The organism is Bacillus sp. Marseille-P3661 (genome assembly GCF_900240995.1).
Lineage (GTDB): Bacteria > Bacillota > Bacilli > Bacillales > Bacillaceae_J > OESV01.
On record NZ_LT965954.1, the window covers coordinates 519,045 to 749,730 of the forward strand.

Sequence of the window (230,686 nt, forward strand, 5' to 3'; positions counted from 1 at the left end):
CCCATCCCAGCATACACTCTTCCACCTCGGATAAATCCTTTCACTTCAAGTTTGCCCAGAGCATATATAATTGTATTGTAGCATCCTTGCTTGGTTATGATCACATCACCCGCAGAATAGATATCGCTATTCATTGCCGATGGAAGTACAGCAGCAGTACCTGTTTCAACAGGTATACTTGTAATTTGAATTAAGTGTTTAAACTGATCAACCAAGCTATCAAAGTCATTAGTTGTTAGAAAACAACTAGGATCCATTAATAAAAAACCTTGATGTAGACGTGTAATTAGCGTCTGCCATTCTGAATCTAACATTTCAAGATCTTTTTTCATCTCAATAATAAATTGTCTTAAATTAGTAATTAGAGGTGTATTTTTAGTCTGGATTAACAATTTGATTAAAGGCATGATACCCTCTTCAAGTTTATGCTTTGAAAAAGAAGGATTTTTACTAATTTGGTGCAAGTCACTTTGAAGTGAACTTAACTCACCACTAATTTCTTTTAATAACTTTGATTTTTTCGCAATAATTTTATTGCTATTACCTGCTACAATCTCGCTCGAAATAACATTACTATAAAGAACAACAGACTGTCCTGCCTTGATGGTTGCATTACTAGTTGTTCCTTTGACCTCGATATCTCCTGATGCAATAATACACATATTCTCTTCAACATTACCACTTATTAGAATATCGCCAATAAACTTTATATTTCCGGTTGCCATATTCACATCTGTATTATGTTCTAATTTCGGAACTACATTTAAGATAACCTGCATACCTCTTTTTTCGATCGATGGCCTTCCAATCGAAGTTGATATAATCATATTTTTATCATCTTCTTTGAAGGCTGTCCCATTTCCAAGCTTGATCAAGATTGGACTTACAACTTTTGGTAGAACCATTTCACCAGAAAGCGAAGTTCCTGCTACACCTTCAATCGGCTCATGAATATATGCTATATCAATTCCAGCTTTAACCTGTGGAATGACATAGCCTTCTCGATAATCAATTGAGCCATCTTCTCGCTCTAAGTAATACTTTGTTTCTTTCATTTCAACCTTATATTCTAGCCAACCATTTTTCCCTTCTGTTGGCCTTGTTCCTCTGGCTATAACAAATTCGCCTTTTTGATTCGCTAAGCAAGCATTATCAATTTGTTCCTGTTGAATTCCAAAGGTGATACCTAACTTTTTTAATTGGCCATGAATTTCAGTCGGCGATAATGTTAAATTAGGAAGAACTTTAGTCGTTGTCTTTAAAGTAATCTCCTTAACTGGCTGTTGATCAACCAGAGAATAAATAACTTTTGAACCTGGTTCAACTATTAATTTTGCTTCTAAATTATCACTGCTTTTTTCGATCGCCCATTTAGTCGGGCTCTCTTCAGATATAAATTCAACCCTTAGAACATCTTTCTCAGAAATTGTCCCCTGTTCCTTTATAAGCTCATTATTTTTATAAAGCATGACCATCGGTGGGATATGGACTATTAGCTCACCATCATCAGGATCTTCACAATGAATCAAGCCATTCTCTACCCATACTTTCCCGGTATTTACGGATACAATTTCAGGTTTATCGGTGTGAGTTTTTTCAGTAGAGTTTTCATTCTTCTTTTTGATCAGACGTACTTTTGCCTCTTTTTGTCCAATCATAAAAATACTCTTTTTGCCTTCATTAAGTATTTCAATCGTCACATCTTCTAGAGCTAGTCCTAACTTTGCTAAGCCTGTCTCAATTGCTTCTTCGACTGTTTTTCCTTTAAAAACTAAACTCTCCTTCAAACTCCACACCTCCTTCAACTAATTTGATGTTGGCTTAACCGTAAGAATTTAGGACGAAATTCCACAATGACATAAGAGGATTGGCAGGCTAAAAAAACTAACTATTCCTTCTTTGATATTTCTGATTTTTGATACAAGCATTCATGTAATGCTGGCTAGTAGTCGTCATTTTTTCGCTTTATTTTAATCATTTGGGGCTGAAAAGTCTTTTTCGATTAAGGTGTCCGGAAGGGCTACATCAACAATATTATCTGGAAGAGTTGCTTTTACACGGATACTAGGAAGAAAACTCTCCCCTTCCGGTCGGTGGAGCGGCTCGCAAATTTCTAATAAAAATCCATTTGTTTGTTCATAAAAAACAACGGTATACGTATCTGAAGTTTACTATTTATTAAGATAATTATACTCCTAAACTTATTCGCTCACAATAAACAGGACGAAATCCAAGTGACAGTTTAGTGTATTAAATAGCATAACATATGTATTCCATCATAGAGTATGGTGCCTTTCTATGATGGTAATAAAAGGAGAGTGTAACCTATACTTTTTTAATTTATCAGCTCATTGACCTCTTCTTTTTTTTCCGCAGCCACACCCTGTTTTTTTCTGTACAGTATTTGATCCCTGTGCTGACTTTTTATTACTAACTGTTGTATTTGAAGGTCTTGGTCGTTTTTTCATATTCTTTCTCCCTCCAATAATTTAAAGTTAATATTAAGTATATTCTTCTTAAAAAGACTTGGTCACGGCAGTTATATCAAGACTTACTAAGCTAATATTCTTTGTAATATAGCTTCTAATAAAGCAGCACATCCAGCAATGGCTAAAACAATGATGATTGGATTTATATAGAAAGGAACAAACAAGTAACATGCATATAATACAATGGCACACCATAAACCAGTACACCAATAGCAACTTAATAACTCTCCAATAAATTTTCTTAAACCAGTTCCTTTAATCTCAATAAAAGTTTCAACAGTACCATCCTCTAATGTCTCTTCATATTCATTATGGAAAGGGCGCCGAATAAAATTTGTTATCTTATCATATACAAGAAGTCTTGTCAGTCTAAAAGTCGCTAGAAATAACAATATAAAATCAAGTATATTAGCAATCATTCAACTAATCTCCTTTTGCTTTTTATACTACATTGTATGATGAAATATTGTATCCTGAACGTTTCTAATAAGTTTTTGAAAACTCAAACAAGTACTATAACCTGCAAGGTAAGTTAATAAAGACGACCATTCTTATAATTGAATGATCGCCTTTATTAACACTTACCTTAGAAAAAAAACGGAAAAAAGAAACCACCAATTGAATAAAATGGGAAACGGTGTCTTCTAAACCGCCGAAATCGCCGTGGATATCCACCATATCCATACCCCCACGGAAAGCCATACCCATAAGGTACACCGAAACCTACACCAAACCTTTCATCCATCGTCTCCTCATCACCATCAGGTACCAGCATATACACATTTTCCTGATCCATGCCATCGATAATTCCATCAAATTGCATTCCATCTTGAGTTTGCATGTTAACATAATGATGCATGTATTTCTTGCAAAAGTCTTTCAAATCATGTTGCGGGCCCATCCCGCCTCCTGGCATTTGCTGATAAGGCATTTGGGTAATCGGCATTTGGCCATATTGATTCACTTGTATTCCTCCTAAACCAGATTCATTATATGCTATTCATCTAAATGAATTTGGTTCTTTGTACTTAATCGTTTTTTTCCATAACTTACCAGCAATAACTAAAAAAAATAACCCCTAAAGGGTTAACCATTTTTTTTGCTGTATTGGTTATATATTCTATACAGTACAGTTGCCTCTGCCCATAGCGGCAATCCTTTTTCTAGTGTTTCCTTCCAATTCTCCGATGTTAATAAACCTTCTTCAAATAAACAATCAATCGCATTTTGTTTCCATTCAGGCGCTTCTGTATAAGGAGTTGGTGATGTGATACCTTTAACCGCCGTCACTTTTCTGTTTTTTACTTGGTCTAAAAACCAAGCTTTAGTAATACCGGTTCCGGGGCAAGATTTTGTTGCATGCTCACGATGGAACACAATATCATCAAATCCTAATTTGAATTTATCAAGTAAGACTCTAATTGCAATAACAATCGCATCTAATTGCTTACCTTCTAGTACCTCTTCACCTTTATCAAAGTTACCTATCATCTCAAACATAATACCACCCGTATTATGACCTGAAATTCCAGCTGGATTATGTTCGAGAGAACGACCATCCCAAATTAATCCATCAGGAGCTACAGAAAAATGTTGACCAATATCATTCCAACCTCTTTCCTGGGTATGATATCTCCACATTGCTGCAATCGTTGATTCACCTTTATAATCTGATTTTCTCGGTTTCCATGTATGATGGATTTGAATATGAGAAATCCTTCTTTTAACAGTGACCGTTCTAATAAAAGACTGAAATTCATTTATAGTATAGCTTGTAAAGTTAGGGGCCATTAGCTCGAACCACCTCCTTTTAGCTCTCTTATTAATCTATTATATACTGTAGCTTGCGCCCATAACGGCAGCGGCTCTTCGATTTTCTGTTTCCATTCATCCGAGGTTAAAAAGCCATTTTCATACAGCCATTCCACGGCATTTATTTTCCATTGTTCAGTACCTTCTGGATAGCCTTGATTGTTTGGCACCACATTCCCTCCCTCTTCAGCAATTAATCTTTCATGTATATTAATGATCAGTTGACCATACGATTCACCTGCTGCAAATGCTTGCTGTAAACTCTTAAACTTCCTTGTATTATAGCCTGGATACGCCCACTTACCAGCTAAATCTTCCCAATAAGGTGCACTTCCACGCTTAACCAAATTAAAACGAGGATCTACTAAAGATTCCCCCTGTGGGAGGTTTACAGTAGTTGCGTAAGCAAAAAGATGTTGTATTTGCGCTCTCACTCCTTCTTCAACTGTTGAAAATGCATTCCCTCGTGCTCCGCCACCTACGGCTCCAATTCCAGCAAAATTATTTTGCGTGGGATTAACATCACCAGTAAATCTAAACCAGTCTGTTTCGTGGATAGCTTGACAAAAAGCTACATCTCCACGAATCCCATAAATTGGTGCAATATTAATAAAAGCCTCGGCTATTTTATTATTAAAGTTCGGATTCCTTTTTTTCACAAAGTCAATTAACTGACTTGCAGTTATACTCGTTTTCCCCATAATTGGATTCTTCTGAATCATCAACACAACCACCTTTCAAATAATAAATAGCAACAAATTTAGTAAAAGTGGGAAAAGAGATAAATTTATTTGTAAAAGTAAGAACTATTTAAAATCCAGCTAAATATTTAGCATATTCAATAGGTGTAACCATTAACTTTTGATATAATTGGTATTCTTTTAGGATTTTTAGACTTTTACATGTATATGCTTTATTAATTTCTAACACCCAAATTCTTAAATCTTTATCAATTATAAAATCAATTGCTACATCCCCATAATGTCCGAAATACGTATCAATCGCTTGACACGCTGCACAACACTGCTGCTTGACTAATTCCTCTAGCGACGTTACTTTAGATTTATCAATTGTTACAAGTTGTTCCAACGCTTCTTTTCCCATTAATAATTTTTCAACATATGCTAAATTCGTGACTATACTCCCTTTTTTAGCTTTACGGGCTACAAAACCTTGGACTTCCCATTGACCGGAATTAACTTTTTGCATATATGCTCTGAAATCTATATGATGACCATTATGTTTGGTTGGTACTCCTTGCTGTATGAGATAGCTTTTATTTTGAATGATATTCTTTATTGTATGTTCAGTTTCCATGTTATTGTTTAATATCTTTACTTGGTTTTGGTTTTTCAATGATAGTTGTTGATCATTTATCTTCTCTATTTGGAAAATCCCCCTGCCATGTGAGCCATCAGCAGGTTTTAAATAAACGACATTGAAACGATCTAAAAAAGTTACAAGCTGATCATAGCTTTTATAACGTTCTGTATATGGTAACAAATCCTTAATTGTCGACTCTGTTGAAAGGTATTCCATCAATTCCTCTTTATTAAACAGATAAGAATTAAAAATTCTATCTCCCATGACTGAAACGAGTGAGTCATAAAGTCTTCTTCTCAATCTAACGCGATTATAAATAACATTGGGATAAGGAAAGGTACCTTTAACCCATTCAGATGGGCCTCTCCCATTTGGATTGTAGTAATACCCATTAATGGTGTGTGTTTTAGTATTAATACTATTTGAAGCAGCAACAAAAAATAATCCTCTTATCGAATCATAATTTACTAATCTATTTTTATACGAATTTAATGTTTTATGCGTCAATTTCCTCTTATTTGCTGTCGGTATAAAGGCAATGACTGGACCAATCCGTAACACTCTGTTTTCCATCACGATATCAAAAGGGATATTCTTGGGAATAGTAACTCTTGCAAAGAATTCTAGTGGGAGTCCAATAGACTCCTCAGATAACTTATCATTTGCTACGACCTTTAATTCGTGTTTTAATACTCCAAATTGTACGATTAATCGTTTAGATATTATATTATATTTATTAATTATATTCGGATGTAAATGGATCGTGTCACTCATATCAAGCGTTTGTATATACATTCATACACTACTTCCTTCCGATTAGATAAACAGTCTTATAGTTTACTATATGAAGAACGCTTTAAGATTGAATGTACGAAACTCACATAAATCTTAAATTATTGCTCCATTTATGTAAAAATTCCCCACTCTAATCAAAAAAGTATTATACAAATTAAGTACCCTCTACATAAACTGTTATAAGTATTATTCTTAATTGGAGATGATGAAGTGACTAATGTATTAGCGATCGTATCCATACATGATGAACAAAATGTTATTGCCTTTCATCCGGAACAAAAAAATGGTATTGAATTGATGAAAGTATCTCAAGGTACTGTTCAATTTGGGCAAGCAATATGCAAGGTTTATTACAAACTAGATCCTAATATAAAGATAAATGAAATGGGCATATCAATTAATCTTATTAATAGTCTTAAAATACCAACTACACTAGAATATGAAATACGATACGACCAACATCAAAATATCCTAAAAGTGGGTCCTTGTATTGGAATTCTAGCTTCCAAAACGAATGGAAAGCTTAAAAGAAAACTTAATGTTTTAAGAAGATATTTGAGGCAATACAGTGAAATTAATGGTTGTATAATTGTTTTTTCATTAGAAGGTATTGATTTTAATTCAAAAAAAATCAATGGTTTTATGTACAAACCCGATACTAAGAGTTGGAAAAGGGGGATCTTTTTATTTCCGGCAGCTGTTTTAAGAAGACGAATTTCACTTTCAAAGGAAAAAAGCAGGGCTTTTAGATCAGCTTTTGGGCATTGTTATATCAATAACAAAACTTTCAATAAATGGGAGATGTACCAATGGTTGAGTACAAACGAAACTGTAAATTGTTATTTACCACCAACTCTGCTTTATCAACATCCAATGGACTTAATCCAATTTATAAGTACTTATAACTGTGTTTATTTAAAGCCACTAACAGGGATGATGGGACGACAAATTATAAAGGTAACAAAAAAAGATGATTCTTATGAAGTTAGCACCTCTAAAAATAAAAAGTTACATTTACATTCAACAAATGAATTAATGGATTACTGCAAACAATCGTTAATCCCAAACAAGTATATTATTCAAAAAGCGCTCGATCTTACTATTATTGAAGACCACATGATCGATTTTCGCGTAGTAATAATAAAAAACAAAGTTGGAGATTGGGAATACGTTGGTTCGATCGCACGGTATGGCACCTTTAAGGGAATTGTAAGTAATTACGCAGCTGGAGGGAAATTATATAATCCACAACAATTATTACAGCTTGCTTTTAATATCTCTGAGGAGGAAGCAAGTAATCTTGAAAATCAAATGGCTATTGTAGCCATAAAGGCTGCCGCCGAACTCGAAAAATACGATATTCAATTTCACAAGTATGGGGTTGACATAGCACTCGATATTAATAGACAAATTTGGCTAATTGAAATGAACCATCGGTATCTTAGCGATTCTGTTTTTAAATTAATTGGTCAACCCCAGAAAGATATGACTTTAAAATTAAATACAATGTTATTCGCAAAATATATTGCAGGGTTTGCAAATGAAAATGGATAAAGTGGTGAGATCATGAGAAGGACATTTATTATTGAAAAAAATGATAAGACAAGAAACTGTATAACTGTTCACCCTGCAATTGTACAAGAACTTCAATTATATAACATTGAAAATCCCGTTCTTAAGTTCGGAACCCAGCAAACAAAAGTAATTATAAAAACATCGCGACAATTAAATGAAAACAACTGGCTTTTATCAACCAATCTTATTAATAAACTCCATATTCCCTTAAGCCCTACTTATGAAATTACGATCCTTAATAATGAAATTAATATTGGACCATTTATAGGAATCCTAATTGGAAACTCTGATGAAGAGTTGAAAAAAAGACTCCCACATCTATTAGATTATGTTTATAGTTATCCTAAAATAAATGGCATGATTGTTACATTCTCTGCGGAACAAATTCAACCGTCCAAACCGTTAATCAATGGTTATTTCTACGACCATATTGATAAACTTTGGAAACAAGGAAAATTTCACTATCCATCAGCCATATTACTTCGAACTATATTAACACCAACACGGAGAAAACTCCTTCAAAAAGCAGTTGGAAATCGCATCATCAATAGTCATGTATATAATAAATGGGAATGTTATCAAGCCTTCGCTCCTCTTAAAGAGTATATACCAAATACTTATCTATATAGTGAACCCACTCAAATCTTCAGTTTATTAAAACAATACAACTCTTTATATATTAAACCCATAAACTCATATGGTGGCCAAAAAATCTGTAAAGTTTTATTGGATGATAATCAAGATATTAAACTTGTTATTAACAAAAAACATTCTAATAAAACCATAACTTTCAACACTAAGGATCGAGCGATAAGGTATTTTCGCCGTTTATTAATAAAGGACAAATGGATTTTACAGGAACCCATTAATATGATCTCTTCTAATGATTGTCTTATTGACTTTAGATGTATTGTCATAAAAGGAAAAAATGGGAAATGGGGTATTGCCGGTATTATTGGAAGGTATGGTCCCCCTAGTAGTATTGTAAGCAATATACATGCCGGTGGGCGAGCGGAGATGGGAATGAAGACATTAATGAAAACCCTAAAATTTACTAAGCAGGAATCAATTCTACAATTAAGAAAAATATCACGTCTTGCTCTTGAAGCCGTTCAACTTCTCGAAGCTCGTGGTGGACATTTTGGAACTACCGGTGTTGATATAGGTATGGATAAAAACCGAAATCTATGGTTAATCGAGGTGAATCATCGTTTCCCTGCACATAATATTGCATTAGATGCAGGAAATAGTAAACTATATTACCGCATCACTAAGAAAATCATGGTTCACTTAAAAGAACTTGCTGGATTTTAAAAGTTTAGACCACACATGCCTGTGGCCCAAATCTAAAAAGTCTCAGTATATTCACTTCCAGTCGCAGGAAAATGTTCTATCGCCTGATGTGAAACGCTTTTGCCACAAATCGAGTAGGAGGCACGGTGCCGTGCCTACCTTTCATACCACCGTAGATACCGTTCAGTATACGGCGGTTCGAGAGTTTTATGAAATCTCATTAAGTAAAGATTTTAAGCCTAAGTCTTGCCAACATTGATTATTTAAAGCGGAATCCATAATAGGACTTTTGGACATACGCCAATAACCCTTACGGGTGTTGGCGTTTTTTCCATGCTTCCTCTTTAAAAATTCCAAGTTTCATTAGGTTTCGGTATTTAAATTTTGACCTTTTTCCATTCCTTCCAACGACATGCTCTTAGTCTATGTCTAATACTGCCATCGATTCTGGAAGAGTACTTCTTGATATCACCGATCTTGAAGTAATTCCCCATCCTTGGATTAATTCATTAATCTTTCGAATACGATGTTCCATACTTACTCACCAAATTCGATTTGTGAGTTTCTTAATTTTCTCCTCAAACCTTAACTTCGATTTCATTGGCACGTATATTCTTGTTTTCTTTCGGTAAAAACTCATGCCTAAGAATACACGTACGCTCAGCTTTCCCACAGCGCTTTTCTCCTCATTTACTTTAAGGCTTTGTTAATATGCCTTAAGGCAGAATACCTTTCAGATTTGTAGAACTTTCCATAGTAATTATTCCAGCCTCGAATATTAGAGTTGAACATATTGGACAGGTCGAAAATATATCTTTATCCGCTTTTAGTTGAAGTTTCCAATTTCTTACCTTTTGTCGAATTGATCTCTTTGATTTACTGCTGATGGCATGGGGATGTTCACAAAATGTTTACCCCATCTATTTTTTGAGAGCCTTGGTCTGAACGTGTACCCTAGAAAATTAAAAGTTATGTTTTCATTCTTTCCTTTTCTATCTGCATCCTTACAGTATACAATTTTTGTTTTGGTTAGATGGAGCTCAAGTTTACATTCGTTCAATCTCTTATTTAGTGATGTGACTTCTAGTACCTGAATTGCACTTTTCCCGGGTCTATATCCATAGGAGTCCTCATGAAAGAAAGAGTCCACTAATGGTTCCAAACATAATTTAACTACCATTTGTACAACTCTATCTCCTACTGTTGGTATTCCTAGTGTTCTAGTACCCCCAGTCTTCTTAGGTATTTCTACAGCTTTAACTGCTGGTGGAAAATAACTTCCCGAAGACATTCGGTTCCACAGTTTGTAGAGATTATCTTTTAAGTTTAATTCATACGCTAGTATTGATTCTTCATCAATTCCGGCTACCCTTTTGTTTGCTTTAACTCTCAAAAAGGCTTCATATACTTTGTTCTTAGATATCTGATATGGCTTTGTTTTATTCATAAGTTCCTCCCATTTTTATGGTTGACTTGTTTATAAAACTGACTAACATAACCCCTTTGCTCCACCTCCGTTAGGAGGTTTCATTACTACTACGGGTTATTCCGCCCCTATACATGGTATTGGTACTCTGATTCTCTTGGGATCTCCACTTGAAATCTCTCCCTTGGCATCCTTGTCGTAGGTTCCCACGTTCCACACAAAAGCCTGTGTTAAGTTCACGCCGCCTTTATACCGGTCACAGAACGGACAGTAAACAGGTTTCCTCCGAACTTATCCTGAGTTAACGACTCCCCTTCAGTTTTGATGAAACCTCTACATTTCGATACTTTCTCAGCGGTTCAATGGTTTTCGTCTCCTTAACACGTACCTGACAGAGTCTAGCTCTACCCTTTCCCTAACGCTCAATACCATAGCTTTTGACCATAAGGCACCATAGGGCGGTTTAGAATAGCTCCTAAGTGTGCTTACGCACACTTAGGTAGCTTTCGTGGCACACAATCGTCTGCATAGCGGTCGTAGTGCAGCCCTCTCTTTTCCAATTCCTTGTCTAATTCGTTAAGGATGATATTACTCAGTAACGGACTTAATGGTCCTCCTTGAGTTGTGCCCTCTCGGTTTACTGTACTACTCCATTTTCCATTACTCCGGCATATAGATATCTACAAATTAGCTTCATTGTGGCTTATCTGTAATGGTATTAGCTATCAGTGACATTAATTTATCGTGTTGAACTTTATCAAAGAATTTCTCAAGGTCGATGTCGACTACGAAATTGTCGTCATGAGCACTTTTCTTCGGTCTAAAAACGTAACTATATGGACTAAATTGCTTTTCAAAGATAGGCGTAAGCTTTTGGGTAATAGCTTTTTAGATAATTCTGTCTAATATAGTAGGAATGCCAAGTTTTCTTTTCCAACAATTAATGTTGATTTCATATTGTTTCTATGCAATGGAGGATTGCACAAGTAAAACTCCACTCTATATGAAGGCTTCCTACTTTCCGAGCAATCAGCACTTCTTTTAGTCAGTATTGTTGGCTGTGTCCTTGTTCTCTTGTAAAGACCTCTAGTAAAGTCGCTCCTTTCGTTTAGTCTTTCGACTAATACTATGACTTCTGATGACTTCCCTTAGTTCACCTATTCATCACAGAATAGGTTCTTTCATCAAGTTACCTAAGAAATATCCCACGTAAGTCCATCCACTTTCCTCTCATATATCTGCCACTTTTATCTCGGTTTCATCTGGGGATATTCGGACTTCATTTTGGTTAGCAAACTCGTCCTGAAACAATCGACCTCAAATGTGATTCGTGTACCTCAGACCGAGAGTTTGCCTAGGGCTTCCTTCAGATTCCACGTCACCATGGACACCCTTCCTTCGGCTAATGGTTCTCATATCCCAACGCCCATAGCGGACTTTCAACGCCTAGTTGATGGACATGCCTGGCACACTAAAAAAGCGAGCACATATTTGTGCTCGCTACTTTATTTGGAAACAGAGTCCTGTTTCTCATTTTAATTTATTTCCTTATTATAAATTTGATATTAACATTTTGGTTCAATAATTGGCAACGCTCTGTTAACTATTTTAGGTGGGAGAGGGGTAAAAGCAAAAATACAACTTAAATCCACTTTAATACAACAACCGGTTTTTACCAATGTATATAAATCATCACAGTCAACTTGACAGCCATCCATATCAACAGGCTTTAATAAAGAAAACACAGCACAACAAGTATCTAAATCTAAATGTTCGATACGAAAGAACATTGAAGTAAGACAATTATCATTATTAAAACAACTAGCTTTAAATGGCTTATGACAATTACTAGAATGATAAAGAATCAATGGAATCGTATCCATACCAAATGGATTAGATACATATTGAAATTCACTACCAGAAATTTGATTTTGTTCATAAAGAACTTGTTCGAGTTCAAAACAAATGCAACCTAATGGGTCCCGCTCTCGATTCCCCATTCAACACCGACCTCCTTCCGTTTGTACTATTTTATTTCTATAATTTTACAATGGTGATAAAATAAACAACAAATAGGCACTTAGCCTTGATTTTCGGATGCAAGGTAAACAGCATATGGAATTGTATTCATAGCAGCTTCAAGTTCTCGATATATATAACCTGGACGCCAATTCACTTCGTAAATCCAAAGCTTTTTATTTTCGTCAATCCCTATATCAATTCCTAATTCATCTAATGGTTTTTTATACATTTTGTCAAAGTGTTCTGAAAAGCGGATAGCAAATTGTTCCAAACTTTGCTGAATATCATAACCTTCGATACCAAACTCCTTTTCTAAAAAACTTTCAAGTTTAGCAATATACCCTCCCTGACTTATGTTGCTAATGATCCCTGCTTTGGATCCAATCCTAGGATAGATAAGAGTTATTCCCCATTGGCCCGTTCCATTTTTTTGCACATGAATTCGAAAATCATAAGGAAATCCATTCTTTGTTTTACAAGAGATATACGGTTGAACTAAAAATGATTTTTCATTAATTAATTGGTCTATAAAATTATTGAACATATTTTCGTCTAAAGTTTTTGTATTTTCGCCTTCGATTACTTCAAACAAATTATTGTTCTTCTCTATAAAAAAAACCTGTTTGCCTTGATTACCTTTAAGTGGTTTCATCACTACTCTTTGATTATCAGTTATTTGTTGCAAAACTTGCTTACAATCTTTAACCTTCATAGACGGAATTAAAAAGTGGGAGAACTCCGAAATCGTGCTAATTATTTTAAATACTTTCATTTTATTGCCAATAGGGTAGCTTGTAAAAGGTATCTTTTTTTTCAGGCGTCTATATACTTCTTTTTGAAATGGTGTTTTCATTGGTGTGGCGTTAAAGATTACATCCGGAAACGGTTGATCCTTCTCCCGCCAGGTTCCTTCTTCAAAAACATAGCCCAGTATTGTTTCTTTTTCGAAATTTACCTTTCCTGGTGAAAAAAAGAAAAAATGAACTCCTTCCATTTTTGCGACTGCTGCACAAGCATAAGCTTTCATAATTGAATCAGGATGTTTTCGATAATGTAACATACCAATTGAAGTCATAACTTTCACTCCTATAAAACAGGTTCTAAATAAAATTTTATTTCCTTAGCTGCTTCCTGTGCGTTTTCCTTTGCAATCTCGGGAGATTCACCAGATGCCATTACATAACCATAACGATGGCCCATTGAAATTGGCGGTGTCATATAGGCTCCTTTACGCGGCTTTATATAAACTTCCCGAACTCCAGCCATCTTAGAAGCTCTATTTTTACCTGTTACTTTTAACAATCTTCCATATGATTCAATCGTTATATAATGAGTATAAATAAAGGTTTTAAATTTTTTCTCGAGTGTGACTTGTTTGCCAAGATAATGCAACACAGTCTGCTCAACTAAATTAATACCATAGGCCTCTTCAATCATACTATTCATGGCTCCGCCCGAAATCCGCGGATTAATTTCAATTAATTTCCATATACCATTTACATATCTCATTTCTAAATGACAAGCAGCATTTACTACCCCTAGATCATTAATGACCGATTCTACAGCACAAAAAATAGAATTAAATAATTTTTCTTCCATCCTTAGACATACTGAGTATCCAGTCACAATAAATTTCCTTTTCTTTGTTATTTCTTGTTCCACAATAGCTACAATGTTGATATTTCCTTCTATTACCATAACTTCAACTAAGTATTGTGGACCAACTAAGTATTCTTCAAATAATATTTCTTGACTAGGATATTCGTTTCTAATTGCTTTTACAGCTTTATTGAATTCTTGTTCATTTTGAACAAGATAAACGTCTTTGGATGCCTTTGAAACAGGAGATTTTACAACAAAAGGAAACGTAATGTTACTCATTTTTAATAAATTATCTAATGATTGTGATCGTTCCACCACACCGAAAAATGGGGATGAACTATTGTCTTTTAGATATTCTCGTGTTTTTATTTTATCTTCCATTATTTCCAATTGCTCAGCTGATATCTTCGTTTGACACCACTCATTACACAAATTAGCAGCTAATGAAACAAACGGATCTACAAAACTTATAATTCCTCTAACCTTTTTCCCCTGTTTTAATACCTTTTTTACTTCTTCCTGAATAGTTTCTTTATCGACTTTTTTGACATAGATCATTTGATGAACCTCAGGAAATTCCTTTCGTTGAGAGATGAATTGCTTGCGTTCTGTTATGAGGACTGTAAAATACCCCATACGATTTATAGCTTTTATTGCATCTCTACTTGAACCGGACTTCGTCGTTTCAATAATTATAATTGTATCCATCTTTCACTCTCCAATTAAAACATTCCAAGAGCTTGAATTGAAGAAATGCTCTTAATTTATAATTGCAAACACAAATAACAGCTAATGCCGAATAATTTTTAACAATTTATATGCTTGTGAACTACTACATACATACTATTCAATTAGCTCAATGGGGTTCTTTAAAAACTCCCTTAAAGTGACTTTATAATTAAAAGTAATATATAACAAACTCTTGTACTTAAATAAAAAATTATCCCCTAGGACAACTATCCATACATGTAAACAATACATGCATAGTCTATAAAAGAGGCGGAGTATCCAGCCAAGTCATTTAAAGGAGAGATATTTTATGTGTTCATCTTGTAAAAAACATCACCATCGCCACAACCACCATCATCATGATCATCATCATGACCATCATCATGATCACGATAACAAGCACGATGATAAAAATTGTGTTTGTGAGATTGTCAGAAAGATTGCAGATGCACAAGATCAAATTGATCAAGGTAATTGTTGCAAGGTTAGTTGTGAGAAATCAATACAACAGCTGCTAAATCCTGCAGGTATGCATACAGCTAACACAATCCCATTTACCTTAGATTATGCATGTAATGGGATATTTTGGGCAGAAGGCGTTGTTTCATTTAAAGGTTGTTTTAAAACAATCTGCAGCCCTTATTTGCGCGTTAAAAATTTTGTAGATGGATCTCATTGCTGTGCTATTGTAGAGTTATTATTACCTACAAAAAATGGTAAACCTTTTTTCCCCGATAACAAGAAAAAATGTAATCATAGTGACGCCTTTGATGGCTTTGTAGCAACTGGTGCATGCTTAACAATTGAACTTGAAAATTTTTCAAGCATTGCATGTTTTCCACCTTTTAACGTGCAACAATTAAACTTCTCATCTCGTAAAGAGTTTGTAGGAATGTAAATCCAACAAATTATTCCTCTATAGGTTAGAACCACAAAAGAACTGTATAACCTAAGTCTATTGACCTAGTAGCATATTATGTTAGTACATGGAAATGCGAGCATGGACAATTATTTGCTAATAAATATGAAGTGAATTTTTCCCACGAATAATTGTCGGCTCGCATTTTTTAATAGGAATTCCTACTTAAAGATAAAATTAGTAGGTATTTTACATAAAAATTTAGACGATTGCCCACACATATCATTCACCCATACATATTCTGTTAGGGACGATAGTCAATTAGATAAAAATTCTCAAGGAGATGATTATGGATATGAGTTGTGGAAAAGGTAAACACTCTACCGGAAATTGTGTTTGTGATGTTGTAAGAGCAATTGCTGATGCTCAAAATGATGTTATGGATAATTGTTGTGATGTAAGTTGTGATAGATCTATTGATAAATTACTATCTCCTGCATCAAATGATCTTGACACTGTACCATTCATCCTTTATTGTGATGGTTGCAAACCGTTCAAGGCATTCGGGGTTGACTTCCAAAACAATAGAAGAAATGGAAATAACAACAATATTAAATTCGAATGCGTAGAAAGCTTTTTGTTCCGTGTGAAATCTGTTGATGAAGATTGCTGCGCACTATTAGAATTATTAGCATTTGCTGATGGTGACAATAATGGCAAAGGCGGTGGCGGTAAGGATAAGGACGAAATGGATCCATGCGATCAAATTAACAATCAGGAATTAGATGATCTTGTAGCCACAGGCATTTGTATAACAGTTGATCTTAGCTGTTTCTGTGCAATTACATGTTTACCAGCTGTAGCATTAAATTAATTAGAAAAACACGTAATTTGCCTACAATGGCAAATTACGATGTTTTTTCTTATTCTTTATTCCCTTAAAGAAATTATACTTTCTTAAAGTATATACCATAAAACAATGAGGGGAGATTTTCCCCTCATTATGGTAAATGTACGGTTTTAATATGCCGTACATTTATATATGTTTTTATCTGTCTTGCTGTAATCAACTCAATGATGCTATCATCAATTGCTTTTAATTGTCCAATTTTTTGATTATCCCGTCCCAGATCGAATACAACCATGTGATTTATTAATTTTTTAAGTTGTTCCTCTAATGTTCTTGCAAGAGGGATTCTAGTTGGATTAACTGGTAGGTATTCTTTATTGAGTGCATATGGTGAAATTTGTTGATTATATGGAGTTAACCATTTTAAATGGTGCAAGGAAATGTACATTGTTTTAAAAACTGGTGAATAAAAGACAAAATAATTGTTCATAATACTTACAACATACCCATGTATTGGTTGCTTTTTTGCAACAACTATTTCAGAAAATACACCTCTAGCGTTATTCAATATTTTCCGAATTGATAATGTTTCATTTAAATTATCAATTTGTGATCCTTGAGATAAATCTATTGAAATTTGATCATCTTCTTGATCAACTTTTTTTATTTTTTGAATATGCATTAGTGGTATATACAAATAATTTGTACCATCAAATAGAACAATAAGATCTGACCCTTTATCCACCAGTATTCCATTGAGTATTAGATTACCTGAAATTTCTACAACTACCTGTTCTTTTAAATAACTATCAAGTAAATTCAAATTTCTCCCTTCTTCCCTAGTAAAATAACCAATTTATCCAAAAGTATAGCCCTAGTAAACTTACTATCAACCCTATTGGAATAACCATAATTGTAACTTTAATGTAGCTTCTCCAAGAAATCTTTATTCCATGTTGCCGTAACAAAAACATCCAAATTAATGTTGCAAGGGTTCCTACTGGAGTAAGTAACGCTCCAATATCACTACCAATTACATTTGCTAAATATGCAATTTGTAATGTGGGTACATCCAAACCCATGTCAGTCAATGTTAAGGTACCTATCATCACCGCAGGTAGATTATTAAATAGATTGGACATAATTGTTAATAGTAAGCCCATTATTAGACTTGCATTCAAATGATGGCTAGTGATCCATTCTTTAAGCCACTCAACCAATAGTGAATTGAATCCAATGTTTCTGAGGCCATAAACTAATACATACATACTGAATGCGAATATTAAAATGTGCCAAGGTGTCTTTTTTATAATATCTGTCACACCTTCACGGGTGTGATACCATCTGACGAATACTAGAATTACTGCACCTAAAATTGCAAGCCATTCAATCGGGATACCAAATGGAGAAAGGAGGAAAAAGCTTCCCCTTGTCACTACAATAATTAACATACAAATTTTTAATAGTTTCCAGTCTACTTCAATAGTTTTCTGTGGCGTTATTAGTGGGTGTAATGATGGAGAATAGGAGCTTTTCACTTGATGATTGATACCAATCTTCTTTGGAATGTCACTTCTAAAGTAATAGAATAATAGGAACGTTATTGTCATAATTCCCACCATTGAAGGGACAAACATCATCTTTACATAGTCATTCAAGTTAAGTCCAACAATTTTCAATGCTATTAAATTTGCTATATTACTTACAGCAATAGGGGCGCTAGCTGCAGTAGCAATTAATGCACCTGATATGAGGTAAGGAATTTTTTGATGCATCTTTAAATTTAATAATGTTAATATCCTAATAATGATAGGAGTAGTAATTAATATGCTGCCATCATTGTTGAAGAACATCGTCATTAAAAAACACAATAATATAATATAGAAATAAAGTAACACTCCTGAACCGCGTGATTTTTTTATTATGTTTAATGCAACCCATTTAAAGAAACCGATACTATCTAATATTATCGACATTATAATTGTCGATAATATTGTAATTGTAGCTCCGCTAATAATTCCAGCTATTACCTTTAAGTCTGTTATAGGTACAATTCCAACCATTAATATCAAAGCTGCCCCAATTGCTGTTGGAATAGTCTCATTTATACCTTTTGGTCTCCACATTATGAATAGAACTGTAGAACAAAACACAACCATCATAAACGTCGTCATAAAACTAGACATTAGACTTCACTTCTTTATTAGCTATAACTTCTTGCTCTAGATTCTTTTCCATGTTTATTTTATGAATTGGGCCCTCTTTAATCGGGGGTATTAGTAGTGAATAAAATACTGCTCCTGAAAATAGAACTATTAAAAATATATCCATGATACTCCTCCCCTAAAAATTTTTTACTTGAAATGAGTGCACTGAAGTTCTTTTCAATGCACTCATTTCAAGTGGTTGAATTTATGATCTCCTTTTTTTCTTATCACGGTTTTGCTTTTTGGCTAATGCTAAAGAACTAACACCACTGTTTTGCTGTTTATTTTCCTGTTCTTCATTATTGCTATCATTTTTTATTTTTTGGCTAATGCTCTTGATATGATATTTACTAATTCTAAATACGTCGTGGTGAATAACTAAAGTCAATAAACTTCCATCCGTATTAACTAATACTCCTTCTACCTTCTCAGGGCCCCCACGATTAATAGTTACAAAACTATATAACATTTCATCAAATAACTCATCTAAATCATCAACTTGGATAAAGTTTGACTTGTTACTGTGTCTGTGTTTTTTTTCTTTTTCCTTGTTTTCACCCTTTTCTTTGCCTTTATTATTTCCTTCTTCTTTGCTTTCTTCTTTTCCTTCTTCTTGGCTTTCTTCTTTGCTTTCTTCTTTGCTTTCCGCTTTTCCTTCTTCACCTTTTCCTTTGTCTTTATCTTTGTCTTTATCTTTGTCTTTCCCTTTATCTTTACCTTTTTTATCCTTAATATTTACTTTGCCTAATTCCTCTAGCTTTATGCTTACGCTTTTAATATGCTCTATGCTGTAATAAATAACTTCATCCTTATGTGTTTCGAGTGCAAGGTAATCTTCGGTTACATATAATAGTGCTCCTTTCCTGGACTCTGGCCCACCTCGGTTTATTCGAATCAATTGTCCTACTAAATTACTTAATAATTTATGAAAATCGTCAGCCACCAGTAAAGTTTCAGGTACAATTGAGATCATATTTGTTTGTGAGTTTTCGATTACACTCTTAATATGTTGTGTTTGATAATAAATAACTTCATCTTTCCCACTAAGAAGAGTAAAGAAGTCCGGTCTAGCCCCTACTAATTTACCATGGGAAGCTTCAGGTCCCCCTTTAAAAACTCTAACTTCTTTTCCAATTATTGAAGATAAATAAGAATAACCTTTTTTTCCATACATTTTTAAGTTCCTCCTATATAGTCATTTGTACTTAAGGTATAGCTGTACTTTATGTATATGTACCCTAGTAACAAATGGTTTAATATAAAGACCTATTTACTAAAAATTCAGCTATAGTCTAGTGAGCAATCTGATAAACTCAATTATTGGTATACGACTAAAGAGATACAGATTGTCTAGGATATATTTTTGGTTAAGAAAATTAGAATCGAGTAGGAGGCACGGTTAAGATCTTTGCATCCTCGATACGGTCAATTAGTGTCTTTTTTTATATTCAATATTGTTCTCATATCATGGAGATTGCACTAAGATAGCTCCACACTATATTTGGGTTTCCTGTTTTCCGAACATTGTTCCCTAAAAAGTTGGATGTTGGCTAGCTATTGGGTTCGCAAATTCAATGCCCATAATCGATTTTCACTGTCTTGCTGATGAACATGCCTGATACACAAAACACACTACTTGCCCAAAATGGCAATTTACGATGTCTTTTACTTTAATTCTTAAAAATTTATACTTTCTAAACGTAAAAAGAGAGGACTACTTTAGTCCTCTTTAAAAGCTCACTCTATTTATTGAAATGATATCCTCCAAGTTAATTTGAATACGATTGGGTTTAGTGTTTCTTATTATTTGAACAATTCCATTTTTAAAACCTTCAACAACTCCAATATGGGTTTCTTCCTTCGTTTGAAATTCACACTTTACTTTTGGTAATACTGCTGGAACATCTAGCAAATACTCAACCTTCTCCTGAATATTCAATTCTCTAAATGGTCTCGGTTTCTGAACCTCAATTACTTCAGTCTCAACAGTATCCTCGTTACCTTCATTAATAGTTGCAACTACATCCTTGTTGCCAGGATTTTCTATCTCTTCAATATCAAGAGACTTAACCTGATTCTCAACTTGCCCAATAGGTTTTTCTACCTTTTTTACTTTTTTCTTAGCATTGTTACCCATTTCAAAGCTGTTTTTAATTATTCCAGTTACAACTGACTTCCTTAGAGTTGTTTGTACTTCGTCTACATTTTTTTCAGTAGACATGTTTGTTTCAGTAGACTCATTTGTTTCAGTTGAAATTACCGGTAACACTAGTTTAATTGGATCAGGTACTGATCCAGTATAGTTAGGTATTGCATCTTCGGTAGTTGATTGTATCTCCTGTTTAGGAGCTCTAATTGTTTGAATTTTATTAAAGGAATGTATCCGTGATTTAGCGGGTCTAGTTGGTTCAATGTTACCTTTATGTTTTTGAGTATCCAATGTAGGCGACGATTCAGATTCAACTGAATGTAATACTGGTTGAAGAGATGAAGTTGTTTCAGATTCAGGTACTGGCAGTGCTTTTGTAGTAAGAGAAGTTGTTTCAGATTCAGGAGCTACTTGCAATTCCACTGATTCTTTCTTATCAATTTCTGAGTTTTGCCTGTCATGTGCTGAAAATGGGGTCTCTTCAGAATATTTTATTATAGGTCTAGAAACATAACTATGTTGCATTTTTGCTTTTGTTTCAGTATAGGCTGGTTGTGTAATATATAATAGTGGCCTATTAATTGTACCTGCAAATTTTTTTCCCATAACTATTCCTCCCTCCCTAAGTTATTCTCGTACCTATCTTATGCAACTATTATGGTAATGTGCCCATTTTTTACTTTTAAATTTTATCTTCTTTACAATTAGCCTTCTTTCTACATGAACACTGTAAATGATTCTCGTTTTCTAACTAAGTGCATTTGAGCAAAATACAAAAAACAACGCCCAAATTGAAGCTAACGGGTTTACTTGTGAGGTGCAAAACGGTAAATCGCAGACCGAATCAAATAGCTAATCACATAAACTTCACAGTAAAAAGGCTTAGAGATGCAATATCTCTAAGCCCTTTTTAATTTTCATTTTTTCCCGAAACAACCCGTAAGTTGTCCAATTTCATTAGATGCCAAAGCGAGTTTGATATATAAGCGGAGAAATTTCGCTTAATTAGGAAATAGCACTGAAAATAGCTTAAATAGACAGAAAGATTCCGCCTATTTACTCGAAAAACGTAAAAATGGGTACCTTTGCTTTGCTTAATCGGAAAATCTCCGCTTATATACCCCAAACCAAGCTCTATCCTGCTGTTTAACCGAAAAATCTCCGCTTATTATTAATAACTCTGATTACTCAATTATAATCTACATACTAAATCGCAAAATCAAGGCCCTCCAATAATTATTTCATACCCTGTGATTTACTATGTGAATTAGGAGACGATAAGTTATTAAAATTCGCCAACATGTTTATAAATCAATAAAAAACGCACTGTGAATTATAAAGTGAATTCAAGTGCGCTTTCCTATGTGTTTTACAATGTTTGCACCTCTGAAGTAAACCTGTTAAAATTGAAGCGTTGTTTTTTATTTTAGTAACCAATAATATGATAACCAGAGTCAACGTGTATATTTTCTCCAGTAACACCTCTTGAAAGATCGCTGAATAAGTACAGTGCAGTGTCTCCGACTTCTTCAGGAGTTGTTGTACGGCGTAAAGGTGATCTTTCCTCAATATCCTTCAGAATAACATTAAAATCACTAATACCTTTTGCAGATAGGGTGCGGATTGGGCCTGCGGAAATTGAATTCACTCTTATTCCATGTTTCCCAAGATCGCTAGCTAAATAACGGACACTAGCATCAAGCGAAGCCTTTGCTACACCCATTACGTTGTAATTTGTCATAACTCGTTCGCCGCCTAGATATGTTAGAGTTACAATGCTGCCGCCTTCAGTCATTAAGTCTTTTGCAACCTTAGCCACTGCAGTTAATGAATATGAGCTAATATTATGAGCTAACAGAAAACCATCGCGTGTAGTGTTCATATAGTCACCTTTTAACTCTTCCTTATGAGCAAATGCAATACAATGGGCAATGCCATGAATAGTACCTACTTCTTCCTTAATTTGCATAAATGCTTTCTCTATATCTTCATCACTTGTAACATCACAAGGTAATACTATTGAATCATTGCGTTCCAATGTTTCTGTCAATTCACGTACACTCTTTTCTAGTCGTTCACCAGCATATGTAAAAACTAGCCTTGCCCCAGCATTATGTAGTGATTGTGCAATACCCCAAGCAATACTTCTTTTATTCGCTACACCCATTACAACATATGTCCGCCCTTGTAAAGATAACATTATATTTCCTCCTTTTAAACCTAGTACAAGATATTAGTACCAAGTGCTATAATTTTGATTATACCATACAATATTCTCTCTGCCTAAAGCAAAATCCTTCTATACGCTATGCGTTCTTGTATTATAAATATAAAAAAGCCCATTGGTCTAATAACACCAATGGGGAATCTACCTACTTAATACCACTCACTATGTTCAAACAGCATCCTCAATTCTTCAACATATTCTTTAGAACCTGTTACAATTAAACGGTCATTTACATTTAATTCCGTATCGCCATGCGGAACAATTGAATCTTTACCTCTAAATATTCGTACCATGATCACATCTCCCGTAAAAGGAAAGTTCCGTAAAAGGATACCATGATATTTTGGATTATTCATATTTATTTGATATAAAGCACTTTCTTCCTTCGTTAATAAATTCATAACACTAGGTGATTCGATAAGCGCTTTAAGTAACGTCTTAGTTGAAAGGAAAACAGAAAATACATCAATTTGTAGTTCTCGTAATGACCTTTCTAATTCCGGTGTTTCAACTCGTGCAATCACCCTGTCAGTTCCATATTGTTCTTTAGCAAAAATAGCAATGCTACTATTGGTTTCCTCTTTCCCGGTAGATACAACTAGAATATCTGCTTCAAAAACCTTTAGCTTTTCAAGAGTTTCAATTGAGTAATCACTTACCTCAATAATTTTAAATAAAGACGAGGAAACATCATTATCTATTTTCTCCTGCTTTAGATGATAAATCTCTGCGTCATAATGATCCACATCCAACTCCCTTGAAACAGGAAGAGTCATTGTATTTGCACCAATAAATGCCACTTTTGCACGCTGTACTGTAGTTTCTTGTTTTGGGAACAGTTTGCGGAATGCAATTGGTGAAACAATACAAGAAATTACAGCAACCAATATTAACGCACCTGAGACTTGTTCGGATATCACTTCCATGCGTTCACCAATATGCGCTGCGGCAATTACAAGTGATAATGTAGAAGTCAATATAAAACTGGTAGCTAAGACAGTTTGCCAATCATACCACTTTTTCATAACAAGTGCCGGTATAACTTTTGATATGAATAATGCTATCAGCAATAGCGGTATAAGTAACAAAACTTTTGGTTCTTCTACTAGTTCCCATAAATTAAGTTCTACCCCAATCATAACAAAAAAGATTGGTATTAAAAATCCATAGCCAAAAGAATCAAGTTTATGCACCATATCAGGATTAGGTGATAATAGCGAAACAAGCACACCTGCTAAAAACGCGCCAAGGATATTTTCGGCACCCACTGTTTCAGATAATGCAACTAGAAATATAATTAGAGCGAAAATGGCTCTCGTATCAATCTGGATCGTCCCTTTTGACATTGTTTCCAGAAACGATTGATGTCTAAAATATTTGCCAAGGAAATATAGAAGGAGCCCCACTACAAACAGAATAAGTAATAACCACATATTCCCATGACCTTCACCATATAAAGAAACAAATACTGCCAACAGTATCATCGTTACTAAATCAGCGATAACTGCAACTAATAAAATAGTTTGGCCGATATTTGTTTTCATAAGTTGTGCATCTTTTAGCGTTGGGACAACTACGCCTAAGGAAATTGTAGAAATAATCAGTGTCATTAACAAAGCATTATCAATAAATCCGCCCCAGACAAAAGCAAGAGATAATAAATAAGATAAAACAAATATACCAACAAAATAAAGAGACGATATTAAAAATGGATTAGGCCCATTCTTTTTCTTCTTTTTTCCACCTGCAAATGCTGAAAAATCAATTTCTACCCCACTCAAAAACATTAAAAAGATAAATCCTAATAATGATAAAGTTTCCAGCCACATGTCTGGTTGAACAAGATTAAATCCACTTTCGCCAATTATCATACCCACAATAATTTCAGCCACAACGACTGGAATAATGTTTAACCTTAAGCGATGAAGAACAATAGGAGTAAGAAAAGCTGCTAAAATAACAATGACAAGGGAAGTTACCGATGCATGTCCTTCCATCTACTCACCTCTCTCTTTTTATTTTATATTCTAATACCATAATTATTTATTACGAATTAGCACTTTTCGGTGATGTATATTGGAAAGCTTATAAGTACATTATTTAATAATTCATATTAAATAATTCATTAATACGGTTGCTAAGCCAAAATAAATCAAAATACTAATAATATCATTGATTGTGGTAATAAAAGGACCGGAAGCAACTGCAGGATCGATATTAAAACGATGCATAATAATTGGAACCAAGGCCCCAGCTAATGTGGATACAGTTAATGTCACAAAAATTGAAATCCCCACTAAAACACCTAACATTAGATTGTGTTGCCAGATATTTACAGTTATCATAACTAACGTACCACATGTTAGACCAACTATTATCCCTGTACCTATTTCCTTTTTTAAAATTTTTAACTTTCTGCCATTAGCTATTTCACCTGTTGCAATACCGCGCACAGCTACAGCAAGTGCTTGTGTTCCTGTATTTCCAGCCATACCTGCGATTAAAGGAATAAAAACAGCTAATATAGATACTTTATTCAAAGTTTCTTCAAATCTACCGATTAAGCTAGCAGTAAACATTCCTAAAAATAATAAAACAATTAACCATGGAAGCCTTTTACGTGCGGCTGAAAATGATGAATAATCAGTACTGTCAATATCGGGGACTGCAGCTAATTTTGAATAATCATCAGATGCCTCCTCCTCCATAACATCGATGATGTCATCGACTGTGATTATACCTAAAAGATGTTTTTGGAAATCGACAACTGGGAGGGCTAAAAAGTCATAATCCTTCATCATCTTTGCAACATCTTCTTGGTCATCACCAACAGAAACGGAGACAACACGATCATTCATTAATTCTGAGATTAGTTTATGATAATCTGCTACAATTAAATCACGTAATGAGATTACACCAACAAGTCGCTTTTGATCATCAATGACATATATATAGTAGATTGTTTCTGCGTCCGGGGCTTTTGATTTTAGAATTTTCATTGCATTTTCAATCGTTTGATTAGCTGAAATAGCAACAAACTCTGTTGTCATAATACTTCCAGCTGTTTTTTCTTCATAATGGAGCAAATCTTTAATTTCTTGAGCTGCATCATCATCCATTATTGTTAAATAACTGACAACCTGATCCTTTTCAAGCTCATTTAACACGTCAACAGCGTCGTCTGCATACATTTGTGCTAGCATATCAGCAACGAAGGACGGTTCCATCTCTTGAAGGACTTCTTCTTGAGATTCGATCTCCAAATTTTGGAATATTTCGGCCATTTCTGATGGGGACAAATAGGAAGTAATTTGTATTCTAACATCTTTCTCTTGCTTGACAAAGAATTTTGCTTGATCATATGGATGGACTTCAAGAAATTCCGCCCGAAAAGCATCCATATCATGATTTGAGATCGCATCATTAACTAACTTTTCATATTGTTCATCCAATGTCTTTTTAGAATCTGGCATGTGGTTTCCCCTCCTTTTTCAGGATAATAATTACAGAAATGCAGTAATCATCTTCCACTTGCTTACCTATTTTGTAAAATAACTTCTGATTACGCCTTGCCAATATAAGTAATAAAGGGTGCTGTATAGTAAAAAACCTTAATAATCGTAAATGCTCAACCAAAGTTTGTCAAACGATAAATTAATCGTTCATGGTTTTCATTTTAGATAAATTTCGATAAGATTATAAAGGATATAAATGATAATTACTATCCTTATTTAGCCTATATGTAGTATTTTTAAAAGAACATCATAGAATCTTTAAGGATTAGTCTAGAAAGGAATTTAATACATCATGGAAATGGAAAAGGATAAAGCTCCTTATCAGAAGATAGATATTTCTTTAATTTTAATAATTATTGCACTAGGGTGTATTAGTGTATTCGCTATCTATAGCACTACACCCTCATTACCTGTTAAATTACAAAATGTTAATTTTGCAGGTAAACAAGTACTATGGTACTTCATTGGATTCATAGCAATCGTAGGGACGATGATTGTTGACTTTGATCGATTTAAAAATTTAGCTTGGTATTTATATGGATTTGGAATCATGCTTTTACTGGGCTTAGAAGTATTAGGTCCATCGAAAATTGCACCTACTATCAATGGAGCGGTCAGCTGGTATGTTCTTCCTGTTATTGGTAACTTTCAACCTTCTGAATTGATGAAAATCTTTTTGATTTTGGTTCTTAGTCAAATTATTGTAAAGCATAATGAAACACATCCTGATCGGACACTAAAAGATGATTATTTACTAATTGGTAAGTTTGCTTTAACCTCAATGGTCCCTTTATTGTTGCTATTAAAACAACCAGATTTAGGTACGTCTATTGTAATTGTTGCAATTGTTGGTTCGCTACTTTTAGTTGCTGGCATTCGTTGGCGGGTTATTTTTACACTTGTATTTACTGTCTCTCTATTTATTGCTTCACTCGTTTTTATTTATTTTAAAAACCCGACGTTTATTACAACTTATATTTTGAAAGATCATCAAATGAACCGTTTTTATGGATGGTTAGCGCCAGAGGAATATTCCAGTAATTTTGGATTCCAACTAGTGAAATCTTTACTAGCTATCGGATCAGGCCAATTACAAGGTAAAGGACTGATGAATGGTCAAGTCTATTTTCCTGAAGCTCACACCGACTTTATATTTGCTGTTATTGGGGAACAATTTGGATTTGTTGGAGCAAGTATCGTAATTTCGTTGTTTTTCCTGCTGATTTATCGAATGGTACATGCTGCTCTAGAAAGCCATGATCCATATGGAAGTTATTTATGTACTGGTGTTATTGGTATGATTACCTTCCAAGTGTTTCAAAATATAGGCATGACAATTCAGTTAATGCCAATTACAGGACTTACCCTTCCTTTTATAAGTTATGGTGGTAGCTCACTACTAACTAGTATGATCGCTGTTGGCATTGTCTTAAATGTCCGTTCCCGAACAAGAAAGTATATGTTTGGAGATTAAAATGGCGAGGTGGACGTGCTAATATGTTTGATATTATTGGTGACATTCATGGCTGTTATGAAGAATTTGTAGCTCTAACAAACACGTTAGGCTATAAATGGATGAATGGGACTCCTATTCATCCACAGGGCCGAAAGTTAGTCTTTGTTGGTGATTTGACTGATCGAGGACCTGAGTCAATAAAAGTAATGGAGCTAGTCTATACGCTAGTCATTGAGAAAAAACAAGCATATTATACTCCAGGTAATCATTGTGACAAGTTATACAGATATTTTTTGGGGAGAAACGTTCAAATAAAACACGGATTAGAAACAACAGTGGCAGAATATGAAGGTCTAACGTCAAAAGAACAAGCAAAGGTTCAATCACATTTTATGAAACTATTCGAAAAGGCCCCTCTTTATCTTCAATTAGATGAAGGTAACTTAGTAGTAGCACATGCTGGAATTAAACATGATTATATTGGCAAGTCCAGTAAAAAAGTAAAAACATTTGTATTATATGGTGATATTACTGGTGAAACAAATCCTGATGGTACTCCCGTCCGCCGTGATTGGGCAAAAAACTATTTTGGAGAGAGTTGGATTATCTATGGCCATACTCCAGTAGAGCATCCTCGAAAAATAAATAAAACATGGAATATAGATACCGGCTGTGTATTTGGCGGAAGCCTTACTGCACTGCGTTATCCTGAAATGGAAACAATTTCGGTACCATCAACCATGCCAAAAGTACCCGAAAAATTCAGAACCTTTGATGATTAGTTGAAATGCGAAAGCGCCTGTGTAAGCCCCGACAGGAAAATGTTCTTTCGCGGATATGAGACGCGCTTTTCGTCTCATTCCGCGGAAGGTTATTTGACCCCGAGGGGCTAGGCGCTGTAGCTGGACAAATAGAAAAGCGAAAGTCGATTGGTCAGCCCTACAGGAAAATGTTCTTCCGACGAAGAAGTCGATAGACTTCCCGAGGAGGAAGGTTATTTGACTCGTAGGGCTATCGACTGTAGCTGGACAAATAGAAAAGCAGAAACGCCTGTGTTAGCCTCGACAGGAAAGCACCGACTAAAACTGCTACGTCCTGTGGCAACGTCGGTACAAGAACATCCTGTGCGCCGGACTCGAACTACTTGATTTGTGCATGCCCTGTCCGAATTTGTCTCTTTCGTAGTGGTCTTTCGCCAGTATTGAACGCTTTTCAACAATTTGTGCTGAAGGTTATTTTAATCGTAAGGCTATGAACCTGGACACTTTCAAGATTTTTTGGCAAGCTATGCCATTTTGGTGTTTACTATAATTTGGGAACGCTGGCCTAGCTCTCCTTGACCTTACCCATTGCTCAAAATTCGTATAAAAAAACACATGACGTACTAATAATTGTCATGTGTTCTCCTATAAAATTCAAAAAATGCCTATAATTAACATTTGATTTGATAGTAATTTTTCCAATCAATATTTAACGGAACTTCTCCATTATAATAAGTGTACTCAATTTAATTTTACTACTACCTCATTTTTTTATAATAGCTGGTCTTCCAACAGGATAATATTCTATATTCTCACATTCTCTAACTCTATCTTCTTCAAAACAATTTCTGCCATCAAATACAATCGGTTGTTTCATAAATTTGGTTAACTCCGTAAGTTTGATTTGTTTGATTTCATTCCACTCAGTAATAATAAACACTGCATCTGCATTTTTTATAGCTGTCTGAATAGAATCTTCATAGCGAATTACATTGCCTATTACTTTCTTTGCATTTTCGTTGGCAACTGGGTCATATGCTACAACTTCTGCACCCTGCCTGACCAAAGAGTGTGCGATTGGTATCGAAGGGGCTTCCCTCATATCATCTGTTTCCGGCTTGAAAGCTAGCCCTAACATTGCAATTTTTTTCCCTTTTAATTCACCAAATCGCTTTAACGCTTTTAACACAATAAGTTCTCGTTGATAATCATTAATTTCAATAGTGTCCTTTAGCAAAGAAAAATCTAGTCCATGTAATGCTGCTGTATGAATCAATGCCTTAACATCTTTTGGAAAGCAAGACCCACCGTAACCAATACCCGCTCGTAAAAAAGCCTCACCAATTCTTAAATCCTTTCCCATTCCCTTTGCTACATCCTCAACATCTGCTCCTACCGCCTCACATAAGTTAGCGATTTCATTAATATAACTTATTTTAGTTGCCAAAAAAGCATTGGATGCATACTTTATCATTTCGGCACTTTTAATACTAGTTAGTAAAACTGGGACATTTAACGGACGATACATTTCTCTTATTTTCTTTGCAGCATCTCTATTATCGGCTCCAATGATAATTCGATCTGCTTGCATTGTATCCATGATTGCAGATCCTTGTCTTAGAAATTCAGGGTTAGAAATCATCTGTACATTAATATTTTTATTTTTTAATTGGTCATTGAAAATTTCTTTAATCTTTTCATTTGTACCAACAGGGACTGTACTCTTTATTGCAACAATCGTATCCTTTGAGAGATGAGTGGAAATATCTTTAGCGGCTTGTTCAAGATATGAAAGATCGGCTGCTCCATCATGTCTTTGTGGAGTACCGACTGCAATAATTATAATCTCCTTATCTTTTAAACCATCCAGATGTGAGATTGTAAATTTTAATCTCCCAGCATGTATGTTCTTAAATAGCAGGTCTTCCAATCCCGGTTCATAAATTGGTGATATTCCATTATTCAATTTCTTAATCTTCTCATGATCCAAATCAATACAATGTACAAAATGCCCAATTTCAGCCAAAACAACACCAGTAGACAACCCAACATAACCCGCTCCTAATATAGCTATCTTCATATTAATCAAACTTCCTTTTAATTTGCTGAAGATTTTCTTTCTCCATTACGTTTTTTAAATAATCGAGTATTTCACCTTTTATATCATCTCTTTGTAAAGCGACATCTATAGTTGCCTTAATGTATCCCACTTTATCGCCAATATCATAACGAGTTCCTTCAAAATTATATGCTAAAATAGATTGCCGCTTATTTAACTCATTCAATGCATCAGTAAGTTGAAGTTCATTGTCTTTTCGAGGTGTTGAATTCTCTAAAATCTCAAATATTTCAGGACTCAATAGATACCGCCCCATAATTGCATAATTCGAAGGAGCATTTTTATTACTTGGCTTTTCAACCATAGAATCAATATAGTAAAGATTCGGTTCAACCATTGACTTTTTTGGTTTTATAATTCCATATTTACTTACATCTCTTTCCATTACTCTTTGAACAGCAACTAAAGAATTATTATAACGAGCAAAAACATCCAACATTTGTTTTAAACAAGGTGTCTCAGACATCACAATATCATCTCCTAATAAAACAGCAAAAGGCTCATTGCCAATAAAACTTTTAGCACAAAGTATGGCATGGCCCAGCCCCTTTGGTTCTTTTTGCCGAACATAATAAATATTTAATAAGCTTGATATTTTTTGTATCTCTTTTAGTAGTTCCAGTTGTTCTTTCCTTAATAGCACATCTTCTAGTTCATATGATTTATCAAAATGGTCCTCAATTGACCTTTTCCCTCTGCCGATGATGATAATAAGATCCTCTATCCCAGAGGCAACAGCTTCTTCAACAATATATTGAATCGTTGGTTTATCAACAATCGGTAGCATTTCCTTTGGTTGCGCTTTAGTAGCAGGCAAAAATCGAGTCCCAAGGCCGGCTGCAGGAATGATAGCCTTACGAATTTTCATATGCTACCTCCTTTGAATTCCTTTACTAACTGTTATATGTAAGCCATTATCCACTGGTCACGTTAGGAGCCTATAAATAGCATTAAAAAGTCTAATTATTCCAAAAGAATATTTAGGTTTAGGTGCTGTTTTAACATTACCTTTAGTGAACATTCAAGACTTCGTAACATAATTGATTCGTAAGGTTCCAATACGAACATGAGTGTAGATCAATCGAATATAAAAATCTTAGAATGATCTAAAGTCAACTAACAGAAACAAAGAAAAAAACTCCTTAGCCGTGTAACAAGGGGGTTCGGTTGACAGGGAGAAAACAGTAAATAACATAGATTTTAGAGGTAGGATTAGCATACGAATTCGCACCTCTTTTTTTCGTTGATAAACAACATCTATGGATAAAATTTACAATTCAACATACGAATTATCACCTTTTTTATTACACCAATTCGCAAGCGTACAATAATTTTTGCACACATGTTTAAAGGTGTGTTAAACAGTTGCTGATTATTTTGTTTTTTGTGTGCTAAGATCTAACTGAATATTCGAACCTATAAACATTATTCAAGGCATATTGGTAATTTGTGTTAAAATAACTAAGGGTATGTGAAAGATTGTACTTAAACGCTAACGAAGTAGATTAGTTGAGCAAATAAGTCGATATAAAGTAATCCATCAAAATAAGATTCTCTTGGATTTTCAAGATAAAACTCACTTCCTTTTAAAAGCTGTGTTGACCACTATCGAGTAACCAGTAAAAGTGAAATAAGAGGAGATTTTCCGGTTAGATGAGAATGGAGCTCGTTTTTGGGGTAAATAAGGGGAGATTTTCCGATTATGCAAAGCAAAATCTCCTATTTTCGTATTTTTCGGGTTAATAGGCGGAATCTCTCCCTCTATTTAAGCCATTTTAATAAATCGTTACTTATTAAGAGGAATTTTTCCGTCTATTTATTTATCAGATTGGGTGCTTAACCTGATTACCAAACTGAGATAAGTGCGGATCTTTTCATTAATCAAGGTATACAATTTGTTCTATCTTTAGCAAAAATTATTTAAGCCTGTAATCTCAGATCAAAAAGGATCAGATTATAATCTGATCCTTTTGTTTTGCTATTTGTTATGCGGTTTTCTTTCAAAAACCTACGTTAATTTATATACTATTTACCGTGTGAAATTGTATTTTCTCCTTATGAACCGAACCCGTTACCGTGTAACATAGGAGTTTTTATTATTCTTATAAGTTAATTTACTTTCTTAATAAACTTTTTAATTACATTGGATAACATCTCTTTGCGGCGCCCAACTAAAGTGCTAACCAATGCCTTTTTCTCTTCTTTTGACATCATCCAATCGTCAGGGATTAGTGTTACAATTTCTTCAATTAGAAAAATAGGGATAGCCTTAATTAACTCTATTTGTTTTGCAAAGTATTGCTCATCTTCAACGAATCGTGACATTAATTCGTGCGTTGCGCTTTTCATTAAATCCGTTGATAAATGATCCAATTCAGAAAGAGTCCAGTTATAGGAACCAAAAGTTTCTGCATGGTCAATGATCCATAATTTATAGCAATCTTGCTTTTCCTCCTGGAGAAGAATGTTCTTGCGCGTTCGGTCTCGATTGCATAGCCAATAATCAAAGACAATTATACCTGCTAATAATTCCTTATTAGTAATATCTAAAATTGTAGATACTTGGTGACCATCCAAACAGTCTGGTACAAATAATGAAACAAATTGAGATTGGGTTGTGGTACTCATACTCGCAAGTTCAGGTGTTTCATAAGTGAAACTTTGTGGGATTTCTACTATTTTGGCGAATGGGACAGGTAATCCTAGATATCTTGCCAGACAATATGAGACCCATTCATTTGGTAAGCTCTTTTCAAATCCTGATTGAAAGAATTTTACTACATAATCTCTACCATCATCAAATGTGATTAAGTGCGCATTAGACTTCCCCTCAAGTTTTTTACGGTAAGCAATAGGATTAATCATAATGCATTCATCTCGCCTTCTGTACCTTCCTCTTTTTGAACTAGTTTTTTCAGTAATTTAACATATTGTTCAGCTACTACCTTAATCTCAAAATGTTCATGAACACGATTAATTCCAGCCTTAGATAGTTGTTGGTGTAAATTTGGATTATCTAAAATACTATATAACTGTTTGACTGCATCGTCTACATTTTGTCCACGATAAAGCATTCCAGTCTCTCCTTGAGCAACTAATTCTGTTACTGGCATCATATTTGACGCTACCACTGGAACACCACAAACCATTGATTCGATGAAGGTATTGCCGAATGATTCAGATTTTGTGACTGAAAGTGTACATCCTCCTGATTCGCGTACTTTTGAATACATGTGTGGCATCTGTTGATAAGGAATGACCGGGTACCACTTAACAATATCAGTCAGTTGTTCTTCCTGCCATTTAGCAGCAAATTCTTCACGTTGTACACTGTGCGCACCACCAATCACCCAAAATTCAATATCATCACGATCCTTTTTGATTTGTTTGGCAATTTCTAGTAACATTGGCCAATTTTTGCGTTTATCTAATCGACCAATATAAGCAATAACTTTTTTACCTTTAGGTAATACAGGATCGGACTCAAAATCTATCTCTTGTGTTGATAACGCGCTAAAAAAGGACGTATCCACCCCATTGTAAATTACGTTAATGGATATGTCTTCCGTCAGTATTGAAACTAATCTTTTTTGATACTCTGAAGGAACGATTATAGATATTGGTTGAATACCGTTGAAAGATTTTAGATGAGGTTGTAGTTTGATTAGTTCAGGGGTACGAGCCTCGATGATGACAGGACCGTGGTAGTTGGCCTTTTTAACCCAATTATATGCTTTTCCTGTATCTACAATAATAATTGCATCATAGTTGTTTTCTTTAATTATTTTAACAATCTCATGCTTATCTTTTGTTAAATACACAGTTGCAACATCTTCCATAATATGAAGTCCACCGTGATCTTTCATATATAAAAACTCTGTTTCAATTCCATGTTTTTTAAAATAGATCGCACGATTCCGCCATCCAGCATTTACCCCTCCTACAGTCAGCAAACGCCAGATTACAAGTACTTTCATATAAAACTCTCCTCTTGTATTCCTATATTTCTCTTTTGGCTAAAAATTTAATAACTATTTATGTTTCTTACTCTTTTCAGAGCGTTCTCCCTTTTTTATATTTTTGTCTTTATTATCCCACTTCGCTTGTTTTTCCTTTGAACTAGGTCTTCCCCAATTCTTTTTCTTCTCTCTTTCTCTTTTCTTTTCCGCAAGTAGACCTCTGTAATTGTTCTCCCAGCTTTCATTGTTATTATCGCTTTCAAAATCACCAAAATGTTGATCGATTCTTTCCATTACTGCGTCTGGATCAGTTCCTTGAGCGAGCATTACCTTAATCCATTCCTCTTTAAAAACCTTGTGTACTAATCCTTCTAACAGAACAACATAATTTTTTTCATCTTTTGTAGTTTCAAGCTTTTTCGTTTGTTCTTTTATTTTTTTGTCTTTTCCAGAAGAATCTGTCAAATGTTCCTGAAGAATTTGACGTGACAAATCTTCCATTTTAATGTAATGTAGCCACTCACTATACAGCTCCGGTGCAAGTTCTTGAACATGTGATAAAAATAATTGCTTATATTCTTCACCTAATGAATTCAGCAATTTTCTAGGATAAGGATATACTCGATCTCGCCATACCGTCCTTGCCACGTCAATAACTTTAAGTGTACCATCACGTTGAAGATATATTTGGCGTTTGTGATGGTCAATTCGCTCATAACCTATTTCCTTAAATGTTATTAACATCTCAATTAATTTTATTGAAAGTTCTTTTGTAAGTGGCTGAGATTGTAAATATTCGCGAATATCAACCCCTTTGATAATTTCCATAGCAATGTATAGGGATCCTTTTGCATAGACTTTTGGAAGAAGATTTGTATGCTGACCTAATGATAAAGCATAATATTCTCGTTCGCAGTCTTCAACATTACCAAAAACTTTTACGCAAATGTCATCAGAGTATTGAAAAACAGCTCCTTGTCGCCCTTTTCCAATCATTTTTAACGGTGATTTATTAACCACTTCTACATCTGCATTTATCATATTCGTTACTGTTATTCTATTTACACACTTTTCTAGATACCTCGTATTCATATATACCTTACCTCCTACATCAATAAGTTACTAACCATTCGACTCCCCTCAATATAATTTACAAATAAACCTATACTACTAGTTAATTCGGGATTGTATAATAAGGTACAGGCAATTACCTAATTACACTAAAAATTTGTATTTTTTTACCTTTTTTTGTAAACAAAGAACAAATGACGTAAGTACCTGGTTATACCTAACAGGAAAATGTTCTTTCAACGTATAAGAGGTGGTTACCCTCATAGCACTGGAATTGTTATTTTTCCCGAAGGGCTGTAGGTTAAGCTGGAATGCACTAGTATTCTTGAGTAATCCACATTATTGCCACTTTATAAATTCCTGCAACAAAAAAGTCCCAGCATATCACTAGGACCCTACATTTTATATTAAAATTAATCATTAATTATTTTGGCTCTTTCCTATTTACCAACCTCAAACCGTTTTCTTCACCGACAACCACTACGTCTACCAAATTTATAAAAAGACCCGTTTCAACAACCCCAGTTAGTAACTTTAATTGTTTGTGTAATTGTTGCGGATTTACAATTATATTGAAATCACAATCTAAAATGTAATTACCATTATCTGTAATAAAAATATCATCATCTTTTTTTCTTAAAATTGGATGACATCCGAGCTTCGAAATTCTTTGTGCTGTAACTTCCCAGCCAAACGGACTAACTTCTACGGGAAGAGGGAATTTCCCTAATGTTTGAACTAACTTTGATTCATCTACAATAATTATCAGTTGCTTACTAAACGCATCAACAACTTTTTCCCTGTAAAGTGAGCCGCCTCCACCTTTAATTAAATTAAAATCTTCATCAACTTCATCAGCACCATCAATTGCTAGGTCTAGTTGCCTTTCGACATTTGAAAATTCAATTAACGGAATTCCGAATTCTTTTGCCCATCTTTCTGTACGTCGGGAGGATGGAATTCCTTTAATTTTCATTCCATTCTCAATTAATTCTCCTAACTTTTTCAAAGTCCAATAAACAGTTGAACCTGATCCTAATCCTAACAACATCCCATCTTTAACAAACTCCGCAGCTTTTTCACCCGCTAGTTTTTTTCTAAAATTAGCTTGATCCATCATCAAAATCCCTCACATCCTATCTGTTAACCACTAGCTGCATATCCTCAGGTAAAGTCGATATAAATTCAAGTTCCTCTTTTGAAATTGGGTGTTTAAAGCTAATTCTTTTACTATGTAAAGCCTGACGTTCGATTAAATCTTTGGCGCCCCTATATAAGCTGTCTCCTAATAATGGATGTCCGATATGTGCCATATGAACTCTAATTTGATGTGTTCGCCCTGTTTCCAACTTTAAAGACAACCATGTACATTCACTATAACGTTGAATAACATGAAAATGAGTAATTGCAACTTGGCCATCTTGTCGAACTTCACGTTCAATTATGCTTGTTTCCTTTCTGCCAATAGGTGCAACTATATCCCCGGTATCTGGTTTTACAATTCCATGAACTATTGCTTCGTATTGCCTATTTATTGTACCTTTCTTTTGTTCAAGTGACATTAAGTGATGAATATATCGGTGTTTAGCAACAATTAATAAACCAGATGTATCCCGATCCAAACGATTTACAATGTGAATCGTTGAATCAATGTTATTATTTTCATAATAATATAATAGTGCATTCGAAAGCGTACCATTTCGGTGTTCTCTAGATGGAATAGTAGCCATAGCGGGCGGTTTATCGATTACAAGTATGTATTCGTCTTCGTAAACAATATTTAATGGAAGGTTTTCCGCTACAATCCCAATACTTCTTTCTTCAGGGGGGAAAAGCACGGTTAATACATCTCCATCTTTTAATATTGAGCGAACAGTAGTGTGCTGGCCGTTGAGTAATATATCGCCACCCATAAATTTAATATCTGTCAACGCCCTTTTGGAAATCCCCTTCACTTTTAATAAATATTCCCTAACAAGCTGTCCATCATTTGTCTGGTCTATTTTCCACTGCAATTTGAAAGCAGTCATAGTTTAACCCCTTCACTCTACAGTCCATAATAATAAAATCTTGTGTTTTCACTTTCAATAAAACCCTGTTTCTCATAAAATCTTGCAGCAATATATGTCCGTTCTGTTGATAAGATAACCGAGGAATATTGATACCTTGTTAGAATTTTTTTTACATCATCCATTAATCTGGAGCCTAACCCTGTTCGATGATTTGTAGGCTGCACACACATTTCATACAAATAGTAAACATCTCCGCTCCACCATTTCTTTCTAGTACCAAAAACAAACCCCTTTACACCGTCAGTATCTTCAAGTATAAAACCATTAAAGCCTGGGGTATTGATAATATCATTAAAATAATTCATTGCTAATGGAAACGTCCATCTGTCGTTCCAAGGCTCATTATTAAAAACTTCAATGAATAATTCCGCACACACCTCTAAATCTTTACCTTCAAAATCTCTCGTAATCATTTATGCTCTCGCTCATTTCCAATTTTTAAATTTTTACAAAAGTCTCATTAAGTCTCTATTTGTGGTCGGAAACAAATGAATCACGTACTCTCCGCCAAAAAGGAAACGGTCGAAATCTTGCAAATCGCACCTTTTCGTCGGCCACTCTACATTGAATAGATTTGACATCTCTATGCACAACCGTGTTATGGTCAATTGTCACAACCAAATCAGTTTCCTTTTCTGGCTTTAATAACAGGGTGTGGTGCCGTGGTAAAATTAACGGTGAACCAATTGTTCTGAATACTCGATTATTAATTGACGCCATTTCTGCCACCTGAATAGCTTCGAGTGTAGGATGGAGGATGGCACCTCCAAGCGCTTTATTATACGCCGTGCTCCCAGATGGTGTAGATATACATAGTCCGTCACCGCGAAATGTTTCAAATCTCTGTCCTTTAATATCTACCCCAATCACTAGCGAAGATCCTTCTGTTGCTTTAACTGTTGCCTCATTTAAAGCTAAGTAAACAACCTCTTTACCACCATCTATATGACGAACAATCGTTTCCAAAATAGGGTACTCAACAACAGAAAAAGGCGTTTTTGCAATTTCTATGACTAATTTTTCAACCTCACTCGGAACCCAGTCTGCATAAAATCCTAGATGTCCTGTATGGACCCCAACAAATGCGGTCTTATCAAGTCTGTGTATATATTGATGAAATGCATACAAAAGCGTCCCATCTCCACCAATTGATATTACAATGTCTGGCTCTTTTTCATCTAATACTAAATCAAAATCAATAAGGTAATTTTTTATTTTCATTTTCAATGCATTGGAGGTCTGATCTCCTCGAGATGAAATCGCAAATTTCATAAGTACCGACTTCCCATTCTAATATAGTATATGTAGAATTTCACAGATTTCATATGTCTTTCTTAGCTGTCCTGCTTGTGCATAAAGATTCGTTGCGCCTCTTGAATTTCTCCACGAATTAATGACATTTCTTTATCAAGCCTTGAAGCTGCTTCTGACGCACTTTGGAGTCTTTGCTGTATATCTTTCGGAATGTCTCCTTTGTATTTATAGTTTAATGAGTGCTCTATAGTCGCCCAAAAGTTCATGGCAAGCGTACGTATTTGAATTTCGATGAAAATCTTTTTTTGTCCACCAATTGTTTCAACTGGATAATTAATAACTACATGATAAGATCGATATCCACTATCCTTCATATTATTTATGTAATCACGTTCTTCTATAATCTCAAAATCCTTACGACCCTTTAATATTTGGATAACATGATGGATATCATCAACAAATTGACACATCATGCGAATACCTGCAATGTCATATAGACTGTTTTCAATTTCTTCTAGCGGGATCCCTTTACGTTTTGCTTTCTCTAAAATACTTGGTATTGGTTTCACTCTTCCTGTCACAAATTCAATCGGTGAATGGACAGATTGTATTTCAAATTGTTTCCTCATCCCTTTAAATTTAATTTTCAGCTCCTCAACTGCCTGTGCATAAGGTGCTAAAAAAATATCCCAATCTAGCATGCTCAAGTTTCACCACCGAATCTAAGTTTACCCTATTTTTATTTCTGCTAAAGAAACTATTTTCCTGCTGCTGTATCTTAGTTTAACATATTAAGCGTTTCCCTATTAAACCAATTGATTTTAAAATTATTTTACTGCATAATAAAGTGAAACTTACAACTGAAAAAATACTGTAAATCCTTTTACTAAAAGGAGTTTTTTTATGAATCAGGAAATCGAAATTGAATTTAAGAACATGCTCACCGGTGAAGAATTTGAACGAATTAAACAATATTTTAAACTTCAATCAGAAGACTTTATTGCTCAGGAAAATCATTATCTAGATACAATGGATTTTCTCTTAAAAGCCAAAAATGCGGCACTACGAATTCGGAAAAAACAAGGTGTTTATACACTTACCTTAAAACAGCCTCTTGAAAAAGGATTGTTAGAATCCCATCAACTTATATCTGAACAACAAGCCCTGGCATTATTTAACGGTAGTTCTTTAAGTACAATTAAAGGAGAAATTAATACTTTAATTTCAACAATGGGCATTGAGCCGAATGATATTGTTTACTTGGGCTCTTTAAGAACGCAGCGTGCAGAAATAAAGCTCGGTGATCATTTACTCGTACTTGATCATAGTTTTTATTTTAATAAGGAAGACTTTGAGCTTGAGTTTGAGGTCAAAGATTATGATATTGGGAAAAAAGAATTTATTAATCTTCTTCAAAAATATAATATCCCCTTAAGGGATACAAGAAATAAGATTGTTCGTTTTTTTATGGAAAAAGAAAATCAATAGTATATTACCCTCAACAAAAAGCATTTAAAATCATAGAGGTGTTAAAATGAAGATAAATGCCACACATTTAAAAACTTTAATGGAAATACAAGCGTTACGTAATTTTAACAACTCGGGTGCAACCTCCTTTGATTTAACTGATAAAGATCCATTTTCGAGTTTGCTTGAATTAGAAATTGCCAAGCTGCAAAGTGGTAAAGCAGAAACCCCGACGACAACAAACGTAGTTTTAAGAGAGCTACAGGCACTACAGCCACATAATTTCAAAGTTACTAGTACTAGTAACCAAACAGAAACATCAAATTTAGCGAATCCCTTTAACGAGTTTATTGAAAATGCTGCCCTAAAGTTTAATGTAGATCCAAAACTTATTCGCTCAGTTATTCAGCATGAATCTAACTATGATCCAAATGCAAAAAGTCATGCTGGTGCAACTGGCTTAATGCAGCTTATGCCTGCAACCGCGAAATATTTAGGGGTTAAGAATATCGACGATCCTCAAGAAAACATTGAAGCTGGAACAAAGTATTTAAAACAAATGTTAGATAAATACAATGGTGATCTAAAGCTTGCTCTTGCTGCTTATAATGCTGGGCCTGGTAATGTCGATAAATACAACGGGATACCACCCTTTAAAGAAACTCAAGCATATGTAAAAAAAGTAACGGAAAGCTTTTTTTCGTAACTTCTACTTAAAGAAATAGTTTTCTGACATAATACCAAAACCAAAAAAACATACCAACATAAAGTAACAGGTTTACTTCAGAGGTGCAAACATTGTAAAACACATAGGAAAACGCACTTGAATTCACTTTATAATTCACAGTGCGTTTTTTATTGATTTATAAACATTTTGGCGAATTTTAATAACTTATCGTCTCCTAATTCACATAGTAAATCACAGGGTATGAAATAAATATTGGAGGGTGCTTGATTTTGAGATTTAGTATGTAGATTATAATTGAGTAACCAGAGTTATTAATAATAAGCGGAGATTTTTCGGTTAAACAGCAGGATAGAGCTTGGTTTGGGGTATATAAGCGGAGATTTTCCGATTAAGCAAAGCAAAGGTACCCATTTTTACGTTTTTCGAGTAAATAGGCGGAATCTTTCCGTCTATTTAAGCTATTTTCAGTGCCATTTCCTAATTAAGCGAAATTTCTCCGCTTATATCAAACTCGCTTTAGCATCTAATGAAATTGGACAACTTACGGATGGTTTCGGGGGAAAATGAAAAGTAAAAAGGGATTAGAGATATTGCATCTCTAATCCTTTTTACTGTGAAGTTTATGTGATTAGCTATTTGATTCGGTCTGCGATTTACCGTTTTGCACCTCACAAGTAAACCCGTTACAACATAAAGGTATGTTTTTTGTTTAAGAATTATATAGAGATTATTATTATTACAATAATAATAATGTATATAAATTTGGGAATATATTACTATTAATGCACAATGTTTGCCCCTAGTTTAGCAGCTTGCTAAAATAGAAATATAATTTCCTGATTAGAAAGGAGATACGCATGTTTCTAGATGGTTCTAATACCTGCAACGAAACGGGGAAAATCGGTTGGAAAAATTTGGTCACAAAACCCATTGAAATATATGTTTTTATAGATCCTTTATGTCCTGAATGTTGGGCACTTGAGCCTATACTAAAAAAATTCCAGATTGAATATGGTGACAAGTTTTGTATCCGTCATGTATTAACAGGAAAATTAACTGCCCTGAATTTAACAAATACCCCTACTCAAATTGCAAAAGCTTGGGAACGAACAGCCAGTAAATTTGGTATGTCGTGCGATGGTGATATTTGGTATGAGGACCCTATATATTCTCCTTACTTAGCTTCAATAGCAATTAAAGCTGCAGAGTTACAAGGAAAAAGAGCGGGATTACGATTTTTAAGAAAGCTACAAGAAGTTCTCTTTCTTGAAAAGCAAAATATATCAAAAAAAGAAATTTTAATCGAGATAGCAGAGTGTGCAGGCCTTGATATTCAAGAATTTGATAAGGACCTCAACTCAGAAACAGCTATAAAAGCGTTCCAATGTGATTTGAAAATTACAAATGAGATGGGAGTAACGGAAAATCCTACACTCGTATTTTTTAATAATGAAAAAATTGAGGAAGAAGGAATTAAGCTTTCTGGTTGTTATCCTTATGAAATTTATGTTGAGGTGTTAGCAGAGATTTTACAGAGAAAGCCTAAACCACGTTTAGTTCCACCATTAGAAGAGTTTTTGTCTTATTTTAAATTTGTAGCAACCAAAGAAATATCAGTAGTGTATAACCTAAGTTGTCCAGAAGTTGAAAAAGAGATGAAAAAATTATTGCTAACACAAAAAGTCGAACGGGTACCAGTCAAATATGGAACATTTTGGCGATATCATGGATAAGGTTAATGGACACATCTAAATTAATTGTGATCAATCAGCCTTTTGCATAGCATTTGGATGCTAGAACTTATAGCACACATAAAAAGAAGGCTAGGTAAGTACCTAACCTTCTTTTTATGTCTCATCGACAGGGGGGGAGAAAGTTTCACGGTCAAACAAAGGGGTTATGTTTGTTAGTGATTAACTCTACAACATTATGTTATCAAGTTTTAAATCGATTAACAATTAATATGTGACCTGTTTCACAAAACTGTCAAATATTTAGATGTTATTCGACACACTTTGTTCATCATTACTTGATAAGCACGTACATATAGTTAAATAGGAGGGGGGATTAAATGTATAAGTATTCTCTATTAATTGGGATAGTTTTCGTCATATTATCTTTTATATTTTACCTATTCGGTTTAATGCGTGTATTTCCTGTTTATTTCACTGCAATTCCCTTATTCTTATCCATCCTATTTACTGTTCACATGTGGAATAATCGCAATCGTTTTAATGGGAAAAACATTAAAATTAATCACTAAAAATAAATGCATCTAACGAAAACTCCCGCTACGGAAAATAGAGGGAGTTTTCGTTAGGTCTTAACTATTTAGCAATTGTTCCATCTCTGTAAGTTTTTGATCAAATACTTGTAACGCTTGCTTAATTGGTTCGCTTGAAGTCATATCAACTCCAGCACGTTTTAATACTTCGATTGGATAATCAGAATTGCCTGCCTTCAAAAATTCAACATAACGATCAACAGCTGGTTGGCCTTCTTCTAAAATTTGTTTTGCAAGAGCTGCGGCTGCACTAAAACCTGTCGCATATTGATATACATAATAATTATAGTAAAAATGTGGTATTCTTGACCACTCTAAACCTATCTCTTCATCTATTGTTATCTCATTCCCAAAATATTTTTTATTCAAATCATAATATAGAGAGGTTAATAAATCTGCTGTTAATGCCTCACCTTCACGAGCTTTTTCATGTATCAAATGTTCAAACTCAGCGAACATTGTTTGACGGAAAACAGTACCACGGAACCCCTCTAGGTAATGATTTAAAATATACATTTTCTTTTGTTTATCATCTTCAGTTTTTAGCATGTAATCATTTAATAATGCTTCGTTACACGTTGAAGCCACTTCCGCCACAAATATTGAATAATTAGCATATGGATACGGCTGTGTCTTTCGAGTGTAATAGCTGTGAACCGAATGACCAAGTTCATGTGCTAATGTAAATAGATTATTTACATTATCCTGCCAATTCATTAATATATATGGATTTGTTCCAAACGTCCCTGATGAATAAGCTCCACTTCTTTTCCCTTGATTTTCATAAACATCCACCCAGCGATTATCATATGCTTCTTGTAGAATATTTTGGTACTCCTCACCCATTGGAGCAAGGCCATTTTTGACCAACTCTTTAGCCTCTTCATAAGGGATTTCCATTTTTACATCTTTAACAAGTGGTGTATATAAGTCATACATATGAAGATCATCTAATCCTAGTACCTTTTTCCGAAGAACTATGTAGCGATGTAATAAGTGCAAATGATCATTTACAGTTTCAACTAAAGTATCGTATACACTTTCAGGAATATTATTCCCATCTAATGCCGCTTCACGGGCTGTTTTATAATTTCGCACTCTTGCATAGAAATTATCTTTTTTAATATTCCCACTTAGTGTACTTGAGAATGTATTTTTAAATTTACCGTATGTATCATAGACGGCTTTAAAAGCTTCTTCACGAACACGGCGATCACTACTTTCTAGAAAACGGATATAGCGGCCATGTGTGATTTCTGTTTCTTCACCATTTTCATCTTTAATACTAGGGAATTTTAGGTCGGCATTATTTAGCATTCCAAAAGTAGTACTTGCATTACCTGTGACCTCTGCTGCTTGAGCAAGTATTGCTTCTTCTTTTACAGAAAGGACATGTGGACGACCCCGATTTAACTCATCTAAAATATGCTGATAAAGCTTTAAACCATCGTGTTCATTAATATATGCTTTAATTTTATCCTCTTCTATAGATAAAATTTCAGGGTCTATAAATGAAAAAGCACTACTTGCTTGAGTTAACAAGTTTTCGGCACGATCGTTTAAACCTTGATAAAAAGAATTAGTTGTATCTTGATCGTAGCGCATATGTGCATACGTATAAAGCTTTCCTAATCTTTCAGACAGTCCATATTGCGTCTCCAAAGCTTTATATAACGTTTCTGCTGATTCTGCTAATTTCCCTTTAAACTCTTCAATAGATGGAATTAATGATTTTATTTCTTTAAATTCCTGTTCCCAGTCTTGATCTGTTTGAAAGATATCTTCTAACCGCCAAGTATTTTCAACTTCGATTTCACTGCGCTTTGGTAACGATTTCGGTTTTTCTTGTTCCGCCATTTTAAAACCTCCATTATGAAAAATTTTCCTATATTCTATTATATCATTTGAACAAGAAAATAAAACGAAACTTCCATCAGTGTAGTTTTTTTCCTCCTCAACTGTGAGTTAGTACCTAAAGGCCCCCTTAGTCAATCGGAATTACGGGATAGAACTTTAGAACCGATTAACAATATAGCTCTACTGAATCTAAAAACTGTAATTACACCAATTAAGTCGATTTGGAATATATTTTACTATGGAGGTGTTAGGCTTTGGCATCAAAAAAGGATACTAATAAGCAGGTCAAATGTCCAAGATGCTACATTCCAATGCAAAGACTATATGAGCGGAGTTTCGGAGTAGTAGGTAGTGGTGTATATGAATGTCCTAGATGTAAAGGAATAATCAACTATCACAATTAAGTAAATAGTATCTTGGTTTATATCCCAGCTACTCAATTATGTAGACAAAAAAAAGCTGACACAAAAATTATGCATTTTTAGGTCAGCTTAATAATTTTTTTAATTAATTTATTTCAGATAAAGCAAAGCAAGCATTGTTTGCACTATCTTCTTGTGCATCACCAATTATACGCCTTCTGAGATGAATACTGGTGGCTTAGGCCCAATTCGAATATCTTTAATTCCTAAAACATAGTAAAATCGCTACTGCTTTTTGCTCGAACCTAGATAGCACTATACTTACTGGTAAATCATTAATCTTACATTCAATTGCATCCGCTAATGCTTTTGCAATCTTTACAGTTGAACTTGAATTAAGATCATAGTGTCTTGTAGACTAGCAATAGTCTCATCCTAACCACATACACCAACAACTTACAGCCGCCTGGTGCAACTTACATACATTGATGACCAATACGTTATTACCTTTCCCCTTTTTTTAAAGAATAAGGAAGTTTCGTATAAAATAGAGTGATTATATCACAGACTTTGCATTGTCAAAAAATGATCGAATTCCTATATGCCTATAGCTAATTTTTACTTACCAAAGTAATTTCTTTTGTTCAAAACCAGTTTGTCCATTTCACATGCATTGTTCATATTTTTTGGAAAGGCTACTTCTTTTACCTTTTCAAACTCAGTAAGGTTGTTTGTATTTCTCAGAATCCCCAAATAAACTAGTTGTTGTAAGTAGTTCATGATGGCAAAAGAATAGTGGCTATTATTAATGCCAGGAAGTTGTCTTATTGTAAATTTTTTCGCATTTTTAAAGGCATTAAAGCCGTCATATACTTGCCTAAATGTTAGAAATTCACCTATTCTAAGAGGGCTAATATATTTAAGCAGAATCCATCCTTGCCAAATCATGACGTTCGTATTAATCCATATCATTTCTGAGACTGGAATACCAACCTCAGAGGGTAGTAATGGTAATAGACTTCCTTGATTATAAAACCACTCTTTCCAGAATCCTTCTGTAAATCGATATCCTGCCGCTCTCCATCCGGTTTTTAATTTTAGCCATGATATATTCATATTCGGGTTTGTATGGTTATGAAAATTTAACATTGTTGAAAAGGTTAATTGATTGGGTGATAGAAAAGAAGTGTTTGCAACAAAGGTATTAGATGAAAACGAATTTAACGATGAAGATAGTGCAAACTTGTTTGTAAGAGGACAAAAGTAAAGCAATAGGTGATTAGCATTTTGTGACTGATATGTCATTAATAAATCAAATGTGGTAGGTCTTTGAATAGATTCTGAATTCCTTTTAAAACGTTTGCCACCTAAAATCCAAACAGGAAAAATATTTTCACGTTTGTAGCTTAGTGTTCGTGATATAAGTTGACTACTAGATATTGAAGCACATTGATATTCAATAGCATATTTAATATCACTTATTTCAACGAAAAGGTCTGGTCTTTGCTGCAACTTGGGGAAATAGCGTTCAATTTCAACTTTGAGATCCTGATCTTTTAACCAATGGTAGAGCTTTTGTTTTCCATGCATATGATATTCTGTTTCATTTTCAAGCTTTAGTTTACAATTCGAGTTGGGCAAGTGTGCAAAATGCCACAACCTCTGCTCACCTAATTTCATTTGGACAGGTTGTTTACAAATGGTGCAATAGAGTTGTTCATTATTCCTTAGATTTTCTAATTCATTTTTGGGCCATGGATCGACTAGTGAATACTTTTTTCCATCCATTGTTTGGGCAGTAAACATTAAAAACACCTCTTTTCATTTTCAATAGCTTTCGACGAAAAGATGGGCTTTCCTGCACAAAATATTATAGTTTCATATAAAAAACGATTCCACTTTACGCGGAATCGTTAATCCTTTAAAGGAAAATGCTTACTAACTTGTTCTAGCGCATCTTCTTGCATAATCAGTTTTCCATATTCTTGGACTCTGTGGATAGATAATCTTGACTCAAAGCCGTATTCAAGAATTTGGCAAAGTATATCATCTTCGATCTCTTCTTCAAATTGTTCCTCGATAAAACCAATATATAAATAGTATTTTCCTTCAAAATGATATAAGCTGCTAGTTATTCCATCTGAAAAAATACTATGACTTAATCTTATGATGTCTTCGAAGTCATGGAAACCAATAAGAAACCGTAGTTCCTCTTCATCAAGTCCTACTTGTTCATATGGGTAATCATCTTCGTAATCATTGTCTTTATCGACATTGAAGGTTTGATCTAACAAGGATTCAATTTTTTCATCCACAGGTAAATCAATTTGTTTATCGTTGCCAATTGGTAGTTCAAGCTTATGTCCATCTTTTGATAGTTGTGCCTTTGTTACAACAACCTCAAGTCCTTTTTCTAAAGCTTGGACTTGAATCCAAAGTGGGCCTTCAACGGTGAAGTCTTCACTACTATTAACTTCATCCATCATTTCCCAAAACAGCTCTTCACTTCGCTCGCGATTGTACCAAATTTCATCTCGATCAAAACCCCGATCTTCTATATCCCGATACGTTACATAGAACTTTACTGTGTGCTCATTAATGCGTTCAATTTCCATTCTTCCTCTCTCCCTTCTATACCAAGATTCAAAACCTGAAGGGACTACCTACCCCCGAGCAAATGCTCTTAGATACTTAGTTTTACTCTTTATTCAAGGAACATAATAGCTGAAAAAATTAGTGTATAATCTAAACATTCCCTAAAATGAAGAGAAATAACCTTGTACTTTTATTTTATGATAAAAACAATAATAATGGAAATAAAAAATTCTATTTAAATAAAAACAGGCTTACGTCCATTATGTTTATTTATAATCGTGCATATTCGTTTCGCAATAGTCCTTTATAAAAATACTTGTTTTGATATATGTATATAAATATAGGCTGATTTATTCCTAAACCAAGCATTTTGTCTTTATTGGTGATTATTTAGGCTTGTTTGCATATACATAGTATTGATTGAAATGGACGAGGGGGGCTCTAATTTTGGATTTTGAAATTATTAGTCAAATACTTATTATAATTGGTATTGATCTAGTACTTGGAGGTGATAACGCTATAGTAATTGCACTAGCCAGTCGCAATTTGCCTGTTTCTAAACGAAATAAAGCGATCATTTTTGGAACTTTGCTTGCTATTATTATGCGGATACTATTAACCGTTATGGCGGTATATTTATTAATGATACCTTATTTACAGTTAATAGGAGGACTTTTCCTAATTTGGATTGCTTATAAATTACTGGCTGACAATAATGATGATCCTTCTAATATAAAGGGTGGTACAACGCTTATACAAGCTGTTAAGACCATTGTTGTTGCTGATATTGTAATGGGCTTCGACAACGTCCTTGCAGTAGCAGGTGCTGCGGAAGGTCATGTCGTCCTAGTAATGATAGGATTATTATTCTCAATACCAATTATTGTCTGGGGTAGTAAGATTATTCTACACTACATGGAACGTTTTCCAATCATCATTTATCTTGGTGCAGGTATCCTAGCATATACTGCTGGAACCATGATAATTAATGAAGAAAGAATTCAGCCAATATTGGAAAGTTATAGCTATGGGTATTTTATAATTCCTATCATAACTATTTTATTGGTTCTTATTTCAGGAGCGTTAAAAAAGACTTTAACTAACTTTTCTTCATAGGATTTACAAAATATCTACAAATTTAAAAAAAACTTCTACAATAGTAGAAGTTTTTTTTTAATTTACTAAACGTTGTGCTTCTCGTAATTGAAAAGTACGCACTCGTCTTGGTAAGAATCGGCGAATTTCATCTTCATTATAGCCAACTTGCAAACGTTTTTCGTCAATAATAATAGGACGACGAAGCAAACCAGGGTTCTCACTAATCAATTTAAATAATTCTTGTAAAGGCATTGTTTCTAGATCGACATCTAGTTTTTGGAAGATTTTAGATCTTGTTGAGATAATTTCATCTGTTCCATTCTCAGTCATTCTCAAAATCTCTTTTGTTTCATCTATAGTTAGCGGCTCTGTAAATATGTTTCTTTCTCTGTATGCTATTTCATGTTCTTCAAGCCAAGCCTTTGCTTTTCGGCATGAAGTACAACTTGGTGATGTATACAACGTTACCATTCAAAGCTCACTCCTCTAATGTTTAACAAATTTATATAAAAACTGACTATTATTTTAAAATTATTTTTAATAAGCATTATTTGTAATTATTATACAACAAACCGGGCTATAAATATATAGTTTTTAAAAATAAATGTTTAAAAAGTACATTTTTACTGGCTGTTATACAATAAATTGACCTTTAATTGAGAATAAGATTGTATGTAGAGTCTTCTTAAATTGGTTTAATATTTTTATATCGCTCCTTTCGAAATTAATAATATGTTTGCATATATATATACGTTAAACCTTAACAAAAGGTTTCAACTAATCTGTGAATTTTTTAACAAAAAAATTAAAGAATTCCAATAGGGATAATTAATGATTATGAATTAAACCTTTAGCGAGTTGATGTTTATTCAATTCTGTTTGAATACGGACAGCCGATTTCCCTTCAGAATCTGGGCAGGATTCTGACTCCTCATGCCATCTTTCTTTCAATCTGTCAGAATCACACTAGGATTCTGACTCCTCATGCCGATTTTCAATCAATCCTGTCAGAATCACACCTGGATTCTGACTCCTCATGCGCATTTTTCTTCAATCCTGTCAGAATCACACCTGGATTCTGACTCCTCATGCCCATTTTCTTTCAATCCTGTCAGAATTACACTAGGATTCTGACTCCTCAAGCGCTTTTTCTTTCAATCCTGTCAGAATTCGGGCAGGATTCTGACTCCACATGCCGATTTTCACTCAATCCTGTCAGAATCACACTAGGATTGACTCCTCAAGCGCATTTTCTTTCAATCCTGTCAGAATCACACCTGGATTCTGACTCCTCAAGGGCATTTTCTTTCAATCCTGTCAGAATTCGGGCAGGATTCTGACTCCTCATGCCGATTTTCACTCAATCCTGTCAGAATCACACTAGAATTCTGACTCCTCAAGCGCATTTTCTTTCAATTCTGTCAGAATACAGGCATAGTTCTGACTCCTCATGCCGATTTTCACTCGATCCTGTCAGAATCACACCTGGATTCTGACTCCACAAGCACATTTTCTTTCAATCCTGTCAGAATTCGGGCATGATTCGGACCTCCTCATGCCGATTTTCACTCAATCCTGTCAGAATCACACTAGGATTCTGACTCCTCAAGCGCATTTTCTTTCAATCCTGTCAGAATTCGGGCATGATTCGGACTCCTCATGCCGATTTTCACTCAATCCTGTCAGAATCACACTAGAATTCTGACTCCATATGCGCATTTTCTTTCAATCCTGTCAGAATCACACCTGGATTCTGACTCCTCAAGGGCATTTTCTTTCAATCCTGTCAGAATACAGGCATAGTTCTGACTCCTCATGCCGATTTTCACTCAATCCTGTCAGAATCACACTAGAATTCTGACTCCACATGCGCATTTTCTTTCAATCCTGTCAGAATTCGTGCATGATTCTGACTCCTCATGCCGATTTTCACTCGATCCTGTCAGAATCACACCTGGATTCTGACTCCACAAGCACATTTTCTTTCAATCCTGTCAGAATCACACCTGGATTCTGACTCCTCAAGCGCATTTTCTTTCAATCCTGTCAGAATTCGGGCAGGATTCTGACTCCTCATGCCGATTTTCACTCAATCCTGTCAGAATCACACTAGGATTCTGACTCCTCAAGCGCATTTTCTTTCAATCCTGTCAGAATTACATCTGGATTCTGACTCCTCATGCGCATTTTTCTTCAATGCTGTCAGAATCACACCTGGATTCTGACTCCTCATGCGCATTTTTCTTCAATGCTGTCAGAATCACACTAGGATTCTGACTCGGCATGCCGATTTTTCTTCAATCTTGTCAGAATTCGGGCAGGATTCTGACTCCACATGCCGATTTCCACTCAATCCTGTCAGAATCACACTAGGATTCTGACTCGGCACGCCGATTTTTCTTCAATCCTGTCAGAATCACACCTGGATTCTGACTCCTCATGCGCATTTTCTTTCAATCCTGTCAGAATTCGGGCAGGATTCTGACTCCTCATGCCGATTTTCACTCAATCCTGTCAGAATTACATCTGGATTCTGACTCCTCATGCGCATTTTTCTTCAATCCTGTCAGAATCACACCTGGATTCTGACTCCTCAAGGAGATTTTTCTTCAATGCTGTCAGAATTCGGGCAGGATTCTGACTCCTCAAGCGCATTTTCTTTCAATCCTGTCAGAATTCGGGCAGGATTCTGACTCCACATGCCGATTTTCACTCGATACTGTCAGAATAACACCTGGATTCTGACTACAAAAGCCGATATTCCTTCAATCCTGTCAGACTTCCACCACACAAAAAAAGACCAAACCTTACGCGATTTGGTCCTTGGATCGAAAAACGTATATTTACAATTCATCTAGTATATTCTCTGTATCATTATTAGCATCATATGTTAGCACTTCATCAACATCTTGATAAGATTTGCCGTAGATTTCTTTATCTTTATACGTATGAATTTCTTCATACACCTTCCTCATTCCTTCAAACATTTTCTTCTCGACTAATGATTCGGGTTCATCTGTTGGTGACCAATAGAGAATTTCCATGGAATTGATTTCATTTGTTGCTAATGACCGGCGTCGATAACCGATTGATTCAGCATGCTTGAAACCCTCCCGTTTATAAAAACGCAAGCGTTTTTCAGTATCTGTATCCTCGTAATCAACAGGCTCTACTTCTAATATAATAGGTTTACTTGTTTGCTTTAACTTATCGAGCAATTTATGTCCTAGCCCTTGACCTCGGGCATCTTTTGAAACAAATAAATAATCAATAAAAATAAAATCCTCTGTTTCAACATACATCATTACATGATGTTCCCCTTCGTCCTTATGGTATATATCCCCTTTTTCATGAAGCAGGATTTCCATATGCTGTTTAGACTTCATTTCTTCAATTGGAAAATATTGATTTAGTTTCTCATACCAATTCGCAGTACTCATTGACCTACTCCTTTTATTAATCATCATCAAATATAAAGCTAATCGACAATGTTAATTATAATCCTTGTTAAAATTAGCATCCCCCCTTTTAATTCTCATAAACATCTTATAAAATAAGGATAGGCTGGAATAATAGGGGGTTTAACTAACTATGGGACAATATTTTCTTGATTTCATTATTATAGCCGCATTAGTTGTTGGAATTACCGCTTTAAATGGTGTACTATCAAATGCTATTGGTGTAAATGTATTTGGAAGAGGAAAACAAAATCTTCATACAGATCAAACGTCGAAAACCCAAGCCGGTTGGAAACTTGTAGGTGGAAAAAAATAAGGTGGCAGTTGCCACCTTATTTTTTCGTTACTGTTCAGTTCAAGCGCCTACCCATACTGGTAAAATAACCTCTCGCCGGGTATTATACCAGCACTTCATTTGGCAGTGCTGCTCAATGCACTTTCGCTTTTCTAAATTATGGAGTTAAAGGGGTATAATCAACACCCGTAGTGTACGTATTACCTGCATCCCATAACAAAAATTCTTGAATGCCATTTTCATTTAATGCTTTGATTTGTGCCTCTACCTCGGCTTTACCGTACACCAAATAATTACCCCTGCCTAAATAGGATGCTGTAAAATCTTGAATCCACGGTCGAGAAATCGGACGATTTTCAACTTCAGTTAGTTTCTGATTCTCTACTTTAGCATACTCAGTTACTAATCGATATGGTTCAAGATCTGGTTTGGCAATTCCAAAATAAGAGGTCCAATGACTTGGATATATCATTGAAGAAATGACATCAACATGCTCTGAAATTTTTGTGAAGTTCTGTCCTATTCCCGGCGCTTCAGGAAGCGTCGCCGTATAACCAAAAATATCAACAGAAACGTCCACATCATATCCTTCTAATTCCTTCTTAGCATAGGCAACAAAATCTGTTACCGCTTGAACACGCTTTTGAACATTATCCGTTTCAACATTTTGATATTCACCCATACTATAGGTTAATTGCTTATCTCTTTTTTCAAATCCTTCCGGAAAGCGAACATAATCGAATTGGATTTCTTTAAAGCCTAATTTTGCAGCATCGATGGCAATCTCAACATTATGCTCCCAGACTTCTTTTAAAAATGGATTGACAAATGATTCACCACGACCGTTCTTCCAAACAGTTCCATTATCTTGAAAAGACAAATCTGGACGTTGATTAGCCCATACTGAATCTTTAAATACTACAATCCGTGCAATTGGATACACTTGCTTTTTCTCTAACAGTTCAAGGAGTTCTCGTGGATTACTGATATATGGTTTTCCTATTGAAACAAGTGGAGAGCCTTCAGCAGGTTCATACGTTAAATTTCCCCAATCATCTTTAATGTCAACAACTACTGCATTCAAATCTGTATTATCCATCAAGTTCATGATATCAGCAAACTTTTGACCTGGTGTATACAAGCTTTTATTTGGATCTGCTTGATGATCCAGATAATTTTTATACCCGCCGGCAATATGTGCAGTCATGTAAACACCTCTTACTGCATCTGGATATTCAAAAGATAAACCAGTATCATATTTAAATCGTGGCGAAGTGATCGGGACACTCACCTTTTTTGCTTCAAGTTGCTTTTTAGAGTGAAATGCTACCGTTCTGTTTTCCTCTGCAAATCCCACGTTTGTTACTACAAGCAATCCCATGATAAGTGATACGAGGGTCATAATAGTAACCGAGCTTTTTAATCTTTGTTTCCCCATTTTTGAAGCTCCCATCTCTATTGGTTTCTTCTATATATTATAGGATATTTTCCGACACGAAAGTGTTTTTTCAGACAATTTCTTTTAAAAATCATACCTATAATGGTAAGTTGCGATTATTTTCCTCAAATTATCATTATCATTCTCTATATTTAATTTTTATAAAAACTTTCAGCTCAGGCACGCTGGATCATATATTGATAAACCTTATATCTTAAGCGATAATCATTTTCTTTGAATAGATATTGTTCACCATCGTATATAGCTTTTACATTACCCATAATCTGCCCGTATTTGACCGGGTCAAGGCTTTCCAAGGCAACTAAGTGTTCAAAAGAACGATAATACATATAAATCCTCCCTCTTAAGTTTTCTAAGGGTTATTATTACACCAATCCTTTTATTAAACTCGATGTAGGGCTATATTTTCAAAGGAAAAATCTACTTTCTCGATAACATCATTAGCACTTAGAAAGCGAACTATCCCTTGTCGTTCCCACGTCCTGTGGGAAACGAGAAAATCCTCACCATCCTGACTCTAATTAGGATAGCACTGGCTAAAAATCGCAACATCCTGTAGCAACGCCAGTATTAGCACAGTACTTACAAAAATACACATTATTAAAAATATAACCAGCTGAAACTACAGCTGGTTCTTTTAATACATCCTATTCATAAGCTTGTTTAAATATTCTTCTTGATGTTTCCTACTCGGTTTTATTGTACAAATGGCATGCTACCCAGTGGTTTTCTGCCGTTTCTAACCACTTAGGCTCATAGCGTGAACATACGTCCATTGCTTCTGGGCACCTTGTTCTAAAACGGCATCCACTTGGAGGCTCTAAAGGATTTGGAATGTGCCCCTCTAGGATGATCCGTTCTCGAGATCGTTCGATTTCGGGATCAGGGATAGGAATTGCAGACAGTAATGCTTTGGTATACGGATGCAATGGTTCAGTATATAAACACTCACTGTTTGCTAATTCAACTAATGACCCAAGATACATTACGCCGATACGATCGCTAATAAACTTAACCATCGATAAATCATGGGCAATAAATAAGTAAGTAAGTCCCCGCTCCCGCTGAAGCTCCTGCATTAAATTTACCACCTGTGCTTGAACTGAGACATCTAAAGCTGAAATGGGCTCATCAGCGATAATAAAATCTGGTTCCACTGCTAAAGCTCGTGCTATTCCAATTCGTTGGCGCTGCCCTCCAGAAAATTCATGTGGATAACGCGTCGCATGGTCCCGGTTTAAACCTACGGTTGTTAATAATTCTTCAATTCTTTCTTTACGTTCGAGAGGATTTTTCGCCAGACCGTGTATATCCATGCCTTCTGCAATTAAATCTGCAACTGTCATGCGGGGATTTAGCGATGCATAGGGATCTTGAAAGATCATCTGCATTTTACGATTTATCTTTTTTAACTCCTTCCCCGACTTTTTCTCGTGTACATTTATTCCTTCAAATAGAACTTCACCGTCTGTTGCTTCGTGCAGACGAATAATCGTTCGACCCGTTGTTGACTTTCCACAGCCAGATTCACCTACTAATCCAAATGTCTCTCCTTTATAGATATCAAAAGAAACGTTTTCAACTGCTTTAAGAACTTGCTTTTTCCCTATTTTAAAGTATTTTTTCAAATTTTTAACTTCAATAAGTTTTGTGCCTTCACTCTGCATTCTACAGCCCTCCAGCTATTTCTTTTGGTGGTTCAACATTAGGGGCACGTCCATCCTGTAACCAGCAAGCTGTTAATTGTGTATCGGAAAACTTTACATATGGGGGGGAATAAAATTTACAAACTTGCATTGTATATGGACAACGAGAAGAGAAAGAGCAACCTGCGGGCGGTTCGAGCAGGTCAGGAGGTGTCCCCGGAATCGAGAGCAACTTTCCTTTTTTTGTATGAAGCTTTGGCATGGATGCAAGTAATCCCCATGTATATGGATGTTTTGGATTATAGAATAATTCATCAACAGTCCCCGTTTCGACTATTTTTCCTGCATACATAACCGCGATACGCTGTGCTATATTAGCAACCACACCCAGATCATGTGTTATTAGGATAATTGATGTATTAGAATTAGCTTGCAGGTCCTTCATTAAATCAAGTATTTGTGCCTGAATCGTAACGTCTAATGCTGTTGTTGGTTCATCCGCAATTAAAACTTTTGGATTACATGCTATCGCAATTGCAATGACTACCCGTTGTCTCATACCACCTGAAAATTGATGGGGATAATGGTTAATCCGAACCTCAGGTTTCGGAATTCCAACAAGTGTTAACAGTTCAAGGGCACGATTACTCGCCTTCTTTTTATGGAGCTTGTGATGTTTCATCAACACTTCAATAATTTGATTTCCAATGGTCATTGTAGGGTTTAATGACGTCATCGGGTCTTGAAAAATCATCGATATTTCTGACCCTCTGATAGACTGCATTTGCTTATCTGTTAACTGCGCTAAATCTTTTCCTTCAAAAAGAATTTCACCTTTTATTATACGCCCTGCCGGACTTGGAAGAAGACGCATAATACTTTTTGAAGTAACCGATTTGCCAGAACCTGATTCACCCACAATGGCCAACGTTTCTCCTTTACGCAAATAAAAATTAACACCTCGAACTGCTTTAACCTCACCAGCAAAAGTTTTAAAGTAAACTGCTAAGTCTTTCACTTCCATAATGTTATTCATATTTCCTCCTATTTACGCATCTTAGGATCTAAAGCATCTCGAAGTCCATCCCCAACTAGATTAAAACTAATCATAATCAAACTTATTACAATTGAAGAAATCACCATCATATGTGGGTATGTTCTCATCATTTTATAACCATCATTAATAAGTGTACCTAATGAAGCGGTAGGTGGTCGTAATCCTAAACCAATAAAACTCAAAAAAGCCTCAGTAAAAATTGCACTTGGTACTGTAAACATTGTTGTTATTATAATAGGACCAAGTGCATTCGGAATGAGATGTTTCCAGATTATTCGAGAATTACATGCACCTAATGTTTGCGAAGCTAGCACATATTCTTGACCTTTGAGCAGTAAAATTTGCCCGCGAACAACGCGAGCCATACTTACCCATCCAGTAAGTACCATTGCTAAAGTAATTGAAAGAATTCCTGGATTAAGAACAAGAATGAACATTATAATAACTATTAAATTTGGAATACCAACTAAGATTTCAATAATACGCTGCATCATCGTATCCACTCGACCACCATAGTAGGCGGATATACTCCCATAAGCTACTCCAATTACAAGATCAATCGCAGCAGCCAAAATTGCAATGTATAGTGAAATCCGAGTACCCTGCCAAATTCTAGTCCACAAATCACGTCCTAATTGATCTGTACCAAACCAATGATAGTTCTTGATCCCCTTTTTCTCGTACTGATCAACACCACGAATATCTACACCATTTACGCCTAAAAAAGGAACGTTCTCTAATAATGGAATTTTCGGTGGCAAATTAGAACGTAATAGATTCTGTTCCTTATATGTATAGCCATTCGCATATGGCCCAAATATGGCTAACAAACTTATAACTGTGATTATAACAAGTCCTACTATAGCTCCTTTATTTTTACATAAGCGTAACCACGCATCACGCCAGTAAGTTAAGCTTTTTCTTGAAACCTGCTCATTGTTACCGTACAACTCAGCTTTACTAATAGGATGAAATAATTCGGCCGAAATTTCGTTTGACAACTGGGTTTTATCTGTACGCATTACTCATTCCCTCCAGCCAAGCGAATTCTTGGATCCACCATTCCATATAAAACATCAACAATAAACACAATCCCAATAAAAAGCACAGCATAAAATAATGTTGTCCCCATAATGACCGGATAATCATTTGCCATAATTGACAAAACAAATTGTTCACCTAAACCGGGAATACCGAAAATCCGTTCAATTACTAATGAACCAGTCATAATATTAACCGATAACGGACCCAAAATGGTTATTACTGGGATTATCGCATTACGGATGCCATGGCGTATAATGATAGTTGTGCTGCTAATGCCTTTCGCCCTTGCTGTAACAATATAATCTTGCCCTAAGACATCAATCATCTCTGTCCTAATAAATCGAGCAATTGTTGCTATAACAAAAACAGACAATGCAATCGTTGGAAGAATTGTATATTCATACCCATCCCAAAAAGCGACAGGCAATAGTTTCCATCTAACAGCAAACCAATATTGTAACAACCCTGCAAAAACAAAAGATGGAATAGATATGCCAAATACTGCAACCAGCATTGCTCCATAATCAATAATTGTATTTCGGCGAAGAGCAGCAACAATCCCTAGTATTAAACCTATTACAGTTCCAAGCAATAAGGCTTGAGCACCTAAAAATGCAGACGCTGGAATTCGTTCACTTATAATCCCGGTTACAGAACGACCTTCATACTGAAAAGAAACACCTAAATCACCTTTAAATAAATTGCCCATATATTTTACATATTGAATAGCCAACGGTTTATCTAAACCATACTTATTATTTAGTACTTCAATTTGATTTTCACTAAGTTTTTCATCGTTAAATGGTGACCCTGGTAAAGTTTGCATTAAGAAAAAAGTTAGGGTTGCAATAATAATGAATGTTAGAAACATATACATAAATCTCTTCAGTACATAACGTATCAAAGCAGTTACCTCCATGTGATGTGTATAAAGCAAAACAATTAGGTATCCTCATTTCACCTGCGAAAAATCGAGAAAAACACATCATTTTCTTAACTTAATCCTTAATAAAGTAAAGAAAAGAGAGTATGTATTACACATACTCTCCTGAAGTCACATATTTTATGAATATTTTTCCATTGTTTTTATCATTTTTTTATTAGCTTAGTTAAATGAGCATGTTAATTTTTGCTACAATCAACATTAAGTATTAACAAAGCCCTTTAATTGTTATTTGGTTTCAATATATGCCCACTTAAAACTATAACTCGGCCCATATGGATGGACAATCAAATTTTTCACATATGACTTTTGCAAAACTGCACTTCCACGTTGAAAAAGTGGGACAATAACGGCATCTTTTTTAAGTAAAATAACCTCTGCATGTTGTAAATTTTCAAATCGAGTTTCTAAATCAGAAAAATTAACTGCTGCATCCTTAATTATTTCATCATACGCTTTATTTGAGTAATTAGTATTATTATTTCCACCTTCAGTTACCCATAGATCCATAAATGTTAATGGATCTTGATAATCAGGGCCCCAACCTGTAAGTTGAATATCATAATCAATTTTGTCATCGAGAGCTAAGCGTTGTTTAAATGGCTGTATATTTATATCTATGGTTAATCCTGGTAGATTTGTTTCTAGTTGATATTTTACATATTCAGCAATTGTCTTTATTTCATCTCTATCATTTATAAGTAATTCCCATGTGATCTTCCTTTCTCCCGTTTCTTTAAGGGCTTTTTCCCAATATTCTCTTGCCGCCTTTACATCATAGCTAACAATATCCCCAAATTTGGACCTAAAATCTGCACCAGTGGCAGGATGTGTTGAAAAACCAACAGGAAAGAAATAATCGGCTGAAGTTGAACCATTATTTAACAATACCTTCACAAAATCCTCTTTATTAATTGCACGCTGCATAGCTTTACGTTGATTTAATGGCACTCGATCAACATTAAATTTTAAATACCACATCGTAGGTTCAATATTTGTTATCAATTCAGGGTGCTCGATATATTGTTCTACCAAATCTGCACTAACAGACGCCCGATCTGTTTGTCCTGTTTCATATAAGTTTATTTCCGAGGCAGTGTCTTTAATAATTTTATATTTGATTTGTTGTAGCTCCACATTTTCTCTATCCCAATATTGTTCGTTTTTTGTAAATGTCCACCCCTTCGCATTCCATTCTGTTAACTTGAATGGGCCATTGTAAATCATCTTATCTGCATATAGAGCATATTCAGCTCCTTGTTTTTCGACAAAGCTTTGTTTCTGAGGAAATAAAGTAGGAAATGCTGTTAAACTAATAAAATAAGGAACTGGATTCTCAAGTGTTACTTTTAATGTCATATCATCTACAGCCTCTATAGCTAACCTCTCAACTTTTCCATAAAGCGGGTTACCTGGAGTCAGAATTTCCTTCGCATTCTTAATTGGTTCCATCATTTTAGCATATGGTGAAATAGTATCAGGATGTATTGCTTTCCTCCAAGCATATACAAAATCTCTTGCGGTAACTTGGGATCCATCACTCCATTTTGCATTTTCATTTAGTATAAATGTTAGTTTCTTTCCATCCTCACTTTTTGTTACTTCTTTTGCCACACCAGGAACCGGTGTATTATCTGGCCCTAGACGGAATAACCCTTCAAATACTTGATTCATTGCGGTAAAAGATGCACTATCCGTCGCTTCCAGTGTATCCATTGAAGGAAGCTCAGCGCTTCCAAGCAAATGGAGAGTTTGATCCAGCTCTTTCGCCTCGACGCTATGAACTTGCTCTTGCTTATAACTCCCTTCATTTTCATTAGCACATGCTGTTAATGATAATCCAATTGTAATAAGTATGAAGACGAGTATATAGTTTTTCAAAACACTAGCCCCCTATATCATAATCAAGATCAAGATTCACGTTCTTACCTTAAATCGTAAATAGATATTATTTTTCTATTATTTACTCACACATACAAACGCTAAACATCGATAATCTAGTTAGCCAAATTCCTTTTCTTTTTGATTAAGGTAGTATTAAAAATTTAACTACATGTAATAATAAAATAGATAAATATTTTACATTATAATAAAAGTGTATTGTATAGATTTGAGGTGTTGATATTTGAGTTGTGAAAGAAAAGTAACATTTTTCACCATATTCCTTACTAGTGTCCTGAGCATCATATTGGCATCGCTCACTAGTATGCCTTTAATACTTTCATTTCTAAATTACATTTGTTTATTCTCATTGATTATTTTAATTTTCGGTGGAAGTTTATTAATTCTTCAGAGTGGGGTATTTCATTCGTTTTCATATACTTTCAGAAAAAACGGGATCTCAAAGCTCGGCAATTTCGTGGGACAAAATGAGAATACTAATCAAAATCATTTAAATCACTCGATTTCATTTCGTTGGACTTACCCTGTACTTGTAGCTGGCGTTTATTTATTTAGTTTCTCATTCGTATGCTCTCTAATTTTTTATACCTGACCATAATCGTATAATCAATGTAATTCAATATGCTTGTCCTATTAATTTCTTGATTTCTAAAAATAGTTCATCTATAATATATAGCAAAATATAGTTATTGCGATGAAAAAGATTAGTACATATTTAGGACCTTACAGAGAGCTTGTGGTTGGTGGAAACAAGTAGGATATTAAATGTGGAATGGACTTTTGAGCATTAATACTGAACTTGTCTTTTGACTTAGTAGGCTATTACGTGTTTGATTCACACGATATAAAAGAATTTCAAAGTGATTCCACTTTCATTTATTAGTGGAATAATAAGGGTGGCACCACGGTCCATTCGTCCCTTCCTAATCGTAGGGATGAATGGGCCTTTTTATATTGTAAGGCTGTGTTAAAGCATATTGGAGATATGCTGCCATGTTGATTACAATGGAAACAACGTGCATCTTTAACAGAGCTATTTATTAAGCAAAACATCGTCCATCCCATTGAAAGAACTACATACTATTTTATTAAATGGAGGTTATTAGATTGGCAACTATTTTTTCAGGTATTCAACCAAGCGGAACATTAACGATGGGAAATTACTTAGGAGCAATGAAGCACTTTGTTGAATTACAAGCAGATAATGATTGTTATTTCTGTATTGTAGATCAACATGCGATTACGGTTCCACAAGATCGACTCGCTTTACGCAAAAACATCCGTAGTTTAGCTGCATTATATATAGCTGTTGGAATTGATCCGGAGAAATCAACATTATTTATTCAATCAGAAGTACCTGCACATGCACAGCTAGGGTGGATTATGCAATGTGTAAGTTATATTGGTGAATTAGAAAGAATGACACAGTTTAAAGATAAGTCGGCTGGAAAAGAAGCAGTTTCCGCTGCACTATTAACCTATCCACCTTTAATGGCTGCTGATATTCTTTTATATGGGACAGATATCGTTCCTGTAGGTGAAGATCAAAAACAACATATGGAGCTAACTCGTGATTTAGCAGAGCGCTTTAATAAAAAATATAATGAAATTTTCACCATTCCTGAGGTTAGTATCCCTAAGGTAGGCGCAAGAATTATGTCATTACAAGAGCCTACAAAAAAAATGAGTAAATCTGATGCTAATACAAAAGCATTTATTTCGATGCTTGATGATGAAAAGCAGATAGAAAAGAAAATTAAAAGTGCAGTAACCGATTCAGAAGGAATTGTTAGGTTTGACAAAGAAAACAAGCCAGGGGTATCAAACCTATTAACGATGTATTCTATTTGTGCGAATAAATCCGTAGAAATGCTTGAACAGGAATATGAAGGTAAGGGCTATGGGGATTTCAAAGCTGATGTTGCTCAAGCCGTGATTCAGGTACTTAAGCCTATCCAAGAAAGATACTATGAGCTACTTGAATCAGAGAAGTTAGACGAGTATCTTGACCTTGGAGCTGAAAAGGCAAACCGAGTTGCTACCAAAATGATTAAAAAAGCTGAAACTGCCATGGGGCTAGGCAGAAAAAGAAGATAATAAGAAAAGCCTGTATCAATGATTACTTGGTAATCAACGATACAGGCTTTACCTATCGGTAACTATTTAACCTATATATATTTAAGTTACTCTGAGCGTTTGTTGTTGTTTGAACATTTCTGATTATTAATCCTCTATTATATTGCAAGATACTTTTCTTACTTTCTAATTTTGTTTTGCTTTAATTAATAGTTTTAAAGAAATAGCGTATACCTCTGTACGTAAAACTAAAAGCGTCATGGATTACATATACGGATTATCAATGATTAGCAGGCCATATTAGGCTTAAACCTGACGAGGTTTAAACCTAATTCACCTTTGTTCCTTGTTCTAATTCCCATAACTTCTCAAAAAAGGGTTGACCTTTAACAAGGCGCTCACAAAGGTGTTCATGTCTGTCTGACCAGCCACCTTTAGTTTCTTCATATAATTGTGTCCATACGTCATCAAATTCTAGCTTTTGAATCTCTTCATATTTCGTTGGATTCCATTCAGTATACCAATAACGAATCTCAGCTGGGTTACCTGTTGAATATAGCTGATCTAATGTCATAAATAATAGCTGCTTTAACTGTCTTTCTTTTCTCGTTAATCCTTTCATTAAGTGCGGATCTGGAGAAAGGATATGATATTCTTTTTTTCCATTGTTTTCAAATGTATATTTAGTAACTGACACTTCATTTACCATGTCATAGACAAGCTGTTCTTGTCTTGGAATTAAACGACTTTTACGAATAGGTAAATGATAACCCATTGTATCTACCGCCAATATACCAATGCCATCAGTAACAATAAAACAATACTCTAGTTGAATACGCTCATGATTTTTTCTTACAAAACTTTTCTGATACACGTCATCTAACAAGTCTTGAGGTAGTTCGGCTAAATCATTTTCAATGTAATTAAATAATGGTGACTCAACCTTAATTAATGGCGCTTGATCTAAAAGCTCAACCGTATCTTCTTTTCTCCATTCATGAAAATCACAGACATTATAACCGTTTTCTTCACCTTCAAACCAATTCACCCAAACATCATGTAGATATAACATTTCTTACCCCTCACTTCACATCTCATTATTAGGAATCAGTATGGTCAGATGATGGATAAAATATTCCAATTCAGGTAATTTCTCCTTATTAACTTTTAAATAAATCAAGAAAATAACAAATTTTTATTTCATTTATATATACTAGCAGTAATTAACAAAACACCAATTACTAATAAATAGCATTCAATTTTCGTACTTATTAAGACTAAATAATCCACAAATGTTTGACCTGTTGCCAGTATATTTAGATGTGCAATGAAACTAACACCACCCGCAACAGCTAAACCAAACCCCATTAGGAATATAAATAATCTAAAAATCATATTCTAATCATTACAGAGTTCGATCGCTTTTGAAATGAACTCGTCCAATACAATATTCCACTAATATTATTATTTCTCCTCTTCATTATGTCCCCCTCGGCTTGTCCTTTCTTTTTACCATCTTTATGACATAAGGATAAATTTTATGTATAAAATGCGAATGCCCCTCCATACAACCTGATATCCACCCACTTTCTGTGGGCACTCTGAAAATCCTCGCCAACCTAACTGTCTCGAGGGGCTAGAAACTGGAACCGAACAGTACGTATAATCCTAGATACCTCTTAAAAAAACGTAATTTACCAAGTATGGCAAATTACGTCGTGCTCTCGACTAACTATTAAAATCAGAACCTTTAAGGATAGATTCTGCTGAAGTGGTTAATAGTGTTTTAGCAGAAGAAGGGTTAAATTTTTCACAGTATGATTTCGTAATATGATAACCGACATTATAACCTAAATATTTAGGATAAAACTTAGTTCCAAATAATAGATGTTGAAATTTCGGGGAACTTGCTTTCATATTTGCATTGTTTCTTAAATATTTATACCATAGCTTGATTGCCTGTTCTCTTGTATAGACGGATGTCCATGGTGCTAAGTATTTCTTCCCGATACGTTCCTCAACTGCGTTTTCAGCAAGTCCTTCTAAGATAATTGTTTGGAGGAAGTTTAAGTCATCCACTTTAAGAATATTTAAACGACAAGTATGATTATACTCATGTGTTAGAAGAGCCTTTAGTTCATCATAAGAATTTTTCGCCGATATAAATAGAAAGATCTTATCTTTATATGATAATCCTGTTTTACCATTAAATTCTTCTTTCAATGATCGATTTTGCATATTAGAGGGGAAAATAAATAGTGGAACGTCTGGTCCCTTCCATTCACTTCGAAGGATAGAAAATTCCTTTTGAAGAAAACCCCATACATTATTTTTTTCCAATTGATCGATCTCGTTTAAAGTTGGTAACGGTGGAAACAATCCATGACTTAATAAATGTTCATGTACTTCAAACACACTTGCATCTTTAAAATATGAAATCAATGGATTGCAAATAAGCTTACGTTGAGCAGATAATGAATAATTTTTCTGATCAACATACTGACGTAACCAGTGGTCTGTTCGAATAATCGCCATTTCTCTTCTCCTTTTATTAATAAAGCTTAGCTATCATAATTAATTTATGTTAATATTGTAAATAGGTGTCGAATCTAGTATTCTTGTAATCTAGAGGGTGATGCTTTTTTTATATTTTAAAATTTAAAAAGCATAAATAAAGGTTCGTAATTGGCCATGAAGGATAAAAGATAATTTCCATAATGAATCTCTTTACGAAATTCTAAAATGAGAGTAAATTAGTTGTGTGTACCTAAAGGAGAGGTGAAACTGAGTATGTCTACGACGCGTATAGAGCGTAGAAAAAATAGAGAGCTACAAAAGAAATTATTAAAAAAGCGTAAAAAGAGACGCCCATTTAAAATAACAATGATATTATTATTATTTTTCATTGCAACTATTGGTTATGCGTCCTTCGAATATTATTCAGGTTATATTGATGCTGCTGGAAAAGAACCAAAAGTCTCAGCTTCAGGCACTACTGATGAAAATGAAAAAGATAAAGAGGCTTTTAATGGTGTAGAAGACTTAAAAAAAATAAATGTACTGATATTAGGTGTTGACCAAAAGGACGCCGAAAGTGGGCGAACAGATACAATTATGATTGCCCAATACGATCCAGAAACAGATAGTGCAAAAATCGCTTCGATAATGAGAGATTCATATGTTTCAATCCCTGGATATAAAGATAACAAAATTAACACGGCTTATTTTCATGGCGGTGCTGAGCTTGTCAGACAAACAATCAAAGAAAACTTCGGAATTGATGTTCAATATTATGCTGTAGTAGATTTTGATGGATTTGCACAAGTAGTAGATGTTCTTTCACCAAATGGTGTAGAAATTGATGTCGAAAAACGTATGAAATATACTGACCGAGCTGGTGGATTATATATTGACTTTCAAGCAGGCCTTCAAAACCTTGACGGTGAAGAATTGCTAGAGTATGCGCGATTCCGTCATGATGCAGAAAGCGACTTTGGTAGAGTACGTAGACAACAACAAGTGATTGCAGCGATTAAGGATGAGCTTGTAAGTGTGAATGGCTTAGTAAAGCTCCCTAAAATGATGGGGACTATCCAGCCTTATATTGATACAAATGTTAGTACTAAAACAATTATCGGAATCGGCACAAGCTTTTTAATGAATCCAAAAGAGATCCAAACAATCCGTATTCCAGTTGATGGTTCATTCTCAAATAAAAGCTATAGTCATGCAGGATCTGTACTAGATATTGATGTAGATGAAAATAAAGAAGCTCTTGATGAATTCTTTAATTCAACAACTCCTACATCTGCTGCAGTTACAGAGAACGCAATCGAGGACATTAACCAAAATTAATTTAGGAATATATTATAGAAACTTATTCCTGCTTAATTTTATATTGTGCCAAAGCACCAATGATTAAACATTGGTGCTAAATAAACTAGAAAATACCCTTTATCAGCATAGACAACTAAATATTCTATCCTCGAATAAAAAAAAGCTAGCTAGAAAAGTTGAACCTTTCTGCTAGCTTTTTATGTTAAAAAAATACCGAATTCTAACCCCGCTATTACCGAAACTGGCCTATTCGTATTTTTTAAAGATTAACGAAACATTATGACCACCAAAACCAAGTGAGTTACTTAATACAGCATTCACTTCTTGTTTTCTCGCTTTATTAGGAACATAATCCAAGTCACACTCAGGATCCGGTGTTTCATAATTCATTGTTGGCGGTACAACGCCATCAGTTATTGCCTTCACTGAGAATATCGCTTCAACTGCACCCGCAGCTCCAAGTAAATGACCCGTTACTGATTTGGTTGAACTTACCGCCATTTTGTAGGCATGTTCTCCAAATACTTCTTTTATTGCCATTGTTTCATATTTATCATTATAATCTGTACTAGTGCCATGTGCATTCATGTAATCGACATCCTCAGGCTGAAGTCCAGCATCCTGTAATGCCTGTCTCATCGCACGCACTCCACCTTCTCCACCTGGAGCTGGTGCAGTAATATGATATGCATCACCTGTTGCGCCGTAACCGACGATTTCTGCGTAAATTTTAGCTCCGCGAGCTAATGCTGATTCTAAAGATTCAAGCACAAGAATTCCAGCACCTTCCCCCATTACAAAGCCATCACGATTTAAATCAAATGGTCTACTTGCTGTACTAGGATCAGGATTAAATGATAATGCCTTCGCCATACTAAACCCTGCAAAAGCCATATTTGATAACGGAGCCTCTGTTCCTCCTGTTATCATGTAATCAGCATCGCCTCTTTGAATTACTTTAAAAGCATCACCTATAGAATTAGCTCCTGAGGCACATGCTGTCACTGAACATGAATTAATTCCTTTAGCCCCTAAGGCTATCGAAACCTGTCCTGCCGCCATATCTGGAATCATCATTGGTACATAAAATGGACTAACACGACGATAACCTTTTTCTAAAAAGTTGCTATGCTGTGTTTCATGAGTTTCCATTCCACCAATTCCTGATCCAATCCAAACTCCTACGCGAGGTGCAATTTCCTCTGAAATGGTTAAATTAGCATCCTTAACAGCCATAAAAGCAGCAGCCATTGCATATTGAGTGAAACGGTCCATTCTTCTAGCTTCTTTTTTATCCATATGCTCTTCTGGTTTAAAATCTTTTAATTCTGCAGCGACTTTTGCAGGAAATTGTTCTTTATCTACTCTTGTTAACTCACCAATTCCAGAAATTCCATTTACGACATTATTCCACGTCGTGTCCACATCATTTCCACAAGGCGTAACAGCACCAAGTCCTGTTATTACTACACGTCTTTTTTCCATAAACAAGACTCTCCTTTTTTATAATTTCTTAATTATATAGAGCTATAACTAGCTTAAAGATTTACATCCATTATTTTCCCCATTTTAACGCTACTGCACCCCAAGTCAAACCACCACCAAAACCAACCATAACAATTACATCATCATCCTTAATTTTTCCCGCTTCCAATTCCTCTACAATTGCAATTGGAATCGACGATGCAGAAGTATTTCCATATTTATGAATTACTTTAGACATTTTTTCTTCAGGTAGTTCAAGTCTTTGACGTGATGCTTCCATAATTCGAATATTTGCTTGATGTGGTATTAAGAAATCCACATCTTCCTTTTTTAAACCTGCTTTTTCAATAACATTAATCGCAGACTCTCCCATTTGCCTTACTGCAAATTTAAAAACCTCACGACCATTCATAATTAAATACTCATCTTGATATAGATGTTTGGCACCTGCACCATTGGCCCCTAATTCAAAAGATAAAATTCCTCTACCTTCAGAAACCTCTCCCATTACAACTGCTGCAGCTCCATCACCGAATAAAACAGCTGTACTTCGATCATTCCAATCTACAATCTTAGAAAGTTTCTCTACGCCCACTACAAGCACATGTTTATAATCACCTGTAGCGATAAATTGCTTCGCTGTAATCATTGCGTACATAAAACCTGCACAAGCCGCGCCAACATCCATCGCAGCTGCATTTTTTGCACCAAGTCTTTCTTGAATTAAGCAAGCTACCGAAGGAAATGGATAGTCAGGTGTAACTGTTGCTACGATAATTAATTCTATATCTTCAGCTTTCAAACCAGCATTTTGTAACGCTTTTTCCGCAGCAAAATAAGCCATATCAGATGTATTGGTTTCATCATCGGCAAATCTTCTTTCCTCAATCCCCGTCCTTGTACGAATCCATTCATCACTAGTATCTAAAATTTTTTCCATATCAGCATTGGTAACAATCTTTTCTGGAAGATATCTGCCAATCCCTAATATCCCGACATTCATAAAAACAACCCCTTTACATACTGAAAAATACTATGATCAAATATTATGACTTGGTACTAATTTTAATTTATTTTATTATTTTTGTCTACTTCAGAACATGATATTCGTCCACTACAATGCAACAATTAACACATATGCTATTACTAGTAATTTTACAGAAAGGAGAGAGTAATGATGTCTAATAACGAGCAATTTAATCGCTTCGATCGACTCATGTTTGGTAACAGAAATATTCAAAAGCAAACAACTACCAGTAACCCTATCCAAAACATTGATTTAACATCTATAATTAATAATGTTGATCAAATTATGAACACAGTCAATCAAGTTAAACCTGTCATTCAACAAATTACTCCACTTCTATCTATCTTTAACAAAAAGTAGAAGAATTACAAGACAGTTAAAAATTAGTTAATTATGTATGTAAAAAAAGACGCGTTAATCGATATATTAACGTCGTCTTTTTGAATGAAGTTATTCGTTTGTCTTCACAGCTTCAGATGCACCTAGTTCATAAGCGTCATTCATAACCTTAAGTAATACATCTAACATTGGTTGCATCATATCCATATTCGCTTCGATTCCCTTACCTTTTAACATTGTTTGAGCCTCTGGTAAATACTTCATAGCTATTTGCATAAATTGCATATTTCTTTCTGGGTTCATAATCGAATATTTCCTCCTTGATTTGTTCTGTAATTATTTTGAAGGGAGCTCTCCCTTGAGTTTGTACAAATTAATTGCATCCTCAACCTGTTTTCTAAAATCCTCTGGAATTTCAGGACTAAATTTACCTAAAGAAATAACATCATCTTTGAAATCAAATGTTATGATACCATTTTCAAGTGTTCCGTCTAAATACTGAGCAACTACCAATTCATAAAGATGGTCCACATGCTGTACAGTACTTGTAAGTACAATCGACTCTCCTAAATCCGACTGATCAGAGACAAATCCTATGGCATATAATCCGTCTTCCTTCACTTTCTCAATAACTTCTAAGTTAAAGGTATCACCAGCAGGATAAAATACATCAACGCCACTTGCTCTCATATTCTCGTAAGCGCTAACAGCTCTATCTTCATTATTCCAACTCTTGGTATATTCAGTCAAAACATGAATCTCCGGGTTTTGATATTTTGCCCCCTCCTTAAATCCTTCAATCTCAGGTTGCCAATCAAAAGCCGCGATAATACCGATATTATTAGTTTTACTCATTTTAGCTGCAATCATCCCACCGAAAAAGCCCATAGCATGTGATTCGAACTTTAGACTTGTAACATTATCAGCTGAAAAATCACCATTAAAATAGAAGAAATTTATTTCAGGATATGTTTTGTGAACTTCCTGGAAAAGAGTTCCATATTCAGAACCATGTCCAAATACGATATTAACTTCTCGTTCACTAAACTCTCTCAATGCTTCTTCAACAGACTTTAATGTTGTGATCCCTTCTTTATAAAATACCTCAGCGTTATATTCTGATTGTATTTTCAATAAACCCTTATATCCCTTATTACCCCAAACGGGATCATTTATAGTTTCAGGTAATAACAGTCCTACTTTTATAGACTTTAGTGGCTTAAACGTGGAAACAGATTGTCCACAAGCCGTACATAGGACTAAAATTGTTAGCAAAGCCAAAAAAAGCTTTTTCAACATTAAGTCCCTCCCATAATAAACCCATCTTTATATGTACCTATCATATCTATTCTACTCCTACTTGTTATTATTGTAAAAGGAAATTACTTACATATTGAAAAGTTTTATAATAAATCTAAACTTTTTAGTTTATTGATATAGTTATAGTGTAACTTTTGCTCATTGAGACCATCTTTTAAGTCTGTATCTATATACTTTTTTAACTGCTTTTCAGTTTCAGTAAGAGAAATTTTAGTAGCCGGAAGGTTCAACTGTCTTTCCTCACTCAACATGTTAAAACCCTTTAACCAGTAATTTTCATTCCCACTACTGATTAATAATACCTGTTTTTTAGGTATTATGGTAGGTAGACCGATCATTAAACTTACTAGATCGTAAATATAGATCGTATCTTCTCGAATAACATCCATGGGAGAATTAATAGTATTAGTTGAAATTAGCCGCTGGTAGCTCATATATTCCGGCTGCCATGGGCCGTAAATTGTTGGGATACGCAGTATATAATAGTTCAAGCTTCCATGATTAGCTAAGACCTCGGACTCTTCTTTCACTTTCAACATTCCGGCAAGATTTCGAGGTTCCAATCTAGTTTCTTGTGTGAGAATTGGCAGGTTTTCCTGGTAAACTTCATACGATGATAAATAGATGAAGGTTGCATTAACCTGATTGCAATACTGGATAACCTTCCTTATATTGTTAATGGCTTGGTTAGAAGCTATATCAAAATTACTTTCAAGGATAGTTTGATTATTAATACAATAATAAACAACATCACAAGTACGGATTGTTTCAAACGTTGCGTCTGTGATATCCATTTCTAGCAATTTGAAGTTTGAATTTCTAGCAATTTCTAAATATTTTTGATCCTGTATTTTTTTCTTTGAATTGTCTTTATCATAACAATCGATACCAATAACCTCAAAACCATCCTCCAATAGCTTATTACATAATGAATAACCAATAAACCCCAATGCTCCAATAACAATCGCAGTTTTCATATTGTGTTCCCCCAGCATCTAATTTTATTACATATGTATGTTAATGTATGCATTTTAGAATAAAAACCCCCTCTATCTGAAGTAATTGATAGAAGGGGTTATAATACCTTTTCATATTGAGTTAAAAACTTTATGATGTTTTGAGTGATGTTAAACCTTTTCTCAAACAAATGTAACGTTAATGAAATTGGTGATTGTTGCCCACATGATCTCTCATACATTCGACCATGGTCGTTTATATTATAGGAAATCCGGTTTGTCGATTGACATATTTTCACAGGTATTTGACAAGCTGTAAAATACTTAACATCAAAAGGTTTGATTACTTTTTGTTCGACGAATCTTTCTTCAATGTCATATGCAAAGGAAAGTTCCTTTAGCAAATGCTTATAAAACAGCTTGTTTACTTTTTCATGCTCCATATATTTCTTTAAATCAATACATGGACTCATCATCACAATCGAACGAACTGAAGAATCCATTTTTTTCACGAACTTTAGAGCTGCTAAAGCTCCCATACCTTCAGCTATTATATGAATTTTATTATTTAGAATTTCATTGCGCATTAGCATTTGATAAAATCTTATTAGCAGATCGACAGCCTTAGGACTTCCCCAATGCCTTCCATATAAGTTGGAGTAAAAGATCGTGTAGCCTTTTTTCCTTAGCATTTCAAGCATTTGTAATCTATCAGGATTTTGAATCCAGAGACTCGTGCTTTCGTCTACATAATGATTTCTATCACCTATAATTAATATTGCAAAGCCGTTAGGTTGTTCAGGTAGGTGGACAACATTCCATTCACTATCAATTTTTAAAAAACGTCGATCGATTTTCATATTGTTCCCTCGCCTTTTTTAAGCCTGCACAATTATAATGTATGTCATTTTTATTAAAAAGCAAAGGGAATATACCTATTCTTTACAAAAAACGTCATACGCCTATACATACTAGGAGGCATTAACGAACTTTTACTTTATTTTTCAAGTTTAATTATGATAAAATAAATTACAAATGTGCTTAAGTTGAGGTGAACAATAATGCGTGTGTTTTGGACAGTTTTTTGGACTTTTCTTCTAAGCCAAATGTTAGTATATGTTGTTAGCAGCATGTCAGGTGGTACATATGAATTTATGCAAGGTGTAGTCATTACAGTTGCATTTTCATTAATTATTATCCTTCTAGGTGAAACTGGTCAATCTAATGAACCTAGTGGCACACACCACTAATAAATTTGAATAGCAAAGGCTCCCACTATTTTGTAGTGGGAGCCTTTGCTTTTACTCTTTACTTAAGATGTTGTAATCACCAATTCATTTCCGTTCATACCAATAATCACATTTGCGCCATCAACAATGTTTCCAGCAATAAGTTCTCTAGCCAATTTTGTTTCAATGAATCGTTGGATAAACCGCTTTAAAGGGCGTGCACCGTAAACAGGGTCAAAACCCTCTTCCGCTATATATCCTTTAACCTCATCATCTAGAGTAATTTTTATCTGCCTATCCTCAAGTCGATTCTGCAATTCATTGACTAACTTGGTAACAATGCCCTTTATTTCCTTTACTGTTAATGGCTTAAATAAAATTGTATCATCAACGCGATTTAGAAATTCAGGACGAAAATGCTGGCGCAACTGTTTAAGTACCATGTCTCTTGCGGACTCAGAAATCTCGCCTTGAGCGCTTAATCCTTCTAATAAATGACTAGAACCGATATTTGACGTCATTATAATAACAGTGTTTTTAAAATCCACTACATGCCCTTTTGAATCAGTGATTCTTCCATCATCAAGCATCTGAAGCAAAATATTAAAAACCTCTGGATGTGCCTTTTCAATTTCATCTAGCAATAATACAGAGTAAGGCTTTCGTCTAACTGCCTCTGTTAATTGTCCCCCCTCTTCATAACCTACATAGCCTGGAGGTGCTCCGATTAACCTTGATACAGCGTGCTTTTCCATATATTCTGACATATCAATACGAATCATTTGTTCCTCGCTGTCAAATAAACTTTCTGCAAGTGCTTTGGCTAGCTCTGTTTTTCCCACTCCGGTTGGGCCTAAAAATATAAATGAACCTATAGGCCGGCTTGGATCTTTAATACCAGCCCTTGCTCTAATAACCGCATCTGCCACAAGCTGGACCGCTTCATCTTGACCAATCACTCGCTCATGTAGAATTTCATCCAAGCGGAGGAGCTTTTCGCGTTCTCCTTCTAATAATCGGGAAACAGGAATACCGGTCCAACGGCCTACTATTTCAGATATTTCGTTTTCTGTTACTTCTTCGCGTAATAAGCGGCCTTCTTGCTCTTCTTGGGCCATATCTTGCTCAGCTTTCTTTAACGTCTTTTCAAGTTCTGGGATTAAACCATGTCTAAGCTCTGCAGCTTTATTTAAATCATATCTTGATTCCGCATCTTCTAGCTCTCTTCGAGCTTTTTCAATTTTCTCTCTGTATTCTTGAAGTTTGTTGATACTTTCCTTTTCTTCTTCCCATTTTACTTTCATCGAATGGAAGGTTTCTTTGAGATTCGCCAACTCTTTTCTTAACGATTGCAAGCGCTCGATGCTAGCCTGATCTTTTTCCTTGCTTAATGCCGCTTCTTCAATTTCCAGCTGCATGATTCTTCTTGTCACTTCATCTAGTTCTGTTGGCATTGAATCCATTTCTGTCCGAATCATTGCACAAGCTTCGTCAATAAGGTCAATTGCCTTATCTGGGAGAAAACGCTCTGAAATATAACGATCAGATAGGATCGCTGCTGATACAAGGGCACGGTCGTGAATATTAACACCATGGTGAATTTCAAACCGTTCCTTCAAGCCACGTAAAATAGAAATCGTATCTTCCACAGTAGGTTCTTCTACTAGCACCTGTTGGAATCGTCGTTCTAAAGCAGGATCTTTTTCAATATATTTTCGATGTTCATCTAAAGTTGTCGCCCCTATACAATGAAGCTCTCCTCTTGCAAGCATTGGTTTCAACATATTGCCTGCATCCATTGCTCCCTCTGTTTTTCCTGCTCCTACAATTGTGTGAAGTTCATCAATAAATAGTAATATTTTTCCGTTGCTTTTCTTCACCTCATTAAGTACTGCTTTTAACCGTTCTTCGAATTCACCTCTAAATTTAGCACCTGCAATTAATGCACTCATATCTAGCGCAAAAATTGTTTTATCTTTTAAACCTTCTGGAACATCTTTTCGTACAATTCGTTGTGCTAACCCTTCGACAATCGCGGTTTTACCTACACCTGGTTCACCGATTAATACTGGATTATTTTTAGTTTTTCGAGATAAAATTCTTATAACTCGCCGAATCTCCGAATCACGACCAATAACTGGATCTACATTACCTGCTCTTACCTCTTCAACTAAGTTCCGTCCATATTTCTTTAATGCATCATATGTAACTTCTGGTGTTGGACTAGTTACTCTTTGATTACCGCGAACTTCAGATAATACTTCGAGTAAGGCATTTTTATCTATCCTATTTTGCTTAAATAATTTACCAATGTCAGTAGTTGTTTTTTCCTCTGTCATCGCTAACAGCACATGTTCTACCGAAATATATTCATCCGTTAGCTGTTTTGCTTCATCTTCAGCGCGGACAAGTAATGATTGTAATCTATGCGAAATATATAACTTCCCTGTTTCAATGCCAGATCCACTAACACGGGGGCGTTTATTTAATTGTTCTTCTACTTGTTCTTTAAGGTGATTGATATTAACATTCAGCCGCTGCAACAAACTTGCGGTTATTCCTTCATGTTGTTCAACTAGAGCCAAAAATAGATGCTCAACATCCACTTCTTGATGACTTTTTCTAACAGCAAGATTTTGCGAATAAACCAATGCTTCCTGTGTTTTTTCTGTCATTTTTTTCATATCCATTTAAAAGCCACTCCTTCATCAAATGGTATTTGACCTTATCTGACCTTTAGTATATTATGGATAAACTTCTCTTTGATTTCAAACAGCAAATATAATGATGATTTTTGATTTATAGTTGTTTTATTATATTTTTCTCTCCTTTCCTCTGAATTACTCTATATTTTGATTTTTTTTGACCAAATCCGTATTAAAACAACAAATCAATTAAAAACCATCCTTGCTAATACAAGGATGGCCAACATGTTTATGGTTTTCGAGCATACGTCCATTTTCGATTATGATTGGAGTTCTCTGGAAAACGGTCACCAGCTTGTAGTCTAACTGATTGTGGATGTTGAACCATTGAACCAGTTTCACCAATTTCTACATAAACTCCATTATTTGGGGCTTTTTGTCCTGCACGAAATTGCCGAGGTTGACCCATTTAAAAAACCTCCTTATTTAAGGTTCATGATTATTGTATCCGTTTTTCTAAATATAATGAGGTGAATTTTGTTCAATATCACACCGATTCTGTATAAATATGTAAAATATTATAGCAATTACTTTACAGATATCAAACGATGGTGTTTAATTTAAAAAGTCAAACGTTAATTTTAATTTTAAAATGGGGGATATTAATAGTGGAAGAAGTTTATCTGTTATTAAAGTATTTATTTTTAGGTGTTTTCCAAGGATTTACAGAGCCCATTCCAATCTCATCAAGCGGCCACTTAGTATTAGCACAACACTATTTAGGTCTAACAATCGAAGGTTTCAGCTTTGAACTTTTAGTAAATTTCGCTTCACTAATAGCCGTTTTGCTTATATATCGTCAAGACCTAATCCGTTTAACAACAAATGGACTTAAATATATAACTACCCGCGATGAACATTCAAGACCTGATTTTAAGTTTATTATTTATTTAATAATTGCTACGGTGCCGGCAGGTGTTATCGGAGTATTATTTGAGGATGTAATCGGAGACATTTTTAAAGGTGGAGTACAGCTAATTGGCATAACGTTAATCATTACAGGTATTGCTCTCTGGGCAATTCGAAACTTGCGCGGACACAAAGGTGACAGTGAATTGACCATAAAGGATGCTATCTTAATCGGCTGTGCTCAAGCAATCGCATTAATACCTGGTATTAGCCGTTCCGGGGCAACTATAGTTGCTGCTATGTCCTTGGGGATGAAACAAGAAACAGCACTAAAATTTTCGTTTCTTTTATTTATACCTGTTAGTGCAGGTGGGATGATTTTATCTATTAATGACTTAATGAACGACCCTAATTTAAGCACATTATTTATTCCCTACTCGTTAGCATTTATCGGTTCTTTAGTGGCCTCATATTTCTCATTAAAATGGTTCATGAATATAATGGCAAAAGGAAATTTAATTTACTTTGCAATTTATTGTTTTATCGTAGGGGGAGCCGTATTCATTTTTAATTAAGAATAAAATTAACTAAAAGCAAATACTAATTATAATTATATACATAAAAGGCTGACTAAAAAGTCGCTCGTTGTTATAACGACTTTTTGGTTCAGCCTTTTTAAATCATTATTTAGATAACAACGCTAATGTAAGCGCCTTTTGAACATGGAGACGATTACCTGCCTGTTGAAAAACAACGGAATGTTTTCCATCGATGATATCAGCTGTTACTTCCTCATCGCGATGGGCCGGTAAACAATGCATAAATGAATAGTTTTCATCTGCATGTTTCATTAATTCCTCATTTACTTGGAAAGGCTCTAACTTTTGCGTACGCTCTGAGCTTTCAGCTTCGAAACCCATACTAGTCCATACATCTGTATATATGAAATCTGCATCTTTTACGGCTTCAACCGGATCATGTAAAACTTTTATTTCAGCCCCTGTTTCAGAAGCAAAACCTTGTGCAAGCTCAACCAACTCTGCTTTTGGAGCGTAGTCAGCTGGACACGCGACAGTGCAATGTAACCCAACCTTTGCTGCAGCAATCATTAAAGAATGTGCAACGTTGTTTCCATCTCCAACGTATACAAGTTTATGACCTTCCATACTGCCCTTTATTTCATAGATTGTCATTAAATCTGCTAGTGCTTGACATGGATGAAAATCGTCAGTTAAAGCATTAATAACTGGGATTGTTGCATTTTTTGCCAATTCTACTACTTTTTCATGTTCAAATGTACGGATCATAATAATATCAATATATTCAGAAAGAACTTTTGCTGTATCAGCAATTGTTTCACCACGGCCTAATTGAGTAACCTTACTATCTAAGAAAATAGCATGCCCGCCTAATTGTGTCATGCCTGCCTCGAAAGAAACACGTGTGCGTGTTGAGGATTTTTCAAAAATCATCCCCATTGTCTTTCCTTTTAATACATCCAAATGTTGACCTGCTTTATGTTGTTTTTTTAATTCAACTGCCGATTGAATCAACCCGGTTATTTCTTCCTTACTATAATCGCTTAAGGTGAGTAAATCTTTCACCTTAATTTTTGGAGTTTCTAAAGTAGCTGGCGAGTTCATCTTAAATCACTTCTTTCTGCGGAATATTATTAGTTAGCCAGTCTTGAATTGAATGCACGGTAAAGTCGCTGTTCTTTTGTCCAATTAAGAACCCTTCAACGGTCTCCCATTCTGTAAAGACATGGAGACGATATTTTAATGCCATTTTACGTTTTTCAATTTCATCATTAGTTTTATCCTTGGATAAGCTTATTAAGGCGAGTGCATGATTATTTTGAACCCAATTATTATAATCAACATCCGTTGCTACCTTTATGCCTGCGTTAACAAGTGCACTTGTAATAAAGATTAGATAGTCTTCTGACAAACCGCTGCTGTCGATATATACCTCGTTTTTATCTGTAGATTTTTGCTCGTTCCAATGAAAAACTTTATAGTATGCTTCTTCCTTCGAGCTTGCAATAGCAATTCCTTCACCAGTAGATTTCATTTCTGGTCCAAGAATTGGATCTAAACCCGCAAGTTTTATTGTAGAGAAAACAGGAAATTTGATTGTAACATACGGACGATCAGGCAAAAGTCCACATTTTTCGGTAATATCCTTCAAGTATTTCCCAAGCAATAACTTTGTCGCAATTTGAATTACAGGTACACCTGTAACCTTACTTAATATAGGAACCGTTCTACTTGCACGAGGGTTTACTTCTAATACATAAACCACATCTCCCGATAGAACGAATTGAATATTCATGATTCCTTTAAAATTAAGTTCTGTTGCTATTCGTTTTGAATAGTCAACAATTAATTCTTTTTGTTTGTCAGTTATCGATACTGCTGGCAACATAGCTGTGCTATCGCCTGAATGAACACCTGCTTTTTCAACATGCTCAATAATTGTTGGAATTAGTATTTCACTGCCATCAGTAAGCACATCTACTTCAGCCTCTTTTCCTGCAACATAGGCATCCAAGAGGATCGGAAATACTTTATCCGTTTGATCTGCAATTAACAAATCTAATTCTTGCTTGGAATTTAGAATAATCATTCCTTTTCCACCAATTACATATGAAGGTCTTAGTAATATAGGAAAACCTATATTATGTGCCTTTTCTTTCAAATCATCAATATTATAGGCTGTTTCACCAGGAATATGTGGAACATTAACCTTCCTTAGCAATTGGTAAAAACGCTCGCGATCTTCTAATTGATCGATAATATCTTCACTTGTTCCGAGAATGTTAACACCAGCATTTTCTAATTGGGCAACTAAATTGATAGCTGTTTGTCCTCCAAATTGGACAATCACGTCATTAACACCCTCTACTTCAAGAACGTTAAGAACATCTTCAAGAGTTAATGGCTCAAAATATAAGCGGTCTGCCATTTCGTAATCTGTACTAACTGTTTCAGGATTGTTATTAATCATAATTGTTTCATAGCCTTCATCTTGAAGAGCAAGTACTCCATGAACTGAACTATAATCAAATTCAATGCCTTGACCAATCCGAATTGGACCTGAACCAAGGATACAGACTTTCTTACGTTCGCTTTGATGAACTTCACATTCCCCATAGTAACTAGAATAATAATATGGGGTATTCGCTTCAAATTCAGCCGCACAAGTGTCAACCATCTTATAGGCAGCTTTTATCTCTAAGTCTTTTCGAAGATTACGTAAAGCTAATTCATCGACTCCCCATACTTGCGCTAAATAAGCATCTGAAAAACCGTACTTTTTTACTTTCTTCATAAACGGTTCCGTTACCTTTTTATAAGAAGTTGTGTCAATTTCCTTTTCCAAGCTTATTAATCTCTCAAAACAATTTAAAAAGAAGGTATTTATTTTGGATTCAGCATGAATTTCAGACAATTCAATATTTCGTCTTAACAACTCCAACACTGCAAAGAAACGACGGTCATCCGCTTTTTTAACAATTGACCACAATTCGTCTGTATTTAATTTTTCTATATTAGCAAGCTTTAATCCAGTAGCACCTAATTCCAATGATCGAACACCTTTTTGAAGGGCACTTTCAAGATTACGGTCTATTGCCATTACCTCACCTGTTGCCTTCATTTGTGTTCCAAGAATTCTATTTGCACTTGGAAACTTATCAAAAGGCCAGCATGGGAATTTAACAACGACATAGTCCAATGCGGGTTCAAAGCTGGCATACGTATAGCCTGTTACAGGATTTAAAAGTTCATCTAATGTATAGCCTAAGCTCAATTTTGCAGCTATACGTGCAATCGGATAACCCGTTGCTTTAGAAGCTAAAGCAGAGGAACGACTTACACGTGGATTAACCTCAATAAGATAATAGTTCTTACTTACTGGATCTAGTGCAAATTGAATATTACAGCCCCCAATAATACCTAATGCGCGAATGATTTTTACAGATGCTGAACGTAGCATTTGATATTCTACATCCGTTAGAGTTTGTGATGGTGCAACAACAATTGAATCGCCAGTATGAATTCCTACCGGATCAATATTTTCCATGTTACATATTGTTATACATGTATCACTCGAATCGCGCATTACTTCATATTCAATTTCTTTAAAGCCAGCAATACTTTTTTCTACTAAACATTGTGTAATGGGACTTGCATCAAGACCACTGCGTACTAGGTCAGTATACGTCTCGAGATCATCTGCAATACCTCCACCGAATCCACCAAGGGTGTATGCAGGACGAACTATAATTGGGAATCCTACTTCATCGGCAAACTTTTTTGCCGCTTCCATATCTTCGACTATTTCACTATCCGGTACTGGTTCGTTTAATTCATGCATTAATGCTCGGAACGCTTCACGGTCTTCCCCTCTTTTAATAGATTCGATAGGGGTCCCTAATAGTTCGACATTATACTTTTCTAGAATCCCTTTTTCGTGTAAGGAAAATGCTAAGTTTAATCCTGTTTGCCCACCGAGTGTAGCTAACAATCCATCCGGTTTTTCTTTAATAATTATTTTTTCAATACTTTCAACAGTTAAGGGCTCGAAATAAACAGCATCTGCATTCGTTTCGTCTGTCATAATGGTTGCTGGGTTATTATTAACGAGGATGACGCGGCAACCTTCTTCCTTCAATGCTAAGCATGCTTGAGTACCCGCATAATCAAATTCAGCTGCTTGCCCGATTACAATAGGTCCTGATCCAATTACTAGTACAGAATGGATATGATTTGATTTAGGCATAAACTTTTTCGCTCCTTACACTATTCATCATTCCAATGAAATCATTAAATATGGTTACACTGTCGCTTGGTCCAGGGTGTGCTTCTGGATGAAATTGGACAGAAATAATGGGAAGACTGGAATGAATAATTCCCTCAACTGAACCATCATTAACATTTTTATATCGTACAGAAAAACCGGTATCTGCCAAACTATCTTCATCCACAACAAATGTATGGTTTTGAGATGTCATAAACACCTTCTTTTGTAGTAAATCAATTACTGGTTGATTAGCTCCTCGATGACCAAATTTTAATTTTTTAGTATTCCCGCCAAATGATAAACCGATTAATTGATGACCTAAGCATATTCCAAGTGTCGGATACTGCTTAATAATCTCCTTAATTACCGGGATATGAAACATCATTTGTTTCGGATCACCAGGTCCATTAGATAACATTACACCATCTGGCTTCAAGGATTGGATTGTTTCAAGTGATGTATCATAAGGTACAACCGTTACCTTACAACCAACATGATTTAGGGAAGTGACAATTGATTTTTTATAGCCAAAATCCATAAGCACCACATGATAATTTCCGTCACCAAATGTTTCAATTTTATCTGTTGAAACTTCTTTAATTAATAATTTCTCTTCAATAGATTTATAGCTCTCAAAATTTGCTTTTTCTAAAGAATGTACGAGCGCTCCACCCATTACACCTTGGTTTCTTATTCGTCTTACAACTGCACGTGTATCGACATTCGCTAAAATTGGAATGTTCCATTTTTCTAGATATTCTGCAAAGGTTTTTACAGATTCATAATGATGGCCTTCCAAACTATATTCGCTCAGTATCACACCTGAAACGTGTGGAATAACACTTTCAAAATCTGATTCATTTATTCCGTAATTACCGATTAAAGGATACGTAAATACAACTATTTGTCCTCTAAAAGATGGGTCAGTTACAACCTCTTGATATCCAGTCATGCCAGTGAAGAAGACGACTTCTCCTTCTAACGGTTGTTCTGGTGTGTGCCCGATCCAATTCCCTTCAAAGCTATCACCATTTTCTAATGCAAGATAACCTTTCATCTTCAGCACCTCCGTGACGTATAATTATTAACGTTCTAGTATTTTTATTCATAGAGTTTCAAAAAATATGCAGCCATTGATTAAGCCACAGTCTCCGTTTTAGTTAATATATTTTTAATCATATACACCGCTTTGTCAATCTCTTCCTTTGAAACTGTCAGCGGTGGAAGTAGACGAATCACTTTTGGACCTGCAACTAATGCAAGCAAACCTTGTTCACGTAATTCCGTAATAATCGAACCTACTTCAATTTCACAATGAATTCCAACCATTAAGCCTTTGCCTTTAATATCATTAACAAATGGAATATCAGCTAGTTCTTTGTTAAGCTGTTCGTTTAAGTAGTCACCTTTTTCTGTTACTTCTTTTAAGAAAGCTGGATCAAAAATCTGCTCTAGGGTTGCTTTCGCAGCGGTCATCGCTAACGGAGTGCCTCCAAAGGTCGATCCGTGTGAACCTGGATTAAACGTTTCTTTAAATTTCTCTTTACCAATCATAGCGCCAACTGGAAAACCGCTAGCAAGCCCTTTTGCAGATGTAATGATATCAGGTGAAAGACCGTAGTGTTGATATGCAAATGGTTTGCCTGTTCTGCCGATTCCTGTTTGCACTTCGTCAATAATAAAGAGTGCACCATATTTTTCACAAAGCTGCTGACATTTTTCTAAGAAACTTTGTTCCCCAGGGTTTACGCCACCTTCTCCTTGGATGACCTCTAACATAATAGCAGCTACACTTTCATCCATTTCGTTTTCGATTGATTCTTCATCATTATACGGTAGATATACAAATTGTTGAAGTAATTCTCCATATCCCGAATGAATTTTTTCTTGTCCTGTAGCCGACATTGTTGCAAATGTACGCCCATGAAAAGATTGTTTAAATGTTATTATTTTTGATTTTTGTGTATGCTTACGAGCTAATTTAATTGCTGCTTCGTTCGCCTCTGCACCACTATTACAGTAGAATACCAAATCACCGGAAGAGTTCTTTGTTAACAAATCAGCTACTTGCTGTTGCAGGCTTGATTGAAAAAGATTTGATACATGCCACACTTTATTTAACTGTTCTTCAAGCGCCTTTTGTACTTGTGGTGGTCTATGGCCCAAGTTACATACTGCAATACCTGAAATAAAGTCTAAATATTCTTTTCCATTTTGATCAATTACTTTTGTACCTTCTGCTTGAACAATTTCTATATTCCACCGAGCATAGGTTGGAAATACCGCTTCCATTTCCAAGTTCATCACCCACTTATTAGATTGAATTTACGTGTTCTTTAATAATTTTTGTTCCTATGATTTGACCGTTATTAACTATTTTAGAGCTTTTTCCGTCTACAATAATAATTTCTTGTAAATTTCCAGTTAACGAGTCTAGTGCCGATTTTACCTTTGGAATCATGCCGCCATATATTGTTCCATCTTCAATTAAAGATAGCACTTCTTGGGCTGTTAATACCGGAATCAGCTCACCGTCCTTTAAGATTCCAGGAACATCTGTTACAAATAATAGCTGATTGGCAGCTAAGCTTTTCGCAATGGCTCCGGCAGCTGTATCTGCATTAATATTAAACTTTTTATAATCATTATCTATACCAATAGGTGCAATAACAGGCACATAATTTAGAGTCAAAAGGTCATGTATTAAAGCACTATTAACATTTATAACCTCTCCTACGTAGCCAAGTTTATCGATGTCAATTGCTTTAACTTTTAAGAGTTCGCCGTCAACTCCTGACAACCCAATGGCTTTAACACCATTTCTTTGCATGTTTGTTACAACGTCTTTATTTACCCGACCTGCTAATACCATCTCAACAACATCCAATACTTCTTCTGTTGTCTTGCGCAGACCATCAACAAACTCTGATTCAACATTTAAATCTGACAATGTCTTCTTTATTTCAGGACCACCACCGTGAACAATCACGGGTTTCTTTCCAGTCTCCATTAGCTCTGCAATGCTCTGAAAAAAATCATCACTTAAATTTTCAAGTGTACTGCCACCACATTTAATTAGTACAATATCTTCCAATTTCACTCCCCCAATTTCAAAAGCGCAAGCGACCTGGTTAAGGGCGCTGGAGCTGGCTGTTCAAGCTCCAAGTTTTTATATATTATTTGACGTTCTAAAGCGTAAGCGCCAAAGCAAAAGTTATCCGCCTATCCTTGCGTCAACAGGCGGAAGATAAATTAACATGATCATATCTATTAAGTTCTATAACTAGCATTTATACGAACATAATCGTATGAAAGATCACAACCCCAAGCTTTTCCTTTACCTTCATTTAAGTTTAAATTCACTTTAATCATTACTTCTTTCTCACTTAAATAGGCAGTTGCGTCTTCTTCTGAAAATGGAATTGGTTGACCATTTTTCAGCATTTGAATATCGCCAATAAACACGTCTACTAAATCAGGATCAATAGTTACACCACTGTATCCTACTGCACATATTATTCGTCCCCAATTTGCATCCGCCCCATATACAGCTGTCTTAACTAAAGAAGAACCGACAACACTTTTAGCAACTTTGCCCGCATCTTCATCTGTAAGTGCGCCTTCGACCTGTACTTCAACTAACTTAGTCGCACCTTCGCCATCTTTAGCGATTTCTTTAGCTAAATCTTCACAAGCTAACTTTAAAGCCTGATAAAAAATTGGCCATTCAGGATGTGTTGGTGATAAAGTATCATTTCCAGCTAATCCGTTTGCCATTACAACGACCATATCGTTAGTAGACGTATCACCATCCACCGTTATCCGATTAAAAGTTTGATTGGTAATCTCTCTTAAAGTATTTTGCAAAACATTGGATTCAATCGCTGCATCAGTCGTTACAAAGCCTAGCATTGTTGCCATGTTCGGATGAATCATACCAGAACCTTTGGCTGCGCCTGCAATCGTAACGGTTCTATCGTTTATTGTAAACTCATAACACGTTGTTTTCGGAACTAAATCAGTTGTCAAAATGGCTGAACTAAAGTGTTCGCCGCCCACTACATCATGAACGGGCATTAATTCTCCAATACCAGCTACAATCTTCTCTATTGGCAACAATTCGCCAATAACACCGGTTGATGCTACAGCTACATAGTGCTCAGGAATATTAAATTTAGATGCTGTCGTATGTCTCATTTTATAAGCATCTTCTTCACCTTGCTTGCCAGTACATGCATTTGCATTACCACTATTACAAACTATAGCTTGAAGTTTATATTCTGTATTAATACTTTCTTTTGTAACCTTTAATGGAGCGGCCTGAAATGAATTTAATGTATAAACGGCTGCACAACTTGCAGGAACTTCACTAAGAATAAGTCCTAAATCACGTTTATCTTTTTTTCTTACTCCTGCAAATACTCCAGTTGCCATAAATCCTTTGGGACTTGTAACTGTTCCGTTTTGGAGTTTCTTAATGTATGCACTCTCCGTTTTCAATACCAAGATTGTTCTCTCCTTTAACACTTCAAATTATTGAAGAAGTATTTAATTTCACTTCAGTTTATTAAACTATTAAGATGAATGTTCTATGGATATACCGGTACAAAATTTAACCCTGTACGTTCATCTATCCCTAGCATTATGTTTAAATTTTGAATGGCCTGCCCTGCAGCGCCTTTTACTAAATTGTCAATTACCGAAACAATCATGATTCTATTTGTTCTTTCATCGTAAGCAATGCCAATATCACAGTAATTAGAACCGTAAACCTCTTTGGTTGATGGGAAATGACCTTGTGGCCTAACCCTTACAAACGGACAATCTGCGTATATTTCCTTATATAAGTTTATTAGATCAACAGTAGTTGTTGCTGTCTTCGCACTCGCATAAATAGTCGCCATTATTCCTCGGCTCATCGGTACAAGATGAGTACTAAAACTAATTGGCTTTATTTCGGAATTCCAGCCATTTAATACCTGTTCAATTTCAGGTATATGTTGGTGCTGATTTACCTTGTATATTTTAAAGTTATCATTCATTTCGGTAAAATGAGTTACAGGAGAAGGCGAGCGACCTGCACCTGATACGGCTGACTTAGCATCTACAATAATTGAATTTTCTTCAATAAGGTTATTCTGAACTAGAGGAGCAATTCCTAATAAAGTTGCAGTAGGATAGCACCCAGCATTAGCAATTATATTGGCTTGCTTTACTTCCTCTTTAAACCATTCTGCCAATCCATAGGCTGATTTTAAAATAATATCTTCAGGCGCAGCAGATTTTTTATACCATTTTTCATAATCATCAGTATTCTTAAGTCTTAAATCACCAGACAAGTCTATTACTTTAAGACCTTCACTAGCTAACTGTGGCGTTAATTTACTTGAAATACCAGATGGAGTTGCTAAAAATACAAGATCTACATTCTCTGCCATTTTAGCAGGCTCAATATCTTCTAAACTATGATCAACAATATGTTGAAGATGAGAGTAGCTATCAGTAAATGGAGTGCCTTGTTGTGAAGAGGAGTGTAAGGATACAACTTCTACCTCCGGATGATGATTTAATAATCGTATTAATTCAGCTCCACCATAACCCGTTGCTCCTACTATCGCTATTTTCATCATGATCCCCCTAAAAAATCTAATCCTTTATTATTTGAAATTATTTAATATTATATATTTGCATAAAAATAAAATCAAATGTATTTTTATTAATTTTTTATTTTTTTTACAATTCAGCTTAATTATTTACCAATGTTGGATATAAATAACATCAATCACGTTTTTTGAAAAGTTTTTGAGAATTTTGTGAACATATTTATAATACGTGATAATTATCACACCGAGTTCTTCAGATGATATTTATAATTAAAAGAAGTTACTAAATACTAGTTTACCAATTATAAAGGGGGATCTCACATGCACTCACAGTTTCTTAAACAAATAGATATTTTTAAAAACCTCCCTGACCATGTGATTGAAATTCTGAGTTCTAAAGTGAAGACATCTACTCACAAGAAACATGATTTTATATTCCATGAATCGGACCAGGCAAGAGCTGTTTACTTTGTAAAAAGAGGAGTTGTTAAACTAAAAAAGATTAATTCCCAAGGTAAGGAATTAATTGTTTGTATAAAACGAGATGGCAATATTTTTGCAGAGGCATCATTATTTACTGAACCAGACTCACACTATCCTGCAACAGCTCAAATGTTGTCTGACGGTGAAGTCTTATATTTAATGACAAGTGATTTACAAGAATTAATGTCAATCAACCCAGATGTTTCAATTGAAATGATTCGTTTTATGAGCACTCAGTTACGATCATTTACAGAAACATTAAGGGACATTGCCTTACTGGACGTCTATGGAAAAACTGTAAAAGCGATTGAAAAGCTTGCACGCGATTTTGGAAATAATATGCACGGTGGAGTCAAAATTGAATTATCCTTATCAATCCAGGAGCTCGCTAATATAGTCGGCTCAACACGTGAAAGTGTTAGCAGAGTCCTTTCTAAATTAAAAGAACAAGATCTAGTAAGCATGGATGATAAAAATATCGTGATTAACAATTGGTGTGGTTTTTGTACAATGTTCCCTGATCAACACGAATCAAAGCTAGAGAATTGGGGTTAATAATTGGGTATTTCGTCTAGACATGGTAAAACCAACACATACCACAAGTAAGAGACCAAGTCATTTGATATGGTCTCTTACTTGTAGTAGTAGTTCCTTTCCCAACGAATAAAAAAACTGGACAAGTAGGTACAAAAAAAAGCGCCAGTGGCACTTATCAAAAAAGGGGGTTAAATATATATTTATTATCCACCAATAGCGGACATAACACGTGTTGTCGGATTTCCATTCTCAAAGCTATCTTCACCCATTTTGTGACGTTCAGGTTTAATAAATAGAGCTTTTTTAAATGCATTAATTAACTGTTCTTCATTATCTATAAATTGTTTTAAAGAAACTTCATCTTGCCAGAATAAGCATGGTTTTAAGTATCCATCTGCCGTTAATCTTAATCGATTACAGTTATCACAAAAGTTGCACGAAATTGGGTGTATTAAACCAAATTTACCTACTCCATTTTCAAATGAATACTGTTGAGCAGGGCCTGTTACATTTTGTTTATTCAATAAATGATACGGCCTAATACCTTTTGCTATCTCTTCTACAATTTCTAATGACTGATATTGGTTACTCCAAATAGTGTTATCTGTTCCAATGGGCATATATTCAATAAAACGAATTTCAATCGGCTCACGAATTGACCATCGTAAAAATTCTTCTACTTCATCTAGATTAAAATCTTTCATTAAGACTACATTTAACTTTACAGGATGAAATCCAAGATCTATTGCAGTTTGAATGCCGTCCAATACTTGATCTAGGCTACCATCTCTTGTTATATAGGAAAACTTATTTTCGTTCAATGAATCTAAACTTATATTCACACGATCTAAACCTGCTTCTTTTAATTCTCTTCCGTATTTACTTAAAAATACGCCATTTGTTGTTAAAGCAATATCTTCAATATTTGAATTTGATTTTATTCCTGAGATAAGCTGTGGCAAATTTTTTCGTAATAACGGCTCGCCACCTGTAATTCTAATTTTCCGAACCCCTAATTCAGAGCCCACCTTAACGATTTTAAGTATTTCTTCATCCGTTAATATTTTTGAGTAATCCATACATTGGTGTTGACCATCTGGAACACAATAATGACATCTAAGATTACAGCGATCGGTTACTGATATTCGTAGATAATCATGGTAACGGCCATATCTATCGACTAAGTTTATCCGCTTATTCATCCTACCACTCTCTTTTCAAAAGAAAGAGAACTTCCTCTTTCTTTAATATTGATACAAAATTAATGACAATCTATAAAATGAAACATATTATTTTTACCTAATGGAATCTATAGTTTTCATTGTAGCTTAAACCATTTGTAAAACAGTGTGAATTTAATCACGTTCCTTGTTACTTTCACTAATTGTTCACATATCCAATACCTAAATAGCGTTAAATTTGTATTAATCGTCAATAAATTGTCATATGTTTATTCAATCTATCCACCAACTAGCGATTATAATTATATCTATGCATAAACACTGTGGAGACGGTGTAAATGAATAAACCTGAAAGCACTTGACTACTTTGTTTATATACCTTTAACTATAAAATATAATGAGAATTTTGACGAAATGCGTCGAAGAGGGGTTTTGTAAATGCTTAATACAAACATCGTAACTCAAAACCAAATGTCTAAAGACTTGACTGAATTATTAAATTCAGTTGATCATACTATAAAGGTTCAAAAAGGCACCTTTTTATTTCAGGAAGGTATGCCTGCTACTGAATTGTATATATTACGTTCGGGAAGAATTCAGATTAGTAAAATATCTCCCGATGGAAAAGAATTATCATTACGAATCGCCAAAGTTGGGGACATTGTGGGCGAACTTACGCTTTTCACAAACGAGGCAAAATACTTGCTAAACGCTAAGGTCTTAGAAAATGGCGAGGTTGCTGTAGTGAAAAAAGAGACATTAGAAAAAGAATTACTCAAGAACGGACAAATAGCTTATGAGTTTATGAAATGGATGAGCGATCATTTTAGAAAAACACAAACTAAATTTAGGGACCTTGTTCTTCATGGTAAAAAAGGTGCACTTTATTCAACATTAATTCGAATGTCAAACAGCTATGGAATAAAAAATAAAGATGGAAGTGTTTTTATCGATCTTCCTTTAACAAATCAGGAGCTTGCAAACTTTTGCGGTACCTCTAGAGAGAGTGTAAACCGCATGTTAAGTGATCTCCGTAAAAATGATATTATTTCTATTAATAAAACAAAAATCACAATTAATAACCTCCAATATCTTAGAGATGAAATTAATTGTGAAGGATGTCCTCCTGAACTTTGTAGTATCGAGTAACACAAAAAGCTAAATCAACCTCATTTCCCCCGTTGTCTACGTCCTGTGGACATCGGGGGAATTTTATCTAGACTTTTCATCCTAGGCAAGCACCGGCTAAAACCGCCACGTCTTGCGGCGTTGCCAATAATTAGCAATTAGAGCTCTTTGACCTAGAGCGGGTGGACGCTGGGCTGGATTGCACTAGTTTTGTTAATATTATAAAAATACTGCCATAATACCTAAGAAAAAAGCTGAATTAACAATCTCTAAAATGCCTATTTCCTTCGGAGTCAATGCCTTTCCAACACACCATATTGCACGAATCATACTTGGAATATATGCAAGAGCTAACAGTGGATAACCAAATACTGAAACAATGATAATAACGCTTAAATGAAAACCCCATGAAATCCAGCGAAAAGCTGGATTTTTCTTTTCTCTAATTAATGTTTTCACAAAAAATGCACTGCCCATAAAGAATAATAGTGAGCAAACCCAAATTAATATTGCATGCTCTGAAATAATACCTTGTCCAACATAATAACTGGCAACACCACCTATTCCAAATGCCGCAATCGCACTAAAATCATTAAGTAATGCCCTTTCCTGATTTCGTTTCGCATAATAAATATTAATCAGGAAGAACGGTGCCATAGCTAGTCCAAAATAAATAAGCTGTGGTACATAAATAACCGGGATAATTAATGATGCTATTGCAATCCCACCATAAATCCCTGTCCATTTTAGATGTAACTTTTTTTGCTTGCCTTTAAAGAGCATAATAAAAGGATAAGTAGCTAAATAAAGCATTAACCATCCAATAAATAATGATATGTGTAACCAGCTTGGCCCGCCAATCACCATTCCTAGTACAAAAGGTAAAATTAACATGGCCCATGCCCCATGCTGTTTAGGTAACAATAATTTCATCAACCTCACCTCTTGCTATATATTTTATCATTTAGAAATACATATCCAAATTTCTACAAGTACCAATATTTCGTCAGTCCTTAGATTGTCATTTAGACCCACTTATCATATTTCTAGTTTCCTGGCTTCACACTCCTCAAAGCACTTCAGCTGAAGTAAATTTTTCTAACCGATAAAAAGTCGGCAGTTTACCTTCTGCCGACTATATAATAACTAATTATGATAGAAAGCATTTTGAAATTTAGGAGCTAGACCTAAAATTATTCCTGCTAGGCTGTTTAAACTTGTTCTTGTTTCTTCCTTAACGCTTTAGGTATATATACACAGAATGGTTCACTTTCTAGATAATCACCTGTCATTGCATACGCTCTAGACCTTGAACCGCCGCATACATGTCTAAATTCACATACGCCGCACTTTCCTTTGTACATATCCGGGTTACGTAAAGACTTGAAAATGGGTGATTGACGATAAATTTCAGCTATTGGAGTTTCTCTAATATTTCCAGCCTTTACTGGTAATAATCCACTTGGATAGACATCCCCAATATGTGAAATAAATACAAATCCATTTCCATCATTTACACCTTTTGGTGCACGACCTAGTCCATCAATTGTACCTGTTGAACCATGCATTAATGCATCTTCATAATTAATACCGTCGTTATCTGTAAGATTTTCTCTCATCTTGTTCTGAATAACCACTCTTCGATAATGTTGAGCTGCAGTTGTTTTAATATCAAATTTAACTCGTTTGCTCAATTTATACAACCACGTGAAAACTTGTTCATGTTGTACTGGCGAAATCATGTCTGATTCTTGGCCACGTCCCGTTGGTACTAAGAAAAATACACTCCATAATACACAATCTAATTCTTCGATCAGCTTTGCCATTTCATCTAATACATCAATATTATAACGAGAGATGACAGTATTAATTTGAATCGGGATTTCCAGTTCATGTAAATATTTGATAGCTTTCATTGTGAGATCAAATGAGCCGTTCGTACCTCTAAAATGATCATGTATCTCGGCTGTTGGTCCATCTAGACTAAAGGCCCAACGCGCAAGACCAACTTCCTTCGCTTTTTCTATTGCTTCTTTTGTCACATTGGGTGTTGCACTTGGTGTCATGGATACACGAACACCTTTTTTTATCGCATAATCAGCAATATCGTATACATCCTCACGCATCAGTGGATCTCCACCGGTAAATACTAACATTGGATTATTCATTTCATATATATCATCTATTAGTTTTTTTCCTTCTTCAAACGATAACTCGCGAGGATCGCGTTTATATTGCGCCTCAGCGCGACAGTGTAGACATTTTAGCTGACAAGCTCTTGTTAACTCCCATATAACAATAAATGGATCTTTATGATAATCACGACTAAACACGTGAATCCACTCCTTCTCTGTAAAACTATGAATACATTTTACAGTTAACAACAAGCTAATTATGTGACATATATCACATATCATGGAGTGTTCACAAAGTTGTACCTTAATTAATAGATCAAAGTTAACATATGAAAATACAAATATAGTAAGAAATATATAACTCAAATTTAATAAATGTTGTATTATCAGTTATTATGTTTTTTTGTTTTTTCAACCTGTATGAGATTTGATACAATATAATTAAATACATTCAAATATATAAACATATATAGTACGGAAATAACGATATATAAAAGGGTGGAATAAAATGTCATCAATTTCAATTACAAAGCTGCTCCATAGTTTTACAATTTTTAAAGAATTAACCGATGATGAGTTACAACCCATTATTGATATCTCCCAAACAAGAACTTTTGAACCAAGGACACATGTTTTTATGCAGGGGGATCCACTTGATCGTGTATTTTTCATTCATAGTGGGAAAGTTAAAATCTACAAAACGGATTTTAACGGCAAGGAACAAATTGTTTCTGTATTAAAAGACGGTGATATGTTTCCACATGTTGGCTTTTTCCGTAAAGGTGAATTTCCGGCACATGCAGAAGTATTAGAACCATCTAGTATAGTTGTCATACCAATTGCTAATTTCGAACAAATTCTTGTTAAATATCCAGAGGTAAGTATTAAATTATTCAGAGTTATGGGAGAAAAAATAATCGATCTCCAAGAACGCCTTGAAGAACAAATATTATCTAATACTTATGAACAAATCATAAAACTACTTCTACGTTTAAGTCATGACCACGGAGTTCCGATTAATGGTGATGAAAAAAAATTATTAATTACTACTCCCTTTACAAATCGGGAATTAGCTAATATGATTGGAAGTTCACGAGAAACAGTCAGTAGAACTTTAAATCAACTTAAAAAGAAAGAACTGCTCAATACAAATTCAGAAGGTCTATATATTATAGAAATCGAAAAATTAAAAGATCAATTATTTTAGCTAAAGTCAACCATTGGTTGGCTTTTTTTTATGAAATACCCTTCCATAATATTCAAGTACCCTTCATTTCGAACATTTTGTTTAATTCGTGATTTATATCACTTAATTATCAAATGAAAATGGTTATCATAAGAGCATAAGTTAATCTTTAGCTGTCGGAGGTGACACCATGAATGGACTAGCGGGTCTTTCTAAAACAGAAACAAATATAAAATTGCCATTTTCCTTTATATTTTATAGTTTACTAGCATTCGCAGGCTCTCAATTTGCATTAATTTTTAGCGGAGATTTGATCGTAAATGGAGCATTTCGAATTCCACCACTATGGATGGCTGCCCATTTTTTATTACTAGGTTGGGCATTAATGGTTGCCATGGGTTCTATGTATCAATTAGTTCCGGTCGCTTTTTTAACACCCATTTGGAGTGAAAAATTTGGATTTGCTCAGTTTGGCGTGACAGCGATTGGCATTACAGGATTTTCGTTGTCGCTTGGTTATTACCCTAAGTTTATTTTACTTACTGGTGTAATTACTATTGTAGGGATTTTGATGTTTCTAGTTCAGATGTTTATGACACTGAGGAAACAAGCTGAAAAGAATATACTAACGTTATTTGTTGGTAGTGCTTTATTGTCACTTCTCATTACGATTACTTTAGGAATATTACTCGCAGCAAGTGTAGGCGGGTATATCGGACTGAATAATCACGAAACGATTCTAAAAACGCATATATTGTTTGGTGTCGCAGGATGGTTTACATTATTGATTTTCGGCTTTTCTTATAAAATGGTTCCGATGTTCTCATTATCTCACGGTTTCTCTATGAAGCTATCTAAACCCTTATTTGTAATCTATTTTGTAGGCTTGCTCAGTACTGCGATCTCATTTTGGACTAATCAAGCTATACTTTTCCAGTTAGGAATGCTATTGCTGTTGATTGGTTTCTCTTTATTCGTATGGAATATGAAAGAAATCATTAATAAACGATTAAAAAAGAAACTGGATAATCCCTTTATATTTTCACTTATCGCAATTCTAATTGGATGGGTTATTCATCTAGCTGCAGCTGTTGCATCTTTTATATCAATATCTTCATTTGTTTATGGAGTACTTATTTATATTTATATCATCGGTTGGATTGTTTTTAGTATTATCGGCTACCTATTTAAAATCGTTCCTTTCTTATGGTGGACACACCGATATAGCAAGGAAATGGGTAAACCTAACGTACCAACCCTAAAACAATTAATGAATGATAAACTGGGAACCAATTTATTTATTTTATTCTTTGTATGTATGCTTGGAATGGTTATTTCGTTTGCTTTTCAATTAACTAATTTATATACCACTTTTCAAATATTATTAGCTATTGTTTCCACAGTATTTAGTATTGCAATTATGGTTGTTGTAAAAAAATAAACCTTTGGAGGAATTTAAAATGAACTTAAAAGAGATGGTTATGAAAGAATTAGAATCTGTAATTGATCCTGAATTAGGAGTAAATGTAGTAGACTTAGGGCTTATTTATGAAGTAGATATCGATGATAACCATAACGTGGATATTACGATGACGTTAACAACCCCAGGTTGTCCACTGCACGACAGCATTACAAACGGTGCTAAGTTTGTAGTTGAAGCACTTGAAGAAGTTAAAAATGTTCAAGTCAATCTTGTATGGGAGCCAGCTTGGTCTCCTGATAGAATGAGTGAACGTGCAAGAAATTGGTTAGGCGCTTAATTAGATTAGGCAAAAGCCCTACCTTTCCTTAAGTACAGCTCACATTCGTTGAGTTATTGACGAAGAAGCTGGTCTTTATTGAAGTCAGAACGTACAAAAATTCTAAATGATTATCAATGTTACTAAACTTTAAAATTACTATAACTGGAGTGAGCATAATGACTGAACAAATTAATAAAGTAGTTGAACTTGATGTCAGAGAAGATATCCAAAACAAGCAAGATCCATTTCAAAAAATTATGTGCACCATTGAGACATTTAATAGTGGAGATACTTTAATATTATACGCTCCATTTAAACCTACTCCTCTTCTTGGTGTACTTGGTTCTAAAGGTTATACTTCCGAGACAGAAGAACTTGCTCAAGATTACTGGAAAGTAACCTTTATAAAAGGTTAATAAGGAGGAAATCTTTATGATTTTAGATAATCGCGGTCTTGAGCCACCACAACCTATGATGAGAACACTTCTTGAACTTGAACGCTTAGAAGTTGGCGAAGAACTTATAATCATTAACGATCGTCGTCCAATGTTTCTTTATCCAGAGCTAGATGAAAAAGGTTTTTTTCACCAGACTATTGAAATTGAGGATGGGAGTTTTCAAATTACTATCACAAAGAAAGATTAATTCGTGCAGTGCAAATCTTTACGAGAGCTTTCTCTAACTTACTAAACTGCACAAAACATCGCCTTTAGCATGCACAGGGCGATGTTTGTTTGTATCTAAAATTATCATAATCATAGAAACTAAATTTACCAATATTCCTAGTAGCAAGAACCAAAGTTTAGTATTTTTTATTCTATCAGGTGGAGATAAACGGAGAAGTAAATTCCCTTAAATGTTAACGAATTTATGGTGTCTTTAAATTGACTTTATTACATAGCAATGGTATTCTATAAGTGACCGTTTGCTACATATGTAAGTTTAAGTAATAATGAAACGTCGGTGTTTTTACAGTCATTTGTGTTCTGTCTCCGATGATACATAGGTTATATTGAATTTATATAAGTTGTCAATGGTTTTAGATTACAAGCACAAAGAACGTGCAAGGATTTAGGAGGCAAACACATGCAAAATGGTAAAGTAAAATGGTTTAACAGCGAAAAAGGTTTTGGATTTATCGAAGTTGAAGGCGGAGACGATGTATTCGTTCACTTCTCAGCTATTCAAGGTGAAGGTTTCAAAACTTTAGAAGAAGGTCAAAACGTTGAATTCGAAATCGTTGAAGGCAACCGTGGACCACAAGCTGCTAACGTTGTAAAATTATAATTAACTAACAAAAGATATTAAGGATGCTCCAAATTAATTTGGAGCATCCTTTTTTGTAAATATTATTAATAGTCTTGACAGCACAAATCAGTATCAGTCTACTTTTAAAGTGTGCTTCTTAACGTTCTGTTGAAGATAATCTTTTGAAAATGCATTTTCGTACTTACCTTTTTTGCTGCTTTGTACAAATCGCTTAAGGAACCAATCTCGCTATACAAGATACTATTTTTGTAGTTTGTTAGATTTACGGGGTGAATTTTTTTTCAGCCTAATTATTGTTTTTTAAGCTACAATACAAAAAAATAGAACCTAGTCTAGAAAGGTTCTATCATTCATACATTTTTTAAATCATCCGCCACTAACAGGCGGTATAAGTGCAATCGTATCTCCCGAGGTTAGCTGTACATCATCTTCAGCATATTCCTCATTCACTGCAACCATAACTGATTGAAGATTTAAGTTGTATTTTTCTTCTAGCTTTTGTTTTAATTCCTGTACAGTAATTGGACTATCCGCCGACCAAGAAATATTCGATTCACCCACTGCCTCTTGAAGATGCGCAAAAAATAACACGTTAATCATGATTCCATATCCTCCTTCTCTGGTTTACCAGATGGATATGCCTTTTGTTCAAGTTGATCTCCTATCCAAAGTTCTCCATCTTCCCAATGTTCTTTTTTCCAAATTGGTACAATTTCTTTGATTCGCTCGATAGCATAACGACTTGCTTCAAATGAATCTGCTCGATGCGGTGTTGATACTGCAATCACTACGGCAATATCGGAGATCTCAAGGCGACCAATTCGATGTGTAATGGCTGTAACTGATTCAGGCCACTTTTCTTGAATTTCCCTACCAATTTGAGCAAGTTTCTTCTCAGCCATTGACACATAGGCATCATACTCTAAGTAAAGCGTCTTCTTTCCTTTTGTTAATTCACGAACCGTACCAATAAATGTATTAATGGCGCCTGCGTTACGTCGAACTACTTTATTTGATACTTCCTCAATGGAAATAGGATCTTTCGTTATTAAAAATAGCGATTGAGTCAATCATATCCTTCCTTTCAAATTAGATACAATCCATTCGATATAGTCGTTTTCAGCACTAATATTAAAACAGGGAATCCCTGCATCACTTTTTACAGCCTTTGACCAAGATATTACTAAAACAATCTGCGTTAATTTATTGAGAAGTATCATATCTTCTTCAGATCTAATCAACACTATTTTTGGAAAATTTGCTTTCTTGAATCCTTCTACCACTATTAAATCGAGTGATAGTTTATTATAAAAAGAGAGCATGTCATCGATTGACCATCCCGTTGGACTATGTGCATGTAATTGAAATACCCCATCACCTTCAACACCTGTTACAACAGCACCCGCATGACGATGTTTTTCACTATCTTTGCCTTTATCAAATACATCGGGAAAACCACCATGGCCATGGTGCTTTAGAGTCCCTACTCGAAAGTTTTCATTCATTAATGCGTGTACAATTTTTGTAACTAATGTTGTCTTTCCGCTATTCTGAAAACCAACAATTTGTAGGACTGGGGTTTCTAATTCCACGGCCATTCGCTGCCTTTTTCATCTTCTAATAGTAGTACTTTAACTTGATCACCAGGTCCATAACCTCTCGTTCCACCAGGTAAAATCATTAAAGAATCTGCATCGACTAAAGAAGTGACGACATTTGACTTATCTAGTCCAGATGGTTGAACATATACTCGACCGTCCTTATAAAGGATTGTACTTCTAACAAATCTGGTAAATGGATTGGCCTTAGTGAAATCGCTATCAAGTATTGCTTCTATCATTTGAAGATGCGGTTTTCGCGAACGATACCAACTTCTAATAATCGGTCTTACAAACAATTCAAATCCTACAAAGCATGCAGATGGATTACCAGACAATCCAAATAATAGCTTGCCATCATATTCAGCAACTGTTGTTACACTGCCTGGACGCATAGCAATTTTATTAAAAAGAATAGTTGCGCCTAATTTTTTATAAATTTCAGGTAGGTAATCATAATCACCGACAGAAACACCGCCAGTGGTTATTAATATATCAACCTCATTTAAGGATGCCTTAATTGCATCATAGCACTTATCGAAATCATCTTCTAATTTCCCATAATACTTTGATGTTGCATGTGCACGATTAATTTGTGAATTTATCATATAGGCATTGCTGTTACGTATTTTTCCAGGCTGTAAAGGCTCGTCCACATCTAAAAGTTCAGTGCCAGTAGCATATAAACCAACAATTGGTTTTTTCACCACTGGGACTTTAGCGTAACCAAATGTTGCAAGTAAAGCCTTAATTCCAGGATTAACACAACGCCCACTTTCAACAAGAATATCCCCTTCTTTGGTTTCCGATCCTTGATATGAGACATTATCCCCTGGCTTGAATGGACGTTTAATTACCATAAAGTCTTTTCCTTCACGCGTTACATCTCTTGCTAATTCAAGCATAACTACAGCATTACACCCTTTTGGCATCAGGGCACCTGTCATAATTCTAATCGCCTGAAACGGCTTAATGTCTTTCGTTGCGATGTGACCTGCTCCGATTTCTTCTATAACTTCGAATTCAACAGGATTCGTTTGTGACGCACTTACACTATCTTCAGCTCGTATTGCAAATCCATCATATGGAGCACGATCAAATGGGGGAATATCATGGCTTGCTTTAACTGGCACAGCCAGGTATCGATTATCGCTATCCTTAATTGAAATATATTCAATATCACCTTGTCTACTATAATTCATTACTCTACTAACTGCTTCACTAACTTGTATTGGGTCTCTTTTATCTAGCACGTCTGAGCCTCCTCTAGGGGGATTAGGATTATGTATGACTAATTTTAATTATACCGCTAAATCCATACTATGATATTGCTCACTTCTTACAATTTTTTGTCCTTATAATATAAATTATATAAAAGCTCCTTCATAAATCCAATTAGAATGTTAGCGCTAATCAGATAATAAAGGAGCTTCTTTAGCCTTAAGAAATGGTCAAAACTTCATATTGACTTGATAACTCAATAAACTTATCCATTCCACTAATTTCCCCTGCAGTAATCTTATCAGAAACCTCATAATAATCGGCACATGTTTTACAAGCCAGAACAGCTACCCCTTGATCCGCCAATTCTTTTAAATGTACTGAAACGAGCGATTGATCTGTCATCGTTAAAACGCCACGATTCATACAAAAAACAGCCCTAGGTTTCTTTTCCTGTTGTTTCAAAAGAGTAAAATATGTCTCAAGAACACCTTCCCCAAGTTGTCTATCTCCTTGTCCTAACTGATCAGATAAAAGCAAAATAATTTTATTTTCCAAATTCCTTATCCCCTTTTAGCTTTAATCTGGAATACCTAATGCTATCTTCGCATAGCGGCTCATTTTATCTTTTGACCAAGGAGGATTCCAAACAATATTTACCTTTGTTTCTTTAACCTCTGGTAAATCAGCTAATACACGTTTAACATCTGACTCAATTTGAGGTGCAAGTGGACACCCCATTGAAGTTAATGTCATTGTAACTGTTAAGACCCCTTCATCATCTAGTTCAAGACCATAAACCAACCCAAGATTAACAATATCAACACCTAATTCTGGGTCCAATACATTTTCTAAAGCACCATATATATTCTCTTCAAGAGCTTTTTCCATTAATATTCTCCTTTCAATTACCTTATTTTTCATTATACAAAAAAGGATTAGGGATAGATACGATTACACCTAATTTAAATAAAATTCTTAAACCATTTTATTGTTTCAAGTATTCCCTCTCTTGTTACCTTATGACCTGCATTGGGATCAGAGATAAATTTTATATGTTCAGAATAATTTATATATTGCTCTTTTTTTACTATATTGTAAAATTCATAAACAAAATGATGTGGCACAGTATTATCTACTTCACCATGCCAAATTAATAAAGGTCGTTTTTGAAGACGGTCTGGTGCAAGGGTTATGTCATACTGTTGTAAGGAGCCAATTTTTTCTTCTAATTCTGACGTCGTAAACGGCAAAGAAATATTTTGTTCCTTCAAATGTGTAAGTTGCGCTTGTAAGTATTGCACATATGCAGGACAGCCCATTAAAGACACAGCTGCTTTAATCCAGTCATATTGTTTTAATGCTCCAAACGTAACAATTGCTCCCATAGACACACCCGCTAAACCAATTCGACATTCATCTACTATTTGTCTATTTATTAGCTCTTTTCTTATCAAATCTAATTCATCTATAGTATTAACTACAAGATCCCAAAAATACAGATAGAGCTTTGGTATTTCACTGTTCGTTCTTTCGCCATGCCCTTTTACTTCAGGTAAAATTACTCTAAATCCATTTTGTGCTAATAAATATGCAAAATGCAAATTATTTTCTTTTGCACTTGTAAACCCGTGAATAAAAATTATTAAAGGAAGCTTTTCTTCCCATAAATCTTGTTTAGCAATATGTAATGATGGGATATTAGCAATTTTTTCATGACTTATGTTGTACATTTATTTGTACTCCTTTTTAAATCTTGCTGAATTTTAATATATTATAATTATCCTACCATTTTTTCCTATATGTTTAAAGAAAATGGCATTACCTGTTGAATTAGCCATTTCTTTTCCAACTTGTCTAACAAAACAAGTCTGATTAAGCTCTTTTTAGCATATACTAAAATACTAACTCACAAAGCATCAACTTGCTGCTATTTCCAATAACTCCAATTCCTTCAATATCTTCTATCCAAAGCCTTAGATTAGACAAACTTATTATTAAAACATAAAATTACTTTAATAATACGAAAATCACTTGTGAAAGGAATTTTTGTTATATGAAACAACATTTGATTGCTCTGGATCTTGATGGCACATTATTAACTGATGAAAAAACCATTTCTGACCGTACATTAAAAACAATACAGGAAGTTCGTCATCGTGGACATGTAGTGATGATATCCACAGGACGACCATTTCGTGCAAGTCAAATTTATTATCAACAATTGCAGCTAGATACACCAATCGTTAATTTTAATGGTGCACATATTCATCATCCTAAAGATGAGACGTGGGGTAATTATCATAGCCCGATGGACTTAGATGTGGCTAAGCAAATTATTGATACTTGCAATAAATTTAATATTTATAATATATTAGCCGAGATCAAAGATGACGTTTATATACATTATTATGATGAAACGATTATGGAAATAGTTTCAATGGGAAATCCGCTAATACAAACGGGCAGCTTAGCAGATACGCTAAAATTCGACCCAACCTCCATCTTAATTCATCCTAATAAAAATGATGTTGAAACTATACGTCATTACTTGTCTAAGGAACTAGGCACCTTAATTGACCATCGTAAGTGGGGAGCACCGTGGCACGTTATTGAAGTGGTAAAGTCAGGAATTAATAAAGCGGTTGGTGTAAGTAAGGTTGCAGACAGCTTTAATATTCCACCCGAAAGGATAATTGCCTTTGGTGATGAAGATAATGATCTTGAAATGTTAGAGTTTGCAGGGTATGGTGTCGCAATGGGAAATGCAATAGAGGAAGTAAAATCAATAGCTAATGAAATTACAGAAACTAATGAGGAAGATGGATTAGCTGCATATCTAGAGGAGTTTTTTGACATATCTATTTAACATTTTTTTTCATTGAATTGTTTGAATAACAGCCCCTTTAATGATTTAAAATAAGCATGAGTCTTATCGTTGTGACTCATTGTAGCTAATCATAAGGGGGAATTGCCATGACAAAGAAAAGTAAATCCAAACGTTTTTACCAGCAAAGTGCGGATGCTATCAAGCTTCATAGTGAAAAAATTCCTTATCACCTTACATTTGCGGAAGCAGAAGAAAGAGGACGCAAGCAAGATTCTAATCAACCACTTGGAGGCTTTTAATAATGGGAAACCAACTATTTCAGTTAGCAAAATCTGCCGTTCATCAAGCCGAAGTTTCTAGTCAAGCAGGTAATATTGCAGAGGCACAAGCTAATATAGAAATAGCTAAAAATAATTTGTCCTCAGCATTTGCAAACTCTACTGCAGCCGAACAAAGACAGCTACAAGAAATGCAACAACGATTAGAACAGACACAACAATCATTAACAAATAGACAGTAAACATAAAAAGGAACCAATCGCTGATTGGTTCCTTTTTAATTATAATTTTTCTTTCATTTGTTCGAGGTGATTAATACCTTCGGCTAGCTTTTGGTCAACTATTTCAGCGTCATCAATATGTTTCATAATTGCGTCATTTACTTGTCCAAATATTTCACTTGTCACACTAATTTCTTTAATGACATCACCGCTATATTCTTTTTGCTCTTTAATTGTTTGGATAACATCATTCACTTCTACCTGTACAGTCTGAATGACTTGTAAAATGTGATCTATTTTTTCAGTTGTTATTGTGCTTAAACCTATACCTTCATTTACAAAATGAATGCTCTTTTCATTTGCTCTTAGTGCAGTTTCAATTTCCATTTGAATTTTTTTTGTTAATTCACCGATATTCTTAGTACTATTCGCCGTATTTTCAGCAAGTTTTCGAACTTCACTTGCAACTACTGCAAATCCTTTACCATGTTCACCTGCACGGGCTGCTTCAATCGATGCATTAAGGGCTAAAAGATTCGTCTGTTCTGCAATGTCGTTAATGACTTTTACTATATCTTCTATTTCTTTAGAACGTATCCCTAATTGCGTCATACTTGATGAGGTTTCCTTTGATTGCTCTCCTAAATGTTTAATCAGGTCCTCCACTTTATTAACAGAATCCCTGCCTTCTTTTGATTGTAAAACCATATCTTTTGTAGATTGTAGTAGGGCTTGTCCCTTATCAGTCATTACTGTAGAAATTTGATTCGATTGTTCACTTATATAATTAACCTTATCAAATCTTTCCTTAATTTTTAGAACTAAGCTTGCAAGGTCTAAGTGTTGGTTGTTAACAATTTCATGTTGTTGTACAGTTGCAATCAATTCCTCGTATAAATTATCTAATATAAGTTGAATATCGTGATCTGAATACTTTTTATTAATTTCATTATCCTTCAATTTTTCTTGTAAATCAGTAATCTCGGTTTGCAATTGCTTGATCTTTCTATTTTTGCCAAACATATCTCTTTAACCCCCTACATGAAGTACATATGAACTACTATACCATGGTCCTTAGGTCTCGGGACAATATAATTTTACGACATTTTTTTATAAAATAGAAAAAAAGCCCCTTTACATTTAAGGGCTTTTACATAGTATTAATAACCTATTTCATCTAGTTTTACAAAGTACTGATTTACAATTGAGTTATCCTTTGCACTTCTTTCATACATACTTAATGTTAGTGTTCCGTTTACAGGTAATTGGTCCTGAGGAATTGAAATTTTCAATTCAAACGACGACCATTCCGGTGCACCTTCGTTTACTTGAACAGCAGTTTCTTCGATCAAATAATCATGACCCTCTTCTACAGTATAAAGAAATGACCCTTCAAATACTCTTGCTTCACCTTTAACAACGTACTCTCCATTTTTACCGGACGCTTCAATATTTCTAAACGCACTGTTATTCATATCAATTTGAAAATCTTTTGTCGTTACTAAACCATTTTTATTTTCCTCTCCATTGACATGACTAGCTACAATTTCAATTGCAGCTTGAAATTCTCCACGAGGCAAATTCTCTGGTACTACCCATTCCTCATGCCACTCGAGACTTTCATTTGCTGGAATCACCACATCTTCAACTGCTTGTATAAACGATTTATTTATAGAGTATCGATAGACTTCTTCATTCTTATTATTTGTAACAACAATCTCAAATTGTTGACCACTTGTAAATGTAAGGTTTACATCTTCTTCATTATTATTTTTGAGCTTTATATCAAATAAAACCACTTGTTCATTTTGATGAATGTCTACCGTTGTATCTAGTTGTTCAAGTGCATTTATCTTTTCTAGTACCTCTCCATTAGTAGGTTCAACTTCTTCTATATTTTCTTCCTGTTGTCCTTCTTGTTCAGCAGTTCCACATGCTGTAAGCATCATGAACACAGCTAACAGGAAAGCCAGACACAGATTTCTAAATTTCATACTTATCACTCCTGTTTGAGTTTCTTATAATATTGTCGTAAATAAAAGTAAAAAAGTTACATAAGTTGATAACATCCATTTAGTTGGAATACAGTCTATTAAACCGTGCATTATGTTAGTCCTTGCGAAAAAATCCAAAAACCCCCGTTGTTTGTACAATATTTGTAAAAGCCCCTGGATCGACTTCTTTGATAATCCGCTCTAAATCAAACAATTCGTATCTTGTAATTACCATGATAAGCATTTCCTTTTGCTCATTTGTGAATGCACCACGCGCTGGTACAGATGTAATACCACGAACTAATTGTTGATGAATAGCTTTTTGTAACGCCGCTCCATTCTTTGTAACAATCATTGCTGTTAATTTTTCATGTCGTGTATGTATAGCATCAATTACTCTTGTCGAAACATATAATGAAACCAATGTGTATAGTGCTTTTTCCCATCCATAAAGTAGACCCGCTACTATTATAATAATAGAATTAAGTGAGAAAATATAGGTGCCAACAGGCTTATCTTTCATTCGGGACAAAATCATTGCAATGATATCTAGCCCACCAGTTGATGCACCCCACTTAAGAGTAAAACCTACACCTATCGCTAAAATAACGCCTCCAAATACTGAATTTAACAGTAAATCATCGGATAAAGAAACTACAGGTATGATTTCTAAAAAAAATGTGGTTGCTGCTACACTTATAAAGCTATATATAGTAAATAACTTTCCAACTTTCAGCCAACCTAAAATTGTAACTGGAACATTTAATATAAATAAAAGTATACCTGTCGAAACGAATATAGGTGTATACTCCGAGAGAATACTTGACAATAGTTGGGCCATACCCGTAAATCCACTTGCATACACATTTGCTGGAATTAAAAATAAATTTAAAGCGATAGCATTTAATAATGCTCCTATTATTACCACGATAAATTTCTTTGTTTCAAGTAATAACAAGCTGTATACCTCCTTAGCTAATCATGGCATAAACTTTCATATCCTTAATTCATTGTTCCCCTTTCACCATTATCTTCAATACTTAAAATTGAATTTTTCATACAATAAACGTACAATATTGGAAAGAATACGTAAATTTTTGGAAAGGACTGAAAACTAATGAGTGTAAAAATAATTGCTGATAGTGCCAGTGATTTACCGCTTGATGTAGTTTCATCATTAAATATAGATCTTCTGCCCTTAGTTGTCCAAATAGATGGACAGCAATATTATGATTTAGAAACAATTGAACCAAAAGAACTATATGATCACATGCGAAATGGTAAAGCTCCTAAAACAGCTCAAGTTCCACCAGCTAGGTTTGAAGAAACATTCACAAAATATGCGGAGGAAAATCAAACTTGCATCTATATTGCCTTTTCATCGGAGTTATCTGGAACCTACCAAACAGCTACGCTTATTCGCGATGATGTACTTTCTAAATTCCCTCAATTTGATCTTACAATCGTTGACTCAAAGGCTGCATCGCTTGGTCTAGGATTAATTGTAAAAAAAGCAGCCGAACTTGCACAAGAAGGAAAAACGAAAGAAGAAATTTTGCATACCATTGAATTTTATTGCAATCATATCGAGCATCTTTTTACTGTTGATTCATTAGAATATTTGTATCGCGGTGGACGCGTTAGCAAAACATCTGCCTTTGTTGGTGGTTTATTGAACATCAAACCTATACTTAATGTCGATGATGGTAAGCTAGTCCCTCTTGAAAAAATGAAAGGTCGAAAAAAAGTATTAAAGCGAATTATAGATATTATGAAAGAACGCGGTGATCAACTAAACGTTCAATGCATCGGGATTTCACACGGTGACGATCTCGAAACAGCCCAGTTCATGCAGCAGCTTTTGCGAGATGAATTAGGCTGTGAGGACTTTCTGATTCATACTGTCGGTTGCACCATCGGTGCACATGCAGGGCCTGGAACAATCGCCATTTTCTTTTTAAATCAAGTTCAGAACTAAATAAAGATCAGACTATGCTCCTTTTGCAAGTATTATCGCGTTAAAGAAAATCTTTAAAATCGATTGCATAATCCTTACAAAAAAACAAAACATATATAGAGAACTAAAAAGCTATTATAATTTGTATGTTAAGGAAGGAGCATCTTTATGCAACCATGGAATTCTATAGAGAAAGATAATGATAAAAAGCCAAAGGACAATAATGCTAAACGCGCAAAGAAAAATGATATGCGTGAAGAGAATCGTCAGGCAGGTAAACGACAGTTTTCAAAAGAAACAGACCATCTCTAATAATGACATAACCGACCTTGTAAGGTCGGTTTTTATATTGGCACGACTTTGTTTATGATATATGGTAAACAATGGATTGCTAATTCTCATAACCATATTCATTACTTGGTATTGATCCCTATAAAGGGGGTAGCGCTACAGCGAATTGATTCAGCTTATTCACCCTTTTTAAAGTAAGTCCAACCCTCTTCTTGATATACCTTTCCTTCCCTCATGAGTCTTCCTAACGCGCGCTTAAAGGCACCTTTACTCATGTTAAATCTTGCTTCGATATCTTCCGGCAGACTCTTATCCCAATATGGCATTGCACCATTTCTTGATTCCATATAATCCACTATTTTCTCGGCATCATCACCGAGTGCCTCATGCCCACGTTTTAATAAGGAAACATTAATGGTGCCATCTGTTTTCACATCAATCACGCGGCCTGATACATTTTCACCAATTCTTGGTTCCTCTTTTCGTTCACTTTCATGTATAAAACCAAGGTAACCGTCCTCTGTAAATAAAAACGAACCAACATAAAGTGTACGATAAATTCTGCCACTTACATTTTTATTAAACATTTCAGGTGTAGCCTCGTTAGCAATTTGCCAAAAATCATCTTCTTTTGCGAGTTTTACAAATAAGCGTCCATTTTTCCCAATCTCTAAAGTACAATATAGCTCGTCACCTACTTGAGGCCAAACACGCTCAAGCGGTGGCAGATCATCTTTTGATAAAAGCATGGATTTATGGATGCCAATATCTACAAACACACCAAATCCTGATTTAACCTCAACAACCTTTGCCCAATCGAACGATTGTATTGTGATTGTTGGAATTGACATAGTTGCTGCTAATCGTCCTTGACGATCTTGATATAAAAACACCTCAACATTGTCTTCAGCACTTAGCTCTTCAACAGCCATTTCGTTGCGATGTAATAAAATTTCATTTTCTCCATCTGTTAAAAAATAACCAAACGGAGCATCATGAGAAACCTTTAAAGTTGTAATTGTTCCTGGAGTTAATTTAGACATCATTATTCCTACTTTCTTATTCATTCACTTCATAATTGTATTATGTTGCATTTTACCAACAATTAATAGAAAATAAAAGGAAATGTGTGAAATTTTTGGAGGGATAAGGTATGTCAAAAGAAAGTTCATTTGATATTGTATCCAAAGTAGATACGCAAGAAGTAACAAACGCAATTACCATGGCTATGAAGGAAATACAAACACGTTATGATTTTAAAGGAAGTAAAAGTGACGTCTCACTAGAAAAAGAAGAAATCGTTCTTATTTCTGATGACGAATTCAAATTAGATCAGCTTAAGGATGTCCTTATTAGTAAACTGATTAAAAGAAATGTTCCGACTAAAAATCTCGACTATGGAAAAATTGAACCAGCTTCAGGCGGTACTGTTCGCCAACGTGCAAAACTAGTACAAGGTATCGATAAGGACAATGCTAAGAAAATAAATAACATTATTAAAGATTTAAAAATTAAAGTGAAATCTCAAATTCAAGATGATCAAATACGTGTTTCAGGAAAAAGTAGAGATGATCTTCAACAAGTCATTGCTGCAATCAAACAAGCAGATTTACCAATTGATATCCAATTTATTAATTATCGTTAACAAATGCAGAAAAACACCAGTAAGTTCAACATACTGGTGTTTTTTTCTATCATCCTGTACTTTTTACATGTGGTCTTAAAAATAACCGCCAATTTGATAAGCTAAAGATTAATAATGCTAACCAAATAAAAATAAACGAAATAAGATGTACTTTAGTGAATGTTTCATCATATACAAAGACGCCAATTATAAGCATTAGCGTTGGAGCAATATACTGCAGAAAGCCTATCATTGACAAAGGAATTCTACGAACACCTGTTGCGAATAATAACAAAGGTACAGCTGTTGCAACCCCACCGCCCATTAACAATAACCACTCAGAAATGGAAAGAGTACTAACCGATACATTAGTTTGATTATATATATATACTAAATATATTAGAGCAAATGGAGTAATTACTAAGGTTTCAATTGTTAGTCCAACGATTGCCCCTAGATGTACAAATTTTTTTAATAAACCATATAAGCCAAAACTGATAGCCAATGAAAAAGCCACCCATGGGAACGATCCAAAATGTAAAACTAAATTTATAACTCCAACCGCGGCTAGAATAAACGTAATCATTTGTAGCTGAGTTAATTTTTCTTTCAAAAAAATAATCCCGAGCAGCACACTTACAAGTGGATTAATGTAATACCCTAGACTTGTTTCCACCATGTGATTATTGTTTACAGCCCAAATGAATAGAAACCAATTTAAACTAATCAATAAAGATGCTAATAATATAGCCACTGATTGTTGCTTATCAGCCATAATATTTTTTATTTCTTTTATGCCACTTTTAACTTTTTTGGACACTATAAGAATACCTATCAAAAAAGCTAAGGACCAGATGATCCGATGTGCCAAGATTTCACCCGCCGAAACCAAACCTAACAACTTCCAATAAATCGGTAAAACTCCCCAAAGCCCATATGCTGCTAACGCAGACGCAACCCCAATTGCTGATTCATTAGAGTTTTGTTTCATTCTTTGCGCTTCCCTTCAATTTTAATTTCTTAGATGCAAATATATATAGATTAATAGTATAGCAAAATAGAGTCAATGAAAATGCAATGGATTTATTTGTAATTTGGTTTAAAAGCAATTACTGAGAATTTTTTTATAGTTATGTTCTTGTTTAGGCTTCGGTGTTTCACTAACCTAAAAGGAATTTGTGTAAAATGGTACAGGGTTTCTATATCTCTCGTTAAGATTGAGCCAAACTGTTTAGACTCGAGTTCCTAAGCATTAGGAGAAAAGGCTTTCTTTATGTGGGATGTGAATCATTGTAATTCATACTTTCTTCTTATTTTTTTCAAATGCCCATTTAATTTACACAAAGTGGAAAAAGTAAAAGTATGTTATAATACAGAAATGTATCAAGGGGATATTTAAGATGGGAGTGTGATCTTTATGCAAAAGCTATTCAAATACATTGAATCAGGTATTGTTATTCTTTTAGCTTTGGTAACCATTTCTATAATTATTCCCTTTTCCGATATGTTTAACTTTAGAGATATGATTCAAGAAGCTAAAACAAGAGAAATATTTTACGAATTTGATCTACCAAAACAAGAGTATTTTAATAGAACACTAGAAATTGACGGGCTTATCTATGATCCTAATAGCAACGAAGCTTATATTTTCATGACTAGCCGTAACTTATATAATAACAGTTTACCAAATTGGCCGACGCTCACAGTTATAACGAGTAACAATATAGAGAAAGAGATAATGACAGCCGGTGGTGGTGGTTCTTCAAATGCCTTGCGTACAAGAGGCTATTATCATTTTAGCGATCTACCTCAAAATATTGAGGAAATGGTTCTTTCGAAAGAACAGTATGGCCAGTCTTTTTCCTTTTCTTTTGATTTAAGCGGGGGTGCGGACTCAAATGAATAAACCGTGGTGGTTATCTCACATAATCCGCTGGTTATTAATCATAATATTATTGGTTTTTATATCGGCTGGTTTTACTAGCCATCCTTTTAATCTTGAAAAATCAATCAAAGGTTCATTAACAAATATGGAATTGCCGAATGATGTTGATGTTTTATCAGTTGTTGAAGATCAAGGCTTATACTCTGTGCTGTTTATTGATAATGAAAATAATCTTTATCATCAATCTGACTATAAAAAGAAATTAGGGCTATTTTGGACTCCAATTGGAGGTTCTTTTGGTTATGAAAAAGACCCCACCATTTTAGCAAAATACCATACAGGAATGAGCACACACGGTAAGAAAAGATTTTATTATGTCATTGGATATGTACAAGATCCTGAAGTTGAAAATGTAAAGATCGATTGGGGGAACGGAATAGTCGAAAAGTTTACTCCGGTTGATGGCTTTTATCAATTTGTAAAAACAACTGATATCTCACAGGAAATTTTCGGTAGTGGGAAAGTCATGTTTTATGATAGCAATGAAAAACTTTTGTACACGCTAGATTACGAGAAAAATCAAATCAAAAGTGAATAAATTTAGCAGCAGGTTTATTATCCTTGCTGCTTTTTATGTTTTTTGGTAAAATTTTTCAATGAATTGTGATATGTCTCACAGGCAAATTATTACATTTCTAGATATAATCCTACTAAGACTTTCGAATTAGGAGCGAATTCTATGGAAATGATAAAAACACAAAAGGATCATTTATTATTAACAATTGAAAGATCTCGTAAGGAGCTTATTCAATTTGGATTAGAAAAGGGCTTTTCAGACCAAAATACAATAAAGCTAAGTCAAGAATTAGATAAGCTTATTAATCAATATTTAATTATGAAATAGCGTTAACAAAAAAGAGTATCCTTGCTATTGAATCTTGGAGAGTTGATTTCTATTGATTCCAATAAGCTGGCACTTTATATAGAACGTATTTTCTGGTCCACATTTGCGTAGTGCCTATTATTGACTTATTGCCTTTTCCAAACTTAAAGCCTGCTCCCATTTGTTCTTGAAATTCCCACCCGTGCTGCGACATCATCTTTTTGATAGAATCATACGCCGCTCCTTTGTTCATGCGTGTCACGTACCATTCATACTCCCCTTCATCGCCCAGTCTGATCATTTCCATTGAATGTTTGTTTATTTTTGAAACTACTTGTCTTTTAGACAACGATTCAATTGGTAACTCCGGATAATACCACTTTGTATAAATACTTACTATGAATATCACGACCACTACCAAAAATAAAAATTTTACAATTTTATTTATCTTAATCAACCCCTACAGTTAATAATGTACTAGTTGGCCGCTTAATTGCTACAAATAGCTGTTTTGGTGCCAATAGGAAACCATATGTCCGCTTAATTCTCACAGCGGCGTTTTGCCGGACATACAGTACGCTATTCTCCTAAAAACAGCATGTTCCACGCGTTTACCGGACATATGATTCGTTATATCAGCTATCAACCCCTATTTTCTTTGAATTTAATGAAAATAACGTACTATATGTCCGGTTCATCGCTACATATTGCTGTTTTGGTACGAATAAGGATCCATATGTCCGCTTAATCCTCACAGCGGCGTTTTGCCGGACATCCAGTACGCTATTCACCTAACTAAAAACAGCATGTTTCACGCGGTTACCGGACATATGATCCTTTATTCCAGCTATTAACCTCTGTTTTCGGTGAATTTAATGAAAATAACGTACTATATGTCAGGTTCATCGCTACATATTGCTGTTTTGGTGCGAATAAGGAATTATATGTCCGCTTATTTCTCACAGCGGCGTTTTGCCGGACATCCAGTACGCTATTCTCCTAAAAACAGCATGTTCAACGCGTTTACCGGACATATAATCCTTTATTCCAGCTATTAACCCCTGTTTTCGGTGAATTTAATGAAAATAACGTACTATATGTCCGGTTAATCGCAACTTTTTACTGTTTTGGCGCGAATAAGGAACCATATGTCCGCTTAATCCTCACAGCTGCGTTTTGCCGGACATCCAGGCCGCTATTCACCTAAAAACAACCTGTTTCACGCGGTTACCGGACATATGATCCTTTATTCCAGCTATTAACCTCTGTTTTCGGTGAATTTAATGAAAATAACGTACTATATGTCCGGTATATCGCCAAAAATAGCTGTTTTGGTACGAATAAGGATCCATATGTCCGCTTAATCCTCACAGCGCCGTTTTGCGGGACATCCAGGCCGCTATTCACCTAAAAACAGCATGTTTCACGCGGTTACCGGACATATGATACGTTATATCAGCTATCAACCCCTGTTTTCTTTGAATTTAATGAAAATAACGTACTATTTGTCCGGTATATCGCCAAAAATAGCTGTTTTGGTACGAATAAGGAACCATATGTCCGCTTAATCCTCACAGCGGCGTTTTACCGGACATCCAGGCCGCTATTCATATAAAATTGCATAATAAACGATACGGTAATATTGATTATTACAATTAATTTTTAAAAGCTTAAATATTTTTTTACAAAAATTGTAAAACTAATGTCATTAACGTAAAGGAGTGAGAGAAACAAATGGATTACAGTTCCGGCACAGGACAAATACCACAGCATCAAAACCAACAACCAGGTCTTGAAACTAAGATGATACCGCAACCAGTCTCAGAAGACCCTAATTATAAAGGTAGTCGAAAATTACAAGAAAAAGTTGCAATTATTACTGGTGGTGACAGTGGAATCGGAAAAGCTGTTGCAATTTATTTTGCAAAAGAAGGTGCCAAAGTAGTAATCGTCTATTTAAATGAACATGAAGATGCTGAAACCACGAAAAAAGAGGTTGAATCTGAAGGCGGTGAATGCCTACTACTTGCAGGGGATATTGGAAACGAGACCTTTTGTCAGCTAATTATATCCAAGGCTGTTCAACAGTTTGGTAAAATAGATATTATTGTAAACAATGCAGCTGAACAACATCCACAAACAAGTATTGAAAACATCTCGGTCGAACAACTGGAAAAAACATTTCGTACCAATGTATTTTCCTTCTTTTATTTAACAAAGGCTGCATTGCCACACTTAAACAAAGGCAGTTCAATTATCAATACTACTTCCGTAACAGCATATAAAGGAAATAAACAACTAATTGATTATTCCTCTACAAAAGGAGCGATTGTTTCATTCACAAGATCTCTTGCACTTTCTTTAGCACCTCAAGGAATACGAGTGAATGGTGTTGCTCCCGGTCCTATTTGGACACCTTTAATTCCTTCTACTTTTTCTAGTGAACAAGTTTCTAAATTTGGCAATGATACACCGATGAAGAGAGCAGGCCAACCCGAGGAAGTGGCACCAGCGTATGTATTTCTAGGTTCTGATGATTCTTCTTATATGACAGGGCAAATTCTTCATATTAATGGTGGCTTAATTGTAAATGGGTAAGCTCTATTATTGGGCTTACCCATTTTTTTATAAGAAAAACTATAAGACAAAGTATAAAAATATTTGACATACCGAAATTTACTGTTGAAGAATTGGTTTTATTTTATTAATTACTTCTTCTACTTTTTTTGCATTTTTATGGTACATTTGTTTGGCATCTTCATTGTCTGTACTCAAAGCAAAGAGTTCGAGATCTGCTTGACACTTTTTAATAGAAGATAACAAGAGTGGTTTTTCAATCGGTTTTGGCACTTGAATTTTATCATCGAATAAATCTAGTGTTAATTGTCCAAACGAATCTACCTGACCTAAAAATACATTTTCTATCGCTACACCTTGTTTATTCAATTCACCTTGTAACCAGGCACGGCTTAATCCAAGTGTTGCTAGTGGTTCATTTAAAGGTTCACCATCCATAATAACAACTTGTGGTTCCTTCTCATCCTGAACTTTCACATTTAAATCTCTTAGTGTTAATGGCTGACGATCCCGTTTCATCATTACATTTAATTCACCTGTCGGCTCTAAAACCGCAAATTCCACATCAGCGACTTTGAAGGCATTTTTACTTCTCAATTGTTTTAATAGCATATCTGTTGTAAACTGTTCTTTTTTCAAATTATCTTCTAAAACTTTACCATCTTTAATCACTACCGTTCCTTTACCGTCTATGATGTCGCGAACAGCTTTACTTTTCATAGCAATAATATCCAAAATATAAGTGATAAAGGACCACGATAAGATCGCTAAGATACCATGTATATAATTTAAACGCAAATCTAATGCAGTTACGGCCGTCATCCCTCCAAGAGTAATTCGGGAGATATAATCAAAATAGGATAACTGTGCAACCTGTTTTTTTCCGGAAATTCTAGCGATCAAAAACAGCAGAATGAGCATACCAATTGTTCTAAGAATAATCTCTATCCAAGCCTGCATATGTTAATCTCCTTTACACGCAATACTATAAACCTTTATATTGCGGTTCTTCCAATTCTAATTCTCCGACACGCTTGTCTAAATCATCTGCAACATTCTTAATCTCTGTAGACGCTTCGGCAAGAATTGCTTGGGATTCCTTATCCAATGTCCGTAAAGATAAATTGAGCAATCCTTGTTCAATACTTTTTAAACTGTATGTGCATTGCTTAACTTGTGAACCTACTGTCATTCACCTTTCACCTCATTATCCTTTAGGCTTAAATAAGACCGCACCAATAAATCCAAATACAATAGCAGCGGAAATACCAGCGCTGGTTACTTCAAACATTCCCGTTAATACCCCAACAATCCCATGCTTTTCCGCTTCGGCCATCGCGCCGTGTACGAGCGCGTTGCCAAAGCTTGTAATCGGTACAGTTGCTCCCGCTCCTGCAAAATGGATTAAGGGTTCATATAAGCCAAACCCATCCAAAATAGCGCCAACAACTACTAGCGAACTTAACGTATGTGCTGGTGTCAATTTAAAAACATCAAACATAATTTGACCGATTACACAAATAATTCCACCTATTATAAATGCCCACAAATAAATGGCCATTATTTCCCACCACCTCTAATTTTTCTTTATGTTTCAATTGAAACAGCATGGGCTATACAAGGTATTGATTCTTTTTGTTGAAAGCTTATCGGTGATAATAACGCTCCAGTAGCCACAACTAAAATTTTGTTCAAAGCTCCTTGTTTCATTTGATTTATTAAATGTCCATATGTAACAACAGCCGAACACCCCGCACCACTTGCACCTGATAATACCGGTTGTCCTTCACGATATATTAATAGTCCACAATCTTTATATAAATCACCGTTTACGCTAATTCCTTGTTCATTTAATAAATCCATCGCAATTTCATGCCCAATGTGGCCGAGATCACCTGTTACAATTAAATCATAATACGAGGCGGGAATATCTCTTTCTTTTAAGTGTGCCTGAATCGTATCAACAGCTGCAGGCGCCATCGCTCCACCCATATTAAAAGGGTCTGATAAACCCATATCCACCACTTTGCCAATTGTAGCTGAAGTTACACATGGACCCTCACCATCTTGAGCAACTACTGCTGTACCAGCACCTGTTACAGTCCATTGTGCAGTAGGCGGCTTTTGCCCTCCATATTCTGTTGGGTAACGAAACTGCTTTTCAATCGCAGTATTATGACTTACCGCTCCAGTTAAAACTTGTTTCGCTCCTTTAGCGTTCACTATGAATGCAGAAAGCGCTAAACCTTCCATTGAGGTCGAACATGCACCAAATAAACCAAAATAAGGAGAACCTAATGTTCTAGCAGCAAAGCTAGTAGCCGTAATTTGATTGCTCAAATCCCCACAGAGAAAGAATTGTATATCTTCTTTATTAAACCCAGCCTTTTTTATAGAAAGCTGACAGGATTCCTCAAGCAATACTGTTTGTGCCTTTTCATATGAATCCTGCTGTAGCCATAGATCATCATGTATAATATCAAAGTCATCCGCCAATAATCCTTTGCCTTCAAAAGGACCGACCACAGTCGCAGTTGATGTGATAACTGGTTTATTTTCAAATATCCAAGTGCGATGTCCAACGAGCATCTTACAATCCACCCCACTGTATTAAAATTGTTTTAATTAATGCAACTACGAATGCAGAAAAGACTCCAAACATAATAACCGAACCAGCTAATTTAAACATGTTACCACCGGTACCAAGCACCAGTCCCTCTGTACGGTGTTCAATGGCAGCGGAAATAACTGCATTACCAAAACCAGTTACAGGTACAGCTGTACCTGCCCCTGCAAATTGGGCGAAACGATCGTAAACACCAAACCCCGTTAACAGCATCGTTATAAAAATTAATGTGGCAGATGTCGGATTACCGACGGTTTGCTCGGTAAAATTAAAGTAAGTCATATAGAATGTTGATATCATTTGGCCTATTAAACAAATAAACCCACCTACCAGAAAGGCACGAAAACAGTTTTTCACAACCGGTCTTTTGGTTTCCCGCTCCTTTTCAAACTGTTGATATTGCTGCATTGTAGGTGTTAAATTCTTCTTTTTCTTATTAGACATAAATTATCCTCTCCTTTCTTCATTTATGTTTGTTCTTTTGAGAGTTTATTAATTTTATCAAGCTTTTTCCCAATTTCTTTTTTTGAAAGATCATCATTATTTATTTCATTTTGAAGTTTCTCCAACTCTATAAAAATTTTATGATCTGTGGTTACTTCAAATTTCTTATCCGGCCATTCCTTTTCTAGGTCCTTCTTAAATCGATCTGCCAACTTTTTCGATTGAAAAGTATACCAATGGACTAGTTCAAGTGCCACGACCACGTCATCCTTGTGAGTTACCGAGCGGATGTCTTTTATCTCTTTTTTCGAATTAAGAACTTTATCAACATCTATCTGCTCATATTTTTCCTGCTGAGATGTACTTATTTTAACCGGTTCTTCAAAAACCATTGGTTCAGGCTGTGCATTACCATTAAAATAATTACAACCAGCTAGCCAAAAGGTAGAAATAATAGTTATAAATAAGATCAATACGCGGCATATAGTCAAACTTCTCATCCCTTTATGAAAATTTGTTATTATATATAAGGAAAGTTGGCCGTTAGACCAACCCTTGTTCGTTTAGCTTTTATATTGTGGCTCTTCACTTTCTAGCTCTTGTACACGAGCATTTACGGAATCCACCAACGTTTGCGTTTGTTGCGCTGCATTTTGGTACATCTGTTTAGCAGATTCGTTTTGTGTTTGTAATGCAAACGTTTCAAAGCTAGCTTGCGCTGCCTTTAGTCCTGCTAATGTTTGTTTTACTTGTTGTGCAACTGTCATGTTTTTCCCTCCTATAAATCATTACAGATATATTTTTCTTACAAAACAGACAGTGTATTCAAGGGAGTAATTGGAAAAAAAGGAACCTTCGAAAATATTCAAAGGTTCCTTTACTATCCTATATTTATTTCTTTTGTTTCTATAGTTAGCTGATCTTAGACTCAGTTTGCTTGTTTATATTTTCTAAACGTGAAATTAAGCCTGCACCAAAATTCGATGTTGCATCTGAGTAATTTTCATTAAAGATACTCTTTGTTGTTTCATACGCACTTGAACCATGTTCTGCAAAATCAAGACCTGAAATTTCTTCTTCACGACTAACACGAATGGACATAAAACGCGTGATAATAAATAATGCAACCGTTGTACTTAGACAAGTCCAAATAATAACTGCAAATACTCCTATTGCTTGAACACCAAGCAACATTGCCCCGCCACCATAAAATAAACCACCTTCCATTGCGAACAAACCAACTGCAATTGTACCCCAAGCCCCACATACACCATGTACTGCAATTGCTCCAACAGGATCATCTAATCTAAACACTCTATCAATCAACTCTACAGCCTCTATTAAAATAACACCTGCTACTAAACCAATAATCATAGCTCCAACGAACGATACATTTGCAGTCCCAGCTGTAATCCCAACAAGACCTGCTAAAGCTCCATTTAATGTTAATGATGCATCAATTCTTTTATACTTTAAATGGGAGTAAAAGGCAGTTGAAATAACCCCCATTGATGCAGATAGTAATGTTGTTGTGACAACATGTGGTACAAGCTCAGGATCGGCTGCTAACGAACTTCCTCCGTTAAAACCGAACCAACCAAACCAAAGAATGAATACACCTAACGCACCTAATGGTATATTGTGACCTGGAATAACATTAATTTCACCTTTATTATATTTACCAAGCCGTGCACCTAAAAACATAACTGCAATAACTGCACCTAATGCCCCAGTCAAGTGAACAACAGTAGAACCAGCAAAATCAACAAATCCCAGTTTTGATAACCAGCCACCCCCCCAAACCCAATGGCCTACAACCGGATATATAATACCAACCATAAATAAAACTATTAATACATAAGCACTAATCTTAATGCGTTCTGCTACTGCACCGGAAATAATTGTTGCACAAGTGGCAGCAAATACCGCTTGGAAAACAAAGAACCCAATTTGGTCTTCATGACCTCCTAATAAAAAGCCATCTGTTCCAATAAAACCATTTGCTGATGAGCCAAACATAAATCCATATCCTATCAGATAATAAAGAACTGCTCCAATTGACATTGTTAGAAAGTTTTTCATTAAAATGTTCAATGCATTTTTTGAACGAGTAAACCCACTTTCAACCATCGCAAATCCAGCATGCATAAAAAATACTAAAAACGTTCCAATCATAACCCAAGCCATGTTAAGTGATGTTACAACAGATTCTACCGTAGGTTCTGCTGCATAGGCAACAGTACCGACAGATAAAAGACCTAATGACAATGCAATAATTTTGTTTATCATGTGATTCATCCTTCCTTGAATTGTTTTGTTTTATTAAGCTAATGCTGCGTTTCCGTGCTCTCCCGTTCTTATTCTTATTACCTCTTCCACTGTTGAAATGAATATTTTTCCGTCCCCAACCTGACCTGTAGCACAACTCGAGATGATGATGTCAATTACACTATCAACCTGAATATCCTCAACAACCATTTCTACTTTTATCTTAGGGTAAAGTTTTATTTCATAACGATTGCCCCTAAAAATACCTTCTTGGCCTTTTTGCAAACCACAACCCGCTACTTCTGAAACAGTTAATCCATTAATTCCAAATTCATCTAAATTATGTCTCAATGTTGAAAATGCTTCCGGCCTAATTATCGTTTCAATCTTTTTCATTCTGTTTCCCCCTTCTCGTTAAATGTTAATATAATTAACATCACTTGTTATATTTACTATCATATGGTAATTAACGTATCAGGTCAATATGATTTTGACGAAAAAGTCTGATTTTAATGATTTTTCATGTAAGAAAATCTAACAAAAATTCTTCTTAAGTACTCCCTTGCTAATTTTCTTAACCAACAGTTACAATCAATGTTTTCATAACTTACCATTGAGATTTTAATGAGAAATAGCTTGGACTAATAATCAAAAACAAAATAGCCCTACAATAACGTAGAGCTCTTCAGTCCTTTATACTACCTTTACATTATATTTATCTAACCAATAATTGACTTGTGCCAAGTTCGCTATCAATTGTGGCCCTGTCATTAACTGGCCAAAATAAGGTATTTTAAACGCTGCTCCTTCAGAATCAACAATTGCTTTAAGCTTGTCGCGATCAAAAAACTCAAGGATAGGAGCATTTGAATCAGTTAAAATCTCATTCATCCATACTTGCAATGCTTTAGTATAATGAGGATTATGCGTTTTTGGATATGGACTTTTTTTACGATATAAAACATCATTCGGAAGAATGCCCTCCAACGCTTTGCGAAGGATTCCTTTCTCTCTGTTCCCAACCATCTTCATTGCCCATGGTATATTCCACACATACTCAACAAGACGATGATCTGCAAAAGGTACACGAACTTCCAAGCTCGCTCCCATGCTCATGCGATCCTTTCGATCTAACAATGTCGTCATAAACCAAATTATATTCAAGTAAAATAATTGTCTCCGCTTAAGTTCAATACCTGTTTCTCCATCTAATCTCGGCATTTCATCAATCGTTTCTTGATAACGCGCTAACACATATTCATTTAGATTTAATCGCTTTTTCCACTCCTGTTTTAATAAACTTTCACGCTCATCTGTTGATCTCATCCACGGAAATCCGTTTCGATTCATATCATCCTCACGGTGGAACCATGGATACCCCCCAAAGATTTCATCTGCACATTCACCAGATAGGGAAACTGTATGTTCTTTTTTTATCTGCTCACAAAACCATATTAATGATGAATCAACATCCGCCATACCAGGTGCATCTTTTACCAAAACAGCATCCTTTAGGTATTGCACAAGTTCTTCAGTTTGAATCGTCTTATAATGATGTTTTGTAGTAAAAGCAGTTGTCATTTTTTCGATCCATTCGTTATCTGAATTAGGTTGAAAATCGTTCGCTTTAAAGTAGAGCTCATTATCTACATAATCAATAGAATACGTATGGAGCGGATCTTTACCGCGATCCTCCATATACTTTGCCGCAATAGCAGTGATGGCACTTGAATCAACACCACCTGATAGGAATGTACAAATTGGTACATCCGAAACTAATTGCCGTTCAACTGTATCTACAAATAATTCACGCACTTTTTGAGCTGTCTCTTCTAATGAATCGGTATGTTTTTCGCTCTTTACATTCCAATATCTCCAAGTTTTTAAGCCGTTTTTTGAAAAAGTGAGTGCGTGACCCGGGCGTAATTCATGAATCCCTTTAAAAATTCCATGACCAGGGCTTTTTGATGGTCCTAATCCAAATACTTCGGCTAAGCCATCATAGGTTATTTCTGTCCTCACATCTGGATGTGCTAAAAGAGCTTTTAACTCAGAGCCAAAAAGAAAACGTCCGCCATCCTGTTTATAAAACAATGGCTTAACACCTAAGCGATCCCGACCGATAAATAACTTATCTTCTGCTGCATCCCATACTGCAAATGCAAAAATACCGTTAAGATGTTGTAAGCAGTTTTCTTTCCACTCCATATAAGAAGTTAAAAGAACCTCTGTATCCGAATGACCATGAAAGGTATACCCTTTTTTCAATAACTCTCGACGGATATCTTCTGTGTTATACAGCTCTCCATTATAACAAATCGTATATGGTAAATTATTTCTAAATCTAGTCATCGGTTGCTTTCCACCTTCAGGATCAACTACCACGAGACGCGCATGCCCGAAAGCAGCGTGTTCACGAACCCATACATTAAGATCATCAGGTCCACGACGATTTAATGTTTCTGCCATTTTCTTTACTATACCTCGTTGCGAACGCAAATCTCTATTCCAATCAATCCACCCAGTAATTCCACACATTAGCATCATCCTTTCCGTAATTCGATACTTCAAAAGTTTTTTTGATGGTTACAATATATGCGCACTAGGTGAATTGGTTAAATGCCTACATAAAAATTGATTTTAATTCAACAGCCCCTAAACCGTTTACATAGTTTATTTGATAGGTTTTTACTATATTGTTATTTTTTTTAAAAAATGTGAAATACTAGATAAAAAAACATGAATTTTGCCCACAATAGTAGATAGTGAAGTCATATTCTATATAGCAGGCATGAGTCATCACGAAAAAAAGAATTAGGATACAGTAAATTTAAAGGAGCACAACCAAATGAGTAGTTTACATAAGAAGTTAACTTCTATCCCTGAACAAGAAAGAGCTTATATCGAGGGAACAGTTGAATATATAGGAGACCAATGGATTTTTTTTGATGAGATAAACGAAGAAGCCTCTGAATTAGAGAGTCTCGAAAATAAATTTCAAGTTTATAGAAATGATTCATGGAAAAATGGAACTTTAATCGATGGTACAATGGTATCTTTAGATAATGACTTTTCATATTTAGTGAATGGTGATAAAATTCGTTACAGAAAAAGACTTAGCTTTTCTTTTCAGGAATTATTAGAAGAGCTTGATGAAAATGCTTTTTTGAACCTTGTTAGAACGTTAAATAGCATGTCTTACTCATTATACGATTGCATATTTTGCAATAATTTCTTACCTTTACTTCATAAAAGAAAAGAACAAACCGGAATGAATGTGATTGTTTTTGAAAATGGAGACCAAATCTGTATTGTACAACATTATTTCATCCGTAAAAATGGAGAATATACAGACCGTTTTGAATTCTCGCAGAGCAATGGAAACAGAGTGGTTTGTTCGTATATAAAATAGCGTAGACTATGAGAAAAGCGAAAGCGCCTTGGTCAGCCCCGACAGGGAGAGTTTTTTTCCACGAGGGGCTAGGCGGTGGAGAAAACAAGTACATACAAAACATAATAGGCTGCCAAATTGGCAGCCTATTTCTATAGTACCACATAGCCATAAAATATAGTTAACGAAAGTGAAATGATAAATTGCGCCCAAAACAAGCCAGTGGGCTTCCCTTTAGAATGACGTGTTATAACGAACTCCATTGAAAAAATGACCCAAAGCCCCGCTAAAGCTTTTATTAATACAGGTGAACCCATGATCGCAGATCCTAATCCTGATGCGTATAAACCAAAAAGATGACCGCCAGTGGCTAATATTAAAATATAGAATAAACGTAAAATCATTTTAATTATTTTTGCAGGTTTCTCTTTATTCTTATTTTGAAGAGAGTAACTAACAAAAAACAAAACTAAAGCTATAAACCAAGTTGTAACGTGAGCGTGTATCAATGCTTTTCCTCCTCTTAATCTGAAACTAGACAAGTTTTCTATAATCCATTTTATTATACACTTTGTGCTATTAAATTCCAAAAAAATAGTACCGTTTTGGTACAAAAACAGCTAAAGGGTTATACTTATATAGTAATGGAACTATGAAACGGAGGTAGTTTTTCGTGGATAGATCATCAGATATTATTTCTAAAACAGAAAAATACGGAGCCCATAACTACAATCCATTACCAATTGTTATTTCAAAGGCTAAAGGTGTTTGGGTAGAAGATCCTGAGGGTCGAAGATACATTGATATGTTAAGCGCCTATTCTGCAGTTAATCAAGGACACTGCCATCCAAAAATTATTGACGCGTTAAAAAAACAAGCTGAGAAAATCACCTTAACCTCGCGCGCATTTCACAACGATCAGTTAGGAGTATGGTATGAAAAAGTAGCAATGTTAACAAATAAGAATATGGTTCTCCCTATGAATACCGGAGCAGAAGCTGTTGAAACTGCTGTAAAAACTGTGCGGCGCTGGGCTTATGAAATAAAAGGAATACCCGAAAATCAGGCAGAAATTATTGCTTGTACAGAAAATTTTCACGGACGCACAATGACAGCGGTATCATTATCATCCAATCCTGAATATCAACGGGGGTTCGGACCATTACTTCCAGGAATCAAGATTATTCCATACGGTGATATTTCTGCATTAAAACAAGCTATTACACCTAACACAGCTGCATTCTTATTAGAACCCATCCAAGGAGAAGCCGGTATTATCATCCCACCCGAAGGATTTCTAAAAGCTGCTTTTGAAGTTTGTAAAGATCAAAACATATTATTCGTTGCCGATGAAATTCAAGCAGGATTAGGCCGGTCAGGCAAAATGTTTGCCTGCGATTGGGAAAATGTAGTACCGGATATTTATATTCTTGGAAAAGCTCTAGGTGGCGGCGTTTTCCCTATATCCTGTGTTGCGGCGAATAAAGATATCCTTAATGTTTTCGAGCCAGGTTCACATGGATCAACATTTGGTGGTAATCCGCTTGCGTGTGCAGTATCTATCGCAGCGCTAGATGTTTTAATCGATGAACAGTTAGCTGACTGTTCACTAGAACTCGGCCAATATATGATAAAGGAATTAAAGAAAATTCAGAATCCCCTTATCAAAGAAATACGTGGAAAAGGATTATTTATTGGTGTAGAACTAAAAAAGCCGGCCCGTCCGTTCTGCGAAAAACTTAAAGAAGAAGGGCTCCTATGTAAAGAAACACATGAAAATGTCATCCGGTTTGCTCCACCCTTAGTAATCTCAAAAGAAGATCTAGATTGGGCTATTGAAAGGATTCGTAAAGTTCTATCCAGTAATGGATAATAGACTTATTTAATAAATAACCGTAATTGTAATTTAAAACAAAAAAGCCCATACTTCGGGGCTTTTTGTTCTTTTGGATCTGTTAATAATACCGTCTTATTAATAACTGATTATAGCGACTTGACCAATCCTCCATCCACTAGGAACGCCTGTCCTGTAACATAAGAGTTTGCTTGTGAGCATAAATATACAGCCATATTAGCAAATTCCTCCGGTTTGCCAAACCGGCCAAGCGGGATTTCTTTTTCTGATTCCGCGTGTAGTTCTTTAGGGTCTAGTCCACTATTCACCGCTAAATCATTATTAAGATTTAGCAACCGATCCGTTGCAATTCTACCTGGACCTAATGTATTAATTAAAATCTTGTCCTTTCCTAACTCAATTGCTAAACTTTTTGATAAACCAACTATACCGGTACGAAATGTATTTGATAGAATTAGTCCTTCAATGGGTTCTTTAAACGAGGAAGAAGCAATATTCAATATACGCCCTCCACCTTGCTTTCTCATATACGGCAATACTTCGCGTATAGCACGAATAAAACTAAGCAAATTCAACTCAAACGCCTTTTGCCAAACTTCATCATTTAAATCATCAAAGTTTCCAGCAGGCGGTCCTCCAGCATTATTTACTAAAATATCAATAGAGCCGTATGTACGGGCAGTTTCGAGAACAACTTTCTGAATTGAATCCACATCTGTCATATCACAAACCTGATAATGGACATGTACATTTGTTTGTGACTTTATTTCCTCAGCAGTTAGTTTAAGCGAGTCTTCACTTCGACTAGCAAGCATAATATTCGCGCCTTCTTCAGCAAACTTTAGTGCAATTGCTTTTCCTAGTCCTTTACTTGAAGCTAAAACTAATGCTGTTTTCCCTTGTAAACCTAAATCCATCTAACCAAATCCCTTCAATTACTATTAATTATTTACTCTTTATCTTAACAAAAGTAATAGCTGGAATACATCTCGAAACATAATTTTTCCTGAAATACCTATTTCCCAATACTAACTTAATGTTCGAGAATTTAAATAAGTGGCTATTCACATTAACTGGGCATTCCTCATAGACTACTACAGGTTGATAAAATGTTAAAAGGGTGTTTTCTATGCCAGCTATTGTAGGAGCAATAAATGTAGTTTCAGTAGGATCCAGCGGCGTGTTGCATATAGGTGACGTTTTTACCATTGCACCTAGAAGTCAAGCTAAAACCTTTGCTGGGGCAGGCTCCTTTAATACAGGAAACCAAGTAACCATAACGAATCAATATAGCTCGACTAATACGTATGATAACGAACTAATAGACCAACCACAAGCACTAAATTTATAGGAGGTTATTTGCTTGAATTTCTACGTAAATCAAACTATTAATATTCATTATTTAAAAATTGGCGGAATAACAAATTCATCGGTCCTTCAGATAGGTAGCGCAGGTATCATCAAGCCACTCTCCAACTTATATAACACAGGGGGATTTACAGGCCCAGCACCACAGGCTGCTGCTGTTACAGAAGTAGAGCAACCTCAAGTGGCACCTGTTGTACCGTTAACAGGAACATCCCCAGTATAGGCATTCACCTATAATTTATTTCTGCATATGCTGTAGTAGGAAGAGGTGATCGAGGAGTATGTATAATCAATATGAAATTTATCAATATTTGCAAAATGTTGACTCATATATTAAAGATCAGAGTACACAAATAAAAAAAATGGAAAAAATCATCATCGACCTGCAACAACAAATAGAGGATTTTAAAAAGCGTCCCACAACTAACATTGAAAAAATTGAATATAAATTTGACCAACTAAAAATCGAAACATTGGAGGGTACGTTAAATATCGGCTTATCTCCGAATGGTATGGGCGACCCAGAAACGTTCGAAGACCTCACTGTTGGTAAACCACCACAGGGAGTACCACCAATTTTACAAGCGTATCCTCAGGTTTATCCTCAGGTTCTAACGGATATTAATCGCTATTTAAGCAAAGATTGCCCGCAAATTATTAATGAAGTAGCACAGCAAAACAATCATACATTAGATCATTATTATCATTCTTTAATTATCCAAGATATCCAAAAACAAATTGATGAGCGAATTCGTTTTTATATTAATCAAGTAAATGAAGACAATGCCAGAAATTTGAATGAGGAAGAACTAATCAAACAAATTACTAATAAAGTAAAAGGCGATATTAGAAATGCAATTGAAACCTTTATTAAACACCTACCTAAAGGAGGGGCACACTCTTAATGAATTTTACAGTTATTAACCGTGGTCTTTCAGTCGGAAATGTTGAAATTACCGGTATTACAAGTTCATCATTATTTTTAATCGGCGATACTGAGACTGTCCTATTAAGTTCCATTTTTGATACCCCACCCGAATCACTTATTATCGGACCTTTTGTGCCGCTTGTTTAATAAATATTTGAAAGGATTATGGATTATGTTTAGACGTCTTTCATGCGTTAATACTATCAATATAAAAGATGTAGCAAATAGTGCAGTATTTGAAATTGGGGATTCAGAGCAAATTGTTCCATTTTCGAGAGCTCTTGCTGTACAAAGGGAAGCACAAATCTTTTATGGAAACGAAGGGAACTTTGAGGATTTTCATATTTACACTCAACCCATCCCAAAACCTAACATTACTGAAAATGTTACGTTTAACCGAATAAATGAGGAACCTACTATTCAAGTAAATACAGTGAGAATTATCGGTATGTCCTTTTCTAGCGTTTTCCAAGTAGGCTCGACCAAATTGATCGATAGTGAAGCTAGAGTTAAACACATTCGCCAACTTTTAACAAAAGGGGACGAATAGCTCGAACATATTTCAACACAAACACATACATTGTATAGTAAGAATAATATGATATGAATTTCTATAAACTTATGAACACTTTAAACTTAAATCTTTAAAATAAAGGATGTTTGAATATGCCTGCAGTTATTGGTGGTCCTATTAACATTACTGGAGCAGAAGGTGTTGTTACTTTCGGTGATACTTTTTATGTAGCTCCCAAAAGTGTCAGTAAAACAGCTGCCGGGTCAGGTGGATTTAATACTGGGAATTTTGTTTGGGCAAACAATGGAATTAGCGCAACAAATACATTAGATCCAGATTTAGTCGATCAGCCATCCTCCGGAAACGCATAACAGTGAAAATCTTCTCTTGAGGATTTTCACTGTTTTTTTTGAAACCTTTCTACATTTTAATCGTATTAATTACTGTAGATTTAGACAGGGGGATATACAGTGGGATTTGATAACAACTTTTTAATATTTCAATTTATGCAAGTAATTGGCCCTATGTTTATTTTGATTGTATTTGGATTTATTATCTTTCAATTCATTAAGGGCATAAAGCAATGGAATTATAATAATAAACAACCAATATTGGCTGTTTGGGCAAAAGTAGTCTCAAAACGGACACAAGTGAGCCACCGTCACCACGGGAATCCTAATGATAACATACACCATTCAAGCAGTAGTACAACGTACTTTACTACTTTCGAAGTTGAAAGTGGTGATCGTCTCGAATTTAGCATCAGCGGAAAAGAATATGGACAACTTGTTGAAGGTGACGTTGGAAAACTCAGCTTTCAAGGTACACGCTACCTACAGTTTGAACGTCAATAAAAAAACGCTCACTTAGGAGCGTTTTTTCATTAAGTTAGTCTTCCATTGTAGAAAGGTCCCCAGTTGGTAAACCAAGCTCCCATGCTTTGAGAACACGACGCATAATTTTCCCAGAACGTGTTTTAGGAATGCTTTGGCGAATCTCGATCATTCTTGGAGCAGCATGTGCTGCTAATCGTGTTTTGACAAATGTACGAATTTCCTCTTTCAATTCGTCACATTCTGTATAACCTTCACGCAGGGTGATAAATGCTTTTATTGCTTCACCACGTATTGGATCTGGTACCCCGATTACACCAGCCTCGGCAACTGCAGGATGCTCCACTAATTTACTTTCAACTTCAAATGGTCCAACTCGTTCACCGGAAGTGTTAATAACATCATCAACACGCCCCTCAAACCAGAAGTAACCATCCTCATCCATATACGCTGAATCTCCTGAAACAAACCAGCCGGTTTCAAAGTATTGCTCATACTTTTCTTTATTATTCCAAATTTCACGTACCATAGCAGGCCACTTTGGTTTAATCGCTAAATTCCCCATTCTTCTTGATGGCAATTCATTTCCTTGGTCGTCAATAATTGCAAGTTTAATACCAGGTAAAGGTTTTCCCATAGAGCCTGGACGAATTGGATTACAGCGGAAGTTCGCACATATAGATGATCCAGTTTCAGTCATCCACCAGTTATCGTGGATTCTGTGATTTAAAGCATCTAATCCCCAACGGATCACCTCTGGGTTTAATGGTTCACCTGCTGATAAAATATGTCGTAAATTAGATAAGTCAAATTTCTTCGGTAATTCATTACCCGAGGCCATTAATAAACGGAATGCAGTTGGAGCACTAAACCATACATTAACTGAATATTTCTCTAGAGTGGCATACCAATCTTCAGCTTTGAATCGACCTCCGCGAAGTACAACCGTGACACCATTTAGCCAGGGTGACCACATTCCTGCCGATGTCCCTGTTACCCAACCTGGATCCGCCGTACACCAATAGGTATCTCCCTCGCGAAGATCATATGTCCATTTTCCTGATAGATATTGATGTACCATTGCATCGTGAACTTGGAGTACCCCTTTTGGCTTACCGGTTGAACCAGATGTGTAGTGGAGCAACATCCCCGTTTCACGATTAACCCATTCGATTAAATACTCATCTGATATACTCATTAAATCTTGATAGAGTACTTGGTATTCTTCTGTTTCCTTCTCAGCACCAACTACGATCACATGCTTAAGATTAGGAAGTTCATGAACCGGTATACGCTCTAATAACTCAGGGGTTGTAACAACTGCAACAGCACCACTATCACTTAGGCGATCTTTTACAGCTTCCTCCATGAAAGCTTCGAATAATGGCCCACCAATTGCTCCCATACGAATAATTCCAAGTAACGATATATATAATTCTGGACTACGTGGCATGAAGATGAAAACACGATCCCCTTTTTCAACACCATAGGAGGATAATCCATTAGCAAATCTGCATGAAAGTTTTTGTAATTCCGTATAAGTATAACTTTCTTCGCGAATGCCATCCGTAAATAGTAATGCATGTTGGCTCCCCTTGCCTTCATTAACATGACGATCAATCGCCTCATATACCATATTAACGTTCCCAGTTTTAAACCAAGTAAAGTTTTCCTCTACCTTTTTCCAATCCATATTTAAGACGGCTTCATCATAATTTTTTAAATTTGCTGTTTCGTCAACCATTAAAATTTCCTGATTAATTGCATTCGCTGCCATATCCTCTTGACCCCCTCAATTCAAAAGTTTATTGTTATATAACACAATACCATAGAAATTGAGGTCTTTGTATAACTTTTTGAATGTTCTCATAATTTTGTAATAGTTTTATAAAAAGATATGTTGTTACTACCTCAACGAATGAAAACGCAACCACTTTTGTCGGTATAAAAAAACGCATGTTCTAGAAATAAAGGTCAATGTGCTACACCCTATTTCCAAAACATGCATTTCCACTACTGTTATACAACAAAGCTACATTTTAATCATATTTCCACCATCAAAGAAATATAGATAAGTTTCTATACTAGGCACCCTCCAAATTTCTCTAAGTGCTCGGCTATATAAATCAACTTGCAATTGATAACGATCTTTTAAAACAGGCTTTGCCTTCTCAAATGATGTAAAACGATCCTTAATTGAATCAGTTTTATAATCGATGAGCACAAGACCCTTTTCATCTTCGAAGATACAATCAATTACCCCTTGTACTAATACATTCGCATTGTCCTCGACAGGACTTACCCAATCTGGATATGTTTCAGAGGCAGGTAGCGCTAAGCTAAATGGAACTTCTCGTCGTACCATATTGGCAGCAACCAATCTTTGTCCTAGCTCACTTTCAAAAAATGATAATATATATGGTAATTCTATTATGTTTGCTTGCTCTTCCGTTAATAATTCTTTTCTTGTCATAGTTGCAATCTGCTCCAGAATTGAGTTTTCTGAAATTGGAGCTTTTAAATCAATATGCTGCATGACCATATGCATAGCGGTTCCTTTTTCGGCAGCTGTTAAAGACTTTTCTTGCAAAAATCTAGGTCGATCTGCGATAGGTGCACGATATTTTTTTATTAAACTTTGATCAGAATAGGAATCATGCGTTTCTTTTCTTGATTTTATTTCAGAAACAGACTGTTTTGACCGTTTTATTTGCGATTTTTCAAAAGGATATTTCCATGAAAGTCGCTCAAATACTGTATCTTTATGGTCACTTTGAACATCTATCTGCTCCCACATTTCAATAGATTTTAATATATCCGAATTTTGTTCTGTAATTTCCTTATCTATGACAGGAAAATTTTCTGCATTAAATAATGTAATTTCCCATTTGGCTGGATGGATATGCAATTCATTTTTACTAGCAAGAGTATTACCTTCATTCAATAAGTGGCCATCTTGATGGCGAATGAGTGCAGGACCGATCCAGTCTAAATAACTCCTTGCTCTAGATCTACTATAATCAGGCAACAAAATCTCATCTGTTTCCGCTTGTTGTCTCCATCTTTCAAGGCTTTTACTTCCGTCTTTTACTGTTCCCACAAGATATAACTTCTCTTTTGCACGTGTTAAGGCCACATAAAGAACACGCATTTCCTCGGCAAGTAATTCCATTTGCATTCTTCTTTTTATTGCTAACAATGGCAGCGTAGGATAACTAATCCTTAACTTAGGGTTAACTAGTTTAGAACCGAAGCCTAGTTCTTTATGAAGCAATACTTTTTTTCGTAAATCTTGCATATTAAACTGTCGACCAAGACCAGCTGCAAATACGACTGGGAACTCCAACCCTTTACTTTTGTGTATGGTCATCATTCGTACCACATCTTCTTGTTCACCAAGTGCACGTGCAGTTCCTAAATCTTCGCCACGGTCTTGCATTCTTTCAACAAAGCGGAGAAATCTAAATAATCCTCGAAACGATGTTTCCTCATATTGTTTTGCACGATCATAGAGCGCCCTTAAATTAGCTTGTCTTTGTTTTCCGCCAGTCATTCCCCCAACATAGTCATAATAGCCGGTTTCACGATATAGTTGCCAAATCAATTCCGCCAATCCACCTTGTCTTGCACGAGTTCTCCATCCATTGAGGTTTTCATAGAAGTGCTTTAACTTATTAACAAGGACAGAATTCTCTCCTGACTTGACATATCCCTTGACGGCGTCAAAGAAATGGGTATGTTTCTCATGTATTCTTATCTGAGATAATTCTTCCTCATTCAAACCACAAATCGGTGAACGAAGAACAGCTACAACCGGTATATCTTGATATGGGTTATCAATCACTTTTAATAATGACATCATAACAGACACTTCTACCGCATTAAAATATCCAGAAGATAACTCAGCATAAACGGGTATGCCTAGCTCTTTTAACTCATCCATAATGGTCTCAGCCCATGGCATCGACCTAAGCAAAATAACAATATCACGATAGGTTATATTCCGAACATGCCCTTTATGGTCAATGACTTTAAATGGACGTTCAATCAATTCTTTAATTTTCTGCCCAATTATTTTTGCCTCTAATTGAGCGGCCTCTAATTCAGATACATCAATAGCAGGCTCTTGTTCATCATCATCGTTTTTTTCTTCGGCAGTTGGATCCTTGCGATCCATTAATAGTAATTCAGCTGCAGTTTCTGATGATGGGGGATACGATTCGTTCCCAAGCTTAAGTTCAGCATCTTCGTCGTACTCAATTTCCCCAACACTTTCATTCATAATTTGTTTAAAAATAAAATTTGTACCATCTAAAACTTCGGCACGACTTCGGAAATTTCTGGACAAATCAATTCGGACACCTTCACATTCCTCCGAATAGTTTTTATTAAATTGCTTATATTTCATTAAAAATAATTGAGGTTCTGCTAGTCGAAAGCGATAAATACTTTGTTTCACATCCCCCACCATGAATAAATTATCACCACAAGTGATTAATTGAATAAGCGTTTCTTGAACAAAATTTGTATCTTGATATTCATCAACCAATACTTCTTTAAATAAATCCTTAAAATCTTGAGCTACATCAGATGGTACAAGGACATCTTTCGTTGAGGTTGGATCTTTAAGAATATCTAGGCAAAAATGTTCTAAATCAGCGAAATCAACAATTCCTTTTTCTTTTTTTACTTTTTGGTATCTAGTTGCAAACTCCTTAACTAGTGCAATTAATGTTTTGATAACTGGCTCCATTTCTTGTAAATCTTGAAGTAGCTTATCAGGATGCCGACTAAAGAGCTCTTCCTGTAACTTTGTAATTAAACCTTTAATCTGATCTCGAATAGATTTAACATTCTCTTGCAGACTCTTATCTATATCCGCTCCTCTGCAAGGCTTTAATTTCCCAAACTTAACTTCAATCATTTCCTCATAAAGAGAAAACCAAGACAAATCACATACCTTTAATAGCTTTTCAATTATTACACTGTCTTCAAGTAGATTGTCCGCATATGGAGCAGGACCTCCAGGTTGTCTGGTTATCTGTAATCCTTTCTGAAGTAATTCCTGACAGCCGTTTAATTGGAGTTTAATATCTTCCTTTAAATCATTCATCCATGGTAACCTATCAATTTCAGTAATGCGTGCAAGTTCATATGCATTTGAAATTTGATCTAACCACTCATTTGGCCATGGATATGAACGTGAAAAGTCATACAGCTTCCGAACTAATAGTTGAAGTTCTAAGTCACTGCGATCATTGCTATAACGATCTACAAGTTCAAAAAACTGCTCATTATCTTCAAAGCTATATTGCTCTTCAAATAATTCTTCCATCACTTCTTCCATTAACAGTTCCGCCTCAGTACCATCCGCTATTCGAAAACCTGGGTCAAGGTCGATCTTATAATAATACTTTTGCAACACATTTAAACAAAAAGAATGTAGTGTGGAAATAGACGCCCGGTTCAACAACGTTAATTGTTTTCTTAAATGTAGAGAGGATGGATAACTAGCAATCTCCTTTTCCAGAGCCTCACCAATTCGCTTTCTCATTTCAGCTGCAGCCGCATTTGTAAAAGTTACGATTAACAATCGGTCAACATCAACTGGATCAGCAACAGCTGTTATTTTCTTGATAATTCTTTCAACTAGTACTGCTGTTTTTCCCGACCCTGCAGCTGCAGCAACCAAAACATCCTTTCCACTCGTAACAATTGCCCTCCATTGATCATCGGTCCATTTACTATTTTCTGGCTTAGGAACATTATTCATCCAGTGAGCCTCCCTCCAAACGAATTTTTTCTAATACATCGTCAGACTTTTGTAATTGCAAAGTCTTATATTCATTTTCTTGTAAAGAACGATCAAATTGACAGATAGACTTGTAAGAACAGAATGTACATGGTGTACGGTCTTTAATTTTATATGGTGCAATATCAATTACTCCATCGGTAATATCTGTTCCGATACTTTGAATTTTATTGCGTACATATTTTCTTAGGTGACCGAAGTCCTCCTGACTGGCTATCGACGAACTACTGTAAAACCCTCCGTCTTTCTTCATAGCAACTGGAATAATATCTGAATAGCCTGTTTCAAGTGTTTGATCCATTAACTGTACTGATTCCTTCTCACCTAACAATAATCCTTTCATCTTAAACTGCTTAAAAATTTCTTTTTCAATTTGTTCAAATGTTGGTATCGTTGATTTATTAAGCATCGGGTTATGAACATGAAAATATAAAACCCCTGCTGGCAAAGCATCCGTTCCAAGCCACTGTTTTGAATTTGTTATAACTACGTCTAAATATGTTAACATTTGCAAGGCCAAGCCATAGTAAACTTCAGACAAATTCAGTTGTGTTTGACTTGATTTATAATCGATTACCCTTAAGAAGACGCCCTTCTCTCCAACAGATTTATCTACCCGGTCGATACGACCGACCACTTCCATTGAACAACCGTTTTTCAAAGTAAATTGTAATGGCGGTAAAGCCCCTTTTGAACCAAATGCTAGTTCCAATCCAATTGGAGTAAAGCCACTTACCTTTGCATGTTCACTTAAGATAATAGAAGCTCGTCCAACTACTTGTTGCAGTTTCCTTTTAATATAATGAAAACGATTGTTACTTAGTAAGATCTCTTTTTGGATATTTGGAGCTAATTTTTCAACCATCATAAACGCGAGTTGTTCACATTCCTTTTTAGTTAACAGTGCCCAATTCAGGTTATTTTCTTGAATATAGTCTGTCATCATTTTTAAAGCAGCGTGAAACAATTGACCAATATCAGGGGCTTCTAATCTAAAAATTTGCCGTTCTTCTAGTTTTAAACCATACGATATAAATTGTGAAAACGGACAAGACTGAAATAACTCCATCCGGGATACGCTAGCCTGAATATGATCACCGTATAGCAGCTTACTCACCTGCTGGGTTAATCGTTCAGGTTTATTAATAAAAAATAAACTTCCCAAAATTCTACTTGCCTGCATTCCTAGTTCTTTATTGTTAACAAACCAGTTATATACATCCCACCATATTGGTTCAATTGGATAGCCTCTTTTCCAACTCTGTAATTGAGCAGAAAGATATGATAAAGTTTTTTGAGGATTTGTAATATAACACAATTGTTCCGCTATTGGTTCTTCATTCGGCTCATTTAATACTAATCTCTCCTGTAGAGCAGGATACAAGTCTTTTAATCTATTAATTAATAAAGACGGAACTAAAGCTTTTCCTTCTTCATCTGCAATTGGGTAGCTAATCCAAAGTTGATCTGATGCACTAGTTAGCGCCATATATATTAAAAATTGTTCATCTAATAGCTGTTGCATACTACCAGGAGCTAAGGTAAATGCATTAGTCGATAAGAACTCTCTTTCCTCTTCTGTTATAACGCCTTCTTCTACTGGCTTTAATGGAATTACACCATCGTTCGCTCCCAATATAAATGTACATTTCAAATTTGAAAAACGAGATCGCTCCATATCACCAACCAACACCTGATCCATCGCTGGAGGTACAGTTGCAAAATGCATGCTTTCAAGTCCAGTTTGAATCATATTTTTAAATAACTCGAGCGATATCTTTTCATCACCTATTAATGAGACCATTTGATCTAATAAGTTAATAATCGCTTGCCATACTTGGCTGTGTTCTCTGGATTCAATTAAGTCACCTTTTTCTTCGGCTTCGTAACATAATTGATCCATTTTCTTGGGAATATTAAGTCCTTCGAGAAAATAATATATTGCTTCACAATAGTCACGACCCGTTTTTGCCTTTTTTAATCGTTTTTCAAAAGCTATAAAAGGGGTTGTTACTAAATTCCGCAATTTATTAATCATAGTTTCGAACTGCATCTCTTTATCAGTCTTAGCTATATTTTGACCTTCAATTGAGTAAAAACGACGGTATGACCAGGGCTTGGAATCTATCCACTTTTTCCCTTGAATACCATAAGCAAGTACATAGTTTTCGAATTGATCCATCTCTTCACGCAGCTTATCGCGTTGACTTTCCAACGGATATAATAAATCGGTTTTAATACATCGAAAAATAGGTTCATATCTCCATTGACCTTGGACAACATCTAAACAAGAACGAATAAGCTCGATAAGCGGATGATTTAACATCGATCGTTTCTGATCAAGAAAAAGAGGAATATCAAAATCATCAAATACTGTTTCTAACAAATTATGATAGCTGGCCCCATTTCGAAGTAAAATAGCAAAGTCTCGCCATCGATAATTAGTTTCTTTTACTAGACGTATCATTTCTCTTGCTACACTTTCTACTTCTGCACGACGATTTACTGCACAATTTAATTTAATATTTATTATTTCTTCTGAAAATGTTTGAGTAGGCCGGCTATCATAGTGTTTCTCTAAATGCGCTAGAGATGGAGAGCCTTTAAAGCGTACCGTTTCATGTAATAGCTCTGGATTTTCTATTTCTACATTATTATCCCTAGCAATGGTTAATAATTGATTATATGTTTTATTAGTAACTTGAAAGAGACTAAGTTCATGAACGACCGCATCTACTGATATAGGATCCATAGTTAAGCCAATCGTCACTCGCTTACAAGCCTTTAAAAGTTCTCGTAAAACCTCTAATTCCTGTGGCGTAAAGTTATGGAAGCCATCAATATAAACTTCTGTTTCCTTAAGTTCAGTTGATTTCGGAATATTTTCAGCTAATAAACGCAAATAATCTTCTGAATCTACATATTGTGATAGTAAGGATCTCTCGTAATCTTGATAAATTAATTGAAAATCAGCTAACTTTTCTAACAATACCTCTTTATTTGTATGTTGCTTTTCAAGATTACTTAACTCTTTACGTTTTTCCTCTAATAAATCTGGAGTCACACAATATCGTTTAAATTCAGCAATGATATCCTCAAGTTGTTTAATGAACCCATTTTGATCAGCTGCTCTAGTAAACACTTTTAACTCATCTTTCCGATATTCAATAATTTTCCTGAGTAACATGTGTAGACCAACATTATCAAGATGAAATCTTGCAAACCCTCCCGTTTCCTGGAGGATCCTCCATGCTAATCTTGTAAAACTAAATACCTGCGCACGCAATAATCCTTTAATTCCAGGTGTATTGATTAATTGATACTCTACCTGAAATGACATTTGATCTGGCACAAGATATATAATTGGCGAACCTGTTGGATTTTCAATTAACTGGTTCCTTACCTCATTTAATTGAAATGTAGATTTCCCACTCCCTGAGCGTCCTAAAATAAATCGTAAAGACATCAAACTCCCCCTAACGACTAGCTATATAGTATTATCTCATGTCTCACATTCAGATGATAATAATTTTGTTCTGTAAGTAAAATCCATTACTAGAAATTAATTTATTAGTGAAATACTAACGTTGGAAAATTATGAAGACAAATGAATGAACCCTATTTTAACAAATAAGGTTTTTGAGGATCAATCAGGAAATTTTTCACTTATTCTTATAAAGGTTCGGTATGTCCTTCAAAATATAAAGTCTTTCTATAAAAAAAAGATCAAGAGGATAATTACCTCTTGATCTCTTTTTTTTGATGACCCGTACGGGATTCGAACCCGTGTTACCGCCGTGAAAGGGCGGTGTCTTAACCGCTTGACCAACGGGCCATATTTATTACCTTCTGCTGGCGGAGAAGGAGGGATTTGAACCCTCGCGCCAGTTACCCGACCTACACCCTTAGCAGGGGCGCCTCTTCAGCCACTTGAGTACTTCTCCGAATGGCTCCACAGGCAGGATTCGAACCTGCGACCGATCGGTTAACAGCCGATAGCTCTACCACTGAGCTACTGTGGAAGAAAATGGGCCTGAATGGACTTGAACCATCGACCTCACGCTTATCAGGCGTGCGCTCTAACCAGCTGAGCTACAGGCCCATATTGTAAATGGAGCGGGTGATGGGAATCGAACCCACGACAACAGCTTGGAAGGCTGTAGTTTTACCACTAAACTACACCCGCATATAAATTATATGGCTGGGCTAGCTGGATTCGAACCAGCGCATGACGGAGTCAAAGTCCGTTGCCTTACCGCTTGGCTATAGCCCAACAAAGTAATTAATGGTGGCTCGAGACAGAATCGAACTGCCGACACGAGGATTTTCAGTCCTCTGCTCTACCGACTGAGCTATCGAGCCGTAATAATATGGCGGAGGAAGAGGGATTCGAACCCCCGCGCGGTTTAACCCGCCTGTCGGTTTTCAAGACCGATCCCTTCAGCCGGACTTGGGTATTCCTCCGCAATGAATAATTTAATAAAGTGGACCCTGCAGGACTCGAACCTGCGACCGATCGGTTATGAGCCGATAGCTCTAACCAGCTGAGCTAAGGGTCCATGCAATTATAAGTTTACATACTTTTATATTATAATAAGCTATAAAAATATGTTTTGTAATAGCGGCGGAGGGGATCGAACCCCCGACCTTACGGGTATGAACCGTACGCTCTAGCCAGCTGAGCTACACCGCCATAATAATTTATTAAAATAAGTGGAGCCTAGCGGGATCGAACCGCTGACCTCCTGCGTGCAAGGCAGGCGCTCTCCCAGCTGAGCTAAGGCCCCAAAGTAATTTACATGGTCGGGAAGACAGGATTCGAACCTGCGACCCCTTGGTCCCAAACCAAGTGCTCTACCAAGCTGAGCTACTTCCCGAAATGGCGCGCCCGACAGGAGTCGAACCCATAACCTTCTGATCCGTAGTCAGACGCTCTATCCAATTGAGCTACGGGCGCGCAACATTATTTAAATGGTGCCGAGGGCCGGACTTGAACCGGCACGATAGTCACCTACCGCAGGATTTTAAGTCCTGTGTGTCTGCCAATTCCACCACCCCGGCAGGACTTTTGGAGCGGAAGACGGGATTCGAACCCGCGACCCCCACCTTGGCAAGGTGGTGTTCTACCACTGAACTACTTCCGCGCTTGTACATGATGTACTGACTTCGACGTTGGTCACAGGACGTGACCGATCTTAGTCGGAGTTCCTTTGTTTTAAAGTGCGGGTGGAGGGACTTGAACCCCCACGCCATAGGCGCTAGATCCTAAGTCTAGTGCGTCTGCCAATTCCGCCACACCCGCAAATAATGGTGAGCCATGAAGGACTCGAACCTTCGACCCTCTGATTAAAAGTCAGATGCTCTACCGACTGAGCTAATGGCTCGTATCAAAGTACGATTATTAATTTTGTATTATGCCAATGTTTCTACTGCATCTACGACACCTCAATCTCATATCGTTTATTCATTGATGTTGTTAGATTGAGGTTCTGAAGCTTATTCAAGGATGCTTACTCGATCGTGCTCTACCGACTGAGCTAATGGCTCGTACATTTTTTAAGAAAGTGGTGCCGGCGAGAGGAATCGAACCCCCAACCTACTGATTACAAGTCAGTTGCTCTGCCAATTGAGCTACACCGGCATATATATGGCGGTTCCGACGGGGATCGAACCCGCGATCTCCTGCGTGACAGGCAGGCATGTTAACCACTACACCACGGAACCACATAACAATTGATATTTATAAATTGGTTGCGGGGACAGGATTTGAACCTGCGACCTTCGGGTTATGAGCCCGACGAGCTACCAGACTGCTCCACCCCGCGATAATAATATTAGAATAATTTTGTAGCTGCTATTAAATTTGGATAGAATCTGACTGTCTCTTTCTCTTCTCGTTAATTCATAGATGTTTATGTGTCGGGACAACTCGGAGATTATTCACGGATGTTTTGCTCGTTGCTCCACCCCGCGATAATAGAATTTTAATAAATGGTGGAGGATGACGGGATCGAACCGCCGACCCCCTGCTTGTAAGGCAGGTGCTCTCCCAGCTGAGCTAATCCTCCATATTTAATGCTTGGCAACGTCCTACTCTCACAGGGGGACAGCCCCCAACTACCATTGGCGCTGAAGAGCTTAACTTCCGTGTTCGGAATGGGAACGGGTGTGACCTCTTCGCTATCGTCACCAAACAATTTATCTAACCTGAGGTTGTTCCCTCAAAACTAGATAACAAGCATTCATATTCAACTGTAATTGTCCAGCTCCAGTGCCCAGCGACTAGTGAACTTCGCCCACCTCCCTACGATAAGTCAACATCGAATCGCTACCGCTCTTCGTGTTTCCTTTATCTCAGTCGATGTGCTTCAGTCCTTACGTCGCTTGACGGGCACTTCCGCTTTTCGTTTTGGTTAAGTCCTCGATCGATTAGTATTCGTCAGCTCCACATGTCGCCATGCTTCCACCTCGAACCTATCTACCTCATCATCTCTGAGGGATCTTACTTACTTAAAGTAATGGGAAATCTCATCTTGAGGGGGGCTTCATGCTTAGATGCTTTCAGCACTTATCCCGTCCACACATAGCTACCCAGCGATGCTCTTGGCAGAACAACTGGTACACCAGCGGTGTGTCCATCCCGGTCCTCTCGTACTAAGGACAGCTCCTCTCAAATTTCCGACGCCCACGACGGATAGGGACCGAACTGTCTCACGACGTTCTGAACCCAGCTCGCGTACCGCTTTAATGGGCGAACAGCCCAACCCTTGGGACCGACTACAGCCCCAGGATGCGATGAGCCGACATCGAGGTGCCAAACCTCCCCGTCGATGTGGACTCTTGGGGGAGATAAGCCTGTTATCCCCGGGGTAGCTTTTATCCGTTGAGCGATGGCCCTTCCATGCGGAACCACCGGATCACTAAGCCCGACTTTCGTCCCTGCTCGACTTGTAGGTCTCGCAGTCAAGCTCCCTTGTGCCTTTACACTCTACGAATGATTTCCAACCATTCTGAGGGAACCTTTGGGCGCCTCCGTTACTCTTTAGGAGGCGACCGCCCCAGTCAAACTGCCCACCTGACACTGTCTCCCGCCCCGATCAGGGGCGCGGGTTAGAATTTCAATACAGCCAGGGTAGTATCCCACCGATGCCTCCACCGAAGCTGGCGCTCCGGCTTCTCAGGCTCCTACCTATCCTGTACAAGCTGTACCAAAATTCAATATCAGGTTGCAGTAAAGCTCCACGGGGTCTTTCCGTCCTGTCGCGGGTAACCTGCATCTTCACAGGTACTATGATTTCACCGAGTCTCTCGTTGAGACAGTGCCCAAATCGTTACACCTTTCGTGCGGGTCAGAACTTACCTGACAAGGAATTTCGCTACCTTAGGACCGTTATAGTTACGGCCGCCGTTTACTGGGGCTTCGATTCAAAGCTTCTCCGAAAAGGATAACCTCTCCTCTTAACCTTCCAGCACCGGGCAGGTGTCAGCCCCTATACTTCGCCTTGCGGCTTCGCAGAGACCTGTGTTTTTGCTAAACAGTCGCTTGGGCCTATTCACTGCGGCTCTCTCGCGCTTGCACGCTATCAGAGCACCCCTTCTCCCGAAGTTACGGGGTCATTTTGCCGAGTTCCTTAACGAGAGTTCTCTCGCGCATCTTAGGATTCTCTCCTCGCCTACCTGTGTCGGTTTGCGGTACGGGCACCTTCTACCTCGCTAGAAGCTTTTCTTGGCAGTGTGGAATCAGGAACTTCGGTACTATATTTCCCTCGCCATCACAGCTCAGCTTATGTGGTAAGCGGATTTGCCTACTTACCAGCCTAACTGCTTGGACGCGCATATCCAACAGCGCGCTTACCCTATCCTCCTGCGTCCCTCCATTGCTCAAACGGTAAAGAGGTGGTACAGGAATATCAACCTGTTGGCCATCGCCTACGCCTTTCGGCCTCGGCTTAGGTCCCGACTAACCCTGAGCGGACGAGCCTTCCTCAGGAAACCTTAGGCTTTCGATGGACAAGATTCTCACTTGTCTTTTCGCTACTCACACCGGCATTCTCACTTCTAAGCGCTCCACTAGTCCTTCCGGTCTAGCTTCAAAGCCCTTAGAACGCTCCCCTACCACTGACACGTAAGTGTCAATCCACAGCTTCGGTGATACGTTTAGCCCCGTTACATTTTCGGCGCAGAGTCACTCGACCAGTGAGCTATTACGCACTCTTTAAATGGTGGCTGCTTCTAAGCCAACATCCTGGTTGTCTAAGCAACTCCACATCCTTTGCCACTTAACGTATACTTTGGGACCTTAGCTGGTGATCTGGGCTGTTTCCCTCTTGACCACGGACCTTATCACTCGTAGTCTGACTCCTAAGGATAAGTCTTTGGCATTCGGAGTTTGACTGAATTCGGTAACCCGATGGGGGCCCCTAGTCCAATCAGTGCTCTACCTCCAAGACTCTTACCTTAAGGCTAGCCCTAAAGCTATTTCGGGGAGAACCAGCTATCTCCAAGTTCGATTGGAATTTCTCCGCTACCCACACCTCATCCCCGCACTTTTCAACGTGCGTGGGTTCGGGCCTCCATCCAGTGTTACCTGGACTTCACCCTGGACATGGGTAGATCACCTGGTTTCGGGTCTACGACCACGTACTACAATCGCCCTATTCAGACTCGCTTTCGCTGCGGCTCCGTCTCTTCGACTTAACCTTGCACGGGATCGTAACTCGCCGGTTCATTCTACAAAAGGCACGCTGTCACCCATAAATGGGCTCCAACTACTTGTAGGCACACGGTTTCAGGATCTCTTTCACTCCCCTTCCGGGGTGCTTTTCACCTTTCCCTCACGGTACTGGTTCACTATCGGTCACTAGGGAGTATTTAGCCTTGGGAGATGGTCCTCCCAGCTTCCGACGGGATTTCACGTGTCCCGCCGTACTCAGGATCCACTCAAGAGAGAACGAAGTTTCAGCTACAGGGCTGTTACCTTCTTCGGCTGGTCTTTCCAAACCACTTCACCTACTTCGTTCCTTTGTAACTCCGTATAGAGTGTCCTACAACCCCAAGAGGCAAGCCTCTTGGTTTGGGCTTCTTCCGTTTCGCTCGCCGCTACTCAGGAAATCGCGTTTGCTTTCTCTTCCTCCGGGTACTTAGATGTTTCAGTTCCCCGGGTCTGCCTTCAGTACCCTATGTATTCAGGTACAGATCCTGTTCCATTACGAACAGTGGGTTTCCCCATTCGGAAATCTCCGGATCAAAGCTTACTTACAGCTCCCCGAAGCATATCGGTGTTAGTCCCGTCCTTCATCGGCTCCTAGTGCCAAGGCATTCACCGTGCGCCCTTATTCACTTAACCTAAGATGATCTTAATCATCAAGATTTTAATAAGAACTTTTCTACAGTAAATATGAATGTTATTGCTATCTAGTTTTCAAAGAACAATATAGAGAGAATGCTCTCTCAAAACTAAACAAAATGTCTAAGCGCGTCTTCGTAATTCTTCCTTAGAAAGGAGGTGATCCAGCCGCACCTTCCGATACGGCTACCTTGTTACGACTTCACCCCAATCATCTGTCCCACCTTAGGCGGCTGGCTCCAAAAGGTTACCCCACCGACTTCGGGTGTTACAAACTCTCGTGGTGTGACGGGCGGTGTGTACAAGGCCCGGGAACGTATTCACCGCGGCATGCTGATCCGCGATTACTAGCGATTCCAGCTTCATGTAGGCGAGTTGCAGCCTACAATCCGAACTGAGAATGGCTTTATGGGATTGGCTCAACCTCGCGGTCTCGCAACCCTTTGTACCATCCATTGTAGCACGTGTGTAGCCCAGGTCATAAGGGGCATGATGATTTGACGTCATCCCCACCTTCCTCCGGTTTGTCACCGGCAGTCTCCTTAGAGTGCCCAACTGAATGCTGGCAACTAAGGACAAGGGTTGCGCTCGTTGCGGGACTTAACCCAACATCTCACGACACGAGCTGACGACAACCATGCACCACCTGTCACTCTGTCCCCCGAAGGGGAACCTTCTATCTCTAGAAGTAGCAGAGGATGTCAAGACCTGGTAAGGTTCTTCGCGTTGCTTCGAATTAAACCACATGCTCCACCGCTTGTGCGGGCCCCCGTCAATTCCTTTGAGTTTCAGTCTTGCGACCGTACTCCCCAGGCGGAGTGCTTAATGCGTTAGCTGCAGCACTGAAGGGCGGAAACCCTCCAACACTTAGCACTCATCGTTTACGGCGTGGACTACCAGGGTATCTAATCCTGTTCGCTCCCCACGCTTTCGCGCCTCAGCGTCAGTTACAGACCAGAGAGTCGCCTTCGCCACTGGTGTTCCTCCACATCTCTACGCATTTCACCGCTACACGTGGAATTCCACTCTCCTCTTCTGCACTCAAGTTTCCCAGTTTCCAATGACCCTCCCCGGTTGAGCCGGGGGCTTTCACATCAGACTTAAGAAACCGCCTGCGCGCGCTTTACGCCCAATAATTCCGGACAACGCTTGCCACCTACGTATTACCGCGGCTGCTGGCACGTAGTTAGCCGTGGCTTTCTGGTTAGGTACCGTCAAGGTACCAGCAGTTAACTGGTACGTGTTCTTCCCTAACAACAGAGTTTTACGACCCGAAGGCCTTCATCGCTCACGCGGCGTTGCTCCGTCAGACTTTCGTCCATTGCGGAAGATTCCCTACTGCTGCCTCCCGTAGGAGTCTGGGCCGTGTCTCAGTCCCAGTGTGGCCGATCACCCTCTCAGGTCGGCTACGCATCGTCGCCTTGGTGAGCCGTTACCTCACCAACTAGCTAATGCGCCGCGGGCCCATCTGTAAGTGATAGCCGAAACCATCTTTTATTCTTAAACCATGTGGTTCAAGAGATTATCCGGTATTAGCTCCGGTTTCCCGAAGTTATCCCAGTCTTACAGGCAGGTTGCCCACGTGTTACTCACCCGTCCGCCGCTGAATCAGAGGAGCAAGCTCCTCGTCATCCGCTCGACTTGCATGTATTAGGCACGCCGCCAGCGTTCGTCCTGAGCCAGGATCAAACTCTCCGAAAAGGGTTTGATTGCTCAAACTAATATACTGACTTGGTTGTTGAACTAGAGTTCAACTTGTTTTGCACGCTTGACATTTTGTTTAGTTTTCAAAGAACATTTTTAGTGACAAGAATCATCTTATCACACCAATTCATAGAAGTCAATGCTTTATTTTACTTTTTTTATTAAGCTCGTCGGTCACACTTCGGACTCAACAAGAATAACTTTATCACTTGTTTTCGCGGAAGTCAACTTCTTTTTTATTTCAGAATATAAGTTGGTTTTTTTCAGCGACATTTTGTATCATACCACTTTATCAAATGAAATACAACAAGAAACAAAAAAATGTAAGTAATGAATGATAACTATTAACATAAGGCGCATGCTCCTGATTTCTCTTAAGATTAGTCAGTTGAAATAGCCTTGATTTGAAATAATAAAAAGAACAAGAATGAGATCTTGTTCTTAAAATTTTATTCCTATTTCGTCCACTGGCCAATATCTTAAGTTCACTTCCCCTACAATCCTATCTATATCTACAAATCCAAAGAAACGGCTATCTAAACTTTCTCTTCGATTGTCCCCGAGTACAAAAATATGGCCCTCTGGGACAACATCATGTCCAGTAAGATGGGGTAAATCAAAATTTCCAGTAAGGTTCTCATCTAAATTGGTTTTATACTTTTCTAAATACGGTTCTTTATAGGGCTCTCCATTTATATAGAGGACATCATCAGCGTATTCTATTTTATCTCCAGGCAATCCGATAATTCTTTTTACATAATCATCTTCCTTCGTCGCATGAAAAACAATGACATCAAACCTTTCTAACTTACCAACTTCATAGCCGATTTTATTAATAATTAATAAATTCCCATCTTCTAACGTTGGCATCATTGATTCACCATCGACGATATAGCTAGAAAAGAAAAACGATCTAAAAAACACCGCTAGAACAATAGCTATACCTATTGTTTTTAACCATTCCACACCCTCATTACTTTTCAGTTGATTCATGCCCACTCCCCCATCTAGATATATCCATATTTTATCAATGAGTTTTGGACGTGTAAATCAACAAGCTCAAAAAGTAAATGAATGAGAAACAAACTTTTTAATTCAAATAAACTGTAAAACTGTGAAAGGAGTTCACCCTTTCTGAATTCTAATTTCAATCTTTTTACCAATAATCCATAATAAGAATATTAATATTAAAACAATAACAGTTTTTAAAGGTTCTTCTATTAATGATCGAACATCATAGCCGATAAACGAAATAGTGAAAATCATAATTAATTTACCAAGCAATACCGCTAACATAAACTGATAAATACTCACCCTCGATAATCCTGCAACAATATTGATTACAGATGATGGTGAGAAAGGAAAACATAATAATAGAAACAAAAAACCAAAACCATGACGTTCAACCCAATTCATTAGTTTTCTAACTTGCGCATGCTTAGCTAAAAATCGAAAAAATCTCCTCTGTCCAAGTCTCCTTGTAATAAAAAACACTAGAAGTGCACCTAACGTTGCTCCTATCCATGAAAGTAAAAAACCCTTCCAAAGACCAAATGCTGCAGCATTTGCCATTACAAACAGAAATAATGGAAGTATAGGTATAAACGCTTCTAACATAGGTAGTAAAATTCCGGGAATTGGACCTAATGCTGCATAATCATTAAGCAGATGTAATATATTTTCGATCGTAAAAAAGTCTTTAAAATCTTGTAAGTCCATCCACGATACTCCCTTATACCCTAATATAACTCTTCTTACTTTCCCCAATAAAAATGATACTACACTATTTTTGTTTTACGAAAACATAAAGTACAAGCAAATTAAATAATATTAATGCTTGCTTTTATTGGTGCTTTTAATTAAAATAAAACCAAACAGATGTTCTTATTTAAGAGGTGATAAAGTTGGACAATATTAGTGATGAGGAGCGCAATATATTTGAAATGTCCATTTTTCTGCCTATGGTATTAACTATTCTAAACAAAGACCTTTTATTAATTAAACAAGGAGAATTCAAATTAAAAAAACCATATATCCATTTAATCGAAAGAACAATTACCAAGGTTCACAAAGATTTAAAAGCGGTAAAACTTAAAATGCAAAAAAAACAGATGAAAGTCTTTCACGAAGACAAGGACAATGTATTTTCATGCTACCTATTCGTGTATAAAGGATATGAGGAAAAACATAATTATTTTAATCCACGAATTAAAAATAAAGTGGAATTATTATTACTAGAATATTTAACACATAGTGAAGTTAAGGATTAATTTCTAAACTAAGTCTAATTCCTTTTGAGGATACTTTCTAATCTTTTGCTGATTCCAAATTAATCGTTTTGATAAAATAAACCTAAATTGAGCAGTTTTATTTAATTGGTTCTCGAAAGAGCCTTTTGAAACATTCAATATAATAGATTGATGGTTGGTAAAGGTGATTATAGTTTTTTCAGGAGCTACCGTATGATAGTTTAGTATGTAAGAGTGGGCAATCCACGCACAGGTGTCTTTATATGGAGATACGGTTGGAAACATATAGATTTCATTAGTTGGATCTATAGCAATGGGTGGTTTATAAGTAATTCCAGTTAATTCACGAGTCCCTTCCAACCTTCCTTTCAAACTTGAACCAAAGTATTTACAACTTCTATCTATTATGGTAGTTGGTTTCAAGTTAATGATAAATTCACCTTCTACTTCTAGTATCCTAGAATACGCCGGCGTTTCGTTGCTTAACTTTTCTCCGATAACTGCCATTGTGTAAGGAGTTACTTCAAATTCAATACTGGGATCGAAATAATATTCGCCTTTCACTAGCCCATCACCCCATTATAAGTATATATCGTTAGAACAATATGATGTGATAAATTCTTGTAGTTATGCACTAAAATGATGATAACACGGAATATACTTTATTTCTATAAATCACTGACTGTAATAAATGAATAATGAGTGACAATCGTCACTCATTAGAGATTATTGTATTCTTGTTTTAATTCCTCTTCTGCAAGATACTCATTTGCTTGCTCGATTATATGATGCTCATCAACTGATTCACCTTCTATATAATCTTTCCCTGAAGGATTAAATATGTCAGTATCCACTCCTAGTGTAAATTCAGGATTCAATGCTGTACTGTTAGCAATTTCAGAGGTACCCAGTGGCGTTGTGCTTTTTTTCTTTGGCATGCTCTTGCCTCCTTAGCAATTTATTTCCAATATTAGATTCCCCCTTATGACCAAAATAATCCATAAATTTTAATAAAATATAGACGTACTCATTACTATGATAAATAATTTATATGTAATAAAGATAATATAAATAAGGGTGATATTATGTGGCCATGGAAAAAAAGCAATAACACTACCGATACCAAAAATACTACTCCTGATATCATAAGTACTGATCTGAATTCAGTGAAGGAAGCAATCAGGGCATTTGCAAACGATGCACCAACAGGCGTCACAACCAAAGTGCTTGTTAAGCATGATCATACAATTGACTTTGAATTATTAGTCCCATACTTAAAGGGCCTTCCTGAAAAGGATTATTACATGTCAAAAGAAACTTACGAAGTTTTTGAAGAAAACGAAAAGGATATACCTAAATACTTAGATTTAGTTCAAGCAGCAGTTGATGCATTTGTTAATATGCATCAACAGACACCCAAAATCCCTGGTGACCCTTATCATAAAGTTAGTTATTTATTACTCGAAAACAACGGCCTGATTCACGAAAGACCACCTATCGATTTTTATCTTACTGATTCAGAAAATTTAATTACACATAAAAAACCAGAGTAATTTACTAAATTACTCTGGTTTTTTATGTAGGTGGGATCTTCCTGCCTGTTATGCGGGAGATAAAAAATTTGTTAGCTAATTTTCAGAAATTTTTGAAAAAGTGTTGATAAAATACTTTTACACTAATATAATAATAAAAAGAGAATCAGGGGTGATCAGAAACATGAAAAATAAAAAGTCATACACTGAACAAATGAAAGCTCGTGTTACGGAATTAAATAGAAACGAAACGAATTTTGTCCTTAATACGTATATTCAGATGATTATTGACGAATCTTTATTTAATCATGAAAAAGCTTTATTACAAAAACAAATTGATAATGCCCTAGATTTAAAGGACCGCGAACTATTTTCAGAACTATCTGAACAATATAATAAACTTTTAAGTATATCTACTTAAGAGGGAACACAATGTTCCCTTTTTTTCTTGTTTCAACAAGCTCACAAGATTAGCATATGTCACGCTTTTCCATATAGAACTATTATTAGGTATTTTCTCGAAGTCAATTATAATTAGAAAACCTTCTGTCCGCTAACAGAAGGTGACAATAAGTATTCTTGAGAATAGACGTAACAATATAAATACTTAAGAAGTAAATTGAGCTGCTTCTGTAGAGCCTTTCAAAGCGGTAGTTGAAGACGTGCCACCGGAAACAATTTGTGATACTTCATCGTAGTAACCAGTTCCTACCTCACGTTGATGCTTAGTAGCCGTATAACCATCTTCCTCTGCAGCAAATTCAGCTTGTTGTAAGCTAGAATACGCAGCCATTCCTCGTTCTTTATAACCTTTTGCTAAAGTGAACATACTATGGTTAAGAGCATGGAACCCCGCAAGAGTAACGAACTGGAATTTGTAGCCCATCTTACCAAGTTCTTTTTGGAATTTTGCAATTGTTTCATCGTCTAACTTTTTCTTCCAGTTAAACGATGGCGAACAATTATATGCGAGAATTTTTTCTGGATACTTAGCATGTATAGCGTCCGCAAATGCCTGCGCTTGCTCCAAATCAGGTGTGGAGGTTTCACACCAAATCAAATCTGCATAAGGTGCATAAGCTAAACCACTCGAGATCGCTTGTGCTAGGCCTGGTGTAGTACGGTAGAAACCTTCAAGTGTTCTCTCACCAGTTAGAAACGGCTTATCATTGTCATCAATGTCACTAGTTATCATGTCTGCTGCATCCGCATCAGTACGTGCAATAATTACCGTAGGAACACCCATAACATCAGCAGCAAGTCTTGCTGCAATTAAATTCCTTACAGCAGTTTGGGTTGGGAGTAGTACTTTACCTCCCAAATGGCCACATTTTTTCTCTGATGATAATTGATCTTCAAAGTGAACTCCGGCAGCACCCGCTTCAATCATGCCTTTCATTAGCTCAAAAACATTTAGTGCGCCGCCAAACCCTGCTTCTGCATCTGCTACAATTGGGGCAAACCAATGGACATCCCCTTGCCCTTCAGTTGTTTGAATTTGGTCTGCACGTTGAAGTGCTTGGTTGATTCTTTTAACAACTACAGGTACTGAGTTTGCTGGATATAAGCTTTGATCAGGGTACATATGTCCAGCAAGGTTAGCATCTGCTGCAACTTGCCAACCACTTAAATATATAGCTTTAAGACCAGCTTTCACTTGCTGAACTGCTTGATTTCCTGTAAGAGCTCCAAGTGCATTAATGTAATCTTCCTCTTTAATTAATTTCCAAAGACGCTCTGCTCCTAATCGAGCTAATGTATATTCAATATCAATAGAGCCGCGAAGGCGTAGAACATCCTCAGCTGAATATGGCCTTTTTATACCGTTCCAACGTTCTACAATTTTCCAACTTTCTTCTAACCTTGAGATTCTTTCATGTACTGTCATCCCCAAATTCCCCTCTCATTTGTTAACTTTTTTTAATTACGGTAATAATTGATAGCCCGGTAATGTTAGAAAATCTTCAAATTCAGAACAAAGTGTCAGTTTCTCAAAAAGAGCTGCTGCTTCTAAATATTTTCCTTTCTCGAATCGTTCTGTACCGACATCATTTCTCATTTGTTCTAACTCTTCTTCCTTTATTCTTCGAAACATTTCAACCGTAATCTTTCGACCATCCTTTAAGACCCCCTTAGGATGTCGTATCCATTGCCACAACTGTCCTCTAGAAATTTCCGCAGTTGCGGCATCTTCCATCAAATTATTAATTGGCGCGGCTCCTTGCCCCATTAACCATGATTCTATATATTGAATTCCAACATTTATATTAGTACGAACCCCCTGTTCGGTAATCGCTCCCGTGGGTACTTCAACTAACTCTATAGCAGTAACATGAACATCTTCGCGTTTCCGGTCTATTTGATTGGCTTGCTGCATCACTTTGTTAAACACATCTAATGCAACCGGTACTAGCCCAGGGTGCGCTACCCATGTACCATCGTGACCATCATTTACCTCACGCTCTTTATCAGCCTTTACCTTAGCAAAAGCTTCTTCATTAGCTAAAGGATTATTCTTTACTGGAATTTGAGCGGCCATCCCCCCTATGGCATGCGCATTGCGACGATGACACGTTTGTATTGTTAACAATGAATAGGCTCGCATAAATGGAACAGTCATTGTTACTAAAGCCCGGTCTGGCAAAATTATATGTTGGTGGTTTCTAAATTTTTTAATATAACTGAAAATATAATCCCATCGTCCGCAATTCAATCCAGCTGAATGTTCACGGAGCTCATATAAAATCTCATCCATTTCATATGAAGCAAGTATTGTTTCAATTAAAACAGTTGCTTTTATCGTTCCCTGAGGGATCATTAATTCATTTTGAGCAAATACAAAGACATCATTCCAAAGACGTGCTTCTAGATGTGATTCCATCTTTGGTAAATAGAAGTAAGGGCCGCTGCCATTCTCTATTAACCGTTTACCATTGTGAAAAAAATATAAACCGAAGTCAAAAAGACTAGCTGATATTGGTTTACCATTTACAACTACGTGTTTTTCTAAAAGATGCCATCCCCTTGGCCTTACAACAAGTGTTGCAATTTCCTTATTTAGCTTATAAATTTTTCCATTAGGATTTACAAATTCAATTGTTCGATTAACTGCATCTCGTAAATTAATTTGTCCTTGAATACAGTTATCCCACGTCGGCGAATTTGCATCTTCAAAGTCAGCCATAAATACTTTTGCACCTGAATTTAACGCATTTATGATCATTTTTCGTTCAACAGGTCCTGTGATCTCAACCCTTCGATCTAGTAAATCATGTGGTAACGGTGCAATTGTCCAATTTCCATTCCTAATATGATCTGTTTCAGGTAGAAAATCTGGCATTCTACCATTATCAATTTCTACTTGCTTAAGCTTTCTCATTTCTAAAAGCTCTTCTCTTCGTGTCCCAAAATTCCGGACTAGTTTTTCAATAAAAGACAGTGCTGCTGGAGTAAGAATTTCTCCATACTCTTGTGTTACCTGGCCAATTACTTTAATCCCCGAAATTTGAATATCCATTTCATCCCCACTCCCCTCTTAAGTAAATCAATATCAATATGTTATAATACAGAAACACTAACTTCTTAATGTATTATATAACAGTGTTTCTAAAAACGAAACCCCTTTTTTGGAAAATTTTATAAATTTACCAAAAAGGGGCATTTTAAATAGTATTTAATTAGTTACGTTTGTCTCATAGTTCTCAATGAACAATAATCTTTCAAGCATTGTTGGATGCCCATATCGCAACCATTTAACTAAAAGCGGTGGATTTACTTCGCTTAATCCTGCGATAGTAAGTTTCTGAAATGCACCGATGGCAGCTTCTTTATCTTCTGTCATTTCAATCGCATAAATATCTGCAGAATGTTCTTGATACCTTGAAATCGCATTTGTAAATGGACTCGAAGCAAATGTCAGCATGGATATAATCAATAGTATCAATGGTAAACTCGCATAGTCTTGAACACCCTTGATTTTAAGGGCTTCCCCCCATTTTCGTAAAACTCCATCTAAAATTTTAGCTGTCAAAAATAAACCAACAAATGAAACAGCAAGGTATACAACAATACCTACGTATATATGCTTTTTCACATAATGGGCTATCTCATGTGCCATGATAAATAAGACTTCTTCATCCTCAAGCTTATTAAGTGTTGTATCCCAAAGGACGATCCTTGAATTTGAACCCACACCTGTAACATATGCATTTAGCGCATTTGTTTTTTCTGACATATTCACTTCATATACATGCTCAGTTGGAACACCAGCCGAGTTTGCTAAAGTTAATATTTTTTCCTCTAGTTGTTTATCTTTTAATGGATAAAAGTCATTATATAGCGGATCAATTAGTACAGGTTGAATAAACATTACAAAAATGGAAAAAGGCACCGATAATAACCACGCATATAACCACCAACGTTTACCCATCTTTTTAATTAAAGCATAAATCACAATTGTAATGAGCGTAATAAACAAGTAATCTATCCAAAAGTCGATAAATAAATCCTTCATCCAAATTGAAAATGTAGAAGTTGTAATTCCATATGATTTTGAGATTTCATATCGTATGTAGCTTATTGGAAACATAACAATGAATGTCAAAATAGACAACCAAAATACATATATAGCGTTTTGAATCCATGTGAATTTTGTTATCGCTATGGACCAATTTCGAAACATGGATGATAGTCCAAACGCTAATATGGTGAGATATAAGAGCCAATCAAAAGGTAGCAATAGAAAGAAGATAATATGCTTTATTTTTGAATATTCGTAGGTCAACTCCATTTCACGTTCATTCATAAACGTCTCAGGGTCAGCTGCAGAACCTTGAAAGAATTCAGGTAAATTTGAAGACTGTATGCCTAACAAGAAATACCCAACAATTAAAATTACATAGATACCATATAGAAGGAACAGCCACTTCATAAACCTCTTCAAGATATACCATCTCCTTTGTACAACCTTTATTTACCATTTTAGCTATAAATAATTGTTTTAGAACTATTTTACCCAAAGATATAAATCAACCTGCTTCGTGAATAGCAAAGACCACTAGTTTGCCAATACTAGCACAAACTTGAAGATTAATTTTCATTATATTAAAATAAACAACTCCAGTTGACAATCTCTGATCTTTGATTTGTTCATATAATGTTCATTGTTTTTTATTTCACCATGTGTAAACTTTTATTTTCATATTGTATGATAAATAAAGCAGGTTAACTAGTTTTAGTAATTGTTTATATTTAAAATCTACAAAATGTAAAATCAGAAGAGGTGACATAGTGAAGAAAGCTTACATAGTATTCATAGCATTAGCTGTAATTGGTATATCATCAGGAATCTTGTATTTAACAGTTGTACGACCTGGTAGTGTTGAATTACCAGAGGATATTATTATGGAAACTGCTTTTGGATCGCAGTATGATTTTTCAGACCGTCCAAAACGAGTACGCCTAATTGAATTTATGTATGTAAATTGTCCCGATGTATGTCCTACAACATCGTTAAGAATGAATCAATTACGAAAAACATTTGAGGAAAACGGAGTTTTTGGTGACCAAGTAGAATTTTTAACGGTTACAATAGACCCCTCAAGAGACACAAAAGAAAAATTACAGTTATATGCCGAGCGCTTTGATGTTAAAAGCGATAGCACTGGTTGGTATTTTTTAAGAGGTAGTGAAGAAGATACAAAAAAACTAGCAGATGCCTTTCAGTTTATGTATCGTGACCCTGGTACTGGAAACTTTGTACACACAACTTTCACCTATTTAATGGATGAAAACAATCGATTATTAGAATCATTGCCGATGGGTGAAGGTTTCGACACAGATAGAATCTACAAGAGAATAATGAAAGAAATTAGTTAATCCAAAAGAAACTATTTGAAAGTAGGTAAGTAGATGCTTAAAAAATTAGTTCCATTCTTCTTTCTAGCTGCTAGCTTAATTGGCTGCAACAATCAAGCGGAGGAAGAGCAAATTGCTTTCCCTGCAGCTGTATTTACGATTTCCCCTGATACTTCTAAAATCAATGAACCGATAACCTTCGAAGTGAAAATTACCGCAGGTGACCAAGCTGTCGAAGATGCGGATGTTAAACTTGAGTTTTGGCAAGATGGCCAAGAAGATTCTGAACACATTATGATTCCAATTGAGCATACTAGCGACGGCTCCTACACATTGGAGAAAAGTTTCGAATCTCCTGGAACATACTTTGTCTATTACCATGCAGACGCAATGTCCATGCATATGATGGAAAAAAGCAGTTTTACTATAACAGAGTAACAAAAATGCCCAACCATTTTTGGTTTGGGCATTTTTTATATTATTAATTGAAGTAGCTCGATAGACGACTTAAAAGCGCAGCCATTTCGGCACGATTAATTGCCTGTTTCGGTCTAAATGTGCTGTCTTCATATCCTGAGAAAATTTCATTAGAACTCATGCGAACAACTGAACTAAATGCCCAGCTTGAAATTTTAGATTCATCCTTAAATGGTAAATATCCCGATGTTCCGCTCAATTCACTACTTAACAACCGCTCAAGAACTACCGCCATTTCTTCTCGACTTAATGCCTTTCCGGGCTCAAATTTATCAGCCTCGGTTCCTTTCATTATGCCATGCTGTCTTACAATTTCAATGTTTCCTTTCGCCCAGTAAGAAGAACCGACATCAGAAAATGGTGAAGAAGGTTCTTGTAGATAATTAAGCTTTAGAACACGAACTAGAACCGTAGCTGCCTCTGCACGTGTTAAAGAATCAGATGGCATGAAGGTTGTAATATCATTTTTCCCTAACATCCATTGCTTTTCTTTGACATATGCAATCGGACCTAGCGCCCAATGGCCAATTGGAACATCAACAAAATCTAAACCATCTAACCATTGTCGGAAGTTTTTCCAAATAACAGGATCTTCTTGACCTAAACTCCAACTTCCGACACCCTTTAAATCATATTTATGGACGAGTTCAATTTTTTTCATAATTGATTCCTCGTTTTCTATCCACATTTCATATGTTCCGGGCTTTAATGGGTCTTCCCATGACTTTAGCTTAAATGGCTGATCACCTGACTTTATTTCAAATCGACCTCTTACACTTTCATGTTCTTTTACATATTCTAGCTCTACATTGTATGTTTGAAGCAATGACTCTACTTTGCTAAGGGAAATTGAACTACCTAATACCCTATTTGTATTATTATTTTCAGTATCTTTCACATCTTCTAGATTCCATACCCGTCCATAGAACGGGATCCCTAAAACGAGCTTTTCAGGAGATACATATTTAAGAGCATATTGAACGGATTTTTCTATAAAAGATAAACTTGCTACAGGACCATTATCTTTCGTTCCGCCGCCTCTTTCATCATAAGTCATAATAAATAGAAAATCTACGTATCTATCAAGCGCTTCATAATCATAAAATCCTTGCCAACCTTTATTTGTTCCCCATGGGTTCGGCGCAACCGCAATTGTTAAAATTTTATCTTTTGGTAACTTCCCTCTTAATATTTTAATAAAATTTGTAAATTGATCTCGATATGTCGAGCCTAAGCCTTCAATATCAATATTGATACCGTCAAGATTATGTTCAACAATTGTACTAGCAACAGTTTCCGCAATTTGTTCACTATTATCAAACATTTTTTCGCCATTAGCCCAAGTATTAGCCAAAAACGGTACGACTTCTATATTACGTTTTTTCATTTCCTCAATAAATGTTTTACTATTAGAAGGCATATTAATTTCAAGTGTGCCATCGTTCTCAATTTCGAAGTATTGTGGAGAAACTTGATTTAGTGAATCATTAGTCATATTTATATAATTAATAGGTTCAGCTGCACTGTTGGCAAATAAATAAGTCATATTAAGCCGTTCGTTTACTGCAGCCATACTTACGGTTGGAAATAAACTTGCGATCATTATGATAGAAATGGATAATGCTAGGATTTTTTTCATAACCTCTCCCTTTCATCTAGCAATCTCTTATATTCTACGATAACGGATCTCACATTATAGATCAAAAACAATAAATGGAAAATAAGATGATAGGGTGGATTTTTCTCGGTAAAAAACGTACATCCCTCAATGAACTTTACTTTCCATACTTTCACCAAGTTTGCTATAATTTTAGGTTTCTAACAGCAAAAAAATCCCACAAAAGCTTTTCATAAAATACTATGAAAAACTCTTGAGAGATTTGAATTAGCCTAATATAGCACGATCGCTAGCCATTTGTTCCCCACGAATTCTTCTAAATTCATTTAATAGGTCTTCGATCGATAACTTTTGTTTTTCCTCACCATTGGCTTCATATATAATTTGTCCCTTATCCATCATGATCAAGTGATTACCTAAATCTAGTGCTTGCTGCATATTATGTGTAACCATTAGGGTTGTGAGCTTTAACTTTTCCACAATTTCTTTTGTTAGGTTCGTGATCAATTCAGCACGCGCAGGGTCTAATGCAGCAGTATGTTCATCTAATAATAATATTTTAGGTTCTGTGAAGGTTGCCATTAATAATGACAATGCTTGTCGTTCTCCACCAGAAAGTAAACCCACTTTAGCATTTAGACGATTCTCAAGTCCTAAATGCAGGCTTGTTAATTGTTCTTTAAAAAATTCACGTCTTTTTTTGGTAACACCTTTTCTTAGCTTTCTCGGTGTAGCCCGTGAATACGCCATTGCTAAGTTTTCTTCAATTGTCATTGTAGGAGCTGTTCCTGCCATAGGGTCCTGAAAAACTCGGCCAATTAATCTTGACCGTTTGTACTCAGGTAAGTTCGTTACATCTTGGCCATCAATAATAACTGATCCTACGTCAGGTGTTAATACCCCTGAGATCATATTCATTAAAGTTGATTTACCGGCGCCATTACTGCCGATCACTGTAACAAAATCCCCCGGCTTAAGTGACAAATTGACATGATTAAGAGCTATTTTTTCGTCGAGCGTGCCCTCATTAAATATCTTAAATATCTGCTGCAGAGTTAGCATTATTATCAGCTCCCTTACTCACTTCTAGCATCTGAGCATTTCGACGTACTCGTTTTCGCTTTTTCTCTCTTTGAGAGTCAATAATTTTTGGCACGGTTAGAGCTAGAACAACAATTGTAGCTGTAATTAATTTCATATCGCCCGTTTCTAAAAACTTCACCTTAAGCGCAAGCGCTAGGACGATTCTGTAGATGATGGCACCACCTATAACTGCTAGTGTAGTCCGGGCGATTGTTTTAGTACCAAATAGCGCTTCACCGATAATAACCGATGCTAAGCCTATTACAATCATACCTATCCCCATTCCAACATCACTAAATGAATTATACTGTGCAACTAATGCACCCGAAAAAGCTACTAATCCATTCGAAATTCCTAAACCAATAACAGTAAGTGTATTCGTATTAGCTGAAAAACTGGAAATCATGCGTTTATTATCCCCTACTGCTCTAAGCGCCAAGCCAACTTCTGTCCGCAAAAACCAGTCGGTGATCCATTTAATACACAAAGTAATAATCAACATAAAAAATATAATCGCCCACGTTTTTGGAATATAACCATCCAAACCCGCTGCAGCTAATGAATTATTAATTAGGTTATCTAAGCCTAGTACCTGCCAAATATTTGTTAATTTCGTAATGACTGTTTCTTCATTTAAAAGTGGAACATTCGATTTTCCCATAATACGTAGATTGATAGAATATAAAGCTATCATCATTAATATTCCGGATAATAATGCATTAATTTTACCTTTAGTATGCAATAATCCTGTTATACATCCCGCGATAAACCCAGCAAACAAAGCAACTATCGTTGCAAAGAAAGGATTTACACCGTTCACTATTAAGATTGCAGTAACAGCTGCTCCAGTTACAAAACTGCCATCAACGGTTAAATCAGGGAAATCTAAAATACGAAACGAGAGGTATACACCTAGAGCCATTATTGCATAGATAATTCCTGATTCTACCGAGCCGAATATTGCTATAAACATGAACGCTCATCCTCTCAAATTTTTTTGTTATAAGACAAAGCATAAAGTACTGCATGCAATGCCAGTATCAGCGAACCAAGGCGGTTTGCTTTTTTAAATACAATACAATGCGGGAGTGCCTTTAATTGAGAAGGACTCCCGCACCATTTAAAAAGTTTTCTATTCAATAAATTCCGCGATACTTTCCCATTCTGAATTCATTTCAATACCCATTTCGGCTGCTTGCGCTTTATTGATTACAAGCTTTAGATTCTGAGGATATTGAACCGGTAAATCAGCTGCAGTTTTTTCACCTTTTAAAATTTGTGCACCCATTACACCTGCTTCATAACCGATATCATAATAATCAAAACCATATGCAGCAAATCCACCACGCTCAACTGAATCCAGCTCACCAACGAACATTGGAATATCATTTTCCGTAGCTACTGCTACAACACTTTCTAATGCAGATACAACAGTATTATCTGTAATAATGTAAATAACATCTGCAGATCCTACTAATGATTCCGCCGCTTGTTTTACTTCTGCTGACGTAGAAACAGAAACTTCTACTACTTCAAGATCTGTTCCTTCCATCGCTTGTTTAACTAGGTCAACCTGTGCAACAGAATTTTGTTCACCTGCATTAAATACCATGCCTACTTTGTTACCTTCAAAATATTTGTCAATGAAAGCAACCGTATTTGGAATAGCGTCTGGATGTGTATCTGTTGTTCCAGTAATGTTCGCTCCAGGCTTGTCCATTGATTCTACTAAACTAGCACCTACAGGATCTGTAACAGAAGTAAAGATAATTGGAATATCCTTCGTAGCATTTAATGCACTTTGTGCACTTGGTGTAGAATTAGCAAATATTAAGTCTACTTGATTACCAACGAAGTTGTTGGCGATTGTTTGGTTATTATTTTGATCACCTTGTGCAATTTGCTCATCAAATTCTACAGTCAATCCCGCATCCTCTAAGGCTTTCTTAAATCCCTCTGTGGCAGAATCTAATGATGGATGCTCAACGATTTGAGTAATCCCAACTTTATAAGCTGCTTTTTCTTCTGCTGGTGGTTCATTTGTTGGTTCACTAGCATTTTGCCCAGATTCTTGCTCTTGCGTACCACAACCGGCTAAAAGAGCTAAGCTTAAAACTGAACTGCCAATAATCTTTTTCCAATTCATTTTATTAATCCCCCTAAAATTTTTACTTATATACTTTTATGTGTTAAATTATACAGAAATTTTCGAAAACATCAATCATATAATGCGTTATTTTTTAAAAATAAAATATATTAAGATACTTTTTTAGATAGTTAATCGTTAGTTTGAATATAAAAAGAAACATCATATTTAATGCGTATGACGTTTCACTTAATAATGATTTAAATTGTCTTTAATACACCCATATTTTTAACTTTTTAGTTAAGGTATTACAATAAGACCTTCTTTAGCTAACTCAACTAAACCTTTAAACTCATTCCTAGTCTCAGTTAATAAGTCTGAATGGTAACCGAAGTGAGGTAGGTGTGTTAGTATCAATCTTCTAACATTAGCATCATGTGCAATTTGCCCCGCTTCCTGACTCGTCATATGCCCCATACTTGCACCATCTTGTCCAGCATATAAATTGCATTCACAAAGCAGCACATCCGCATTTTTAGAAAATGAAATAAATTCCGGTAAATAACTAGAATCTGCAGTATATACCAATGTTTTAGTTCCATTTGTTATCCGCATCGCATAGCAAGTGACCGGATGTTTAGTTTTTAAGAACGTAATTGTAAAAGGCCCAATTGTTAATTCCTCATCAGGATTATAAGCCATACCAATGGTATGCGGCTGCTTAGTTAAATTTTCAAAGGCTTGTTGATCATACGTATGCCCATATATCGGTAAACATTGGTCACCCTTGCCTAATAAAGTATGGATCATTCGTGCATATTGCAGCGGGCCAATGTCCGCTACATGATCATGATGGTAATGAGAAAGAATTACAGCATTAAGATCCATCACTTTTACAAATTGTTGTAGCTTAGATAAAACTGCACTACCACAATCAATAAGTAGTGTAAAATCGTTATCTTGCAAAATATAACCTGTGGATGCCTCATTCGCCTGTGGGAATCCACCCCAGTAGCCTAGTACCGTTAATTTCACAAAACCCAGCCCCTTTTTATGAAAATTTTCTTATTTTAAACATATCAAAAATAACTAATAAAACAAAATTCAGCGCACATTTTTGATATATGTTTTAAAACAGTATTGACACATTCTTCTCTGTTGTAATACAATAAAATTACAATAGCTGTTGTAATACAATTAACTAAAAACTGATACAACGGAGGGATTACAGATGATTCAAAGTCCAATTGAATTTTTTAAATCACTAGAACCTAAACAATGCTGTGAATGCGGAAAAGTTATTGAAGAGCAAGCTGAATCTTATTTAAGCCATTGCGACAACTGTCATAGCGAAGTAAAATAATTGACGGTTTTAATCGGGCAATAACCATTAATAACTAACTAAACTTCTACCCTACTAGCAGCTAAAAATGGCTGTTTTTTTTTGCTTTTAAATGAATTTTATTATCTGTATTAAAACAGATTAATTATATGTATATTCCTTCCATAATATGATAAGATATTTTATCAAACCTCACTAAGTTATCCATCATAGCCATTTTATTAATACCTAAACTACAAAAACCCCTTTACTCGTTTTTTGAGTAAAGGGGTTTAATTTCATTATTATGTTAAGTAATCGATTACCTTGGCTGCTGCAGCTTCACAATCTTCGCCTACAGCTCGAACAAGTATTTTATCACCATTGGATAATCGGAGATTAATTAAACCTAGGAAACTTTTAAGATTAATATCATAAATCGAACCGTTAACATTCTTCTTTAAATAAATTTCTGACTTAAATGGATTAATAACCTGGCTTAACTCAGTAATTGTCTGTGATTCATCTATGTTTACTATAATTTCCTTTTTTACTTCTTTTTCACTCATATCGCTATCCCTCACTTTATCCTAGTATTATTAGTAATAATGTAACCGTAATAACACTTATTAATGTATTTACTAGCGTTGTACCTGACACAAGGTCTGGCTCAGCATCAAATTGAACTGCATACAAAACAATACCTGCAGCTGTTGGCATAGCAGAAGATACAATTAATACTTTTTCTAAGAGCGGATCCATAGGAATAAAAAATATAATTGCTATTGCTAAAAGAGGTGATATAAATAAACGAACAATAGATCCGTATATAATCTCGCTCCATCGCATGCCTTTTAATGATATCTCCGCCAATTGCATTCCAAGTACTAGCATAATGGTTGGGATTGTAGCATCCGCAACAATATCAACAACTGATGAAATATTTGTTGGTATTTTAATGTTTAACCAATTAAACAATAGTGCAATAATTAGTGCATAGGTTGCTGGCATTTGAAATATTAATTTCAATGCCAGCTTATAGCCCGATTCTCCTCTTGCGGCATAATAAACACCAAAAACATTCATAAAGATTGAATGAATCACCAAAATTGAAATCGAATATGCAAAACCTACTTCACCATAAGCGAATAAGATAATCGGTGCACCATAATTCCCCGAATTCATAAATGCAGTCGATAAAATTAATCCACTTTCAAGCGATGGTGGATATTTTTTTACTTTCACATAGACCTTGTTTATCAAAATAATGGCAAATAATAGAATGAACGAAAATACTAGCATATTTAAATAATCTATATTTAATTCAGCTGTATGAAACGTTCGAAAAACCAATGCCGGTGTCATGATGTAAATGCCGACTGCAGAAACCGATGCAATATGGAGTTTACGCCATTTTTGTATAGCAAAGCCTGCCACAAACACTAGCAGAACCGGCAACACTACTTGAATAAATATATTCATTATATTAATCCTACCACTCTGCTACAGATCCATCCTTATGACGCCAAACAGGGTTTTTCCAGTTATGACCAACCTCTGCCATTTTACGAACATGCTCTTCATTGATTGTAATACCAAGTCCTGGCCCTTGAGGAATACCGACATACCCTTCTTTATATTCAAAGACAGAACGATCTTCAATATAATCCAATAAATCACTACCTTGATTATAATGAATACCTAGACTTTGTTCTTGAATAAATGCATTATGTGATGTCGCATCAACATGTAAGCATGAAGCTAGCGCAATCGGACCTAATGGACAATGTGGAGCTAATGCTACATCATAAGCCTCTGCCATTGATGCAATCTTTTTACATTCCGTAATACCGCCTGCATGTGATAAATCCGGTTGGATAATATCAACATAACCATCAGATAATAGCTGTTTAAAATCCCAACGTGAGAACATTCTTTCTCCAGTTGCAATTGGAATGTTCGTATGATTAGCTATATCACGAAGTGCTTCGTTGTTTTCTGCCAATACAGGCTCTTCAATGAACATCGGACGATATGGTTCTAATTCTTTCGCAAGAATTTTTGCCATTGGTTTATGTACGCGGCCGTGGAAATCAATACCAATACCAACTTCCCCACCAACAGCTTCGCGAACAGCTGCTATTCTTTCTACTACTTCATCTATTTTCTTATATGAGTCTACATATTGAAGCTCTTCTGTACCATTCATCTTAACTGCTGTAAAGCCTACGTTTACTACGTCTTTTGCAGCTTGACCAACATCACTTGGACGATCGCCACCAATCCAAGAATAAACACGGATAGAATCACGACATGCACCACCTAACAGCTGGTAAACAGGCGCATTAAAGAACCTTCCTTTAATATCCCATAGCGCTTGATCAATCCCTGAAATTGCACTCATTAAGATTGGACCGCCACGATAAAAACCAGCACGGTACATTACATTCCAATGATCTTCGATGCGCAGTGGATCTTTTCCAATTAAGTACTCACTTAATTCTTCTACTGCTGCTTTCACTGTGTGCGCACGACCCTCGACAACAGGTTCTCCCCAACCAACAATCCCTTCATCCGTTGTTATTTTAAGAAATAACCATCTTGGTGGGACTACAAAAGTTTCTAGGCTTGTAATTTTCATGATTACTTCACTCCCTTTGCTTCTTGAATTTTATCAGTAAATGCCTGCGCAAGTGCTCTTAAGTCATCCCAGCGCTTGTCGGCAATGATATTTTTATCTAATAATGATCCCCCAACTCCAACTGCTACAGCACCATTATTAATAAAATCCTGTACATTTTCTAAATTGACGCCACCTGTTGGCATGATCGGGATGTGTGCCATCGGTCCTTGTAAATCTTTTATATAGCTTGCACCTAACGTCCCACCTGGGAAGATTTTTAGAATATCTGCACCTGCTTCATATGCTTTTAATATCTCCGTTGGTGTCATGACCCCTGGAATTGAAATTTTACCATAGCGAACTGTTAATTGAATCATTTCAACATCGTAAATAGGAGAAAAAATGAAATCAGAGCCATGTTCGATCGCACGTTTTGCGCTTTCCTTATCTATTACAGTTCCAGCTCCGACAAGAACTTTATCCCCTAAGTCCCTTTTTAATTCTGTAATAGCTTCTAATGCGCCTTCTGTATCTAAAGTAATTTCGAGAGCACCAACTCCACCAGCTACTAATGCTTCAGCAATCGGCCTGATATCCTCACGTTTCGGTCTACGAATTACGGCTACTAGCCCTGAATCAGTTAATCGTTTTAAATCTTCTATCTTTTTCATAATTAAGTCTCCCTCGTTTCTATCAGAAATTCATACTTCACATTATTATTGAATCTATCTTTCAACATCACTACGTCCAGTTGCAGACATAAAGCTTTCAACCTGTTGCTTAGTTGGTAAACCCTCCATGTCACCACGAACTCCAACAACAATCGCACCAATTGCATTTCCCAAACGGAGTGTTTCCTCCATTGTTTTTTCATCAAGCAACCCACTAATAATACCAGCTGCAAAGCCATCACCTGCACCCACAGGATCAATAACCTCATCAACTTCAAAGCCTTTAACATACCCAGAATCAGTTGCTGTTTGGTAATAAGATCCTTCGCTCCCAAGTTTAATTACAACTGTTTTATTAGCACCGCTTATTAGCACATGTGCAATCTCCTCTGGAGTATTTTTGCCAGTTAAAAATTGCCCTTCATCTAGTCCTGGCAAAATGACATCTGCTTGTTCAGCAATTTTCAACATAACCTCTCTTGCTACATCACGGTCTTTCCACAGCTTGTAACGAATGTTAGGATCAAAAACAACCTTTAAATTATGCTTTTTCGCTATTTTAATAGCCTCAAATACAGCTTGTTGGCAAGATGTACTTAAAGCAGGTGTAATGCCCGTTACATGTAATACTTTTGCTTTTGCTATGTATTGTTCATCAAGATTTTCAGGAGCTAATAAGCTTGCTGCCATTCCTTTACGATAATAGTAAATATTCATTAGCCCTTTTGCGATCTTTTCTTTAAAAAAGATACTTTGTGGAGCATCAGATGTATAATGACAGGCTGTAGTATCAACACCTTCCCCTCTAATCGTTCGGTGAACGTAACGCCCAAAAGGATCGTCTCCTAACATGCTAAACCATCCTACCTTATGACCTAATCGTTTAAGACCAATTGCCATATTTGATTCTGCTCCACCAAGCTGTTTTTCAAATGTATGTACATATTCTAGCGGAAGTGCATCTCCACCTGTAAATAAGACCATGGTTTCACCAAATGTAACTACATCAAGTTCTTTCATCGCTGTCACCTCATCCTCTAAAATCAAAATACCATATATGTAGTTTGTCACTATTATTCCTTTTTACTACATTAAAACAATACCCCCCTACTTAAAGCAGGGGAGTTTAATAAACTATAACTATATTATAAGAAAAGTAATGAAAGCTGTGGAATGAAGGTAACGAATAACAATGCAATTACCATTGCAACGAAGAATGGGACAACAGCCTTCGATAGATCTTCAATTGACAGTCCAGATATACCCGAACCTACGAATAGGTTAACACCTAATGGCGGTGTAATGAATCCAATCGCTAAGTTAACAACCATAATAATACCAAAGTGAATTGGATCATAACCAATTTGCAGGGCAATCGGCAATAAAATAGGTGTTAAAATAATAATCGCTGCGATTGTATCCATGAAACATCCAACAATCAGTAATAAAATTGTAATTAATGCCATAATAACAAACGGATTTTCGGAAACTGACATCATCGCTGAAGCAACTTGGTTTGGAATTTGTTCAATTGTTAATAAACGTCCAAATCCTGTTGCTGCACCAACGATAACTAAAACAGTTGCAGTCGTAAGCATTGAATCAATTAAGATTTTAGGAATATCCTTAAATTTCAATTCACGATATAAAAACTTACCGGCAACTAAACCGTATACAACTGCCACTACAGCCGCTTCTGTTGGTGTGAAAATACCGCCATATATACCACCTAAGATAATAACTGGCATGATTATTGCCCATTTCGCTTCCCATGTTGCTTTTAAAATACCTTTAATTGAAGTTTTTTCATCTGAACCTGTATAGCCTTTTTTCTTTGAATAATACCAAGCCCAAATCATCATTACTATACCAACTAAAATTCCAGGAATAATACCAGCGATAAATAAATCCCCAATTGATACACTTCCTGATACACCGTACATTACCATTGGTATACTTGGAGGAATGATAACCCCAATCGAACCTGCGGCAGCTACAGTAGCAGTAGCAAATTTCTTATCATAGCCTTGTTGCACCATTGCAGGAATCATAATTCCACCGATAGCAGCAACTGTTGCAGGACCTGAACCAGAAATGGCAGCAAAGAACATACAAGTGATAATCGTAGCGATCGCAAATCCACCAGTTTTATTTCCTACCATTGCATTTGCTACACCAAATAAACGTTGCGAGATACCACCTTTACCCATGATCTCCCCGGCAAGGATAAAGAATGGAACAGCCATAATCGGAAATGAGTCGACTGCTGTTACTAGCTCCTTCATTACAAATTGAATTGGCATTGTTCCTGTGATAACAATGGTCGCTAATGTTGAAATCCCCAGTGCAATACCAATAGGGACACTTAATAATAGTAAGATTGCAAAACTACCAAATAATATTGCTGATGCCATTTTATATCCTCCCCCTATTGGTTCTCATTTTCTCTAGTTTCGATTACATATTCTCCATTACCAAATAATGCTTTAAACTGTGGAATAAGTACTTGAATTAAACGTATCGCGGACAAACCCATTCCGACTGGTGAGGCTAAATATACAAACCCCATCGGAACATGAAGTGCAGGTGACTTTTGACCGAAACCAAGTAATTGCTGCGCAATAGCGTTTCCATGATAGACTACTAAAACAGCGAAGATTAAAAATAATATATTAGAGATAATTGTTAATACAAGTTTCCCTCTGTCTTTAAATAATAATAGCATTACATCCACTTTAATATGACGTTGTTTCTTAACTCCGTAAGCGATTCCAATGTAAACCAACCAAATAAAACAATACCTTCCTAATTCTTCTGACCAAGATAATGAGTTGCCTGACATACGCATGACAACCTGTATGAAGATAACAGATGTCATTACGGTTGAGAAAATAACTAATAACGCTTCTTCTAAATGACGGTCAAGCATTTTAATGAATTTCATAGTTGCCCCCCTATTCTCCTCTGCTTGTTTTTTAAGTTTTATGATATAAAACTTAATTTTCGAATTGTTATGTGTTTTATATGATAAAACTCAATTTTTATATATAGAAGGTTTTGAAGAGTATTTCTTCAAAACCTTCTTTTTTGATTATACTAAAAACTTGTCGAAATTGCTAGATAAATCGTTTTAGTAAACAAAAATTATTTTTCAGTTGTACCTTCTTCTTCTGCAGCAGGTGTATCTTCAGCAGGAGCTGCTTCAGCATTTGCTTGTGCTTCTGCTACCGCATCATAAACTTCTTTTACAAGGTCAGCTCCAATTTGCTCAGCATACTTATCAATTGTTGGCTGTACTAGGTCAACCATTTCTTGACGAGCTTCAGGCGTAATCGCTGTATATGTCATACCAGCTTCTTGAAGATCTGCTAAATACTTATCATTTGCTTCACGATTAATTTCACGATTGTATTTACCTGCTTCTACAGCAGCGTTTTTAACAATTTCTTGTTGCTCAGGAGTTAATCCATCATAGAATGATTTGCTCATTAAGAATACGAACGGGCTGTAAATATGGTGTGTATCAGAGATATATTTTTGAACTTCATTGAATTTTTGTAGATAAATTGTAGCATATGGGTTTTCTTGTCCATCTACTGTACCTTGTTGTAATGCTGTAAATAATTCAGTAAATGCCATCGGCGTTGGGTTTGCACCTAATGCACGGAACGCTTCTAAGTGAAGGTCATTTTCCATTGTACGGATTTTTAAACCTTTCATATCAGCAGCTGTTGCAACTGGTCTTACACTATTTGTTAAGTCACGGAAACCATTTTCCCAATAAGCTAAACCAACTAAATTTTGCTCAGGTAGCATATCTAAGAACTTTTGACCAACCGGGCCATCTAATACTGCGTCTGCAACTTGCTCATTTGGGAATAAGAATGGAAAATCAAATACACTAAATGCAGGTAAGAAGTTTGCAATAGGTGCTGTTGAAGGAATTGTAACTTCTTGAGTACCTAGCTGCAATGCTTCAGTCATGGTACGGTCATCACCAAGCTGACCACTGTGATATGTTTCAACTTTAATAGAACCGTTTGTTTGCTCTTCAACAATTTCCTTGAATTTTAAAAGAGCAATATATTGCGGATGTTGGTCATTTAAGCCAATACCAGCGCGGATTGTTTTTGTTTCACCAGCATCGCCGCCACCTTCACCGCCAGCGTCACCACCTGCATTATTTCCAGTGTCACCGCCGCCACAAGCCGCTAACACAAATAAAAGTGCTGCTGTCATTATTAGCATTAAAAACTTTTTCATTGTCTTTCTCTCCTTTTCTTCTAGTTCTTGATTACCTTATGTCCACCAAATTCATTTCGAAGGGCTGCTACAACTTTACCTGAAAAGGTATCTTCTTCAAGTGAACGATAACGCATCATTAGTGATAATGCAATAACTGGGGTAGGGACTTGAAGTTCCAGGGCATTTTCAATAGTCCATTTTCCATGACCAGATGAATGCATTACACCTTGAATCCCTTCCAATTTAGCATCTTTTGAAAAAATATTTTGGGTTAGTTCCATTAACCATGAGCGAATAACTGATCCGTGATTCCAGACCCTTGCGACAGCTTCGAAATCATAATCAAATTGACTTTTGTGTAGAACTTCAAAACCTTCAGCAATGGACTGCATCATACCGTATTCAATGCCATTATGAACCATCTTTAGAAAATGTCCACTTCCTTCTATTCCAGCATAGAGGTATCCGTTTTCAACGGATATAGACTTAAATATTGGCTCAATCTCTTTAAATTGTTCGGCATTGCCGCCTATCATAAAACAGGCTCCTTCACGAGCTCCCTCTGTGCCTCCACTAGTACCAACATCAAAAAAATACGCTTCTTTTTGCTGTACTAACTCAGCCCGTCTGAGTGAGTCGGCTGGATTAGAATTACCACCATCAATAATTCGATCACCCTTATCAATGTGTTTAAGTACTTCAGTGAGAACTTGATCCGTTATTGGACCTGCAGGAACCATAATCCAAATATTTCGTGGCTTATCTAATTTCCCGATCAGTTCAGCAATGGAATATGTACCAATTGCACCTTCCTTTGTAATGCTCTTTACTTGCTCTTCACTGATGTCGTTCGCGATAAGACTATGACCATGTTCTAGTAGATTTAGTGCTAAGTTATAACCCATTTTCCCAAGGCCAATGAGACCAAGTTGCATAGCATAACTCCCTTCCTAAACGGACATTTTGTAGAAAAATGTCGTTTACACAATAAATTATATTACAAAAAAATTTTAATGCAAGCGATTTCGCGAAATAAAATTTCTTTCATCCCCCCTTAAAATTAAATTAGTTTTCGTATACAATAGATACAGAAAAACTGAAAGCGCAATCAATTACTATAATTACTACAATTACGGGGGTAAATCATGTCTAATCCGCCACATGTTATTCAGAGCATCCGTGCCCTTTATCATGAATTTAGCGAAAAGGAAAAATTAATTGCAGACTTTATTTTAAACAATCCTAAAAAAATAATTCATCTTACAATCAATCAAATCGCTGAAGATTTGGAAATAGCAGATGCTACTGTATTTCGTTTTTGTAAAAGAATTGGTTTTAAAGGCTACCAAGCATTTAAAATTGCCCTTGCATCTGAAATTGTGAACCCTATTGAAGATATACATGAAACTTTACAGGAAGAAGACTCTGTTTATGATGTAACCGATAAAGTGTTTAAAACCAATATATTAGCAATCAATGAAACGTTGAAAGTGATGAATTCTGAAAAATTAGCCGAATCTGTTAATTTGTTATTAAATGCAAGGAAAATAGAATTTTACGGAACAGGTGGATCGGGAATTATAGCAATGGATGCATTCCATAAATTTATCAGGACTGGTATTAATTGTATGGCATATGCCGATACACATATCCAATTAATGGCCGCCTCACAACTTACTGAAAAAGATGTAGCAGTCATTATTTCTCACTCTGGATCTAATAAAGATATAATAGATCTAGTGAGTGTTATAAAAGATAGTGGAGCAAAAACAATTGGGATTACAAATTATACAAAGTCTTTTTTAAGTACTAGTGTAGATATTCCACTTTATACAGTGTCTCAAGAAACTGAATATAGAACAGAGGCATTGGCCTCTAGGATTGCAGAATTAAGTATTATTGACGCTTTGTTTGTTAATGTGAGCAAAGAACGAAAACAAGAAATGAAAGAATCTCTCAATAAAATGAGAAAAGCAATATCATTGCGACGAGTATAAAAATAGATGTAAACTTCACACTATGACTTAGATAAGGTAGAAAGGATTCTTCATTCATGAAAAAATACGTAATAGGATTAGATGTTGGTACAACTAGTACAAAAGCAGTTGTTTTTGATAAAACAGGTAATGTGATCTCAGAATGCGAAAGTGAGTACCCATTAACCCATCCAAAACCATCTTGGGCCGAACAAGATGCACACCAAATAGAACTAGCTGCTATTACTGCAATTAAAACTGCAATTACTAAAGCAGCGATAACAAAGGAAGAATTAATTGCTGTAGGAATATCCTCTGCTATGCATTCGATTATTTGTGTAGATCGAAATAATAAACCGCTGTCCCCATCCATTACCTGGGCTGATGGTCGAAGTACTGCACAAGCACAAGCCCTAAAAGGAAACAATATCGGTTTACCTATTTATTTAAAAACCGGAACACCTATTCATCCAATGTCACCGCTATTAAAATTAATTTGGATGAAAGAAACGAATTACGAGCCTTACTTAAATGCATATAAATTTATTTCTATTAAGGAGTATTTAATAGCTAGTTGGTTTGGGGAATATGTTGTTGATTATTCAGTCGCTGCAGCTACAGGCATGTTGGACATTTTTACGCGTGACTGGAATTCAGACGCTTTAGAACAAGCAGGTATTTCAGTAGAGCAGCTTTCTAAAGTTGTACCGGCACACTATACAATGCAAGGTATGAACAAACAAATCGCTGATCAAATGGGAATACCTGTTAACCTACCTTTTGTAATCGGTGGAAGTGATGGTCCATTAGCCAATTTAGGAATTGGCGCTATAAATAAAGGCGAAGTAGCAATCACAATTGGAACTAGTGGAGCAATCCGCCAAATGACAAATAAACCAAAAACAGATGAAGAACAAGAGGTATTTTGTTATTCATTTACGGATGATCTTTGGATTATGGGAGGGCCTACCAATAATGGCGGCATTGTATTGCGCTGGATAAAAGAAACACTTGGTCAGCACGAGGTCGGTTTAGCGCAGTCACAAGGTTTAAATGCCTATGATTTATTAACTACTATTGCTGAAAAAATACCTGTCGGTTCTAATGGATTACTATTCATGCCACATCTAAATGGAGAACGTGCACCATTCTGGGATGCCAAAGCAAAAGGAGCGTATATTGGTTTAACATCATCACATCAACGTGATCATATGATTCGCGCTGGACTTGAGGGTGTTATTTTTAGCATTTTTCACATCGGTGAGGCTCTTGAAAGACTAGCAGGTGAACCATCGAAAATTTACGCAAGTGGTGGGTTCGCACGATCATCATTATGGTTACAAATTTTATGTGATGTTTTCGGCAAAGAAGTACACGTGCCAGAGTCTCATCAAAGCTCCGCTTGGGGTGCTGCTTGGATTGCGTTATGTAGTGTTGGTGAATCCAGTTCTTTAATTGACATTAAAGATCATATTCCGATGAAAATGTCACTGGTTCCTAAAGAGGAGAACCATCGCAAGTACGCTGAGCTTTACAACGTTTATCGAAGTTTATACCAATCATTACGGGCAAGTTTCGTAGAACTGCATCGCATCCAAAATCAATAACCAAATAACCAATATAATGAATAAGGAAAAGCCGGTTTTGTCAGAATCAGTGACGGGTTCTGACAAAACCGGCTTTTCCTTCTATTCCTGTCAGAATCGAGGGCGAGTTCTGACTCGATTTAGACTTTTTCTCCTTTTCCTGTCAGAATTGAGGGCGGGTTCTGACTCGTTTCAGGCTTTTTCTCCTTTTCCTGTCAGAATCGAGGGCGGGTTCTGACTCGTTTCAGGCTTTTTCTCCTTTTCCTGTCAGAATCCAGCTACCTTTCTGACTCGTTTGCAGCTTTTTCTCCTTTTCCTGTCAGAATTGAGGGCGGGTTCTGACTCGTTTGCAGCTTTTTCTCCTTTTCCTGTCAGAATCGAGGGCGGGTTCTGACTCGATTTAGACTTTTTCTCCTTTTCCTGTCAGAATCGAGGACGGGTTCTGACTCGTTTCATGCTTTTTCTCCTTTTCCTGTCAGAATCGAGGGCGGGTTCTGACTCGTTTTAGGCTTTTTCTCCTTTTCCTGTCAGAATTGAGGGCGGGTTCTGACTCAATTCAGGCTTTTTCTCCTTTTCCTGTCAGAATCGAGGGCGGGTTCTGACTCGTTTCAGGCTTTTTCTCCTTTTCCTGTCAGAATCGAGGGCGGGTTCTGACTCGTTTGCAGCTTTTTCTCCTTTTCCTGTCAGAATTGAGGGCGGGTTCTGACTCGTTTCAGGCTTTTTCTCCTTTTCCTGTCAGAATTGAGGGCGGGTTCTGACTCGTTTCAGGCTTTTTCTCCTTTTCCTGTCAGAATCAGTGACGGGTTCTGACTCGATTTCTGCTTTTCCTTCTATCCCTGTCAGAATCCAGCTACCTTTCTGACTGTATTTCTGCTTTTCCCTCCTCTTCCTGTCAGAATCTTAATTTCATTCCGACTCAAAGACGTCAAATCCTCTGTAAATACGGACAAGTGCCCTCTACTTTTCCGTTTTCCGATTTTATTAACCTTTAATATGATCAGAATATTGCTTTAATGCCTGCAGGCTAGATATATCTTCAGGAAAAAGTGGTATATGCATAATTCGCTGTTTCGAAAATATTTTTTCAATCATTTGTAAATATTCATGCTCTTGTGCTCTTCTTTTATTTAAAAAAGTACCATCTGCTTCTTCCGGTAATACCTTATTTATTATTAACCCATCCACATTAATACTATATTGGTTTAATTGATACAATGCCTTCTCTGTTTCAAGAATTGGAAGTCTTTCTGGAATTAGTACAAAATAATAGCCTGTCTTATTTTGGTTTAATAAAAGTTCCCTCACTTCTACAAATTTTTTTCGACGTTTCTGGAGCATCTCATAAATTGGATCCTCGACTGGTTCGCCATCATTTAGTAGCTGTGAGTAATTTTGGTTAATTTTCTTCCTCCTATTCACCATCCCATCTATCCAAGCTCCCATTAGTTCAGGTAAAGATAGCAAGCGGATAGTATGTCCAGTTGGGGCCGTATCAAAAATAATAAAATCAAAATTTGCTCGTTCTGTTAGCACAATTGAACATATACGATCAAAAATCGCTGCTTCCTCAGCACCAGGAGTTGCAACTGCCATGTCAATTTGACGATATGCTTCCGTCAGTAAAGTTGACTTGACCATTCCCTTTAAATTTCCTTTAACCTCATCAATATATGTTTTGGTTTCTATTGAAGGGTCAATTTCTAAAGCCCAAAGCCGCTCTTCAATCTTTTTCACTTCTCCACCAATACTTGTGTGGAAAATGTCGCCAACGTTATGTGCAGGGTCTGTTGAAATAAGCAGTGTTCTTTTTCCACTTGCAGCAGCACGCCATGCAATAGCTGCTGCAGATGTTGATTTACCAACACCACCTTTGCCTCCTATAAATACTATTTGTTTATCCCATATTGCAGCCAATCCACATTCCTCCATTTTAACAGCACCGAACTCCGTCTAGTGGTGATTTTTCCATTCCCATTCTAATATGCCATTGATGAAATCTCTCAATAATATAAGGGTAAAGTTCCAAAGTATAATAAAAAGCAGGATTTGGAATTCCTAACATTTCGGAATAGCAAAGAAATAAAAACACGTCCTCCTCGTCACGGAGTTCCCGGACTACTTCCGCTCGATGAGGCAAGCTGATCATTTCATCGTATAATTTGATTAGTTTCTTTAAAGATAGCTTTTTTTCAACCAAATCTTCATCACCTTTTCATATTTCTAAAAGCACTAGTTTAATTGAAAAATGCAAATCTTGTCCGATGGCGCAAACGAAAAATTTATCTTAACTTAACAAACATCTAAACATGTAATTCGAAAGACTTCAAGAATAAAAGGCATGTAAGATCAGATCCTCACATGCCTTAATAACCATTACAATGTCCGATCAATATTATTATTTTTTTTAGTTAAAGCAGCCACCGCTTCAATGAAAATCCAGAATGTAAACCCTAAAATAATCGCACCAAATACAAACAGCAACATATTTCCGTCTGTAGTACCCCAACCAGACCAATCAAGAAAGACTTGTTGAGCCATTGCCCAAACCGTCATAAACATCAGGAATGCCATTGGAATTAATGTCACCAAATAGTTCCGACCTTGATTTTTCAACCACATCGTAATGAGTAATAGTGTTATACCCGCTAAAAGTTGGTTTGATGTACCAAATAACGGCCATAATAGATATCCCCCTGAGCCAAAACCATTTGGACCTTCTGGTAATAACACTAGCGCTGCGCTCGACACAACTGCGATTGTTGTGGCTACATGTGTTTTAGTTAATGATTGTATGTTGTACTCACTACCTAATTCTGCAATAATGTACCGCATTAAACGAACTGATGTATCTAGTGTGGTTGCCGCAAAGCTGACAACAATAACAGCTACAATTGTAGATGCAATATCAGCTGGAATACCAATACCTGTAGCAAGTTGCCCAGCACCTCCAATAAATGCCCCTAGTCCGCCGCCGCTAGCTGCTGCAAAACTGCTATATTTCGCGGTAAATTCATCCACTGAAGGGAAAAAGGTAACGACTGCAATAATTGCGATTAAGGCCAGTGCACCTTCTCCAACAGCCCCTAAATATCCTACAAACTTAGCATCTGTTTCTTTATCTAATTGCTTGGATGAAGTTCCTGATGATACTAGACCGTGGAAACCTGAAATAGCACCACACGCAATTGTTATAAACAAAAGAGGAAACCATGATACATCGGCACCTGGATTCGTCATCGGTGCTGTAACTTCTGGATTTGAAAATAATAAGCCTAAATATAAAATAGCTAAGCCAACCACCAATTGATGGGAATTTATATAATCTCTCGGTTGTAATAACTTCCAAACCGGTAGTACTGATGCAATATAAACATAGATCATTAAAATAATAATCCAAACAAAAAATGCCATTGACACTCCATTTAAACCAAATGCAACAATTTGGTCTGGACCACCAAAATAGTTAACTAAATCAATTTGCAAGGCAGGTACCCTGCTTGCGATAATTGCCGCACCATACATAACTGCAAGCGCTATCAAGGATGGAAGTAACATATTTCCGCTTTTCCTATGGACTTTATAACCAATCCAAACGGCTAACGGAATTTGTATAAATACTGATAAAACTGCTGAAGGATTTGAAACAAATAGATTTGAAATAACCCAAGCAAAAACTGCATTAACCATTAAAACCAAAATTAAAATAATAAATAAAAACAATATTTTGCCACGTTTTCCAATAAACTTATTCGCAATCGTCCCAATGGATTGCCCCTTATTTCGTACAGATAAAACAAGCGCACCAAAATCATGAACACCAGCAGCAAAGACGGTTCCTAAAACTACCCAAAGGACAGCAGGCAGCCAACCCCAGTACACCGCTATCGCAGGTCCTACAATAGGTGCCGCACCTGCAACAGATGTAAAGTGATGTCCCCATAATACTAGTTTATTAGTTGGAACAAAATCGACTCCATCCTCGAATTGATGTGCAGGTGTTTTGTAATTCGGATCTAAACGGTATATCTTTTCCGCTACAAATTTTGCATAATACATGTAACCTAAAAAGAAAACGACCATACCAATAACCGCTAACAAAATACCATACATGATAACGCCTCCCTTTCAATGAATTTCTGTAGTAGGTTCTTTGCCAATTGCAGTTTAAATAGATTATTGCCTACTAAAATCTTATTCAACATTTCGTTTATTATGAACAATTGCCCCTTATACTTCAATTTAAATACAACAAATGTTATGTTTTTTATTTTGCCAATAATACTTTTGTAAATAGTTAATAGTTTCATATAAAGGAATATAATAATTTTGTATTTTATGAGTAAGCTAGTATAAGTCATCTCTAATATCACATGGTCACTGTTTATTCATCGTTGAGAGATGCTGATTTATATAATAAAACCTAGTATGGAGGTGGTTATTTTATTTAATAAAAATAACCTTTACTTATAGCAGTTCTCTATAACTTTAACCATTCTAAAAATTCATACAAAGGAATGAACCGAATGATTGGATTATTCGTAATTTTAATATTAGTGTTATTTTTACCTTTTTCCGTAAAACAGGTCGAGCATAACTTAGAAATTTTCCTATTTATTATGGGGTCTTCTGCTGCTGCTATTAGCGGAACAATGAATAGCTATTTAATTGAAAAAGCACTGTTTGACCCAATAAATATTACAATCGCTGTGTTAGTGGCTGGACTACTTACAAAATGGCTCCATGTTCCTCTTACAGCATCCATACTATCGTTAAGCAGAGCATTAACAGCTCGGTTCTTTCTAGCTTTAGTGGTTATCCTTTTGGGACTTGCATCAAGTATTATCACAGCAATTATTGCCGCTATAATTCTAGTTATTATCGTGAATGTACTTCCCTTAGAACGGCAATCTGAAATTCGTTTCACTATCCTAGCATGTTTCTCAATTGGACTAGGGGCAGCGTTAACACCGATTGGGGAACCCCTATCTACGATTACCGTTAGTAAATTAAATGAGGACTTCTTTTATTTAATAAGGTTAATTGGTCCGGAGGTAATCTCAGCTGTTACTATGTTCGGAGCACTGACCTTCATTTTTGTAAAGCCGCATCGAGATTCAACTAGTTTATCTTCTGGACAAAGTACAGAAAGCTATAATGAAATTATTATAAGATCAGCAAAAATCTACTTATTTGTTATGGGATTAACCTTCTTAGGTCATGGATTTGAGCCGCTAATTAATAAATATATTATCAACCTAGACCCGATGCTATTGTATTGGATTAATATGATTTCAGCTATTTTAGATAACGCCACTCTTGCTGCTGCAGAAATTAGTCCGGCAATGGATCCAGAAACTATACGTGCTGTCTTGCTTGGTCTTATTATTAGCGGTGGTATGCTTATTCCAGGAAACATTCCAAATATTATTGCAGCTGGTAAATTGAACATTACAAGTAAGGAATGGGCAAGTTTCGGTGTACCAGTTGGACTGCTTACGATGGCTGTTTATTTTATTGTATTGTTTATCTAAAAGCTTTTTTCACCCTCGTTTTTATTTGCCCTTAGAAGTCAAAAAAATGCACAAGCAGTCTATAACCGCTTGTGCATATACTTTATCAGCTTGTTTGCATACTTTTTAGTTTTAAGAATTGTAAGACTTTCTGAACAGATTCTTCTCCCTGATCAATGCAGTCAGGTACGCCTAATCCTTCATACGAAGCACCGGCTAAATAAACACCCGGTAAATGTGTGGTCATTTTTTCTTTAATAGTTTGAAGTCTTTGCTTATGACCTACAGTATACTGTGGCATTGAATCTTTCCATCTACTAATAATTGAAAACTCTGGTTTTGAAGTGATATTCATTATTTTATTTAGATCATTTAATACAGCATCGATGATTTCGTCATCTGAGCGATAAACAATTTCTTCATCTCCAGCTTTTCCTACATAGCAGCGAAGAATCACTTTTCCCTTTGGTGTTGAATGCGGCCACTTTTTATGTGTCCACGTACAAGCAGTAATCGCATAGCCGCTATCTCGTGATACAACAAAGCCTGTTCCATCTATATCTTTTTTTATGACTTCCTCAGGAAATACCATTGCTACAGTGGCTACAGAAGTAGAAGGTACATCTTTTAATGGTTCAAAGAATGAATAATGAGAGAAAACTTCTGCTGTTTGTTGATGTGGTGTACAAACAACCACGCTGTCTGCCACCATTTCCTCACCATTAGACAATTGAAGTACATATAAATCCCCATTACGAGTTATATTTTCAACTCGTATATTTTTCTTTACAGAACCAGGTTGTAACTTTTCTTCCACTGCATGAACAATTGATTCTAATCCAGTCGTCGGAGTTAAAAACATCCCTTTCGACTTTTTCTTTGTTTTTTCCTGGGACTTAGGAGTTTTTGGCGTTGCACTTTTCATTCCAAGCATTAAACTTCTTGATTTTTGCTCGACTTCATAGAATTGTGGAAAGGTAGCCATTAAGCTCATTTGATCGATATCGCCAGCATATATTCCCGAAAGGAGTGGCTCAATTAAATGATCAACTACTTCATCACCCAATCTTCTTCGGAAAAACTTACCCAATGACTGATCTCCACTTTTATTTGAACGGGGAATGAAGAGATCAGCACCAGCACGTATTTTCCCAATAGGACTAAATAAACCTGACAATGCAAATGGCGCTATTTTTGTAGGAATCCCCATAATAGCTCCACCGGGCATAGGATGGAGTTTATCTTTTACTAAAACATAAGATTTACCCGCACTGTTAGCTACGAGCTTATCCTTTAATCCTACCTCTTCAACAAGTCTGGAAGCACTTAATTTACGTGCTAAAAATGAATCTGGTCCCTTTTCAATTACATAACCGTTTTCAGTATATGTTTCAATTTTTCCACCTAAACGATTAGATCCTTCTATTAATAACGTTTCAAGTGGTAAAGAATTTACACGTGTTTCTTTTTGTAAGTAGTAGGTTGCTGCAAGGCCAGTAATTCCACCACCAATTACAACAACTCTTTTGTTTTGTTGACTCACTTTATTCGCCTACTTCTTGGAGTTTTTGAATAACTACATTACTTAGCGCTTGAATAAACTTTGGATGTATATTCGGCATAGGTGGGCGGTAATAGTTGCCACCAATTTCTTTTGTAACGACTTTGCATTCAAAATCATTATCATATAGGACTTCTAAATGATCGGATACAAACCCTACTGGTGCATATACAAAGCTCGTAAAGCCTTTTTGCTTATGTAGATCTCTTGTAAGATCTTGAACATCTGGTCCCAGCCATGGCTCAGGTGTATTCCCGGCACTTTGCCAGCCTATTTCATAATTTTTTATATCTGTTTGTTCCACTATTAACTTTGCTGTTTCTTCTAGTTGCTGCGGATATGGGTCACCCATTCCGATAATTTTTTCAGGGAGACTGTGTGCAGAAACAATTAATACCGCATTGGTTCTTTCAGTTTCCGACATGCTATCAAAGATATTTTTAATATTCTCTGACCAATAATCAATAAATAATGGTTCTTTATACCATGATTCGATTGAATAGATCGTTGGACCACCAATTTTCTCAGACTCTTCAACAGCCCGTCCATTATATGATTTAATACTGAACGTTGAAAAATGTGGGGCAAGCACAATACTAATTGCTTCCTCTATTCCATCATTTTTCATTGCATGAATAGCATCCTCAACAAACGGCTCAATATGTTTGAGTCCCAAATATAACTCAAATTCAACATCAGGAACTTCTTTATTAAGATTAGCTTGTAAGGCTTCTGCCTGCTGCTTAGTTATTTTAGCTAATGGTGAAATTCCACCAATCGCATCATAACGTCTTCGTAAATCTTCTATCATTTCCGGTGATGGCTTACGGCCATGGCGGATATGTGTATAATACCGTTCTAAATCCTCTTCCTTGTACGGCGTACCATAGGCCATTACAAGCAAGCCGATTTTTCGTTTTGTCATTATTTCACCTCATCAAGTCGATTCATGTTTCTATTTAGGCTCTTAATTTTTCAGCTGAGTATTCATGTATAAATTTCGTAAGTTTCTGTAAAGTTTCTACTTTCACATCAGGAAATACACCATGACCTAAATTAAAAATGTAGCCAGGTTGTTTCATACCTTGATCCAAAATCGCTTTTGCACGCTCCTCAATTACTTCCCAAGGAGCTAATAAAATGGCTGGGTCAAGATTACCTTGCACTGTTTTCGATATTCCAAGCTTCCTCGCTTCATCAATTTGCATACGCCAGTCAAGGCCTACAACATCGAGCGGTAAATCGTGCCATTCTTGTGCTAAATGACTTGCTCCAACTCCAAACATAATTAATGGAACGTTCTTTTCACGAAGCTCTGTAAAAATATGATTCATTATTGGTTTAATAAACAGGCGATAGTCTGCAACATTTAACGCCCCTACCCATGAATCAAAAATTTGAACAGCTTTCGCGCCTGCATCAATTTGTGATTTTACGTAAGTAATTGTCATAGTTCCAAGCTTGTCCATTAATTTAAACCAAGCCTCGGGCTGTGAATACATAAATGCTTTTGTTTTATTATAATTTTTAGAAGGACCGCCTTCAATCATGTAACTTGCAAGTGTAAATGGTGCTCCTGCGAATCCAATTAAAGGGACGGATAATTGCTCATTTACTAATAACTTAATAGTATCGAGAACATATGGTACATCACTTTCCGGATCTATTTCCCCTAGTTTCTCAACGTCTTCCATTGAACGAATTGGATTTGAAATTACAGGACCAATTCCTGATTTAATATCTACATCCACACCAATTGATGGCAATGGTGACATAATATCTTTATACAAAATAGCGGCATCTACATCATATTGCTCCACTGGCAATCTTGTAACATATGCGCAAAGCTCCGGCTGATGTGTTATTTCAAATAGAGAATATTTCTCTTTTAGTTTTCTATATTCAGGTTGTGACCGCCCCGCTTGCCTCATATACCAACAGGGTACGTAATCAGTTTTCTCGCCTCTTGCTGCTTTTAATAATGTGTCATTAAATTTCTGGTTATTCATTACTATCCAACACCTTTCTGTAAACACATCTATCATTATGTTTATACTTTTTCAATACATGTTCCTTGCGGCTCATTTATACAATACAATATCAACTATAATCTAAATAATTATTTTATGTATATACACATTGGTAAACTGTCATAAATTTGACGATATCTTCAACGTTTTTCAGCATAAAAACAAGAACATTCCATCTCCGTTATTGTTAGGTTTCTAACATCTTTTCATTCTATGTTATCATATATAACTTTTGTTTCCTTAGTTTCTTCAACTATTAACCATTTCTATTCAAAATATCCTCGTGAAAACTTGATCTAATCCTGAAAAAACTGCAGGGATCACTTTATGAAATATAGGAGTAATTGTATATTGATCTAATGGTGTGATCACTAAAATCAAAAAAATTAATATCCCGTAATTTTCATACTTGGTAAGTACAACTCTAATTTTCGGTGGGGCAAGATCTTCAACCATGCGATAGCCATCCAAAGGTGGAAAAGGTAATAAATTAAACATAAATAATATCAGGTTTAATAAAATGAATAAGTTGAAAAACTGGTATAATGTATCAACAACATTAGCAGGTAGATTAGTTAGTATGAAATCACTAGAGAGTAATGAGTACCATAAGAAAAAACCTACTAAGACAAGTATAAAATTACTTAATGGCCCTGCCAATGAAACCAATATTCCCATTAAGCGTGGTCGTTTGAAATATGCCCGGTTAACTGGTACCGGCCTTGCCCATCCAAACCCAGCAATAAAGATCATAATAGTTCCGAAAATGTCTAAATGTGCTAATGGTGAGAGCGTTAACCGACCTTGCTTTTGGGCTGTTGGATCACCAAAACGATACGCAACATAGGCATGTGCAAACTCATGTACTGAAAATGCAATTGCCAGCACAAGTATTAATAAAGGAATATCTTTTAAAGGAAAGGCTAAAAATTGTTCCATAATATCGCATCCTATTTCGTAGTAATTTCAATTTTATATACATAAAACAACCCCCTATCCCTTTAAGATAGTGGGGTATTAAAGTAAAAGCCTCATCCGATAAGCATACATTGCTGTTTCTCCTAAATGATCTAGCAAATGATAATTAGCATATGCCCCAACAACTGCACCAATTCCTGGAAGCAATTGAAACAACTTCACAAGGTCTATATAATCGCGATATTCTTGCTGAAATAATCGCCAATCAATATCATCGATATTCTCAAGGTTTTGATCCCAATTCTCAACTGTTCTAAAGATGTTCCTTCGATGATCATCCGAAGAAAAAGCTAACTGAAAGATATATAATATATAAACGCGCTCTTTATATTCATTTATATCAAAACCATACAGTGTCGCAGTATCAAACAAAAACTTCATCTTTATACTTAATAATAATGGAAAATCGGCAATCCCCAGAAAAATACCGCCTGCACCTGTACCTGCCCCTTCGATCGCAGCTGTTCGCTTGTACGTATTCAACTTGATCCTTACTTTATCTTCAATTAATTCTAATGAAGAATCGGTTGACATTTTCTTATTAGTTGTAATATTTGACCCTATCAAGGTTGCTTCTACCATTTTTTTTATACTTTCTGTCATTAAAACATGAATTTTAGTCGGGATTATTTGATTGATTTTAGTTTGGGCACGTTTTGACAGCCGGTTAATTAAAGGTGATTTTTTCATCATATCTAATTTCCAACTCGCTAACTCTTTTCTAGCTTTTACCTCATAATTTACCATAAGTAATCTTCCTTTAGAACATTAATATAAAGAGCATAATCACTACCCACTCGGAGTATTGCAAAGACGCACGGTATTAAATGTTGTTATTAAGTAGTCACTTTATTATTTATATATGTATAAACAAAGATGTATGAAAATAAAATTCCTACACCAAACCCTAAAAAGGCTAACATTATGTCTCCACTAATTAATAAAACTAAAGCAAACAGTAAACTTTTTACAAGTAAAAGTTGAAATAGCATAGTTAGAAAGTTACGCTTTCTAATTTGTTCCGAAATAGGATAAAGATCTACCCATATTTTCATCGTATGATGTCTAAATAAAGAAAGTAATTGAAAACCGGATAGGTAAGTAAATAATATAACTAACGCAATTTTAACATACCCTAACGGCAAGAAGTAAAGCAGAATACCTCCAATAATTAGCAATCTCACATAAATTCCTAAGTAATCACTAGAACGAGTAAATGTTCGATAATATAGGAATAAAAAGGCTGACCGTTGCTCAAACGGAATTTTACTTGTAATCCAGTTTAGCCATGCTCTTCTTTTTACTCGATCTTTTAATTTTGGAACATCTGTAAACATATTTGCTATTCGATAAAAAGTCATCATTCTCTGTGATTCTATATCAATTAATGACTCCCATTTCAACCCTTTATTTTTGGTCGCATGATAAAAGTAAAACATTAATCCAACCATTATTATCAATAGAACTAGTGCGAAATAATAAGGAGCTCCACTAAATAGAAAATAAGTTAATAATATATTTATGGCCATTCGCAGAACTTGATCTGTAAATTTTGTTCGAAAATCAGTGTAAAATTGATTATACCATTTAAGCATAATGTTAATAGCTTTAACTATTAATAATACAAAGGTTATTACTAATAATTTTGAAAAAGTAGAACCTTGTTGATGAAGATACAACGGAGTTAGCACAGCAATCACTAAAATTAGTAAATAGCATTGAACCAGATAACTCACGCTTATTGATTTTCTAAGGTAGGGTTTCAACTTTGTTTCAATTGGAAGTAAGAAAACCAAATCTGCCTCTTTCAAAAATGTTTGAATTGGACTTTGAGTCAATACAAATCCGACGATAATGGCTATAACCCATGCAGCTGGAAATGCTTGTGGTAATGTTTCAAGCCATTGCTGATAATAAAAGGCGCCCCCACCTACAGCAAATAAAATAACGAACTTAAAATGATCATTAAAAATAAGCTTTAAGTATCGCTGTGTATCCTTGACGAATAACTGAAATCTTTTTTTCCAGAGATCCATGACATCTATCATAATTCTTCCCTCGTCAATTGAAGATATAGATCATCTAACGAAGCTGCCTTCATATCAAACTGTTGCCGTAGTTCATGCATCGTGCCTTTGGCTCTAACTTGCCCTTCATGGAGTATTACAAAACGATCACAGTAACGTTCTGCAGTTGACAGGATATGTGTTGACATTAATATTCCTGCTCCGTTTTTCTTTGACTTTTCCATGATATCTAGAAACGATTGTATTCCGACAGGATCGAGCCCAACAAACGGTTCATCTACAATATATAATGAAGGCTGTACAAGAAAAGCACACATGATCATAACCTTTTGACGCATGCCTTTTGAAAAATGTACAGGAAACCATTTCAATCGCTTTTCCATTCTAAATTCCTTAAGTAAGGGATTTAACCTATCATCAAAAGTACCTTTCTCCAGGCCATAAGCCATAGCTGTTAATTCTAAATGTTCATACAACGTAAGCTCATCATATAAAATAGGTGTCTCAGGAATATATGTAAATTGTTTTCGGTAGCCATCAGGATCATTAGAAAAAGTTTTTTCGTTTATACTTACATTGCCTGATTTTGCTTCCATCAAACCAATAATATGTTTAATTGTTGTACTTTTACCGGCCCCATTTAAACCGATCAGCGCTACAATTTCTCCTGGCTGAACATCGAACGAAACATTATTTATTACAGGTTTGTTTGTATAGCCTCCTGTAAGCTCATTAATTTCAAGTAATTTGGACATTTCCATTTTCCTTTCTGACAATAGAACTGTTATCCTTCTTTACTATATTAACAAATTTTTCATGCGCAAAACACCTTTCATGGTCGACACATTTCCCACATCCCTTATAACCCCTTAGGTTTATCTAGTCGAAATGCTTGTGTTAACAATTACTAAAAAAGTGTGTATACGATTCTCTAATAGTGGTTATCATAACTCTTGAAGAGGGGAGTTACAAAGTAAACAGCAGTCATTTTTGAGGGAGATGATGACAGTGAACAATCTAAATGAGGATTCAGTAGCGTCATTTTAAACCGAAATGAGGTGTCTGTAAAAGACCACTTAGCTGCTTTATACGTTGCGTAAAAACAAACTTTTTCCTTGAGGTGGGGTGTCTGTGATCGGTATTTAACTGACTTAGAGGCCAGTACCATTGGAAATGAGGTGTCTGTAAAAGACCACTTACTGTTTTAGAAGCAACTAGTAAGCCTCTTCTCTTCGAAGCAGGGTGTCAATCGGGCACCCTGTTTTTTTATGTGAATTAAAAAAAGCATACTACGTAACAGATTACTTTGAATGACTAGACATACGAAAAGCCCTTAGAATATTTTCTATAAAAAAAGTTGCATAGTGTCCTTTGCAAATGGTTATTATAATTATTGAAGAGGGGAGTTACAAAGTAAACAGCCGTCATTTTTAAGGGAGATGATGACAGTGAACAATCTAAATGAGGATTCAGTAGCGTCATTTTAAACCGAAATGAGGTGTCTCGAAAAGACCACTTAGCTGCTTTATATGTTGCATAAAAAACAAACTTTTCCTTGAGGTGGGGTGTCTGTGATCGGTATTTAACTGACTTAGAGGCCAGTACCATTGGAAATGAGGTGTCTGTAAAAGACCACTTACTGTTTTAGAAGCAACTAGTAAGCCTCTTCTCTTCGGGAGCAGGGTGTCAATCGGGCACCCTGTTTTTTTGTTTAGATTCTAAGCGCTTTCGCTTTTCGGATTTCCCTTTAGGTTTAAATCTTGTATAATGGGAACTAGGTAAATATTACAAATGGAAAGGTTGATACAGATGGCTGATTGTATATTTTGTAAGATCGTTGCTGGCGAAATTCCGTCTGCCAAAGTGTATGAAGATGAGCATGTCTTAGCTTTTTTAGACATATCTCAAGTTACAAAAGGACATACACTAGTGATACCAAAGAAGCACAATGAAAATTTATATGATCTTTCAACTGAAACTGCTCAACAACTATTCGCTGCAGTTCCTAAAATTACGAATGCAATTAAAGATCAATTAAATCCAGAAGGTCTAAACCTCGTTAGCAATACCGGCGAAAAAGCAGGACAAACAGTTTTTCATTTACATCTTCATTTAATCCCGAGATACGGTGAAGGTGATGGATTTGGGGCAGTATGGAAATCGAATACTAGCGACTACACAAAAGAGGACTTACAAAACATTGCTGCATCTATTTCAGCAGGGATTAAATAGCCATACATAACATATTGTGATTCTTATTAAATTAAACAAACTAGAAACGCACGCCATTTTGCGTGCCATTTTTTAAGTATTTTTCTTTTAATTTTTCAAAATTTTTTTGGTATTTCTTAATCAAAACATGGTAGGATAATAGCATAATTGTACTGTTTTTGTATTAAACTTTTTATTTCAAAGTAGCAAAAAACTTTAGTAGGAGGCAAAAAAATGAAACGCGCATACAATTTTAATGCAGGTCCATCTGCATTACCATTTGAAGTTTTACAAAAAGCTCAAGCAGAATTATTGGATTTTAAAGGTTCTGGAATGTCAGTAATGGAATTAAGTCATCGCAGCAAAGAATATGATGCAGTACATGAAGAAGCACAGTCACTTCTTCGAGAATTGTTAAATATCCCGGAAAATTATGATGTATTGTTTTTACAAGGTGGTGCCAGTTTACAATTTTCTATGATTCCGATGAACTTCTTAGGGAAAGACCAAGCGGCAAACTATGTATTAACAGGTTCATGGTCTGATAAGGCCTTAAAGGAAGCAAAAAAGGTTGGACAAACCCATATTGCAGCAAGCACAAAGGAAGCGAAATATAACTCTATTCCAAGTGTAGAAGATATCGAATTAAGTGAAAATCCTGGTTATTTACATATTACTTCGAATAATACAATATATGGAACACAATGGGCTGAATTCCCTAAATTAAATAACGTGGACCTTATCGGTGACATGTCTAGTGATATTTTAAGTCGAAAGTTTAATGTTGAAGACTTTTCACTTATCTATGCTGGAGCTCAGAAGAATTTAGGACCATCAGGCGTTACCGTTGTTATTCTAAAAAAAGATCTACTCTCTCGTATACCTGAAAATCTTCCAACAATGTTAGATTATCGCACACATGTTGATTCAAACTCTTTATATAATACACCGCCAACTTTTGGAATTTATATGCTGTCCCTTGTACTACAATGGGCTAAGGATCTCGGTGGCTTAGATAAAATTGAAGCAATAAATAAGGAAAAAGCCTCATTGTTATACAATGCAATCGAAGAAAGTGATGGTTTTTATAAAGCGCATGCGTTACCAGGTAGTCGCTCAAATATGAACGTTACATTCACTTTACCTAGTGACGAACTAACAAAAGATTTTCTTGCTGGTGCTAAAGAAGCTGGCTTTGTAGGATTAGCTGGACATCGATCAGTTGGTGGTTGCCGAGCATCTATTTACAATGCAGTACCATTAGAATCTTGTGAAGCCTTACGTGATTACATGAATTCTTTCAAAGCAAATAATTAAATTAAATTTTCAAAACTATTCATTATAACTCTTTTAATATAATAAGATTTTTGTTAATATATTATATATAATTTTTGCAATAGGTCATAAGGACACTATTGAAAAATTAAAAAAAGTGTAGATTAGTAGAGGAGAGATGAGAAATGAATACAAAAGTACTTGTATCTTTAGCGATGTTAGTTGGGATTGGTGCAGTTTTACATGCTGTTGTCCCCCCTGTTTTTTTAGGAATGAAGCCTGATATGTTACTTACAATGATGTTTTTAGGAATAATTTTATTCCCGGAAAAGAAAAATGTTATTGTATTAGCACTTGCAACTGGTATTGTATCTGCTTTAACAACTGGTTTCCCAGGTGGTCAGGTGGCAAACATGATTGATAAACCAATCACTGCATTTTTATTTTTTGCATTATTTTTAGCTGTTAGAAAAGTAAATCAATCAGTGGTTTCAGCCAGCATTCTTACTGCTATCGGTACAATTATTAGTGGGTCAGTGTTTCTAGGATCAGCACTCGTATTATTCGGACTTCCAGGCGGCGCTTCTTTTGCGGCTTTATTTACAGCAGTTGTATTACCAGCAACCGTTGTAAATACTATTGCTATGGTTATTATTTACCCAATTGTACAGGCGATTCTTAAGCGCAGTAAAATCGCGGTCCCGCAACAATAACAGAACAAAAGCACCTATAAAGGTGCTTTTGTTTTTTTTACATATTCAAAAAATGCCGTTATAATATAAGTATATTAATTTGGAGGGTGATAACTATGTCTAAAGGAAAATCTCTATTAGCCGGAATTCTCGTAGGTGGGGTTGCAGCAACGATCACTACACTATTAGTGTCGCCAAAAAGCGGCCACGAATGGAGAGAAACAATTAAGTTAAATAGTTCTAAGGTAAAAGATGCTGTAAACGCTTTAAAATTAGAATCATCATCCATAAAAGAACAAGTCGTTAACTCTTCAAAAGAAAGTGCGCTCATTCTCAAAGACTTTTCTAACGACGTAAAAACTTCAGTATCCGCTTGGAGAAAAGATATTGAACCTAACCAAGCAAGAATTAACGATGAATTAAAAAATATTGAAGAGTCATTCCGGAAGTTAGAAAGTTTAACCAATAAGGAATAAAAAAAAGGCTATTTTACAGGCTTTTTATCATTATATCAATAAATTTTCACAATAATTTAATCAATTTTCTGAATTTAGGCAAAAAATACTCTTTATATTTAGTTAATTTATTGGCATAATAGAAGAATAATATTATTAGATTTCTAGAATAATCATTTTAAGAAAAGTTGGTGAACAATATGAGCCTTGAGGATCGTCCATACCCGATGAAAGACGCAATAATTTTCAGTCAAAAAATTGGACAGTTAAGTAAAGCACTATGGAAATCAATTGAAAAGGATTGGCAAAACTGGATTAAGCCTTACGACCTTAATATTAATGAGCACCATATTCTCTGGATAGCATACCATTTAAAAGGCGCTTCCATTTCTGAAATTGCTAAGTTCGGGGTAATGCATGTATCAACTGCTTTCAATTTCTCGAAGAAATTGGAAGAAAGAGGTTTCTTAACATTCTCGAAAAAAGAGGATGATAAAAGAAATACGTATGTAGAGCTTACAGAGCAAGGCGAGGAAATACTGCTTAAAACAATGGAAACTTATGATCCTGAGCAATACGGAGCACACAATGCTGCAAATCCATTGCGTGAACTATATGGAAAATTTCCAGAGATGACCGAGTTTATGTGTATTATCCGCAATATCTATGGCGATGATTTTATGCAAATTTTTGAAAAATCTTTTAATAATATTAACGAAGATTTTGTGGAAGACAACGGAAAGTTGATTAAAAAGGATCCAGCAAAACTACAAACTGAACAGAAAGAACCAGTAAGTAGTTAATGCTCTTCCCTGACGTCGTTTAATGATTTTCTTAATTCCATCATTAAGGGCAGATAAAGTTTTTGACCAATTAATGCATCGATCATCTCTTCTGCAGAAATTTTATGATTAAGTAAACCAACAAACTTGGTGAGGAGCGGGATAAAGTGGACAAACCCCTCCTCTTTTTGTTGTTCATATAAACAATTCAGTTCTTCACAAAGTTTAAATATATCGTCCACTTCGTCCTCTGTCAAATCTTTATTTATTACAATTTCATAAACAGGAAACTGGCTACCTCTTAACATTTTAAGTAACAGTTTTTGATGGTATTCAACCTTCTTCAAGCGCTCTTCTAATTCCATTTAACGTTCTTCCTCACTTTTTTATACTTGCTATAACGTTTTCATTTTTAACCTATTACACAACTTTCCAATTCATTAAAATTTCACTAATAATTTATCTTAAAAACCTATTGATTTTTAATGAAAAACATAATAAAGTATTTGAAGTATCTTAAGCAATTGCATTATTTTAATCAATGTGTTTTCGACATAATATGCGATTTTATCCTATAATATTATTAATATCGAGGTGGTTTACGTGATTTGTTGGAAAACAATTAATCTATCACGTGACTTTGGTAATCATCGTCTTATATCTATTTCAATTATTATTATGTTTTTATCTTTTATTATTATGTACGTACCTTTAAGTATTATAAACGAAAATATTCACTTAAACGATAATGGTTTACCGTTATTTCTTATCGGTTTATTCATAATGATACCCGTTCATATTATTTGTCATGCTATACCTGCTTGGATTACGTCAAAAAAAACTAAGATTAGACTTTCATTTGGATTTATGTTCATGCCTACATTTCAAATTCAATATTTAGATTCTATGGGCAAATTTATTAAAGTCCTTTCGATTTTATCACCGACACTTTTCATAACGGTACCTTTAGTATCTGCAAGTATTCTTTTCCCTGTTTATATGCATTACCTTCTTATACTTGCTGCTTATAATATCGGACTATCGTTAACTGATTATATTTATTTAAAGCATCTTATAAAGGCACCAAAAAAATGTCAAATTGATCAAACTAATGACACCTTTGATATTTTAATTCATAGAGCACAGTAGCACTCAATTTTTGGGTGCTTTTTTTAATGCAATTTCACATGAGTTTTATCCAAAACTAAACCGGATCCCTATTGTATTAATAATTAATAATTCTTCTACATTTTTTTTGTTATTGTTAATAAAATATAGTAGAATGAAATAATAAACATTGATAATGGAACTCATTCTAATACTCTACTATATCTTTACCTAAGGAGGAATCTCAATTTTATGATTTCCTTGTTCATTGTATTTGCGATTTTCTTCTTGTATCTAATCAATTCAATGACTAATTCATTGTGCATGAAAAAAGAGATTCCTGAAGATCGCCAGCCAAAAGTATTTAGAACGATAAATGTTTTAATAACAATATTATTAGTATCATCCTATGTAGAAATTTTGTATACATAACGAAAATGAAAGTCAAAATTTACCCGTTACCCATTGCATTGGTAGCGGGTAAATTTTTTACGGATATACTCTATAGCAAGTTAGCCTGACGTATTGTGCAAAGTATTTATTTCAAGATGGCTCTGTTTGTTTTAAAGCCATTTTATCGTTTTTATTTTAATCATTTTAAGAAGTATGTTATAGTAATTGTTGTGTTTAACAATTATGAAAATTATAGGAGTGTCATTATGATGATGAAAAAGTGGTTATTATCTGCAACTGCTGCAGTTGCAATTTTTGGACTAGCTGCGTGTAGTACAGCTGAAGAGGAAGTTATCGTAGAAACATCAGCCGGAGATATTACGGAGGATCAATTGTATCAAAAACTTAAGGACCAGTATGGAGAAATGGTTATTTATGAAATGGTTCTTACGAAAGTATTAGAAGATAAATACAGTGTTACCGATGAAGAGGTTAATAAAGAATTAGAAAAACTAAAAGAACAATACGGGGATCAATTTGAATTCTTCCTATCCTCAAATGGAGTTAAAGATGAGGAAGCTTTTAAAGATACTCTAAAACTTCAACTTATTCAGGATAAAGCTCTTGCTACTTATATAGAAATTCCTGAAGAAGATATTAAAGCACGTTACGACGAAATGAAACCAGAAATTAAAGCAAGTCATATTCTTATAAAAGATGAGACGCTTGCCAAAGAGGTTCTACAAAGAGTAAATAATGGCGAGGATTTTGCTGAGTTAGCAAAAGAATACTCTGAGGATCCCGGTTCAGGTGCAGCAGGTGGCGATTTAGGGTATTTTGGACCTGGCATGATGACTCCTCCATTTGAAGAAGCTGCATATGCATTAGACGTAAATGAAGTAAGTGACCTTGTTAAATCTGATTTTGGCTATCATATTATTAAAGTTACTGATCGTAAAGAATTAGAGCCGTATGAGGAAAAGAAGGACGATATACGTAAAGAGTTAATACAAGCAAAAGTACAGGAAGATCCGACAGCTGTTCAAGAAAAGATCAAAAGTGAATTAAAAGAAGCGGATATTAAAGTAAATGATAAAGAGCTAAGTGGAATCTTTGATTTTATTACAGCTGAAACTCCTGCCGAGACAACTGAGGAAACAAAGGAAACAGAAAAAGCTGAAGAATCTTCTGAAAAAGAAGAAAGTAAATAAGGTAACCTCGGTTATTTCTCTTATGATATGTTGCTAAATTATTGGCGTTACAGAACATTGTTAATTCTGTAACGCCAAATTTTAATTCATCATTTGTCTTCTTCGTTCCCTTTCACTTTCCATTCTTTGTATATAGATTTCTCCCTCTTTTTCGATAAAGCTTTGATCAATCTCTTCTTCTTCTTTTGAGGATTTAACCATCATGTATGCACTAAATATTATTCCTGCAAAAACAAGATAAATCCACCATGGTAAACTTTCCATCTGTATGAATCACTCCTTTAAACTTCCCGTAAAATTCTAAGACAAGCTCTTATTATAAAATATGATACGTTTTGCAAATTATACCTATATCTTCTTTCAACTACTTTTCGTCTTATAAATAATAATTATCGTTAGGAATGCGTTATAATGAATCTATCCACATAAATAAATTGCAACACTTACATATTCTAATTTTGGAGGAATTTGATGTCATCGCAATCTTATTTTTATGATTTTATACCCGTCCAAATTAACATCTCGAATGAAGACCGAAATAAAGTTATTAAAGAATTTCCACCTCCTGTTTGGGCAGAAGGAACTGAGACTTTCAATATTGAGCTAGAACAACACGGCAATGATGTACAAGCTCAGTTTCTATTAAATGAATATACCGTTGAAAAAACAAAAACTAATAAGCATTATTTAAAATTAAAGCTTAGTAACAATATCGGGGCTGTCAGCGCAAAAATATGGGATAACAATGGATCCGTAGAAAAATTCACTGAGCTACTAGAGGAGTATTATTTATTTGATGTTTTGGGTAAAGTCGAGGATTATAAAGGTTTTAAATCGATTACAATCAACCAACTTACACCATGTGATAATAAGGTTAATCCTAATTCATTGATTGCCTGTACAGAACAAAATATTGAAGAATTAACTGTAGAGTTATTCAGCTATATTTTAGAGCTTCAATCGCCTTTTAAAGAAATCTCTTTAGCAGCAATGAGCAAGTTTTGGGATCAATTTAAAATCAGACCCGCAGCTAAAGGATTTCACCATAACTATTTAGGTGGATTGTTAAAACATACTGTAGGTTTAATGAGGTTTGCCAGATATATAGTTTCCATAGAAGACAATCATTTTCAAGCTGTTTTAAAGCTCATCCATAGGGTTGAAAAAGCACATAAAGATGAGCTATGGGCTGATTTACAATCTTCAGCACCGGGTAATAATTCACGTTCCCTAGTTTGGAAAGATACAATAGACCATCTATATACAATGTTTTATGGCATGTTCAAACATAAAGGTGTGAAACCTAATTATGACTTGTTAATGGTTAGTATTCTTTTTCATGACATCGGTAAACTTCTTGAATACCATCACGCAGGTAAACAATTTGAAGAGTTTAAATTTTTATTCCCTACGGCTGACCATTCATCGCTTGAGCAGAGAAAACCAACAGGCATTACAATGGATGAACTTGGCGTTATGGTAGGACATATTCCGTACGGAGTGCTGCTGCTTTCTAAAATCATAGAAACTGAAAATATTAAAATATCCTTAGAAGATATTCATCATATGCACCATTGTATTCTGTGCCACCATGGCCTGCCTGAATGGGGCTCATGTGTAAAAAACCCACAAACACTTGAAGGGTACCTTATTCACATTGTTGACTATTTAGATAGCAGATATGAAAATACAGAAACTATTAAATAAGAATAAAAGGCGTGAGCGCCCGGCTTAGCCCCGGGCGGGCAAGCATCGGCTAAAACCGCGACATCCTGTCGCAACGCCGATACTAGCACCTCCTGTGGCAACGCCGGCATTAACACCTCCTGTGCGTCTTTGACCCCGAGGGGCTGGGCGCTGAAGCTAGATTACACTACTGTTATCTAAGTTATGCCACATCATTTGCCATTTTATAAATTCCTAAGCCGCTAGAAAAGCGCAAGCGCCCATGAACCGTAAAATGGGCGCTTGTGTCAATATTATGCATTACACTAATCTAGTTACTCTAATGATAGTAGTTCTTCTTGATTAAAGTACATCAATAGATGATCATGACATGTGAAAAATAATAGTTGGTGTTTTTGTGCTATTTCTTTAAGAAGATCTAGTACCTGCTTTGTTCTAAACTTATCAAAATTAACAAAACTATCATCTATTAAAATGGGAAGAGGGCTAGGTGTATTAAATGTACTAGCTAATGCAAGACGAACAGATAAGTAAAGCTGCTCTGTAGTAGCCTGACTTAATTCATCCGGTTTAAACCTTAAGCCATCTCGTCGCTCTACTATAAATCCGTTCTCCTCACTAGGTGGATAGATTTTAACATATGCTCCCAACGTTAGGAATGAAAAATATCCATCTGCAGTTTTAATAACTTGCGGTAAGCGTACCTCACGATAATAATCTTTCGTCTTTTGTAATAGATCTTTAGCAACCTGATATGTAGCCCATTGCTTTACTTCGTCCTGAAATATAGATCGCTCTAGTGAATAGCGGTGTAGAAGGTCTGAATAAGATGTACCATTTTCTAAATGTTCAATCTGCATCGCTAAATCAGCTATTTCTAATTGAAGTTCTTTTTCCTCTTGCTTATATTGATTTCTATCTTTCTCTATTTCACGAAGCTTTTCATTGTAATTTAGCCCTTCAAGCTCTACTTCCTTAAGATAATGCTTTTCCTTTACATTCGTAAGGGTGTGTAACTGCGCATCAACTGCTTTTAAGTTAGTAACGATAGCAGTATACTGCAATTGAGCATTTCCTTTTTGGCGGAAATCCTCCTCAGTTTGAACGCCTGCACCACCATATAAATCCTTAATCTTCTCCTGAAAATAGGCTATTTGTGTTTCAATATTTAACTTTTGGTCTACAAGCTCTTTCTGTTTGCTTAAATATTGCTGTTTTAGTGCCGATTGTTCTTTAACAAATTCTATTTGTTTTAACATTTGCTTAATTAAAAGTTCAACTGAGTCTTCTTCTATATTTAATAGTTTTGCAAGCTCTCTAGCTTGTATATAAAAGCCATGAATTTCTTTTTTCAAGAGCGTTATCTCTTGCTCCAATTGAGTTTTACTACGAATACGTTTTTTTATTATTTCAATTGCTTGAAATGCATCTAGCAACTGTGAACCCGAAAGTCCAAGTGGAAAACCGCGCGCCTTACAAAACTTCTCCAATGCGTCCTCGGCTATTCTAAATTGTTGTTCCCACATTTCAAACCGCTCCACTATATTCTCAAAATTTTTCTCCTTTTGAGATAGAATGATACGTTCTTGGTCCACTAAATTATGATGAACATGTATCGGCTCTAGTCTTTTGCTATGGTCTACTCTTATAAAAAATATGGCAAGCAAGCTGACAAATAGTACAATAAAAATTGTATAAATTAATTCAAAAATATAAAATGATAGTCCCATAATGATAGCTGCTAACATGACATATAGAAATAAAGTTACATTAGGCTGGTGGTGATTAATTGTATCCCTATTATTATCACCAGACTGATGATGTTGTAGTTTTTGAAGACTTCGTTCTGTAAGCTCTAGCTCATTCTTAGCTGATTTAAACTGCTCATCTAAAAATTTCTGCTGTTCGTTTAGCTGTTGTTTCTTCATGATCAACTCGCTTAAGCGCTCTTTAATAACCAAACTAATATCGATTTTTTGAACAGTCTCTTCTGTATAATTACCACCTAACCGTTCCAATAAGTGATCGATTTCATCTTGTTCATACCGTAGTGATAGCTTTATTTTTTCTAGCTCTTTTTCTTGTAGTTGAATGGCCTTAAACTTTTCATTTAATGAACGTACTTTTGATTCATGAATAGCTACATTATTATTTAATTGAAAGCTTTTTAGAACATCCTCTACTTCCTTAAGTTTCTCAGCAATCAACTTATTTTGAGCACTCAATGGTGCTAATTGTAGCTGAAATTTTTCCAATCGTTCAATTCCGTTTGTGGGAAATGGTTCATAATTGGTGAGTTGATCCAGGCTAGCTACCAACTGTAAACGTTCGTTAATATACGGCTTTAGTATTTGTTTTTTTTCGTATTCCTTTCGTAATATTTCTCCCTCATTTTGCTTTATTTCAAGCTCATGTAACCTCACTTTAAGATTATCTCTTTTCTGAACAACTGTATTATAGGTACTGATTTTTTCTTGCCATTTCGTAAGATCTGAATGCAATGTCTCTAGTTTAGCTATTCTTTGATTTAGTTTCGGTTTTCTGCCATTTGGTTTATAAAGCTCATCAATTTGCTTTTCTAATTTCTTTTCAAGTTCAAAAATAGCTTGACTACCAGAAGCCCCGGCTGAAAATAAAAACTGCCCTAAATCGTCTGCTTTAATACTATCAACTGCTTGTAGACCTTTAAGTCCAAATGAAAAAATAGCTTGATAAATGGAGCGGTCATATCCCCCTAGTAATTTTGATAATTCAGGTTCGCCACCTGTTTTTCCATTTTGGAAATATACAGTTACTTCACCAGTTGCTCGACCAGCAATACGCTCTATTGTTATTAGTTCATCATTTAACTTAATTATTAGTTTACCGCCATAACGGTTTCCTGATTTTGGTTCATATCGATTTTCCGATTGATGCCTTGTAGGAAAACCGAATAATATCGCTTGAATAAAGGCCATAAGCGTCGATTTACCAGCTTCGTTTTTCCCATAGATCGTTTGAAAGGAAGTGTTGTCATTCATTTCGATTGATTTATTTTCGAATTGCCCAAAACCATAAATAAATAATGACACGATTTTCATAGTGTCTATACCCACCTCCTAAATCGTCAGTTCTTTAAGAGTTCCTCTAAAAGGAGTCTTTCCGCTTGCTCAAAAATTTCCCTTTTCTCTTCATCACCGAATGGTTCTAAATGGCGTCCCATATTCCTGTTTTTGTAAAAGAACATCAGCACATTTTCATATACTTCATCTTGATTGTCATCGATTTGTCTAAGTAAATCACCTAAAAAATGAGGTTCAGTTTTCAATTGATTACGATCATATGGTATTGATGTATTAATCCGACATGCTATCGTCCAAATAAAATGCTTTTGATCTTCTTCTTGGATATCATTGATTAATTCTAATAACTGTTCAGTTGCATTTGGCTGCTGTAACAACGAGTGGAGAGGGCCACTCCCCTTAATACTCAGAGTTAGTAACACAGATCGATTATTAAGCCTAAGCTCATTCTTCTGAATTTGTATCTTATCGATGAGTTGATCAAATGTTTCAACATTATCTATACTTATTTCAATATTATCCCAAATAATTTCAGCCACCGGAATAAACTTTGATAGCGTTTGTTCTTTTGATAATTCAATTACATAACAGCCTTTTTCTCCTTTTTCATTGGTATGTCGACCTTGAATATTCCCAGGATAGATAATTGGAGGGTTTTCATGGATTTGTTGACGTTTATGAATATGTCCTAAAGCCCAATAATCAAATTGTTTATCTAAAAGTTCTTCAACTGTGAATGGTGCATATGCATCATGGTCTGTACCTCCTTTTAAATTCCCATGAAGCATCCCGATATGAAAAGGAGCTCCCTCTATCATTTGATAATAGGTTGTCATATTTTCAGTAACTGCTCGTTGCCCATAACTAAACCCATAAATATGTGCTAGCGTCCTACCTTCTATTTGAAAAGGTTTCATCTCAACTTCCTTTGAATAGATATGAACATTTTCTGGCCAAGATATTTGAGCATAATTGCCACTTAAATGATCATGATTCCCATGAATTATGTAAACCTGAATATTATGATTGCATAACATTTGTAAGCCTTCGCGTAATATTACCTGTGATCGTAAGCTCCGCGTATCATGATCAAACAAATCCCCGGCAATAAGTACAAAATCTACCTTTTCTGTTATCGCAAGCTCAATGATCCTTGTAAAAGCAGTAAAAGTGCTTTCTTTAACCTTTTGAAAAAGCTTAGCTGGCATATGCTTTAATCCTTTAAAAGGGCTATCCAAATGCAAATCAGCAGTATGGATAAACTTCAACTTATCCATTTTTATACCACATCTTTCCTTACTTAATAGTTGCTTTTATTTTAACACAGCGAACGAATGATCGCGAAATTCATAAAGGAAATTTTTTTGGAAAGATTAAGAATGGAGGTGATCGACATGGCAAAAAGACAAGCGGATCCAAGTAAAAATGGTGTTGCTGCAGCTAGTGTTAAAGGCAAAATGAATCCTGGACAGCACAAACAATTAACTGAACACTCTTTTCAATCTAACAACAATCAGCAATACAAAAAAGATTAAGCTCTACAATCAAAAATGCAAAAAAATAAGGCCCCTCTAGTGGGAGCCTTATTTTATCTATATTAGCAACAGTCACTTTCGTTTCCTAACATAACTAAACCTACTTCACCGTTAGGACCTGTTTCACGATCCAACGTTAAAACCTCTGTATGCTCAGCAATTTGAGAATCAATAGCCACTTTAATTCCATTAATTGTTTTTACTAAATCATTTTCAACTGGCTCATCCAGAGCCAACCCTATATTTGGACCGCCTCAGCCCATGCCTGCAAAATAAACACGAATATTATCTGCATTGTTTTCACTTAAGATCTTTTCAACTAATTCTTTTGCTTCGTTAGTGATATTCAAAATTAAGCCCCCCTTATTTATATTTATAGTCTACCTACAGGTGTATAATTTGTCCACAAATCTGCTTATGAATGGTTTGTTTTTCTAAAGGAGAAACGATCATGGTGATTTGAACGTTTTCCTTTGTTTTTATATTTTGTTCAGTTATTATATATTTATTATCACCATTTTTCTGAATATTTTAAAAAGGAGGTTAACCATTGAAAGCTTATATACTAACCGTGTTTGATAAAAAAGGAAAAGTATTGCTCGCAGAAAATTTTCAAGCTGCCAATGACCTGGAAGCGAAACGTATCGGCGAAACAATGCTTACAGAAAAGGAATACCTTGAATACACACATCGCTGTGTTTCACCTACCGGTAAATTATTACTATTCCACGCCTAGTTTCTAAGTTATTTAGGTGTACTACCTGTACGCCTTTACCTACCTTTTTAAATGGCTTTATTAAACGCGGATGTTGATTTCTATTCAGGATTAACAACAGGGCGGGCGGTGAGCCTTTCCGGCGCATCTCGCCTGTTTGGTCTTACAGGATATACCGCCGGAGTCTCGCACCTTCCGCTCTAATCAACAAGCCTTAACACAGCCTATTAATAATCAGGACTTTTATACTTTATTCAAAAACAATCGTTTTGTTACCATGAACAATTACGCGATCTTCCAAATGCCACTTAACAGCTCTTGCTAATACACGACGCTCTATCATCCGGCCAATGCGCTTTAACTCGTCCACATCATCCTTATGATTCACTCTCTCTACATCCTGTTCAATAATAGGTCCTTCATCTAAATCATTTGTAACATAATGAGACGTTGCCCCAATTAACTTAACTCCGCGATCAAAAGCACGCTCATACGGTTTCGCACCAATAAATGCAGGTAAAAATGAATGGTGGATATTAATAATTTGATTCGGGAAATTAGAAACAAATTCCGGTGTCAAGATTTGCATGTATCTTGCAAGTACGATCACATCAACATTATATTCTTTTAATAACTGTAATTGTTGCTCTTCAACTTCACGTTTCGTTTCTTTCGTAATCGGAGTATAATAGAACGGAATATCTAAAGATTCAACCGTATGTCTTACATCCTCATGATTACTAATTACCAATGCAATATCAGTGATGATATCCCCTGATTGACACTGCCATAACAACTCAAGTAATGCATGATCTTCTTTTGACACAAAAATCGCCATTTTTTTCAAATGGTACGCGTAAATAATCTGCCAGTTCATTTGGAACTTATTGGCTATCTCTTCAAACCGCTGTTCTAGCTCCCCTTCTCGAGCTGATAAATCCTCACAGCTAAAGTCAAATCGAATAAAGAAAGTACCGCCTTGTGGATCTGTAGTATACTGATTAGAGTTAAGAATGTTTGCTCCCTGCTCATACAAAAAATTAGAAACAGCTGCAACAATTCCAGGTTGGTCTGGGCAACTGATTAATAAATGCGCATGATTCTTATTTTTCTCTTTAAATTCTTGTAAATGTTGCTGAAGAACTTGATTCATGTTGACCTCCGTCCGAATAAAAATTCAAGTTATTATAACATTATTATAAATACAAAAACACGTAATTTGCAAAAATGGCGAATTACGTGAGATTCCTACACTATAATAGCACTGAAACCGTTTCTATCCAACCAATATTGTAAAATTACCTATCAATTTTCTTCTTTATTTTACATTGGTTGAAAATATTGGATTTCTTTTCTCAATAAATGCATTTAATCCTTCTTTGTGATTGGCAGTATGACGCATCTTTTTTTGCCCTAATTTCTCCATTTTTAATATCTCAATGAACTGTGCACGATTACTATCTACCATGATTTTCTTTGTTTTAATCATTGCTTCAATAGGTTTTTGAAGCCAAACAGCTGCTTTTCTGTGGGCTGCATCAACGGCGTGATCCATACAAACATCATCCACTAAGCCTAAGGCATGTGCTTCATGTGCTGTAAGTCTCTTTCCTTCCCAAATAACTTGTTTTGTCTTTGTTTCCCCTAAACGTTGTTTTAATAAAAAATGGCCCCCACCATCTGGAATAAGACCGATATTAATAAAATTCATTGCTAAAATAGCTGATTGTTCAGCAATCACATGGTCTGCTACTAATGCTAAGCTAAACCCCAAACCTGCTGCTGATCCATGGACTGCACTTATAACAAGTTTCGGCATTGTATATAGCGTTAACATCATATCATTAATCAAATCCATTAAGCGATCAAAACTATCATCGTCTGTATTTATGAGCATCGCCTTAATATCTCCGCCAGCTGAAAAAGCCCTTCCGTCTCCTTGGATAATCAAAATATCAGCATCGCTACTAGCAATCTCCTTTATTTTGTCATGCAACTCATGAATCATTTCACCATCCATAGCATTTAAACTATCTGGACGGCTCAGCTTAAGAGTAGCAATTCTCCCTTCAATCGATAACAAAACCCTATTCATACCCCACTCACTCCTTATAAAAGCAACGTGTAATTCTCTATTGTTTTATTCACTATAGAATTAAAAATCCCTTCATGTTCCCAAATAAAAACCATGAAATTTGCCATTTAAGGCAAATTCCATGATCTAATTTAAAAATGTCTCATTTAACAATCTTAATTTTTCATTTGTATAATGCTCGAATCCATCATTATATGATTTTGGGTCTTTAGCGTTAGCAAACCTTGTAATTTTTCTAGTTTGCGGATGGACAAACTTACTCGCTGCACCACAGCCAAGACCTAATATAGTTTGTTGTTCTTCCATTATCATAATATTATATAGACTTTCTTGACCTTTAAGAGAGTAACCGACATTTTCTAGGTTACCCAAAATATTTTTTTGTCGATATAGATAATAAGGTTCATAACCATGTTGTTTCGTCCAATGACTTGCACTTTCCATCATCAATGTTATTTCATCACGGTCTGCTACTTTATATTTTTGTTTATTTTGCGTCATTTCTGATGCACGTTTAAAAGAGAGTGTATGAACGGTTAATGATTCGGGCATCAGCTTAGCCGTTTCCTCCAATGTATATTGAAATTCATCTAATCCCTCACCCGGTAATCCAATGATTAGATCCATATTAATATTGTTCATACCCATTTCACGGGCTAATTTAAATTTCTTAATTGTCTCTTCAACTGTGTGATGACGCCCTATCGCCTTTAATGTTTCCTGAATATACGACTGTGGGTTAATACTGATTCGATCAATATTCCATTTGTTTAAAACAGTCAATTTTTCAGGAGTTATTGTGTCAGGTCTTCCGGCTTCAACCGTTACTTCCCGTACATTTTTCATATTTGGAAACGATTCGTACATTTCTTCATAAAGCATGTCCATTTCCTCTGCAGTGATACTTGTTGGAGTTCCACCACCAAAATAAACGGTTGTAATGTTAATTCCATTATCTTTTAACCATTTCCCAATTTCACGCATTTCAAAATGCAATCCACCCAAGAAAGAATTAACAGATCCTTGTCTGCCATTAATGGCATAAGCCGGAAATGTACAATACGCACACTTGGTTGGACAAAACGGAATCCCGATGTAGACACTAACCTCATTTGCTAAGGAATATAAATCTGGTATAGCAGTCAACTGCCGATCCACAATATTTTGCATAAGCTCTATTTTTTCATCATGAATCATATAATCTTTTCTAAGAGACTGATGCGCAGCTGCTTTTGATTCACCTGAATTTAACTTTTTATGCAACAGCTTTGTAGGACGAACACCCGTTAATGTGCCCCATTTCTGAATAATGCCGGTAAGTTCTTGTAATAGAGTTAAGTAGACATGGTTTACTGCATGTTTCATTTGTTTTCTTGCTTCTTTTGAGCCAGGAGGATATTCTACTTTCTTCTCATACATCGAAGTAAACTTTCTATTCGTGCTTAGCTCTAGTAATTTTCCTTTTATTTCAATATCATTTGTTACTTCTATTTCAAACGTAACCATAAGGTCAGGAATTTGTATCTCCTCATATTGAATTTCACATTCTTCAAAAAATAACTGTGAAATAATTTGAATATCTCGATGAAAAACTGAATCTATGTTGTTAACTTGAATAATCAATATAGTAGTCACCTTCTTCACTAAAGTACCAATTTCCACTCTTTAAAGTGTACTTAACAATAGGAAGTTGGTCAAATGAATATAATCGTTCGTTATTGTTTGCGAATTGCACTTATTTTAAATAAGAATTTCCGAATACATCGCACATACGAAAAGACCAAATCAAAGATTTGGTCTTTTAAATTTGTGACTTTTATAAATAGGCTATTTAATCACATCATTATTTATTTATTTCTCGTAAAAAAGTAACTCTTTGCTGTTTTCGGAAATGTTCCTTAACCATATAAGAAACCCCATTTTGATTATTAGAACGTGTAACCCAATCTGCAGCCTTTTTCACCGCAAAAGGCGAATTCCACATAGCAACCCCAAGCCCTGCTTTTTCTAGCATCGGGATATCATTTATCGAATCAGCAATTACAACTGTTTCAGACATCGGAATTCCTAGATGCTGACCTAATTGTCTTAAGCCTTGTTCTTTTGAAACATTAGCAGGCATAATATCCAACATTAACTCCCCACTAACAATCACATTTACTTCAGGAAATGACTTTATAATTAATTCTTTAACCTCTTTAAGTTCTTCCTCATCTGAAAAATATACTTCAATTTTAGGTGCAGACATCGGAAAATCAACAAGTTGGTCACTTAAATTATCAACAAACTGGATCGGATAAAATAATGGATCATTCGAACCTAATATAGCCTTTGTCATTAAATTTCCTTTTTGTTTCACACGATTCCCTAGTGAATAGCGTTCGTGTAAAAGACGAATAGAACATTTAAATGTTTCAAGTACTTGGACAATATTAAATGTACATTCTTCAGATATCCGTTTCTCATATAATGGTTCTTCAAGGTCCTTAGCAATAAACGCACCACTGTGGCTAATGATATAACTATCTAATTTTAAAGCCTTAGCAACTTTATTTGCGGACATAAAGTTACGTCCTGTTACCAACGTTACATATACATCCTTTTCTTGTACATATTGTATGGCTTGCTTCGTTTCTTTTGTAAGCTTTCCATTTGATTTTAGCAAAGTTCCATCAATATTGATGGCTAATAATTTATACATCATGTTGCTCCCCCTTGCCGCTTGTTTAACTAATCCACTTCTTAAGATAAACTATGAAAAAAGGGATTAGCTTAGAACCTAATTCGGCATGTAGGTTACAACAAATCACCATAAAATCTCTACTTTTGACCTAGGTAACAAATTATTATTTCCTTCCTAGAGTAGAACATAAGGAGCAAGCGCCCTGCTTAGCCCCGAGAGGCTGGGCTCTGAAGCTAGAATACACTACTGTTGCTAAGATATTCACATCATTTGCCATTTTATAAATTCCTAAGCCATAAAAAAAACAGCATTTTAAAAAATACTGTTTTAATGACAACTATTGCTGTGGGTCTTCGGGTACACCATATAGCTCTTCAAGTGGTTTCATAATGATTTTATTGATGTCGTTTATTATTACTGACATGCGTTGTTCAACTTCCATTAATTTAGAAATGGTATCATGCTGCTGAATTAAATTAAATTGTTGTTGTGCTTTTTGAACTTCTTCCTCTGTAATTTCTTGACCCATCATTTGTTTTTGTTGAAGTTGTAGTTGCGTATCCCTAAAACTGTCAAATAAACGTTTTGATGATGCGTCACTATTAATTTGATCATATAGACTTTTTAATTGCTTAAAATCTTCACTTTCTTTTAAAGCCTGTTCTAAGTTATATGCCACATCGTAAATATTTGCCATTAAGAACCCTCCGTATTATTAATTCAAATTTGTAATTTAGACTCCATCAACATTAACTAACTATTGAGAAGACTCCGGTACATCATATCAAATATAGTGCTATTGAACAAAGAATATGAGTAATCCTTGAACAATTCCGATTAATCCTCCTAGTAAAGCACCAAGATAAGTAATCATTTTGAATTCCCTTTTTGAAATCATAAGTACCATATCTTCTAGACGGGAAACAGAAAATCCTTCAACTTGTTTTTGAACGATTTCGGCTAAATGTAATTTTTTCATCATTTCATCAATACGATTTGCGATGAAATCCCCAATAACTTCAACTAACTTAGGAACCCAGTCATTTAGTATTTGTTGTTTATATGTAGCAGTTAAATCGCCAAGTGAAGATTGCAGCCATTTTTTGTATGGAATTTGGTTTGTAATTTGTTCCTGCAAAAAGGTTACTAATGAATCCCGGCCGAACTTTTCTTCAATATCTTCAACTTTCCAATCCTTTACCTTATCCCACTCTTTATTTATCAGTTGCGTAAGCATTTGATGTGTGCCACCATGACTAAGAAATCTCACCAATTCAGGTTGAACAGAGTTTGCAATGGAATCATTACTTAAAAACATTTTCACCATATTCCCAAGCGATCCCAAATTTCGGATGAAATCATCTATCATTTTAACTAATCTTTTTCTACCTTCGTCACTCTCGAAGTAAGCTATTCCCTTTTCTAATATGTAATCAGCAAATTCAGGAATTTTATCATCAATTTTCACTAACCAAGCTTGCGGAAAAGTTTCTCTTAGTGTTTTTTGGCGTGCTTGTCCAATTAATTGTTCATATTTATCCTTAATAATAGCATGCAATTTATCCCTTGTTTTCACATCTAAGTCTGTGATGCCAAACTGTTCGCCCCACTGCGCGATCGTTTTATCATTATCCATCAGCCGAATAACTTCACCTTGAACCCATGCTACCATCTCTTTCGTAAATACCGGGTCTTTAAATTTACTCTTTATTCCTTCTGCCGTTAATAAATGCTCGACTACCATTCGTCCCATTTGAACTGCTAGCTCTTCACGACGTTTAGGTATCAACCCAGGAGTAAATGGCAATCTTTTGCCAGCAAAGTAAATTGGCTTATGCGGTCTAAATAACATTTTAATCGCTAAGTGATTCGTAAAGCCGCCAATTCCTGCACCTATGATCATCATAAATAAAATCATACTAAAAACTTCCATCCATTTATCAACCTTCCTACGCTAATTCCTCACATCCGACAATCAAAGCTCATATTATACGATATCAGCAAATGCCTAGATTTGTAGCAGGTGTCCATTGTGAGGGTTCTAAATGAAAAAAATATTTAAAATTAATATTTATCCAATTGAAGAAAACAAAAATAAAAATACACCTCTTATTATAATTAGTTCTGAACTGATGAAGCAAACTGGTGTAAGGATAGGCCAAAAGGTAACACTTCAATGTGGCAAGAATCATTTAATTTGTTCAATAGCCGATACTACGTCAGAAACCGATTTAATATTATATTGTTCAAAGAACGTATTTGAGAGCTTTTACCTCCCTGTAATGTCTACGAAACTACAATTATCAATTGAAAAAAATGATAATGCGTGGGAGTTAGGACCATTTATCGGTATTGTGACAGACCAAATTTATAAGGAGCATTTTGGCTCTATTCACTCTTTTATTGAAGAATTACAGCATTACTCGTATCAAAACTATATATATTTATATGTGTTTAATTATATAAATTATCATAATCATTATGTAACAGGATATTACTTTGATTCCGGTAGCTCTAGTTGGGTTCACTCGTCCCTGCCTACACCTAGCGTTGTTCACAATCGCATCCATTCTAGAATAAAAGAACGAGCGGATAAAACAAAGAACTTTTTTAAAACACTCTCACAACACAATATACCCTATTTCAATGAACGCTTTTTAAATAAATGGGAGGTTTACGAGTTTCTATCTAGACAAGAACAACTTACACCTTATTTACCTGACACAAGATTGTTAAATGGGCGTTTTTCACTAGAAGAAATGCTGTTTACACATTCCACTTTATTTTTAAAGCCAGTACATGGTAGTCAAGGTAAAAATATTTTTAAAATACGAAATGACAACGATAACTATAGTCTGGACTATACAACCTTTTCAGGCGAAATCGAAAAACAGTACCCTTCTATCATATCACTTTATGAAGCCATTAGACCAAGATTACAAAAACAACGATATATCGTTCAACAAGGATTGCAATTGCTTACGTATCAGGATCGCCCGCTTGATTTCCGCTTACTTTGTCATCGACAACCGGATAATAACTGGAGTGTAACCTCTGCAATAGCGCGAGTTTCTTCTCAAGCTGAATTTGTATCAAATTTAGCAAGAGGTGGCGAATTACTTAAAATCAATACAGTACTACAAAATCACTTTGAAGGAACTACGTTAAATCAAATTAAACGACTTTTGTTTGAAATCGCCACTGAAACAGCTACCTCCATCCACCAATTATCGGATGGTATCTATGGTGAATTAGGGATTGATCTAGCTATTGACCATAAGGGTAAACCTTGGATCATTGAGGTTAATACAAAGCCTTCTAAAAACCAAGACCCAAGTGGATTCTCCCCTAAAATTAGACCATCGGCGAAAGCTATTATAGAGTATTGTTCACATCTTGCCAACTGGCAACTATAAGGAGGTACCACAATGATATCATTTGGATTATTAACATTAAATACAAAAGTTGAGCATTTATATTTTACTGAACTTGCCAGAAAAGCGGCGAAACATTCTATGAACGTGTTTCGCTTTTCACCTGAACACATCAATCCAAAGACAGAACAAGTTCATGGCGAAAAATTCAACTCAAAGACAGGCAGTTGGGAAAAAGCTATTTATCCAATTCCTCAATGCTTATATGACCGCTGCTTTTATCCAACAAAAGAACAGCAAAAAAAGTATTACCCTATCATCAATTGGTTAAAAAATCGACCCGACCTTACATTTATTGGCCATGGTTTACCTAACAAATGGAGCATATATGAAGTACTATCTTCAGACCCACTATTAACCTATTACATTCCTAAGACAAGAAAAGTAAACAGTGTTGATGACATTTTCCACTACTTAAAGAAACATAAAAAAGCTCTTCTTAAACCTGAAAATGGCTCACAAGGTAAAGGCATTATAGCGTTAACTCATTTAAATGAATCGATCGAGTTACATTCTCAACAGAATAATAAAAATGTAAACAAAGTCTTCGCCAACAAAGCACCTTTATATCAATGGCTTAAAAAATTGATTTCATCTCACTCCTACCTAATGCAACCGTTTTTAGCTTTACAAGATTCTGATGGTCATGCCTTTGATATCCGTGTTTTAGTACAGAAAAAACCTAACAATCAATGGGCTGAAATCGGACGTGGCATTCGAAAAGGTGGACCTGGTAGTATTATTTCCAACCTACATGGCGGAGGTTCTATTTGTTCCTACAAAGACTGGATTAAACAGATAGAACCCCATCAGCGAGTATTAATTGAAGATGAATTAAGGACGATTATAACAAGTTTACCTGCTAGTCTTGAAAAAAAGTTTGGTCCATTATTTGAAATTGGAATTGATATAGGGGTTGCAACAGACGGAACAGTATGGGTACTAGACGCGAACTCTAAACCTGGATATAAGACGATCCTTCAATCCAACCCCTCCGTCGAAAACCACTTATATGAGGCACCGCTACTTTATTGTAAAAATCTAGTACTGCAAAGGAGTGCTTCTGATGGAATTATATGATCTACAGGAAATCTTTGATGTCGAAGAAACCATTTATTTACCCGAACCATTATTTTCAAGTTCGAGGGTTTTCAATAATATTTCGTTTGGTACCGAAATTTGTAGTTGCAAAATCAAAGTATCTAAAAAGCTAAGTACCATATCCATCTCACATGACATTTGGAATTCACTAAAAATCCCCTATAGGAGCAAGGTTCATGTCATTCCAAATGAAGATACCCTTCATATCGGACCGCTAGTAGGTATTTTTACTGCTGGCTTTACAGGTTCACTATTAAGGCCTATTGGGGACAGATCGTTATTTTTCGCAAAAATCCTTGCTGCTGAAAAAAAGGTAGGCGCTTATACATTTGTTTTTGGCGCGAATCATATTAACTGGGAAGATGGAAAAATTAACGGCTATTTTCATACCAATCAAGGCTGGCAGCAAATAGAGGTTCCTTTTCCTAATGTAGTGTATGACCGGTTACCAAATCGAAAGACTGAAAATCATGTAATCTTACAAGATATTAAAAAGCGGCTACAAACTGATTATTTAATTCCTTGGTTTAATCCCGGTTTCTTTAATAAGTGGGAAATACATCAGTTATTTAGTGCCAATGATGTTAAAGAATTTTTGCCGGAAACAGTTGCACATCCTTCGCTTAACGATTTAAAAGAACTTTTAAATAAATATCCAAGCATTTATATTAAACCGATTAACGGTAGTTTGGGACTAGGAATTTATCAGATCATTCGTTCAAAAGATTCAGATGACGGGTATTATTGTAGGTTTAGAACCGATGAAAAAAATCATCTGCGGAAATATAATACAATAGAAAGCTTATACCATCACCTTTTTAGGGTGGACCGCCTTGAAAATTATCTTGCTCAACAAGGAGTTCAATTAATACGTTGCGACGGAAAACCGATTGATTTCCGTATTCATACAAATAAGGATGATGAAGGCAAGTGGAAAATGAGTGCCATAGCTGCTAAAATTGCTGGGACTGGCAGCGTTACAACCCACTTAAAAAGCGGCGGGATAGTAAAAACTATCGATGAGATTTCTAAGATTGTTTCATTGCCCGTTGACATCCTTAAGCAGTTAGAAAACTGCGTCCTTTCCATGAGCAGTGTACTTGAACAACAAATGAATGGTACCATTGGTGAAATTGGATTCGATATTGGGATTGATAAAAATAATGATATTTGGCTGTTTGAAGCAAATTCAAAACCAGGACGGTCTATTTTTAAAAACCCGAAACTAAGGGAATATGAACAGCTTTCTAGAAGTTTACCAATCTCTTTTGCCGTCTTTTTAACCAAAAAGGCTATCTATGAGCCTGGAGTGCTTTTTAATGAAAATTAATAATAAGATCCCCAAACCTATTATTGGGATTTTAACAACTACTGGAAAGTATTCTCCTATTTCAGGTAATTTCAAATTGTTCAGACGGATAGCAACATTGCTTGCTCATGAAGGTGGTCTTGCAATTATAATTACTCCCGAATCGATAGTAGATAATCGAATTAAATATGCTTTCTTCTATAGTCAAGAAAAACAAGGGTGGATGAAAATAGTTCATCCACCCTTACCTACCATTATTTATAATCGACTGCCCTATCGAAACCTCGAAAAAACTGAAAGCTTTCATAATTTGGTGCATTGGTGTCAAAAAAATTCTATTAAACTATTCAATCCTAGTTTTTTCACAAAATGGGATATCTATACAGCTCTGGCCAAAGATCACCAACTTATTCCTCATCTACCGTATACGGAAATTCTTTTTACTGAAACACAATTAGAACAATTTCTACAACACTATAAATCGGTTTATATTAAGCCTAATGATGGAAGTAGGGGTAATGGCATTTTTGTGCTATCACAAAATCGAAATGGAATTTTTTTAAAAGACCACCAAGTAAACAAACACTTTAAAACAGTTGAACTACTTTGGAAAGAGTATATTTCAGAGCGCATTCATGAGAATGGATATATCATTCAGGAGCAGATACCTTTAATGAAAGTTAATGAGAGATCATTTGACTTTAGGCTCTGGGCTCATAAGGTAAACAAACGTTGGATCCTATCAGGGGTTGGAATTAGACAAAGTAAGACTGGTGGTATTACAACCCATGTACTAAAAGGTGGAAATGTATTAAATTTTGATGACGTTGCAACAAGTGCTGATAAAATTAGTTTAACTAGCCTAATGGCTTTATCAGGCGAACAATTAGAACAGGTCTTTGGCAATGTTAGAGAGTTTTCAATGGACATTGGAAAATCTAGCGATAACAATTTTTATATTTTTGAAGTTAACGCTAAACCCATGACGTTTGATGAATCAGAAATTTATAATAACGGTTTGAAAAATCTTGTGCAAATTTTTTTAGAATCATAATCCATTAAAGGCCACTGCAAAATGCATCTGCATTTGCGTTGGCTTTTTTTTAATACATATCCTTACAAATTAGAAAGATATTAGACATAAGAGTTATTATTCGAGGAGGTACATCCATGCAGAGATTATTTTGTTTGGTTTTAGCATTAGTGATATTTTCCCCTGTGACTACGCTTGCCGCAAATGTACAAACTTTAAAGGCTGCATATATTAGAGATGGAGACCTGTGGACTTTAATTAATAATGAGGAAAAACAAATTACTAATTCAGGCAATATTTATAGTAAACCGAAATGGTCGCCGAATGGAAAATGGCTGCTATATCAGAATATGGCACCATCTCAATTTGAGGATAGCCAACAGCAAGTTGAGGTGTGGGCATATAATATTGATTCAGGAGAGAAGAAGCAGCTATTTTATGATGGATATTCTCCAACATGGGCTCCAAACAAAAATATAGTTGCTTTTAATGCAAAAGGAATTTTAAACATTTCAGATTTTAAACAGTTTTATAATATTGCAACAGGAGTCGATAGTTATACGTGGTTACCCGACGGCAGCGGCTTTTTACTGTCATCTGCTGGGGTCCTTCGTCCAGATGGTTGGACTAGTGCGATGTTATTTAAGAAAAAGGTAAATGAAAACTATAATGATGTTGTTTTATTTGGCGGGGTTGAACCGTTTTTCACTTTACCGCGTGAAATTGGGATTGATAATAACAAAATAATTTCTGTATATGTCAACGACCTAAAATTCTCACCTAGCAATAAGTGGATTTCATTTATTGTTTCCCCAACTGCCTCTTGGTCAATGGATAGTAACATGCTTTGCCTTATATCGAGTGATGGGAAACATTTTGAAGTTCTTGATGAAATAGTGTTCGAAGTCGGGGAGCCAAAGTGGGCCCCGTCAGCTGATACACTCGCATTTATAGCTGGCGGGGGACGAATTGTATTTGGATTTAAAAATAAAGATTTGAAGGTTCGGGAAATGCCCGTATCTGGATCACTGACACCACCCAATTTTGCCGATCTAGATTTTGATTGGATTAACGATAAATCTATTGTGACTTCAAGGCTCGAAGAAAGAGAATGGTCTAACGACTTTAAAGATCACCCTATACCATCTCTTTTCTCTGTAAATATTGATGACAACAAGCAAGTCAGACTAACTAATCCAGCTGATGGTTATGGAGACTATCATCCGCAGTATGTTAAGTCAATCAATAAGCTTGTTTGGCTTAGAGGGTCCTCGATAATAGATTCAGACAGAACTCTTTGGAAGGCAAACACTGATGGTAGCGACGCCGAAGCATGGATTAAAAATGTAGAAACTATTGTGTTTTATGAGTAATGAAGATTATTTTGTTCGGGCTTGGTCATTCTTGTTTAAGTTAGTGCGCCTTTAAATTATTGATTAATTCTGATGAATTTAGGTACAGATACTGAGTTTTGGGTTTTGAGGCACGTTTAGGACCTTTTCGTTACCGCTGCACTGATTTATCTGCATCTCTGGGCACGTTTAGACCCTTTTCGTTACCGCTGCACCGATTTTTTCCCATTGGAGGGCACGTTTAGACCCTTTTCGTTACCGCTACACCGATTTTTTCCCATTGGAGGGCACGTTTAGGGCCTTTTCGTTACCGCTGCACCGATTTTTTCCCATTGGAGGGCACGTTTAGACCCTTTTCGTTACCGCTACACCGATTTTTTTCCATTGGAGGGCACGTTTAGGGCCTTTTCGTTACCGCTGCACCGATTTTTTCCCATTGGAGGGCACGTTTAGACCCTTTTCGTTACCGCTACTACGATTCCCCCCCCATTTTGGGGCACGTTTACCTCCTATTCGTTACCGCTACACCGATTTTTTCCCATTTTGGGGCACGTTTAGACCCTATTCGTTACCGCTACACCGATTTTTTCCCATTTTGGGGCACGTTTAGACCCTATTCGTTACCGCCACCCATTCTTTTTCAGGTTAACAAGCACGATTAGACAATGCTATCGAGTTTTTTCTTGCATTATTTGCACTTACAGATGCTCTCCACATTCCCGAATAAGCACCCTAAATTTAAATTTCACCTAGAGAAAACAAACTGTTTTTGCCCAAAGTAATTTAACATTGTATAACAGCATGTACCAACTAAGATCGCTGAATCTTCAATTAGAATGGTTGGGAAAGCATGAATGTGCTCCATAACCAATGTTACTAAATGTAATCCGAAACTATAAGAAATGAAATAACATATGGTTACAACAATCACAAATCGAGGGAAACTTTTTGATACGATGCTATCGCTTCGAAAAGTAAAGGATCGGTTTAAAGCAAAACTAGTGCATGCACCGATTGAGTTTCCTGTTAGTGTTGCTAGCCAATATGAAATCCCAACAAAATGGAGGAGGATGTACATAACTGACAACCCGATCGCTGTATTTACTAGCCCTACTAACAAAAACCTTATAAATGTACGATCGATATTCATCTATTCCTGAACCCGCTTAAAAAGTCTATGATCACTTGCTAATATATCCGCTGATCTCGAATTCTGAAGATGCTCAAACGGATCAGAAAACAAATCAATATCCACAGCATATTTAGGTCTTCTTTTCACCTCGATAAAAATTTTACCAATATATTCACCAATTAATCCTAGTCCCATCAATTGCAGACCACCTAGGAACCAAATAGATATAATTAAGGAAGTCCACCCTGAATTTGTGTTCCCTGTGAACTTTTGAATCATGGCATACATTCCTGCGATACCACTAAATAAGAACAGCATAAACCCAATGATCGTAATATAACGTATTGGTACAGTACTAAAAGATGTTAGTCCATCAAAAGCAAAAGACAACATCTTTTTTAACGGATACTTAGACTCACCAGCCAAACGTTCCTTACGATCATAATAAACATTAATCGTCCGAAACCCGATTAAAGGAATCATTCCTCGCAGAAATACATTTGCCTCGTTATATTTTGACAACTCGTCTATTGCACGCTTACTCATTAGGCGAAAATCTGCGTGATTAGGGATTAATTGAATGCCAATTTTGTTCATAACCCGATAAAAGCCTATAGCTGTCGTTCTCTTAAACAGTGTATCTGTTTTCCTTCCTTTTCTGACACCGTAGACAATATCATAGCCATCTAGAAACTTTGTGATAAACTCTCGAATAACCGAAATATCATCTTGCAAATCTGCATCAATAGAGATGACACAGTCTGAATGTTGGTTAGCTCTTTCTAAACCAGCCAATAGTGCTTTCTGGTGCCCGACATTACGTGCAAGCTTAAGACCACCAACATATGTATTATGAATCGTTTCTTTAGCAATCAGCGTCCATGTTCGATCACGACTACCATCGTCCACAAATAATAATTTACTTTTAGGTGAAATTAATTCCTCATTTATTAATTCTTTTAGGACAATTGTTAATTTCTCAACAGAGTCTGGAAAAATTTCCTCCTCATTGTAACAAGGGACTACAATTGTTAATACCGGATGTTCCATATTTCATCAAATCCTTTGTTCTCAAATTGCTCGGTACAGGTACACCTTCCAAGCTGAAATATCATCTTCAAAAACCTTTAACAACTCCAAATCATTTTCATTGGCATTTAAGATTGGAACCGCTGCAAAAATATACCGGCCTCCCATTTCCTTAAAAGCTGCAGTGTTTAATTCAAGATTATTTATTTGTTTTTTTGAGTTTTTTCTAAAATCATATTTTTTACCCAACTCATCAACAAATATGTAGCAGCGACTGCCCCACTCATCATAATAGCGTTTTAGTTTTTTGTTTTTAGCTAATTCATTTTCTATAATTTCCCTGAATTTGTATTTATATGTAATTGGATAAAAATTGTTATATGTATCCAATGTATAAAAGCCATTGTATTGAGCTATTGCAGGATGAAGTCCTATACTAGCTACACGATAGGACTCTTGTGGTTTCCCGATAAACTCTTCTATATTCTCAAATTGATCTACCGCGTAAAACTCTTTAAACGATGGTGCATTAACACTTCTATATCTTATTTCTTCGTTATATGGGATAAGAACGAAAAGCTGTAATAGCAATGCTGCATAAACAATAATTCGCCACTTCTTTCCCAATCTCCAAACAAAATAACATGCGATAGCAAAGCTGAGATAAATTACTAACGGTCTTAAAAAATGAAATCTTGCAAAGTTAAAGGTATTCAATAAATCAATTCGTTCTTTTAATGGAATCCAAGCCGTGTTAAACCAAAAAGCGTACCAAAGTGATAATCCATAGTTAAGAATCATTAAAAATACAAACATCTTCTCATGCTTTATTTTTTTAAAATAAAACATAAGGATTAAAGCTAAAAACCAAGTTGGCAGTATTACTGCTGTATGGAGAGTCATTACATGTGTGTGTCCAACAGCAAAATTTTTTAAAGACAATCGAATTGAATGCCAAAAGTCATGTCTTGAGGAAATAAATTCACTTCTGTGTGTAGCCTCATGTGGTATTAGAAATGAAAAAACAAGACGGTAATCAACAACTAGAAACATAATAGCCATGAATATAAGACTACCTAGAAACACCCCATTCCAATCTTTTTTTATTATTACATCCCGGAGCCATAAAAGCCCTATTCCAACTAAAAAGAAAAAGAAACCTAACACTATGCTCGAATAAAGTGGCAACAAACCGAGAGTAAGCCATTCCCTCCACGTATGTTGTCTAGCTCTAATGTTCAAAAAAGCCCATAAAGCCAAAGGGTGGCCCAACGTACTTAACATCCCAGACGGCCAAAAAGGTGTTAACGCAAATAATAATGCCACACCTATTCGGATCACACTTGCATCTTCACCCTTTATGAAATGTGCTTTTAATAATAGATACATACCGATAAAAGCGAGTATTCTCGTAATTGTTTGGCTGATTGCATAAGCAGTCATAGACGGAAGTAGTGCATGAAGCATTACAATACCGCTTAGTTCAGGGCCATATGCATTCCTAGGTAATCCATTTATTACTTGTGTAATAGTTGAATTCAACGAGCCAAATAGCTCCCCACTATTAGCTAATACTTTGTACCATGCAATATTTGAATCTAAATTATCATGAACACGAATATGTGCATTTTCACCTAAGATAAACAACGGTGAAACAAAAATACCAATAATAATAAATGAAAAAAGTAGATAAATGTTTTCCCGCTTTTTTAATAAGGAAATACTCATCAAACACACCCTTTATTGAAAGATATTAAGCTGCGATAAATATTACTATTTTATTCCATTTTCTGAAATGTTATCCAGTTCGATGGGTATTACTCACATTTCCAAGTTTCTAAAAGAACGTTAAAAGCTACCGCATAGAATATTAATTAATGCGCAAAGTAAGGAAAAAGGAGGAACAGTATGGAAAATAATGAGAAAAAACAACTTTTTGAACAAGATTCCCTTTATGAAGGTAGAGACAAGTATTTTGTTGATGAAGATCGGATGATAAATGAAGGATTAGCTGGTGGCACTGTTGTTACTAGGGAAGAAAATAAACAAATTGAAGAAGCAAGGGAATTACCAATCGAAGAAGATTAAAGATTTTTTTTTTAAAAAAAGCCCTCGTCAGTTGACAGAGGGCTTTTACTTAGGTATATTATCGACTTTTTACAATCATTTGAACTGCTTCGTTAATAACATCTTCAGCACTTTCACCAGTTTCACTTTGTTTGCGAATACAATGTTCTAAGTTTTTAGCTACAATATATCCAATTGCACGGTCAATGGCTGAACTAGCTGCAGATAATTGTGTTATAACATCTTTACAATCCTTGTCTTCTTCCATCATTCTTAACACGCCGCGCACTTGTCCTTCTATACGTTTTAATCGATTTTTCACCTCTTGAGGATATTCCAATATTACCACCACCTTACAATAATTACCCCATTACGTACTTCCAATTATATATTACACGCATATTTTTTTAAATCAAAACGTTAAAAAGATTGCTCCGAAATTAAAAAAATGTGTTCGTTCTTACATTGATAACAATAAAATACATGTGGACATTCATGGTCTTGTTGATCATTAGGAAAACCATCAACAAGCTTCGTTCCATCAATTTCCAAATAGGCACTATAATCATCAAAGTAATCCATTAGTCTTCCTTGGTCTTCCATATGATTTTTACATGTTGGACATTCAACTAATTTTTGATCCAGCTGATTACATAATGGACATATGTACATGACATTAACTCCCTTTTAAGTTGTTATTACTAAAAGTATGTCCATACATGCCTATAACTACTAACCAATAATTCCTTTTAAATAGTAAGTACGCCCACTCCAAATTGGAAAAAATTTTCAAACCGATTTCTGCATATAAATCAATAATACTCACATAATACTTTTACAATCTTAAATAAAAGAATTTCAAGCAACCAATTGCAACAAAAAAATTTTAAAAATTACCAGCATAAATAAAACAAATTAGGACAAAGTAATATTACAACAGCACAAATTACTTCTTATATCAAAGGGTTAGCCAGCGTGGCAGTGATACACTTCACTGTTGGTTCAAGTCCAACTAACCCTACCAATACAACACGAAAATTCTTAAAGGAGTGACTTACAACATGGCAAACAACAACAGCAATAACAGTAACCAATTATTAGTTCCAGGTGTAGCGCAAGCTATCGACCAAATGAAATTTGAAATCGCTCAAGAATTCGGTGTTAATCTTGGTGCAGACACAACTTCTCGTGCTAACGGATCTGTTGGGGGAGAAATTACGAAGCGCCTAGTATCTATGGCTCAACAACAAATGGCTGGTTTCCAAGGACAACAATAATAATTTTTTACAAAACTTAATATAATGGCTATGGTCCCAAGCGTTTGCTTGGGATCTACTTGTTTATCCTTTTGGAAAGACCATTTCTTCTGGAATTACAATAGCATCAAATTCTGTTTCTGTTAAATAGCCAAGCTTCAGTGCAGCTTCTTTTAATGTACTATTATCTTTAAATGCTTTTTTAGCAATTTCCGCAGCTTTTTCATAACCGATATGTGGATTTAAGGCTGTTACAAGCATTAATGAATCTTCAACATAATGCTTAATTATTTCTTTCTTCGGTTCGATTCCAATTACACAATTATCATGAAAAGATCGGATGCCGTCAGACAATAGCTGAACCGATTGAAGAAAATTATAAATAATAACAGGCTTAAATACATTTAATTCAAAATTACCTTGGCTAGCAGCAAATCCTATTGTTGCGTCATTTCCAAATACTTGGCAACTAATCATCGATAGCGCTTCACTTTGGGTTGGATTTACTTTACCCGGCATGATCGAGCTACCCGGCTCATTTTCTGGTATAGATATTTCTCCAATTCCACATCTTGGTCCACTAGCAAGCCAACGAACATCATTGGCAATTTTCATTAGATCCGCTGCTAATGCCTTCAGAGCACCATGTACATGAACAATCTCATCATGGCTTGTTAACGCATGAAATTTATTTATTGCAGTCACAAATTTGCTTCCTGAAAAATGTGTGATTTGCTCTGCAACTTTTTCGCCAAACTTAGGATGGGCATTAATTCCAGTCCCAACAGCTGTCCCCCCAATGGCCAGTTCCCTCAAATAAACTAGACTGTCATTAAGCATCTTTTCATTTTTCTCGAGCATACGCTGCCATCCTGATATTTCCTGGCCAAGTGTTAGTGGAGTTGCATCCTGAAGATGTGTACGTCCTATTTTAATAATATTCTTATTTTGCTCACTTTTCTTTTTAAGTGTTTCTTGCAAACGTTTAATTTTAGGCAACAAATTATTCTCAATAGCTAAAACTGCTGCGATGTGCATCGCAGTTGGAAAGGTATCGTTAGAGCTTTGAGATTTATTAACATCATCATTTGGATGCAATTTCAAACTAGAACCCAATGTTCTTAGCTTTTCTGTACCAACATGGGCAATAACTTCATTTATATTCATATTTGATTGAGTTCCACTCCCTGTTTGCCAAACAACAAGAGGAAAATGATCGTCCCACTTACCATCAATTATTTCGTCTGCCGCTGCTCTGATAACATTTGCTTTCTCTTTCTCTAATTTTCCTAATTGCTCGTTAACAATAGCTGCACTCTTTTTCAAAATCGCAAATGCGTAGATCACTTTCATCGGCATTCTTTCTTCACCAATTTTAAAATTTTGTTTACTTCTTTGAGTCTGAGCGCCCCAGGCTTTATCTATTGGGACTTGAACATCACCAAGTGTGTCCCTTTCTATCCGAAAATCCATGAAGATCCCCTTTCCTATACGGTATTATATTTATATTTATTTCTTTTCCTTTATCTTTATATTTAAACTTGTATCCAGATGTTTTTCCTTAAATTGTTTTTTTTAGAATATTGTTAACATATTGTGAAATCAAACATTTTTGTCACAAAATCGTGACAGATATCACAGGTATAATCCCCTTTCTCGTATTACAATTAAGTTGTAAATAAGCTATTGAAAAAATCGATATATAAACTATATTAAACAGGAGGAATTTATTATGAAAAAAAGAAGGCCAAAATTTGAGGATCTAATTAAACAAAACAAGTTAGAATTAATGGAGAATAAAAAAGAATTAGACAGGATCGATTTAAAAATTGAAAACAAGCATGCAAAAGAGTTAGAACTTGTTGCAAAATAATTATTATAGAGGTACATGTGATTGCATTATTATTGGCCCATTCTGAGTCTTTTGTTTTACTATCGTTTTATAGACATTTTATAGAGATGTCCATCGTAATTAAGCTCAGTTAGTTTATTTCGATGGACTTTCTAATATAAGAATGTCTCATTCCAATTTACCTTGCCTTCTTTCTTCTTCTGCAATAGACATTCGTTATAATAATCCCTATAAAAATGATTACGGTCGCAAGAATGCCCCCCTCAGGCCCAAACTCCCCTCCTGTAAAGGTATTCGCTGTATCGTTCACTGTTATATTATATAGTCCATGGGGATCTGTTCCGCTGACCGGAAATCCAAATACGTTTCCTTGAAAATAGTTCCATGTTATATGATACCCTATTGGCATCCATAAATTTTTTGTAGTCCAGTACATATAAGAAAACAATAAACCGACTAATCCGATATTAATTAATCCTAGCAAACTAATATTTGGATTTGAGCCATGTGCAATCGAAAAAACTATCGCTGATACGACATAAGATAACCAAGTTGAATGATAACGCCCAACCATCGTACACATTATGTAGCCACGGAAAAAAATTTCCTCTGAGAAACCAACTAATATAAATAAAATCAGAAAACTCAAAGAATATATAGAAAATTGCGGCGCTAGCAGACTATTTTCCAATTGGATCGCATTCGTTACCAACAAAATTACAAAAATAGCCGTCATTGAACAACTACCAAGTATTAATCCTGCAGCTAAATCTTTAATATGTGAAACGTTAATGAGTAAGCCTAAATCAAGTATCGATTTCCTGTTCAACAGTTTCCAGGCAAGTAATGTCATTAAAAGCGATCCCAAAACACCGCCACCATTAATCATTAATTGGATCCATGGAAAATTACTAATCTCTGTTAAAATTTCTGTTTGTTTCTCACTACTTCTGATGCTTTCAAATAAATAGAAACCAGGTAAAGAAAAAATAATCTGGCCACTTATATAAAAAAACATTGCTGCTAGTATGAGCCATCCAGCCCGAACTAATCCGTATTTATTTTTAAATATATACATGTATACCTCCAAATACAGTTATTAGATAACCAATACCTTGGCCAGCCCCCGACAGGTAAACATCGGCTAAAATCCTGTCGCAACGCGTATACTAACACGTCCCGTGTCGTGTCTTTCATCAGCTTTGAGATGGATATCATGGGGCTTTGGCGCTGAAGTTGGATAACTACATACAAAATAAAATACTTATCTTTTAAAAAAAATTCTAAAAAATTGTGAGATTTCCCATAACAACTCAAAAATATAACTAAATAGTAGAATAGCTGAAACGCAAAAAAATATGAACGAAAGAGTCACGATGAATCTGTAAAAGCTACTTTTAAACATTAAGTCTATTTATCCTTTCTTGTATCAAGAAAATTGAAAAATATATTAACTTGTACCTTTTTATAAAATATGAATATTAAGACTTTTTATACAAAATATTTTTTGTAATTATTACTACTGCTTAAATCCTAAATCATCCTTAACAATTACGGTAAAAGAAGTTATTATGTAGATTATGTAATTGTTTATAGGAGCTGAAAAACTTGAAATATTTAAACCATGACGAAATTACTGCAATTTGTAATAATATAAACGCTAAACATATCCCGAATGAACATTCCTTTGAGCAAAAGTTAGATGAGTTGTTTGAATTCAATCAGCTCAATAGCTCTGAATTTTTACGGCATTCATTTAAAGAACTGTTAAAAAACGTAGATTCAGAAATTAAGGTCATTGAAGAAAAAGTAGATATTTCCGCTACTTGTCAAATAGGCTGTGCACATTGTTGTTACTTTCCGATCATCACTACTGCATTAGAGACAAGTCTTATTGTCAACGAGATAAGTAAACTACCTGATGAGAAAAAAGCAAATATTATCGAGCATTTACGTCATTACTTTAATGTGAATGAACAAAAAATTCAAAACCTTTGCTCAATCGACTTTGAAGAACACAATGACTTTAAATATCAATATATTGCGGCACAATTACCTTGTCCTTTGTTAGATACAACTACAAATACTTGTCTTGCATATGAAGTTCGCCCTATTCCATGTCGAACATATTTAAATTATAGTCATCCAAACGTATGCAAAGACTCGTTCATGCCTAAAGAACCATTTAGTTATGAATTTTTACACGGGTATTATATGGACTCTTTAAATGAAATTCTTGAAGCAGTAATCTACGAAGAAGATCTGGATATTCAATTAGAGTACCCAAATGATTTATTTAGAATTGATTATCTGCCACTTCTTTTAAGAGAAAAACTTAGATAATTCATTTATAGGAGTGAGCACTTTCATTTATTAATAAAAAATAAAATAAGTTAAATGTTAAATTACCTCTAAAGCGAAACGAAAATGTTTCGCTTTTTTTTTCAATATTAGTAAAAATTATCCCTGGCTTTTTATTGTATAATAATGGTGAAATTTGAATTGGGTGGGGTTCACTATGAATTGCCATTTATCGTCAATAGGACTGACTTTATTTTCTATTATAACAATAGCTGGATGCAGTAATACAGATACTGTTTCTACTAAAGGGGAAACTGAACATCTAGTGCCTATAAAAGTTATAGCCGAATCACCCGAAGCCATCTCCTATTTTCAAATGAAAGAAGAAGAAATTAAGGAGAAGTATGGGATAGAACTAGTTTATAACTATCCACAAAGAATAACTGATCGACTAGAGGATTATCTATTCTCAACTAATGAAAAGTATAATATATTTGTAACTTTTCCTGTAAAGATTCCGATGTATGTAGAACGTATGTTATTACCTTTAGATTCCTATATAGTTTCAGAACCTCAATTTGATCAAAATTTTATTCCAATTTATCGAAAACTATATATGAATTACAAGGGTCATGACTACGGTATGGTATATGACGGTGATGCACGTTTACTATTTTACCGCAAAGATTTATTTAAACAATATAACGATGATTATAAAAAAAGGTAAGCATGGAACTAACGCTAAAACTTGGGATGAATATGAACAAATTGCTACTTTTTTAACTCAGGATACAGATGGTGATGGGAAAATCGACATTTATGGGACAACTTCTTTATATGCAGACTCAAAAAGATATATATGGTTTTCAGAGCGATTCCTGTCCATGGGCGGCAAATTTTTGACAATGAAATGAATCTCCTTATTTTATCTGAAGAAGGAATAAAGGCTATAAAAGATGAGCTTAAATTACGTGATAGCGGTACAACACCACATGAGGCGATGTATGATTGGGTCGACCTTAACCATGCGTTCTTCAAGGTCAGCTCGCTATGGTTTTACAATGGAGTGATACAGCAAGATTTTCGTACGACAAAAAAAACTGGGAATCTAAGATTACAAACAAAGTAGACTGGTTTGCTGTACCAGGTTATTCAACAGATGCCCCAACCGGTGGCGCATGGATCGGACGAGTACTAGCCATATCCAAAGATTCCAAAATTCCTGATAAAGCATGGCAAGTTATTCAGCATTTTTGAATTTACATGTTATTTGTGAAGGTGTTGAAAATGAAAGCCAGGTTGACTTTTTGCAAAAAAATAATTGTGATGAAATTCAAGGCTATTATTTCAGTCATCCATTATCATCCCGGGATTTAGAACAAAAGTTTCAGGACATTCAACATTCAGCATTACATTGGTCAAAAATTAAGCAAATATGATTATAACCTTTCTGTACATAACTGAATAAGCTGTGTACAGGAGGCGATAACATGATCGAAAACATCCAAGCAAATTCGTTAGATATTGCAATGGTAGCAGCCGTCATTGCCGCATTAGTTTCCCTAATTGGAAATGCTTTTAATATTGATAAACGCTATCGTGCATTGTATGCTTTGGGATTCTCCATTCTCATTGTATTATTACCATCCGCATGGATTGATAAGGTTCTGACAGCTTTAATTATCGGTCTAACTGCCAGCGGGGTATATACCCAGGTTAAACCAAGGGATTACCAAACTAAGAACATTAAAGCTAATAAAGAGCCATCCAATACCCTTGACGAATTCGATGCTGAGCATGAAATTCCGACGATAGATATAGCGACTGGTCAAATTCAACACAATACAGATACAGCGACTAGCCAACAAAGTTCCAAAAAGCCTGACGATGAATGGATAGACAAGGTTTAACTGCTAGCAAAACGCCTAGCAGTTTTATTTTTTATTAAGAAAATTAGTGATATAATTCATAAGAAATTAAACAATGATCGCAACTGTAATTTAGGAGTGAATATAATGAAAAGATGTACATGGTGTACAGATGATCCTATATATATTAAATACCATGATGAGGAATGGGGAGTCCCCGTTTATGATGATCATAAACTTTTTGAAATGTTAATCTTAGAAGGTGCACAAGCAGGTCTCAGTTGGCTTACTATTCTCAAAAAACGGGACAACTACCGAAAAGCTTTCGATAACTTTGACCCAAATATTATTGCACAATATAACGAACAAAAGCTTAATGAGCTTTTAAATAACCCAGGTATTGTAAGAAATAGACTTAAAATTAATGCAACAATAACAAATGCAAAAGCATTCTTAAAAGTACAAGAAGAGTTTGGTACTTTTAGTCAATACATATGGCAGTTTGTAAATCGTGCACCTCAAGTAAATCATTGGAAAAGCCAAGCTGAGGTACCCATTACAACTTCTGAAAGTGACAAAATGAGTAAAGACTTAAAAAAGCGGGAATTTAAATTTGTCGGTTCTACCATTTGCTACTCCTATATGCAAGCTGTAGGGATGGTAAATGATCATCTCGTAGATTGTTTTTGTCATCAACGGTAGAGCTAGACTTGAATTGGAATTTTTGGATTATGCAATCAAACTCCTTTTTTGGTATTCTGACGCAGAGTGACTTGATTTCGGCTTGGATTGGCAGAATCAGCAGGATTTTCTGACTCGTTCTCACCTTCTACCGCTTGCTCGGTCAGAATCCTACCCCTTTTCTGACTCGTTTTTACCTTTTACCGCATACTCTGTCAGTTTATTCCCCTTCTCCACGAATTCCACCTGCACCGTTTGGATTATTTGACCCCACTCTTGAATTGTTTTTTTCCACTTTATGATTAGTTGATTTGATTTTACTTACCCCTTAAAATAATTTAATAATTATTATTAGCATACTAATCAAAGGTAAGTACCATAGCTCAAAAAAAATAGATTAATAATGGAGTGAATCCAATGAATATATATCAATATACAGTAAAGAACATAAATGGAGATGATATCAGTTTAAGCGACTATAAAGGCAAAGTTTTATTAATTGTTAATACAGCTAGCAATTGTGGATTTACTCCCCAATTGTCGCAACTTCAAAATATTTATGATATGTATAACGAACAAGGATTTACTATTCTTGGCTTCCCTTGTAATCAGTTTGCGAATCAAGAGCCTGGGACCAATTTTGAAATACATGGCTTTTGCAATTTAAATTACGGTGTGACTTTTCCGTTATTTGAAAAGATAGCTGTAAATGGTCAACATGCACATCCTCTTTTCAAATTTTTGAAAGTACAGGCACCTGGTATTCTTGGTACTAAAAGTATCAAATGGAATTTCACAAAGTTTCTTGTTACTGCTGACGGACAGGTTTTTAAACGATACTCTCCTAATATACAGCCAGTTAAACTAATCAATGATATTGAATCACTATTATAATAAATTTAAACATACTTAGGTTTTATATTGTCAAAATCATACCAATGCGTAGGTGTTTTATGTACTTAATAAAGGGACTAATTATGATAATTCTTATTCTGACTCTTTCTTCATGTTCTTTATCAATAATTAAGCATGAGGAAAGTAAGGTGACGGCACTGTCCAGTAAAAGGTCAACCAATATACAAGAAAAACAAAAAGTTTCTAGTGAATTTTTCTTTAGGGAATTATATATTGTTGCGCTAGGCGATTCATTAACTGCTGGAGTAGGTGACGTTTCTAATAATAAAGGATATTTAGCCCATATTAAACAGAAATTAAACGCAAACCCACTTGTCGATTCGCAAATAGTTAATTATGGGATTAGCGGATACAATACAACTGATTTGTTAAATAAAATAAAAACAGCTGAGGTTTTAAACGATCTGAAAAAAGCAGAGATTATACTCTTAACGATTGGTGGAAATGACCTTTTAAAAACAGCAGTTGATAACTTCCCGTATTTTTCTGTCGATGTTTTTACAAAACCAAGGCAGGAATATGAAGAAAATCTTCAGTCTATTATTAATTTTATTCGTACCCATAATACGGAGTCTCATATTATATTAGTGGGGCTTTATAATCCTTTCTATAAATGGTTTAATAATGTTCCTGAGGTAAACGACATTATTAACGGATGGAATCAAAGTAGTGAAAAAATATTAGCAGCTTATGATAACACCCATTTGGTTAAAATTGATGATCTGTTTCTCAACCGTCAGACTGAACTTTTATTTGATGATCAATTTCACCCCAATCATACAGGTTACCAATTGATTAGTGAGCGTGTTTATGAGGTTCTACGTGCAGAGTTTTATCTCCAATAAGATTGCAGCATGCTGGTCCGTGGAGGTCAATTAATAATGAATAAATGGAAACTTCTTTTTTTTATTTTATTAAGCGTGAATTTAATCTTCCTCACTTTAATCTTTTATGTAATATATAAACCACAGCAAAATATAGAAAAACTACACTCTGTAAACTTTAATAATGAACAAAAGCTTCAATTTTTGGTCCAGACCAATAAATACACTTTAAACAATTATATCAATGAATATATTAATAAGAATTCAAGTAAGCCACCCTACACCTATAGAGTGTTACTTGAAGATGATGTAAAATTATCAGGACATATGGAAATTTTCACAAATAAAGTTGAGTACTTATTAACCTTTGACCCACAAGTAACTAGAGATGGTAACCTACTTCTTCGTCAAAAACAAATTTCATTAGGCAGACTAGAGCTCCCAGCCCCTTTTGTATTAAGTTATATCGAAAAATATTACCAGCTCCCTGATTGGGTTTCTATTTATCCAAATGAAAAAACAATTCATCTTAAAATAACAGACCTTACATTTGCTCAGAAATATAAACTTATTATGAAAGAATTTAATTTAAAAAAAAATGAAATAGTCTTCAATTTATCAACAGTAGAGTAACCTTTACGATTTTTCTGCAACGTAAAAATGCTCAGCACTATTTCTGAGCATTTTTCTCCCGTGATAAGAAAGTGAATTTTTCTCTATACATTTCTACTTTTTATTTTAAGTTAATGTGAATTTTTATTCCCTATTTCTTTTAATAGTTCACAAATATTTAACAAAGTCGTGATATAATTATGACAAATATAGTACAATTTTATAAAACTGGAGGGGATCGCAATGTTTCGTGTTGGCGCATCCATAATTCTTGGTTTAATTTTATTTTTATTTGAGGCGTATATTGTTATGAAGTTAAAAAATCATAATGCCGCATACCTAGGAGACATCAATCAATTTATTAGTTTATGGGCAGTTAATTTCTTCTTTGTTTATACAATACTTACAGATGTAAAAAATAGTTGGGAGAGCAGACGCAGCGTTCAAAACTAATATCATAATCTCTACATATTAAAAGCCCTTGCTATGCCAAAGGCTTTTTATTTTTCCTATTCGATTCTAAATTGTCGGTCCTAAACTCACTTCTTTTTAAGAAAATGTTCAATTAATTGATTTAATCTTTCTAATTGAAAAGCATATTCATATATAGTGGACCCCACAATAACAAGGCGTAATTTATCACTACCACTTTTAGATGTATCCATTACCTTTTCGAGGAACGCCCTGCTTTCAGTTGTTACATTGTCCAACCGGTGTTCATCCACCTTTATCTTACCATCATACTTTAATAAGAAATGCTCGTGACATTTTATCAAATACTCTAAGTGGGCATCAAAAAGTTGATTTTCCAACTCCGACGATTTGCTTTGAAAATAGTGTTCATCAATTATTTTAAGAACATCTGCACCCAGTTGCAGTGATTTCAGCATTTGCTTAAAAACGATTATCTCTCGTTGATCTACAGGCTTTAGTTTCGCCAACTTTTCTCGTTCTTCATCAAACATCTTAAATTGTTCTTTTAGCTTATCCATATCTCTTTCTAACTTTACTAATTGCTCTTGAAAAAGCTTTTCTTTCATTTCATTTGAGATGGATGTTCGGATAAGTAACGACATATTATCAAATACTACCCTACTTTGATCTAAATAGTTATTTCTATGTGTAGGTGGATAAATTAGGATATTAACTAAAAATGCTGAGGTCATCCCGATTAATATAATCAAAAATCGGTTAAACGTATATATCCCAAGGTCACCATCTCCCGGAGCACTCATAATCGCTAATACGGTAACAAGACTTAATGAAATAGTTCGTTCCATTTTTAGTTTTAAACTAATTAATATAACAACAATTAATACAACACCAATCGAAAAAGGGTTACTGCCAAAATAATAAACTGCTGCTAAGGCAATAAGTGCCCCTAGTGTATTAGTTTTAAGTTGATCTATTACCTGTTGCCACGTCCGATATACAGAAGGCTGAATCGTTACTATAGCTGCTACTCCAGCAAAAACAGCTGGTTCAAGGCTTAATAATGAACAAATATATAATGCCAATGTTACTGAAATACCCGTTTTTATAACACGTGGACCTAACGTCACGTTATCCCCCCCTTGCCTTACTCAACTTTATTATATACATATCCATCAGATTACATCTTACACAAAACTCATTTCTTTTTATAGTAGTTGAAGGTAAATTTTACCCTTTGGAAGTTCGGAATTTCTTTCGATTCTTCGGAGATTCTATAACTGTGCGTCAAGAAAGGTGGCACATTTTATGAATATTCTAAGGAGGCTTAAAATGGGGATACTGAGTGGAAATCCTAAAGATGAACCGATGCATTATGGTGAGGTGTTTGGGGCATGGTCATATTTAAATGTAGCTCAAGCAGCTGTGGCAGGTTTGCAAGTAATGTTAAACCACACTGGAGATGAAGACCTCTATAGATTAATTGAAGAGGCTATTCAAAACAGCAAACAAGAAGCTAAACAAATCGAAGAACTCCTTAAGGAAAATGGGGTAGCATTACCTCCTGCACCACCTGAACGTGCAGAGGCATGTTTAGAAGATATTCCAGCCGGAGCAAGGATTCAAGATCCAGAAGTTTCAGCAAGCATTTCAAAGGATCTTGCAGCCGGCTTAGTGGCCTGCAGTCATATCATTGGTCAATGTACACGTGAAGATATTGCCATGATGTTCGGTCAATTTCATAATCAAAAAATGGCATTAGCCGGAAAATTTTTACGCTTAAATAAAGAAAAAGGTTGGTTGGTAGTTCCGCCACTCCATCATCATAAAAAAGAATGTTAACTACCACTGTACGTATTTCCAAATATTTGGTGTAAATCTAAATTAGAAAAGGAGCTAACCGCCCGTTTGGGGTTATGCTCCTATTTATATTCTTCCAAAAGTATAATCGTTTTGAATATATTTATTAATAAATTCTATTATTCGTTCTTCATATACTTCTTTCTGATGCTTATAATTACGGATGTGCCCTCCTTTTTTTGTTATCCAAAGTTCTGCGTTCGGGGCGTTGCTATAGATAAGTTCGCTTTCTTTAT

224 protein-coding genes, 21 tRNA genes, 3 rRNA genes, 3 pseudogenes and 1 other annotated feature (2 of these 252 only partly in view) are annotated in these 230,686 nt (G+C 35.6%); of the genes and pseudogenes, 83 read left to right on the forward strand and 168 right to left on the reverse strand.

What is annotated here, in order from left to right; all coding sequences use genetic code 11:
• From C1724_RS13550 to C1724_RS13575, 6 genes are all read right to left on the reverse strand, one after another.
• On the reverse strand, nt 1-1,787 hold the 5' portion of the coding sequence (locus C1724_RS13550; protein WP_102347296.1) for a FapA family protein. The gene continues 196 nt to the left of window position 1, outside the view; 1,787 of the gene's 1,983 nt are visible here — the first part of the coding sequence; it begins with the start codon at nt 1,785-1,787; the stop codon falls past the left edge of the window.
• A gap of 767 nt (nt 1,788-2,554) precedes the next feature.
• The gene (locus C1724_RS13555; protein WP_102347297.1) at nt 2,555-2,908 is read right to left on the reverse strand and encodes a DUF1360 domain-containing protein; all 354 of its coding nucleotides are present in this window, start codon (nt 2,906-2,908) and stop codon (nt 2,555-2,557) included.
• Nucleotides 2,909-3,075: 167 nt separating this feature from the next.
• A complete protein-coding gene (locus C1724_RS13560; RefSeq protein ID WP_258000393.1) occupies nt 3,076-3,453 on the reverse strand; it encodes a hypothetical protein in 378 nt (125 codons plus the stop codon).
• 122 nt (nt 3,454-3,575) lie between these two features.
• The gene (locus tag C1724_RS13565; RefSeq protein WP_102347298.1) at nt 3,576-4,280 is read right to left on the reverse strand and encodes a peptidoglycan recognition protein family protein; all 705 of its coding nucleotides are present in this window, start codon (nt 4,278-4,280) and stop codon (nt 3,576-3,578) included.
• Nucleotides 4,280-5,023 (reverse strand): glucosaminidase domain-containing protein, encoded by a 744-nt coding sequence (locus C1724_RS13570; protein ID WP_219723266.1) that lies wholly within the window; start codon nt 5,021-5,023, stop codon nt 4,280-4,282. The genes C1724_RS13565 and C1724_RS13570 overlap by 1 nt, the downstream gene beginning before the upstream one ends.
• Before the next feature lie 88 nt (nt 5,024-5,111).
• On the reverse strand, nt 5,112-6,419 hold the full coding sequence (locus tag C1724_RS13575) for a YheC/YheD family endospore coat-associated protein (protein ID WP_102347300.1): 1,308 nt from the start codon (nt 6,417-6,419) through the stop codon (nt 5,112-5,114).
• Nucleotides 6,420-6,629: 210 nt separating this feature from the next.
• On the opposite strand from C1724_RS13575, the gene C1724_RS13580 reads away from it, so the two are divergent.
• Nucleotides 6,630-7,973 (forward strand): YheC/YheD family endospore coat-associated protein, encoded by a 1,344-nt coding sequence (locus tag C1724_RS13580; protein WP_102347301.1) that lies wholly within the window; start codon nt 6,630-6,632, stop codon nt 7,971-7,973.
• Nucleotides 7,974-7,985: 12 nt separating this feature from the next.
• Nucleotides 7,986-9,308, forward strand: coding sequence for a YheC/YheD family endospore coat-associated protein (locus C1724_RS13585; protein WP_102347302.1), 1,323 nt, complete (start codon nt 7,986-7,988; stop codon nt 9,306-9,308).
• 356 nt (nt 9,309-9,664) lie between these two features.
• On the opposite strand, the gene C1724_RS26100 is transcribed toward C1724_RS13585, so the two are convergent.
• From C1724_RS26100 to C1724_RS13615, 7 genes and pseudogenes are all read right to left on the reverse strand, one after another.
• Nucleotides 9,665-9,733: a hypothetical protein gene (locus C1724_RS26100; protein WP_258000435.1), complete on the reverse strand. Its 69-nt coding sequence runs from the start codon at nt 9,731-9,733 to the stop codon at nt 9,665-9,667.
• 244 nt (nt 9,734-9,977) lie between these two features.
• Nucleotides 9,978-10,079 (reverse strand): group II intron maturase-specific domain-containing protein, encoded by a 102-nt coding sequence (locus C1724_RS26105; RefSeq protein ID WP_258000394.1) that lies wholly within the window; start codon nt 10,077-10,079, stop codon nt 9,978-9,980.
• A gap of 55 nt (nt 10,080-10,134) precedes the next feature.
• Nucleotides 10,135-10,734 carry a reverse transcriptase domain-containing protein gene (locus C1724_RS13595; protein WP_258000395.1) on the reverse strand — a complete coding sequence of 200 codons (600 nt, stop codon included), beginning with the start codon at nt 10,732-10,734 and terminating at the stop codon, nt 10,135-10,137.
• Nucleotides 10,735-11,228: 494 nt separating this feature from the next.
• Nucleotides 11,229-11,643: pseudogene (locus C1724_RS13600) on the reverse strand (reverse transcriptase domain-containing protein); the annotation flags it as partial.
• 635 nt (nt 11,644-12,278) lie between these two features.
• Entirely contained in the window at nt 12,279-12,713 is a 435-nt protein-coding gene (locus C1724_RS13605; protein ID WP_102347303.1) for a CotY/CotZ family spore coat protein, read from the reverse strand.
• Between the two features lie 80 nt (nt 12,714-12,793).
• The gene (locus C1724_RS13610; protein ID WP_102347304.1) at nt 12,794-13,810 is read right to left on the reverse strand and encodes a YheC/YheD family endospore coat-associated protein; all 1,017 of its coding nucleotides are present in this window, start codon (nt 13,808-13,810) and stop codon (nt 12,794-12,796) included.
• 11 nt (nt 13,811-13,821) lie between these two features.
• Nucleotides 13,822-15,045, reverse strand: a complete 1,224-nt coding sequence (locus C1724_RS13615; RefSeq protein WP_102347305.1) for an ATP-grasp domain-containing protein — start codon at nt 15,043-15,045, stop codon at nt 13,822-13,824.
• 331 nt (nt 15,046-15,376) lie between these two features.
• On the opposite strand from C1724_RS13615, the gene C1724_RS13620 reads away from it, so the two are divergent.
• Nucleotides 15,377-15,964: a CotY/CotZ family spore coat protein gene (locus tag C1724_RS13620; RefSeq protein ID WP_102347306.1), complete on the forward strand. Its 588-nt coding sequence runs from the start codon at nt 15,377-15,379 to the stop codon at nt 15,962-15,964.
• Nucleotides 15,965-16,280: 316 nt separating this feature from the next.
• Nucleotides 16,281-16,799 carry a CotY/CotZ family spore coat protein gene (locus C1724_RS13625; protein WP_102347932.1) on the forward strand — a complete coding sequence of 173 codons (519 nt, stop codon included), beginning with the start codon at nt 16,281-16,283 and terminating at the stop codon, nt 16,797-16,799.
• Between the two features lie 127 nt (nt 16,800-16,926).
• Here the strand turns inward: C1724_RS13625 and C1724_RS13630 are convergent, their stop codons facing one another.
• The 8 genes from C1724_RS13630 to mgtE all read right to left on the reverse strand — a co-directional run bounded on the left by C1724_RS13630 (nt 16,927) and on the right by mgtE (nt 26,831).
• The gene (locus C1724_RS13630) at nt 16,927-17,598 is read right to left on the reverse strand and encodes a DUF2642 domain-containing protein (RefSeq protein ID WP_102347307.1); all 672 of its coding nucleotides are present in this window, start codon (nt 17,596-17,598) and stop codon (nt 16,927-16,929) included.
• 16 nt (nt 17,599-17,614) lie between these two features.
• Nucleotides 17,615-18,961, reverse strand: coding sequence for an arsenic transporter (locus C1724_RS13635; RefSeq protein WP_102347308.1), 1,347 nt, complete (start codon nt 18,959-18,961; stop codon nt 17,615-17,617).
• Complete coding sequence (locus C1724_RS25655) at nt 18,954-19,106, reverse strand: hypothetical protein (RefSeq protein WP_180994272.1); 153 nt, start codon at nt 19,104-19,106, stop codon at nt 18,954-18,956. Before C1724_RS25655 ends, C1724_RS13635 begins: the two co-directional genes overlap by 8 nt.
• Before the next feature lie 81 nt (nt 19,107-19,187).
• Nucleotides 19,188-20,156 carry a hypothetical protein gene (locus C1724_RS25660; RefSeq protein ID WP_180994273.1) on the reverse strand — a complete coding sequence of 323 codons (969 nt, stop codon included), beginning with the start codon at nt 20,154-20,156 and terminating at the stop codon, nt 19,188-19,190.
• Between the two features lie 555 nt (nt 20,157-20,711).
• Entirely contained in the window at nt 20,712-21,737 is a 1,026-nt protein-coding gene (locus tag C1724_RS13650; RefSeq protein ID WP_102347311.1) for a CotO family spore coat protein, read from the reverse strand.
• Nucleotides 21,738-22,557: 820 nt separating this feature from the next.
• Complete coding sequence (gene fabI / locus C1724_RS13655; RefSeq protein ID WP_374703453.1) at nt 22,558-23,331, reverse strand: enoyl-ACP reductase FabI; 774 nt, start codon at nt 23,329-23,331, stop codon at nt 22,558-22,560.
• Nucleotides 23,332-23,507: 176 nt separating this feature from the next.
• Nucleotides 23,508-25,355: a monovalent cation:proton antiporter family protein gene (locus C1724_RS13660; RefSeq protein ID WP_102347313.1), complete on the reverse strand. Its 1,848-nt coding sequence runs from the start codon at nt 25,353-25,355 to the stop codon at nt 23,508-23,510.
• Between the two features lie 111 nt (nt 25,356-25,466).
• Entirely contained in the window at nt 25,467-26,831 is a 1,365-nt protein-coding gene (mgtE, locus tag C1724_RS13665) for a magnesium transporter (protein ID WP_102347314.1), read from the reverse strand.
• Between the two features lie 340 nt (nt 26,832-27,171).
• Here mgtE and C1724_RS13670 point away from each other — a divergent pair, with 340 nt between their 5' ends.
• Together C1724_RS13670 and prpE are read left to right on the forward strand one after the other, a co-directional pair.
• The gene (locus tag C1724_RS13670) at nt 27,172-28,347 is read left to right on the forward strand and encodes an FtsW/RodA/SpoVE family cell cycle protein (RefSeq protein WP_102347933.1); all 1,176 of its coding nucleotides are present in this window, start codon (nt 27,172-27,174) and stop codon (nt 28,345-28,347) included.
• Between the two features lie 23 nt (nt 28,348-28,370).
• Entirely contained in the window at nt 28,371-29,111 is a 741-nt protein-coding gene (prpE, locus tag C1724_RS13675; protein ID WP_102347315.1) for a bis(5'-nucleosyl)-tetraphosphatase PrpE, read from the forward strand.
• A gap of 742 nt (nt 29,112-29,853) precedes the next feature.
• Here the strand turns inward: prpE and C1724_RS13680 are convergent.
• From C1724_RS13680 to C1724_RS13725, 10 genes are all read right to left on the reverse strand, one after another.
• Complete coding sequence (locus C1724_RS13680; RefSeq protein WP_102347316.1) at nt 29,854-31,170, reverse strand: UDP-glucose dehydrogenase family protein; 1,317 nt, start codon at nt 31,168-31,170, stop codon at nt 29,854-29,856.
• A 1-nt stretch (nt 31,171) separates the two neighbouring features.
• Nucleotides 31,172-32,077 (reverse strand): UTP--glucose-1-phosphate uridylyltransferase GalU, encoded by a 906-nt coding sequence (gene galU, locus C1724_RS13685; RefSeq protein WP_102347317.1) that lies wholly within the window; start codon nt 32,075-32,077, stop codon nt 31,172-31,174.
• A gap of 1,241 nt (nt 32,078-33,318) precedes the next feature.
• Entirely contained in the window at nt 33,319-34,074 is a 756-nt protein-coding gene (locus C1724_RS13690; protein ID WP_102347318.1) for a HipA family kinase, read from the reverse strand.
• Nucleotides 34,071-35,186, reverse strand: a complete 1,116-nt coding sequence (locus C1724_RS13695; protein WP_102347319.1) for a glycosyltransferase family 4 protein — start codon at nt 35,184-35,186, stop codon at nt 34,071-34,073. The genes C1724_RS13690 and C1724_RS13695 overlap by 4 nt, the downstream gene beginning before the upstream one ends.
• Nucleotides 35,187-35,240: 54 nt before the next feature.
• Entirely contained in the window at nt 35,241-36,260 is a 1,020-nt protein-coding gene (locus C1724_RS13700; RefSeq protein WP_258000396.1) for a hypothetical protein, read from the reverse strand.
• Nucleotides 36,261-36,663: 403 nt separating this feature from the next.
• On the reverse strand, nt 36,664-37,356 hold the full coding sequence (gene rpiA / locus C1724_RS13705) for a ribose-5-phosphate isomerase RpiA (protein WP_102347934.1): 693 nt from the start codon (nt 37,354-37,356) through the stop codon (nt 36,664-36,666).
• Nucleotides 37,357-37,375: 19 nt separating this feature from the next.
• Nucleotides 37,376-38,269 carry an RluA family pseudouridine synthase gene (locus C1724_RS13710; protein WP_102347320.1) on the reverse strand — a complete coding sequence of 298 codons (894 nt, stop codon included), beginning with the start codon at nt 38,267-38,269 and terminating at the stop codon, nt 37,376-37,378.
• A gap of 17 nt (nt 38,270-38,286) precedes the next feature.
• Nucleotides 38,287-38,724 (reverse strand): GNAT family N-acetyltransferase, encoded by a 438-nt coding sequence (locus tag C1724_RS13715; RefSeq protein ID WP_102347321.1) that lies wholly within the window; start codon nt 38,722-38,724, stop codon nt 38,287-38,289.
• 55 nt (nt 38,725-38,779) lie between these two features.
• Nucleotides 38,780-39,583, reverse strand: a complete 804-nt coding sequence (locus C1724_RS13720; RefSeq protein ID WP_102347322.1) for an NAD kinase — start codon at nt 39,581-39,583, stop codon at nt 38,780-38,782.
• Between the two features lie 62 nt (nt 39,584-39,645).
• Nucleotides 39,646-40,266 (reverse strand): GTP pyrophosphokinase, encoded by a 621-nt coding sequence (locus C1724_RS13725; protein WP_102347323.1) that lies wholly within the window; start codon nt 40,264-40,266, stop codon nt 39,646-39,648.
• Nucleotides 40,267-40,468: 202 nt separating this feature from the next.
• Here C1724_RS13725 and C1724_RS13730 point away from each other — a divergent pair, with 202 nt between their 5' ends.
• The 3 genes from C1724_RS13730 to C1724_RS13740 all read left to right on the forward strand — a co-directional run bounded on the left by C1724_RS13730 (nt 40,469) and on the right by C1724_RS13740 (nt 43,453).
• Nucleotides 40,469-41,053 carry a CYTH domain-containing protein gene (locus C1724_RS13730; protein WP_102347324.1) on the forward strand — a complete coding sequence of 195 codons (585 nt, stop codon included), beginning with the start codon at nt 40,469-40,471 and terminating at the stop codon, nt 41,051-41,053.
• Between the two features lie 46 nt (nt 41,054-41,099).
• Nucleotides 41,100-41,738, forward strand: coding sequence for a lytic transglycosylase domain-containing protein (locus C1724_RS13735; RefSeq protein ID WP_180994274.1), 639 nt, complete (start codon nt 41,100-41,102; stop codon nt 41,736-41,738).
• 839 nt (nt 41,739-42,577) lie between these two features.
• Nucleotides 42,578-43,453 (forward strand): ClpXP adapter SpxH family protein, encoded by an 876-nt coding sequence (locus C1724_RS13740; RefSeq protein ID WP_102347325.1) that lies wholly within the window; start codon nt 42,578-42,580, stop codon nt 43,451-43,453.
• A 590-nt stretch (nt 43,454-44,043) separates the two neighbouring features.
• On the opposite strand, the gene pepF is transcribed toward C1724_RS13740, so the two are convergent.
• From pepF to mecA, 4 genes and pseudogenes are all read right to left on the reverse strand, one after another.
• Nucleotides 44,044-45,861, reverse strand: coding sequence for an oligoendopeptidase F (pepF, locus tag C1724_RS13750; RefSeq protein ID WP_102347327.1), 1,818 nt, complete (start codon nt 45,859-45,861; stop codon nt 44,044-44,046).
• Nucleotides 45,862-46,433: 572 nt separating this feature from the next.
• A pseudogene (locus C1724_RS13755) lies at nt 46,434-46,620 on the reverse strand (hydroxylamine reductase); the annotation flags it as partial.
• 221 nt (nt 46,621-46,841) lie between these two features.
• Nucleotides 46,842-48,029, reverse strand: coding sequence for a competence protein CoiA (locus C1724_RS13760; RefSeq protein WP_102347328.1), 1,188 nt, complete (start codon nt 48,027-48,029; stop codon nt 46,842-46,844).
• A gap of 107 nt (nt 48,030-48,136) precedes the next feature.
• Entirely contained in the window at nt 48,137-48,838 is a 702-nt protein-coding gene (gene mecA / locus C1724_RS13765; protein WP_102347329.1) for an adaptor protein MecA, read from the reverse strand.
• Between the two features lie 427 nt (nt 48,839-49,265).
• Between mecA and C1724_RS13770 the strand changes: the two genes are divergently transcribed.
• A complete protein-coding gene (locus tag C1724_RS13770; protein WP_102347330.1) occupies nt 49,266-49,934 on the forward strand; it encodes a TerC family protein in 669 nt (222 codons plus the stop codon).
• A gap of 57 nt (nt 49,935-49,991) precedes the next feature.
• On the opposite strand, the gene spxA is transcribed toward C1724_RS13770, so the two are convergent.
• Nucleotides 49,992-50,387, reverse strand: a complete 396-nt coding sequence (spxA, locus tag C1724_RS13775) for a transcriptional regulator SpxA (RefSeq protein ID WP_102347331.1) — start codon at nt 50,385-50,387, stop codon at nt 49,992-49,994.
• Between the two features lie 2,372 nt (nt 50,388-52,759).
• Nucleotides 52,760-53,356: a GNAT family N-acetyltransferase gene (locus C1724_RS13780; RefSeq protein ID WP_102347332.1), complete on the reverse strand. Its 597-nt coding sequence runs from the start codon at nt 53,354-53,356 to the stop codon at nt 52,760-52,762.
• Between the two features lie 151 nt (nt 53,357-53,507).
• Between C1724_RS13780 and C1724_RS13785 the strand changes: the two genes are divergently transcribed.
• Nucleotides 53,508-53,690: a hypothetical protein gene (locus C1724_RS13785; protein ID WP_102347333.1), complete on the forward strand. Its 183-nt coding sequence runs from the start codon at nt 53,508-53,510 to the stop codon at nt 53,688-53,690.
• Between the two features lie 136 nt (nt 53,691-53,826).
• Here the strand turns inward: C1724_RS13785 and C1724_RS13790 are convergent, their stop codons facing one another.
• The 7 genes from C1724_RS13790 to C1724_RS13815 all read right to left on the reverse strand — a co-directional run bounded on the left by C1724_RS13790 (nt 53,827) and on the right by C1724_RS13815 (nt 61,699).
• A complete protein-coding gene (locus C1724_RS13790) occupies nt 53,827-55,050 on the reverse strand; it encodes a putative glycoside hydrolase (protein ID WP_374703462.1) in 1,224 nt (407 codons plus the stop codon).
• Nucleotides 55,051-55,283: 233 nt separating this feature from the next.
• A complete protein-coding gene (locus C1724_RS25665) occupies nt 55,284-55,457 on the reverse strand; it encodes a hypothetical protein (RefSeq protein ID WP_180994275.1) in 174 nt (57 codons plus the stop codon).
• A gap of 357 nt (nt 55,458-55,814) precedes the next feature.
• Nucleotides 55,815-56,795: an ABC transporter ATP-binding protein gene (locus tag C1724_RS13795; RefSeq protein ID WP_102347334.1), complete on the reverse strand. Its 981-nt coding sequence runs from the start codon at nt 56,793-56,795 to the stop codon at nt 55,815-55,817.
• A 1-nt stretch (nt 56,796) separates the two neighbouring features.
• A complete protein-coding gene (locus C1724_RS13800) occupies nt 56,797-57,810 on the reverse strand; it encodes an ABC transporter ATP-binding protein (RefSeq protein WP_102347335.1) in 1,014 nt (337 codons plus the stop codon).
• Nucleotides 57,811-57,818: 8 nt separating this feature from the next.
• Nucleotides 57,819-58,853, reverse strand: coding sequence for an oligopeptide ABC transporter permease (gene opp3C, locus C1724_RS13805; RefSeq protein WP_102347336.1), 1,035 nt, complete (start codon nt 58,851-58,853; stop codon nt 57,819-57,821).
• On the reverse strand, nt 58,853-59,779 hold the full coding sequence (gene opp3b, locus C1724_RS13810) for an oligopeptide ABC transporter permease (protein ID WP_102347337.1): 927 nt from the start codon (nt 59,777-59,779) through the stop codon (nt 58,853-58,855). Before opp3b ends, opp3C begins: the two co-directional genes overlap by 1 nt.
• Nucleotides 59,780-60,046: 267 nt before the next feature.
• Nucleotides 60,047-61,699, reverse strand: coding sequence for a peptide ABC transporter substrate-binding protein (locus tag C1724_RS13815; protein ID WP_180994276.1), 1,653 nt, complete (start codon nt 61,697-61,699; stop codon nt 60,047-60,049).
• A 325-nt stretch (nt 61,700-62,024) separates the two neighbouring features.
• Here C1724_RS13815 and C1724_RS26415 point away from each other — a divergent pair, with 325 nt between their 5' ends.
• Nucleotides 62,025-62,312 carry a DUF3899 domain-containing protein gene (locus tag C1724_RS26415; RefSeq protein ID WP_374703463.1) on the forward strand — a complete coding sequence of 96 codons (288 nt, stop codon included), beginning with the start codon at nt 62,025-62,027 and terminating at the stop codon, nt 62,310-62,312.
• 93 nt (nt 62,313-62,405) lie between these two features.
• Nucleotides 62,406-62,644, forward strand: a binding site (T-box leader).
• 168 nt (nt 62,645-62,812) lie between these two features.
• Nucleotides 62,813-63,817, forward strand: a complete 1,005-nt coding sequence (trpS, locus tag C1724_RS13825; RefSeq protein ID WP_102347339.1) for a tryptophan--tRNA ligase — start codon at nt 62,813-62,815, stop codon at nt 63,815-63,817.
• 307 nt (nt 63,818-64,124) lie between these two features.
• Here trpS and C1724_RS13830 read toward each other — a convergent pair whose 3' ends face one another.
• The 3 genes from C1724_RS13830 to C1724_RS13840 all read right to left on the reverse strand — a co-directional run bounded on the left by C1724_RS13830 (nt 64,125) and on the right by C1724_RS13840 (nt 66,331).
• Nucleotides 64,125-64,868: a YjbA family protein gene (locus tag C1724_RS13830; protein ID WP_102347340.1), complete on the reverse strand. Its 744-nt coding sequence runs from the start codon at nt 64,866-64,868 to the stop codon at nt 64,125-64,127.
• 128 nt (nt 64,869-64,996) lie between these two features.
• Entirely contained in the window at nt 64,997-65,191 is a 195-nt protein-coding gene (locus tag C1724_RS13835; RefSeq protein WP_102347341.1) for a hypothetical protein, read from the reverse strand.
• A 333-nt stretch (nt 65,192-65,524) separates the two neighbouring features.
• Nucleotides 65,525-66,331, reverse strand: a complete 807-nt coding sequence (locus C1724_RS13840) for a DUF2268 domain-containing protein (protein ID WP_102347342.1) — start codon at nt 66,329-66,331, stop codon at nt 65,525-65,527.
• A 255-nt stretch (nt 66,332-66,586) separates the two neighbouring features.
• On the opposite strand from C1724_RS13840, the gene C1724_RS13845 reads away from it, so the two are divergent.
• Nucleotides 66,587-67,651, forward strand: a complete 1,065-nt coding sequence (locus tag C1724_RS13845; protein WP_102347343.1) for an LCP family protein — start codon at nt 66,587-66,589, stop codon at nt 67,649-67,651.
• A 228-nt stretch (nt 67,652-67,879) separates the two neighbouring features.
• On the opposite strand, the gene fabF is transcribed toward C1724_RS13845, so the two are convergent.
• Together fabF and C1724_RS13855 are read right to left on the reverse strand one after the other, a co-directional pair.
• Nucleotides 67,880-69,118, reverse strand: a complete 1,239-nt coding sequence (gene fabF, locus C1724_RS13850; RefSeq protein ID WP_102347344.1) for a beta-ketoacyl-ACP synthase II — start codon at nt 69,116-69,118, stop codon at nt 67,880-67,882.
• A gap of 70 nt (nt 69,119-69,188) precedes the next feature.
• Complete coding sequence (locus C1724_RS13855; protein ID WP_102347345.1) at nt 69,189-70,121, reverse strand: beta-ketoacyl-ACP synthase III; 933 nt, start codon at nt 70,119-70,121, stop codon at nt 69,189-69,191.
• A gap of 174 nt (nt 70,122-70,295) precedes the next feature.
• Between C1724_RS13855 and C1724_RS13860 the strand changes: the two genes are divergently transcribed.
• Nucleotides 70,296-70,505, forward strand: a complete 210-nt coding sequence (locus C1724_RS13860; RefSeq protein ID WP_102347346.1) for a hypothetical protein — start codon at nt 70,296-70,298, stop codon at nt 70,503-70,505.
• 90 nt (nt 70,506-70,595) lie between these two features.
• Here the strand turns inward: C1724_RS13860 and C1724_RS13865 are convergent, their stop codons facing one another.
• From C1724_RS13865 to C1724_RS13880, 4 genes are all read right to left on the reverse strand, one after another.
• Complete coding sequence (locus C1724_RS13865) at nt 70,596-70,787, reverse strand: ComZ family protein (RefSeq protein ID WP_102347347.1); 192 nt, start codon at nt 70,785-70,787, stop codon at nt 70,596-70,598.
• A 33-nt stretch (nt 70,788-70,820) separates the two neighbouring features.
• Nucleotides 70,821-71,783, reverse strand: coding sequence for a BMP family ABC transporter substrate-binding protein (locus tag C1724_RS13870; RefSeq protein WP_102347348.1), 963 nt, complete (start codon nt 71,781-71,783; stop codon nt 70,821-70,823).
• 104 nt (nt 71,784-71,887) lie between these two features.
• Nucleotides 71,888-72,781, reverse strand: coding sequence for an NAD-dependent epimerase/dehydratase family protein (locus C1724_RS13875; RefSeq protein WP_180994277.1), 894 nt, complete (start codon nt 72,779-72,781; stop codon nt 71,888-71,890).
• A 98-nt stretch (nt 72,782-72,879) separates the two neighbouring features.
• Entirely contained in the window at nt 72,880-73,620 is a 741-nt protein-coding gene (locus tag C1724_RS13880; protein WP_102347350.1) for an alpha/beta hydrolase, read from the reverse strand.
• Nucleotides 73,621-73,821: 201 nt separating this feature from the next.
• Between C1724_RS13880 and C1724_RS13885 the strand changes: the two genes are divergently transcribed.
• Nucleotides 73,822-74,010, forward strand: coding sequence for a YjzD family protein (locus C1724_RS13885; RefSeq protein ID WP_102347351.1), 189 nt, complete (start codon nt 73,822-73,824; stop codon nt 74,008-74,010).
• Nucleotides 74,011-74,072: 62 nt separating this feature from the next.
• Here the strand turns inward: C1724_RS13885 and clpB are convergent, their stop codons facing one another.
• Together clpB and C1724_RS13895 are read right to left on the reverse strand one after the other, a co-directional pair.
• Nucleotides 74,073-76,679, reverse strand: a complete 2,607-nt coding sequence (gene clpB, locus C1724_RS13890) for an ATP-dependent chaperone ClpB (RefSeq protein ID WP_102347352.1) — start codon at nt 76,677-76,679, stop codon at nt 74,073-74,075.
• 244 nt (nt 76,680-76,923) lie between these two features.
• Complete coding sequence (locus C1724_RS13895; protein WP_102347353.1) at nt 76,924-77,103, reverse strand: YjzC family protein; 180 nt, start codon at nt 77,101-77,103, stop codon at nt 76,924-76,926.
• A 199-nt stretch (nt 77,104-77,302) separates the two neighbouring features.
• On the opposite strand from C1724_RS13895, the gene C1724_RS13900 reads away from it, so the two are divergent.
• Complete coding sequence (locus C1724_RS13900) at nt 77,303-78,118, forward strand: undecaprenyl-diphosphate phosphatase (protein WP_102347354.1); 816 nt, start codon at nt 77,303-77,305, stop codon at nt 78,116-78,118.
• 108 nt (nt 78,119-78,226) lie between these two features.
• Here the strand turns inward: C1724_RS13900 and argF are convergent, their stop codons facing one another.
• From argF to argC, 7 genes are all read right to left on the reverse strand, one after another.
• Complete coding sequence (gene argF / locus C1724_RS13905) at nt 78,227-79,186, reverse strand: ornithine carbamoyltransferase (RefSeq protein ID WP_102347355.1); 960 nt, start codon at nt 79,184-79,186, stop codon at nt 78,227-78,229.
• A 1-nt stretch (nt 79,187) separates the two neighbouring features.
• Nucleotides 79,188-82,328: a carbamoyl phosphate synthase large subunit gene (locus tag C1724_RS13910; RefSeq protein WP_102347356.1), complete on the reverse strand. Its 3,141-nt coding sequence runs from the start codon at nt 82,326-82,328 to the stop codon at nt 79,188-79,190.
• Nucleotides 82,321-83,406, reverse strand: coding sequence for a carbamoyl phosphate synthase small subunit (locus tag C1724_RS13915; RefSeq protein WP_102347357.1), 1,086 nt, complete (start codon nt 83,404-83,406; stop codon nt 82,321-82,323). The genes C1724_RS13910 and C1724_RS13915 overlap by 8 nt, the downstream gene beginning before the upstream one ends.
• An 80-nt stretch (nt 83,407-83,486) precedes the next feature.
• Nucleotides 83,487-84,641, reverse strand: a complete 1,155-nt coding sequence (locus C1724_RS13920) for an acetylornithine transaminase (RefSeq protein ID WP_102347938.1) — start codon at nt 84,639-84,641, stop codon at nt 83,487-83,489.
• A 22-nt stretch (nt 84,642-84,663) separates the two neighbouring features.
• Nucleotides 84,664-85,443 carry an acetylglutamate kinase gene (argB, locus tag C1724_RS13925; protein ID WP_102347358.1) on the reverse strand — a complete coding sequence of 260 codons (780 nt, stop codon included), beginning with the start codon at nt 85,441-85,443 and terminating at the stop codon, nt 84,664-84,666.
• Between the two features lie 176 nt (nt 85,444-85,619).
• On the reverse strand, nt 85,620-86,858 hold the full coding sequence (argJ, locus tag C1724_RS13930) for a bifunctional glutamate N-acetyltransferase/amino-acid acetyltransferase ArgJ (RefSeq protein WP_374703464.1): 1,239 nt from the start codon (nt 86,856-86,858) through the stop codon (nt 85,620-85,622).
• Between the two features lie 80 nt (nt 86,859-86,938).
• Nucleotides 86,939-87,976: an N-acetyl-gamma-glutamyl-phosphate reductase gene (gene argC, locus C1724_RS13935; RefSeq protein ID WP_180994278.1), complete on the reverse strand. Its 1,038-nt coding sequence runs from the start codon at nt 87,974-87,976 to the stop codon at nt 86,939-86,941.
• A 297-nt stretch (nt 87,977-88,273) separates the two neighbouring features.
• Here argC and C1724_RS13940 point away from each other — a divergent pair, with 297 nt between their 5' ends.
• Nucleotides 88,274-88,990 (forward strand): Crp/Fnr family transcriptional regulator, encoded by a 717-nt coding sequence (locus tag C1724_RS13940; RefSeq protein ID WP_102347361.1) that lies wholly within the window; start codon nt 88,274-88,276, stop codon nt 88,988-88,990.
• A 185-nt stretch (nt 88,991-89,175) separates the two neighbouring features.
• Here C1724_RS13940 and moaA read toward each other — a convergent pair whose 3' ends face one another.
• Nucleotides 89,176-90,174 carry a GTP 3',8-cyclase MoaA gene (gene moaA / locus C1724_RS13945; RefSeq protein WP_102347362.1) on the reverse strand — a complete coding sequence of 333 codons (999 nt, stop codon included), beginning with the start codon at nt 90,172-90,174 and terminating at the stop codon, nt 89,176-89,178.
• 432 nt (nt 90,175-90,606) lie between these two features.
• Here moaA and C1724_RS13950 point away from each other — a divergent pair, with 432 nt between their 5' ends.
• Nucleotides 90,607-91,302, forward strand: a complete 696-nt coding sequence (locus C1724_RS13950; RefSeq protein WP_374703465.1) for a Crp/Fnr family transcriptional regulator — start codon at nt 90,607-90,609, stop codon at nt 91,300-91,302.
• 198 nt (nt 91,303-91,500) lie between these two features.
• Here the strand turns inward: C1724_RS13950 and C1724_RS13955 are convergent, their stop codons facing one another.
• Nucleotides 91,501-92,214, reverse strand: coding sequence for a YwiC-like family protein (locus C1724_RS13955; RefSeq protein WP_102347364.1), 714 nt, complete (start codon nt 92,212-92,214; stop codon nt 91,501-91,503).
• 278 nt (nt 92,215-92,492) lie between these two features.
• A complete protein-coding gene (locus C1724_RS13960; protein ID WP_102347365.1) occupies nt 92,493-93,614 on the reverse strand; it encodes a TIGR04053 family radical SAM/SPASM domain-containing protein in 1,122 nt (373 codons plus the stop codon).
• A 310-nt stretch (nt 93,615-93,924) separates the two neighbouring features.
• Between C1724_RS13960 and C1724_RS13965 the strand changes: the two genes are divergently transcribed.
• The 6 genes from C1724_RS13965 to cspD all read left to right on the forward strand — a co-directional run bounded on the left by C1724_RS13965 (nt 93,925) and on the right by cspD (nt 97,631).
• Nucleotides 93,925-94,623, forward strand: a complete 699-nt coding sequence (locus C1724_RS13965; protein WP_102347366.1) for a Crp/Fnr family transcriptional regulator — start codon at nt 93,925-93,927, stop codon at nt 94,621-94,623.
• Nucleotides 94,624-94,792: 169 nt separating this feature from the next.
• A complete protein-coding gene (locus tag C1724_RS13970; RefSeq protein WP_102347367.1) occupies nt 94,793-96,043 on the forward strand; it encodes a hypothetical protein in 1,251 nt (416 codons plus the stop codon).
• Nucleotides 96,044-96,062: 19 nt separating this feature from the next.
• Nucleotides 96,063-96,362: a metal-sulfur cluster assembly factor gene (locus C1724_RS13975; protein WP_102347368.1), complete on the forward strand. Its 300-nt coding sequence runs from the start codon at nt 96,063-96,065 to the stop codon at nt 96,360-96,362.
• Nucleotides 96,363-96,520: 158 nt separating this feature from the next.
• Complete coding sequence (locus C1724_RS13980) at nt 96,521-96,760, forward strand: DUF2249 domain-containing protein (RefSeq protein ID WP_102347369.1); 240 nt, start codon at nt 96,521-96,523, stop codon at nt 96,758-96,760.
• 16 nt (nt 96,761-96,776) lie between these two features.
• Nucleotides 96,777-96,989 (forward strand): DUF2249 domain-containing protein, encoded by a 213-nt coding sequence (locus C1724_RS13985; protein ID WP_102347370.1) that lies wholly within the window; start codon nt 96,777-96,779, stop codon nt 96,987-96,989.
• Nucleotides 96,990-97,430: 441 nt separating this feature from the next.
• Nucleotides 97,431-97,631 carry a cold-shock protein CspD gene (gene cspD / locus C1724_RS13990; RefSeq protein ID WP_102347371.1) on the forward strand — a complete coding sequence of 67 codons (201 nt, stop codon included), beginning with the start codon at nt 97,431-97,433 and terminating at the stop codon, nt 97,629-97,631.
• Nucleotides 97,632-97,979: 348 nt separating this feature from the next.
• Here cspD and moaD read toward each other — a convergent pair whose 3' ends face one another.
• From moaD to C1724_RS14025, 7 genes are all read right to left on the reverse strand, one after another.
• On the reverse strand, nt 97,980-98,213 hold the full coding sequence (gene moaD / locus C1724_RS13995; RefSeq protein ID WP_102347372.1) for a molybdopterin converting factor subunit 1: 234 nt from the start codon (nt 98,211-98,213) through the stop codon (nt 97,980-97,982).
• On the reverse strand, nt 98,210-98,683 hold the full coding sequence (locus C1724_RS14000; RefSeq protein ID WP_102347373.1) for a molybdenum cofactor biosynthesis protein MoaE: 474 nt from the start codon (nt 98,681-98,683) through the stop codon (nt 98,210-98,212). The genes moaD and C1724_RS14000 overlap by 4 nt, the downstream gene beginning before the upstream one ends.
• The gene (gene mobB, locus C1724_RS14005; RefSeq protein ID WP_258000397.1) at nt 98,684-99,211 is read right to left on the reverse strand and encodes a molybdopterin-guanine dinucleotide biosynthesis protein B; all 528 of its coding nucleotides are present in this window, start codon (nt 99,209-99,211) and stop codon (nt 98,684-98,686) included.
• Nucleotides 99,196-100,464: a molybdopterin molybdotransferase MoeA gene (locus tag C1724_RS14010; RefSeq protein WP_102347374.1), complete on the reverse strand. Its 1,269-nt coding sequence runs from the start codon at nt 100,462-100,464 to the stop codon at nt 99,196-99,198. The genes mobB and C1724_RS14010 overlap by 16 nt, the downstream gene beginning before the upstream one ends.
• Nucleotides 100,465-100,651: 187 nt before the next feature.
• A complete protein-coding gene (locus C1724_RS14015; protein ID WP_102347375.1) occupies nt 100,652-100,990 on the reverse strand; it encodes a DsrE family protein in 339 nt (112 codons plus the stop codon).
• Between the two features lie 21 nt (nt 100,991-101,011).
• Entirely contained in the window at nt 101,012-101,323 is a 312-nt protein-coding gene (locus tag C1724_RS14020; protein WP_102347376.1) for a metal-sulfur cluster assembly factor, read from the reverse strand.
• A 74-nt stretch (nt 101,324-101,397) separates the two neighbouring features.
• Entirely contained in the window at nt 101,398-102,165 is a 768-nt protein-coding gene (locus C1724_RS14025; RefSeq protein WP_102347377.1) for an alpha/beta fold hydrolase, read from the reverse strand.
• Nucleotides 102,166-102,488: 323 nt separating this feature from the next.
• Between C1724_RS14025 and C1724_RS14030 the strand changes: the two genes are divergently transcribed.
• From C1724_RS14030 to C1724_RS14035, 3 genes are all read left to right on the forward strand, one after another.
• Entirely contained in the window at nt 102,489-103,301 is an 813-nt protein-coding gene (locus tag C1724_RS14030; RefSeq protein ID WP_102347378.1) for a Cof-type HAD-IIB family hydrolase, read from the forward strand.
• Nucleotides 103,302-103,408: 107 nt separating this feature from the next.
• Entirely contained in the window at nt 103,409-103,561 is a 153-nt protein-coding gene (locus tag C1724_RS25670) for a hypothetical protein (protein ID WP_180994279.1), read from the forward strand.
• 2 nt (nt 103,562-103,563) lie between these two features.
• Complete coding sequence (locus C1724_RS14035) at nt 103,564-103,782, forward strand: DUF3813 domain-containing protein (protein ID WP_102347379.1); 219 nt, start codon at nt 103,564-103,566, stop codon at nt 103,780-103,782.
• A gap of 39 nt (nt 103,783-103,821) precedes the next feature.
• Here C1724_RS14035 and C1724_RS26420 read toward each other — a convergent pair.
• From C1724_RS26420 to C1724_RS14050, 3 genes and pseudogenes are all read right to left on the reverse strand, one after another.
• Nucleotides 103,822-104,367 (reverse strand): annotated as a pseudogene (locus C1724_RS26420) (methyl-accepting chemotaxis protein); the annotation flags it as partial.
• A 554-nt stretch (nt 104,368-104,921) separates the two neighbouring features.
• The gene (locus C1724_RS14045) at nt 104,922-105,755 is read right to left on the reverse strand and encodes a BsuPI-related putative proteinase inhibitor (RefSeq protein WP_102347381.1); all 834 of its coding nucleotides are present in this window, start codon (nt 105,753-105,755) and stop codon (nt 104,922-104,924) included.
• 115 nt (nt 105,756-105,870) lie between these two features.
• Nucleotides 105,871-106,713: a YitT family protein gene (locus tag C1724_RS14050; protein WP_102347382.1), complete on the reverse strand. Its 843-nt coding sequence runs from the start codon at nt 106,711-106,713 to the stop codon at nt 105,871-105,873.
• A 159-nt stretch (nt 106,714-106,872) separates the two neighbouring features.
• Between C1724_RS14050 and C1724_RS14055 the strand changes: the two genes are divergently transcribed.
• Both C1724_RS14055 and C1724_RS14060 read left to right on the forward strand, forming a co-directional pair.
• Nucleotides 106,873-107,733, forward strand: a complete 861-nt coding sequence (locus C1724_RS14055) for a DegV family protein (protein WP_102347383.1) — start codon at nt 106,873-106,875, stop codon at nt 107,731-107,733.
• A 147-nt stretch (nt 107,734-107,880) separates the two neighbouring features.
• Nucleotides 107,881-108,024: a DUF3941 domain-containing protein gene (locus tag C1724_RS14060; protein WP_102347384.1), complete on the forward strand. Its 144-nt coding sequence runs from the start codon at nt 107,881-107,883 to the stop codon at nt 108,022-108,024.
• Nucleotides 108,025-108,179: 155 nt separating this feature from the next.
• Here the strand turns inward: C1724_RS14060 and C1724_RS14065 are convergent, their stop codons facing one another.
• Nucleotides 108,180-109,070 (reverse strand): CvfB family protein, encoded by an 891-nt coding sequence (locus tag C1724_RS14065; RefSeq protein ID WP_258000398.1) that lies wholly within the window; start codon nt 109,068-109,070, stop codon nt 108,180-108,182.
• A gap of 86 nt (nt 109,071-109,156) precedes the next feature.
• Between C1724_RS14065 and C1724_RS14070 the strand changes: the two genes are divergently transcribed.
• Nucleotides 109,157-109,648, forward strand: coding sequence for a YajQ family cyclic di-GMP-binding protein (locus C1724_RS14070; protein ID WP_102347386.1), 492 nt, complete (start codon nt 109,157-109,159; stop codon nt 109,646-109,648).
• 49 nt (nt 109,649-109,697) lie between these two features.
• Here the strand turns inward: C1724_RS14070 and rarD are convergent, their stop codons facing one another.
• Nucleotides 109,698-110,618, reverse strand: coding sequence for an EamA family transporter RarD (rarD, locus tag C1724_RS14075; RefSeq protein WP_102347387.1), 921 nt, complete (start codon nt 110,616-110,618; stop codon nt 109,698-109,700).
• 426 nt (nt 110,619-111,044) lie between these two features.
• Between rarD and C1724_RS14080 the strand changes: the two genes are divergently transcribed.
• The 3 genes from C1724_RS14080 to C1724_RS14090 all read left to right on the forward strand — a co-directional run bounded on the left by C1724_RS14080 (nt 111,045) and on the right by C1724_RS14090 (nt 112,416).
• Nucleotides 111,045-111,533 (forward strand): hypothetical protein, encoded by a 489-nt coding sequence (locus C1724_RS14080; RefSeq protein WP_102347388.1) that lies wholly within the window; start codon nt 111,045-111,047, stop codon nt 111,531-111,533.
• On the forward strand, nt 111,526-112,110 hold the full coding sequence (locus C1724_RS14085) for a hypothetical protein (protein ID WP_102347389.1): 585 nt from the start codon (nt 111,526-111,528) through the stop codon (nt 112,108-112,110). Before C1724_RS14080 ends, C1724_RS14085 begins: the two co-directional genes overlap by 8 nt.
• Before the next feature lie 141 nt (nt 112,111-112,251).
• The gene (locus C1724_RS14090; RefSeq protein ID WP_258000399.1) at nt 112,252-112,416 is read left to right on the forward strand and encodes an aspartyl-phosphate phosphatase Spo0E family protein; all 165 of its coding nucleotides are present in this window, start codon (nt 112,252-112,254) and stop codon (nt 112,414-112,416) included.
• A 49-nt stretch (nt 112,417-112,465) separates the two neighbouring features.
• On the opposite strand, the gene C1724_RS14095 is transcribed toward C1724_RS14090, so the two are convergent.
• Nucleotides 112,466-112,744, reverse strand: coding sequence for a hypothetical protein (locus C1724_RS14095; RefSeq protein ID WP_180994280.1), 279 nt, complete (start codon nt 112,742-112,744; stop codon nt 112,466-112,468).
• Nucleotides 112,745-114,129: 1,385 nt separating this feature from the next.
• Here C1724_RS14095 and C1724_RS14100 point away from each other — a divergent pair.
• Nucleotides 114,130-114,993 carry an SDR family oxidoreductase gene (locus C1724_RS14100; RefSeq protein ID WP_102347391.1) on the forward strand — a complete coding sequence of 288 codons (864 nt, stop codon included), beginning with the start codon at nt 114,130-114,132 and terminating at the stop codon, nt 114,991-114,993.
• Between the two features lie 78 nt (nt 114,994-115,071).
• On the opposite strand, the gene C1724_RS14105 is transcribed toward C1724_RS14100, so the two are convergent.
• From C1724_RS14105 to asnB, 10 genes are all read right to left on the reverse strand, one after another.
• On the reverse strand, nt 115,072-115,932 hold the full coding sequence (locus tag C1724_RS14105) for a DUF421 domain-containing protein (RefSeq protein WP_102347392.1): 861 nt from the start codon (nt 115,930-115,932) through the stop codon (nt 115,072-115,074).
• 25 nt (nt 115,933-115,957) lie between these two features.
• Nucleotides 115,958-116,164: a DUF1657 domain-containing protein gene (locus tag C1724_RS14110; protein WP_102347393.1), complete on the reverse strand. Its 207-nt coding sequence runs from the start codon at nt 116,162-116,164 to the stop codon at nt 115,958-115,960.
• 15 nt (nt 116,165-116,179) lie between these two features.
• Nucleotides 116,180-116,533, reverse strand: coding sequence for a stage V sporulation protein AE (gene spoVAE / locus C1724_RS14115; protein ID WP_374703454.1), 354 nt, complete (start codon nt 116,531-116,533; stop codon nt 116,180-116,182).
• 26 nt (nt 116,534-116,559) lie between these two features.
• On the reverse strand, nt 116,560-117,561 hold the full coding sequence (gene spoVAD, locus C1724_RS14120; RefSeq protein ID WP_102347395.1) for a stage V sporulation protein AD: 1,002 nt from the start codon (nt 117,559-117,561) through the stop codon (nt 116,560-116,562).
• A 1-nt stretch (nt 117,562) separates the two neighbouring features.
• On the reverse strand, nt 117,563-118,042 hold the full coding sequence (spoVAC, locus tag C1724_RS14125) for a stage V sporulation protein AC (RefSeq protein ID WP_102347396.1): 480 nt from the start codon (nt 118,040-118,042) through the stop codon (nt 117,563-117,565).
• Nucleotides 118,043-118,065: 23 nt separating this feature from the next.
• Nucleotides 118,066-118,533, reverse strand: coding sequence for a YhcN/YlaJ family sporulation lipoprotein (locus C1724_RS14130; RefSeq protein WP_102347397.1), 468 nt, complete (start codon nt 118,531-118,533; stop codon nt 118,066-118,068).
• 72 nt (nt 118,534-118,605) lie between these two features.
• Nucleotides 118,606-118,809: a DUF1657 domain-containing protein gene (locus C1724_RS14135; protein WP_102347398.1), complete on the reverse strand. Its 204-nt coding sequence runs from the start codon at nt 118,807-118,809 to the stop codon at nt 118,606-118,608.
• Between the two features lie 145 nt (nt 118,810-118,954).
• The gene (locus C1724_RS14140) at nt 118,955-120,331 is read right to left on the reverse strand and encodes an ammonium transporter (protein WP_102347399.1); all 1,377 of its coding nucleotides are present in this window, start codon (nt 120,329-120,331) and stop codon (nt 118,955-118,957) included.
• Between the two features lie 33 nt (nt 120,332-120,364).
• Nucleotides 120,365-120,706: a P-II family nitrogen regulator gene (locus C1724_RS14145; protein WP_102347400.1), complete on the reverse strand. Its 342-nt coding sequence runs from the start codon at nt 120,704-120,706 to the stop codon at nt 120,365-120,367.
• Nucleotides 120,707-121,003: 297 nt separating this feature from the next.
• Nucleotides 121,004-122,848, reverse strand: coding sequence for an asparagine synthase (glutamine-hydrolyzing) (gene asnB / locus C1724_RS14150; RefSeq protein ID WP_102347401.1), 1,845 nt, complete (start codon nt 122,846-122,848; stop codon nt 121,004-121,006).
• Nucleotides 122,849-123,158: 310 nt separating this feature from the next.
• Here asnB and C1724_RS14155 point away from each other — a divergent pair, with 310 nt between their 5' ends.
• On the forward strand, nt 123,159-123,722 hold the full coding sequence (locus C1724_RS14155; protein WP_102347402.1) for a DUF2777 family protein: 564 nt from the start codon (nt 123,159-123,161) through the stop codon (nt 123,720-123,722).
• A gap of 131 nt (nt 123,723-123,853) precedes the next feature.
• Here the strand turns inward: C1724_RS14155 and C1724_RS14160 are convergent, their stop codons facing one another.
• A complete protein-coding gene (locus C1724_RS14160; protein ID WP_102347403.1) occupies nt 123,854-124,210 on the reverse strand; it encodes a YisL family protein in 357 nt (118 codons plus the stop codon).
• Between the two features lie 164 nt (nt 124,211-124,374).
• Between C1724_RS14160 and C1724_RS14165 the strand changes: the two genes are divergently transcribed.
• Nucleotides 124,375-125,574, forward strand: coding sequence for an ornithine--oxo-acid transaminase (locus C1724_RS14165; RefSeq protein WP_102347404.1), 1,200 nt, complete (start codon nt 124,375-124,377; stop codon nt 125,572-125,574).
• A 110-nt stretch (nt 125,575-125,684) separates the two neighbouring features.
• Here the strand turns inward: C1724_RS14165 and C1724_RS14170 are convergent, their stop codons facing one another.
• Nucleotides 125,685-126,473: an SDR family oxidoreductase gene (locus C1724_RS14170; RefSeq protein ID WP_102347405.1), complete on the reverse strand. Its 789-nt coding sequence runs from the start codon at nt 126,471-126,473 to the stop codon at nt 125,685-125,687.
• A gap of 212 nt (nt 126,474-126,685) precedes the next feature.
• Here C1724_RS14170 and C1724_RS14175 point away from each other — a divergent pair, with 212 nt between their 5' ends.
• From C1724_RS14175 to C1724_RS14205, 7 genes are all read left to right on the forward strand, one after another.
• Nucleotides 126,686-126,907 (forward strand): spore germination protein, encoded by a 222-nt coding sequence (locus tag C1724_RS14175; protein ID WP_102347406.1) that lies wholly within the window; start codon nt 126,686-126,688, stop codon nt 126,905-126,907.
• A 12-nt stretch (nt 126,908-126,919) separates the two neighbouring features.
• Nucleotides 126,920-127,147 carry a spore germination protein GerPB gene (locus C1724_RS14180; protein WP_102347407.1) on the forward strand — a complete coding sequence of 76 codons (228 nt, stop codon included), beginning with the start codon at nt 126,920-126,922 and terminating at the stop codon, nt 127,145-127,147.
• Nucleotides 127,148-127,205: 58 nt separating this feature from the next.
• Nucleotides 127,206-127,829, forward strand: coding sequence for a spore germination protein GerPC (gene gerPC / locus C1724_RS14185; protein ID WP_102347408.1), 624 nt, complete (start codon nt 127,206-127,208; stop codon nt 127,827-127,829).
• Entirely contained in the window at nt 127,829-127,999 is a 171-nt protein-coding gene (locus C1724_RS14190; RefSeq protein ID WP_102347409.1) for a spore gernimation protein GerPD, read from the forward strand. The genes gerPC and C1724_RS14190 overlap by 1 nt, the downstream gene beginning before the upstream one ends.
• Before the next feature lie 25 nt (nt 128,000-128,024).
• Nucleotides 128,025-128,402: a spore germination protein GerPE gene (locus tag C1724_RS14195; protein WP_258000400.1), complete on the forward strand. Its 378-nt coding sequence runs from the start codon at nt 128,025-128,027 to the stop codon at nt 128,400-128,402.
• A gap of 116 nt (nt 128,403-128,518) precedes the next feature.
• The gene (locus C1724_RS14200) at nt 128,519-128,737 is read left to right on the forward strand and encodes a spore germination protein (RefSeq protein WP_102347410.1); all 219 of its coding nucleotides are present in this window, start codon (nt 128,519-128,521) and stop codon (nt 128,735-128,737) included.
• 99 nt (nt 128,738-128,836) lie between these two features.
• Nucleotides 128,837-129,220 (forward strand): DUF2500 domain-containing protein, encoded by a 384-nt coding sequence (locus C1724_RS14205; RefSeq protein WP_308410502.1) that lies wholly within the window; start codon nt 128,837-128,839, stop codon nt 129,218-129,220.
• 34 nt (nt 129,221-129,254) lie between these two features.
• Here the strand turns inward: C1724_RS14205 and acsA are convergent, their stop codons facing one another.
• The 29 genes from acsA to C1724_RS14350 all read right to left on the reverse strand — a co-directional run bounded on the left by acsA (nt 129,255) and on the right by C1724_RS14350 (nt 147,780).
• Nucleotides 129,255-130,976, reverse strand: a complete 1,722-nt coding sequence (acsA, locus tag C1724_RS14210; RefSeq protein WP_102347411.1) for an acetate--CoA ligase — start codon at nt 130,974-130,976, stop codon at nt 129,255-129,257.
• Nucleotides 130,977-131,231: 255 nt separating this feature from the next.
• Nucleotides 131,232-134,972: a helicase-exonuclease AddAB subunit AddA gene (gene addA / locus C1724_RS14215; protein WP_102347412.1), complete on the reverse strand. Its 3,741-nt coding sequence runs from the start codon at nt 134,970-134,972 to the stop codon at nt 131,232-131,234.
• A complete protein-coding gene (addB, locus tag C1724_RS14220) occupies nt 134,965-138,477 on the reverse strand; it encodes a helicase-exonuclease AddAB subunit AddB (RefSeq protein WP_102347413.1) in 3,513 nt (1,170 codons plus the stop codon). The genes addA and addB overlap by 8 nt, the downstream gene beginning before the upstream one ends.
• Before the next feature lie 297 nt (nt 138,478-138,774).
• Nucleotides 138,775-138,846 (reverse strand) — tRNA-Glu (locus C1724_RS14225).
• A gap of 18 nt (nt 138,847-138,864) precedes the next feature.
• Nucleotides 138,865-138,955 (reverse strand) — tRNA-Ser (locus C1724_RS14230).
• A 3-nt stretch (nt 138,956-138,958) separates the two neighbouring features.
• Nucleotides 138,959-139,033, reverse strand: a tRNA-Asn gene (locus C1724_RS14235).
• Between the two features lie 6 nt (nt 139,034-139,039).
• A tRNA-Ile gene (locus tag C1724_RS14240) sits at nt 139,040-139,113 on the reverse strand.
• A gap of 10 nt (nt 139,114-139,123) precedes the next feature.
• Nucleotides 139,124-139,197, reverse strand: a tRNA-Gly gene (locus C1724_RS14245).
• Nucleotides 139,198-139,209: 12 nt separating this feature from the next.
• Nucleotides 139,210-139,284 (reverse strand) — tRNA-Gln (locus C1724_RS14250).
• Between the two features lie 13 nt (nt 139,285-139,297).
• Nucleotides 139,298-139,373 (reverse strand) — tRNA-Phe (locus tag C1724_RS14255).
• A gap of 9 nt (nt 139,374-139,382) precedes the next feature.
• Nucleotides 139,383-139,475, reverse strand: a tRNA-Ser gene (locus C1724_RS14260).
• Nucleotides 139,476-139,496: 21 nt separating this feature from the next.
• Nucleotides 139,497-139,570 (reverse strand) — tRNA-Ile (locus C1724_RS14265).
• Between the two features lie 60 nt (nt 139,571-139,630).
• Nucleotides 139,631-139,704 (reverse strand) — tRNA-Met (locus C1724_RS14270).
• A 21-nt stretch (nt 139,705-139,725) separates the two neighbouring features.
• Nucleotides 139,726-139,798: transfer RNA gene (locus tag C1724_RS14275), tRNA-Ala, on the reverse strand.
• A 13-nt stretch (nt 139,799-139,811) separates the two neighbouring features.
• A tRNA-Pro gene (locus C1724_RS14280) sits at nt 139,812-139,888 on the reverse strand.
• 3 nt (nt 139,889-139,891) lie between these two features.
• Nucleotides 139,892-139,968: transfer RNA gene (locus tag C1724_RS14285), tRNA-Arg, on the reverse strand.
• 15 nt (nt 139,969-139,983) lie between these two features.
• A tRNA-Leu gene (locus C1724_RS14290) sits at nt 139,984-140,072 on the reverse strand.
• Nucleotides 140,073-140,080: 8 nt separating this feature from the next.
• Nucleotides 140,081-140,155: transfer RNA gene (locus C1724_RS14295), tRNA-Gly, on the reverse strand.
• Nucleotides 140,156-140,232: 77 nt separating this feature from the next.
• Nucleotides 140,233-140,313, reverse strand: a tRNA-Leu gene (locus C1724_RS14300).
• Nucleotides 140,314-140,319: 6 nt separating this feature from the next.
• A tRNA-Lys gene (locus C1724_RS14305) sits at nt 140,320-140,395 on the reverse strand.
• A 181-nt stretch (nt 140,396-140,576) separates the two neighbouring features.
• Nucleotides 140,577-140,652: transfer RNA gene (locus tag C1724_RS14310), tRNA-Thr, on the reverse strand.
• A 7-nt stretch (nt 140,653-140,659) separates the two neighbouring features.
• Nucleotides 140,660-140,735, reverse strand: a tRNA-Asp gene (locus tag C1724_RS14315).
• A gap of 24 nt (nt 140,736-140,759) precedes the next feature.
• Nucleotides 140,760-140,836 (reverse strand) — tRNA-Met (locus C1724_RS14320).
• A gap of 167 nt (nt 140,837-141,003) precedes the next feature.
• Nucleotides 141,004-141,079 (reverse strand) — tRNA-Val (locus C1724_RS14325).
• Nucleotides 141,080-141,088: 9 nt separating this feature from the next.
• Nucleotides 141,089-141,205: ribosomal RNA gene (rrf, locus tag C1724_RS14330) — 5S ribosomal RNA — on the reverse strand.
• Between the two features lie 215 nt (nt 141,206-141,420).
• Nucleotides 141,421-144,357 (reverse strand): 23S ribosomal RNA (locus tag C1724_RS14335).
• Between the two features lie 152 nt (nt 144,358-144,509).
• Nucleotides 144,510-146,058, reverse strand: a 16S ribosomal RNA gene (locus C1724_RS14340).
• The 16S, 23S and 5S rRNA genes sit together here with 21 tRNA genes alongside, the layout of an rRNA operon.
• Nucleotides 146,059-146,502: 444 nt before the next feature.
• Nucleotides 146,503-147,054 carry a signal peptidase I gene (lepB, locus tag C1724_RS14345; protein WP_102347414.1) on the reverse strand — a complete coding sequence of 184 codons (552 nt, stop codon included), beginning with the start codon at nt 147,052-147,054 and terminating at the stop codon, nt 146,503-146,505.
• Between the two features lie 132 nt (nt 147,055-147,186).
• Nucleotides 147,187-147,780, reverse strand: a complete 594-nt coding sequence (locus C1724_RS14350) for a TVP38/TMEM64 family protein (protein WP_102347415.1) — start codon at nt 147,778-147,780, stop codon at nt 147,187-147,189.
• 185 nt (nt 147,781-147,965) lie between these two features.
• Here C1724_RS14350 and C1724_RS14355 point away from each other — a divergent pair, with 185 nt between their 5' ends.
• Entirely contained in the window at nt 147,966-148,331 is a 366-nt protein-coding gene (locus tag C1724_RS14355) for a hypothetical protein (protein ID WP_102347416.1), read from the forward strand.
• Nucleotides 148,332-148,334: 3 nt separating this feature from the next.
• On the opposite strand, the gene C1724_RS14360 is transcribed toward C1724_RS14355, so the two are convergent.
• A complete protein-coding gene (locus C1724_RS14360) occupies nt 148,335-148,874 on the reverse strand; it encodes a competence protein ComK (RefSeq protein WP_258000401.1) in 540 nt (179 codons plus the stop codon).
• A gap of 155 nt (nt 148,875-149,029) precedes the next feature.
• Nucleotides 149,030-149,248 (reverse strand): hypothetical protein, encoded by a 219-nt coding sequence (locus C1724_RS14365; protein WP_102347417.1) that lies wholly within the window; start codon nt 149,246-149,248, stop codon nt 149,030-149,032.
• A gap of 147 nt (nt 149,249-149,395) precedes the next feature.
• Between C1724_RS14365 and C1724_RS14370 the strand changes: the two genes are divergently transcribed.
• Complete coding sequence (locus tag C1724_RS14370) at nt 149,396-149,863, forward strand: DUF3939 domain-containing protein (protein ID WP_102347418.1); 468 nt, start codon at nt 149,396-149,398, stop codon at nt 149,861-149,863.
• A 163-nt stretch (nt 149,864-150,026) separates the two neighbouring features.
• The gene (locus C1724_RS14375) at nt 150,027-150,263 is read left to right on the forward strand and encodes an IDEAL domain-containing protein (RefSeq protein WP_102347419.1); all 237 of its coding nucleotides are present in this window, start codon (nt 150,027-150,029) and stop codon (nt 150,261-150,263) included.
• Between the two features lie 186 nt (nt 150,264-150,449).
• On the opposite strand, the gene aceA is transcribed toward C1724_RS14375, so the two are convergent.
• The 3 genes from aceA to C1724_RS14390 form a co-directional block, all read right to left on the reverse strand.
• Nucleotides 150,450-151,730 (reverse strand): isocitrate lyase, encoded by a 1,281-nt coding sequence (gene aceA / locus C1724_RS14380; RefSeq protein WP_102347420.1) that lies wholly within the window; start codon nt 151,728-151,730, stop codon nt 150,450-150,452.
• Between the two features lie 36 nt (nt 151,731-151,766).
• Nucleotides 151,767-153,359: a malate synthase A gene (aceB, locus tag C1724_RS14385; RefSeq protein WP_102347421.1), complete on the reverse strand. Its 1,593-nt coding sequence runs from the start codon at nt 153,357-153,359 to the stop codon at nt 151,767-151,769.
• A gap of 156 nt (nt 153,360-153,515) precedes the next feature.
• Complete coding sequence (locus C1724_RS14390; protein WP_180994281.1) at nt 153,516-154,784, reverse strand: M48 family metallopeptidase; 1,269 nt, start codon at nt 154,782-154,784, stop codon at nt 153,516-153,518.
• Nucleotides 154,785-155,131: 347 nt separating this feature from the next.
• On the opposite strand from C1724_RS14390, the gene C1724_RS14395 reads away from it, so the two are divergent.
• Complete coding sequence (locus C1724_RS14395; RefSeq protein WP_102347422.1) at nt 155,132-155,719, forward strand: SCO family protein; 588 nt, start codon at nt 155,132-155,134, stop codon at nt 155,717-155,719.
• A gap of 33 nt (nt 155,720-155,752) precedes the next feature.
• Nucleotides 155,753-156,136 (forward strand): FixH family protein, encoded by a 384-nt coding sequence (locus C1724_RS14400; protein ID WP_102347423.1) that lies wholly within the window; start codon nt 155,753-155,755, stop codon nt 156,134-156,136.
• 43 nt (nt 156,137-156,179) lie between these two features.
• Here the strand turns inward: C1724_RS14400 and C1724_RS14405 are convergent, their stop codons facing one another.
• From C1724_RS14405 to C1724_RS14425, 5 genes are all read right to left on the reverse strand, one after another.
• On the reverse strand, nt 156,180-157,814 hold the full coding sequence (locus C1724_RS14405) for a glycosyl hydrolase family 18 protein (RefSeq protein WP_102347424.1): 1,635 nt from the start codon (nt 157,812-157,814) through the stop codon (nt 156,180-156,182).
• 246 nt (nt 157,815-158,060) lie between these two features.
• A complete protein-coding gene (locus tag C1724_RS14410; protein WP_102347425.1) occupies nt 158,061-158,855 on the reverse strand; it encodes an ABC transporter ATP-binding protein in 795 nt (264 codons plus the stop codon).
• Nucleotides 158,830-159,849 carry an ABC transporter permease gene (locus tag C1724_RS14415; protein ID WP_102347426.1) on the reverse strand — a complete coding sequence of 340 codons (1,020 nt, stop codon included), beginning with the start codon at nt 159,847-159,849 and terminating at the stop codon, nt 158,830-158,832. Before C1724_RS14415 ends, C1724_RS14410 begins: the two co-directional genes overlap by 26 nt.
• Before the next feature lie 159 nt (nt 159,850-160,008).
• Nucleotides 160,009-161,022, reverse strand: coding sequence for an ABC transporter substrate-binding protein (locus tag C1724_RS14420; protein WP_102347427.1), 1,014 nt, complete (start codon nt 161,020-161,022; stop codon nt 160,009-160,011).
• Nucleotides 161,023-161,262: 240 nt separating this feature from the next.
• Nucleotides 161,263-161,997, reverse strand: a complete 735-nt coding sequence (locus C1724_RS14425; RefSeq protein WP_102347428.1) for an MBL fold metallo-hydrolase — start codon at nt 161,995-161,997, stop codon at nt 161,263-161,265.
• Between the two features lie 196 nt (nt 161,998-162,193).
• Between C1724_RS14425 and yhfH the strand changes: the two genes are divergently transcribed.
• Nucleotides 162,194-162,325 (forward strand): protein YhfH, encoded by a 132-nt coding sequence (gene yhfH, locus C1724_RS14430; protein ID WP_102347429.1) that lies wholly within the window; start codon nt 162,194-162,196, stop codon nt 162,323-162,325.
• Nucleotides 162,326-162,588: 263 nt separating this feature from the next.
• On the opposite strand, the gene C1724_RS14435 is transcribed toward yhfH, so the two are convergent.
• From C1724_RS14435 to gnd, 9 genes are all read right to left on the reverse strand, one after another.
• The gene (locus C1724_RS14435; RefSeq protein ID WP_102347430.1) at nt 162,589-162,852 is read right to left on the reverse strand and encodes an HPr family phosphocarrier protein; all 264 of its coding nucleotides are present in this window, start codon (nt 162,850-162,852) and stop codon (nt 162,589-162,591) included.
• Nucleotides 162,853-162,868: 16 nt separating this feature from the next.
• Nucleotides 162,869-163,765: an AEC family transporter gene (locus C1724_RS14440; protein ID WP_102347431.1), complete on the reverse strand. Its 897-nt coding sequence runs from the start codon at nt 163,763-163,765 to the stop codon at nt 162,869-162,871.
• Between the two features lie 10 nt (nt 163,766-163,775).
• Nucleotides 163,776-164,924, reverse strand: coding sequence for a galactonate dehydratase (dgoD, locus tag C1724_RS14445; RefSeq protein ID WP_102347432.1), 1,149 nt, complete (start codon nt 164,922-164,924; stop codon nt 163,776-163,778).
• Between the two features lie 2 nt (nt 164,925-164,926).
• Nucleotides 164,927-165,577, reverse strand: coding sequence for a bifunctional 4-hydroxy-2-oxoglutarate aldolase/2-dehydro-3-deoxy-phosphogluconate aldolase (locus C1724_RS14450; protein WP_102347433.1), 651 nt, complete (start codon nt 165,575-165,577; stop codon nt 164,927-164,929).
• Between the two features lie 54 nt (nt 165,578-165,631).
• The gene (locus C1724_RS14455; protein ID WP_102347945.1) at nt 165,632-166,597 is read right to left on the reverse strand and encodes a sugar kinase; all 966 of its coding nucleotides are present in this window, start codon (nt 166,595-166,597) and stop codon (nt 165,632-165,634) included.
• A gap of 125 nt (nt 166,598-166,722) precedes the next feature.
• On the reverse strand, nt 166,723-167,991 hold the full coding sequence (locus C1724_RS14460; RefSeq protein ID WP_102347434.1) for a TRAP transporter large permease: 1,269 nt from the start codon (nt 167,989-167,991) through the stop codon (nt 166,723-166,725).
• A gap of 14 nt (nt 167,992-168,005) precedes the next feature.
• Nucleotides 168,006-168,521: a TRAP transporter small permease gene (locus C1724_RS14465; protein WP_102347435.1), complete on the reverse strand. Its 516-nt coding sequence runs from the start codon at nt 168,519-168,521 to the stop codon at nt 168,006-168,008.
• 200 nt (nt 168,522-168,721) lie between these two features.
• Nucleotides 168,722-169,840: a TRAP transporter substrate-binding protein gene (locus tag C1724_RS14470; protein WP_102347436.1), complete on the reverse strand. Its 1,119-nt coding sequence runs from the start codon at nt 169,838-169,840 to the stop codon at nt 168,722-168,724.
• 20 nt (nt 169,841-169,860) lie between these two features.
• Nucleotides 169,861-170,757 carry a phosphogluconate dehydrogenase (NAD(+)-dependent, decarboxylating) gene (gene gnd / locus C1724_RS14475; RefSeq protein ID WP_102347437.1) on the reverse strand — a complete coding sequence of 299 codons (897 nt, stop codon included), beginning with the start codon at nt 170,755-170,757 and terminating at the stop codon, nt 169,861-169,863.
• 210 nt (nt 170,758-170,967) lie between these two features.
• Here gnd and C1724_RS14480 point away from each other — a divergent pair, with 210 nt between their 5' ends.
• Nucleotides 170,968-171,819 (forward strand): MurR/RpiR family transcriptional regulator, encoded by an 852-nt coding sequence (locus C1724_RS14480; protein WP_102347438.1) that lies wholly within the window; start codon nt 170,968-170,970, stop codon nt 171,817-171,819.
• Between the two features lie 56 nt (nt 171,820-171,875).
• Nucleotides 171,876-173,405, forward strand: a complete 1,530-nt coding sequence (locus C1724_RS14485; RefSeq protein WP_102347439.1) for a gluconokinase — start codon at nt 171,876-171,878, stop codon at nt 173,403-173,405.
• A 960-nt stretch (nt 173,406-174,365) separates the two neighbouring features.
• On the opposite strand, the gene C1724_RS14490 is transcribed toward C1724_RS14485, so the two are convergent.
• The 3 genes from C1724_RS14490 to C1724_RS14500 all read right to left on the reverse strand — a co-directional run bounded on the left by C1724_RS14490 (nt 174,366) and on the right by C1724_RS14500 (nt 177,494).
• Nucleotides 174,366-175,298, reverse strand: coding sequence for an ArsA family ATPase (locus C1724_RS14490; protein WP_258000403.1), 933 nt, complete (start codon nt 175,296-175,298; stop codon nt 174,366-174,368).
• 16 nt (nt 175,299-175,314) lie between these two features.
• Nucleotides 175,315-175,581, reverse strand: a complete 267-nt coding sequence (locus C1724_RS14495) for a cory-CC-star protein (protein ID WP_308410503.1) — start codon at nt 175,579-175,581, stop codon at nt 175,315-175,317.
• Between the two features lie 176 nt (nt 175,582-175,757).
• A complete protein-coding gene (locus C1724_RS14500) occupies nt 175,758-177,494 on the reverse strand; it encodes a carbon starvation CstA family protein (RefSeq protein ID WP_102347441.1) in 1,737 nt (578 codons plus the stop codon).
• A 413-nt stretch (nt 177,495-177,907) separates the two neighbouring features.
• Here C1724_RS14500 and C1724_RS14510 point away from each other — a divergent pair, with 413 nt between their 5' ends.
• A complete protein-coding gene (locus tag C1724_RS14510; protein WP_102347443.1) occupies nt 177,908-178,915 on the forward strand; it encodes a DUF1646 family protein in 1,008 nt (335 codons plus the stop codon).
• Nucleotides 178,916-179,000: 85 nt separating this feature from the next.
• On the opposite strand, the gene hemY is transcribed toward C1724_RS14510, so the two are convergent.
• From hemY to C1724_RS14545, 7 genes are all read right to left on the reverse strand, one after another.
• Entirely contained in the window at nt 179,001-180,437 is a 1,437-nt protein-coding gene (gene hemY / locus C1724_RS14515; RefSeq protein WP_102347444.1) for a protoporphyrinogen oxidase, read from the reverse strand.
• A gap of 1 nt (nt 180,438) precedes the next feature.
• A complete protein-coding gene (gene hemH / locus C1724_RS14520) occupies nt 180,439-181,380 on the reverse strand; it encodes a ferrochelatase (protein ID WP_102347445.1) in 942 nt (313 codons plus the stop codon).
• Between the two features lie 34 nt (nt 181,381-181,414).
• The gene (hemE, locus tag C1724_RS14525) at nt 181,415-182,464 is read right to left on the reverse strand and encodes a uroporphyrinogen decarboxylase (protein ID WP_102347446.1); all 1,050 of its coding nucleotides are present in this window, start codon (nt 182,462-182,464) and stop codon (nt 181,415-181,417) included.
• A 291-nt stretch (nt 182,465-182,755) separates the two neighbouring features.
• Complete coding sequence (locus C1724_RS14530; protein WP_102347447.1) at nt 182,756-183,424, reverse strand: site-2 protease family protein; 669 nt, start codon at nt 183,422-183,424, stop codon at nt 182,756-182,758.
• 78 nt (nt 183,425-183,502) lie between these two features.
• Entirely contained in the window at nt 183,503-184,210 is a 708-nt protein-coding gene (locus C1724_RS14535) for an EcsC family protein (RefSeq protein WP_102347448.1), read from the reverse strand.
• Between the two features lie 89 nt (nt 184,211-184,299).
• A complete protein-coding gene (locus tag C1724_RS14540; RefSeq protein ID WP_102347449.1) occupies nt 184,300-185,511 on the reverse strand; it encodes an ABC transporter permease in 1,212 nt (403 codons plus the stop codon).
• On the reverse strand, nt 185,508-186,245 hold the full coding sequence (locus C1724_RS14545; protein ID WP_102347450.1) for an ABC transporter ATP-binding protein: 738 nt from the start codon (nt 186,243-186,245) through the stop codon (nt 185,508-185,510). Before C1724_RS14545 ends, C1724_RS14540 begins: the two co-directional genes overlap by 4 nt.
• Before the next feature lie 1,054 nt (nt 186,246-187,299).
• Here C1724_RS14545 and C1724_RS14550 point away from each other — a divergent pair.
• The 5 genes from C1724_RS14550 (at nt 187,300) to C1724_RS14570 (ending at nt 190,926) form a co-directional block, all read left to right on the forward strand.
• The gene (locus tag C1724_RS14550) at nt 187,300-187,722 is read left to right on the forward strand and encodes an HIT family protein (protein WP_102347451.1); all 423 of its coding nucleotides are present in this window, start codon (nt 187,300-187,302) and stop codon (nt 187,720-187,722) included.
• Nucleotides 187,723-187,935: 213 nt separating this feature from the next.
• Nucleotides 187,936-189,018, forward strand: a complete 1,083-nt coding sequence (gene serC, locus C1724_RS14555) for a 3-phosphoserine/phosphohydroxythreonine transaminase (RefSeq protein WP_102347452.1) — start codon at nt 187,936-187,938, stop codon at nt 189,016-189,018.
• A 143-nt stretch (nt 189,019-189,161) separates the two neighbouring features.
• Nucleotides 189,162-189,689, forward strand: a complete 528-nt coding sequence (locus tag C1724_RS14560; RefSeq protein WP_102347453.1) for a tryptophan transporter — start codon at nt 189,162-189,164, stop codon at nt 189,687-189,689.
• A 95-nt stretch (nt 189,690-189,784) separates the two neighbouring features.
• Nucleotides 189,785-190,144, forward strand: a complete 360-nt coding sequence (locus C1724_RS14565) for a YtxH domain-containing protein (RefSeq protein ID WP_102347454.1) — start codon at nt 189,785-189,787, stop codon at nt 190,142-190,144.
• 179 nt (nt 190,145-190,323) lie between these two features.
• Nucleotides 190,324-190,926 (forward strand): HTH-type transcriptional regulator Hpr, encoded by a 603-nt coding sequence (locus C1724_RS14570; protein WP_102347455.1) that lies wholly within the window; start codon nt 190,324-190,326, stop codon nt 190,924-190,926.
• On the opposite strand, the gene C1724_RS14575 is transcribed toward C1724_RS14570, so the two are convergent.
• A complete protein-coding gene (locus C1724_RS14575) occupies nt 190,923-191,270 on the reverse strand; it encodes a DUF1878 family protein (protein WP_102347456.1) in 348 nt (115 codons plus the stop codon). The genes C1724_RS14570 and C1724_RS14575 overlap by 4 nt on opposite strands.
• A gap of 238 nt (nt 191,271-191,508) precedes the next feature.
• Here C1724_RS14575 and C1724_RS14580 point away from each other — a divergent pair, with 238 nt between their 5' ends.
• The 3 genes from C1724_RS14580 (at nt 191,509) to C1724_RS14590 (ending at nt 193,616) form a co-directional block, all read left to right on the forward strand.
• The gene (locus C1724_RS14580) at nt 191,509-192,054 is read left to right on the forward strand and encodes a DUF3267 domain-containing protein (protein WP_102347457.1); all 546 of its coding nucleotides are present in this window, start codon (nt 191,509-191,511) and stop codon (nt 192,052-192,054) included.
• A 210-nt stretch (nt 192,055-192,264) separates the two neighbouring features.
• The gene (locus C1724_RS14585) at nt 192,265-192,444 is read left to right on the forward strand and encodes a hypothetical protein (protein WP_102347458.1); all 180 of its coding nucleotides are present in this window, start codon (nt 192,265-192,267) and stop codon (nt 192,442-192,444) included.
• Between the two features lie 227 nt (nt 192,445-192,671).
• The gene (locus C1724_RS14590) at nt 192,672-193,616 is read left to right on the forward strand and encodes a peptidylprolyl isomerase (protein ID WP_258000405.1); all 945 of its coding nucleotides are present in this window, start codon (nt 192,672-192,674) and stop codon (nt 193,614-193,616) included.
• A gap of 81 nt (nt 193,617-193,697) precedes the next feature.
• On the opposite strand, the gene C1724_RS14595 is transcribed toward C1724_RS14590, so the two are convergent.
• Nucleotides 193,698-193,880, reverse strand: a complete 183-nt coding sequence (locus C1724_RS14595) for a sporulation YhaL family protein (RefSeq protein ID WP_102347459.1) — start codon at nt 193,878-193,880, stop codon at nt 193,698-193,700.
• 207 nt (nt 193,881-194,087) lie between these two features.
• On the opposite strand from C1724_RS14595, the gene C1724_RS14600 reads away from it, so the two are divergent.
• Nucleotides 194,088-195,323, forward strand: coding sequence for an HD domain-containing protein (locus C1724_RS14600; RefSeq protein ID WP_142386553.1), 1,236 nt, complete (start codon nt 194,088-194,090; stop codon nt 195,321-195,323).
• A 293-nt stretch (nt 195,324-195,616) separates the two neighbouring features.
• Here C1724_RS14600 and C1724_RS14605 read toward each other — a convergent pair whose 3' ends face one another.
• Both C1724_RS14605 and C1724_RS14610 read right to left on the reverse strand, forming a co-directional pair.
• Nucleotides 195,617-198,382 (reverse strand): ATP-binding protein, encoded by a 2,766-nt coding sequence (locus C1724_RS14605; RefSeq protein WP_102347461.1) that lies wholly within the window; start codon nt 198,380-198,382, stop codon nt 195,617-195,619.
• Nucleotides 198,383-198,408: 26 nt separating this feature from the next.
• Nucleotides 198,409-199,641, reverse strand: a complete 1,233-nt coding sequence (locus C1724_RS14610; protein ID WP_102347462.1) for a metallophosphoesterase family protein — start codon at nt 199,639-199,641, stop codon at nt 198,409-198,411.
• A 117-nt stretch (nt 199,642-199,758) separates the two neighbouring features.
• Between C1724_RS14610 and C1724_RS14615 the strand changes: the two genes are divergently transcribed.
• Nucleotides 199,759-199,899 (forward strand): YuzL family protein, encoded by a 141-nt coding sequence (locus C1724_RS14615; RefSeq protein WP_102347463.1) that lies wholly within the window; start codon nt 199,759-199,761, stop codon nt 199,897-199,899.
• Nucleotides 199,900-199,961: 62 nt separating this feature from the next.
• On the opposite strand, the gene C1724_RS26425 is transcribed toward C1724_RS14615, so the two are convergent.
• The gene (locus C1724_RS26425; protein ID WP_102347464.1) at nt 199,962-200,249 is read right to left on the reverse strand and encodes an adhesin; all 288 of its coding nucleotides are present in this window, start codon (nt 200,247-200,249) and stop codon (nt 199,962-199,964) included.
• A 200-nt stretch (nt 200,250-200,449) separates the two neighbouring features.
• Between C1724_RS26425 and C1724_RS14625 the strand changes: the two genes are divergently transcribed.
• Nucleotides 200,450-200,635 carry a YhzD family protein gene (locus C1724_RS14625; RefSeq protein ID WP_102347465.1) on the forward strand — a complete coding sequence of 62 codons (186 nt, stop codon included), beginning with the start codon at nt 200,450-200,452 and terminating at the stop codon, nt 200,633-200,635.
• A gap of 229 nt (nt 200,636-200,864) precedes the next feature.
• Here C1724_RS14625 and purU read toward each other — a convergent pair whose 3' ends face one another.
• The 6 genes from purU to C1724_RS14655 form a co-directional block, all read right to left on the reverse strand.
• Nucleotides 200,865-201,767, reverse strand: a complete 903-nt coding sequence (gene purU, locus C1724_RS14630) for a formyltetrahydrofolate deformylase (RefSeq protein ID WP_102347466.1) — start codon at nt 201,765-201,767, stop codon at nt 200,865-200,867.
• Between the two features lie 165 nt (nt 201,768-201,932).
• Entirely contained in the window at nt 201,933-202,709 is a 777-nt protein-coding gene (locus C1724_RS14635) for an enoyl-CoA hydratase (protein WP_102347467.1), read from the reverse strand.
• 126 nt (nt 202,710-202,835) lie between these two features.
• Nucleotides 202,836-204,332 (reverse strand): coproporphyrinogen III oxidase, encoded by a 1,497-nt coding sequence (locus C1724_RS14640; RefSeq protein ID WP_102347468.1) that lies wholly within the window; start codon nt 204,330-204,332, stop codon nt 202,836-202,838.
• Between the two features lie 220 nt (nt 204,333-204,552).
• Nucleotides 204,553-205,413, reverse strand: coding sequence for a Cof-type HAD-IIB family hydrolase (locus C1724_RS14645; protein ID WP_102347469.1), 861 nt, complete (start codon nt 205,411-205,413; stop codon nt 204,553-204,555).
• A gap of 316 nt (nt 205,414-205,729) precedes the next feature.
• Nucleotides 205,730-206,089 carry a YlbF family regulator gene (locus C1724_RS14650; protein WP_102347470.1) on the reverse strand — a complete coding sequence of 120 codons (360 nt, stop codon included), beginning with the start codon at nt 206,087-206,089 and terminating at the stop codon, nt 205,730-205,732.
• A 99-nt stretch (nt 206,090-206,188) separates the two neighbouring features.
• On the reverse strand, nt 206,189-207,325 hold the full coding sequence (locus C1724_RS14655; protein ID WP_102347471.1) for a DUF445 domain-containing protein: 1,137 nt from the start codon (nt 207,323-207,325) through the stop codon (nt 206,189-206,191).
• A 112-nt stretch (nt 207,326-207,437) separates the two neighbouring features.
• Here C1724_RS14655 and C1724_RS14660 point away from each other — a divergent pair, with 112 nt between their 5' ends.
• The 5 genes from C1724_RS14660 to C1724_RS14680 all read left to right on the forward strand — a co-directional run bounded on the left by C1724_RS14660 (nt 207,438) and on the right by C1724_RS14680 (nt 213,642).
• A complete protein-coding gene (locus C1724_RS14660; RefSeq protein WP_102347472.1) occupies nt 207,438-208,808 on the forward strand; it encodes a YheC/YheD family endospore coat-associated protein in 1,371 nt (456 codons plus the stop codon).
• A 12-nt stretch (nt 208,809-208,820) separates the two neighbouring features.
• The gene (locus C1724_RS14665) at nt 208,821-209,906 is read left to right on the forward strand and encodes a YheC/YheD family endospore coat-associated protein (protein WP_102347473.1); all 1,086 of its coding nucleotides are present in this window, start codon (nt 208,821-208,823) and stop codon (nt 209,904-209,906) included.
• Nucleotides 209,893-211,257, forward strand: coding sequence for a YheC/YheD family endospore coat-associated protein (locus C1724_RS14670; RefSeq protein WP_102347474.1), 1,365 nt, complete (start codon nt 209,893-209,895; stop codon nt 211,255-211,257). Before C1724_RS14665 ends, C1724_RS14670 begins: the two co-directional genes overlap by 14 nt.
• A complete protein-coding gene (locus C1724_RS14675) occupies nt 211,247-212,290 on the forward strand; it encodes a YheC/YheD family endospore coat-associated protein (RefSeq protein WP_180994282.1) in 1,044 nt (347 codons plus the stop codon). Before C1724_RS14670 ends, C1724_RS14675 begins: the two co-directional genes overlap by 11 nt.
• 116 nt (nt 212,291-212,406) lie before the next feature.
• On the forward strand, nt 212,407-213,642 hold the full coding sequence (locus C1724_RS14680) for a TolB family protein (RefSeq protein ID WP_102347476.1): 1,236 nt from the start codon (nt 212,407-212,409) through the stop codon (nt 213,640-213,642).
• A gap of 724 nt (nt 213,643-214,366) precedes the next feature.
• On the opposite strand, the gene C1724_RS14685 is transcribed toward C1724_RS14680, so the two are convergent.
• Genes C1724_RS14685 through C1724_RS14695 form a run of 3 tightly spaced genes read right to left on the reverse strand, consistent with a single transcriptional unit; the run spans nt 214,367 to nt 217,510 of the window.
• Entirely contained in the window at nt 214,367-214,771 is a 405-nt protein-coding gene (locus tag C1724_RS14685; protein ID WP_258000407.1) for a GtrA family protein, read from the reverse strand.
• The gene (locus C1724_RS14690) at nt 214,772-215,803 is read right to left on the reverse strand and encodes a glycosyltransferase family 2 protein (RefSeq protein WP_102347477.1); all 1,032 of its coding nucleotides are present in this window, start codon (nt 215,801-215,803) and stop codon (nt 214,772-214,774) included.
• A 21-nt stretch (nt 215,804-215,824) separates the two neighbouring features.
• Nucleotides 215,825-217,510: a DUF6044 family protein gene (locus tag C1724_RS14695; RefSeq protein ID WP_102347478.1), complete on the reverse strand. Its 1,686-nt coding sequence runs from the start codon at nt 217,508-217,510 to the stop codon at nt 215,825-215,827.
• A 180-nt stretch (nt 217,511-217,690) separates the two neighbouring features.
• On the opposite strand from C1724_RS14695, the gene C1724_RS14700 reads away from it, so the two are divergent.
• Entirely contained in the window at nt 217,691-217,870 is a 180-nt protein-coding gene (locus C1724_RS14700) for a hypothetical protein (protein WP_102347479.1), read from the forward strand.
• A 58-nt stretch (nt 217,871-217,928) separates the two neighbouring features.
• On the opposite strand, the gene C1724_RS14705 is transcribed toward C1724_RS14700, so the two are convergent.
• Nucleotides 217,929-218,189 (reverse strand): metal-sensitive transcriptional regulator, encoded by a 261-nt coding sequence (locus C1724_RS14705; RefSeq protein ID WP_102347480.1) that lies wholly within the window; start codon nt 218,187-218,189, stop codon nt 217,929-217,931.
• Between the two features lie 80 nt (nt 218,190-218,269).
• Complete coding sequence (locus C1724_RS14710; RefSeq protein WP_102347481.1) at nt 218,270-218,521, reverse strand: hypothetical protein; 252 nt, start codon at nt 218,519-218,521, stop codon at nt 218,270-218,272.
• 389 nt (nt 218,522-218,910) lie between these two features.
• On the opposite strand from C1724_RS14710, the gene C1724_RS14715 reads away from it, so the two are divergent.
• A complete protein-coding gene (locus C1724_RS14715; protein ID WP_102347482.1) occupies nt 218,911-219,126 on the forward strand; it encodes an alpha/beta-type small acid-soluble spore protein in 216 nt (71 codons plus the stop codon).
• A 63-nt stretch (nt 219,127-219,189) separates the two neighbouring features.
• Here C1724_RS14715 and fumC read toward each other — a convergent pair whose 3' ends face one another.
• Nucleotides 219,190-220,578, reverse strand: a complete 1,389-nt coding sequence (gene fumC / locus C1724_RS14720; protein WP_102347483.1) for a class II fumarate hydratase — start codon at nt 220,576-220,578, stop codon at nt 219,190-219,192.
• A gap of 259 nt (nt 220,579-220,837) precedes the next feature.
• Between fumC and C1724_RS14725 the strand changes: the two genes are divergently transcribed.
• Nucleotides 220,838-220,978 carry an FbpB family small basic protein gene (locus C1724_RS14725; protein WP_102347484.1) on the forward strand — a complete coding sequence of 47 codons (141 nt, stop codon included), beginning with the start codon at nt 220,838-220,840 and terminating at the stop codon, nt 220,976-220,978.
• A gap of 157 nt (nt 220,979-221,135) precedes the next feature.
• Here C1724_RS14725 and C1724_RS14730 read toward each other — a convergent pair whose 3' ends face one another.
• Nucleotides 221,136-222,035, reverse strand: coding sequence for a CPBP family intramembrane glutamic endopeptidase (locus tag C1724_RS14730; RefSeq protein ID WP_258000408.1), 900 nt, complete (start codon nt 222,033-222,035; stop codon nt 221,136-221,138).
• Nucleotides 222,036-222,565: 530 nt separating this feature from the next.
• On the opposite strand from C1724_RS14730, the gene C1724_RS14735 reads away from it, so the two are divergent.
• The 10 genes from C1724_RS14735 to C1724_RS14785 all read left to right on the forward strand — a co-directional run bounded on the left by C1724_RS14735 (nt 222,566) and on the right by C1724_RS14785 (nt 228,611).
• Nucleotides 222,566-223,300, forward strand: coding sequence for a YkgJ family cysteine cluster protein (locus C1724_RS14735; protein ID WP_180994283.1), 735 nt, complete (start codon nt 222,566-222,568; stop codon nt 223,298-223,300).
• Between the two features lie 175 nt (nt 223,301-223,475).
• Complete coding sequence (locus C1724_RS26115; RefSeq protein ID WP_102347486.1) at nt 223,476-223,985, forward strand: extracellular solute-binding protein; 510 nt, start codon at nt 223,476-223,478, stop codon at nt 223,983-223,985.
• 323 nt (nt 223,986-224,308) lie between these two features.
• Nucleotides 224,309-224,515: a hypothetical protein gene (locus C1724_RS26120; RefSeq protein WP_258000409.1), complete on the forward strand. Its 207-nt coding sequence runs from the start codon at nt 224,309-224,311 to the stop codon at nt 224,513-224,515.
• The gene (locus tag C1724_RS14755) at nt 224,491-224,697 is read left to right on the forward strand and encodes an EAL domain-containing protein (protein ID WP_102347489.1); all 207 of its coding nucleotides are present in this window, start codon (nt 224,491-224,493) and stop codon (nt 224,695-224,697) included. The genes C1724_RS26120 and C1724_RS14755 overlap by 25 nt, the downstream gene beginning before the upstream one ends.
• 51 nt (nt 224,698-224,748) lie before the next feature.
• Nucleotides 224,749-225,168: a hypothetical protein gene (locus C1724_RS14760; RefSeq protein WP_102347490.1), complete on the forward strand. Its 420-nt coding sequence runs from the start codon at nt 224,749-224,751 to the stop codon at nt 225,166-225,168.
• 105 nt (nt 225,169-225,273) lie between these two features.
• Nucleotides 225,274-225,828 carry a DNA-3-methyladenine glycosylase I gene (locus tag C1724_RS14765; RefSeq protein WP_102347491.1) on the forward strand — a complete coding sequence of 185 codons (555 nt, stop codon included), beginning with the start codon at nt 225,274-225,276 and terminating at the stop codon, nt 225,826-225,828.
• A gap of 396 nt (nt 225,829-226,224) precedes the next feature.
• Entirely contained in the window at nt 226,225-226,701 is a 477-nt protein-coding gene (locus C1724_RS14770; RefSeq protein WP_102347492.1) for a glutathione peroxidase, read from the forward strand.
• An 83-nt stretch (nt 226,702-226,784) separates the two neighbouring features.
• On the forward strand, nt 226,785-227,567 hold the full coding sequence (locus C1724_RS14775) for a GDSL-type esterase/lipase family protein (RefSeq protein WP_180994284.1): 783 nt from the start codon (nt 226,785-226,787) through the stop codon (nt 227,565-227,567).
• A gap of 36 nt (nt 227,568-227,603) precedes the next feature.
• Nucleotides 227,604-228,179, forward strand: a complete 576-nt coding sequence (locus C1724_RS14780) for a YpmS family protein (protein WP_180994285.1) — start codon at nt 227,604-227,606, stop codon at nt 228,177-228,179.
• A gap of 222 nt (nt 228,180-228,401) precedes the next feature.
• On the forward strand, nt 228,402-228,611 hold the full coding sequence (locus tag C1724_RS14785) for a hypothetical protein (protein ID WP_102347495.1): 210 nt from the start codon (nt 228,402-228,404) through the stop codon (nt 228,609-228,611).
• 86 nt (nt 228,612-228,697) lie between these two features.
• On the opposite strand, the gene C1724_RS14790 is transcribed toward C1724_RS14785, so the two are convergent.
• Complete coding sequence (locus C1724_RS14790; protein WP_102347496.1) at nt 228,698-229,720, reverse strand: FUSC family protein; 1,023 nt, start codon at nt 229,718-229,720, stop codon at nt 228,698-228,700.
• Nucleotides 229,721-229,922: 202 nt separating this feature from the next.
• Here C1724_RS14790 and C1724_RS14795 point away from each other — a divergent pair, with 202 nt between their 5' ends.
• On the forward strand, nt 229,923-230,432 hold the full coding sequence (locus C1724_RS14795) for a DUF3231 family protein (RefSeq protein ID WP_102347497.1): 510 nt from the start codon (nt 229,923-229,925) through the stop codon (nt 230,430-230,432).
• An 84-nt stretch (nt 230,433-230,516) separates the two neighbouring features.
• Here C1724_RS14795 and C1724_RS14800 read toward each other — a convergent pair whose 3' ends face one another.
• On the reverse strand, nt 230,517-230,686 hold the 3' end of the coding sequence (locus C1724_RS14800; protein WP_102347498.1) for an alpha/beta hydrolase. It continues 790 nt past the right edge of the window; 170 of the gene's 960 nt are visible here — the last part of the coding sequence; the start codon falls outside the window, past its right edge; it ends in the stop codon at nt 230,517-230,519.

Bases quoted from the DNA above. Each gene is read 5' to 3' on its own strand.
- C1724_RS13785 (WP_102347333.1), top strand. From the start codon at position 53,508: ATGGGACAATATTTTCTTGATTTCATTATTATAGCCGCATTAGTTGTT.
- hemH (WP_102347445.1), bottom strand. From the start codon at position 181,380: ATGACAAAACGAAAAATCGGCTTGCTTGTAATGGCCTATGGTACGCCG.
- C1724_RS14100 (WP_102347391.1), top strand. From the start codon at position 114,130: ATGGATTACAGTTCCGGCACAGGACAAATACCACAGCATCAAAACCAA.
- C1724_RS13625 (WP_102347932.1), top strand. From the start codon at position 16,281: ATGAGTTGTGGAAAAGGTAAACACTCTACCGGAAATTGTGTTTGTGAT.
- C1724_RS14685 (WP_258000407.1), bottom strand. From the start codon at position 214,771: ATGAATATCGATCGTACATTTATAAGGTTTTTGTTAGTAGGGCTAGTA.
- moaD (WP_102347372.1), bottom strand. From the start codon at position 98,213: ATGATTAACGTGTTATTTTTTGCGCATCTTCAAGAGGCAGTGGGTGAA.
- C1724_RS13800 (WP_102347335.1), bottom strand. From the start codon at position 57,810: ATGAATAACATTATGGAAGTGAAAGACTTAGCAGTTTACTTTAAAACT.
- C1724_RS13605 (WP_102347303.1), bottom strand. From the start codon at position 12,713: ATGGGGAATCGAGAGCGGGACCCATTAGGTTGCATTTGTTTTGAACTC.
- C1724_RS14090 (WP_258000399.1), top strand. From the start codon at position 112,252: ATGGAAATGATAAAAACACAAAAGGATCATTTATTATTAACAATTGAA.
- C1724_RS13595 (WP_258000395.1), bottom strand. From the start codon at position 10,734: ATGAATAAAACAAAGCCATATCAGATATCTAAGAACAAAGTATATGAA.
- C1724_RS14020 (WP_102347376.1), bottom strand. From the start codon at position 101,323: ATGGAAAAAGCTCTTGAAGAGAATATATATGGTGCTTTAGAAAATGTA.
- C1724_RS13830 (WP_102347340.1), bottom strand. From the start codon at position 64,868: ATGTTATATCTACATGATGTTTGGGTGAATTGGTTTGAAGGTGAAGAA.
- C1724_RS14435 (WP_102347430.1), bottom strand. From the start codon at position 162,852: ATGAGTGAAAAAGAAGTAAAAAAGGAAATTATAGTAAACATAGATGAA.
- lepB (WP_102347414.1), bottom strand. From the start codon at position 147,054: ATGAATCAACTGAAAAGTAATGAGGGTGTGGAATGGTTAAAAACAATA.
- C1724_RS14670 (WP_102347474.1), top strand. From the start codon at position 209,893: ATGGAATTATATGATCTACAGGAAATCTTTGATGTCGAAGAAACCATT.
- C1724_RS13895 (WP_102347353.1), bottom strand. From the start codon at position 77,103: ATGGGTCAACCTCGGCAATTTCGTGCAGGACAAAAAGCCCCAAATAAT.
- C1724_RS14450 (WP_102347433.1), bottom strand. From the start codon at position 165,577: ATGAAAAAGATAGAAGATTTAAAACGATTAACTGATTCAGGGCTAGTA.
- cspD (WP_102347371.1), top strand. From the start codon at position 97,431: ATGCAAAATGGTAAAGTAAAATGGTTTAACAGCGAAAAAGGTTTTGGA.
- C1724_RS14645 (WP_102347469.1), bottom strand. From the start codon at position 205,413: ATGATGTATAAATTATTAGCCATCAATATTGATGGAACTTTGCTAAAA.
- C1724_RS13970 (WP_102347367.1), top strand. From the start codon at position 94,793: ATGAATGGACTAGCGGGTCTTTCTAAAACAGAAACAAATATAAAATTG.
- C1724_RS14765 (WP_102347491.1), top strand. From the start codon at position 225,274: ATGAAAAGATGTACATGGTGTACAGATGATCCTATATATATTAAATAC.
- C1724_RS14105 (WP_102347392.1), bottom strand. From the start codon at position 115,932: ATGCAGGCTTGGATAGAGATTATTCTTAGAACAATTGGTATGCTCATT.
- C1724_RS14140 (WP_102347399.1), bottom strand. From the start codon at position 120,331: ATGATAAACAAAATTATTGCATTGTCATTAGGTCTTTTATCTGTCGGT.
- C1724_RS14350 (WP_102347415.1), bottom strand. From the start codon at position 147,780: ATGGACTTACAAGATTTTAAAGACTTTTTTACGATCGAAAATATATTA.
- prpE (WP_102347315.1), top strand. From the start codon at position 28,371: ATGTTTGATATTATTGGTGACATTCATGGCTGTTATGAAGAATTTGTA.
- addB (WP_102347413.1), bottom strand. From the start codon at position 138,477: ATGTCTTTACGATTTATTTTAGGACGCTCAGGGAGTGGGAAATCTACA.
- C1724_RS14690 (WP_102347477.1), bottom strand. From the start codon at position 215,803: ATGGAACATCCGGTATTAACAATTGTAGTCCCTTGTTACAATGAGGAG.
- opp3C (WP_102347336.1), bottom strand. From the start codon at position 58,853: ATGCGTACAGATAAAACCCAGTTGTCAAACGAAATTTCGGCCGAATTA.
- C1724_RS14610 (WP_102347462.1), bottom strand. From the start codon at position 199,641: ATGGATAAGTTGAAGTTTATCCATACTGCTGATTTGCATTTGGATAGC.
- C1724_RS14135 (WP_102347398.1), bottom strand. From the start codon at position 118,809: ATGACAGTTGCACAACAAGTAAAACAAACATTAGCAGGACTAAAGGCA.
- C1724_RS25665 (WP_180994275.1), bottom strand. From the start codon at position 55,457: ATGTATTATCGTTCTTTTGAACACTTAGTTGCCTTGGAAAGCCTTGAC.
- C1724_RS14635 (WP_102347467.1), bottom strand. From the start codon at position 202,709: ATGAATAGGGTTTTGTTATCGATTGAAGGGAGAATTGCTACTCTTAAG.
- rpiA (WP_102347934.1), bottom strand. From the start codon at position 37,356: ATGGATCAAGCTAATTTTAGAAAAAAACTAGCGGGTGAAAAAGCTGCG.
- C1724_RS14420 (WP_102347427.1), bottom strand. From the start codon at position 161,022: ATGAATTGGAAAAAGATTATTGGCAGTTCAGTTTTAAGCTTAGCTCTT.
- C1724_RS13690 (WP_102347318.1), bottom strand. From the start codon at position 34,074: ATGATTAATCCTATTGCTTACCGTAAAAAACTTGAGGGGAAGTCTAAT.
- serC (WP_102347452.1), top strand. From the start codon at position 187,936: ATGAAACGCGCATACAATTTTAATGCAGGTCCATCTGCATTACCATTT.
- C1724_RS26120 (WP_258000409.1), top strand. From the start codon at position 224,309: ATGGTTTTACAATGGAGTGATACAGCAAGATTTTCGTACGACAAAAAA.
- C1724_RS14080 (WP_102347388.1), top strand. From the start codon at position 111,045: ATGCAAAAGCTATTCAAATACATTGAATCAGGTATTGTTATTCTTTTA.
- C1724_RS13965 (WP_102347366.1), top strand. From the start codon at position 93,925: ATGTCATCAATTTCAATTACAAAGCTGCTCCATAGTTTTACAATTTTT.
- C1724_RS13980 (WP_102347369.1), top strand. From the start codon at position 96,521: ATGACTGAACAAATTAATAAAGTAGTTGAACTTGATGTCAGAGAAGAT.
- C1724_RS14070 (WP_102347386.1), top strand. From the start codon at position 109,157: ATGTCAAAAGAAAGTTCATTTGATATTGTATCCAAAGTAGATACGCAA.
- C1724_RS14595 (WP_102347459.1), bottom strand. From the start codon at position 193,880: ATGGAAAGTTTACCATGGTGGATTTATCTTGTTTTTGCAGGAATAATA.
- C1724_RS13670 (WP_102347933.1), top strand. From the start codon at position 27,172: ATGGAAAAGGATAAAGCTCCTTATCAGAAGATAGATATTTCTTTAATT.
- C1724_RS14035 (WP_102347379.1), top strand. From the start codon at position 103,564: ATGGGAAACCAACTATTTCAGTTAGCAAAATCTGCCGTTCATCAAGCC.
- C1724_RS13570 (WP_219723266.1), bottom strand. From the start codon at position 5,023: ATGATTCAGAAGAATCCAATTATGGGGAAAACGAGTATAACTGCAAGT.
- C1724_RS13780 (WP_102347332.1), bottom strand. From the start codon at position 53,356: ATGAGTACTGCGAATTGGTATGAGAAACTAAATCAATATTTTCCAATT.
- argC (WP_180994278.1), bottom strand. From the start codon at position 87,976: ATGAAAATAGCGATAGTAGGAGCAACGGGTTATGGTGGAGCTGAATTA.
- C1724_RS14585 (WP_102347458.1), top strand. From the start codon at position 192,265: ATGATTTCCTTGTTCATTGTATTTGCGATTTTCTTCTTGTATCTAATC.
- C1724_RS13915 (WP_102347357.1), bottom strand. From the start codon at position 83,406: ATGAAAGGTTATCTTGCATTAGAAAATGGTGATAGCTTTGAAGGGAAT.
- C1724_RS14565 (WP_102347454.1), top strand. From the start codon at position 189,785: ATGTCTAAAGGAAAATCTCTATTAGCCGGAATTCTCGTAGGTGGGGTT.
- C1724_RS14195 (WP_258000400.1), top strand. From the start codon at position 128,025: ATGTTTAGACGTCTTTCATGCGTTAATACTATCAATATAAAAGATGTA.
- C1724_RS13730 (WP_102347324.1), top strand. From the start codon at position 40,469: ATGAATCAGGAAATCGAAATTGAATTTAAGAACATGCTCACCGGTGAA.
- C1724_RS14755 (WP_102347489.1), top strand. From the start codon at position 224,491: ATGGCAAGTTATTCAGCATTTTTGAATTTACATGTTATTTGTGAAGGT.
- C1724_RS14480 (WP_102347438.1), top strand. From the start codon at position 170,968: ATGTCTAATCCGCCACATGTTATTCAGAGCATCCGTGCCCTTTATCAT.
- C1724_RS13885 (WP_102347351.1), top strand. From the start codon at position 73,822: ATGCGTGTGTTTTGGACAGTTTTTTGGACTTTTCTTCTAAGCCAAATG.
- C1724_RS14060 (WP_102347384.1), top strand. From the start codon at position 107,881: ATGCAACCATGGAATTCTATAGAGAAAGATAATGATAAAAAGCCAAAG.
- asnB (WP_102347401.1), bottom strand. From the start codon at position 122,848: ATGTGTGGAATTACTGGGTGGATTGATTGGAATAGAGATTTGCGTTCG.
- C1724_RS14375 (WP_102347419.1), top strand. From the start codon at position 150,027: ATGAAAAATAAAAAGTCATACACTGAACAAATGAAAGCTCGTGTTACG.
- fumC (WP_102347483.1), bottom strand. From the start codon at position 220,578: ATGGATTTTCGGATAGAAAGGGACACACTTGGTGATGTTCAAGTCCCA.
- purU (WP_102347466.1), bottom strand. From the start codon at position 201,767: ATGAATCAAGTTCTTCAGCAACATTTACAAGAATTTAAAGAGAAAAAT.
- C1724_RS14500 (WP_102347441.1), bottom strand. From the start codon at position 177,494: ATGTATGGTATTTTGTTAGCGGTTATTGGTATGGTCGTTTTCTTTTTA.
- C1724_RS14530 (WP_102347447.1), bottom strand. From the start codon at position 183,424: ATGGAACAATTTTTAGCCTTTCCTTTAAAAGATATTCCTTTATTAATA.
- C1724_RS14045 (WP_102347381.1), bottom strand. From the start codon at position 105,755: ATGAAATTTAGAAATCTGTGTCTGGCTTTCCTGTTAGCTGTGTTCATG.
- spoVAC (WP_102347396.1), bottom strand. From the start codon at position 118,042: ATGTCTAATAAGAAAAAGAAGAATTTAACACCTACAATGCAGCAATAT.
- C1724_RS13680 (WP_102347316.1), bottom strand. From the start codon at position 31,170: ATGAAGATAGCTATATTAGGAGCGGGTTATGTTGGGTTGTCTACTGGT.
- spoVAE (WP_374703454.1), bottom strand. From the start codon at position 116,533: ATGGCCATTTATTTGTGGGCATTTATAATAGGTGGAATTATTTGTGTA.
- yhfH (WP_102347429.1), top strand. From the start codon at position 162,194: ATGATTCAAAGTCCAATTGAATTTTTTAAATCACTAGAACCTAAACAA.
- C1724_RS14550 (WP_102347451.1), top strand. From the start codon at position 187,300: ATGGCTGATTGTATATTTTGTAAGATCGTTGCTGGCGAAATTCCGTCT.
- C1724_RS14590 (WP_258000405.1), top strand. From the start codon at position 192,672: ATGATGATGAAAAAGTGGTTATTATCTGCAACTGCTGCAGTTGCAATT.
- C1724_RS14775 (WP_180994284.1), top strand. From the start codon at position 226,785: ATGATAATTCTTATTCTGACTCTTTCTTCATGTTCTTTATCAATAATT.
- C1724_RS14560 (WP_102347453.1), top strand. From the start codon at position 189,162: ATGAATACAAAAGTACTTGTATCTTTAGCGATGTTAGTTGGGATTGGT.
- C1724_RS14485 (WP_102347439.1), top strand. From the start codon at position 171,876: ATGAAAAAATACGTAATAGGATTAGATGTTGGTACAACTAGTACAAAA.
- C1724_RS13875 (WP_180994277.1), bottom strand. From the start codon at position 72,781: ATGAAAACTGCGATTGTTATTGGAGCATTGGGGTTTATTGGTTATTCA.
- C1724_RS14695 (WP_102347478.1), bottom strand. From the start codon at position 217,510: ATGAGTATTTCCTTATTAAAAAAGCGGGAAAACATTTATCTACTTTTT.
- acsA (WP_102347411.1), bottom strand. From the start codon at position 130,976: ATGGCAGCGAATGCAATTAATCAGGAAATTTTAATGGTTGACGAAACA.
- C1724_RS14710 (WP_102347481.1), bottom strand. From the start codon at position 218,521: ATGTACATATGTCCATTATGTAATCAGCTGGATCAAAAATTAGTTGAA.
- C1724_RS14400 (WP_102347423.1), top strand. From the start codon at position 155,753: ATGCTTAAAAAATTAGTTCCATTCTTCTTTCTAGCTGCTAGCTTAATT.
- C1724_RS13615 (WP_102347305.1), bottom strand. From the start codon at position 15,045: ATGGATACAATTATAATTATTGAAACGACGAAGTCCGGTTCAAGTAGA.
- spoVAD (WP_102347395.1), bottom strand. From the start codon at position 117,561: ATGCTCGTTGGACATCGCACTTGGATATTTGAAAATAAACCAGTTATC.
- C1724_RS13610 (WP_102347304.1), bottom strand. From the start codon at position 13,810: ATGACTTCAATTGGTATGTTACATTATCGAAAACATCCTGATTCAATT.
- C1724_RS14065 (WP_258000398.1), bottom strand. From the start codon at position 109,070: ATGAATAAGAAAGTAGGAATAATGATGTCTAAATTAACTCCAGGAACA.
- C1724_RS14175 (WP_102347406.1), top strand. From the start codon at position 126,686: ATGCCAGCTATTGTAGGAGCAATAAATGTAGTTTCAGTAGGATCCAGC.
- C1724_RS14085 (WP_102347389.1), top strand. From the start codon at position 111,526: ATGAATAAACCGTGGTGGTTATCTCACATAATCCGCTGGTTATTAATC.
- C1724_RS14780 (WP_180994285.1), top strand. From the start codon at position 227,604: ATGAATAAATGGAAACTTCTTTTTTTTATTTTATTAAGCGTGAATTTA.
- spxA (WP_102347331.1), bottom strand. From the start codon at position 50,387: ATGGTAACGTTGTATACATCACCAAGTTGTACTTCATGCCGAAAAGCA.
- C1724_RS14600 (WP_142386553.1), top strand. From the start codon at position 194,088: ATGTCATCGCAATCTTATTTTTATGATTTTATACCCGTCCAAATTAAC.
- C1724_RS14535 (WP_102347448.1), bottom strand. From the start codon at position 184,210: ATGGTAAATTATGAGGTAAAAGCTAGAAAAGAGTTAGCGAGTTGGAAA.
- fabI (WP_374703453.1), bottom strand. From the start codon at position 23,331: ATGTTATCTTTACAAGGGCGGACATATGTTGTAATGGGTGTAGCGAAT.
- C1724_RS13975 (WP_102347368.1), top strand. From the start codon at position 96,063: ATGAACTTAAAAGAGATGGTTATGAAAGAATTAGAATCTGTAATTGAT.
- C1724_RS13790 (WP_374703462.1), bottom strand. From the start codon at position 55,050: ATGGGATTGCTTGTAGTAACAAACGTGGGATTTGCAGAGGAAAACAGA.
- C1724_RS13855 (WP_102347345.1), bottom strand. From the start codon at position 70,121: ATGAATGTCGGGATATTAGGGATTGGCAGATATCTTCCAGAAAAGATT.
- C1724_RS25670 (WP_180994279.1), top strand. From the start codon at position 103,409: ATGACAAAGAAAAGTAAATCCAAACGTTTTTACCAGCAAAGTGCGGAT.
- C1724_RS13660 (WP_102347313.1), bottom strand. From the start codon at position 25,355: ATGGAAGGACATGCATCGGTAACTTCCCTTGTCATTGTTATTTTAGCA.
- C1724_RS25660 (WP_180994273.1), bottom strand. From the start codon at position 20,156: ATGTATGGAAAAAAAGGTTATTCTTATTTATCTTCAATAATTGGAAAA.
- C1724_RS13720 (WP_102347322.1), bottom strand. From the start codon at position 39,583: ATGAAATTTGCGATTTCATCTCGAGGAGATCAGACCTCCAATGCATTG.
- clpB (WP_102347352.1), bottom strand. From the start codon at position 76,679: ATGGATATGAAAAAAATGACAGAAAAAACACAGGAAGCATTGGTTTAT.
- C1724_RS14465 (WP_102347435.1), bottom strand. From the start codon at position 168,521: ATGAAATTCATTAAAATGCTTGACCGTCATTTAGAAGAAGCGTTATTA.
- C1724_RS14415 (WP_102347426.1), bottom strand. From the start codon at position 159,849: ATGTTTATAGCAATATTCGGCTCGGTAGAATCAGGAATTATCTATGCA.
- C1724_RS13910 (WP_102347356.1), bottom strand. From the start codon at position 82,328: ATGCCTAAATCAAATCATATCCATTCTGTACTAGTAATTGGATCAGGA.
- C1724_RS14665 (WP_102347473.1), top strand. From the start codon at position 208,821: ATGATATCATTTGGATTATTAACATTAAATACAAAAGTTGAGCATTTA.
- moaA (WP_102347362.1), bottom strand. From the start codon at position 90,174: ATGAATAAGCGGATAAACTTAGTCGATAGATATGGCCGTTACCATGAT.
- dgoD (WP_102347432.1), bottom strand. From the start codon at position 164,924: ATGAAAATTACAAGCCTAGAAACTTTTGTAGTCCCACCAAGATGGTTA.
- C1724_RS14570 (WP_102347455.1), top strand. From the start codon at position 190,324: ATGAGCCTTGAGGATCGTCCATACCCGATGAAAGACGCAATAATTTTC.
- rarD (WP_102347387.1), bottom strand. From the start codon at position 110,618: ATGAAACAAAACTCTAATGAATCAGCAATTGGGGTTGCGTCTGCGTTA.
- gnd (WP_102347437.1), bottom strand. From the start codon at position 170,757: ATGCAACTTGGTCTCATTGGCCTTGGGAAAATGGGTTATAACTTAGCA.
- argF (WP_102347355.1), bottom strand. From the start codon at position 79,186: ATGAACTCGCCAGCTACTTTAGAAACTCCAAAAATTAAGGTGAAAGAT.
- C1724_RS13700 (WP_258000396.1), bottom strand. From the start codon at position 36,260: ATGAATACGAGGTATCTAGAAAAGTGTGTAAATAGAATAACAGTAACG.
- C1724_RS14370 (WP_102347418.1), top strand. From the start codon at position 149,396: ATGTGGCCATGGAAAAAAAGCAATAACACTACCGATACCAAAAATACT.
- aceB (WP_102347421.1), bottom strand. From the start codon at position 153,359: ATGGATATTCAAATTTCGGGGATTAAAGTAATTGGCCAGGTAACACAA.
- C1724_RS13575 (WP_102347300.1), bottom strand. From the start codon at position 6,419: ATGTATATACAAACGCTTGATATGAGTGACACGATCCATTTACATCCG.
- C1724_RS14200 (WP_102347410.1), top strand. From the start codon at position 128,519: ATGCCTGCAGTTATTGGTGGTCCTATTAACATTACTGGAGCAGAAGGT.
- C1724_RS14365 (WP_102347417.1), bottom strand. From the start codon at position 149,248: ATGCCAAAGAAAAAAAGCACAACGCCACTGGGTACCTCTGAAATTGCT.
- C1724_RS14545 (WP_102347450.1), bottom strand. From the start codon at position 186,245: ATGTCCAAATTACTTGAAATTAATGAGCTTACAGGAGGCTATACAAAC.
- C1724_RS14460 (WP_102347434.1), bottom strand. From the start codon at position 167,991: ATGGCATCAGCAATATTATTTGGTAGTTTTGCAATCTTACTATTATTA.
- C1724_RS13715 (WP_102347321.1), bottom strand. From the start codon at position 38,724: ATGATTACGAGAGATTTTGAAGGTAAAGATTTAGAGGTGTGTGCGGAA.
- C1724_RS14660 (WP_102347472.1), top strand. From the start codon at position 207,438: ATGAAAAAAATATTTAAAATTAATATTTATCCAATTGAAGAAAACAAA.
- C1724_RS14155 (WP_102347402.1), top strand. From the start codon at position 123,159: ATGAGTAGTTTACATAAGAAGTTAACTTCTATCCCTGAACAAGAAAGA.
- C1724_RS14030 (WP_102347378.1), top strand. From the start codon at position 102,489: ATGAAACAACATTTGATTGCTCTGGATCTTGATGGCACATTATTAACT.
- C1724_RS14110 (WP_102347393.1), bottom strand. From the start codon at position 116,164: ATGACAGTAGGTTCACAAGTTAAGCAATGCACATACAGTTTAAAAAGT.
- C1724_RS13920 (WP_102347938.1), bottom strand. From the start codon at position 84,641: ATGGAAGCGGTATTTCCAACCTATGCTCGGTGGAATATAGAAATTGTT.
- C1724_RS14190 (WP_102347409.1), top strand. From the start codon at position 127,829: ATGAATTTTACAGTTATTAACCGTGGTCTTTCAGTCGGAAATGTTGAA.
- C1724_RS14675 (WP_180994282.1), top strand. From the start codon at position 211,247: ATGAAAATTAATAATAAGATCCCCAAACCTATTATTGGGATTTTAACA.
- C1724_RS13865 (WP_102347347.1), bottom strand. From the start codon at position 70,787: ATGAACCCAGAAAGAAATATGCAATTTATGCAAATAGCTATGAAGTAT.
- C1724_RS13695 (WP_102347319.1), bottom strand. From the start codon at position 35,186: ATGAAAGTACTTGTAATCTGGCGTTTGCTGACTGTAGGAGGGGTAAAT.
- C1724_RS13760 (WP_102347328.1), bottom strand. From the start codon at position 48,029: ATGTTTACTGCCCAAACAATGGATGGAAAAAAGTATTCACTAGTCGAT.
- C1724_RS13565 (WP_102347298.1), bottom strand. From the start codon at position 4,280: ATGGCCCCTAACTTTACAAGCTATACTATAAATGAATTTCAGTCTTTT.
- C1724_RS14405 (WP_102347424.1), bottom strand. From the start codon at position 157,814: ATGAAAAAAATCCTAGCATTATCCATTTCTATCATAATGATCGCAAGT.
- C1724_RS14170 (WP_102347405.1), bottom strand. From the start codon at position 126,473: ATGGATTTAGGTTTACAAGGGAAAACAGCATTAGTTTTAGCTTCAAGT.
- pepF (WP_102347327.1), bottom strand. From the start codon at position 45,861: ATGGCGGAACAAGAAAAACCGAAATCGTTACCAAAGCGCAGTGAAATC.
- C1724_RS14795 (WP_102347497.1), top strand. From the start codon at position 229,923: ATGGGGATACTGAGTGGAAATCCTAAAGATGAACCGATGCATTATGGT.
- C1724_RS13860 (WP_102347346.1), top strand. From the start codon at position 70,296: ATGTCTAATAACGAGCAATTTAATCGCTTCGATCGACTCATGTTTGGT.
- C1724_RS14575 (WP_102347456.1), bottom strand. From the start codon at position 191,270: ATGGAATTAGAAGAGCGCTTGAAGAAGGTTGAATACCATCAAAAACTG.
- C1724_RS13940 (WP_102347361.1), top strand. From the start codon at position 88,274: ATGCACTCACAGTTTCTTAAACAAATAGATATTTTTAAAAACCTCCCT.
- mobB (WP_258000397.1), bottom strand. From the start codon at position 99,211: ATGGCCGTGGAATTAGAAACCCCAGTCCTACAAATTGTTGGTTTTCAG.
- C1724_RS14455 (WP_102347945.1), bottom strand. From the start codon at position 166,597: ATGAAAGAACTTGATGTAGTTACATTTGGTGAAACCATGGTCTTATTT.
- mecA (WP_102347329.1), bottom strand. From the start codon at position 48,838: ATGGAAATTGAACGCATTAATGAGCACACAGTAAAGTTCTATGTAACG.
- C1724_RS14615 (WP_102347463.1), top strand. From the start codon at position 199,759: ATGGCAAAAAGACAAGCGGATCCAAGTAAAAATGGTGTTGCTGCAGCT.
- C1724_RS14410 (WP_102347425.1), bottom strand. From the start codon at position 158,855: ATGCTAACTCTGCAGCAGATATTTAAGATATTTAATGAGGGCACGCTC.
- C1724_RS14055 (WP_102347383.1), top strand. From the start codon at position 106,873: ATGAGTGTAAAAATAATTGCTGATAGTGCCAGTGATTTACCGCTTGAT.
- mgtE (WP_102347314.1), bottom strand. From the start codon at position 26,831: ATGCCAGATTCTAAAAAGACATTGGATGAACAATATGAAAAGTTAGTT.
- C1724_RS14700 (WP_102347479.1), top strand. From the start codon at position 217,691: ATGGAAAATAATGAGAAAAAACAACTTTTTGAACAAGATTCCCTTTAT.
- trpS (WP_102347339.1), top strand. From the start codon at position 62,813: ATGGAGGTTATTAGATTGGCAACTATTTTTTCAGGTATTCAACCAAGC.
- C1724_RS13880 (WP_102347350.1), bottom strand. From the start codon at position 73,620: ATGAAAATCGATCGACGTTTTTTAAAAATTGATAGTGAATGGAATGTT.
- C1724_RS13635 (WP_102347308.1), bottom strand. From the start codon at position 18,961: ATGTCTAGTTTTATGACGACGTTTATGATGGTTGTGTTTTGTTCTACA.
- C1724_RS13870 (WP_102347348.1), bottom strand. From the start codon at position 71,783: ATGTTGAAAAAGCTTTTTTTGGCTTTGCTAACAATTTTAGTCCTATGT.
- C1724_RS13620 (WP_102347306.1), top strand. From the start codon at position 15,377: ATGTGTTCATCTTGTAAAAAACATCACCATCGCCACAACCACCATCAT.
- C1724_RS13650 (WP_102347311.1), bottom strand. From the start codon at position 21,737: ATGGGAAAAAAATTTGCAGGTACAATTAATAGGCCACTATTATATATT.
- C1724_RS14650 (WP_102347470.1), bottom strand. From the start codon at position 206,089: ATGGCAAATATTTACGATGTGGCATATAACTTAGAACAGGCTTTAAAA.
- C1724_RS25655 (WP_180994272.1), bottom strand. From the start codon at position 19,106: ATGGATATATTTTTAATAGTTCTATTTTCAGGAGCAGTATTTTATTCA.
- C1724_RS14785 (WP_102347495.1), top strand. From the start codon at position 228,402: ATGTTTCGTGTTGGCGCATCCATAATTCTTGGTTTAATTTTATTTTTA.
- C1724_RS14655 (WP_102347471.1), bottom strand. From the start codon at position 207,325: ATGGAAGTTTTTAGTATGATTTTATTTATGATGATCATAGGTGCAGGA.
- C1724_RS14510 (WP_102347443.1), top strand. From the start codon at position 177,908: ATGATTGGATTATTCGTAATTTTAATATTAGTGTTATTTTTACCTTTT.
- C1724_RS14725 (WP_102347484.1), top strand. From the start codon at position 220,838: ATGAAAAAAAGAAGGCCAAAATTTGAGGATCTAATTAAACAAAACAAG.
- C1724_RS13835 (WP_102347341.1), bottom strand. From the start codon at position 65,191: ATGATTTTTAGATTATTTATATTCCTAATGGGGTTTGGTTTAGCTGTT.
- C1724_RS13795 (WP_102347334.1), bottom strand. From the start codon at position 56,795: ATGCAGAGTGAAGGCACAAAACTTATTGAAGTTAAAAATTTGAAAAAA.
- C1724_RS26105 (WP_258000394.1), bottom strand. From the start codon at position 10,079: ATGTTCAACTCTAATATTCGAGGCTGGAATAATTACTATGGAAAGTTC.
- C1724_RS13710 (WP_102347320.1), bottom strand. From the start codon at position 38,269: ATGACTGCTTTCAAATTGCAGTGGAAAATAGACCAGACAAATGATGGA.
- C1724_RS14680 (WP_102347476.1), top strand. From the start codon at position 212,407: ATGCAGAGATTATTTTGTTTGGTTTTAGCATTAGTGATATTTTCCCCT.
- gerPC (WP_102347408.1), top strand. From the start codon at position 127,206: ATGTATAATCAATATGAAATTTATCAATATTTGCAAAATGTTGACTCA.
- C1724_RS13955 (WP_102347364.1), bottom strand. From the start codon at position 92,214: ATGAAATTATTGTTACCTAAACAGCATGGGGCATGGGCCATGTTAATT.
- C1724_RS14730 (WP_258000408.1), bottom strand. From the start codon at position 222,035: ATGTATATATTTAAAAATAAATACGGATTAGTTCGGGCTGGATGGCTC.
- C1724_RS13740 (WP_102347325.1), top strand. From the start codon at position 42,578: ATGTTTCTAGATGGTTCTAATACCTGCAACGAAACGGGGAAAATCGGT.
- fabF (WP_102347344.1), bottom strand. From the start codon at position 69,118: ATGGAAAAAAGACGTGTAGTAATAACAGGACTTGGTGCTGTTACGCCT.
- C1724_RS26115 (WP_102347486.1), top strand. From the start codon at position 223,476: ATGAATTGCCATTTATCGTCAATAGGACTGACTTTATTTTCTATTATA.
- C1724_RS13840 (WP_102347342.1), bottom strand. From the start codon at position 66,331: ATGGCGATTATTCGAACAGACCACTGGTTACGTCAGTATGTTGATCAG.
- C1724_RS14025 (WP_102347377.1), bottom strand. From the start codon at position 102,165: ATGTACAACATAAGTCATGAAAAAATTGCTAATATCCCATCATTACAT.
- C1724_RS13735 (WP_180994274.1), top strand. From the start codon at position 41,100: ATGAAGATAAATGCCACACATTTAAAAACTTTAATGGAAATACAAGCG.
- C1724_RS14760 (WP_102347490.1), top strand. From the start codon at position 224,749: ATGATCGAAAACATCCAAGCAAATTCGTTAGATATTGCAATGGTAGCA.
- aceA (WP_102347420.1), bottom strand. From the start codon at position 151,730: ATGACAGTACATGAAAGAATCTCAAGGTTAGAAGAAAGTTGGAAAATT.
- C1724_RS13845 (WP_102347343.1), top strand. From the start codon at position 66,587: ATGTCTACGACGCGTATAGAGCGTAGAAAAAATAGAGAGCTACAAAAG.
- galU (WP_102347317.1), bottom strand. From the start codon at position 32,077: ATGAAAATTCGTAAGGCTATCATTCCTGCAGCCGGCCTTGGGACTCGA.
- addA (WP_102347412.1), bottom strand. From the start codon at position 134,972: ATGAATAATGTTCCTAAGCCAGAAAATAGTAAATGGACCGATGATCAA.
- C1724_RS13585 (WP_102347302.1), top strand. From the start codon at position 7,986: ATGAGAAGGACATTTATTATTGAAAAAAATGATAAGACAAGAAACTGT.
- C1724_RS14605 (WP_102347461.1), bottom strand. From the start codon at position 198,382: ATGAAAATCGTGTCATTATTTATTTATGGTTTTGGGCAATTCGAAAAT.
- C1724_RS14770 (WP_102347492.1), top strand. From the start codon at position 226,225: ATGAATATATATCAATATACAGTAAAGAACATAAATGGAGATGATATC.
- C1724_RS14715 (WP_102347482.1), top strand. From the start codon at position 218,911: ATGGCAAACAACAACAGCAATAACAGTAACCAATTATTAGTTCCAGGT.
- C1724_RS14145 (WP_102347400.1), bottom strand. From the start codon at position 120,706: ATGAAAAAGATTGAAACGATAATTAGGCCGGAAGCATTTTCAACATTG.
- C1724_RS13725 (WP_102347323.1), bottom strand. From the start codon at position 40,266: ATGCTAGATTGGGATATTTTTTTAGCACCTTATGCACAGGCAGTTGAG.
- C1724_RS26415 (WP_374703463.1), top strand. From the start codon at position 62,025: ATGCCTTTAATACTTTCATTTCTAAATTACATTTGTTTATTCTCATTG.
- C1724_RS14540 (WP_102347449.1), bottom strand. From the start codon at position 185,511: ATGATAGATGTCATGGATCTCTGGAAAAAAAGATTTCAGTTATTCGTC.
- C1724_RS13985 (WP_102347370.1), top strand. From the start codon at position 96,777: ATGATTTTAGATAATCGCGGTCTTGAGCCACCACAACCTATGATGAGA.
- C1724_RS13555 (WP_102347297.1), bottom strand. From the start codon at position 2,908: ATGATTGCTAATATACTTGATTTTATATTGTTATTTCTAGCGACTTTT.
- C1724_RS14440 (WP_102347431.1), bottom strand. From the start codon at position 163,765: ATGAATATATTTATTCAAGTAGTGTTGCCGGTTCTGCTAGTGTTTGTG.
- hemE (WP_102347446.1), bottom strand. From the start codon at position 182,464: ATGAATAACCAGAAATTTAATGACACATTATTAAAAGCAGCAAGAGGC.
- C1724_RS14470 (WP_102347436.1), bottom strand. From the start codon at position 169,840: ATGAAAAAGTTTTTAATGCTAATAATGACAGCAGCACTTTTATTTGTG.